Consider the following 228,729-nt stretch of genomic DNA (forward strand, 5'->3'; position numbering starts at 1 on the left):
GTGTCGGAACTGAGACCGGAAGACCTATGGGCGGCGGCTTGGTCGTTGTCGCCTCTGCCTCCCCTCCCGCCTGTCTAGAGTGAGGAGACGCACGAGGCTCGGGGGAACAAGGCGATGGCGCGAATCGTCGGTGTGCACGGCGTGGGCAAGCAGCGGCTGGGCGGCAACACGCTGCTGAAGGACTGGGAGCCGGCACTCGCCGACGGCCTCGACCGGGCGGGCGGCTCGCCGTTCGGTCCAGGTGAGTTCCGGATGGCCTTCTACGGCGACCTGTTCCGCCCTTCGGGCCACACCCTGGCCGTCGGGGACCCCATGTTCACCCCGGACGACGTCGACGAGGGCTTCGAGACCGAGCTGCTGCTGGAGTGGTGGGCGGAGTGCGCCCGGACCGATCCTGCCGTGCCGCCGCCCGGTGCCACGGACACGCTGGCCCGTTCACCGAGAGCCGTACAGACGGCGCTACGGGTGCTGCAGCACTCCCGTTTCTTCGCCGACGTGTCCCTGCGGGCCCTCGTGTTCGACCTCAAGCAGGTGCGTCGCTATCTGACGGACGACGGGTTGCGGGCCGCGGCCCGCGCACGCGTGGAGGAGGCGATCGAGCCGGACACCCGGGTGGTCGTCGCGCACTCGCTGGGCTCGGTCGTGGCGTACGAGGCGCTGTGCGCGCGGCCCGGCCACCAGGTGCGGGCGCTGGTGACGCTTGGCTCACCCCTGGGGATGCGGATGGTCCTCGACCGGCTCCGGCCCGAACCGGGCGGCTGGCCGGGCACATCGGCGTGGACGAACGTCGTCGACGAGGGTGATGTGGTGGCGGCGGTCAAGGACCTGTCGCTGTTCTTCGGGACGGGGGTGACGGGGAAGGTCGTTCACAACGGCTCGCACGCGCACGACGCCGCGCTGTACCTGACGGCGAAGGAGACCGGCGAGGCGGTGGCGAAAGGGCTGGCGGAGGGGCTGGCATGAGCGAGGGTACGGCCCCCGGGGACGGCGGCCCGCGCCGCTTCCTGATCGCCACCGCGGTCAGCCACTACCCGCACGCCCCGGAGTGGGACCGGCCGGGGCTGGCCGAGGCACGCCGCGGGATCGTCGACCTGTTCACGACCAGGCTCGGCTACGAGCACGTCTCCGACCTGGGCGCCAACCCGACACAGCAGCAACTGCTGCGGGAACTGCGGGAGTTCTGCCGCTCACCGGAGCGCCGGGCCGACGACATCCTGGCGGTGTACGTCGCCGGACACGGCGAGCTCCTCGACAACGACGAGTACGTACTCCTGACGTCGGACACCCACCCCGACGACCTGTACGACGCCCTGCCGCCGAGCACACTGGCCCGGAAGATCCTCGCCGGGACGAAGGTACGGCGGCTGCTGCTCATGCTGGACACCTGCTTCTCCGGGCAGGGCGGCAATGAACTGCTCGTCTCCATGGCGAAGTTGAAGGGCAACTGGCGCGAGCGGGACGCCGGCCTGGCGGTGATCACGTCGGCGCAGCCGAGCCAACTCGCGCGGGCGGGGGCCTTCCCCGAGTTGCTCACGGAAGCGGTCACGAGCCTGGCGACGGCGGGCTGCACACCGGCGCTCCTGTCCCTGGACGCGGTGGTCAACGCCACGGCCAAGAACCCCTCACGCCCCGACTTCCAGGACATCGGCCTGGAGATCATCGGCCTCACCGGCGAGATCCCGCCCTTCCTCCCCAACGCCAAGCACAGCAACCGGCTGTCCCACACCGACATGGCCCTGCAACAGGCGGCGGAGTGGGACGAGCAGGACAGGCGGCGGGACGTGGAGTTCCGGACGCGGTTGCTGCGGCGGGCGATGGGGCACCGGGACGAGGACCGGGTGGGATGGTGGTTCTCGGGGCGGCATCGGGCGCTGCGCGACATCACGGCGTGGCTCGGCGAACTGCCGGACGACCGGCCCGCTTTGGTGGTCACGGGCGACCCGGGGTCGGGCAAGACGGCGGTGCTGGGGCTGTTGGCCGCGGTGAGCGACCCGGAGTACCGGCGGACGGTGCCGTTGGCGAACCTGGGGCTGCGCCCGGAACTGCTGCCGCCCCCGAAGGCGATCCGTACGGCGGTCTACGCCCAGAGCCTCACCGATCAGCAGGTGGTCCAGGCGCTGGCCGCCGCGCTGCGGTTGCCGCCGGTGGAGGCGGTGGCGGAGCTGCTGAACCAGCTGAACGCCGCGCCGGAGCCCGACCGTCCCCGGGTGGTGCTGATCGACGGCCTGGACGAGGCGGTGACGCCGAGATCACTGTGCAACCAGGTGCTGCGACCGCTCATGGAACTGGCCGGGACCCGCCTGAGGCTGCTGCTGGGCACCCGGCCCCATCTCCTGGCTCCGCTGGCCGTGGAGCGGGCGGACCATGTCGACCTCGATGCGCCCCGGTACGCCGACCCGCAGGCCGTACTGGCCTACGCGGTGCGCAACTTGATCGACGCGCACCCCAAGTCGCCGTACCTGGACTGCGAGAACGGTCTGCGGCTCGGGGTCGCACGGGCCGTCGCCGCGGCAGCCGGCCACTCCTTCCTCGTCGCGCGCATCACCGCCGGCACGCTGGCGGCGACGCCCACGCTCCCCGACCCGCAGGATCCCGACTGGCTCGGATCACTCCCGAGCGCCGCCGCCGACGCCATGCACCGCGATCTGCACCAGCGCTTCGGCGAGGGCGCGGAGCGAATCCTCGACCTGCTGCGGCCGTTGGCGTACGCCGAGGGGCAGGGGCTGCCGTGGGAGGACATCTGGGCGCCGCTCGCCTCGGAGGTGTCGGGGCGGCGGTACACCAATGAGGACCTGCATCAGTTGCGGCGGGACGCGGGCGCGTACGTGGTGGAGGCCGTCGAGGACGGGCGGTCGGTGTACCGGCTGTACCACGAGGCGATGGCGGAGTACCTGCGGCTGGGGCGGGACGCCGGGGAGGCGCACCGTGCCTTCACCGTCGGGCTGCGGCGGACCGTGCCGTACCGGATCGACGGCGCGCTGGACTGGGGCCGGGCTCATCCGTATGCACTGCGGCACCTGGCGGTCCATGCAGCCCACGCGGGACTGCTCGACGGGCTGGTCACGGAGCCCGAGTACCTGGTGCACGCGGACGCCGACACGCTTGTGATGCTCCTGCTGAAGGTCAGGAGTGACGCCGCCCGGCTGCACGCCGCCGTGTACCGGGCGTCGATCCAGGTCCATCGCCACCTCGACGCGGTTGGCCGTCGAGGGATCCTCGCCCTGGACGCGGCTCGCTACAACGAACCGTCCGTGTTGAAGGCGTTCGGCAGCGGGGTGGCCGAGGGGACATGGAGGCCGGTCGCCGCATCCGGTTCGCTGCTGGCCGGCAACCTGCTCAACGCCTTCATGGGCCCGGCCAGGGGGGTTGTGGCGGCGGCCTGCACCGTCGTCGAGGGCCGCGAGGTCATCGTCACCGGGACGGTGGACATGAGCCTGCGGGTCTGGGATCTGACCACCGGCCAGCTCCTCGGCAGACCCATGACCGGCCACACCAAGAGGGTGGACGCGGTGGCGTGCACGACACTGAACGGCCGACCGATCGCCGTCAGCGGATCGAGCGACGGGACAGTACGCGTCTGGGACCTGGCCGCCTGTGTACCGGTGGGCAAGCCCATGACCGGCCACACCAACAAGGTGGACGCGGTGGCGTGCACGACACTGAACGGCCGACCGATCGCCGTCACAGGCTCGGACACGCTGCGGATCTGGGACCTGGCCACCAGCGAACCGGTGGGCGGGCCGATCGACGTCGGCGGCCGGGTGAGCGCGCTGACGGTTGCCATGACGCATGACGGTCCCGTCGCCGTCACGGGCACCACGAACGCACAGGTACGCGTGTGGGACCTGGCGAGCGGCCTGGACCGGGGTGGGCTGGAGGGCGCCGAGCGAATCTACGTGACGGCGTTGGCGAGTACGGAGCTGGACGGTCACCCGGTTGTCGTCTCACTGGCACAGGGCAGGAAGTTGCACGTCTGGGATCTGGACACACGTCGGCGTCTGGCCACGTTCGAATCGCGCGACGCGCATGTGCACCATGTGGCGTGTACGCAGTTGGACGGTCGTCCCGTCGCCGTCGTCAGTTCACTGGACCGGACACTGGCCGTCTGGGATCTGAAGGCCCGCCGACAGGTGGGAAGCTTCGGGAACGACGGTGATGCCCTCATGTCGTTGGCATGCGCGTCGCTGGCCGGGCGACCGGTCGCGGTGTGCGGTTCGTTCAACGGCGTCCGGGTCTGGGACTTGTCCGTCTCACGGCCTTTGGGCCGACCCGTGACCGGCCATGTTCGGCGGGTCTCCGCCATGGACGTCAGTGAGTTGAAAGGACGGCCGGTCTTCGTCACCGGCTCCCACGACCAGACGGTCCGGATCTGGGATGCGCGCACCGGCTCGCCCGTCGGTGACTCCATGAAGGGGCACTGGCATGACGTGCGGTCCGTGGCCTGCACCATGCTGCGCGGTCGGTCCATCGCCGTCACCGCCTCCTGGGACGGTACGGTGCGCGCCTGGGATCTGGAACATCAGGTCGCGTATGCCCACCTCACCGGCCCCCGCGAGCGCGTGACCAGGGTGACGTGCGATGTCCTGGACGGCCGCCCGGTCGTCGTCGGCAGCGCGCAGGACGACAGCCTGTGGACTTGGGACCTCGGAACCGGGGAGGCACTGTACCCGCCTCTCCCGTCCGCCGTAGGAGCGCGGCGGGCGATGGCCTCCACCGTCGTGGCCGGTCGCCTGATCGCGATCACCTCGGGTGAGGGGGCGACACGGTTCTGGGACCTGGCCGATCACCGCTCGATCGCCGAGATCCAGCACAGTGCCCTGGCCATCGCGTGCGCCGACATCGGTGGCCGCCCCGCCATGGTGACCTGCGGCAGGGACGCCACGGTACAGGTGCGGGACCTCGCGACGGGCCGCCTCCTCGGCCCGCCGATGACGGGCCACAGCAGACCTGCGCAGTCCGTGAGATGCGGGAGTCTGGACGGCCGCCCGGTCGCCGTCACCTGCTCCCCCGACGACACGGTCCGGATCTGGGACCTGGAGAGCCGCACCCCGGAGGGCAGCCTCCACGTCCCCGGGGTCTCCCAAGCCGCGCCCCTCGCCGACACCGGCCACCTGGTCTGCGCCTTCGGCAACGACGTAGCCCTCTTCGCCCGCCAGTAAACGCGTCCCCCCGTTTCCGCGTCTTCGGTCACGTGGCCCAAGCCGAACAGCTCACCCACGCCAGACCCGCGCAGCCGGCACCCCCTGCCCAAGCGCGTCCGCCCCTGCTGCGCACGATCTGGGCCCGCCACCGCGTCCCGCTCCTCGCCACGCTTCCCTTCCTGCCCCTCTACGGGATCTGGTGGGCCTTCCTCGCCACCGGCGGCGGCGACCTGGCCGCCCAGTACGCCTGGGCCGGTTTCGCGGCGCGGCACGGGGACTCGGCGTACAACCTGTTCTGGTACGGCGGCACGCACACCGCCAACTACAGCCTGATCTCCCCGTACCTGATGGCGGGCCTCGGTGTCCGCGCGGTCACCGTCGTCTCCGGGCTGGTGGCCTCGTGGCTGGCGGCCGTCCTGATCACCCGGGTCGAGGGGCTCCACCGACCCCTCGGCCCGGCGGTCCTCGCGTCCCTGGCGTTGTGGTGCAACGTGGCCTCCGGGCGCACCACTTTCGCGCTCGGTGTCGCCTTCGGGCTCGGCGCCTGCCTGGTGCTCACCGGCCGGCGGCGTGTCGTCCCGGCCGTCGCCTGCGCCGCCCTCGCGACCATGGCCAGCCCCGTGGCGGGGCTGTTCGTGGCGGTCGTGGGGGCAGCGTTCCTCCTCACCCGGGACTACGCACGCGCCCTCGCCCTGCTCGTGCCGCCCGCGGTGACCGTCGGCGTGACCAGCCTCCTCTTCCCCTTCAAGGGCGAGCAGTTGATGTTCGCGGACCGTGTCTGGCAGCCCGCCCTCCTCGGTCTGGCCGTCGCGTTCCTCGCCCCTCGCACCTGGCGCGTGGCCCGCTGGAGCGGTTTCGTCTACGCGGCCGGGGTCGTGCTGACGTATCTCGTCGCCTCCCCCGTCGGCACGAACGTCGAGCGCTTCGCCGAACTGTTCGCGCCCGCCGCCCTGCTGGCCGTTCTGCTGGCCCGGCCCGCTCTCGCCGGGTTCCGCCGGAAGCTGCTCGTCGTCGCGCTGGTCTTCTCCGTCGGCTGGGTCGGCAAGAAGACCGGCGACGACCTGTACGTCTCCACGAGGGTGCCGGCCTGGGCCACCGAGACCCACGGCGTGATCCGCGCCCTCGACCGCCTCGGCGCCGACCGCACCCGCGTGGAGGTCGTCCCGGCCCGCAACCACCGCGAGGCCAGCGGGCTCGCCCCGTACGTCAACATGGCCCGCGGCTGGAACCGGCAGCTCGACATGGAGCGGGCCCGGCTGTTCTACGACGGGACGTTCTCCGCGGCGGCCTACCGGGAGTGGCTGGACCGCTGGGCCGTCGGGTACGTCGTCCTCCCGCTCGGCAAGCCCGACGGGTACGCCAAGGACGAGGCCCGGCTCGTGCGCGATCACCGGCCCGAGTGGCTGGAGCCCGTGTGGCAGGACGCGCATTGGCGGGTGTTCCGGGTGCGCGACGCCGTGCCGCTGGTGTCCGGGCCGGCGAGCATCGTGTCGACGTCAAGCGCCGACGTCGTCGTACGGATGCCGCGGGCGGGGACCGCCACCGTGCGCGTCGCCCATTCGCCGTGGCTGCACATCGACGGCGGCGGGTGCCTCGCGCCGAAGGGCGAGTTCACGGAGCTCAGCGTCTTTACGCCCGGCGATTACCGGATCAGCTCGGAGTACGGTCCTTCGCCGGAGCCCGGGAGTCGCTGCTGACCTTCTCGGCCTCCGACGCCACCACGCGGGCGCGCGGGCCCTGGAGCAGGTACGTCATCCCGAAGCCGGCGCCCACGACCAGCGCGCCGCCGGCCGCGTCCAGCACCCAGTGGTTGCCGGTGACGACGATCGCCGTGACCGTGAACAGCGGGTGCAGCAGACCCAGGGCCTTCATCCACCACCTGGGGGCGAGGACGAGGATCATCAGGCCGCACCACAGGGACCAGCCGAAGTGCAGGGAGGGCATCGCCGCGTACTGGTTGGTGAGCTCGGTGAGGGTTCCGTAGTCGGGCCGGGAGAAGTCCTGCGGGCCGTGGACGGTGTCGATGAAGCCGAGGCCGGGCATCAGCCGGGGCGGGGCGAGCGGGTAGAGCCAGAAGCCGATCAGCGCGAACACCGTCGCGAAGCCGATCGCGGAGCGGGCCCAGCGGTAGTCGACGGGGCGGCGCCAGTAGAGGACGGCGAGGATGGCGAGCGGGACGCCGAAGTGGAACGACTCGTAGTAGAAGTCGAAGAATTTCCGCAGCGAGTCGACCTGCACCACCGCGTGGTTGGCCCAGTACTCGATGTCGATGCGCAGGGCGCGTTCGATGGAGTGGATCTCCTCGCCGTGCTCCTCGGCGGTGACCCGGCCGGCCGAGTTGGTGCCACCGGCCGCGGCGAGCCGGATCTGGGCGTAGGCGTAGTAGGTGACCCGGATCAGCAGCAGCTCGAAGAGCAGGTTGGGGCGGCTGATCACCCGGCGCAGGACCGGAGCGAACGGGATGTGCCGGAAGCGGGCCGGGTCCCGGTCCGCGTACCGGGTCGGGATCGGCGTCTGCCAGTACGGCGACGTGCGGGACAGGAACGGCACGACGGCCGCGGTGGCGAGCGCGGCCAGCAGGACGAGGTCGGCGCGCAGGGGCTGCAGGAGCAGCTTGTCCGGCACCATCATCTTCGCCGGCAGCGTCATGACCAGCACGATCGCGACCGGCCACACATACCGGTCGGAGGCCCGCCTGCCCACCTGGCCGACGACCGCGAGCAGCACCCACAGCAGCTGGTGCTGCCAGGCGGTGGGCGAGATGACGATCGCCGCGCAGCCGGTGATCGCCACGGCCAGGAGGAGCTGTCCGTCGTGGGCGTAGCGCACGGCGCGGCGCACGGCGAGGACGGCGACGGCGGCGCCGAGGAGCAGGAAGAGGGCGATCTCCAGCGGGCCGGTCAGCCCCAGTCGGAGCAGGGCGCCGTGCAGGGACTGGTTGCCGAGGTCGTCGGCGCGCCCGCCGAGGCCGACGCCGGCCAGGTGGTGGACCCAGTAGATGTACGAGTCGTGCGGCATCGCCGCCCAGGCGAGCACCGTGGCCCCGGCGAACGTGGCCGCCGTGGACAGCGCGGCCCGGCGGCGGCCGGTGAGCAGCAGCAGCGGGGTGAACAGCAGCAGCGTCGGCTGAAGGGCTGCCGCGAGGCCGATGAGCACGCCGCCGGCGCGCTCGCCGCGCAGCGCGAAGCAGCCGAGCAGGACGAGCAGGACCGGCATGACGCTGGTCTGGCCGAGGTAGAGGGTGTTGCGCACCGGCAGCGACAGCATGAGCAGGGTGATCGCGACGGGCGCGGCGAGCAGGGAGGTGCGCCGGCTGACCGGCTGGGGCAGCGCGCGGGCGGCGACCAGGCCGAGGGCGACGACGAGAAGCAGTGTGCCGAAGGTCCAGCCCCAGCCGAGAGCCTGCTCGGCGGCCCGGGTCAGCGGTTTGAGGACGAGCCCGCCGAACGGCGTCCCGGTGAACCGCGTCGAGTCGTAGAGCGAACCCTTCACATGCAGGACGCCGTCCGGACCGACCCAGGTCTCCAGATCCGTCAGCCGCTCCCCGCTCGGGGTACTGAGGACGACGGCCACCTCGCGGGCGGCGAGGATCGCGACGATCAGCCACAGCCCGAGCCGCGCGACGCGCACGCGTGCGTGTACCGCGCCGACGGCCGTAGCTCCTCCCAGCGCCTGCGCCGGTCGCCCACCGTGCTCCGCTTTCGCCACGCCTCGTCGGCCTCCCGCCCTGCCTCGTCCCACAGGGCACTTGCGTCCGCTCCCCTTTTGCCCGATTCCCCTTTTGCCCGATTGACGATAGTCCGGGGCCGGTTCGCCCGCCTCCGCTAGGTCACGCCCGATAGGTGGCTTCCCGTGGCAGGGCGGAATGGATCACACGACAGGGGCGTATCGCTCACATCGCGGAACTCGGCCCCCGGAACCGGATCACCCGCCGTACCGTCTGAAGCCCTGGCGCCGACGGGGCGGAAGGGACTCGCGGGAATGGAGGGGCTGCGCGCAATGGCGGAGCGGGAGTTACTGCGGGACCGGGACCGGGTCCGCCGACGCCCTCACGGCCGCGTCCTCACCGTCGCCCTGGCGCTGCTCGCCCTCCAGCTCGGCCAGCTCGTGGCACCGGCGTGGGCGTGCGGCTGCGGGGCCATGGTGCCGGGCGCCGCCGGACGGGTGACGGTCGGCCGCGAGGAGTCCGTCGTGCGGTGGGACGGCCGGCGGGAGCAGGTCGTGATGCGGCTGACCGTCGGCGGGGACGCCGAGCGCGTCGCGTGGATCATGCCGGTGCCGGGGCGGGCGACGGTCCGCCTCGGCGACCCCGATCTCTTCGACGAACTGCACGACGTCACCGCCCCCGTACACCGCGAGCGCCCCCACTTCTGGCCCCAGGACGGCGACTGGCCCCTGCTGACCGGCGACGGCACCGCCGCCGGCCCGCCCCCGCCCTGGGCCGTCGCCGGACCGCCCGTGAGCGTCGTCGGCCGGCAGCGCCTGGGCCCCTTCGACGTGGCCCGGCTGACGGCCACCGACCCCGGCGCCCTGGACGGCTGGCTGGACAGCAACGGCTTCGCCCTGCCGTCCCGCCTCGACGACGCCCTGCGCCCGTACGTCCACAAAGGCTGGGAGTACGTCGCCGTGAAGCTGACCCCGCAGACCACGGGCACCCGCCTCACCGGCACCCTCGACCCCCTCCACCTCACCTTCCGCACGGACGAGCCGGTCTACCCGATGCGCCTGTCCCGCCTCGCCGACACACCCCAGTCCCTCGGCCTGTACGTCCTGGCCGCACACCGCATGGAACCGGCCTCCCGCATCGGCGGTGAACGCCCCCGCGTCACCTACGCCGGACGAGTGACGGCGAAGACCGGCCCACTGGCCGATCTGGCGGCGGGCACGCCCTTCCTCACCGCGATCGGCCAGGAGTTCCCCCGTCCCGAGCGGATCTCCGGCGACCACGTACTGCGCCGGGCGCCGGCCGACGACACCTTCCAGCAGGTGATCCACGAGGACCGGCTGCGCACGGTGGCCGGACTCCCGGCGTGGCTGCTGACGGTGACCGGCGGCCTCGCCCTGGCCGTGGCGACGGCGGCCGCCCTGGCCGTACGACGCTCCCGGCGCCCTGGCACCGCGCCGCCTCCACCGCTCCCGCCACCACCCCCGCCCCCGGCGCAGCCACCTGCGTCCGGCGCCGAAATCGACCATCCTGGAGTCGCGGACCGGGAACAGGGGTAGTTAGCGCTTCTAACTACTCGTACGAAAGGCAAGGCGATGAGCGAGTCGCAGCTCTGGGACGACGTCGACCAGTACTTCTCCGCCCAGCTCTCACCGGACGACGACGTCCTCCAAGCGGCCCTGCGCGACAGCGAGGCGGCGGACATCCCGATGATCAGCGTCACCGCACCCCAGGGCAAGCTGCTCCAGCTCCTCGCCGAGATCCAGGGCGCCCGCAACATCCTGGAGATCGGCACGCTCGCCGGCTACAGCACCATCTGGCTGGCCCGCGCCCTGCCCGCGGACGGCCGCCTGATCTCGCTGGAGTACGACCCCAAGCACGCCGAGGTCGCCACCCGCAACATCGCGCGGGCGGGCCTGGACAAGATCGTCGAGGTGCGGATCGGCACGGCCCTGGAGTCGCTGCCCAAGCTGGCCGACGAGAACCCGGCCCCCTTCGACCTGGTCTTCATCGACGCCGACAAGGTCAACAACCCGCACTACATCGAGTGGGCCCTGCGGCTCACCCGCACCGGCAGCCTGATCGTCGTGGACAACGTGGTGCGCGGCGGCCGGGTCACCGACGCCGACAGCACCGCGCCGGACGTCCAGGGCACCCGCGCCGCGATCGAACTGATCGGCAGCCACCCGAGGTTGACCGGCACGGCGGTCCAGACGGTGGGCAGCAAGGGCTACGACGGCTTCGCGCTGGCCCGCGTGCTGTAGCTCCCCCGGCGACTCAAGCCTCGTGGTAGAAGCCGACGTTGACGCTGCGGGGTGCGGTCCGGTCCAGGACGACGATCTCGCCGCTGCCGCCCCTGGGCAGCGGCACCGTCCCGCCGTACGCGATCGGCTGGGCGTACTCCCCCACGGTCAGCCGCACCTCGGAGGACGGGTCGGCCTGCGAGCCGCGCAGCCAGGTCACCTGCCAGCCGCCGTCGGGGCCGCACAGGAACTCCAGGTGGACCCGCGAGACGAACAGCCAGTCGTCCGGCGTCGCCAGCCGGCACACCGACTTGTCGCGGCCCACCCGCAGCACGGCGCCCGGCTCGCTGGGTGCGTCGGCCATGAGCATGCCGGCCGTGGCACCCTCGTCCGCCGCGGACACGGCGGCCATGGTGAGTTCGAGCACGTGCGCCCCTCCTGAAACATCCTGGTACGGAAGCCGTTTGGCCACCGCGCCCGCATGATAAATCGCCCGGCACCGCCGCGTCCGGCACAATGAACTCATGACCGAGCGAAAGCCTCCCGGCGTCCCGTTCGAGTCCTGGATCGACAAGCAGATCCACGACGCACAGGCGCGCGGCGACTTCGACAGACTGCCCGGCACCGGCGAACCGCTGCCGAACGACCTGGAAGCTCCGTACGACGAACTGTGGTGGGTCAAGCGCAAGATGGCCCGGGAGGGCCTGTCGGTCCTGCCCCCGGGCCTGGCGCTGCGCAAGGAGGCGGAGGACGCCCTGACGGCGGCGTACGCGGCCCCGTCGGAACGTACGGTCCGCAAGATCATCACCGACGTCAACGCCAAGATCCGCGACATGCTCCTGAAGCCCCCGCCCGGCCCGCCGCTGGGCAGGAAGCCGTACGACGTGGAAGAGGTCGTACGGGAGTGGCGCGAGCGCCGGGAGGGGCGTCGGGCGACGGGCGGGGCGGAAGCGTCGGGTGTGTCGGGTGCGCCGAATACGGCAGGTATGCCGAATACGGCAGGTATGCCGAATACGGCAGGTACGTCTACCTCAGATTCGTAGCAGCCGTTCCGCCAGCTCCCGGTAGTCGCGCAGGGCGAGGCGGAGCTGCTCGGTGTCGAAGTTCTCGACGGCGTTGGCGGTCTCGTCGATCCCGTCGGTCCCGTCGGCCCCGTCCATGGACCGTGTGGACTGCCAGGACGCGCGCAGGGTGCGGCGGCGCTCGGTCATCGCCTCGGTGAACCGGCCGACGAGGTCCTCGACCACGTGATCGGCCTCCTCGACGGCGGCCCGCGGTTGGTCGACGAAGTGGGACACCGCCTGCTGCACGCGCAGTTCGAGCTTGTCGTGCTCCTCATGGCCGAGGAGCGGTGCGGCTTTCGTGACGTCCGGCATCGCTGTCAACTCCCCACCATGGGTCGCTTGTCGGGCGCCCGCATCAGATCCTCGAACAGCGCGCGCCCCTCGATCAGCGCCTCGCGCATCTCCTCCGTACCGGGCCCGTCCTCGGGTCCGTGCGCGACGCGGTGCACGTGGCGGTAGCCCTGCACATGGTCCGCGTGGTGCACGGAGAGGGCGGAGAGCTGCTCCTCGTACTGCGCCCCGTCCGGGAACCCGCGGGCCCGCGCCAGGTCGGCGAGCAGCCGGTCGGCCTCCCCGACGGCCTCGCGGGGCGCGTCGACGAAGTGCTCCTGGGCCGCCGCCCAGCGCGCCTCGAACCGCTCGACCTCGGTCGGCTCCAACGCCCGTTCGCGCAGCCCGCCGTGCCGCTCGACCCGCTGGGCGAGCTCACGCTCGGCGGCCTGGGCGTCCCCGTCGTGCCGGGCCACGGCCCGCTCGTATTCGGGCCCGAAGCGCCGCTTCAGACCCTTGCTGCCTCGCGTACCCCGGGCACGCAGGGCCAGGACGGCCGCGCCGAGCACGACGACGGCCGCCAGAATCACGATCAGAATGATCACGCCTGTGGACATATGTGCCGGGTTGCCCCGAGCACGCTCCTCAAACGGCCCCGAATTCCGCCGCATCGGCGTGTCGATTCGGCCGGCCCCCGATCGACGTGAAGGTGAAGGGACATCGGATCAAGCCGTACGGACATGAGGAGAAGGAACCATGAGCGAGGTCATCGCACAGCTGTCGGTGTCGCTGGACGGCTACCTCACCGGCCCCGACGCGGGCCGCGAGCATCCGCTGGGCATCGGCGGTGAACGCCTGCACCAGTGGGTGTTCGGCCTGCGCAGCTGGCGCGGGCAGCAGGGCATCAAGGGCGGGACGGGCGGACCGGAGGACGACCTGGTCGCCGAGTGGATCAAGCGCCTCGGCGCGGTCGTCATGGGGCACGGCATGTTCACGTCCGGCGAGGAACCGTGGGGTGAGAACCCGCCCTTCCGCATGCCGGTGTACGTCGTCACCCACCACCCCCGTGAGCCCCTCGTCAAGGAGGGCGGCACGGTGTTCCACTTCATCACCGAGGGACCCGAGCGCGCCCTCGCCCTGGCCCGTGAGGCGGCGGGCGACAAGGACGTTTCGCTGGCGGGCGGGGCGGACCTGGTGCAGCAGTTCATCCGGGCCGGCCTGCTGGACGAACTGCTCCTGCACGTCGTACCGGTACTGACCGGCGAGGGCGGACGACGCCTCTTCGACAACGTGGGCGACAAACAACTCGAGTGGCGCAAGACCCAGGTCCTGGACGCGCCGGACGCGACCCATATTCGGTTGCGGGCCCGCTAGTTCCCCCACCGAGAATGACGGCCATGACCTGGACCGTCGCCCCGGAACCCGCCGACTCCTCCGTCGCCGCCGCGCTCTGGCGGGCGTACTACACGGAGATCAGCGACCGCTACTACCTCCTCCACGAGGGGCACCGCACCGACCCGGCCGAGCTGGAGCGCGAGATCGCCGCCGGCGTGGGTGCCGAACTCACGCCGCCCAAGGGTCAGTTGCTGATTGCCCGATACGCGGGCGAGCCGGCCGGTTCCGTCGGCATCAGGCTGCTGGACGCGGACACCGCCGAGCTCACGCGGGTGTTCGTCCACGAGTCCGTGCGCGGCAAGGGTGGGGGCCGGGTCCTGGTGCGGGCGGCGGAGGAGACGGCCCGTGCGTTCGGCGCCGCCCGTCTGATCCTCGACACCCGCCACGACCTGGTGGAGGCGCGCGCCCTGTACACCCACCTCGGCTACGAGGAGACGGCCCCGCACAACGACGACGTCTACGCCGAGCACTGGTTCAGCAAGCCCCTGCGCTGACTTGCCCCCCATTGTTCTCGCCCCCGCCGCCCCTACCCGTCCCGTCCCTGGGGGCTGCCGCCCCCGGACCCCCGCTTCGGCCCCGAAAGGGCCTCGTCCTCAAACGCCGGACGGGCTGAAATGCCGGGACCGGCGTCCAGAGGTGACGGCCCACCGGGGATGGGCGTACCCCCGCGGCGCCGCAGTCGCGTACGGCGGGAAGGGGACGTGCCGGGGGGTGTCCGCCCGCAGTGGCCGGCGTCAACACGCAGCACCTCCCGGCATAAGTCCAACCGCCGGTCCGAGGACGGACACCCCCCGGCACGGCCCCGACCCACACCCCACCCGCAGGCGCTACGCGCACCCCCACCAAACCCGCACAGGCCGCCGCAGGCACAGACGCGAACCCCCACTCAACCGCCGGAGGCAGGCTGCTCCCGATCCGACCCGCACAGCTCCTCGTTCAGCTCCCTCACCAACTGGATCAGATCGGTAGGCCGATCCGGCCCCCACCAGTCCCCGAGCAACTCGGCCAGCGACTCCTCCCGCACCCGCGCCAACCGCTCGGCAACCTCCCGCCCCCGGTCCGTCAGCACAAGGTCCAGCCCCTCGCGTTCGGCCAGCCGCCGCCCCTCCACCTGCCGGGCCGCGTCGAGGACGACGGTCAGTGGCACGGCGCTGCGCTCCGCGAGCACCGCCGGCTCCACCCAGCCGTACTTCTTGATCCGCAGCAGCAGCCAACTGGCCGCGGGCAGCAGGTCGTACCCGGCCCGCTCCGTGATCTCCCGGTACACCTCCCGCCGCCCCTCCCGCGTCCCGAGCACCGACAACGCCCGGCACACCTCGTCGTACGACGACCGCTCGACCGGATTGCTGGCCAGCGTCTCGGTGACGTCGGGCGCGGTCACGGACGCCCGCAGCTTGTCCTCCCGGAGGAACCAGGCCAGCACGAAGCCGAGCAGCGCGACGGGCGCGGCGTACAGGAACACGTCCGTGATCGAGGACGCGTACGCCTGCAAGGCGTCCGGCCGCAGCGCCGCCGGCAGTTCCGCGATGTCCCGCGGATCCGCCTCCAGCCCCTCCAACGAGACCCCGGGCGGCAGCCGAACCCCCCGGAACGCCTCCACGAGCATGTCGTCGAGCCGGCCGGCGAAGACCGTGCCGAAGATGGCGACGCCGAACGAGGCCCCGATGGACCGGAAGAACGTGGCCCCGGAGGTGGCGACGCCGAGATCCTCGTACGACACGGCGTTCTGCACGATCAGCACGAGCACCTGCATGACCAGCCCGAGCCCCAGCCCGAACACGAAGAAGTAGACGCTCATCTCACCGGTGGAGCTGTCCATGTCGAGCTGATGCAGCAACAGCAGTCCCAGCACGGTGACCCCGGTTCCGGCGATCGGGAACACCTTCCACCGCCCGGTACGGCTGACGATCTGCCCGGACGCCGTCGACGCCAACAGCATGCCGACGACCATCGGCAGCATGTGCACCCCGGACATCGTCGGACTGACCCCCTGCACGACCTGCAGAAACGTCGGCAGATAGGTCATCGCGCCGAACATCGCGAACCCGACGATGAAGCTGATGACAGCGGACAGACTGAAAGTCCGCACGCGGAACAGCTTCAGCGGCAGAACAGGCTCGGCGGCCGTCCGCTCCACGGCCACGAACGCGACGGCGAGCACGACCCCGAGCAGCGCCAGCCCGACGATCTGCACCGAGCCCCAGTCCCACGTCGTCCCCCCGAGGGACGCCACCAGCACCAGACAGGTGGCGACGGACGCGATGAGGAACGTGCCGAGGTAGTCGATGACATGCCGCGTCGCCTTGTGCGGAATGCGCAGCACACCCGCGATGACGACGAGCGCGACGACCCCGACCGGCAGGTTGACGTAGAACACCCACCGCCAGCTCAGATGCTCGGTGAACACCCCGCCCAGCAACGGCCCCAGCACGCTGCTCGCCCCGAACACCGCACCGAACAGCCCCTGGTACCGCCCCCGTTCCCGAGGCGGGACGATGTCGCCGACGATCGCCATGGACAGCACCATGAGCCCGCCGCCCCCGAGCCCCTGAACGGCCCGGAACGCGATGAGCTGGGCCATGTCCTGCGCCATGCCGCACAGCGCGGAGCCGACGAGAAAGATGACGATCGCGATCTGGAAGAGCCGCTTGCGCCCGTACTGGTCACCGAGCTTGCCCCACAGCGGAGTCGCGGCGGTGGACGCCAGCAGATACGCGGTCACGACCCACGACAGGTGCTCCAGGCCACCGAGGTCGCTGACGATGGTCGGCAGCGCGGTCGACACGATGGTCTGGTCGAGGGCGGCGAGCAGCATGCCGAGAAGCAGCGCGCCGATGGAGACGAGGACGTTGCCGGGCACGTTCTCGTGCGTCTCGACTCCCCGCCGCGGGGGCTGCGCGTCACGCACATCTCCCGTCTTACCGTGCGCATCCCCGCCCATGAAGACCTCCCGAGCCTGTCGTTACACCTCCCATGGGAAGGTCACTACATCCACCATCGTGATCGCTTCGCCCCGTTATGGCCTGTCGAGCCCCTTTGGAATCAGTCCTTCCGGGGGCTTGCGAAGACCGCGTGAGGAACCTCTGCATAATCTGGGGAGTTCACGAGGGGAGGGACGAACACGTGAGCGAGTCGAGGGGAACAGCGGGAGCGGAGGGTCCGGACGACCCGGGGCACCCGAAGGACCGCCAGTGCCCGGAGTGCGGGGCACCGAGAGCGGCCGACAACACTCCGTCGTGCGGCTGCGGCCCCCGTGCGTCCGAGGCTCTGCGGGACGCCCGTACGGCGGAGGCGGCCGCGGCGGAGGATTTCGATCCGCTGCGGATACGTCCATACGTGGAGTTGGAGGGCGGCGACGGGGAAACGATGCCGCTGCGGACCGTACCGCCGACCGCGACGCCGGCTGCCGCGCCCCAGGCTCCACCTCAAGCATCGCCCCACGCTCCGCCCCAAGCATCACCCCAACTTCCACCCCTCGCCCCGCCACCCGCCGACGCGACGTCGCCGCTCCCGACCCCCCTGTCACCCCGGGCCACGACGCCGAACGCACAGGACCTGAGCCTGTTCGAGCCTGACACGACGCCCCCCGGCGACGAGGACGTCCACGACAGCGACGCCGCCCCGCGCGGGGTCCGCCGGCACCGTCGTACCGCACTGCTCGGCGTCGCCGGGGCGCTCGTGGCCGTAGTGGCGGCGGCGGGCCTGGCGAGCGGGATGCTGACCTACGAGAAGCCGACGCGGGACACGGCGCTGCCGGACGAGGTACGGCCGAGTGTCCCGGTCCCGGCGACGAGCGAGGCGTCGGAGGAACCGTCACCGACCGGACCGCCGGCGCGGTCGGCACAGCCGCCTGCGGCGCCGTCGCCCACGCAGAGCGCGTCCCCGTCACCGTCGAGGTCGAGCGCGTCCCCGACCCCGTCCCGCTCGGCCGAACCGACGACCGCTCCCTCGACGCCGAAAGCCTCCTCCGCCTCCCAGGAGGAATCCGCCGCGCCCCGGGAGCCCACGCCTCCGACCCTCGCTCGCGGCGACCGGGGACCCGAGGTGGAGGAACTCGAACTCCGACTGACCCAGCTCGGCCTCTACACGAGGGAGGCCAGGGGCAACTACAACGAGGGCGTCGAGGACGCGGTCGCCAGGTATCAGTGGGCGCGGGGGATCCAGCCGGAGGAGTACGGGGTGTACGACCTGGCTACGCGGGAGATGCTGGAGTCGGAAACGACGGAACCGTGACGCTGCGCGGGCTTGGCCGCTCGCCCATGAGCTCGGGAGTGCAGGTTCGACGGCGGCTGCGAGCGGTCGGTGGCCGGTCGCGCAGTTCCCCGCACCCCCAGGCCGGCGGCAGCGCGGCCAACTCAAGGGGCGCGGGGCTGTATCACTTGCGGCTCCGCCGCGTGGGCGCGAGCAACCCTCCACGGCTCGCAGCCGCCGACGAACCGGCGAACCCGAGCCCTCAGGCGACAATCACCCGAATCTCGCCGCCGGCCCCAGCCTCGACCCGCACCTGCCGCAAGTCCGCCACCTCCACGTCAGGCCCATGGAGACCAGCCCTCGGCCCGACGCCCACGACCCGCATCCCCGCGGAGCGCCCGGCCTCGATCCCCGCCCCGGAGTCCTCGAACACCACACAGTCCTCCGGCGCGACCCCGAGCTCGGCCGCCCCCTTCAGGAACCCCTCCGGATCAGGCTTGCTGGCCCCCACCGACTCCGCGGTGACCCGTACCTCCGGCATCCCCAGCCCGGCGGCAGCCATCCGCGCCGTGGCCAGCGCGACGTCCGCCGACGTCACCAGCGCGTGCGGCAGCCCCTGCAACGAGGCGAGAAACTCCGGCGCCCCCGGGATCGGCACCACGCCCGCCACATCCGCCGTCTCCTCGGCGAGCATGCGCGCGTTGTCGGCGTAGTTCTGCTCCATCGGCCGGTCGGGCAGCAGCAGCGCCATCGACGCGTACCCCTGCCGGCCGTGCACGACCTTCATCACCTCGTCCCCGTCCAGCCCGTGCCGCTCGGCCCAGCCACGCCAGATCCGTTCCACGACGGCGTCCGAGTTGACGAGCGTGCCGTCCATGTCGAGGAGAAGGGCACGGGCGGTGAGGACGGTGGGCACGGTGGTGGCCGGCATCGGCAGCTCCAAGGCGAGGGGCCCGGGGGTACAGGGGTGCCCCCGGAGGGACAAGGTGGTCCCGCCCGCCGGTCAGGGAAAACGGGCGGGAGCCACTTTGTTCCTCCACGGTACAAAACCAGGCGCGATCACGCCAGCGCCTCCAGAAACCGTTCACCGAGAGTTCAGCTCACCCGAGCCCCTCCGCCTCCCCGCTCAGCCGACGATCGCCTCCCACAGGCTCCACGCCCCCAGCCCCAGCATCACCAGCGCCGCCACCTTGGTGATCAGCTTCAACGGCACCCGCCGCATCAGCGCCTTCCCCCCGACGATCCCGATCGCCGCCACGGCCCACAGCGCCAGCACCGCACCGATGCCGACCGACAGCGGGTCGTCGTAGCGCGCCGCGAGGTTCGCCGTCATGATCTGCGTCAGATCCCCGAACTCGGCGACCAGGATGAGCATGAACCCGGCCCCGGACACCTTCCAGAAGGACTGGTTCTCCGGCTTGCGGATCTCCTCGTCGTCCTCGTCCTTCTTCATGAGCAGCACGGCGGCACCGCCCAGGAAGAGCACACCGGTGAGCGCCGACACGATCTGCTGGGGCAGCAGCGTCAGCACGCTGCCGGCCGCCACGGCCAGGGCGACGTGCACGGCGAACGCGGCGGCGACACCGGCGAAGACGTAGGAGGCGCGATAGCGCGTACCGAGGACGAGCCCGGCGAGCGCGGTCTTGTCGGGCAGTTCGGCGAGGAAGACGACGCCGAAGACGACCGCCGTCACGGTAAAGCTGATCAAGGTTCCTCAATCGGTCGGGGCTGCCCCACCGAGAGAATTGTCACTGCGCTACGACACCTCGGCACGGCAGCACACGTGGCACCCGTGCCGTACGGCACGGGCGTGCACTGCTTGCCGAAGGTCTCGCTGGCCGACCCCGTGAACGAGGTCCGCCTCCGGGCGCCGGCTCAGGCGAGCTGAGCAGTATGTCGACGGTCCGGCGAAGAGCTACTCCCCTTCTGCACACACCAGCATACGAGATCGTTTCGCCGTAAACCTTGTTATGTCATGCACGCGTCATTAGCTTCTTACCGGACGCACACCTCCCCGCAACACGGCGTCGCGAGCATTCCTTCGCCCGCTCGCCAACACCCCCACCCCCCAAGGGAGTTCGCATGTCGAAGTTCTACGCGCGTCGACGCGTCAGCATACTCGCGGCGCTGACCGGTGTCATAGCCTCCGTCGGACTCTTCAACGGTCCGACCGCCTCCGCCGCGCTCCCCACCCCCGTCAGTGCCGCCACCGCCCGCACCTACCTCGCCTCGCTCACCGTGGCCACCGAGGACCGCACCGGCTACGACCGCGACCTCTTCCCGCACTGGATCACCCAGTCCGGCACCTGCAACACCCGCGAGGTCGTCCTCAAGCGCGACGGCACGAACGTCGTCCAGGACTCCGCCTGCGCCGCCACCAGCGGCAGCTGGTACTCCGTCTACGACGGCGCCACCTGGACCGCCGCCTCCGACCTCGACATCGACCACCTGGTCCCGCTGGCCGAGGCCTGGGACTCCGGCGCCGACAGCTGGACCACCTCCCGCCGCCAGGCCTTCGCCAACGACCTGACCCGTCCGCAGCTGATCGCCGTCACCGACAACGTCAACCAGGCCAAGGGCGACCAGGACCCGGCCACCTGGATGCCGTCGCGCACGGCCTACCGCTGCACCTATGTGCGCGCCTGGGTGCAGGTGAAGTACTACTACGACCTCTCGGTCGACTCCGCCGAGAAGTCCGCCCTCACGAACTACCTCGCGAGCTGCTGACGAGGTACTGACGCGGTGCCGGCGGAGTTCGGCAAACCGTGATCTGCGGAACCTCCCCGTTCCCCTCCGTCGTTCCGTACCGTACGGGGCGACGGAGGAGGGCGATCACGTGGCCGATCTGCGGCTTGGTCCACTGCTGAGGTACGCCGACGGCTCGTCCGCGACCGTCTGGGTCGAGGCGAGCCGTCCGTGCACGGCCGCGGTGCGCGGTGCGCACGGCGCCCACGGCGAGTCCCGTACCTTCCAGATCGCGGGCCATCACTACGCCCTGATCCCGGTGACCGGCCTCACCCCGGGCACGGCACAGTCGTACGAGGTCCTGCTCGACGGCACGCGCGTGTGGCCGCTTCCCGGCTCCCCGTTCCCGCCCTCCGTCATCCGCACCCCTGCCGACGGCGACGCCGTCCGCCTCGCCTTCGGCTCCTGCCGCTGGGCCGCGCCCCCGGCCGGTGAGGAGGACCCCGTCGGCCCCGACGCGCTGGACACGCTGGCGGCCCGTATCGCGGCCGACCCGGACGGTGAGCGGCCGGACGTACTGGTCCTGCTGGGCGATCAGGTGTACGCCGACGAGACCTCCAAGGCGACCCGGCGCTGGCTGGCCGCCCGCCGCGATCTGAGCGAGCCGCCGGGCAACGAGGTCGCGGACTACGAGGAGTACACCCGCCTCTACTACGAGTCCTGGCTCGACCCCGAGGTGCGCTGGCTGCTGTCCACCGTGCCGAGCTGCATGATCTTCGACGACCACGACGTCATCGACGACTGGAACACCTCCGCCGCCTGGCTCGCGGACATGCGGAAGACCTCGTGGTGGCGGGAGCGGCTGCTGGGCGGCCTGATGTCGTACTGGGTGCACCAACACCTGGGGAATCTCACGCCGGACGAACTGGCCGCCGATCCGCTCTACGCCGCCATACGCGAGACGCCCGACGGCACCGACGTCCTGCGCTCCTTCGCCTGCGAGGCGGACGCCGACCCGGCCTCCGTCCGCTGGAGCTACCGGCGCGACTTCGGCCGGGTCCGGCTGCTGATGGTGGACACGCGGGCCGCGCGGGTGCTCGACGAGGACGCGCGCTCCATGCTCAACCCCGGCGAGGCACGCTGGCTGCGCGAGCAGACGCTCGACGCGCGCGGTTCGTACGACCACCTCCTCATCGGTACGTCCCTGCCCTGGCTGCTGCCCCACCTCGTGCACGACGCCGAGGCGTGGAGCGCCGCGCTGTGCCGGGGCGAGCGCGGGGAGCGCTGGGCGCGGTTCGGGGAGGATCTGCGGCGGCGGGCCGATCTGGAGCACTGGGCGGCGTTCCCGCCGTCCTTCGACGCGCTGGCGGAGCTCATCGCCGAGACGGGGTCGGGGGCCGAGGCGCCGGCGACGGTGTGCGTGCTGTCGGGGGATGTGCATCACGCGTACGTCGCCGAGCCGACCTGGCCAAAGGGCGAGGGGCCCGACGCCCGGGTCTTCCAACTGACCTGCTCGCCGGTCCACAACGCCATCCACCTGGCGATCCAGCTCGGCTTCAGGTTCGGCTGGAGCGGGGCGGGCCGCTGGCTGGGCCGCAGGTTCGCCGGGCACGGTGCCTGTCCGCAGCCGCCGATCGACTGGCGCCGCACAGGCGGCCCCTGGTTCGGCAACCAGCTCATGACCCTGACCCTGCGCGGGCGTTCGGCGCGACTGCGGCTGGAGCAGGCGCGGGCGGTGCGGGGGGCGGGGGCGCGGCTGCGGACGGTGGTGGAAACGGACCTGGCCCCGTAGGGGTGGACGGGAAACCGCCTGAGAGCTCGAGGCTGCCGGTTCGTTGGCGGCTGCGGGTCGCGTGTGGCTGGTCGCGCAGTTCCCCGCGCCCCTGGGTGGGCTGCAGCACAGCCAACCCCAAGGGGCGCGGGGAACTGCGCGAGCAACCGACGACTACCCGCAGCCGCCATCGAACATCAAGCCCCGAGCTCTCAGGCGAACTCACCCCGTATTCCGCCTGTTCCGACCGCTTGTGACCACGGTGTCCCGTGATGCACCTGATGCACGTGATGCATCCCACAGTCACCGACCCCCGGGCTCGGTTCGCCCCGCCCCCGACGGCATGATGAGCCGGACCGTCCGCTTCCACACGGGCCGACGGCCCGCTCGCTCGCTCCGATGCGCCCCACACGCCCGGGAGTCACCCCTTTGACTGCACCGACCTCCGCACCGACCCCGGAGTCCCCCACGGTCTCCGTCGCCCTGGTCGGCGCCGGACCCCGCGGCACCAGCGTCCTGGAACGCCTCTGTGCCTCCGCTCCCGAACTCCTCCCGCCCGGGGCGCGTCTCACGGTTCATGTGATCGACCCGGCGCCGCCCGGCGCCGGACGGGTGTGGCGGACCGCGCAGTCGGCCGAGTTGTTGATGAACACGGTGTCCTCGCAGGTCACGTTGTTCACCGACGACAGCGTGGACTGCTCGGGCCCGATCCGGCCCGGCCCCAGCCTGCACGACTGGGCGGCGGGTGCGCTCGGCCCGGACGAGTACCCGACCCGCGCCCACTACGGCCGGTACCTGGAGTGGGTGTTCGCGAAGGTCGCGCGCGAGGCACCGCCCGCGGTCCGCGTCGAGACGTACGCGGCCCGTGCGGTACGGCTCGACGACGCGCCCGGCGGCGGCCAGGTGCTCACCCTCGACGACGGCCGCACCCTGCCCGGCCTGTCCGCCGTGGTGCTCGCGCAGGGGCATCTGCCGACGGCCGCCGACACGACCCAGCTCCGCCTCGCCGCGTACGCGGACCTGCACGGCCTGCACTACGTACCGCCCGCGAACCCGGCCGACGTCGACCTCTCCGCCGTGTCCCCCGGCGAACCGGTGCTGCTGCGGGGCCTGGGCCTCAACTTCTTCGACCACATGGCCCTGTTGACGACGGGCCGCGGCGGCCGCTTCCTACGCTCCCCCGAGGGACTGCGCTACGTCCCGTCCGGCAACGAGCCCCGCCTGTACGCCGGTTCACGGCGCGGCATCCCGTACCAGGCACGCGGCGACAACGCGAAGGGGCCGTACGGCCGCCATCTCCCGCTCGTCCTGACGCCCGAGGTGATCGCCGGCTTCCGCAAACGCGCGGACTCGGGCGAGGCGCCGGACTTCCTCGCGGAGATATGGCCGCTGGTGGCGAAGGAGGTGGAGGCGGTGTACTACGCGGCGCTGATACCCGGGGAACGGCGACCGGAGTTCACCGAGCGCTTCCTCGCCGTTCCTCACCGCCACCCCCAAGAGGGCTTCCTGCTCGACGAGTTCGGCGTCCCGGAGCGCGAGCGCTGGAGCTGGGACCGGGTCTCCCGGCCGTATACGGGAGGCGATTTCAGGGATCCCGGGCGGTGGCGCGACTGGCTGCTGGCGTATCTGCGCGAGGACGCCGCCCAGGCCGCCCGGGGCAATGTGGACGGCCCGCTGAAGTCGGCCCTCGACGTACTGCGCGACCTGCGCAACGAACTGCGGCTCATCGTCGACCACGGCGGCCTCACCGGCACCTCCCGCCGCGACCACCTGGACCGCTGGTACACCCCGCTCAACGCCTTCCTCTCCATCGGCCCGCCCCGGCGGCGCGTGGAGGAGCTGGTGGCGCTGATGGAGGCGGGCGTGGTGGAGGTGCTCGGACCTCGGCTGGAGGTGCGGGAGGAGGACGGGGCCTGGGTGGCGCACTCCCCCGAGGTGCCGGGCTCGGCGGTCCGGGCGACGGTGCTGATCGAGGCACGGCTGCCGGAGCCCGACCTGCGGCGCAGCGCCGACGACCTGCTGGCACGGCTGCTGAAGACGGGGCAGTGCCGCCCGCACACCGTCGACGGTTACGAGACGGGAGGGCTGGACGTAACACAGCGGCCGTACCGTCTGATCGACCGTCAGGGCCGGGCCCACCCAAGGCGGTTCGCGTTCGGGGTGCCCACGGAGGGTGTGCACTGGGTGACGGCGGCCGGGGCGCGACCAGGTGTGGATTCGGTCACCCTTTCGGACGCGGACGCGGTGGCAAGGGCGGTGCTACGTGCGGTTGCCACCGAGACGGAAGGGGAAACCGAGGCGCAAACCTGGCCAAATGTTGAACTTGCAAGCATTGATTAGGCCAGCCTAACGTGGGGCTACCGATCAGTATCCGTCCCCATACCGTTCCTCAAAGGGACCGGTTCATCTGTCAGACCGAGGGAGTCCCCCACATGACCGGACGCCTTAACAGCGCCCAGCCGTATGCCATCGGCCTGTTCCGCATCGTCGTCGGCCTGCTCTTCGCCTGCCACGGCGCCAACTCGCTCTTCGGCACCTTCGGAGGCGAGACTCCGGAAGCCGGCACGTGGCCGGGCTGGTACGCCGCGGTGATCGAGCTCGCCGGCGGCAGCCTGGTCCTGCTCGGCCTCGGCACCCGCGCCGCCGCGTTCATATCCTCCGGCGCCATGGCGTACGCGTACTTCAAGGTCCACCAGCCGCAGGCTCTGTGGCCCATCGAGAACAGCGGCGAAGGCGCCGCCATGTACTGCTGGGCCATGTTCCTGCTGATCTTCACCGGCTCCGGCGCCTTCGGCCTGGACCGGCTGTTCGCCAAGCGCTCCGGTGCGCGGAGCGGCACGGCGGCCGACCAGACGCCGGTGGCGGCCTGACGGCTTGTGCGACGGCGCCTGTTCCCGCGAGGCTCAAGCGGGGGCGGGCGCCGTTTCCCTTTGGCTGCCCGGAAGCAGCCGAGTGAACATCCTGTGGCGATCACACGAGCCCCCGATGGATCTCCTGTCACACCCCCGGCGTACGCTGTATGGCTGTCATAGGCCGCCCCTGCCGCTCCCCCACGACGTCGCGGCATGGTGTGGCCACGGGGGTTAACGGGGAGTTGCGGTGCTCGAGGGATTCGAGGACGTGGGTTCGCTTACGGCGAGCCCATGGATCTATGTGGTCGTGGGAATGTCGGTCCTCCTGGACGTGTTCCTGCCGGTCCTGCCCAGCGGCGTGCTGGTGATCATGGCGGCCACCGCGGCGGCCGCGGGCTCGGGTGCCGCGACCGGACAGGTCCCCGGCGAGGTCCCGGACATCCTGGCCCTGACGCTCTGCGCCGCGACGGCATCCGTCCTCGGCGACCTCGTCGCCTACCGTCTCGCCCGCCGCGGCGGCGCCCGGCTCGACCGCGCGATCGCCCGCTCCCGCCGCCTGACATCAGCGCAGGAACGTCTCGGCACAGCCCTGGCCCGGGGCGGCGGCGCCCTGGTGGTGCTGGCCCGTTTCGCCCCGGCGGGCCGCTCGGTGGTCTCCCTGGGCGCCGGTGCCACCCACCGCAGCGCGCGCGACTTCCTGCCCTGGTCCGCCCTGGCGGGCCTCACCTGGGCGATCTACAGCGTGGCCCTCGGCTACTTCGGCGCCCAGTGGCTGGGCCCGACATGGCTGGCGACGGGGGTGTCGGTGGCGGCGCTGTTCGGGGCCGGTGCGGTGGCGACGTATCTGATGCGGCGGAAGCCGGCACAGGGGTAGGACACCTCCCGGCGACGGCCGGCGCAGGGCCGGGCGCAGGGCACGGTAAGGCACGTCGCGGCGCTACCCGGCCTTGCGCGCCATCCCGGCCCCCCGCACCTCCAGCCCGTCGAGCAGATCGGCCGTGGCCCGCGCGATCACGTCGACGGCGTGGTCGAAGACCTCGCGGTTGTGCGCGGCCGGGGCCCGGAAGCCGGAGACCTTGCGCACGTACTGCAGGGCGGCGGCCCGGATCTCATCCTCTGTCGCCTCCTCGGGCAACACGGGCGGACGAAGCGTCTTGATGCTGCGGCACATGTCCAACAGTCTCCCCCGAAGAGGGGCCGGTCTGCCATGATCACCTCAGAGGCGGCCACCGCTGAGGGGCCGACCGACGAGAGGAATCGCATGACGACTCACCGTACGACTGCGAACGACCGGCTCACCGTGGCGGTACTGGGCCCGGGCGGCATAGGCGGCCTGCTCGCCGCGCTGCTGTCCAGGGCCGGCCACCGCGTCATCTGCCTGGCCGGCGACGAGACGGCGAAGACCCTGCGTACGAACGGAATCCGCGTCCGCAGCGGCCTGTTCGGCGACTTCACGGCCGAGGTCGAGGCGGACACCGAGCTGCGCGAACAGGTCGACGCCTGCCTGATCGCGGTCAAGGCCACCCACCTCGACGCGGCCCTGACCCGCGTCCCGCCCACCGTGCTGGGCGACGCCCTGGTCGTACCGTTCCTCAACGGCGTGGAGCACCCCGCGTCGCTGCGCGCCCGGTACCGCGCGGGCCGTGTCGCCCCCGCCGCCATCCGCGCCGAGTCGACCCGCGTCGCCCCGGGGGAGATCGAGCACGTCACCCCCTTCGCCGAGATCGACCTCACCGGCGACCCGGTCCCCGACGACCGCCTCGACGCCCTCGCGAAGGCCCTCGACGCGGCCGGCCCCACCACCAAGGTCCACGCCGACGAGACGGCGACCCTCTGGGCGAAGCTGTCCTTCCTGGCTCCCTTCGCCCTGCTCACCACCCGCCACTCCCTCCCCCTCGGCGACGTACGCACCCACCACCGCGCCGAGTTGACGTCCGTCATCGAGGAGACGGCGGCCGTCAGCCGGGCCTGCGGCGGCCCCGCCGACCCGGAGCACCTCCTGGCCCGCTTCGACGCCTTCCCGCCCGGCACGAAGTCCTCGATGCAGCGCGACGCCGAGGCCGGCCGCCCCCTCGAACTGGACGCCATCGGCGGCGCGTTGCTGCGCGCGGCGGAACGGCACGGGGTGCCGGTGCCGGTGACGACCAGCCTGGTGCGGGAGTTGGGGAACACCGGCCACTGACCGCGCGCTCGTGGGACTGATCGGCCCGATCAGTCCCACGAGTTGAAGAGGACGGCGCCGACGGTCTCCGGTCGCCAGTAGTCGATGTTCCGCCATTCCACGTCGGACAGGGCAGAGGTGTCCACCGAGGAGAGCGGCGACAGCAGCACCGACGCGCTCAGGACGGTGAAGCCGAGGTCACCGAGGACGGCGGCCCAGGCCGGGGGCTCCCGGAACTGGTCGGTGTACCAGTCGCGCGGCTCGTCCACGAACGCGATCAGCGGGTAGTGGTCATGGAACAGAGCGCAGTGGTCGCCGTCCCGGTCGTTGATCGTGGCGCGGTGGTAGTTCTGCGCGCAACCCTGCGCCACGAATTCCCCGACCCGCCCACGGGCGGCCCGGGCCGCGGCGTACCAGGCCGTACGACACACCCCTGGATCCGTCCTCGACACCACCGGCCCGCTGAAGAACCCCGTCGCGCCGCGCTCCAGCCGAAAGCCATCCCCTGGGCCGCCCACCTGCCCCACCCCTCCTCCTGGTCAACCGGAGAGAAGGATCGCACCAAGGACACCTCCCGCACTCGTTCGCATGAACCACCCAAAGGCGCTCGCAACCCAAATTCGAACAGGCGTAGCATTGCGCCGTGGCTACGCCCTATGACTTCCCGAGTGACCTCCTCGCCGGCCAGGAGGAGCTGCATCAGGTCCGGGCCGAGCTGTCGGCCCTGCTGAGGCGGCTGCCCTGGTCGGTCGTGCCCCTGGACGGATTCAGCGACGACAACGGCTGGCGCAAGGTCGAGCGCCCCGCCTCCCCCGGCTGGACGGAGGACGAACAGGCCGAGGTGGAGAAGCTCCGCCGACGCGAGCACGAACTGGCCGTCTTCGTCAGCGGCCACCGCTTCTGGTCGGAGCTGGCCGGCCCGGAGCGCGTCGACGCCCGTACGAAGCTGAAGCACGCCCATGAGGCGTCGGCGGCGGAGGACGACTGAAAAAGCAGAGGACCCCGACCGGGAACGGCGGGGTCCTCTGCTGCTGTGGGCGCGGACGGTTTCGAACCGCCGACATCCTGCTTGTAAGGCAGGCGCTCTACCCCTGAGCTACGCACCCGAGAACGAGTCGACAGCCTACCTTGCCAGGGGCCATGTCCCGCAAACCCGTATCGCGGACGGTCCGGGAGAACCGGGGAAACCCTGGGGTTATCCCCACCACGGATCCGGGAGCAGCCCGGATCCCCTGACAGGCCCGGCCTCCGTACGATCAAGGAACCGTCATGGTCCTGGGCCGCGCAGGCCGCTGCCGACGGCAGTCTCAGACAGGATCCAGGCATGTCCCAGGGGGAGATCGTCATGGCCCGTACCGTTCCCGTCCGCCGCGCCGTCGCCGTGTGCGGAGTCGTCGCGGTGCTCGTCGCCGGGATGGCCGCCTGCGGGGCCTCCGCGTCGGACGACAAGGATCCCGATCACAAGTCGTTCGCACTGGAGGGACGGACACTGACCGTCGACTCCGACGACTCGGCGCTGGAGATCGTCGCCGCCGAGGGGAACAAGACGGGCACGGTCGAGGTCACCCGGTGGTTCCAGGGCTCGGTCGCGGTCGGTTCGGAGCCCAAGGTGACCTGGGAGATGGCGGACGACCGGCTGGTGCTGCGGGAGAAGTGCTCGGGCATGATCGCCAACTGCTCGGCCAAGCACCGCATCGAGGTGCCGCGCGGTGTCACCGTGAAGGTCGAGGACCGGGACGGGAGCGTGCGGGCGCGAGGGTTCCAGGACGCCCTCAGCATTCACACGGGGGACGGCTCCGTGCATGTCACCGACTCCAGCGGCCCGCTGGACCTTCAGACGCGGGATGGTTCCGTGCGCGTCTCCGACGTCTCCTCGCGGCAGGTGAAGGCAAGGACCGGCGACGGCTCGGTGAACCTCGAACTCGGCACCGTGCCGGACCTGGTGGAGACCCGCAGCGGCGACGGGTCGGTGACGATCGAGCTGCCGCGTGCCACGTACCGCGTGACGACCCGGACCGGCGACGGTTCGGTGGACGTGTCCGTGCCCCGGGACAACGAAAGCTCACATGTGGTCTCCGCCCGCACCGGCGACGGACAAGTCACGGTGCGAACCGCGAACTGACCGGCCCGTGTGTTCGTCCTGAACCGGTGGGAGAATGACACCGGGCAGGGTGAATGACAGCACGGGAGAGGGATGTGACGGCGACACCTCCGCAGCCGTACTCGCCGTCAGCGCCGCGCGCACAGCGCCAGCGCCGTCCCGCGCGGGACGTCCCGCCTCCCGGACCTCGACCGCCGGGCCGGGCCGGGCGGCAGGTTCCGCCCGGCTCGCGTCACGCCCTGCGTGACACCCTCGCCCTGGTCGTCGCCGTCCCGCTCGTCGCCGTCCTCGCCCTCCCCGCCGCCTTCGCCGGCGGCGGTACCCGGCGCTGGTTCGGCGGGCGGTCCGAGAGCCAGCGGGCCGAGGCGCAGGCCGCGAAGGACGCCGCGGCGGCCGCGTTCTACGAGCTGGACACCGCCCAGCGGGATCTGCGGATCTCCATCGAGACGATCGCGGCCGTCGACGACACGCCCGCCGCCCGCCGCGCCCTCACCGACTTCGAGGCGCTGGGGCGGCGCATCGACGAGGTCAGCCACCAGTACATCCAGGCCGTCGACGCCCACGACCTCGACCGCGACGACCTGGAGGCCTCAGCGGCCGCACGCGCGCGTGCCGAGCTGACCAGGGCCAAGGACGAGCTCGACAACGTCAAGCGCGAACTGGACCGCTTCGCGGACGGGCTCGGGCCGCTGCTCGGCAAGGCCGAGACCCAGCTGGCCCGCCTCGCCCCGGCCGTCGAGCGAGCCCGGCAGGGCCTGCTCGCCGCGTCGAACGCCCTGGACGCCGTACGGGCATCGGGGCTGAAGGCCGACGACCTCGCGGCCCGGCTCGCGGCCCTCGCCCCGGAGCTGACCAAGCTGAACCAGGGCGCCGGGCAGCATGGCGTCCCGCAGACGCTGGAGCGTGCCGAGCGCGTCGCGCGGGAGGCGGAGGGCGTCCGGGTGGAGGCCGCGCGGCTGCCGGAGCGGGCGGCCGAGATCGACCACCGGCTCGTCTCGCTGCGGACGCGCGCACAGGCGCTCACCACCCGTGCCGGGCAGGTCGAGCCGGTGCTGAGCGAGCTGCGGCGGCGGTTCACGGCGGCCTGCTGGCAGGACCTGCAGAACGTGCCGGACGGTGCGGCGGAGAACGTACGGCAGGCCGAGCTGAAGCTGAAGGAGGCCCAGGCCGCGCGTGACGACCAGCGCTGGCCGGACGCCACCGCGCTGCTGTCGACGGTCCGGGCGCTGCTCAACACCACCGACGAGTCGGTGTCCGCCGCCGGTGAGCGGCTGCGCCGGCTGAACGCCGTGCAGAAGGAACCGCAGCAGGAGATCGACCGGACGCGCTTCGCGATCCGGGACGCCCAGCGCCTGGCCATGGCGGGCCGGAACACACCCGATCCGCGGCACGCGCGCCCACTGGACGACTCCGTCGCCCGGCTGGAGCGGGCGATCGGCACGCTGGAGGGCCGCCACCCGGACTACTGGCACTTCCTGACGGAGACGGAGGCGGTTCGGCGGACGGTGGCGGGGGTCGTCGCGCAGATACGCGAGGAGCGTGGGGGCTCCGCCCATTGACGGTTAACCTGTGCTCATGCCCCGCTACGAGTACCGCTGCCGCAGCTGCGGCGACACGTTCGAACTGAGCCGTCCGATGGCGGAGTCGTCCGCGCCCGCCGAGTGCCCTGCGGGGCATTCCGACACAGTGAAGCTGCTGTCGACGGTTGCTGTGGGCGGCACGGCCAGCGCCCCCGCGGCGCCGAGGCCTGCCGGCGGCGGGGGCGGTGGGTGTTGTGGTGGGGGCTGTTGCGGCTAGGTAAGCCGGTGCGTTGTTGACTGCGGGTGCTTTGTCGCTGGTCGCGCCCACGCGGCGGAGCCGGATATTGATACAGCCCCGCACCCCTAAAGGGGCGCTCCCGTGCGAGTCGCCTTCAAGAACTCCCGCAGGATGCGCTCCCCCGCCAGTACTCCCCTCTCCGGCAGCGCGCTGATCGCCGGGGCGGTGAATTCGGTGTCGGCCAGTTCGCCGTGCCCCGGGCGCCAGCCCCGGTCGGCGGCGAGCAGCAGGTCGGCGTCCAGCAGGGAGTCACCGGCCGCCAGCGTCAGGTCCGCGCCCGTGCGCCGGGCGACCTCGTGCATGGCGGCGCTCTTGGTCAGCGGCTTCGGGACGGCGTAGATCTTGCGGCCCTGCAGCGACACCGTCCAGCCGCGGTTCTCCGCCCACACCGCGAGCTCCTTCACCCACTCCTCGGGCAGCAGCTCGCGCTCCACGACCAGGTAGGCGAAGAGGTCCTCGGCGATCCGGTGCTTGCGCACCCACGCCGGGGACGCCGACGCCATCAGGTGGTCCTGCACCTCGGCGAGGGGCGCGCACTGCTCGGCCAGCCGGGCCTGGACGTGCGCGTTCCATTCGGGGTCGGAGACGCCGTCGACCAGCAGATGGCCGCCGTTGGCGCAGATCGCGTACTTCGGCGCCGGGCCCGGCAGGTTGATGCGCTGGTACTGCTTACGGGTCCGGGTCGTCGTCGGCACGAAGACCGCCGCGTCGCCGAGGTCGGTCAGCAGCTGAGCCGCCGTCTCCGTCATGTAGGACAGCGGCCTGCTCTCGTGCACCTCCACGCACAGCAGCCTGGGCGCCCGCGCGTCCGGCATGGTCAGCGCGAGGGCCGCGGCGGAGTAGATCAGCGTGCGGTCGAGGTCGCTCGCCACCAGCACCGGCATCAGAGGTTCACCGCCTTGCCGTCGGCGCCCGTCGCGCCCCGCGTGTACTTGGGGTGGATCAACCCCACGCAGGTGTACGGCAGTTCGGCCACCTCTTCCACCGGTACCCCTCTCTGTTCGGCCAGCAGTCGTACATGGTCCAGGTCGGCGCCCGCACCGGCCCGCGCCAGGATCTTCCACGGCACCCGCCGCAGCAGCACCCGCGTGGTCTCGCCGACGCCCGGCTTGACGAGGTTCACGTCGTGGATGCCGTACTCCTCGCTGATGCGCTCGACGGCGGCCCAGCCCTCCCAGGTCGGCTCGCGGTCGCCGGACAGCAGTTCCTTGGCGGTCGCGTCCACCGCGTCCAGGACCTCCGGGAAGCGCGCGGCGACGGCGTCGAGGAAGGCCACGGAGACGTCGGTGCCGGCGAGTTCGCGGTAGAACTTCGCCCCGTGGTAGTCGTTCGGGCCGACCAGGTCGGCGCGCAGGACGGTGCGCGATATCAGGCCGGAGACCGTGGAGTTGAGGCAGGCGGACGGGATGAGGTAGTCGTCGCGGGTGCCGTACGTCCGTACGCACGAGCCCGGGTCGGCCAGCACGGCGATCTCCGGGTCGAAGCCGGTGACGCCGTCGGACTTCTCGAACTCCTCCAGGGCGACGGCCAGTTCACGGGTGATGGCGCCCTTGCCGGTCCAGCCGTCGACGAAGACGACGTCGCGCGGGTCGTGGTGCTCGGCGAGCCAGCGCAGCGCGTTGGCGTCGATGCCGCGGCCGCGCACGATCGACACGGCGTAGTGCGGCAGTTCGAGGCCGTGCCGGAACTGGGCCCAGCGGCGCATCAGTACGCCGACGGGGGTGCCGGCGCGGGCCAGCGAGACGAGCACCGGGCGCGGCGACCGCTCGGCCAGCACGAGCTCGGTGACGGCGCCGACCGCCTGCGCGAGGCGCCCCGCCGACTCCTCCAGCGCGGTGTGGAACAGCGCCTGGTACTGCTCGCTCGGCTGGTACTCCACCGGCAGCGACTCCGCGTAGTGCGCGCCGCCGCTCTGGATGGCCTCCTCGCGCTCCTCGGTCGGCGCCTCCAGCGTCACGTCCGAGAGGTCCTGCAGCAGCCAGCCGACCTCTTCGGGGGCGTACGAGGAGAAGGCGGGGCCGCGGAGGGGCTCGGGCAGCATGGAGTGCCTTTCGGGAACGGACCCTTCGGGAAGGGCCAGGGGGCCGGGGACGTACGACGGTACGACCACCAGCAGGACCTGCGGGGTGTGTGCCGCGAGCTGGGCCAACAGGCCGTCGGGCGCGTGCAGTTCGGGGGTGTCGGCGGCCGAGTCGACGACGGCGACGACGGCGTCGAAGCCGGCGCCCGCGACGTTGTAGGCGTAGCGCTCGCCGGGGCCGTCTGCCGGGTCGTCGTGGGCCGGGAAGACGAGGCGGGTGCGTATCGCGTAGCCGGGGTCGTCGACCGCGAGGACGGGTGAGCGGGTGGTGGTCGAGTAACGGACCTCGACGTCCGCGATCTGCTCCAGCTCACGGGCGAGCCTGAGCGGCGCGTACATCAGCTCCTCGAAGCCGAGTATGTGCACGCGGCGCGCGTCGGCGGGGAGTGCCTCCGCCAGGCGGGCGGCCATGGCGGGGAGGGCGCCTTCGAGGCGGGTGCGGTGCTGCGGCGTGAAGCCGTGCCGGCCGCCGTCGGGGAGGCCGTGGGGCCAGAGCAGGTCGACGCGGGTGATGTGGGGGTGGGTACCGGTGTCGTCCGGGCGCGGGCCGGTGGGGGCCGGTCGCGCAGTTCCCCGCGCCCCTTGAGGGTCGGCCACCGCAACGCCCTGCTTCAGGGGCGCACTCTCGGACTCGTACCGCGCCACCAGCTCCTGCCCCTTCTCCAGCACCCCCTCGGGCAGCCGTACGGTCCCCGAAGCCGCCGCGACCAGGTCCACCCGGGCGCCGATCTCACGGGCGAAGCCCTCCAGCCGACCGGCGTCGGCCGCCGACCGCATGTCGACCAGAGCCACCACGACGTACCGCCTCCGCGGATACCGCTCGTGAAGATCCCGGATCGTGTTCAGCACCGTGTTCCCGGTCGAGAACTCGTCGTCGACCAACACCAGCGGCCCGTCCCCGACCAGCAGCCCCGGATCTTCCGGCAGCAGCAGATGGGACGTGGCGTGCGAGTGGGACTCCTCGAAGCCGCCCGCCGTCGCGACGCCCGGGACGGGGCGGCGCGTGGAGTGCAGGTAGGGCGCGGCGCCCAGACCGTCGGCGACGGAGTGGCCGAGGCCGGTCGCCGTCTCCGCATAGCCGAGGACGACCGCCGCACCCGCCTCCTCGGCGCCGAGAAGCTCCCGCACCCGGCGGCCCAGGGCGAAGCCGGCGCCGTACACCACGGACGGTGACTGCGGTACGTGCTTGCCGAGCACGTTGGAGACCAGCAGATGCGCCCGCTTGGGGTTACGGCGCAGGGCGAGCCCCAGCATCCCGGTGAGCTCGTCGTCGCCCACGAGCTGGACTCCGAGCCGCTCGGCGACCCAGCTGCCGGACCAGACCCCGTTGTTCACTGCGTTGTTCATGCGTCCCTTGGATAGAGGTGGGTTCAGCCGGGAATTCCGGCGGCCAGCAGATCCACGAAGCTGACGTCCTCACGCGCGACGCCGAAGACCTCCGCGCGCAGCATGGTGCGCTCGGCCCAGGCTCGGTGCGGCTTCACCTCGTTCATCTTGTTGGTGTACTGCGATCTCAGCACGCCCCCGCCGCCGCGCTCCGGCCGCAGGATGTCGACGGCGTCGCTGTACTCCTCATGACTGACGACGGACAGCGCGTGCACCGCCGGCACATGGGAGGGGTGGATGCAGGTCTTGCCCAGCAGGCCGTTGGCGTGGTCGAGGGAGATCTCCCGCAGCAACCCGTCCATCGCGTGCTCAATCAGTTTCTCGCGCAGCTCGACGGCCTGCCCCTCCAGGAACGGGCTGGTCCGCAGCATCGGCTTGAACATGCGTTCGGGGACGCGGAAGTACTCCCAGACCGGTCCGGTCACCGTGTAGCCGGTGCCGTCGGCCCGGCCCAGCATGTTCACGACGTCGGCGATCACGGAGGCGACGATCTGGACGTCGTAGGCGGTCATGTCGGGCGCGCGCCGCAGTCCGTACGCGGAGCAGAAGTCGGTGACGCCGAGGCGCAGCGCGAGCACCCGGTCCCGGTACTTGTCGACGGCGCGGGCGATGCCCTCCAGGGCGTCCACGCGGGACTCCCGGTACATGAGCTCGGGCGTCTCCAGCACGGGCATGCCGAACAGCCGCCGCCCGCCGGCGGTCTCGGCGGCGGTCAGGGCCTCCAGGAAGGGGATGCCGCGTTCCTCGGTGAACTTGGGGAACACGAACCCGGACAGCAGCCGCACGGCCGGGCCCAGGCGCCGGACGAGGTCGGGAATCTGCTCGGGCGTACGCACCCGGACGAAGAGCAACGGCAGGGCCGTGCCCGCCCTCCCGGCGAGGTCCGCGAACTGACGGACGAGGTTCTCCTCGCCCGCAGCGACGTCCTCGTCGCCGATGGAGTCCTCCAGGCACAGCACCATCGAGACCACGCCGTTCTTCGCCTGCTTGACGATGTCGTCGGCGAGCCGCGGCCGGGTGGCCGGACTGTAGAGCGTGGCGCCCAGAGCCGCGGAGAGCAGCCGGGCCGGGGAGTCGGCGGAGAACTCGCACGACTCCTGGTGGAAGAGGCGCTGCCGCACCTCTGGGGCGATGTGCCCGAAATGACGCATAGAACTCCCCCGTGATGCCTCAGAGGCCCCTGTGACCCGTTCGCAGGTGGCCGGTAATAGTACGTAGATACCCATGTCAGGGGTTCCCGACGGGCATGAATTTCTGGTAACGCGGACAAACACGCCCGCGCACGACCGCTCGTACCCCCGCGTTGTCGTGCCCAGGACGGAGAAGGCAGGATGACGGCATGACGCACGCGATGTTGAAGGGGTCGAACGTCCCGCTCGAAGCCACGACGGTACGCGCCGTGCTGCGCTGGACGCCCGGGCAGGGGGTCCCGGATGTCGACGCCTCGGCTCTGCTCCTCGGCCCCGAAGGTCGTGTGCGTTCCGACGAGGACTTCGTCTTCTACAACCAGCCCCGGCACCCCTCGGGGAAGGTCTGGCGGCTCGGCAAGAAGCGGCTCGCCGAAGGTCTCACCGACACCATCCAGACAGATCTCGCCGGTGTCGAGTCCGGCGTCGGCCAGATTCTGCTGGTCGCTTCGGCGGACGGCGTCGCCTTCGACCGCGTACGGGATCTGCGCATCCTGCTGTACGACGCGACGGTCACCGACGGTGATCCGCTGGCGTACTTCGACATCAAGCCGGAAACAGGCCAGGAGACCGCCCTGATCTGCGGCGAGCTGTACCGCCGCGGCGAGGGCTGGAAGTTCCGCGCGCTCGGCGAGGGCTACTCCAACGGCCTCAAGGGCCTGGCCACGGACTTCGGTATCTCGGTGGACGAGTCGGACACCCTGGACGGCCCCGCCCCGGCCCCCGAGGTCTCCCAGCCGCTACCCCCCGAGCAGCCGACGACCACGGTCCCGCCCCAGCCGTCCTACGGCTACCCCCAGCAGCCCCCGCCGACCCAGCCGGCCTACGGCTACCCCCAGCCCACCAGCCAGCCGGCCACGGCCCAGTCGGGCTACGGCTACCCGCCCCCGGTGACGGCGGCGGCACCGGCCTCGGAGTTCCGCCTGCCCCCACAGGGCCCGCAGTTCATCGGGCGGTGAGGGACACGCCCTGCTGGGGTGCGGGACTGTAGGCGACTACCTCTCCGCCTTGGTTTTGTATCCCCGGCCCCACTGCAACCCCCACCCGAACAACCGATCCAGCTCGGCCTGGAACCCGTAGACGAACTTCACCTCACGCCGCACCCAGAGCTCCCCCTTCACGTTCTCGATCATCACCACCGCACACGACCGAGCCTGCGGATGCCGCTCGTCGAGACCTATCTCGATCCGCGGCCCGTTGCTCGGATACAGGGTGACGATCGCGTGCGTACGGTCGAACGCCGGCGTCTGGTCATAGATGTACACAAAGACCAGCAGCCGCTTGATCTCCTCCCGGTGATCAAGGTTGACGTACATCGTCTCCCCGGACGCCGACCCGAACCGGTCGTCCCCGCTGAGCTTCACGTACGGCGGCGAGTTCACGTCCCCGAGGAACCCGCCCAGCGGCTGCACGACCCCCTTCGTCCCGTCGGCCAGCTCATACAGGCACCCGAGGTCGAGGTCCACGTTGACCATGCTCTGGCTGTGCCCGAGCACCTCCGGCGGTTTGAGCGCCTTGAAGGGATGCCGCAACAGGCTCTCCCGCTGTGAGCCCCCGATGTCCGACGTCCGCATCCGCCAGGCCAGGTTGACCCGGAGATGCCCGGTGGCCGCGCCCTGTTTGGTGAGCGAGACCCGGTCGTGCCGCTTCGTCAGCTCGATCGAGTTCGACGACGCGCTGCCCGAGTCGAACTCGGCCGCCCGGCCACGCCAGAGTCCGTCCAAGAAGCCCATTCCGCCCCCACGTCCCACGAAAGAACCGCGTCCACCACGAAGGAACCACGGTCACCTGGAAAAACCGGCGGGGCGGCCGGAGCACCGGCCGCCCCGCACAGAGCGTTCCTCACCCGCAGGTGTGTCACACCCCGGACGAGACCTCAGTCTTCTCGTCCGAGGTCTCCGCTTTTCCCTCGGCGGCCGCCAGCGCGCGGTTGCGGCGGACCGAGGACCAGAAGGACCAGCCGATCAGGACGACACCGACCATGCCGGTGATGATCTCGTTGATCTCGTACTGGATGGTGACCAGCAGGATCATGGCGAGTGCGCCGATCGCGTAGTGCGCGCCGTGCTCCAGGTAGACGTAGTCGTCGAGGGTGCCCTGGCGCACGAGGTACACGGTGAGCGACCGGACGTACATCGCGCCGATACCGAGGCCCAGCGCCATCAGGACGATGTCGTTGGTGATGGCGAAGGCGCCGATCACGCCGTCGAAGGAGAAGGACGCGTCCAGGACCTCCAGGTAGAGGAACATGAAGAACGCGGCCTTGCCGGCCAGGGCGACCGCGGAGCGGGGCTTACCGGCGCGCTCGGCCTCTTCCTCGGCCTCGTGCTCGCGCTCCTCCTCCTCTTCGAGCTTGTCCTCGAAGTAGCCGGAGAGACCGCCCACGATCATGTACGTGATCAGACCGGCGATGCCGGAGAGCAGAACCGTCTCCGCCTTGTCAACATGGGCGCCACCGTGCTGGTGGGCGTTGGTCGCGAAGGTCAGCGCCGAGATCAGCAGGACGACCAGCGCGATGCAGACCGACAGCATGTCGACCTTGCCGAGCTTGGCCAGCGGGCGCTCCAGCCAGCCGAGCCACTTGATGTCCCGGTCCTCGAAGATGAAGTCGAGGAAGATCATCAGCAGGAACATGCCACCGAACGCGGCGATCGACGGGTGGGCGTCGGTGACGAGCTGCTGGTACTGGTCCTTGTCGTTGAGCGCGAGGTTGACCGCCTCGATCGGGCCCAGCTGCGCGCTGACCGCGACGATCACGACGGGGAAGACCAGTCGCATGCCGAAGACGGCGATCAGGATGCCGATGGTGAGGAAGATCTTCTGCCAGAAGGCATTCATCTTCTTCAGGATTCCGGCGTTGACCACCGCGTTGTCGAAGGACAGCGAGATCTCCAGGACAGAGAGGATCGCCACGACGCCGAAGGCGGTCCACCCCCCGAAGAGGACCGCTGCGACGAGGCCGAGCGCGGTGACCGCGAACGACCAGCCGAAGGTTTTCAGAACCACTGGCTACCCAATCCCTGTGTGTACGGGGCTCCCCCGCGCCGCACTCGGCTTTACGAACTTTTGAAGCCGAAGTCTAGTCGGCTCCCCTTCACGCCCCACCGGGCCCCGGCTTTTGCTCATATCGCGTTATGAGACGTTGACCCCGAAGTCCAGCGCGATGCCCCTCAGGCCCGACGCGTACCCCTGCCCCACCGCTCGGAACTTCCATTCTCCCTGGTAGCGGTAGACCTCGCCGAAGATCATGGCGGTCTCCGTCGAGGCGTCCTCGCTCAGGTCGTAGCGGGCGAGTTCCTGGCCGTCGGCCTGGTTCACGACGCGGATGAACGCGTTGGAGACCTGACCGAAGGTCTGGCCGCGCTCGTCGGCCATATGGATGGAGACCGGGAAGACGATCTTGTCGCAGTGGGCCGGCACCTTGGAGAGATCGATCAGGAGCGACTCGTCGTCGCCGTCGCCCTCACCGGTGAGGTTGTCGCCGGTGTGCTCAACCGAGCCGTCCGGGCTCGTGAGCTGGTTGTAGAAGACGAACCACTCATCGCCCAGGACCCGTCCGCTGTTGCACATCAGGGCGCTGGCGTCGAGGTCGAAGTCGGCTCCGGTGGTGGAGCGTGCGTCCCAGCCGAGCCCGATCATCACCTGAGTGAGGTTGGGTGCGGCCTTGGACAGGGAGACGTTGCCCCCCTTGGCGAGCGTGACGCCCATGAATGGTCCTCCCCAGGTTGTACTTCTTTGGTTGTCCTGCGCATCCGGCGCCGCACCCAAACGGTGCGGCGCCGGACTCAGCCAGTGGCGTCCTGGACCTTCACTCCTGGGGTGAAGGAACTCAGACGTTCACACCGAAGTCCTGCGCGATGCCGCGCAGACCCGAGGCGTAGCCCTGGCCGATGGCGCGGAACTTCCACTCCGCGCCGTGCCGGTACAGCTCGCCGAAGACCATCGCGGTCTCGGTGGAGGCGTCCTCCGAGAGGTCGTAGCGCGCGATCTCGGCGCCACCGGCCTGGTTCACGACACGGATGAACGCGTTGCGGACCTGGCCGAAGGACTGCTGACGGTTCTCGGCGTCGTAGATCGACACCGGGAAGACGATCTTCTCGACGTCCGCCGGGACGCTCGCGAGGTTGATCTTGATCTGCTCGTCGTCGCCCTCGCCCTCACCGGTGAGGTTGTCACCGGTGTGCTCGACGGAGCCGTCGGCGCTCTTGAGGTTGTTGAAGAAGACGAAGTTCGCGTCGCTGCCGACCTTGCCCTCCGGGTTCAGCAGCAGCGCGCTGGCGTCCAGGTCGAAGTCGGTGCCGGTCGTGGTGCGGATGTCCCACCCCAGACCGACGATGACCGCGGTCAGACCGGGCGCTTCCTTACTCAGTGATACGTTGCCGCCCTTGCTGAGGCTGACTCCCACGAGTCCTCCATTGGTGTCCAGGGGCGGGGAGCCCCGCCGTGCGTTTGATATCGGATCAACGAGTCGATCCTAGTGACGGGTTCCCGTAGCACGCAGGCCTTGGTGCCGAAGAATCACAGGTGTCGGGCACCAGAGGGGTCGGACGGGATCAGAGGGTGTCAAGCGCCTTGACGTACTCGCCCAGATCGCGCGCGTCCGGCAGGGCGTTGACGACCGTCCAGCGCACGACGCCCTCCTTGTCGATGACGAAGGTGCCGCGCACCGCGCAGCCCTTGTCCTCGGCGAAGACGCCGTAGGCACGGCTGACCTCGCCGTGCGGCCAGAAGTCGCTGAGCAGCGGGTACTCCAGGCCCTCCTGCTCGGCGAAGACGCGCAGGGTGTGGATGGAGTCGTTGGAGACGGCGAGCACCTGGGTGTCGCGGTCGGAGAACTGCGGCAGGTTGTCGCGCACCTCGCACAGCTCACCGGTGCACACGCCGGTGAAGGCGAAGGGGTAGAAGAGCAGGACGACGTTCTTGGAGCCGCGGAAGTCGGAGAGCTTCACGGTGGCGCCGTGGTTGTCCTTGAGCTCGAAGTCGGGGGCCTTGTCGCCGACCTGGATCGCCATCGCGTGGATGTCCCTTCGGTGGGGCTGTTCGGGTGGCTCCCACCCTATGCAGCGACCACCGCGGCCCGTGCAGGAGGCCGGGCCGGGCCTGTCGGCCCGGCCCGGCACCGCCACCGGTTACTTCTTGGACTTGGCGGCCTTGGGCGTCACCAGACGGCTGCCGCTCCAGTCCTTGCCGACGCTGACGCTCTTGGACGCCGACAGCCCCGCCGTGGTCGCGGCTTCCGAGATGTCGCTGGGCTCCACGTAGCCGTCACGGCCGGTCTTCGGCGTGAGAAGCAGGATCGAGCCGCCCTCTTCGATGTACGTGGTGGCATCCACCAGCGCATCCGTCAGGTCGCCGTCCTCGTCGCGGAACCAGAGCACCACGGCATCGGCGACGTCGTCGTAGTCCTCATCCACGAGCTCGCTGCCTACGACTTCCTCAATGGCCTCGCGGAGTTCCTGGTCTACGTCGTCGTCGTAGCCGATCTCCTGGACCACCTGCTCGGGCTGGAACCCCAGCCTCACGGCAGGGCTCGTCTCCGCGTGGTCCGCGGTCGCGCTCACGGGTTGCCTCCTGATCATGTCTTGGGAATAACTCAGCCACGCGCGTGCGCGAAGCATTGGCCGTAGTCCACACGGGCGGGACGGATCGCGCAAGTACCCGGCCGTCCAGACCGCCGAAACGGTGACGATCCTGAACGTGTCACCGCAACTCCAGGCACACCCTCATCGTCTCAAGGTGACGCGCACCACACCAATCTGCCCCCTTTGTGAGTTTGGGAACCATGCGTGGGCACTCAGCCGTTTACCAGACCCACGGTTACCCCACAGTAGAGATGACGTTTGGTCCCCCGAGGTACACGATGGGGAGCGGTGCAGGCACTGAGAAACCCCAGAAACACAGCCCTCTGACAGGTAAGGAACAGCGTGGCTTCCGGATCCGATCGCAACCCGATCATCATTGGCGGCCTTCCGAGTCAGGTTCCTGACTTCGATCCCGAGGAAACCCAGGAGTGGCTCGACTCCCTCGACGCCGCCGTGGACGAGCGCGGCCGGGAGCGGGCCCGCTATCTGATGCTGCGGCTGATCGAGCGGGCCCGTGAGAAGCGCGTGGCCGTGCCCGAGATGCGCAGCACGGACTACGTCAACACGATCCCCACCAAGAGCGAGCCCTTCTTCCCGGGCAACGAGGAGATCGAGCGCAGGATCCTCAACGCCACCCGGTGGAACGCGGCCGTGATGGTCTCGCGCGCCCAGCGGCCCGGCATCGGCGTCGGCGGCCACATCGCCACCTTCGCGTCCTCCGCCTCGCTCTACGACGTGGGCTTCAACCACTTCTTCCGCGGCAAGGACGAGGGCGACGGCGGCGACCAGGTCTTCTTCCAGGGTCACGCCTCTCCGGGCATCTACGCGCGCGCCTTCCTGCTGGACCGGCTGGACGAGCAGAACCTCGACGCGTTCCGGCAGGAGAAGTCGAAGGCGCCGTACGGGCTGTCCAGCTACCCGCACCCGCGGCTGATGCCGGACTTCTGGGAGTTCCCGACGGTGTCGATGGGGCTCGGCCCGATCGGCGCGATCTACCAGGCGCGGATGAACCGCTACATGGAGGCGCGCGGCATCGCCGACACCTCCAAGTCGCATGTGTGGGCGTTCCTGGGCGACGGCGAGATGGACGAGCCGGAGTCGCTCGGCCAGCTGTCCATCGCCGCCCGCGAGGGCCTGGACAACCTCACCTTCGTCGTGAACTGCAACCTGCAGCGCCTCGACGGCCCGGTGCGCGGCAACGGCAAGGTCATCCAGGAGCTGGAGTCGATCTTCCGCGGCGCCGGCTGGAACGTCATCAAGCTGATCTGGGACCGCACCTGGGACCCGCTGCTCGCGCAGGACCGCGACGGCATCCTGGTCAACCGGATGAACACCACGCCGGACGGCCAGTTCCAGACGTACGCCACCGAGACCGGCGCCTACATCCGCGACCACTTCTTCGGTGACGACCAGCGGCTGCGCGCGATGGTCGAGGGCATGACCGACGACCAGATCCTGCACCTGGGCCGCGGCGGTCACGACCACCGCAAGATCTACGCCGCCTACTCGGCCGCCCGGGCGCACAAGGGCCAGCCGACGGTGATCCTCGCCAAGACGATCAAGGGCTGGACGCTCGGGCCCAACTTCGAGGGCCGCAACGCCACGCACCAGATGAAGAAGCTGACGGTCGACGACCTCAAGCGCTTCCGCGACCGGCTGCACCTGCCGATCGCCGACAAGGACCTGGAGAGCGGGCTCCCGCCGTACTACCACCCCGGGCGGGACTCCGAGGAGATCCAGTACATGCACGACCGCCGCAAGGGGCTCGGCGGTTACGTCCCGACGCGTGTCGTGCGGTCCAAGCCGCTGGCGCTTCCGGACGACAAGACGTTCGCGACCGTGAAGAAGGGCTCGGGCCAGCAGTCGATCGCAACGACCATGGCCTTCGTTCGTCTCCTCAAGGACCTCATGCGGGACAAGGAGCTCGGCAAGCGGTTCGTACTGATCGCACCGGACGAGTACCGCACGTTCGGCATGGACTCCTTCTTCCCGAGCGCGAAGATTTACAACCCGCTCGGCCAGCAGTACGAGGCGGTCGACCGTGATCTGTTGCTCGCGTACAAGGAGTCGCCGCAGGGCCAGATGCTGCACGACGGCATCTCGGAGGCGGGCTGCACGGCCTCGCTGATCGCGGCGGGTTCGGCGTACGCCACGCACGGCGAACCCCTCATCCCCGTCTACGTCTTCTACTCGATGTTCGGTTTCCAGCGCACCGGCGACCAGTTCTGGCAGATGTCGGACCAGCTGGCGCGCGGTTTCGTGCTGGGCGCGACCGCCGGCCGCACGACGCTGACCGGTGAGGGCCTGCAGCACGCCGACGGCCACTCGCAGCTGCTCGCCTCGACGAACCCGGGCTGTGTGGCGTACGACCCGGCGTACTCGTACGAGATCGCGCACATCGTGCAGGACGGTCTGCGGCGGATGTACGGGGGCTCGGAGGCGCACCCGCACGGCGAGGACGTCTTCTACTACCTCACCGTCTACAACGAGCCGATCCAGCACCCGGCCGAGCCGGAGAACGTCGACGTCGAGGGCATCCTCAAGGGCGTCTACCGCCTCGGCGAGGGCCCGGCGGGGTCGATCCCGGCGCAGATCATCGCGTCCGGTGTGGCGGTCCCGTGGGCGCTCGAGGCGCAGAAGATCCTCGCCGAGGAGTGGAACGTCAAGGCCGACGTCTGGTCGGCGACCTCCTGGAACGAGCTGCGGCGCGATGCCGTGGAGTGCGAGGAGCACAACCTGCTGCATCCCGAGGAGGAGCAGCGGGTGCCGTACGTGACGCGCAAGCTGAGCGGCGCCGAAGGACCGTTCGTGGCCGTCTCCGACTGGATGCGGTCGGTGCCGGACCAGATCTCCCGGTGGGTGCCGGGCACGTACCAGTCGCTGGGCGCGGACGGCTTCGGCTTCGCCGACACCCGTGGTGCGGCCCGCCGCTTCTTCCACATCGACGCGCAGTCGATCGTGGTGGGCGTGCTGACGGAGCTGGCGAAGGAGGGGAAGGTGGACCGGTCGGTGCTGAAGCAGGCGATCGACCGCTACCAGCTGCTCGATGTGTCGGCGGCCGATCCCGGGGCCGCGGGAGGCGACGCGTAGCGTCCACCGGCGTCAACGACCGGATGGGGTGGTGTGCCCGTGGGTGAGCGACGTGACCTGCGGGATACACCACCCCTTCACATTTCCTACGATGCGGCCATGAAGGAAGCTCCCGTACAAGTCCGTTGGGAACGGCGCACCCAGCGGCCACTGTTCGGTCTGGCTCTGGCGTTCGCCGTGGCCTACGCCGTGCCGATCGTCGACCCGGACGCGAGCCCTGAGGTGGTGTCCGCGTGCCTCTCGGTGGAGTGGGTGGTGTGGGGCGCGTTCGCGCTGGACTACGTCATCCGGCTCGTCCTCGCCGAGCGGCGGGCGGAGTTCGTGCGCGGCCACTGGCTCGACCTGGCCGCGGTGGTGCTGCCGCTGGTGCAGCCGCTGCGGTTGCTGCGGCTCGTGTCCACGCTGCTGCTCGTCGGGCAGCGGGCGCGGATGGCGTCGCAGGTGCGGCTGACGACGTATGTCGCCGGTTCGGTGGTCGGGTTGCTGATGTTCGGGTCGCTGGCGGTGCTGTCCGTCGAGCGGGACTCGCCGAACGGGAACATCAAGACGCTGGGTGACGCGGTGTGGTGGTCGTTCACGACGATGACGACCGTCGGGTACGGCGATCACGCGCCGACCACGGGTGTGGGGCGGATGCTCGCGGTGGGGCTGATGCTCTCGGGGATCGCGCTGCTGGGTGTGGTGACCGCGAACATCGCCGCGTGGTTCATAGCGCGGTTCGAGATGGACGACGTGGAGGAGCGACGCCAGACGGAGGCGATACGGGTACTGACGGAGGAGGTGCGGGCCCTGCGGGCGGAGGTCGCTTCGCTGTCGGGGACGGGGTTGCCGGGCCAGGTCGGCGAGGAGAAGGTGCGTTAGCCGGCTGATTCGTAGGTGTGCGGCGTGGGTGCGGGCGTCGGGGGTTCTTCGCCCCCGCCGCCCCTATCCCGTCCCGTCCCCGGGGGCTGCCGCCCCCGGACCCCCGCTTCGGCCCGAAAGGGGCCTCGTCCTCAAACGCCGGACGGGCTGAAATGCCCCGAGGGGCGCGGGGAACTGCGCGACCAGCCACCCCACGCCCTGCGGTCCGCAGCCGGTCCGGGCCCCTACGGCGCAGCCGCACCCGCCCAGCCGGCCGCAGGCCATCCGCAGGCTAGATGTGCGCGGCGCCCGCGCCCGCCTCCGCGTTCTCGCCCCGCTTGGTGAGGAAGGCCACGAAGACCGCCACGACCGCCACCCCCGCGGCGACCAGCGACGCCAGGCTCATGCCCGAGATGAACGTGTCGTGCGCGACGTCCGTGATCTTCGCCGCGATGGCGTCCGGGGTGCCCGGAGCCAAGGGGGCCACGCCCACCTGGACCGCCTCGGAGGCCTGGGCCTCCTGGGCCGCCGTCAGCGGCGGAAGCCCCGCGGACGTCCAGTTGCCGGCGAGGTCGCTGTCGACCTTGGAGGCCATCACGGCGCCCAGGACGGCCGTACCGAGGCTGCCGCCGATCTGCATCGCGGCCTGCTGAAGACCGCCGGCCACACCGGAGAGCTCCATCGGCGCGTTGCCGACGATGACCTCCGTGGCGCCGACCATGACCGGTGCGAGGCCGAGGCCGAGCAGGGCGAACCAGAGCGACATGATGCCGCTGCCCGTGTCCGTCTCAAGCGTGGACATGCCGTACATGGCGATCGCGGTGGCCGCCATACCGCCCGCCAGCGGGACACGCGGGCCCAGCTTGGTGATCATCGCACCAGCGAGCGGGGAGCCGACGATCATCATGCCGGTGAGGGGCAGGAGGTGCAGACCCGCGTCGATCGGGCTCATGCCGTGGACGTTCTGGAGGTAGAACGTCACGAAGAACAGGCCGCCCATGAAGGCGATGGCCATCAGGACCATCAGCACGACGCCCGCGGAGAGCGGGACCGAACGGAACAGCGCGAGCGGGATCAGCGGCTCCTTCACCTTCGTCTCCCAGAAGGCGAAGAGCGCGAAGCCCAGTACCGACCCGGCTATGAACAGCCACGTCCGACCGGAGCCCCAGCCCCACTCCGGGGCCTTGATCAGGGCCCAGACCAGGCAGAACATCGCGGCCGACAGCAGGGCTATGCCCAGGACGTCGAAGGAGCGCGGGGCGTTCTCGGCACGGTGGTCGAGCAGGATCAGCACGCCGAGGACGACGGCGAGGATGCCGACCGGCACGTTGATGAAGAACACCGACTGCCAGTTGACGTGCTCGACGAGGACGCCGCCGAGGATCGGGCCGCCCGCGGTGGACGCGCCGATGACCATGCCCCAGATACCGATGGCCATGTTGAGCTTCTCGGCCGGGAAGGTCGCCCGCAGCAGGCCGAGCGCGGCCGGCATCAGCAGCGCGCCGAACAGGCCCTGGAAGACGCGGAAGACGACGACCGCGGCGATGCTGCTGGACAGCCCGATCGCACCGGAGGCGGCGGCGAAGCCGACCACGCCGATCAGGAAGGTCTGGCGGTGCCCGAACCGGTCGCCGAGCTTGCCGGCGGTGATCAGGGCGACGGCCAGGGCGAGGAAGTAGCCGTTGGTGATCCACTGCACCTCGGCGAAGGTGGCGCCGAGGTCCTTCTGGATCGCCGGGTTGGCGATGGCCACGATGGTGCCGTCGAGGGCCACCATCATGACCCCCACTGCGACGGTGATCAGGGTGAACCAAGGGTGGCCGCGCAGGCCCTTGGCCGGCGCCGCGTCCGACGGAGCTGCCGGCGCCTTGCCCCCCGACCCCGTCGTTTCGATGGTGGTCTGACTAGTCATGCGTTCGAGGCTAATGACAGCCGCTGACAATTGACAAACCAATTCACAAGTCGGTAACTGACACCTATGGAAACACTGCGCGAACGCAAGAAGCAGCGCACCCGGGACGCGCTGCTGCGCACCGCGCTGGAGCTCTTCACCACCCAGGGCTACGAGCAGACCACCGTCGACGACATCGCCGGCGCCGTCGACGTCTCGCAGCGCACCTTCTTCCGCTACTTCGCCGGCAAGGAGGAGGCCGCCCTCGCGCTGCAGGACATCACGGTCGAGCACTTCCTGGAGGCGGTGCGCGAGCGCCCGCCGCACGAGGCGCCGATGGAGGCGCTGCGACAGGCCGTGCTGGAGGGCTGGGACACGCTCAACGAGGTGGTCGAGGCCGTCGTACCGATCGCGCTGTATCTGCGCATGTACCGGGTGATCGAGTCGACACCGGTCCTGCTCGCCGCCCATCTGCGGCGCTCGGCGGAGATCGAGGAGGCGATCGCGGGTATCCTCGCCGAGCGCGAAGGTGTCGACGTCGACGCCGATCCGCGGCCCCGGCTGGCGGTCGCCGTCTTCGGCGGGGTGATGCGCCTGACGGAGCGTCAGTGGAGCACGGGCGAGGACTTCAGTCTCGACGCCATGCGGGCGTTGGCCGTCTCACATCTCGAACAGGTGGGCCCCGCACTCAGCGAGAGCTGGCGAACACGCTGAGGTCATGGGCGGGTTCACCCGGGCGTGATCGAAACGTGATACCTGTCACTTGGTTAACGCGAGACCCTCTCGTTCTCCTAGTGTGTCCTCCCAGTGACTTCCTTCGACACGTCCCCGCAACTGAACGTCTGGCGCGCACTGCTCGCGCTGGCCGTGGTGTTCGTGATGCTGGCGACCACCGGCTGGACCGCCATGCGCCACCACCGCGGCGCCACACCGCTCCAGGCCTCGCTCAGTGCCTGGGAGCACGGCAGCATCGCGGGGCACCGTCTGCCGACGGCGGACTCCTCCCCCACCCGGCTCGCCCGTTTCTTCGCCTCGCTCACCGACCAGCAGCGCGCCACCCTCGCCGACCGCTATCCGCTCGCGGTCGGCAACATGAACGGCGCCCCCGTCGAGCTGCGCTACCGCGCCAACCGCATCGCCCTCGACGAGGCACGTGAGGTCGAGCGCAAACGCATGCACGACAAGAGACTCACGCCGGACGGGCAGCGCGAGGCGGGCCGCCGTATGCATCGCTTCGAGGCGATGACGGCGCCGGACCGGCACATCCTCTCCTTCGACCCGGAGGGCTCCGGGCGTGCCGCGGAGGTGTTCGGTGATCTGACGAAGGCCGAGCGGATCTCGGTCGTCGTCCCGGGTGTCGACACCAACCTGCTGAATTTCCAGCGCACCAGCCGCAAGTACTCCGCGCCGGTCGGCATGGCGCAGTCCCTGTACGCGGCCGAGCGCACGGCGAGCCCTTCGACGCGTACGGCCGTGATCGCGTGGGCCGACTACACCGCGCCCGACGGCCTCGGCATCGACTCGGCGACCGCGATGCGGGCCGCGCCCGGGGCCGTACGCCTGAACGCGCTGGTGCGGGCACTGCCCGGCACCTCGCCGGTCTCCCTGTTCTGCCACAGCTACGGCTCGGTGCTGTGCGGCCTGGCCGCGCACACCCTGCCCGAGCGGGTGGCCGACATAGCGGTGGCCGGCAGCCCCGGCATGCGGGTCGAGAAGGCCTCCCAGTTGCGCACGTCCGCCCAGGTGTGGGCGATGCGGGACGCGGACGACTGGGTCCAGGACGTGCCGTATCTGGAGCTCGGCGGGCTGGGGCACGGGGAGGACCCGGTGTCGGCGGTGTTCGGGGCCCGGGTGCTGTCGGCGCGGGAGGCGAAGGGGCACGGCGGCTATTTCGAGCCGGGCACGGACAGCGTGGCGAACTTCGCCGAGATCGGGGTTGGCGCGTACGAGTCGGTGCGGTGTGCTGATGATGCCGGGGCCTGTCGGGCGGGTTTGTCCGACACGGCGTCGGCCGGACGCGCGTAGAGGCGCAGGAATTGCGGTCTGCGCGGGGTGGCGACGGAGGAGCGCGTGCCGCATACGATGAGCCGCATGGGTGACGTACTGGCCGGATTTCATGCCGCCTGGGAGTTCGAGTCCGACTCCGTGCTCATCCGTTACGAACGGGGGATTCGAACACCTAAGCTCTTTCAGACCCTGGGCGAGCGGCGTGTTCCTCTCGAGGCGATCGCCGGGGTGACGCTGACGCCGGGAAAGCGCGGGACGGTGGTCCTGCGCCTCGAACCGCGTCCTGGCGCCGATCCGTTGCTGGAGGCGGCTGCCGGGCAGCTGAAGGAAGGCGGCGATCCGTACCGGCTGGTGCTGCCGGCCGAGCGGGACGCTCTCGCCGAGTACTACGCCGACGAGTTGCGCGCGCAGTTGACGCAGACCGGGCCGGCGGAGGAGTTCCTCGTTGGCGCGCCCGAAGTGCCGTTGCAGTTCAAGGCGTATGACGCGAAGGCGTCCTTCGACGGGAGCGTCGTTCGGTTCCGGTGGTTCTGGACGGGGGCGTCCTCGGCGAAGTGGAAGGCCGGGGACCAGAGTTTTCCGGTGGCCGAGCTGAGTGGGGTCGAGTGGCGGTCGCCGGAGGTGTTCGAGGGGCATCTACGGCTGTTGCGGCGCGACGCGGGGGATGCGCAGCCGGCGCAGGCGGATCAGGATCCCGCGGCGGTGGTGTTCGGGCTCGGGTATGGGCCGGTGCATGAGTCCTTGCCGTTCGCGGCGGCTGTGTTGGCGGCGGTTCGGGATCGCTCGGCGACGCCGGCGGTTGTCCCGGCTGCGGCTGCGCCGCGCCGGGATCCTGCCGACATCGCCGAGCGGATTCGTCACCTGGGGGAGCTGCATCAGGCGGGGCTGGTGACGGATGAGGAGTTCTCGGTGAAGAAAGCCGAGTTGTTGGCGGAGCTTTAGGACTACGCGTCTGCCGGGAACGGTTGCCGGTCGGCTGCGGGCCGGATGTGGCCGGCCGCGCCCACGCGGCGGAGCCGCATATCGACACAGCCCCGCGCCCCTGAAAGCATCTACTCCCGGCCGGCCGAAGCGAACCGCATGTCTGCGTACCTGTCTCCTGCCACCTTCGCCGCGATCGGCTCCAGCAGGGCCAAGTCGTCCTCGCTCAGCACGATCCGCGTCGCCCCCACGTTCTCCTCCACCCGCGACGGCTTGCGGGTGCCCGGGATCGGGACGATCGGGAGTCCGTGCACGGCTGCCCGCTGCTGGACCCACGCCAGGGCGATCTGGCCGAGGGAGGCTCCGTGGGACTCGGCGACCGTGCGGATCGGGTCCAGCAGGGCGGCGTTCGCCGCGGCGTTCTCGCCCGTGAAGCGGGGCTGTTGGCGGCGGAAGTCGCCCGCCGTCAGGTCCTCGGCCTTGGCGAAGGAGCCCGTCAGGAAGCCACGGCCCAGCGGGGAGTACGGGACCAGGGTCACGCCCAGTTCGCGGGCCGTCGGCACGACCTTCGGCTCGATGTCCCGGCTGAACAGGGACCACTCGGACTGAACGGCAGCGACGGGATGGACCGCGTGCGCGGCGCGCAGCTCGTCCGCCGTCACCTCGCTCAGGCCGAGGTGCTTGACCTTGCCCTCGCGGACCAGGTCGGCCATCGTGCCGACGGTCTCCTCGATGGGGACGTTCACGTCCCGGCGGTGCATGTAGTAGAGGTCGATCACGTCGACGTCCAGGCGGCGCAGGCTCGCCTCGACGGCCTGGCGGATGTACGGCGCGTCGTTGCGGATGACGCGGCGGGTGGGGTCGTCCGGCGGGATCGACAGGGCGAACTTGGTCGCGATGACGACCTCGTCGCGGTGCGCCTTGAAGAAGGGGGAGAGGAACTTCTCGTTCTCGCCCGCGCCGTACGCGTCCGCCGTGTCGTACAGGGTGACACCGAGTTCCAGTGCGCGCTCCAGGGTCGCCCTGGACTCGTCCGCGTCCGTGGGGCCGTACGCGAAGCTCATACCCATGCAGCCGAGGCCCTGGACACCCACCTCGGGGCCCTCCGCGCCGAGTCGTGCCGTCGCGATCGTGCTGCTGTCCGTCATCCTGCCTTCTCCGTCTTCTCCTGCTGGTACGTCTTGTCCTGCTGGTACGTCGTCTTGTCCTGCTCGTACAGGCGCCCCGCGTCCGCGTAGAAGCTGATCTTCCGGTCGAGTACGGCGAGCGTGTCCTGCAGTTCGGCGATCCGGGCGAGGACGTCGCGGCGGGTCGTCTCCAGCAGTTCGAAACGCTCGCCGAAGGTGTGGTCGCCCTCGCGCACCAGCTCGGCGTACCGGACCATGTCGGCGACCGGCATGCCGGTCAGCCGCAGCTTGCCGACGAGGTCGAGCCAGTCCAGGTCCCGGTTGCTGTAGCGGCGCTGGCCGGTGTGCGAGCGGCCGATGTGCGGCATCAGGCCGATCCGCTCGTACCAGCGCAGGGTGTGGGCCGTCAGACCGGTGAAGGCGACGACCTCGCTGATCGTGTAGCTGTCCTGGCCTTCCGGCCGCCGGTGCGGGTGCGGCGGGGCGGCGCAGCTGTCGGTCCTGGTACTCGTGGTCTCCATCACCGTCATGCGCTCCACGCTATGGCCTTGGAGTGCGCTCCAAGCAAGCGGAAACGGTAAGAAAAGCACGGGACATGGCGTGATCGCCGTGGTTGGCGTGCGGGGTACGCGCGCGTGCCTGGACGAGTTGCCGGCGTGGTTCCGCGAGCGGGGCGCCGGGCAGGTCATGCTCACCGCGTCCCCGGAGGCCGAACCGCTCTACGTCTGCCTCGGCTTCGTCCACAAGCCGGACCCCACGATGATTCTGAAGCTCTGAGCGGCTTAGGCTCCTAAGCATGTCCTTGCAGTCCACGCAGAGCCTCGCACTGATCGAGAACTGGCCCGTTCCCACCGCCGCGGCGGGTGTCGTACGGGCCGACGGCACGGTCCTCGGCGCCCACGGCCCGGTCGGGCACCGCTTCCCCCTCGCCTCGGTCACCAAGCCGCTGGCCGCCTACGCCGTGCTCGTCGCCTACGAGGAAGGCGCGGTCGAGCTCGACGAGCCGGCCGGGCCGCAGGGGTCGACGGTGCGCCATCTGCTCGCGCACACCTCGGGGCTGGCCTTCGACGAGCACCGGGTGACGGCCCCGCCCGGGGAGCGGCGGCTGTACTCCAACGCCGGGTTCGAGCAGCTCGGGGACCATGTCGCCAAGGCGACGGACATCCCGTTCGCGGAGTATCTGCGGCAGGCGGTGCTGGAGCCGCTGGGCATGACCGCCACGTCCCTGGAGGGCTCCCCGGCCAAGGACGGGGTGTCGACGGTCGAGGATCTGCTGCGGTTCGCGGCGGAGGTGCAGGCGCCGCGGCTGCTGGACCCGCGGACGGTCGCCGAGGCGATGACCGTGCAGTACCCGGGAACGAAGGGCGTACTGCCGGGGTACGGGCACCAGAACCCGAACGACTGGGGGCTCGGCTTCGAGATCCGTAACGGCAAGTCGCCGCACTGGACGGGCTCTTCGTCCTCGCCGCGCACGTTCGGGCACTTCGGTCAGTCGGGTACGTTCCTGTGGATCGACCCGGACGCGCGGGCGGCGTGCGTCGCGCTGACGGACCGGGCGTTCGGGCCCTGGGCGGTCGAGGCGTGGCCGGTGTTCACGGACGCGGTGCGCGCCGGGCTGTAGCGGGGGCGGCGGCGAGTGTGTCGCCCTCGCCCTCGGTGTCGATGTGCGGCAGGACCTTGTCCAGCCACCGGGGCGTCCACCAGGCGTGCTTGCCCAGCAGCGTCATCACGGCGGGCACCATGAGCAGACGTACGACGGTGGCGTCGATGAGCACACTGACGGCGAGGCCCAGGCCCAGCATCTTCACCACGATGTTGTCGCTGATGATGAAGGCCGCGAACACGCTCACCATGATCAGCGCCGCACAGGTGATCACGCGCGCGGTGATCTCCAGGGCGTGGGCGACCGAGTCCTTCGCGTCCCCGGTGCGCAGCCAGGCCTCGTGCACCCGGGACAGCAGGAAGATCTCGTAGTCCATGCTGAGCCCGAAGATGATCGCGAACATCATCATCGGCACATAGCTCTCGATGGGCACCTTGCCGTTGACGCCCAGCGCGGGCCCGCCCCAGCCCCACTGGAAGACGGCGACGACGACTCCGTACGAGGCCGCGATCGACAGGACGTTGAGCACGGCGGCCTTGACGGCGACGAGCAGGCCGCGGAAAACCGCCAGGACGATCAGGAAGGCGAGGCCCACCACGACGGCGATGATCAGCGGCAGCCGCTCCGCGACGATGTTGCGGAAGTCGACCTGGGCGGCCGTGGTCCCGGTGACATAGCCCTTGGCGTCGGTGCCGGAGGCCGCGTCGGGGAGGGTGTGGTCGTAGAGCCGGTTCGTCAGGTCGGTGGTGTCCTTGTTCTGCGGGGACACCGACGAGTAGACCGTGCCGACCAGGACGTCGCCGTCCTGCGTCGGCGTCAGCGGGCTGACGAAGGAGGTCCCGGACTCGTCGTTGAGAGCCTGCTGGGTCTTCGAGGCCAGGTCGGAGCGCTGTGAGTCCGGTACGGAGGTCTGGTCCACGACGATGGTCAGCGGCCCGTTGGATCCCGCGCCGAACGCGTCGGTCATCAGGTCGAAGGCCCGCCGGTCGGTGAAGGACGTGGGGTCGGCGCCGTCGCCGATGTGGCCGAGCTGGATCGAGAAGACGGGGATGGCCAGCACCGCGACGGTGACGAGACCGGCGGACAGATACCGCCACGGATGGTGCTCGACGCGCTTGGCGTAGCGATGCCAGGTGCCCTGGGAGATTTCGCCCCCTGCCTCGGTCTCGGCGATGGGCTTGCGCACGTGCCAGCGGTCGATGTTGCGGCCGACCAGCCCCAGCAGGGCCGGGACCAGGGTCAGCGCGCCCAGGACGGCCGAGACGACCGTGACGGCCGCGGCGACGCCGAGTTTGCCGATGAAGCTCACGCCGGACACCCACAGGCCCATCAGGGCGACGATCACCGTGGTGCCGGAGACCAGCACCGCACGTCCGGAGGTGGCGGCGGCGTGCCCGGCGGCGCGCACCGGATCGGCGCCGTCCATGAGGCCCTGCCGGTGCCGGGTGAGCAGGAAGAGCGCGTAGTCGATGCCGACGCCCAGGCCGATCATCGTGGCCAGGGTCGGCGACACCGTTGCGAAGGTGAACGCGATGGCCAGCAGCCCCAGGCAGGCGAGACCGCCGACCACCGCGATCAGCGCGGTGACCAGCGGCAGTCCGGCGGCGATCACACTCCCGAAGCCGATCAGCAGGACGACGACGGCGACGCCGAACCCGATCGCCTCGCTGATCCGGTCGTTGCCGGCGGGCCGCTCCAGCTCGCCGAGCGATCCGCCGTACTCGACGTCGACGCCGGCCTGTCTGAGCGGCTCCACGGAGTTGTCGACGCCGTTCAGATAGCTCTCGCCGAGGAGGGAGGGCTGCTCGTCGAAACGAATGGTGATGTAGCCGGTCTTCCCGTCGGAGGACAGCGGCCCGACCTTCGAGGAGGTCGCCTCCAGCGGGTTCTGCACGGACAGGACGTGCGGCAGTTTCTGCAGGTCGGCGACGGTGGTCGACATCTGTGAACCGAACGAGGACAGGGACTTGTCCGAGTCGTGCATGACGATCTGGCTGCTGTAGCCGCCGGCCTGCGGATCGTGCTCCTTCAGGACGTCCAGGCCCTTCTCGGACTGCACGTCGGACAGGGCGAAGTCGTCGGAGTACTCCCCGCCGTGGATGTGGTTCAACGCCTGGAGCGCGCCGAGCGCCACGACCCAGGCGACGATCACGATCACGAAGTGGTGGGCGCACCACTCACCGAGCCGTCTCAGTCCCCCTCTCGGGGCGTCGCCCCGGCCCCCTTCGGCTTTGCGTCCTGCCATGGGCTCGGCTCTTCTCTGCCGGGCGGTGTCCGATCACCTCCATTGGACGCCCCTCTGGCCACTTGGGCATCTCGGGCCCCACCCCTAGAGCCTGTCGGCCATCTCCCAGACCAGCAGCTCCGCCGCGCTCAACGCCACCGCCTCCACGTCCTTGGCGCCGATGATGCGCGCCGCGTCCCCCGCGGCCAGCTCCTCGCCGTCCAGGCGCACTTCACCGCGCGCGACATGCACGTACACGAACGCACCGTCCGGCACCGCGGTCCGCTCCCCCAGTCCCAGCCTCCGTACGTGGAGCATCGCGCCCGCCTCCGGGACGGCGTACGGCGTCGAGTCCGCGATGCCGTGGACGATCTCGTACGACGGGTCGCCGCCCGGTGTCAGCGGCGCCAGCCAGGTCTGGAGGAAGGTCAGGGGCGCCTCGGCGTCGTTGCGCTCCACGTGCCGTACGCCGCCCGCCGAGCTCAGCCGCTGGACGTCGCCGGGGCCGACCCGGGTCTCGTGGCCCGTGGAGTCGCGGTGGGTCAGTTCGCCCTCGACCACCCAGGTGACGATCTCGGTGTGGCTGTGCGGGTGCTCGTCGAAGCCGGCGCCGGGGGCGAGCCGCTCCTCGTTGCAGGCGATCATCGCGCCGAAGCGGAGGTTGTCCGGGTCGTAGTGCGGACCGAAGGAGAAGGCGTGGCGTGACGTGATGCCCGCTGCCTCATCCCCTCCGGGGTAGCGCTCCGCGGCGCGCCGTACGTCCATCACGCCCCCACGGTATCCCCGCCGGACAGCCGGACAGCCGGACCCCGACGCCGACGCCCTCCGGTTCATTGCCTCGCCCCCGCCGCCCCCTACCCGTCCCATCCCTTGAACGGGCTCCGCTCCTTCAACCCCGCTGGAGCTGCCGCCCAGACCCCGCTGTCGGCCCCGACGGGCCTCGTCCTCAAGCGCCGGACGGGCTGGAGTGCACCCCCTGCACAAGCCCACCGAGCCGTCAAGCACACACCCTCTGGCACGCGCACCCGTCCCGATAAGGCAGTCTTGTCCCCGTGCCCGAACCCGAATCCCGTAAGTCCGAAGCCACCGCGCACGCCGTCCACGCTCACGCCGCGACCCTGAAGCGGCTCGAGAAGTCCTCCGGTTCGCTCGCCGCGCAGGCCATCGCGCGGATGGACGAGACGCTCCCGTGGTACCGGGCCATGCCCCCGGAGAACCGTTCCTGGATCGGGCTGGTGGCCCAGGCCGGTATCGCCGCCTTCACCGAGTGGTTCCGGCGTCCGGACGCGCCGCAGGCCATCTCCACCGACGTCTTCGGCACGGCTCCGCGCGAGCTGACCCGGGCCATCACCCTGCGGCAGACCGTCGAGATGGTGCGCACGACCATCGAGGTCATGGAGTCGGCCATCGACGAGGTGGCGGCGCCCGGCGACGAGAGCGTGCTGCGGGAGGCGCTGCTCGTGTACGCCCGGGAGATCGCCTTCGCGACCGCCCAGGTCTACGCCCAGGCCGCCGAGGCACGCGGTGCCTGGGACGCACGCCTGGAGTCGCTCGTCGTGAACGCCGTGCTCAGCGGCGAGGCCGACGAGGGGGCCGTGTCGCGGGCCGCCGCGCTCGGGTGGAACTCGCCCGAGCATGTGTGCGTGGTGCTCGGGACCGCGCCCGACGGGGACAGCGAGCTGACCGTCGAGGCCATCCGGCGGGCCGCCCGGCACGCCAAGCTGCAGGTGCTGACCGGGGTGCTCGGGGACCGGCTCGTCGTGATCGCGGGGGGCAGCGACAACCCGATCGCGGTCGCCAAGTCGCTGATCGGGCCGTATGCCGCCGGGCCGGTCGTCGCGGGGCCCGTCGTACCGGATCTGCTGGCCGCCACGCGGTCCGCGCAGGCCGCCGCCGCCGGGCTGAAGGCGTGTTCCGCCTGGCAGGACGCCCCGCGGCCGGTACTCGCGGACGACCTGCTTCCGGAGCGCGCCATCGCGGGTGATCCCAGCGCGCGCGAGCAGTTGGTGGAGGAGATCTACAGACCGCTGGAGGAGGCCGGGTCGGCCCTTCTGGAGACGCTCTCGGTCTATCTCGAGCAGGCGAGCAGTCTGGAGGGCGCGGCACGGATGCTCTTCGTGCATCCCAACACCGTGCGCTACCGGCTTCGACGTGTGACTGACGTCACCGGCTGGTCGCCGTCCGATGTACGCTCCGCGTTCACTCTGCGGATCGCGCTGATCCTGGGGCGTCTGGTCGACGGCGATCTCCAGCTCTAGGCTTTTGTCGGGGGCCCACAAAACCCCCTCGTGTTCTTCGTCCTTGTCCCCACGGGCGGCGTCGGCCGTCCCCAAGAGAGAGTGTGAGAGTGCTCGTACTCGTCGCTCCCGGCCAGGGCGCCCAGACGCCCGGCTTCCTGACCCCCTGGCTCGAACTGCCCGGTGTCCGCGGTGCCCTTGAGGCGTGGTCCGACGCCGTGCAGCTCGACCTCGTCCGTTACGGCACCGAGGGCGACGCGGAGGAGATCCGCGACACCGCGGTGGCCCAGCCGCTGCTGGTGGCCGCCGGTCTGGCCTCGGCGTACACGCTCTTCGACGACCCCGCGGAACTGCCGCGCAGGCTCGGCGCCATCGCCGGGCACAGCGTCGGCGAGCTGACCGCCGCCGCGCTCGCCGGGGTGCTCTCCGACGAGGAGACCGTCCGGCTGGTGCGCGCCCGTGGTCTGGCCATGGCCGAGGCCGCCGCGATCACCGAGACCGGGATGTCGGCGCTGCTCGGCGGCGACCCCGAGGTGAGCGTCGCGCACCTGGAGAAGCTCGGCCTGACCCCGGCGAACATCAACGGCGCGGGCCAGATCGTCGCCGCGGGCACCATGGAGCAGCTCGCCGCGCTCAACGAGGACAAGCCCGAGGGCGTGCGCAAGGTCGTCCCGCTGAAGGTCGCCGGCGCGTTCCACACGCACCACATGGGCCCCGCGGTCGAGAAGCTGGCCGAGGCCGCCAAGGAGCTCGTCCCGGGCGACCCGAAGCTCACCTACGTCTCCAACAAGGACGGCCGCGCGGTCGCCACCGGCGCCGAGGTGCTGGAGCGACTCGTCGGGCAGGTCGCCAACCCGGTCCGCTGGGACCTGTGCATGGAGACCTTCAAGGAGCTCGGCGTCACGGCCCTGATCGAGGTGTGCCCGGGCGGCACGCTGACCGGTCTGGCCAAGCGCGCGCTGCCCGGTGTGAAGACCCTGGCGCTCAAGACCCCCGACGACCTGGACGCTGCTCGCGAGCTCATCGCAGAGCACGCCTGACAAGGAGCCCGGAGCATGGCGAAGCTGAAGCCCAGCAAGGGCGCCCCGTACGCGCGCATCCTCGGGGTCGGCGGTTACCGTCCGACCCGGGTGGTGCCCAACGAGGTGATCCTGGAGAAGATCGACTCGTCCGACGAGTGGATCCGTTCGCGCTCGGGCATCGAGACGCGGCACTGGGCGAACGACGAGGAGACCGTCGCCGCGATGTCGATCGAGGCGTCCGGCAAGGCGATCGCCGACGCCGGGATCTCCGCCGAGCAGATCGGCGGCGTGATCGTCTCAACCGTGTCGAACTTCCGGCAGACCCCGGCCGTGGCGACCGAGATCGCCGACAAGCTCGGGACGAACAAGGCCGCCGCCTTCGACATCTCGGCCGGCTGCGCGGGCTTCGGCTACGGTCTGACCCTCGCCAAGGGCATGATCGTCGAGGGCTCCGCCGAGTACGTCCTCGTCATCGGCGTGGAGCGCCTCTCCGACCTCACCGACCTGGAGGACCGGGCGACGGCCTTCCTGTTCGGCGACGGCGCCGGCGCGGTCGTGGTCGGCCCCTCCGAGGAGCCGCACATCGGCCCGACGGTGTGGGGCTCCGAGGGCGACAAGTCCGAGACGATCAAGCAGACGGTGCCGTGGAACGAGTACCGCGTCGGTGACCTCGACAGGCTCCCGCTCGACAGCGAGGGCAACGTCAAGTTCCCTGCGATCACGCAGGAGGGCCAGGCGGTGTTCCGCTGGGCCGTGTTCGAGATGGCGAAGGTCGCCCAGCAGGCGCTGGACGCGGCCGGAATCACCCCGGACGACCTGGACGTCTTCATTCCGCACCAGGCCAACGAGCGGATCATCGACTCGATGGTGAAGACACTCAAGCTGCCGGAACACGTCACGGTCGCCCGCGACGTGCGCACCACCGGCAACACCTCGGCCGCCTCGATCCCGCTCGCGATGGAGCGGCTCCTGGCGACCGGCGAGGCGAAGAGCGGCGACACCGCGCTAGTCATCGGATTCGGGGCGGGTCTCGTTTACGCCGCCACGGTCGTTACTCTCCCCTAGGCACTCCGTGCCGGATCTTGTGAGCCGGCACGGGAAACGCACCACCTGCCGCTTCCGCGGTGGGAGCCAAACCCTCTGAGATATCTACGAAGGAGCGCCAAGATGGCCGCCACTCAGGAAGAGATCGTCGCCGGTCTCGCCGACATCGTGAACGAGATCGCCGGCATCCCGGTTGAGGACGTCCAGCTGGACAAGTCCTTCACCGACGACCTGGACGTCGACTCGCTGTCCATGGTCGAGGTCGTCGTCGCCGCCGAGGAGCGCTTCGACGTGAAGATCCCGGACGAGGACGTCAAGAACCTCAAGACCGTGGGCGACGCGACCGACTACATCCTCAAGCACCAGGGCTGATCTTCCGATCAGTCCTGGGGCTGCCTGCCCCGCCACCCGGCGGTGGCGCCGCTGAATCCTCGTATCCGTTGGAGAAAGAATTCCCGTGAGCCCGACCAATCGCACCGTGGTCGTCACCGGTATCGGCGCAACCACACCGCTGGGTGGCGACGCAGCCTCTACCTGGGAGGGCCTGATCGCCGGCAAGTCCGGCGTCAAGCCCCTGGAGCAGGAGTGGGCCGCCGAGCAGGCGGTCCGTATCGCCGCGCCGGTCGCCGTGGAGCCGACCGAGGTCATCCCGCGGCCGCAGGCCCGCCGGCTGGACCGCTCGGCGCAGTTCGCGCTGATCGCGGCCCAGGAGGCGTGGGCCGACGCAGGGTTCGAGGCCAAGGCCGGTGAGGACCCCGCCGTCGACCCCGACCGCCTCGGCGCGGTCGTCGCCTCCGGTATCGGTGGTGTGACGACGCTGCTCGACCAGTACGACGTGCTGAAGGAGAAGGGCGTCCGCCGCGTCTCCCCGCACACCGTCCCCATGCTGATGCCGAACGGCCCCTCCGCCAACGTGGGCCTGCTCGTGGGCGCCCGTGCGGGCGTGCACACGCCGGTCTCCGCGTGCGCCTCGGGTGCCGAGGCCATCGGCTACGCCATCGAGATGATCCGCACCGGCCGCGCCGACATCGTCGTCGCGGGTGGCACGGAGGCGGCGATCCACCCGCTGCCGATCGCCGCGTTCGGCAACATGATGGCGATGTCCAAGAACAACGACGACCCGCAGGGCGCGTCGCGTCCCTACGACGTCGCCCGCGACGGCTTCGTCCTCGGCGAGGGCGCCGGCGTGATCGTCCTGGAGTCCGCCGAGCACGCCGCCAAGCGCGGGGCGCGGGTGTACGCCGAGGCGGTCGGGCAGGGCATCTCCGCCGACGCCCACGACATCGTGCAGCCCGAGCCCGAGGGCCGCGGCATCTCGCAGGCCCTGCAGAACCTGCTGGAGCGCACCGACCTGGACCCGGCGGAGATCGTCCACGTCAACGCGCACGCGACGTCGACGCCGGCCGGTGACATCGCGGAACTCAAGGCGCTGCGGAAGGTGTTCGGTGACGACGCCGACCACATGGCGGTGTCCGCGACGAAGTCGATGACCGGGCACCTGCTGGGTGGTGCCGGTGGTGTGGAGACCGTGGCCACGGTGCTCGCGCTGTACCACCGGGTTGCTCCGCCGACCATCAACATCGAGAACCTCGACCCGGAGGCCGAGGCCAACGCCGACGTCGTCCGCGGTGAGGCGCGCAAGCTGCCCGTCGAGGGCCGGATTGCCGCGCTGAACGATTCGTTCGGGTTCGGTGGGCACAACGTGGTGCTGGCGTTCCGCACGGTCTGAGGTCGGCCGTAGCCTGTCGTGAACGGCGAGTGGCCCGTCCCCCGGGTTGGGGGCGGGCCACTCGCCGTTTCGTCGTTGGTTGTGGACCGGGTGCAAACCCGGTGGGGGCTTGTCGCGCCCGCGCGGCGGAGCCGCAAATCGATACAGCCCCGCGCCCCTAAAAACCCGGCGTTGCCGCTCTGTCTCTCTAGACGACCTGGTGGAGCCAGCGGACCGGGGCGCCCTCGCCCGCGTACCTGAACGGCTCCAACTCGTCGTCCCACGGCTTGCCCAGGAGCTTGGCGATCTCTGCCTCCAGGTCCGTCTCCCCGCCCTGTGAGCGGGCCAGGGCCGCGCGCAGGCGGTCCTCGGGGATCAGGATGTCGCCGTGGATGCCCGTCACCGCGTGGAAGATGCCCAGGTCGGGCGTGCAGCTGTAGCGCTCGCCCTCGGCGGTGGGGCAGGGCTCGGCCGTGACCTCGAAGCGCAGGAGGTGCCAGCCGCGCAGGGCCGAGGCCAGCTTGGAGGCCGTGCCCACCTCGCCCTGCCAGCTGAACTCCGAGCGCCAGGTGCCGGGCGCGGCGGGCTGCCGGATCCAGTCGAGGTTGACGCGCGTGCCGAGGACGCCGGCGACGGCCCACTCGACGTGCGGGCACAGCGCGCGCGGAGCGGAGTGCACGTACAGAACTCCCCGTGTCGTCACCGGTACCTCCGGGCAGAGCGGACATCTTGCGAACTGGCGGACGATCGTGGCCGGGCAGCCACGTTGATGGCGAGGCTACCGTGCGGCGGCGCAAGGAGTGTGACGTACCGTCGCTCCCGATGCCGTCAAACATCCACCATTCACCCGGCAGGACGCTTGTACGGGTGTGAGCCGTTGCATGAGCCGGCTGGGAACCCTCGTGCGTTGTTATTGGTTGGAAAGCATGACTTGGAAAACCATGACGGGGCCGACGAGGGGATGGACCAGGGATGCGGAAGCGTCGGCAGGTTGCGCGCGCTGTCCTCGCCGCCGTGACCGCGGGGGCGGTGCTGGGCGTCGCCGGCTGTGACGCCGTCGGCGGCAACTCCCCGGCCCCCTCCGGCACCGAGGCGCAGAGCGCGCGACCGTCACCGAAGCCGACCCCCACGTGGGACCGCAGCCCCGCCTCGATCGCGGCCGTGGGCGACTCCATCACGACCGGATTCGACGCCTGTACGGTCCTGTCGGACTGCCCCGAGGTCTCGTGGGCGACCGGCAGCAGTGCGCAGGTCGACAGCCTGGCCGTACGGCTGCTGGGCAGGACGAAGGCAGCCCAGCGGAGCTGGAACTACGCGGTGACCGGGGCGCGGATGGCGGACGTGGCCGGGCAGATGGCCCGGGCGGTGGCGCGCGAGCCGGAACTGGTGACGGTGATGGCGGGGGCCAACGACGCCTGCCGGGACACGGCCGACGCGATGACCTCGGTGGCCGACTTCCGGACCCAGTTCGAGGACGCCATGGGCACACTGCGGGACGCCCTGCCGAAGTCCCAGGTGTATGTGGCGAGCGTGCCGAATCTGATGCGGCTGTGGGAGCAGGGCCGTACGAACCCGATGAGCAAGCAGGTGTGGAAGCTCGGCATCTGCCCGTCGATGCTGAGCGACCCCGACTCGCTCACCGCACTGGCGAACCAGCGGCGCGAGTCGGTGCAGGAGCGGGTCGAGGCGTACAACAAGGTGCTGGAGGAGGTCTGCGCGAAGGACCGCCGGTGCCGTTTCGACGACGGTGCGGTGTACGAGTTCCGCTTCGGTACGCGGCAGCTGAGCCAGTGGGACTGGTTCCACCCGAGCGTGAACGGTCAGGCGCGGCTGGCCGAGATCGCCTACCGGACGGTCACGAACTAGGGTTCCGCTCATGAGCGAACACTTCGGCACACTTTCCGACGGCTCGGAGGTCCGGCGCTGGACCCTGGAGCGCGCGGGCGTGCGGGTACGGGTGCTGTCGTACGGCGGGATCGTGCAGTCGCTGGAGGTGCCGGACCGGGACGGGCGTACGGCGAACGTGGTCCTGGGGTTCGCCGACCTGGACGGCTATCTGTCCCACCCGGGGCCCTATTTCGGCGCCCTCATCGGGCGGTACGCCAACCGGATCGCGGGCAGCCGTTTCCCGCTGGACGGCCTGACGTACGCGCTGGAACCCAACAACCCGCCCAACTCCCTGCACGGCGGCGCGCGCGGCTTCGACAAGCGGGTGTGGGAGGTGGCGCCGGTCGAGCACGGGGTGCGCCTCAGCCGGGTCAGCCCGAACGGCGAGGAGGGCTTCCCCGGGCGGCTGGAGGTCTCGGCGACGTACACCCTGTCGTCCGACGGAGCGCTGAGGATCGCCTACGAGGCGGTGACGGACGCGCCGACCGTGGTGAACCTGACCAACCACGGCTACTTCAACCTCGCCGGTCCGCAGGCGGGGAACGCGGGCGGGCACGAACTGCGGCTGGCCGCCTCCCGGTTCACGCCGGTCGACGCGGATCTCATTCCGACCGGTTCCCTGGACGAGGTCGCGGGCACCCGCTTCGACTTCCTCCAGGCGCGGAAGGTGGGCGCCGGGTACGACCACAACTTCGTGCTCGACAAGGGCGTGACGGGGAGTCCGGAGCAGGTCGCCGAGTTGTACGACCCGTCGACCGGGCGGGCCATGACGGTGGCGACCACCGAGCCCGGCCTCCAGCTCTACACCGCCGACCATCTGACCGAGCCGTTCGCCCCGGGCGACGGGATCGCGCTGGAGACCCAGCACTTCCCGGACTCCCCGAACAGGCCGCAGTTCCCGAGCACAGTGCTGCGGCCGGGCGAGGTGTTCCGTTCGGAGACGGTGTACGGATTCTCGGTGCGCTGATCCGCCGCACTCGCGTTCCTGAGAGCCCGCGTCCACAGGCTCTGGACACCACGAGCCCCGGTCCGGGCGTCAGGACCGGACCGGGGCTGTTCCTGGGGTACTTCTCCCGGGTCAGACGTTAATCGTCGTCGCCACTCGACGGTCGGCGATCGAGCGCCCCACCTGGATCTCGTACGAACCCTTCACAAAAGTCCATGAACTGGCCTTCTCGTCCCAGATCTCGAAGGCCCGGCGCGGCAGTCCGACCACGGCCTCGACCGTCTCCCCCGGGCCCGCCTCCACCCCGGCGAACCCGGCCAGCCACCGCGCCGGCCGGTCGGCGTCGGCCTCGGTCGGCGCGAGGTAGACCTGCACGACCTCCCGTCCCGCGCGCTCGCCGGAGTTGCGGACGCGGACGGTGACCGTGGTGCCCTCGGCCTCGGCGGACTCGTACGTCCAGTCGGTGTAGCCGAGGCCGTGCCCGAAGGGGTACGACGGGACCCGGCCCTCCTTCTCCCAGGCGCGGTAGCCGATGAAGACGCCCTCGGTGTACGGGAGTTCGCCGTCGGTCGGGACGACCCGGCTGACCGGGGCGTCGGTCAGGGAGCCCCAGGTGGTGGGCAGCCGGCCGCCGGGCTCGTGCGCGCCCGTGAGGACGTCTGCCAGGGCCGCGCCGCCCTCCTGGCCGGGGAACCAGCTCAGCAGCACGGCGGCGACGTCCTCGCGCCAGGGCAGCTCCACCGGGGAACCGGAGTTGACGACCACGACGGTGTTCGGGTTGACGGCGGCGACGGCGCGGACCAGGTCGTCCTGGCGGCCGGGGAGCGTCAGGTCCTTGCGGTCGAAGCCCTCCGACTCGACCCGGTCGGTGGTGGCGACCACGACGACGGCCGTGTCGGCGTCGCGGGCGGCCTCGACGGCCTCGGCGATCAGCTCGTCGGGGTCGCGCTGCGGCTCCTGGTGGGCGAGCATGAACCCGATGACCTTCATCGGGGTGTCCTCGGGGAACTCGACGACATGGCTGAGGGAGACCTCAACGGGTTCGCCGGCGGTCAGTTCGGGCTGGGCGCGGGGTACGGGGGCGCCGAAGAAGGCGGCGAAGGGGTCCTCCTTGGCGGGGCGCTGGACGTCGTCGTAGTACGTCGTGCCGTCGATGGTGAGCTCGAAGGCGCCGATGCCCTTGATGCCGAAGGTGTGCGGGCCGGTGGCGCGCGGGGTGAAGGTGCCGGTCAGCTCGACGGTGTGCAGGGTGTCGTGGGTGACGCCCTCGGGGAGGTCGTCACCCATCCACTGGATCTGCCCGTTGGGCGCCGACCCCGTGCCGATGACGTTCCCCTGCGCGTCCCGGCACACGGCCCGAAGTTCGAAGCCCTTGTCGGCGACGCCGAGTTCGGTGTTCGGGTCGGCGCCGACGGCGTAGGTGAGGGCGCCCTCGGGGAGGGCTGCGGTGAGGCCTTCGAGCGGGGAGACGATCCGGTCGGGGAAGACGGTGGCGGAGCCGCCGCCGAGGACGCGGGCGTCGCGGGCGGCGGCGCCGATGAGGGCGACGCTGCCGTTCGGCCGCAGCGGGAGGGCGCCCTCGTTGCGGACCAGGACGAAGGAGCGGCGGGCGATCTCGCCGGCCAGGCCGGCGCCGTCGACGGCCTCGGGCAGCTCGGTGACGACCGGCTCGGCACCCTCCAGGATGCCGACGCGGGCGGCGATGCGCAGGACGTTGCGTACGGCCTCGTCGACCTTGGCCTCGGTCACCTCGCCGTCGCGGACGGCCCGGGCGAGGGCCTCGCCGTAGACGGTCTGCGGGCCGGGCATGGCGACGTCCAGGCCGCCCTCGATGGCGGCGACGGTGTCGCGGGCGGCCATCCAGTCGGAGACGTTGTAGCCGTCGAAGCCCCACTCACCGCGCAGGACCTCGTTCACCAGGTGGTGGTGCTCGGTCATCGTCGTGCCGTTGACCGTGTTGTAGGCGGTCATGATGCCCCAGGGGTGGGCGTTTTCGACGATGATCTCGAAGGGCGCCAGGTACAGCTCGCGCAGGGCGCGTTCGCTCACGGTGTTGTTCACCGTGAAGCGCTCGGTCTCGGCGTCGTTGGCGACGAAGTGCTTGACGGTGGTGCCGACGCCGCCCGACTGGACGCCGTTCACATAGCCGGCGCCGATCGTCCCCGTCAGGTACGGGTCCTCGCTGTACGCCTCGAAGTGGCGGCCGCCGAGCGGGGAGCGGTGGAGGTTGACGGTCGGGGCGAGGAGCACATGGACGCCCTTGCGGCGGGCCTCCTGGGCGAGCAGCACCCCTGCCCTGCGGGCGAGCCCGGGGTCCCAGGTGGCGGCCAGGGCGGTGGGCGAGGGCAGCGCGACGGAGGGATCGTCGGCGGTCCAGTGGACGCCTCGGACGCCGATCGGTCCGTCGGACATGACGAGGGACGGCAGGCCGATCTCGGGCAGTGCGGGCAGGGTCCAGGTGTCCTGGCCGGAGAGCAGCCGCGCCTTCGCGTCGAGGTCGAGCCGGGCGAGAGCGGCCTCCACGACCGCCTCACGTGCTGCATCGGCCTGGGTGCGGGTTCCCGCCATCGCGGTGCCTCCTCGGTGAGTCCGTGCACGTCTCCATCCTTCCTCGGCACCTGTGGAGCCCTCGAAACCGCAACCATCAACTGAGGAACCCCCACGGCGGGCAACCACGTCCGCGAGAGCGGCGGCGGTTTGGCCGCAAAGAGGGGAGCGCCGCGCCGAGATCGTGCGGGCGGCCCTGGAAGTGATCGCCGAGCGCGGTTACCGGGGGCCGGCCTGGGCGCGGTCGCGGAGCGGGGCGGGCTCACCCAGCAGGGCCTGCTGCACGTACTTGGGCGCGTTCCGGGACTTCCTCAGGCTGCTGGGCGAGAACGCGACGGATCCGCGCTGACGGCGGCGACGACCTCGACCTCCAGCAGGGCCTCCGGCCGGAACAGCCTCGGCACCTCGAAGGTCATGCTGGTGGGCGGGGTGCCGGTGAGGAACTGCCGCCGCACGGTGCCGTACTCCTGCAGCGTGCCGATGTCGGTGAGGCAGGTGCGGATGTTGATGACGTCCGAGAGGCTCGCCCCGTGGGCCTTGAGCAGCGCGGCGATCGTCTCGAAGATGCCGCGGGTCTGCTCGGCGACGGTGGCGCCCTCGGCGATCTGCCCGGAGAGGAACAACAGGGCGCTGCCGTCGGCGTGTTCGACGCGGGCGACCTGGGAGTAGTACGGGCTCAGGGGCTGGGGTGCGGCGGCCGGGTTGTCGAGGGTGATCTGCATGGCGTCGACGCTAGGTCCGGGCTTGAGATGCGACAAGCGAATGTCCAGCATGGCAGGCATGCCGAATCAGCATGAGTTTCCCGAGCTGTCCACCGTGTGGCTGAGGGCGTTCCTGGAGGTCGCCCGACAGGGCTCGTTCACCGTGGCCGCGCGGACGCTCGGGTGGACCCAGTCGGCGGTGTCCCGTCAGATCTCCTCGCTGGAGGGGGCGTTGGGCGGCGCCCCGCTCTTCGACCGGCTGCCGCGAGGTGTGCGGCTCACCGAGGCCGGGCGGGTTCTCGTGCCGTACGCCGAGGCCGTCACGGAGTCGCTGCACGGGGCCGTGCGGGAGCTGGCCGCGCTGCGTGAAGTGGCCGGCGGGCGGCTGCGGTTCGGGGCCTTCGCCACGGCCGACGCGGGTCTGGTGCCGCAGGCGCTGGCCGCCTTCCGTGCCCGCCACCCACGCGTCCACGTGACCCGCGAGGAGGGCTTCACACCGGTCCTGCTGGACCGGCTCACCGCGGGCCACCTCGATCTGGCGGTCGTCTCGACCACCGGCCGGGCACCGCTGGAGGCGTACGAGGTCCATCACCTCCTCGACGAGTCCCTGTACGTCGCCGTGCCGGCCGCGCACCCCCTGGTGGGCCGGGACGGGCCCGTGCGGCTGGGCCAACTCGCCGACGCCGACTGGATCTCCGGCAGTTCCCGCCCCGAGGGCACCCTTCTCGACGCGGCCCTGCGGCAGGGCTTCAGGCCACGGGTCGCGCACGTCGTCGGGGAGTGGACCGCCAAGCAGGGGTACGTCGCCGCCGGTCTCGGCGTCGCCCTGGTGCCGGCGCTGGCCGCCGGGTCCGTGCGGCCGGACGTCCGGCTGGTGCCGGTGCTCGACGAGGGCGGGCCGGCGCGGGCGGTGTACGCGGCGACGGTGCGGGGGCGGTCGCTGTCGCCGGCCGGGGCGCGGTTCCTGGGGGCGCTGCGGGAGGCGGCGGGGAAGATGGCCCGCACCATGGCGTAGACCACTCCCGCCACGCGATACTTCCGGCGTCCCGCACGACGCACGCTCTGCCACACCCCCCACCGTGACGGAAGGACCGGAACTCCCTTGAATTCCATACGCGTTCGGATCGGCGTCCTCGGCCTCGCCCTGATGGCCGGCCTCTCGGCCCCGACGACCGGGGCGTCCGCCGCCGAGACGGCGCCCACGCCGACCGTCGAGGAACAGCGCCTCGACAAGGCCGTCCCCCAGGAGATCCTGCGGCGCTCCGGATTCGACGCCCTGGCAGCGGACTTCAGCCGCGATCTCGGCACCGCGCGCTCCTACGCCGAGGCCCGTCTCGTCGTCGTACGCGAGGGGGCGCGGCTGTGGCGCAGGGCCGTCGACCGGGCGCAGGGGCGCGGGCCGGCGGGGGGTGATCTGAGCCGGGACGACGATCGGCCGTTGTACTGGGCTCGGTTGTCGATGACGCGGGAGGTTCGTACGTGGGAGCCGGGGTTCGGGTTGAGTGACGGTCAGCGGCGTGCGCTGCTGGACGCGCTGGAGCGCAGCTCGCGGGGGCAGGGTGACATTCGCTACCCGCAGGGTGGGAAGGGGATGAGGAGGGTCCTCGTCACCGGGTTCGACCCCTTCACCCTCGACCGGGACATCCGTATCTCCAACCCGTCCGGGGCCACCGCGCTCGCGCTCGACGGCACGGTGATCGAGACGGCGGACGGGCCGGCGCGGGTGGAGACCGCCGTGTTCCCGGTGCGGTGGCAGGACTTCTCCGGGGGCACCTCCCAGGCTTTCGGCACTGGGGAAGGGACGGTGGAGCGGACGCTGCGGCCGTATCTGAAGCAGGTCGATCTGTTCACGACCGTGAGTCAGGGGCGGGTCGGGAGGTTCGACATCGAGCGGACCAACGGGGCGTGGCGGGGTGGGTTCCCGGACAACGAGAACATCGGGCGGACCGAGACGATCCCTGTCGTGGACCCGGCCTCGCAGCCGCAGTGGACGTCTACGACGCTGCCGTACAGGGAGATCGTCGCCGCGAGCACCGGTCGGTTTCCCGTGTACGACAACACGAGTGTGACGGAGATTCCGGCGGGCGGTGCGGAGGCGGTCGTGCGGCCGGACGGGCCGACGGCGGGGTCCGTCGCGCGGGCCGGGGGTGGGGGGAACTACCTCTCCAACGAGATCGCCTATCGGGCGACGCTGCTGCGGGATCGGCTGGGGCTGCGTGATGTGCTGCCCGGTGGGCATGTGCACACGCCGGTGCTGCAGTTCGGGGCGGGGAACACGGATCCGGCGACGGGGGTGGTGACGGATCCGGAGTTCGTGCGGAACCGGGTGGACATCGTCGCGCAGGTGCGGGCGATTGTGGGGGTGGCCGTGGATGCGGCGTCGACGTCGCGGTCGGGTTCGTAGGCGGTCGGTGTCGGTGCGGGCGTCGGGGTTTCTTCCGCCCCCGCCGCCCCTACCCGTCCCGTCCCCGGGGGCTGCCGCCCCCGGACCCCCGCTTCGGCCCTGAACGGGCCTCGTCCTCAAACGCCGGACGGGCTGAATTTGCCGGGGCGGCGTCGGAAGGTTGCGTCGGCTTTCGCCCCGTCCTCAAACGCCGGACGGGCTGAGATTGCCTGGACCGGCGCTGGGAAGCGAACCCTTTCCCTGCCCGTCCTCGGTCTCCTCCCCCATCAGCTCCCGCGCCATCAGCGTCGCCCCCGCCACCGCCCCCGGCATCAGGAACACCGCGACGAACGGCACCAGGAAGGCCGCGGCGAGGGGCGTGCCGAAGCCCCAGATCAGGGTCTTGCGGGAGCGCAGGAGGGTGAGGCGGTCGCGGAGTTCCACCCGGCGGCGCTGGAGGGCCACGGCCGTGAGTTCCTCGGTGAGGAAGAAGCCCGTGACGACGATGCCGATCATCGGTACGGCCGTCTGGCCGACGACCGGGATGAAGCCCAGGGCGAAGAGCAGCACGCCCCAGACCGCGGCGCGCAGCACGATCCGCAGGCTGTCGCGGCCCGAGATCCACAGCTCGCGCCAGAGCGGCAGGCCGGACTCGGGGGCGGTGCCGTCGGGGGAGACGTCCCGGTCGACCTTCTCGGAGAGGTTCTCGTAGAAGGGCTGGCCGATCAGGAGGGTCACGGCGGTGAACGTGACGACCGACAGGAGCAGGCCCAGGGCGAACAGGACCGCGGTGAGGAGGCCGCGGAACAGGCCCTGCCAGGGGCTCGACCAGTCGTCGGCGAACGGCGTCGACCAGGAGACGAAGTCCTGGCCCCACAGCGCGAGCGCGACCAGGGCGGCCGCGTAGAGCACCAGGGTGATCAGGCCCGGGACCAGCCCGAAACCGTACTGCTTGCCGTGCCGGGCCACCCATCGCTGGCCCTTGAGGAGATATCCGAAACCGGCACCAAGATCGCGCATGGAAGGAACTCTAGTGCGGGGGTGTCACACGGGAGTCACGGTGGTTTTCGGGCCTGGTCACCGTCACCGCCTCACGCGGGGGTGACGGTCACCACCACCCCCTGCTCGGCCGCCGGGCTCACCGCCGCCGACACCCGTACCGCGAACGCCCGCGCCACCCGCCCCGCCTGCGACGCCCCGGCCAGCAGGAGGGGCTGCAGGCGTTCCAGCCCGGCCACCAGGAGCTCCTCCCCGGCGATGAGGACCGGGCGGGCCGCCTTCGTGGTGGCCGCCGCTGCCTCGGTGAGGTCGGCGAGGGGTGGGAGGGTCACGCGGACGACGTTGGCGCCGGCGGCGGCCGCGCGTTCGGCCAGGGCCACCTGGAGCGGCATCAGGGGAGCCAGCGCGGCTGTCAACGCGTCGGCGATGCGGCGCAGTTCGGGGGACGACTCGCGCAGGACCTCGGCCGCGGAGCGCAGCAGCGGGGTCAGGGCGAGCAGCGCGCCCGCCGCCAGGCCGGCCGTGGCAGGCAGCAGGGGCGAGGTCGCCTCGACCAGCTCGCCGAGCGCCGTCGCGAACTCCTCCACCGCCGGTTCCACCGCGTCCAGCACCGGCAGCAGGCTGTCGCCCAGGGCCGTCAGCAGGGCGTGTGCCGGTTCGCTGACCGGGTGGACCGCGAGGGGCGCGCCGCTGGTGCCGAGGCGGGTGAGGGTCTCGACGATGCGGTAGAACGCCTCCTGGGCCTGCGGCGACGCACTCGCCTCGGCCAGTTCGGCGGTGGTCTGCCGCAGTACGCGCAGGACCTCGGCGCCCGAACCGTCTCTGGGGTCGAAGGTGTTGATCGCGATACGGGTGATGTTCCCGGCCGTGTCCAGGAGTTGGCCGGTGATGTCGGTCGTGCTGCGTGCCATGCGCAGTACGTCGTCCCTGCTGGGGAGCGTGGGGATCGTAGCCATGGGCTCTCCTCGCCGTTCAGCCGTTCAGCCGTTCAGCCGTTCAGCCGTTCAGGTCCTCGACTGTTCGGCCGTTCGTCCTGCCGGTGCTGTGCCGGTGCCGTTCAACAGCATGCCCCTGCGGACGTCCCCGCAGGGGCCGTCCGGGGCATCTGTGACGGCAACTCCCCCTTGTTGCCGTTGAGTCGAACGGGTACACCTCGCCGTACCGATCTTTGGAAGCCGGAGGAGGTACGCGTGCGCACCACGAGAACCGTTCCTGCGAGACCCGTCCTGTTCACCACCCTCGCCCTCACCACGGCGGGCTCCCTGCTGCTCACCCCCCAGACCGCCGTCGCCGACCCCCCACACCCCCAGCCCCCGCACCGCGAGGCCGCTCTCGACCGGAACGCGGCGCGGACGCCCACGAGCGCCGCCCAGCGGGCCCTGGCCACCGCCGAGGCCGGATCCGAGGCGATCTCCGACGACAGCCGCGGCTATCCCCGCCGCCAGGTCCTCACCCCCGACCCCGAGAACCCGGCCGACAAGTCGATCAAGCTGGGTCTCACCCCGTACCACGCCGTCGCGCCGAAGCTGAACGCCCTGCAGGCCCTCGGCGACCGGGTGAGCGTCGAGGTCGCGGGCCGGTCGGCCGGCGGGCACCGGCTCTACCTCGTCACCGTCACGGCCCCGGAGAGCGCCCGCCAGGCCCGCGCCCAGGCGCGGATGCGCGAGCTCATCGAGAACGCTCCCGCGCTCGCCGCCAAGTCCCCCGAGATCAGGAAGACCTACAAGGCGCCGGTCTTCGTCAACAACAACATCCACGGCAACGAGTGGGAGGGCACCGACGCCTCCCTCAGGGCCATCGAGCGCCTCGCCACCGCCACGGACGGCCGGACGCGCGACCTGCTCGCCCACAGCCGCCTCTACTTCAACATCACGGCCAACCCGGACGGCCGTATCGCGGGCACGCGCACCAACGCGAACGGCTTCGACATGAACCGGGACTTCGTCACCGCCACGCAGCCCGAGGTGCGGGCGATGCGGCGGATCATGGTCGACAAGCAGCCGGCCGTCATGCTCGACCTGCACGGCTACGTCAACGGCACCCTCATCGAGCCCACCACTCCCCCGCACGGCGAGAACTACGAGTACGACCTGTTCCTGAAGAACACCTACGCCAACGCCCTCGGCATGGAGGCCGCCGTCAACGGCCTCGGCTACACACCCGGGAAGGACGGCGTCGAGCCCGCGCAGATACCGTTCCGCGACCAGCAGGAGGGCTGGGACGACTGGCCGCCGATCTTCACCCCGCAGTACGCGGCCTTCCACGGCACGGTCGCCGCGCACACGGTGGAGATCCCGCTGGCGGTGAACAACGAGGAGTACGACACCCTGCCGACCGCCGAGCTGCGCCGCCGGTCCGCGATCAACGTCGACGTCGCCGGGGCCGCCCTGAGCGCCACCCTCGACTTCGTGCGGGCCAGGCGCGCCTCGCTGGTCGCCGACCAGATCGAGGTCTTCCGGCGGGGTGCGGCGGGCGCCGCGCAGGTGCCGGTGTCCGAGGAGACCGTCCCGGGCGTCCCCGGCATCGGCCCCGAGGACGTGTACACGACCAACTTCCCGCGCGCCTACGTCATCCCGGCCGGCACCGGCACCCAGCGCTCGGCGACCGCCGCCGCCCGCCTCGTCGACCATCTCCTCGCCAATGACGTACGGGTCACCCGCGCGGCCCAGGCCTTCCGGCTCGGCGGGAAGACGTACGCCAAGGGCTCCTACGTCGTCGACATGCGCCAGCCCAAGCGCGGACTCGCGAACGTGCTCCTCGCGGACGGGCGGGACATCAGCGACAGGGTGTCGGCGATGTACGACATCTCGGGCTGGAGCCTCGGCAGGCTGTGGGGCGCGTCCGTCGCGACCCTGCCGGGGGTGCCGTACGGCGTGCTGCGCCCCGTCCGTGCGGCGGCTCCCGTCGCGTACGTCGCCCCGCGCGGCGACCTGCGGCTGCGGCTCGACGACCCGAACGAGATCGCTGCCCTCAACTCCCTGCTCAGGCAAGGGATCTCGGTACGGCGGGCTGCCGACGGCAGTGCGATCGTGCCGGGCTCGGCGCGCCGGCGGGCCGCACAGGCCGCCCGTACGTACGACGTCGCCTTCCACGCGACGAAGCTCTCCGGCACCACCCCGCTGCACCGCACCCGCGTCGCCGCCGCCGTCACCTCGGGCGAGCTGTTCGCGCTGCGGGAGATGAACTTCGAGGTCACGCCGGTCTCGACGGGTGTGCTGAACGCCGGGTTCGACTGGTCGTCGGTGGACGCGCTGTTCGTGTCGAGGGGCCTCGACCACGACGACCTGACCTCCGGCGCCCGTACGGCCCTCGACGCCTTCCTCGACGGACACGGGCTCGTCGGCCGGGGTGCCACCGGTGCCGCGCTCGGCTCGGCGACCGGGCTGCTGGCCGCGAAGCCGGTCGAGGGCAACGGGGACGCCAACGGCGTGGTGCGGGTCGTGAACTCCCGTAGCACCCTGATGTCCGGCGCCCCGGACCACGGCTTCGTGTACGCACCCGTGTGGTTCACGGACCTCGGACCAGAGGTCCGGGTGGAGCAGTCGTACGCGACCGGGAACCCGCTCGTCTCCGGGCACTGGCGGGAGTCGGAGGACGGCTCCGGCGGCCCGTCGGACGCGGCGGGACGGGCCTCGGTGATCAGCGGCCCGCACGCGGTGCTCTTCGGTACCGAACCACTCTTCCGGGACCACCCGAAGGGGGAATTCGCGCAGGTGGCGCGGGCATTGTTCAGCATGGCACCCGTAAGCGGCTCAGACTGAGGAGAGCGGATGACGCAAGGGATCCACGGCACCGTCGCGGACGGTTTCGAGGCGGTGCGCGAGGAGTTCGCCTCGTTCGTGGCGGGGGAACTCCCCGACCACGAGGGTCAGTTGTGCGCCTACGTGCACGGCCGCAAGGTCGTCGACCTGTGGACCGGTGACGGCTGCGAGGCCGACTCCCTCTACGGCGTGTTCTCGTCCACCAAGGGTGCCGCGCACCTCGTGGTCGCGCTCCTCGTGCAGGAGGGCACGCTGGAGCTGGACCGCAAGGTGACGTACTACTGGCCCGAGTTCGGGGCGGAGGGCAAGGGCGGCCTGACGCTGCGCGACCTGCTCGCGCACCGTGCGGGGCTGGTCGGCATCGACGCCGGGTTCACCGAGGACGAGCTGGCCGACGACCAGGCCATCGCCGAACGGCTCGCGGACCAGCGGCCGTTCTGGCGCCCCGGCACGGCCTTCGGCTACCACGCGCTCGTCATCGGCGCGCTCACCGGGGAGGTCGTACGCCGGGCCACGGGCCGCACGCTCCAGGAGGTGTACGAGGAGCGGGTACGGGCGCCGTACGGCCTCGACTTCCACATGGGCCTGCCCGAGGACCTGGAGCCCCGCTTCCGCTCCGTGCGGCCGATGGCCCCGACACCGGAGCAGCAGGCCGTGCTGGACGCGACGCCGACGGGTCCGCACACACTGGCGTCGATCGCGTTCAACGCCCATGTGCCGAATCCGGGCGAGCTGGTGGACTACCCCAACTCCCGCGCGGTGCGCGCGAAGGGGCCCGCGTCGGCGGGCGGGGTCGCGGCGGCGCGCGGGCTGGCCGGCATGTACGCGGCGGCGATCAGCGAGGTGGACGGCCGCCCGCCGCTGCTGAAGCCGGACACCGTCGCCGAAGTCGGCCAGATCCACTCGACCGGCTACGACCTGGTGGCCCGCGCGCACAGGTCCTTCGGCCTCGGCTTCCAGGCGGTCGCCGACTACCTGTACCCGTTCCTGGGCGCCGGCACCTTCGGCCACAGCGGAGCAGGCGGCTCCCAGGCCTTCGCCGACCCCCGCAGCGGCCTGGCCTACGGCTACACCCGCCGCCGCTGCGCCTACTCGGGAGGAGCGGCACCGGAGAACGAACGGCTGGTGAGGGCGGTACATCGGGCAGCGCTGGCGAGCTGAACACAGTGCAGGCCCGGGGCCCGGGCTGCGGGTGAACAAGAGCCGAGAGCAAGTGCCCACCAACCTCGCTGGTCCGACGACACCGGCCGTGAGGGAGCCGTAGGGGCGCGCCGGTGTCGAGAGGGCTGGGGGTCCCCCCTCTGGGGGAGCGCGGAGGCGCGAAGCGCTGAGCACGATCGCCCTCTCGACACCGGCACAGGGCGCCCCGTAGGCGACCGAGCCATCAAGGGCAGAGGCCGCACCCCACGTCCAGGGGTGCGGCCTCTGCTGTGTGCAACGAGCGGTGTCAGATCAGCGTCACGCTGATATTGCCGCGCGTCGCCTTCGAGTACGGGCAGACCTGGTGGGCCTTCTCAAGAAGATCCCGTGCGGTCTGCGCGTCCACGTTCGGGATCTCCGCGGAGATCTCGACGATGATCCCGAACCCGTCGTCGTTCTTGCCGATGCCGACCTTCGCGGTCACCGTCGAGCCGGAGATGTCGGCCTTTTCCTGACGGGCGACGACGCCCAGGGCGCCCTGGAAGCAGGCGCTGTAGCCGGCGGCGAACAGCTGCTCGGGGTTGGTGCCGGCGCCGCTGCCGCCCATTTCCTTGGGCGGGTTCACCACGACGTCGAGCTTGCCGTCGTCGGTGGCGACCCGGCCGTCGCGGCCGTTGTCCGCGGTGGCGACTGCGGTGTAGAGGACGTCGGTCTGCTGGATGGACATGCGGTGTCTTCTCCTCCTCGTTCCGCCGCGACTCGCGCCCACGATCGACGACGGTTTCGGAAAGAAGTTACCGCATACCGGAAAGCCGTAGAAGACGACCGATGATGTCAGAGCCGCGTCAGAGCTTGACGATCATCTTCCCGGTGTTGTCACCGCGCAGAACCCCGAGGAACGCCTCCAGGTTGTTCTCGATGCCCTCGACGACCGTCTCGCGGTACTTGAGCTGCCCCGAGGCGACCCACGGGCCGACTTCCTGGACGAACTGGGGCTGCAGGTCGTAGTGGTCGCCGACCAGGAGGCCCTCGATGCGGCCGCGGGTCGCGATGAGGCGGGCGAGATTCCTCGGGCCGGGGGCGGGCTCGGTGTTGTTGTAGACCGAGATCATGCCGCAGACGGCGATCCGGCCGTGGAGATTGAGCTGCCCTACGGCGGCCTCGAGGTGGTCGCCGCCGACGTTGTCGAAGTAGACGTCGACGCCGTCAGGGGCGGCCTCGCGCAGCTGCTCACTCACCGACCCGTTCTTGTAGTTGAACGCGGCGTCGAATCCGTACTCCTCCACCAGGAGCTTGACCTTCTCGTCGGACCCGGCGGAGCCGATGACCCGGGAGGCACCCTTGAGCTTGGCGATCTGGCCGACCTGACTGCCCACGGCACCCGCGGCGCCGGAGACGAAGACGGAGTCGCCCTCCTTGAAGGACGCGGTACGCAGGAGGCCGGCGTAGGCGGTGAGGCCGGTCATGCCGAGGACGCCGAGGTACGTGGAGAGCGGCGCCGCCTTCGGGTCCACCTTCACGGCGGTCTTGGCGTCCACCGCGGCGAACTCGCGCCAGCCGAAGAAGTGCAGGACGTGGTCGCCGACGGCGATGCCCTCGGCGTTGGACTCGATGACCTCACCCACGGCGCCGCCCTGCATGACCTTGCCGAGCTCGAAGGGGGCGACGTAGGACTTGGCGTCCGACATGCGGCCGCGCATGTACGGGTCGACGGAGAGGTACTTGTTCCGGACGAGCACCTGGCCCTCGCCGGGCGTCGGCATCTCGGCCTCGACCAGGGCGAAGTCCTCGTCCTTGGGCCAGCCGACGGGGCGGGAGAGGAGGTGCCATTCGCGGTTGCTCATGGGGGGTGCGCCTTTCCGGTTCACGCTTCGCGGCGTGGTTTTTACTTCAGTACCTGAAACAACCATGCTCCTGAATATTTCAGAATGTCAAGTAACGGGGTTACCCTGAGAGCATGGCCACTCCAGAGAAGACCCACCGCCCCGACGAGCTGACCCTCGAAGTCGTCGACCTCATCGGCGCGGTCGTGGCCCGCTACCACGAGGAGTACGACGAGGCCGCCGCCGAGCACGCCCTGACCGGCGCGCAGGCGCGGCTGCTGAGCCTGCTGTCGCTGGAGCCGCTGCCGATGCGGAAGCTGGCGCAGAAGCTGCGGTGCGAGCCGTCGAACGTGACCGGGATCGTGGACCGGCTGGAGTCCCGGGGCCTGGTGGAGCGCCGCCCGGACCCGGCGGACCGGCGGGTGAAGCTCGCCGCGGCCACCCAGGAGGGCCGCCGGGTGGCGCGCAGTCTGCGTGATTCCCTGCGCTTCGCCAGGGAGCCCCTCGCCGGGCTCTCCGAGGCGGAGCGGCAGGCGTTGCGGGATCTGCTGCGGCGGATGCTGGGTGTGGACGCGGGTCCTGTCTGACACAGGCTCCCCAGGGGCTGAAGCGTCACTTGCGGGCTTCCTGGTCCGAGGCGAGGATCGGAGCGTGGGTGTGCAGTGTTCACCCCGGGGCGGTGTCGATGTGCGGCTACCGCCGCGCGGCCCCGGGACCCCCACTCTCGGGCATCCATGAGGTCTGTGATGGGCGTGATGTCGCACTCCGTAGGAGGAGAGGGCCACCGCGATCCCAGCATGACGGCGGTGGCTCCGAACGGCGATCCGGTGCTCGCCGCACGGCTCACCGTGCCGGCCGTCCCTGGGACCTTCGTGCGCAGACAACGGCTCGTCGAGCAGCTGATCGAGGGCGCACGCACTCCGCTGACGCTGGTCAACGGCCCCGCGGGGGCGGGCAAGACGCTGCTGGTGGCCGACTGGATCGCGGCCTGTGAGCCGGGGGACGTCGCCTGGCTGACCGTGGAGCCGGAGGACAGCGCGCCCGGCGTCTTCTGGGCGTACGTCCTGCACGCCTTCCGGCACCACGGGATCGCCCTGCCCGAGTCCATCGGCAGCCCGGCCCGCCCCGGCGAGGTGGACCACTCGCTGCTGGCCCGGCTCGCGGCCTGGCTGAACGGGCGGGACTCCCGCGTGGTCCTCGTCCTGGACGAGTTCGACCGGGTGGCCGGCTGCGCCGAGGTGGCCGACGGGCTCCAGTTCGTGCTGCGGCACGCCGGTGCGGGACTGCGCCTGGTGGTCATCAGCCGTACGGAGCCGCTGCTGCCGCTGTACCGCTACCGGGCCGCCGGTGAACTCGTCGACATCCGCGCCGACGACCTGGCCTTCCGCGCCGAGGAGACGGCCGCCCTGGTCGACCGGCACGGGCTGCCGCTGTCCGCCGAGGCCGCGCGGGTGCTGACCGAACGCACCGGGGGCTGGGCGGCGGGGCTGCGGCTGTGCACCCTGGCCGCGCAGCGGGCCGGTGACCCCGAGAGCTTCCTGAAGGAGTTCGAGCCCGGGCACAGCACGGTGGCCGACTTCCTGCTGGGCGAGGTGCTGCGCGCCCACCCCGCCGAGACTCAGGACCTGCTGCTGCGCACCAGCATCCTGGAGGAGACCCACCCCGATCTGGCCAACGCCCTCACCGGGCGGGACGACGCGGAGCCGATCCTGGAGGAGCTGCAGCGGGCGAACGCGTTCGTCGAGCCCATCGGGCACTCGTGGTACCGGCTGCACCCGCTCTTCGCCGAGATCCTGCGCGTGCACCTGGGCGTGCGCCACCCGGGCCTGGAGCCCGAGCTGCACCGCACGGCCGCCAGGTGGCTGATCCGGGCGGGTCTGCTCGACGAGGCCCTGCCGCACGCGGCGGACGCGGGTGACTGGGAGCTGGCCGCCGCCGAGTTCATCGACCGCCTCGCGATCGGCCGGCTGCTGACGGGGCTGGCCGCCGAGCGGCTGGACGGCCTGTTCGCCAGGATGGCGCCGGAGGTGTCCGGGCCCGCCCCCGACCTGGTGCGCGCGGCGCGCGAGCTGGCCCACCACGACGTCGACCGGGGGGTGGCCTATCTGCGGCGGGCTGAGGAGAACCTGCCGGGCGGGGACGGCGGCGACGCGGCGGCGGTGCGGTTGAGCTGTGCGGTGCTGCGGGTGCTGGCCGCCCGGGTGGCGGGCTCGGCGGACATGGCCGAGTCGGCGGCGCGGGCCGTCGCGCAGGAGGAGCGCTCGCTGCCCGCCGACCGGCTGGAGCAGTCTCCGGAGCTGACGGCCCTCATGCTCACCGACCTCGGCTCGGCCCAACTGTGGGCGGGCCGCTTCGATGCCGCCCGCTCGACGCTGTCCGACGCCGTCCGGGCCGCCCAGGGTCCCGCGACGGCCCTCCCCCGGCACGAGGCGCTGAGCCGGCTCGCGCTGATCGACTTCCTGGACGGCCGCCCCGGCCGGGCCGAGTCGCACGCCCGGGACGCGATCGCCGAGGCGGAGCACTCGGGGCTGCCGGTGTCCGACCGGACCGGGGTGGCCCAGCTGGTGCTGGCCGCCGTGGCGATCGACCGGGACGACCTGACGGCCGCGAGGGACCATCTCGACCGGGCGGCGGCCACCTCCGCCGCCTCCCGCGATCCGATCGTGGCCGTGGAGCTGGCGATCCTGCGGTCCCGGCTGCTCTCCGCGCGAGGGGACTCCCGGGCGGCGCTGCGGGCCCTCGACGACATGGCGCGCCGGCCTCTGGTCTCCGCGGAGCCCTCCCCATGGGTGAGCGACCGCATCGCCATGGCCATGGCCGCGGCGCTGCTGGCCGACGGCGATCCGCGGGCCGCGGTGAAGGTCTTCGAGGAGCAGCCGGCGCACGGCCCGGAGAGCCTGGTGGCCGAGGCGCGGGCGCGGGCTGCCGCGGGTGAGAGCGAAGAGGCGCTGCGGATCCTCGACGCCCTCCCCGACCACAGCAGCCGGGGACCGGTCATCGACATGTGGGTCCTGCTGACCCGCGCACAGGCAGTCGACGCGCTCGGCGACTCCGCCGCCGCCGAGAGCCTCCTGCTCAAGGCCCTCGCGGCCGCCCGCCCGCATCACCTGCGACGGCCGTTCCTGGAGGCGGGGCCGTGGGTCAGACGGCTGCTGCTGCACCGGCCCGTGCTCGCCCGGGAGCACGCCTGGCTGACCGGCGCCCTCTCGCGGCCGCCTCTCGACGCGCGACCGTGGGAGGACTCGCCGAGCCCTCGCCCGGAGCCGCTCAGCGCGCGGGAGCGGGACGTCCTGGAGCGGCTGGCCCAGCTCATGTCCACCGAGGAGATCGCCGCCGATCTGCATCTGTCGGTCAACACGGTGAAGACCCACCTCAAGAGCATCTACCGCAAGCTCGCCGCCACCCGGCGCGGCGAGGCGGTCCGCCGGGCCCGCGAACTCGGGCTGCTCTGAGCCGCGTCCGCGCTGACCTGGGCTCGCAACCCGCCGGCGGAACCGGGGCTGTCACCTCGCGAGGGTGATGCCACCGGTCCCCCGGCCCCGCAGCATGGGGACATGCTCTACGAGATCCGCATCGACGGGCAGATGTCGAACGAGCTGACCACGGCGTTCCCCGAGTTGGACAGCTTCGTCGTCCCTCGTCAGACCCTGCTGTACGGCCAGGTCAACGACGAGGCGCATCTGTACGGCCTGTTGATTCGGTTCCAGTCCCTGGGCCTGCATGTGGTGGAGTTCCGTCAGCTTCCGGAGTGACGCTCGCCGCAGTGACGCTCGCCGGAGTGACGCTCAGCCCGCGAGCACCTTCGCCTTGGCCCGCTCGTACTCGGCGTCGGTGATGTCGCCGTGGTCGTGCAGCCCGGCGAGTTTGGTCAGTTCGTCCGCGTGGGTGGGCCCGGTCGACGGGGCCTCGGCGGCCGCTTCCTGGACGTAGGAGCGGAACTCCTCCTCCTGCCGCCGCATCTGGCGCACGTCGCGTTCGCCCATGCCGCGGCCGCGGGCGATCAGGTAGACGAAGACGCCGAGGAACGGCAGCACACAGACGAAGACCGTCCAGCCCGCCTTGCCCCATCCGCCCATGCTGTCGTCCCGGAAGATGTCGCCGAAGATCCGGAACAGCATCACGAACCACAGAACCCACAGGAAGAACCAGAGCATCGTCAGGAACGCGTTGAGCAGCGGATAGTCGTCCACTGTTTCCTCCACATGCCGGCCGCCGTGACGCCACGGCGGTGCTCGGAGCCTGATGAGTCCACGCTGCGCCCGCCGGGCGGGGAGGGCATCACCCGGAACGGGTGGGGTGTTCGCGGGGTGCCGCCGGGGCCGGGGCCGCGCTCAGGCGAGGATCAGCACGATGAAGAGCACGCAGACCACGATGTTGATCAGCCAGCTGTGGGTGTCCATCCAGTCCCGTACGTGCGGCATGGCGGCGGTCGCCCTGTGGTGGAACGCCAGCAGGAACAGCAGCGGGAGCGCGGCGATGAGCACGGTCGCCCCGATGAACGGCAGCGCCTCGGCGAAGTTCGCGTCCGCCTGGGACAGGTTCGTGCCCACCGTCAGCATGACGATGATGTCCGACGGCATCAGCAGGATGACGAGCAGCCCGACCTTGAGGGCCTTCCTGGCATCCGCCGACATGAGCGCGCCCAGCCATTTCGGTGGCTGGACGGTCTCCCGCCGGACCCAGTTCTTGATCGCGCCCGCCGCGAGGAGGCCGACCAGCACGTACTGGATGATGTTGCCGCTCGACCCGGCGTCGTCGGGATCACCCAGGTCCAGCAGTGAGGCCAGACCCATCGTGATCGCGGTGCCGACGGTGGTGGCGACGGCGACGCCGGTGAGGAAGCCGAGCGACACGCGTACTGCTCGCGGGGTCGTGACGAAGATGATGGCCGACATGATCTGCGGGCCGAGCATCATGGTCACGGCCAGGGGCAGGACGTTCAGTCCGTTCACGGCGGCACCCGCGTCAGGACGTCAGGACCTTGGACTTGGCCTGTTCGTACTCGCTGTCGGAGATGGCGCCCTTGTCGTGCAGGGCGGCCAGCTTGCCCAGTTCGTCCGCCTTGGCGCCCGGCGGCTTCGCGGCCGGTGCGGCGGCCTCCTGGACGTAGGCGCGGAACGCCCGCTCACGGTCGCGGGCCTGGCGCAGCTCGCGCTCGCCCATGCCGCGCCCGCGGGCGATCAGATAGACGAAGACGCCGAGGAACGGCAGCACGCACACCATCAGCGTCCAGCCCGCCTTCCCCCAGCCGCTGAGCGTGTCGTCACGGAAGATGTCCACGACCACACGGACCAGCAGCATGATCCACATGACCCACAGGAAGAACCACAGCATCGTGAGGAAGACGTCGAGCAGGGGGTAGTCCATGGTCGCCTCCGCCGGCCGACTGCCGCGCCCACGGCGCGGCTCGTGGAGTCCCGAGGCCTTCACCGTGCGCCGGGCCGTTCCGTCCGGCATCACCCCTCACGGGTGGCCCGCGCCATCTCGACCCGGCCGCCGGCCGCCAGCAGCGCCAGGACCGCCAGGACGGCGAGCAGGACGAGCGCGAACACCAGGACCGTGACCGTGGTGGGGCGGTTCCAGACCGCGAAGACGAAGGCCAGGACCGCCAGGGCCGACAGGGCGATCGAGCGTCGGTGGGTCTGTGCCCACACGCCCGCCCGTCCGGCCCGGACCTCGTGCCCGTCGGCCCAGACGGCGACCTTGTCCGCGGTGCGGTCACAGCCGCGGCGGATCGCCACCGGGAGCCGGCCGGGGCCGACCAGATAGGCGCCGAGGGCGACCACGACGCCGAGCACGATCGCCGTGACCAGGGCGTACTTGAGGAAGCGCAGCAGCGTGTCGAAGACGGCCGCCGCGGCCGCGTCCGATTGTACGGCGGCCGGGAGATGGTCCAGGTAGAAGCGGCGTACGAGGACCAGGGCGATGACCACCAGCAGACAGGCGAAGGCCGCGCCCAGCGCGGTGCGGATCAGTACGCGCCGCCGCCGGCGGGCCAGCAGCACGCCGGCCACGCCGATCAGGACGGTCAGGACGGGCAGCCAGTAGCCGACCTCGTCCAGCAGATGGGCGCCGTCGCGGATCTTCTCCAGCTCCTCGGACTGGAACAGCACCAGCTGCTTGTCGACGTCGGGGATCTTCGCCGCGGGCGACAGTCCCGCGTCGACGAGCTCCTTCTTCACCTGCTCGACGAGCGTGCCGACGTCGAGGGTGACCGTGCCGCCCGCGACGCCGACGGCGCCCCGGCCCTCACCGGTGAGGGCGTGCACGACGGCGTTGTGGGCCCGTTCGTTGGCGTTGGTCCACACGGTGGCGAAGGCGTCGCCGTGCACGATCCGCGTGACGACCCTGTTCACCGCGCCGTCCACGGCCGAGTCGATCTGCGGCCCGAGCCCCCGTACGGCGGCGGTGGCCCGGGGCGGCAGCCCCTGGGAGCTCAGCCAGCCGGCGAGTTCCGCGGCGGCCTGGTCGCCGTCGATACGGACGTCCACGGCCTCCGAGATCCGGTGGACGGCCGCGTCCTGGATGGCCGGCTCGGTGGCCAGCGGGGCCACCGTGTCCACGTACCGGTCGGTGTCGAGCGCGATGTCGTGCACCCACACCGTGATCAGTGCGACCGGCACGAGGACACAGGTGACCACGATCAGCACCGCGGAGGCCGTGGCCCGGGCGATGCGGCCGGGCGCGGAGGGCTTGTGCGCGGCGCTCATGCGGACTCCAGGTCAGCTAGGGGCCCCCTCCTCCCCTCCATTGCGTCCGCGCACCGCCGTAAGGGCACGTCGAGCGGGCCCATACGGGCGAGCGGCCCTCGGCTAAACGAGTGGGTCCTTCTTCACCACGCACAGCGCCCAGATGATGAACGCGTACAGCGCGATCAGCGTCAGCGACCAGACCGGGTAGTACGGGATGGACAGGAAGTTGGCGATGAGCAGCAGTGCCGCGATGCCGATACCGACGACCCTCGCCCACGTCTTCGCCGCGAACAGGCCGAAGCTCACGACCACGGCGATCGCCCCGAACAGCAGCTGGATCCAGCCCCAGCTGGTCAGGTCGAACTTGAAGACGTAGTTGGGCGTGGAGACGTAGACGTCGTCCTCGGCGATCGCCATGATCCCCCGGAAGACGTCGAGGATCCCGGCGATGAACAGCATCACTCCGGCGAACAGCGTCAGGCCGGTGGCGGCTGCCCGCGCCCCCTCTCGATGCTGGGGACGAGCGCTGGTGGCCATGGCCGGCCTCCTTTCCTCACCGGGCTGCGGTTGCGCAGCCGTACACCATCGAGCTTGATCCCCGAGGGCCGCGCCCGTCGTCACCCCCGGAGGGTGAGGTCGCGCCGACCGCCTTGCTGCTGCCATGGAGCACGGGGACCTGGGGCCCCAGGGTCCGAGGAGGTCGGCGCGATGAGCGATGGTGCCTGGGCCGGGCTGGCGGTGGCGGGTGTCACCGCCGCCTACGCCCTCGGATCGCGCCGGCTGTCGGCCACGCCGGTCACCTCGGCGATCGTGTTCACGGGGAGCGGTGTCCTGATCGGTCCCGCCCTCCTCGACGTCGTCGACATCGAGCACTACGCCGCGCCGGTCACGGCGCTGATGGAGGCCGCCCTGACGCTGGTCCTGTTCACCGATGCCATGGCCGTACGGCGTCATGACCTGGTCTCGGGCGGTTTCCTGCCCGGTCGGCTGCTCGGTATCGGCCTCCCGCTGTGCATCGCCGCGGGCTGGCTGCTGGCGTGGCCGCTGCTGCCCGGGCTGACCGTGTGGGAGCTGGCCCTGGTGGGTGCGATCCTCGCACCGACCGACGCCGCCGTGGGCAAATCCGCCATGTCCGACCCTGCCGTGCCGCCGCTCGTCCGCCATGGTCTCAACGCGGAGAGCGGTCTGAACGACGGCCTGATACTGCCGTTCTTCGTCGTCTTCGCCGCCGGAGTCCCCGGCACGTCGTACGCGCAGGAAGGCGTCGCGGGCACCTTCTGGCGCTCTCTGCTGCTCAGCACCGCCCTGGGCCTGCTCGCCGGCGACGTCGGCGGGCGGCTGCTGCGGGCGGCCCGGGCGCGCGGCTGGGTCGCCCGGGACTGGGGGCAGGTGTACGTGCTCGGCATCGCCGTGGCGTCGTACGAACTGGCCGTCCTCACCGAGGGCAGCGGCTTCATCGCGGCCTGGGTCGCCGGGTTCGCCTTCGGACACGCAGCGCGCCGCCACCGCACCTCCGGCAGGCCGCAGGGCCCGGACCGCACGCCCGAGTTCGCCGAGAACCTGGGCGCGCTGCTGGCGTCGATCAGCCTGATGGTCTTCGGAGCGGTGCTGCTCGGCCCGGCGCTGCAGCACCTGACCTGGGAGATCGTCCTGTACGCCGCGCTCAGCCTGACGGTCGTACGGATGGTCCCCGTGGCCGTAGCCCTGGCCGGGAGCGGGCTGCGGTGGCCGACGGTCGCGTACATCGGCTGGTTCGGACCACGCGGCCTCGCCTCGATCGTCCTGGGGCTGCTCGTGGTCGAGGAGCACGTACCGGGAACCGAGACCCTGGGCCGCGCGGTCGCCGTCACCGTCGCCCTCAGCATCCTGCTCCAGGGCATCTCGGCAGTGGCACTCGCCCAGCGGTACGGCCGCTGGTACGCACACGCCTCCGCCGCAGCCGGTGAACGCGGGCTGCGGGAGGGGACGTCCGTGCCGGAAGGGACCCGCGTCCCGCCCTCGGGCCGGTCCGTGCGGTGACGGGCGCGCACGGCCGGGGCGGTCTCGCGGGGGTACGACGGCTGGTACGCGTGGGGCGGCGACGGCGGGCGCGGGCTGCGGAAGGGCGTAGGCACGGGCTGCGGAAGAGTGCAGGCACGGGCTGCGGGAGGGCGTATCCGTGTCCTGTGCCCCGGACGAAACCCGCGTCACACCATCAGACCGGCCCGCGCGGTGACAGCCCGCACAGCCGTGGCACCCGTGCGGCGGTACGACGGCTGTTGGGCGCGGGCCGCCTGGCGGCGGGCGCGGGCTGCGGAAGGGCATGGGCACGGGCTGGGGGAAGGCGTACCCGTGTCCTGTGCCCCGGACGGGAGCCCCGTCACGCCGTCAGGTCGGTCCGGGCGGTGACGCGGCCCTCGGACACCGCGTCGGTCAGTGCCTGGTGGTCGCGTTCGTTCTGGTCGGCGTATGCCTGGGCGAAGTCCACCAGGGCGCGGTCGAAGGTGTCGCCGCGGCCGAGGTAGGCGGCGATGGCGATCGGGTCGCCCGAGCGGGCGTGTGCGCGGGCCAGGGAGGCGCCGCAGAGGCGGGCGAACAGGCCCAGGGTGGTGGGGTCCATGGTCTCGGGGCGGGCGATGCCCTTCCAGTCGCGCAACTGCCGTACGTAGAAGTCGCGTTCGCGGCCGTCGATGCCCGTGGCGTGCTTCCAGCCGAGGAAGATGTCGCTGGCGGCCTGCATGAGCCGTTGCCCGGCCACCACCCGCTCACCCTGGTTGTCGAACTCGCTGGCGCCGCAATAGGGGGCGAGGACCGAGTCGCCCGCCTCCTTGGCCTGCAGCAGGAGCGGGTCCTCGCCGTCGCGGCCGATCAGCAGCACGATCCAGCAACGGGTGCCGACGCTGCCGACCCCGACGACCTTGCGCGCCATGTCGGCCACGTGGAAGCGGTTCAGCAGGTGCCGCCGCTCCGAGGTCAGGGTGTCGGCGTAGCCGGAGATCAGTTCCCGCAGGGTCTGTGCCAGACCCTCGCCCTCCGTGCCGGGCAGCAGCTCCGTGAGGGGGGTGATCAAGGGGGGATCCGAGATGATCCGGTGCTCGCCGTCCACCACTTGGGTCAGCTTCGCGGCCGCCTGGAGACTCGTCCGGGCCCGGGCTTTCGCCGATGCCCGCACGGCCCGCTTCTCGTCCCCCTTGCCCAGCGGTTCGGGCAGCAGCTCCGCGATCTGGTCGAAGTCGTCCCGTGCGTACCAGACGTCGAGGGTGCGCTGTCCGGCGAACTCCCACATCCGCTCCCGGTAGGACGCGACGGCGGCGCGCACCAGGGTGTCGCACCGCTTCGCCGGGAACCCGTTGGCCCGGCCGGCGATCACCAGGCTCGCGGCGAGCCGTTTGACGTCCCACTCGAAGGGGCCGGGAAGGGTCTCGTCGAAGTCGTTGATGTCGAAGACGAGATGGCGTTCGGGTGAGGCGAGGAGCCGGAAGTTCAGCAAGTGCGCGTCGCCGCACAGCTGGGCGTACAGCCCGGTGTGCGCACTGGCGCCGAGGTCGGACGCCATGATCGCCGCGGCTCCCCGGTAGAAGCGGAACGGCGATTCGAGCATCCGGCCGTACCGGACGGGGACCAGCTCGGACACGCGGGTGGCGGACTGCCGCTCGATGACGTCGACGGGGTCCGGCCGTTTCTCGTCGGGCCCGTAGGCGGCGTGGGCGGAGCGGGGCACCCGCGCGCGTGCCTCCTTGCCGAGTGCCGCACGGTCGGACGGGGAGAGTGCGCCGTCGTGCGTCAGGGAGAGCGGACCGTCGTGCATCGTGGCCATGACCTGACCTCCTCTGTCCGCATGCTCACCGCCCGGCGCCCCCGGCGGGATCACCCGGAACAGGTGATGTGTGGCCGGGTCACCGGCAGTGGGATGCCTATGTGGGCGGTAGAAAGCCCGCTCGGACGTCCGGCACGCCCGATCGTCCCCGTCCGGCGGCTCAGCGGTGGGCGGCACGCCTGGCCCTGCTGGTCGCGGCCGCCGCGATCGCCCTGCTGCTGGCGGCCACCGGGGTCAGGAGCCTGACGCTGCTGGTCGTCGGCCTGGCGGGGCTCGCCGCCACCGCGGCCGCGCTGTGGTGGGCCCTCTCCCGGCACGGCCTGGCCCGGGCGCTCGCCGCCGCACTCGCCGCGCTGCTGCCGATCGTGGTGCTGTTGCGCCTCGCGGCGGCGGGCCTGCTGTGGGCCGTACTGGCGACCCTGGCGCTGTGGGCCGTGGCAATGCTGATCGGACGGTCCGCCCTGCGCACGGACTCCGGCCGGACGCACCCCCGGCAGCACACCACCCCACCGCCCGCAGCACCGTTCCTCATCATGAACCCGCGCTCAGGGGGCGGAAAGGTCGGCAGATTCGACCTGGTGGCCAAGGCGCGGGCCCTGGGCGCCGAGGTCGCCGTACTCGATCCGGCTCACCCGCAGGACGTCGCCGAACTGGCCCGGCAGGCCGTGGCGCGGGGCGCGGACCTGCTGGGGGTCGCCGGCGGGGACGGCACCCAGGCGCTGGTGGCGGGGGTGGCGGCTCGGCACGGTCTGCCGTTCGTGGTGATCTCCGCCGGCACCCGCAACCACTTCGCCATGGACCTCGGCCTCGACCGCGGCGACCCGTCGACCTGCCTGGACGCCCTCACCGACGGGGTCGAACTCCATATCGACCTGGGCCTCATCGGTGAGCGCGTCTTCGTGAACAACGCGTCCTTCGGCGTGTACGCGGCGGTCGTGCAGAGCCCCGCCTACCGCGACGACAAGGTGAACACCATCCTCCGGGAGCTCCCGGACCTGCTGACCCATCAGGTCGGGCCGCGGCTGACCGTCCACGCGGGCGACGTCGTCGTCGACGCTCCCCAAGGGGTCCTGATCAGCAACAACCCCTATCAGCTGGGCGACGCCGCCGGCCTCGGCCGACGCCCGCGGCTGGACTCCGGTGTCCTCGGCGTCCTCGGCATCAAGGTCGACAACGCCGCCCAGGCGGCCGGACTGCTGCGGGGCCAACAGGCGCGCGGCCTCACCCTGCTGACCGAGACCGAGGTGGTGGTCGGCTCCGACGCCCCCGAGATCCCGGTCGGCGTCGACGGCGAGGCGCTCCTGCTGCGCACACCGGTCACCTGCCGCGTCGCGCCCGGCGCCCTGCGCGTGCGGGTGCCGCGCGAGCGGCCGGGAGTGCCCGGGGCGCGGCCGCGGATGGACTGGCGGGCCCTGGGCCGGCTGGCGTTCCCGCGTGCCCTTCCCTCAGCCGGCCGCACCCACTGAGACTCGCGAAGGCGAACGGTTTACGTGCACCACCACAGGAACCGGTCGCAGGTCTCCGACGGCGTCGGGTCCGGGGTCGGGTCCGCCGTGGTCGGGTCCGCCGTCGGCGCCTGGGTCTCCGGATCGGACGTGGGAGCGGGTGCCGAGGTGGACGTACCGGAACCGCCGCTGCCCGTGGTCGCCGACTGGCCGTCCTTGTCGGGGGTCTTGTCCTCGTCGTCCTTCTTCTTGTCCTCGTCCTTCGGCGACTTCGAAGCCGAGGGGGACGAGGACGGCCCCGGGGACGGTGAGCCGTCCGTACGTGTCGTCCCGTCCGTCGCGTCCGGGGACGCGGACACCTCCTCCGACGCCGCGCCCTCGGCGGACTCGTCCCCGGCCGCCGCCGGCTTCGGGCTGCTGCCGGGGGCGTCCATGCCGAGCTCGGCGAGGCTCAGACCGCCCGCGGCCAGGACGAACCCGGCGGCGACCAGCAGGGCCCGGCGACGGCGGCGCCGATGCGCGGCGGCCTTGCGGTCGCGACGGCTCACACCGCCCGCGGACTCGTCGTCGTCCCAGTCGTCGTCATCGCGGTCGTCATCGCGGTCGTCGGCACGCACGTCGTCGCGCCCACGCGGGCCGTCGCCCTGGTCGTCGTGGGCGTCGTCGTGGCTGTCGTGGGCGTCGTGGGCGTCCTCGGAGTCCCCGTACTCCCCCTCAGGGGCGGCGAACTCATCCCGGTACAGGGCACCGCCGTAGTCACCGCCGCCGTACGCACCGCCGCCGTACTCGCCACCGCCGTACGCACCGCCGCCGTACGCGGCACCCCCGTACTGCCCGTCGTACTGCCCCGCGTACGTCTGGGCGGGCATCTGCTGGGTCATGGGCGGCATCTGCGGATACGCGTCCCCCGCGCCCGCGTGCACGCGGAGCTGTTCGACCGTGGCGCCACAGCCGGGGCAGGCGAGGGCGCCATTCAGGTGCCGTCGGCACGGGTGGCAGTAGTCCATGACGCGGGAAGACTAAGGAACCGACCCACACCTTTCCTAGCAGTTGCTGTGAAGGTTATGTGCGGAACTGGGGTTTCCGGTTTGGTCGGTGGGGTCAAGCCCGGCCATTCGGTGCATCCTCCGCGCCGGGTCCGTACGACAGCCCGCACGACAGCCCGTACGACAACGTCGCGCGGCCCGTCGCACGTACACCGCGCGACGGGCCGCGTCGACCCAAGTGCCCAGGTCCGGCCTATGTTGGCTTGCGCGCCGTCATCGCCCGCTGGATCAGGATGAACGCGCACAGCAGCACACCCGTGGCGATCTTCGTCCACCAGGAGCTGAGCGTGCCCTCGAACTGGATGATGCTCTTGATCAGGCCCAGCACGAGGACGCCGAACAGGGTGCCCAGGACGTAACCGGAGCCGCCCGTCAGCAGCGTGCCGCCGATGACGACCGCGGCGATCGCGTCGAGTTCCATGCCGACGGCGTGCAGCGGGTCACCGGACTGGATGTACAGCATGAACAGCAGGCCGGCCAGCGCCGAGCAGAAGCCGCTCACCGTGTACACGGCGATCTTGGTGCCGCCCAGCGGAAGCCCCATCAGCAGCGCCGACTGCTCGTTGCCACCGATGGCGTACACCCGGCGGCCGAAGCGCGTGTAGTGGAGTATGCAGAAGGCGGCGGCGAGGACGACCAGGGCGACGACGGCCCCGATCGACAGCTCCCCCAGTCCGAGCGACACCCGGGTCTGGGCCATGCTGCTCACCGTGGAGTCGCCGATGGAGATGGACTCCTTGCTGATGACCAGGCACAGGCCCCGGAAGAGGAAGAGGCCGGCGAGGGTCACGATGAACGGCTGGATCTCGAAGTTGTGGATCACATAGCCCATGAGGAAGCCGCCGAACGCGCCCACCCCCAGGGCGAGCGGGATGACCAGTATCAGCGGCAGCCCCTGACGCTCCACCAGCCACGCCGTGAACATGGTGGTGAAACCGATCAGGGAGCCGACGGACAGATCGATGCCGCCGGACATGATGACGAAGGTGGCGCCGACGGCGGCGACCAGCAGATAGCTGTTGTCGATGAACAGGTTGAGGAAGACCTGCGGTTCGCCGAACCCGTAGTTCTGGTAGCGGCTGAGACCGCCGATGTACATCGCGAGGAACAGGCCGGCCGTGACCAGGACGGGCAGCCGCCGGTCGCCGAGCACACGCGCGGCCGTGGACGGCGTACGGCCTTCCGCTGCCGTACGGGTCTTGGTGGTCGCGCTCATCGCGACACCTCCATCTTCGGGGCGGCGTCGGCCGGGGCGGAGGGCTCCGCCGGGGCGGTGGTACGGGCGCGTCCCTTCGCGCCGAGGACCTTGGCCCGGAACTTCGGGGACTGCAGCAGGCAGACGACGATGACGACGGCGGCCTTGAAGACCAGGTTGGTCTGGGTGGGCACGCCGATGGTGTAGATCGTGGTGGTCAGGGTCTGGATGACGAGGGCGCCGATCACGGTGCCGCCGATGGAGAACCGGCCGCCGAGCAGCGAGGTGCCGCCGATGACGACCGCGAGGATCGCGTCCAGCTCGATCCACAGGCCGGCGTTGTTGCCGTCCGCGGCCGAGGTGTTGGAGCTGATCATCAGGCCGGCGATGCCCGCGCACAGGGCGCAGAACATGTACACCATGATCTTGATGCGCCGGGAGCGGATGCCGACCAGGCGGCTGGCCTCGGCGTTGCCGCCGACCGACTCGACGAGCAGGCCGAGCGCCGTACGGCGGGTCAGGGCGACGGTGACGGCCACGACGGCGGCCACCACGAAGATGGAGAAGGGCAGGGTCAGCCAGTAGCCGCCCCCGATGAGCTTGTACGGCTCGCTGTTGATGGTGATGATCTGGCCGTCGGTGATCAGCTGGGCGACCCCGCGTCCGGCGACCATGATGATGAGGGTCGCGATGATGGGCTGGATGCCCATCCGGGCGACCAGGAAGCCGTTCCACAGACCGCAGACGACCGCCGCCACCAGGCCGATGCCCATGGCGAGGAAGACCCCCGCCAGCGCGTTCTGGTCGGCCTGGTCGCTGATGTACGAACAGGTCAGGGCGCCGGTGATGGCGACCACGGCGCCGACGGAGAGGTCGATGCCGCCGGTGGCGATGACCAGGGTCATGCCGACCGCCACCAGGATCAGCGGCGAGCCGAACAGCACGATCGAGATGAGGCTGCCGTAGAGGTGGCCGTCCGCCATCCGGATCGCGAAGAAGTCGGGGGTGAAGGGGACGTTGACGAGCAGCAGGGCGATCAGGACCGCGACCGGCCAGAACAGGTGGTGGTGCGTCAGTGCTCGCCAGCGGGAGGGGGTGGTCACTGCCGGGGTACTCACTGGTGCTCTCCGCTCGCGATGGTCTCCAGGATCTTGCTGGTGGTGATCTCCGGCCCGTTGGTCAGCTGTGCCACGAGCTTGCGGTCGCGCAGCACTCCGATGGTGTGGCTGAGCCGGAGCACCTCCTCCAGTTCGGCCGCGATGTACAGCACGGACATGCCGTCCTCGGAGAGGGAGACCACGAGCTTCTGGATCTCGGCCTTGGCGCCCACGTCGATGCCGCGCGTGGGCTCGTCGAGGATCAGCAGCTTCGGCTGCGTGATCAGCCAGCGGGCGAGCAGCACCTTCTGCTGGTTGCCGCCGCTCAACTGGCCGACGCGGGCCTCGGGGTTGGCGGGGCGGATGTCGAGGGCCTTGATGTACTTGGCGACGAGTTCGTCGCGCTGGGCGGCCGGGATGGGCCGGGTCCAGCCGCGGGAGGCCTGGAGGGCGAGGATGATGTTCTCGCGCACCGTGAGATCGGGGACGAGGCCCTCGGTCTTGCGGTTCTCCGAGCAGAACGCGACACCGGCGCCGATGGCGTCGTTGGGGGCGCTCATCGAGACCTGCTTGCCGGCGACGGTCACCTTGCCGCTGTCGGGCTGGTCGGCGCCGAACAGCAGCCGGGCCAGTTCGGTGCGGCCCGAGCCGAGCAGTCCGGCGAGGCCGAGCACCTCGCCCTTCTTGATCTCCAGGTCGAAGGGGGCGACACCGCCGGTCCGGCCGAGGCCCTCGGCCTTGAGAAGCGTCTCGCCGACGTCGGAGCGCAGCTGGTGCTCGTGCAGCTCCTCCAGCTGGTCCAGGGCCTTGCCGATCATCAGCTCGATCAGCCCGACCTGGTCGAGGTCGGCCACCATGTGCTCGCCGACCAGGGTGCCGTTGCGCAGCACGGTCATGCGGTCGCAGATCTCGTAGATCTGGTCGAGGAAGTGCGACACGAAGAGGATCGCGACGCCCTCGTCCCGCAGCCGCCGCATCAGGCGGAAGAGTTCGAGGACCTCGTCGCGGTCGAGGCTGGAGGTGGGCTCGTCCAGGACGAGCACCTTGGTGCCGGAGCCCTCGCCGTCGCTGTCGCCGTGGCCCACCGACCGTACGATCGCGACCAGTTGCTGCACGGCCAGCGGGTACGAGGACAGCGGCGCCGTCACGTCGATGTCGAGGCCGAGCCGGTCGACCATCTCCGCGGCCTGCTTGCGTATCTGCTTCCACTGGATGCGGCCCGCGCGGGTGGGTTCACGGCCGATGAAGATGTTCTCCGCCACCGAGAGGTTGGGGCAGAGGTTGACCTCCTGGTAGACCGTGCTGATGCCGGCGTGCTGAGCCTGCAGCGGGCTGCCGATCCGTACGTCCTCGCCGTCGAGGGTGATCGTGCCGCCGTCCAGGGAGTGGACCCCGGTCAGCACCTTGATGAGGGTGGACTTCCCGGCCCCGTTCTCGCCCATGAGGGCGTGGATCTCGCCGGGGAAGAGCCGGAAGTCGACGCCCGACAGAGCCCGTACCCCCGGAAACTCTTTGACTATGCCCGTCATCTCCAGGACGGGCCGCGGCTCTGCCATGGCAGCGCTCCTCTTGAAATGGGTTCAGGCCCGCAGGGAGCCTCCCGGGACCGGATGGTCGCCGGTCGGCCGGTGGCTCCCTGCCGGTGGGTGCGGTCGGTCAGTACTTACGGGTGGGGAGCGCGTCCTTGGCCTGGTCCTGCATGAAGTCGCTCTCCTTGGTCTTGATCCAGCGCTCGACCGTGCCGCCCTCGTGGACCGTCTTCACGACCTCCATCAGCTGGGGGCCGAGCAGCGGGTTGCACTCGACGATCGCGTTGATCTTGCCTTCGGACATGGCTATGAAGCCGTCCTTCACACCGTCGACCGTGACGATGAGGATGTCCTTGCCGGGCTTCTTGCCTGCCGCCTCGATGGCCTGGATGGCGCCGAGGCCCATGTCGTCGTTGTGCGCGAACAGCACGTCGATGTCCGGGTTGGACTGCAGGAAGGCCGCCATGACCTGCTTGCCGCCGGCCCGGGTGAAGTCGCCGGTCTGGCTGGCGACGATCTCCCAGTCGTCCTTGTGCTCGGCGTCCATGACCTCCTTGAAGCCCTTGGCGCGCTCGATCGCGGGGGCGGCACCGGTGGTGCCCTCCAGCTGGGCGATCTTCACCTTGCCCTTGTGGCCGGCCTTCTCAAGGACCTTCTCCAGGATCTTGGCGGCGCGGCGGCCCTCGTCGGTGAAGTCGGAGCCGACCAGGGCGACGAACAGGGACTCGTCGCTCTCGACGGACCGGTCGGTCAGGACGACCGGGATCTTCGCCGTCTGGGCCTCCTTGAGCACGGCGTCCCAGCCGGTGACGACCACCGGCGAGAAGGCGATGACGTCCACCTTCTGCGCGATGAAGCTGCGGATCGCGGAGATCTGGTTCTCCTGCTTCTGCTGCGCGTCGGAGAACTGCAGCTTGTAGCCCGCCTCCTTGGCGGCCGACTTCACCGAGTCGGTGTTGGCGGTGCGCCAGCCGCTCTCGGAGCCGACCTGGGAGAAGCCGAGGGTGATCGTCTTGCTGCCACCGGAGGAGGAGCCGGTGGGGGAGCCGTCCTCCTTGGCGCAGGCCGCCAGGCCGGCCGTTGCCGCCACGCCGACCGCCGCGGTGAGGAAGTTCCTTCTGTTGAGCATGTCTTCTCCTTTGAAGAGCCGGCCCGGGGATGGACCGCTGGTACTCGTTGGGTGCTCGTGTGGACCGGCTGCGCAGCGTCCAGTCTGTCGATCATTGTTCGAAATATCGGCCACGCTTGCCCGAAGGGCGAAAAGCGACCAGGTGGTGCGGTGTCAGCCGGGAGCGGCCCCCGGCTGCGGAAGGTACGGGAACGTGCTTGCGCGGACGACGAGTTGGGGTTCGATGGAGACCTGGGACGTCCCGGAGGGGGTACGGCCCTCGATCAGGTCCAGCAGCAGGGCGATGCTCCGCTTGCCCACCGTCGCGAAGTCCTGCCGGACGGTGGTGAGCGGCGGGGCGAAGAACTCCGACTCCGGAATGTCGTCGAAGCCGGCCACCGCCACGTCCTGGGGCGTACGCACGCCCGCCTCACGCAGCGCCCGCAACACCCCCAGTGCCATCTGGTCGTTGGCCACGAAGACGGCGGTCAGGCCGCGTCCCACCCAGCCCGCCAGTTCCTGGCCGGCCCGGTAGCCCGACAGCGGGCTCCAGTCCCCCCGCAGCAGCATCGGAGGTTCCACGTCCGCCTCTTCGAGGGCCGCCCGCCAGCCGTCGACCCGGTCCACCGCCTCCTGCCAGTCCTCGGGCCCGGCGAGATGCCAGACCCTGCGATGGCCTGCGGCGAGCAGATGGCCGGTGGCCAGCCGTGCGCCCAGATTCTGATCCACGTTGACGCTGGGGACCCCGGCGCCCGAGCCGGTTCCCACGGCCACCACCGGGAACGGGTGACGGAGTTCGGCGAGGGCCTCGACCGCCGACCGCTGCGGGGCGATGGCGACGACCCCCTCCACCCCGCCCTCGCTGAGGCGGTCCAGGGCCTCGGACAGTGTCTCCACCGTCAGCCTGCGCAGACTGACCGTCGAGACCAGATAGCCCTCGGCGCGCGCCGCCTCCTCCAGCGCGAACAACGTGCTGGCCGGACCGTAGAGCGTGGTGTTGGAGGCGACCACACCCAGGGTCCGGGTACGCCGGGTCGCCAGGGCCCGTGCGGAGAAGTTGCGGCGGTAGCCCATCTCCTCGATCGCGCGCAGCACCTTGGCCCGTGTCTCGTCCCGCACATTGGGGTGGTCCCCCAGCACGCGGGACACGGTCTGGTGGGACACACCGGCCTGGCGTGCCACGTCGGCCATGGTGGGCGGCCGAAGCTGCGAGCGGGTCACAGCCGCACCTCCTTGGCGGTCGTCTGCCGATAACACCTGCGCCGAGGGCCGATGGTTCGGCTCCGGCGGCGTCATGCCGGTGTTCCGGAAGGGCCAACGGCACGGGGCGGGAAGGCGAGTTGAAGCACTGCTGACACGACGCTCATACCTCCTTGCATGCCGTCAGGGCCGACTGGTGAATGCGGACGTATTGTGAGCGCTAACAATTCGCGCGGGTCAAGAGGGCTGCGTCAGAGAAGTCGTCACGGTTGAATAACGCGACGGGCGGCGCAGGTTGCGGGACCGAGGGCGTTTTACCTGGTCAGGCGCGATCCGAGTACCCACCGGGGAGGCATGTGCACGCCCTCGAAGAGCCTCACGTCCCTCGTGGCACACCCCGCCACATCCGCCTCGCCGGCCGCCTCCGCCGCCCCGTCGAAACCGTTGTTTGTAGACCCATTGACACTCGCATGTGGTCGTCCCTACTGTCGCGACCAGCATTTCGAACGAGTGCCGATATTTCGAACAGACCGAAGAGGACAGGGAGTACCGTGCGCATCACGGGAATCAGCACACACGTGGTCGGAACGCCGTGGCGGAACCTGACCTACGTCCAGGTGCACACCGACGAGGGACTCACCGGCGTCGGCGAGACCCGCATGCTGGGCCACACCGACGCGCTGCTCGGCTATCTGCACGAGGCGAAGACCAATCACATTCTCGGCTCCGACCCGTTCGCTGTCGAGGATCTCGTCAAGCGGATGAAGTACGGCGACTACGGCCGGGCCGGCGAGATCGTGATGTCCGGTATCGCCGTGATCGAGATGGCCTGCTGGGACATCAAGGGCAAGGCCCTCGGGGTGCCGGTCTGGCAGCTCCTCGGCGGCAAGGTCACCGACAAGGTCAAGGCGTACGCCAATGGCTGGTACACCACCGAGCGCACGCCCGAGGCGTACCACAAGGCGGCCCAGGGGGTCATGGAGCGCGGTTACCGGGCGCTCAAGATCGACCCGTTCGGGACCGGCCACTTCGAGCTGGACCACGAGCAGAGCCTGTACGCGGTCTCCCTGATCGAGGCCGTGCGCGACGCCATCGGCCCGGACGCCGAGCTGATGCTGGAGATGCACGGCCGCTTCTCCCCCGCCACCGCCGTCCGCCTGGCCAAGGAGCTGGCGCCCTTCAAGCCCGCGTGGCTGGAGGAGCCGGTGCCGCCGGAGAACCTGAAGGCGCTGGAGAAGGTCGCCGCCAAGGTCGACATGCCTCTCGCCACGGGTGAGCGCATCCACGATCGCATCGAGTTCCGGGAGCTCTTCGAGAGCCAGGCCGTGGACATCATCCAGCCGGACGTCGGCCACATCGGCGGCATCTGGGAGACCCGTAAGCTGGCCGCCACCGCCGAGACGCACTACATGCTGGTCGCCCCCCACAACGTGGGCGGGCCTGTGCTGACCGCCGCCTCCCTGCAGGTCGGCTTCACCGCCCCCAACTTCAAGATCCTCGAGCACTTCAACGACTTCGCGGACGCGGAGATCAAGAAGGTCGTCAAGGGCGCCCCCCAGGTGAACCCCGAGGACGGCTGCTTCCACCTCTCCCACGAGCCCGGTCTCGGTGTGGAGCTGGACGTCGACGCCGCCGCGGAGTTCCCGCAGCAGCAGGCCCGGTTCGACCTGTGGGCCGACGGCTGGGAGCAGCGCAAGCCCAAGGGCACCGTGTGAGCGCCCACACCCGCCGGCCCGGCATCGGGGCGGACGACGCCACTGCCGACCCAGGCCCCGGGAGGACCCAGTGAGCACCGCCGTCGTGATCGAGGCTCCGGGCGAGCACCGGCTCGTCCCGCACGAGCCCCGGCAGCCGGAAGCGGGCGAGGCCCTGGTCCGGGTGCACGCCTCGGGGATCTGCGGCAGCGACCGCGAGGTCTTCCAGGGCAACCGGCCGGAGGGGTACGTCCGCTATCCGCTCACGCCGGGCCACGAGTGGTCCGGGACGGTGGCGGCGGTCGGTGACGGCGTCCCTGCGAGCCTGGTGGGCCGCAAGGTCGTGGGCGAGGGCTTCCGCAACTGCCAGGTCTGCGACCGCTGCCACGCGGGCGAGACCACCCTGTGCACGGCGGGCTACGAGGAGACCGGCTTCACCCAGCCGGGCGCCATGGCCACCACACTCACGCTTCCGGCCCGGCTGCTGCACGTACTGCCGGACGACGCGGATCTGACGGCGGCGGCGCTGCTGGAGCCGGCCGCGTGCATCGCGGCCGCCGCGCTCAAGGCGAACGCGGTGCCGGGCGAGCGGGTGGCCGTGGTGGGCACCGGGACGCTCGGCATGTTCGCCGTTCAGTTCCTGAAGGCGGGCTCACCGGCCGAGCTGCTCGTCGTGGGGACGCGTCCGGACCGGGCCGAGCTGTCCAAGCGGTTCGGCGCGACGGACTTCCGAACCAAGAACGCCGATGGTTCAGGACTTCCCGACGACTTCGACGTCGTCATCGAGACCGCCGGGTCCGCGGACGCGGCACGCACCGCCGCCGCCCTGCTGCGCCGCGGTGGACGGCTGGTCCTGACGGGCATCCCGGCGCCGGGCGCGGACGGGCTCGACCCGACCGATCTCGTCGTACGGCAACTGGAGGTGCAGACCGTGTTCGGCGCGGCGCCGGATGCCTGGGCGCACACCGTGCGGGTCTTCGGGGCGGGACTCCTCGACCCGCTGCCGCTGGTCACGCACGAGCTGCCGCTGGAGGAGTTCGCGCAGGCCATCGAGTTGGTGGGGTCCGGCGACCCGAGGGTCGGAAAGGTCCTGCTGCGGCCATGACACACCCCTGAGCCGTACGCCGGTACGGGGTACCTGACGACTTCGTACCGGCGTACACCCAAGCCCCGCACGGCCAGAGCCGCGACCATCGTCCGAAATATCGAACATAAGGACAGCTTGTGACCGACACCACCGCTCCGACGCCACGCCGACCCGGCGAGCAGGCTCTCGCCGCACTCGGCCTGGGGGCGCCCGCCCTCGATCCCGCCGACGCCTCCGCGCACACCTTCCCCGACGGTGGCCGCTGGCGCACCGAGGTTCCCTCCGTGGAGGGCCCCGAGGCGCTCGGCGTGGTCCTCAAGGAGGCCTCGCGGCTCGATGTGCCGGTCCACCGGATCAGCCAGGGCAGCGGTATCTGGATGCTCACCGACGCCGAGATCACCGAGATGGTGGAGGCGACCGCCGAGCGCGACATCGAGCTCTGCCTGTTCACCGGCCCGCGCGGCACCTGGGACATCGGAGGCTCCACCCGGACCGACTCCAAGGGCGGCGGACTGCGGGCCCGGGGCCACGACGCGGTCGCCGGGTGCGTCGAGGACGCCGTACGGGCAACGGAGCTGGGCGTGAAGTGCCTGCTCGTCGCCGACGAGGGCGTGCTGTGGACGCTGCACCGGGCGCGGGTCGCGGGGATCATCCCGGCCGACACGACCCTCAAGGTGAGCGCGCTGATCGGGCCGGTCAACCCGACCTCGTACGCGGTCTACGAGAACCTGGGCGGCGACTCGATCAACGTGCCGAGCGACCTCACGCTCGATCACCTCACCGAGATCCGCCGGGTCTCCGCCGCCCCCATGGACATGTACATCGAGGCCCCCGACGATCTCGGCGGCTACATCCGGATGTACGAGGTCGCCGAGCTGATCCGGCGCGGCGCACCGCTGTATCTGAAGTTCGGGCTCTCCAAGGCCCCCGGGATCTACCCCTACGGGCACCACATGAGGGACCTGACGCTGGCCACCGCCAAGGAACGCGTACGGCGCGGACGACTGGCGTTGGACCTGCTCGCACGGCACGGAGCTGACGGCGACATGGCGCCTCTCGGTTCACGGCTGCCCGGAACGCTGAAGCGATTCGAAACTCCCGCATAACGTTCCGGACAAACCCCCTTCACAGAAGAAGACGCAGTCGAACACAATCCCACACACCTTCGGTCTACTCCGTTCAGCACTCGAAGCGTCTTCGCATCGCCAAACCGAGCCCTGCTCACAACATCAAGGATGATGACCATGCGTAACCGCAGAGCCGCACTCGCCGCCATAGCCGGAGCCGCCTCCCTCGCCCTCACCCTGTCCGCCTGTGGCCAGAGCGGTGAGGGCGGCAGCAAGGAGGAGGCCGGGGACTCCAAGGGCGGGACCATCGGCATCTCGATGCCGACCAAGTCCTCCGAGCGCTGGATCGCCGACGGCAAGAACGTCGTCGCGGACCTGGAGTCCAAGGGCTACAAGACCACCCTGGTCTACGGCGAGGACGACCCGGACCAGCAGGTCTCGCAGATCGAGAACCTCATCACGCAGGGCGTGAAGGCGCTGATCGTCGCGGCCATCGACAACAAGTCGATGAACAACGTGCTCCAGCAGGCCAAGGACGCGAACATCCCGGTCATCTCCTACGACCGTCTGATCCTCGGCACCCCGAACGTCGACTACTACGCCTCGTTCGACAACGAGAAGGTCGGCGAGCTCCAGGCCAACTACATCGTCGAGAAGCTCGGCCTGAAGGACGGCTCCAAGAAGGGCCCCTTCAACATCGAGCTGTTCGCCGGCTCCAACGACGACAACAACACCCGCTACTTCTTCGGCGGGGCGATGAAGGTCCTGCAGCCCTACATCGACAAGAAGCAGCTCGTCGTGCGCTCCGGCCAGACCAAGCTGACCCAGGTCACCACCCTGCGCTGGGACGGCGGCACCGCCCAGAAGCGCATGGACGACATCCTGACCTCGGCGTACAAGAGCGAGCGCGTCGACGCGGTCCTCTCGCCGTACGACGGCATCTCCATCGGCATCCTCTCCGCGCTGAAGTCCGACGACTACGGCTCCAAGGACAAGCCGCTGCCGGTCGTCACCGGCCAGGACGCCGAGGTCGCCTCGGTGAAGTCGATCATCGCCGACGAGCAGTCGATGACCGTCTACAAGGACACCCGTGAGCTCGCCAAGGTCGCCTCGAACATGGTCGACGCGGTGCTCAACGACAAGAAGCCCGAGGTCAACGACACCAAGACCTACGACAACGGCTCCAAGGTCGTCCCCTCCTACCTGCTCACGCCGGTCAGCGTCGACAAGACCAACTACCAGAAGGAGGTCGTCGACTCCGGCTACATCAAGGCAAGCGACCTCAAGTAACCGCCGGCACACTCTGATTGGAAGGCACGACCATGGCGGGACCCGTCCTGGAAATGCGCTCGATCGTCAAGACCTTTCCCGGCGTCAAGGCGCTCTCGGACGTCACACTGACCGTCCAGCAGGGCGAGGTCCACGCCATATGCGGGGAGAACGGCGCCGGTAAGTCGACGCTGATGAAGGTCCTCTCCGGCGTCCACCCGCACGGCACCTACGAAGGGGACATCCTCTTCGAGGGCGAGGTCTGCGAGTTCAAGGACATCCGCGCGAGCGAGCACCGCGGCATCGTCATCATCCACCAGGAGCTGGCGCTGTCGCCGTACCTCTCCCTCGCGGAGAACATCTTCCTCGGCAACGAGCACGCCAAGGGCGGGTTCATCGACTGGCGGGAGACCCTGCGGCACGCCACCGAACTGCTGCGCCGGGTCGGCCTGTCCGACCACCCGGACACCCGCGTCGCCGACATCGGCGTGGGCAAGCAGCAGCTCGTGGAGATCGCGAAGGCGCTGTCGAAGAAGGTGAAGCTCCTCATCCTGGATGAGCCGACCGCGGCCCTGAACGACGAGGACAGCGACAAACTCCTGGATCTGATCCTGGAGTTGAAGAAGCAGGGCATCACCTCGATCATCATCTCCCACAAGCTCAACGAGATCCGCAAGGTCGCCGACTCGGTGACGATCCTCCGCGACGGCCAGACCATCGAGACCCTCGATGTGAAGGCCGCGGAGACCACCGAGGACCGGATCATCAGCGGCATGGTCGGCCGGGACCTGGAGCACCGCTTCCCCGACCGCACCCCGCACGAGCCGGAGGAGGGCGCGGCCCCCGCCCTGGAGATCCGCAACTGGACCGTGCACCACCCGATCGACCAGCAGCGCAAGGTCGTCGACGATGTGTCACTGTCCGTGCGGCGCGGCGAGATCGTCGGCATCGCGGGCCTGATGGGCGCCGGCCGCACCGAGCTCGCGATGAGCGTCTTCGGGCGCACCTACGGCCGCTACCACGGCGGCACGGTCCTCAAGGACGGCAAGGAGATCCGTACGAAGACCGTCCCCGAGGCGGTCAGGAACGGCATCGCGTACGTCACCGAGGACCGCAAGCACTACGGCCTCAACCTCATCGACACCATCAACCGCAACATCTCGCTCAGCGCGCTGGGCAAGGTCGCCAAGCGGGGCGTGGTGGACGAGCACGGGGAGCGGCAGGTCGCCGAGGGCTTCCGCAAGTCCATGAACATCAAGGCGCCGACCGTCTTCGAGCCGGTGGGCAAGCTGTCCGGCGGCAACCAGCAGAAGGTCGTCCTCAGCAAGTGGATCTTCGCGGGTCCCGATGTGCTGATCCTGGACGAGCCGACGCGTGGCATCGACGTCGGTGCCAAGTACGAGATCTACACGGTCATCGACCAGCTGGCCGCCCAGGGCAAGGCGGTCGTCTTCATCTCCTCCGAGCTGCCGGAGCTGCTCGGCATGTGTGACCGCATCTACACGATGGCCGCGGGGCGGCTGACCGGTGAGTTCTCGCGGGCCGAGGCCTCGCAGGAATCGCTGATGCGTCAGATGACAAAGGACAAAGAGGTATCCCGATGAGCACGGATGTGACCGCCAAGACCCCGGCCCCCGCGCCGCCGGGCAAGAGCGGAGGGGCCGCGGGCGGCGGCCTGCTCCAGCTGGTGCTGGACGGTATGCGCCGCAACATGCGGCAGTACGGCATGCTGTTCGCCCTCGGCCTGATCGTGGTGCTGTTCGCGGTGTGGACCGACGGCGACCTGCTGCTGCCGCGCAACGTCTCCAACCTGGTGCTGCAGAACAGCTACATCCTGATCCTCGCGATCGGCATGATGCTGGTCATCATCGCGGGCCACATCGACCTGTCGGTCGGCTCACTGACGGCGTTCATCGGCTCGATGGCCGCGGTCTTCATGGTCAAGAACGACCTGCCATGGCCGGTCGCCGTCATCCTCTGCCTCGCGATGGGCGCCCTCGCGGGTGCGGCACAAGGGTTCTTCATCGCGTACGGCGGCATACCGTCCTTCATCGTGACCCTCGCGGGCATGCTGATCTTCCGCGGTCTGACGGAGATCTTCCTGGAGGGCCAGACCCTCGGCCCGTTCCCGGAGGGCCTGCAGAAGGTCGCCAACGGCTTCCTGCCGGAGGTCGGGCCGAACACGAACTACCACAACCTCACCCTGTTGCTGGGCTTCGCGATGATCGCGTTCGTGGTCTTCCAGGAGTTCCGTGACCGCCGCCGGCAGCAGGAGTTCTCCCTCGACGTCCCGCCCTTCAACCTGTTCCTGCTGAAGCTGGTGGCGCTGGGCGCCGCCATCCTCACCCTCACCATGCTGCTGGCCAGCTACAAGGGCGCCCCGATCGTGCTGCTCATCCTGGGCGTGCTGCTCGTCGGCTTCGGCTACGTGATGCGCAACGCGATCATCGGCCGCCACATCTACGCGATCGGCGGCAACCTGCCCGCGGCCAAGCTGTCGGGTGTGAAGGACAAGAAGGTCACCTTCCTGGTCTTCCTGAACATGGGCATGCTCGCGGCCCTGGCGGGCCTGGTCTTCGCCGCCCGCTTCAACGCGGCCTCCCCCAAGGCCGGCCTCAACTTCGAACTGGAGGCCATCGCGGCCTCGTTCATCGGCGGCGCGTCGATGAGCGGCGGCGTCGGCACGGTCCTCGGCGCGATCATCGGTGGTCTGGTCCTGGGCGTGCTGAACAACGGTATGAACCTCGTCGGCATCGGCACCGACTGGCAGCAGGTCATCAAGGGCCTGGTGCTGCTGGCGGCGGTCGGGTTCGACGTGTGGAACAAGCGCAAGGTCGGTTCGTAAGTACAGCAGGAGGGGCCCCGCCGGAAGGCGGGGCCCTGTTCTTTTCAGCGACGTACTTCTCAGTGACGTTCTTCTCAGTCACGTTCTTCTCAGCGACGGAGGCAACACGGCGGTGAAGTCCCTCTTCGGCACCCTCGCCGACGGCACGGAGATCCACAGCTGGGCGCTGGCCAACGGCGGCACCCGGATGAAGGTCCTCTCCTACGGCGGCATCGTGCAGTCCCTGGAGATCCCTGACCGCGAGGGCCGGCTCGCCAACGTCTGCCTGGGCTTCGACGACATCGAGGACTACGTCGCCAAGAGCCCGTACTTCGGCGCCCTGATCGGCCGGTACGGCAACCGCATCGGCAAGGGCCGGTTCACGCTGGACGGCGAGTCCTACCAGGTCGACGTCGACGACGGCGCCAACAGCCTGCACGGCGGAGCCGACGGCTTCGACAGGCGGGTGTGGGACATCGAGCCGTTCACCAAGGGCTCGGACGTCGGCCTGTACCTGTACTACACCTCCGCCGACGGCGAGATGGGCTACCCGGGCACGCTCGAGGTGAAGGTGACGTACACCCTCACCCCGCTCGGCGACTGGCACATCGACTACGAGGCCACCACCGACAAGGCCACGGTCGTCAACCTCACCAGCCACGTGTACTGGAACCTCGCCGGCGAGGGCAGCGGCACGATCGAGAACCACGAGCTGAAGATCGCCGCGTCCCGCTACACCCCCGTCGACTCGGGCCTCATCCCCGCCGGTGAGCCGGCCCCCGTCGCGGGCACCCCCTTCGACTTCCGCCGCACCAAGGCGATCGGCGAGGACCTGCGCGAGGCCGACCAGCAGCTGCTGTACGCCAAGGGCTTCGACCACAACTGGGTGCTCGACAAGGGCATCTCGCCGCGCCCCGAGTGGATCGCGGCCCTGAAGGACCCGTCCTCCGGACGCACCCTGCGCCTGGCGACCACCGAGCCGGGCCTGCAGTTCTACTCCGGCAACTTCCTCGACGGCACCCTCGTCGGCCCGTCCGGCCGCACCTACCGGCAGGGCGACGCGCTGTGCCTGGAGACGCAGCACTTCCCGGACTCGCCGAACAGGCCGTCGTTCCCGTCAACAGTGCTGCGACCTGGGCAGACGTACCGTTCGACGACGGTGCACTCGTTCAGCCGCTGACGGCTCTCTGAGGTCTCTCTGACGACTCCTGACGGTTCTTCACAGGTGGCACACAAGTTCTCACCGATTTCTCAGTGGTTGAACAGCGCCACCCAAGCCTCCGTATGTATGAGCGGCCCGTGCTCCCCCGCGCGGGCCACCCAAACACGGAGGTTCCATGGCCGACAACGTCACCTCGCTGTTCCGCAGCACCGCGGCACACAGCCCGTCCATGGCGGCGCTGACGCGGGAGGGCGGCGACGGAGCCGGTCCGGTCGACTTCTGTATCCCCTGCAACCCGTACTTCCCCACGCCCGAGATGTTCGACCACATGGCGGCGCGGTTGCGGGACATCATCACGTACTACCCGAGCAGCGCCGACACGATCACGTCCGAGTTGTGCAGCCTGCTCCAGCTTCCGCCGCAGTGCGTGGCGATGGGCAACGGCTCCACGGAGCTGATCACCTGGATCGACCACCTGATGGTCCGGGAGTCCCTCGCCATCCCCGTCCCCACGTTCGGCCGCTGGACCGACCAGCCCATGGAGACCGGCAAGCGGGTCGACATGTTCCCGCTCCAGGAGTCCAGCGGCTTCGCCCTGGACCTCGCCCAGTACGCCGAGTTCATCCGGGCCAGGGGGACCCGGGTGGCGGTCATCTGCAACCCGAACAACCCCGACGGCGGCTTCCTGCACAAGCACGCGCTCGTGCAGTTCATGGACGCGATGGCCGACCTGGACCTGGTCATCATCGACGAGTCCTTCCTGGAGTTCGCCGACGCCGAGCAGGAGCCGTCGGTCGTCCAGGAGGCCATGCTGCGGCCGAACGTCATCGTGCTGCGCAGCCTCGGCAAGAACTTCGGTCTGCACGGCATCCGCTTCGGCTACCTGGTCGCCAACCCGGCGCTCGCGGGCATGGTCCGCTCGATGCTGCCGAAGTGGAACCTCAACTCCTTCGCCGAGCACGTGGTGTTCATGCTCAAGGAGCACGGCCCCGAGTACGCGCAGAGCCTGCAGATGGTGCGACGGGACCGCCTCGACATGGCCAGCCAGCTCGCCGCCCTGCCCGGTCTGACGGTGTACCCGTCCCAGGGCAACTTCCTCTTCGTGCGCCTCCCCGTGGGCGCCGAGGGCACCGTGGTCCGCGACCGGCTGCTCACCGAGCACCGGATCCTGGTCCGCGAGTGCGGCAACAAGATCGGTTCGTCCAGCCGCTTCCTGCGACTCGTGGTGCGCCCCCAGGTGGACGTGCGTCGCCTGGTGTCCGGCCTGGAGCAGGTGCTCTACGGGTCCAGGAGGGGAGCCGCCGTACCCGAGCTGGGTACAGGGACCAACTACAGCTCGGGTACGGCGGCCGTGGACCGTTTGGTCAGCTCCACCAACGGTGCGGGGATGCAGGGCCTTGCCGCTCAGGCCACGGGTGTCGGGGCGGGGATGCCCGCGGCGGCTCAGCCGCAACCGGCGGCTGCCGCTGCGGCCATGCCGATGCCGGCTCCGGCGCCTGTCGCTCCGGCACCGATGCCCGCGCCGGCGCCTGTCGCTCCGGCACCGATGCCGGCGCCGGCTCCGGTTGCGCCGATGCCCGCACCCGCCCCCGCCGCTCCGGCGCCGTTCCCGTCGCCGGTGGCGCCCGCCGCGGCGGCGATGCCAGGGCCCACCCCGCCGGGCGTGCCGGCCCGGGGCGGGCTCACGGCCGCGCAGGTGCGGGGTACCACGGGGCCGGGCCTCGCCCCCGCACCGGCCACCGGGTGGCCCAACGCCCAGAGCTGGCCGAGCGCGGCGGGGATGGGGCAGGTCGGCTGACTAAGCGGGGTTCAGCCTCCACTGCTGGCAGGTGTTGTTCAGCCACGTCCACTGGCGTACGTCCACTCCGTCCGCCGTCCCGCAGTTCGCCACGTCCGCCACCTTGCCCGTGGCCTGGTTGACGATCTGGACGTAGCCGCCGCCGGTGGCCACGAACCGGAACCGCTGGCAGGTGTTGTTCAGCCAGGACCACTGGCGCAGGTCGGCGCCGTCGGCGAAGGAGCAGTTCTCGGTGTCGAGGACCTTGCCGGTGGCGACGTTGACGAGGCGGCTGGTGTCGTCGCCCAGGTCCTCGATCCGCCACTTCTGGTTGTTGCCGCCGTTGCATGTCCACTGCTGGACGTTGGCGTCGTCGGCGGCAGAACTCCCCGCGACATCAAGGCACTTGCCACTGTTGCGGTTGGTGATGGTGTACGTCGTCGAGGTGGTCGACGGCTCACCCGACGGGCCGGTCACGCTCGTGCCGAGGCGGACGGGTGCGCCGAAGTTCGGGGTGCCGTCGGAGTTCCAGGTGAACTTCTGCGCCCTGGCCGTACGCCCGTTGTCGCAGCCGTCGCTCGCGCTGTCGTTGGCGTGGTAGACGATCCAGTTCTCGGTGCCGTCGGGGGAGGTGAAGAAGCCGTTGTGGCCGGGGCCGTAGACGCCGGCGCCGTCGTTGCGCTGGAAGACGGGCGTGGACTTCTTGGTCCAGGAGGCGGCGGAGAGGGGGTCGGAACCGGTCAGGGTCAGCTGGCCCAGCTTGTAGTCGGGGGTCCAGCAGCCGCTGCCCGAGTAGATGAGGAAGGTCCTGCCGCCGCGCTGGAGGATCTCCGGGCCCTCGTTGACCGTGCCGTTGCGCTCCCAGTCGTACGTCGGAGTGGAGACGGTGGAGAAGCCGGTGGCCAGGGTGTACGGGTTGGACATGCGGGCCGCGACGAGGTTCTGCGTGCCGCCGCCGCTCGCGCTGCCGAACAGGTAGAGCCGGCCGTTGATGGTGGCGACCGTCGGGTCCAGCATCCAGCCGGAGTTGAGCTGGTTCCGGTAGGTGTACGGCCCCATGGGGTCGGAGCCGGCGCTCTCCAGGACGTGGGTGCGCTGGGTCGGGTTGTAGTCGGAGATGTTCTGCCCGGCGACGTAGTAGAGGTACCAGCGGCCGTTGATGAAGTGGATCTCGGGCGCCCATATGTTGCAGCAGCGGTTCGCCGCGTCGCCCTTCCACACCTCCACGCTGGGCGCGGTGGCGAGCCCGGCGAGGGTCGGCGACTTCCGGATGGTGATGACGTCGGTCCAACTCGTCGCCACCAGGTAGTAGTTGCCGTTGTGGTACGAGATCCAGGGGTCGGCGCCCTTCTGCGCCTTGACCGGGTTGGCGAACGAGGCCGCGCTCGCGGACGGCTGCCCGAGGGACAGGGCCAGCAGCAGCACTGCCAGCAGGGTCAGTAGGCGACGGGCCATCCGGAGCTCCAGTTCAGCAGGTTGATGCCCAGCTTGGGCGTGCCGTTGTCGTTGCCGTCGTAGTAGTGGTAGACGATCAGGTCCCCGTCGACGTCGTTCGTGATCGACTGGCCGCCGGGGCCGATGACGCTGCCGTGCGACTCCAGGACGGGCGTCCCGCCGTTGTTCATCATCGAGACGCCGTTCCTGTCGGTGTACGGGCCGGTGACGCCGGTGGCGCGGCCGACCTTCACCTTGTAGGTGCTGCTGGTGTCGGCGCAGCAGGTGTCGTAGGAGGCGCAGAGGTAGTAGTAGCTGCCCCGCTTGACGATGTACGGCGCCTCGACGGCCTTCGTCCCGGTCGGGCGGGAGGCGGCGAGGGTACTTGCCGCCGTGGTACGAGATGTCCGGCGCCCAGGCCTCCGGCACGGAGGAGTACGTCGACCACCAGCTCGGGCGGCTGCCGAAGGCGTCGGCGCCCGCGCTGAAGGCGGTGCGGTCGGACGACGCCTTGCCGGCGATGCCGCCGCCGGTGGCGTACAGCAGGTACTGGCCCGACGAGGTGCGGATCGTCGTCGGGTCGTGCGTGACGACGGAGCCGGTGACCCGGCCGGGGGTGGGGTAGGCCGACGCCGAGGACGGGAGAAGGGCGGCGGCGGGGAGGGCGAGGAGGGTCGTGCGCTTGCGGCTCATGCGGACACTCCCGTTCTGTGTTCGTCTTCTGTCCCTGCGGCCCGTTTGTTCTGCATCTCGAACGGCGATCGTCACTTCGGACGGGAACGTAGAATCGAATCACTTGCGCGTCAATGACCCGAGCGACAACAGCTGGAGTGCGGCCGCTGTGCGTCACTCATGTCACAGAACAAGCCCAGTGCGCCTGAACGCGCTTGCCGGTGCGGGCCGTTCGAAGTTACGTTCCCTCAAATAACGTTCGAACGGGGGTTCTTGTGGGTGTCACTCTTCCGAGTTACCTGGACGAGGCACTTGATCTGATAGGCGTCAACTGGCCGAACGTCGACGAGGACGACTACCGCGACATGGCCCAGGCGATGCGGGAGTTCGCGGACGACATCGACGACGGCGCCGCCGACGCCCACGCGGCGATCGCCGACCTGATCGGGACCAATGAGGGCCTTGCGGTGCAGGCGCTCGAGAAGCACTGGGGCAAGGTCAAGGACACCCACCTCGCCAACCTCGCCGAGGCCGGCCGTCTGGCGGCGACCGCGCTGGACGGGGTGGCCGTACTGATCGAGGGCGCCAAGCTCGCCGCCATCGCACAACTCGGCATCCTCGCGGCCGAGATCGCGGCGGCGATCGCCGCGGCACCGGTCACCCTGGGCCTGTCGACGCTGGGCGGTCTGGCCGGAACCCAGGTCACCCGCATCGCGGTCAAACGCATCTTCCAGGAGGTCTGCGAGGAGGTCGCCTCGCGGGTGATCGAGGTCGCGATGGGCCCGGTCTACGAGGCCCTCGGCTCCATGGCGGGCGACCTGGTCGTGCAGTTGGGCGGCAACGCACTCGGCGTACAGAACGGCGTCGACCTCAGCCAGACCGCCAAGGCGGGCAAGGAGGGCCTGGACGCGGGCATCGACAGCGCCAAGTCGGGCGGGGCGATGCAGCTGGCCAGCGCGAACGGCCCCAGCGGCATGGGCGATCTGGGCGGCGGCAGCGGCCAGTTCAGCATGGACCTGACCTCCTACGACCGCGCCGGCAACCAACTCAAGGGCGCCGGCGGCAAGATCCGCGACGGCGCGGGCGGCAAGCTCTCCCGCGCCAAGTCCACGCACGGCCGCACCAAGGGCAAGGACCCGATCGCCGACGCCGCCAACGCCATGCTGGACCAGGTCATCGACGGCATCGAGAAGGGCGTCAAGCGGTCCGCCGCGCACCTGGACGAGAACATGACCGGCGGCCTGAACAAGATGGCCAAGCGGCACCGGGACAATGACGACGGCATCGCTACGGAGCTCCAGAGCATCAGCAAGACGTCGCACGGGAACACCCCTGTATTCCACGTCGACGACGACGGACGGGTTACGCGCCTCACGGCTGCCGGACACCAGGATCTGACCGATGAGGACCGGGCACGGCTCGCCCCGCTTCGACTCAACAGCGACAACGAGGTTCAAGAGAGGCGCGGGGCCAATTACCGGTTGCCCAATCCGAAAGACCGGGAGCGGCGGTCCTCCCAGCAGGTCCCGTTCGGGAGCACCGACCTGTCACTGGCCACCCAAATGGCTCGGCACGCCAACAAGGACTACGGTCGGCCAGGGAAAAACGACACATACACGAGCCGGAACTACGCTGCCGCACGTTACGGCAGCACGAATGACGAGGACGGATTCATACTCGTCGGCCGCAGCAAGTACACAAGCAATCTGCATTCGGAACGAATGGTCGGCATACCGTTCTTGGATGCTGGAAATTCAGAAAGAGTTACCGAACTCTACACTGAACGTGAGCCATGCACAAAGGGGCGTGGAGCGCAGGACTGCAGCGCCTGGATAGGGAAACACCTTCCAGCGGATGTACAAGTATCGCACTCCGTCGAGTATGGAGGCACGGATCAGTCGAAGAAACAAGGTAACGACGCAATGAAACAGTATCTCCTCGGAATCAAACGATAAGCGGGGGAGGTTGACTGATAAGTAGCGAACCAGATAAGATACCGGCTACCACGGCAGGGTAATTCAGGCGACAGTTACTGGACAGGGAATGCCTCAGCTCGTCAACCGCGCAATGATGGAATCAGTCTTCCCCCCGGACCGACTCACGAGAGTGAGGGAGGAGAGGCTTCCCTCGAATCTCCAGGTGTCCGCAAAGTCGTTTCTGACCGGGATCGGACTCCCCAGGGTCCGAAGTGCCTGGTTCCTGATTGATGTCGGGTTCATCGAAAGCGAGACACCTGGCGGTTTGCGCTTGGGTCGCGACATCGACCTGACCCCTTTTGAGGATCTTCCAGAGGGTGCGGAAAACTTGATTATCCTCGGAGAGATCCTGTCCGACGCCGTCACCCTAGACCCCGTTTCCGGAAAGCTCTACTGCCTGCCGGACGGTCACCCACAAGTCCGCGTGCTGAACCAGAGCCTCGACACTCTGGCTTACTTCCTGTACCTCTTGGAAGTGGAGCGCCCCAACTATGACTACGACATCTCGGGCGACGTTTCCAACTCCGACGGTACGGCGGTACGCCTCCGACAGTTGATGATCCAAGCCGATCCCGCTCCCTTCGAAGGTGCGGAGCCCGCCTGGTCGGACACGTTCGACTGGTGGGCCGACGATGCGCCACCCATGCCGACCTGGGAGCGCGTCCTTTACGAAGTCCACGAGTCGATCGGTTGACGTTGTAATGGCTGGGCAGTTGACACCGTCCATCGCCCGAGAAACCCTGGAGACCGAGTTCAGCCCGGATGAACTCATCACGTTTCCCGAAGCAGTGGTGGCGAACATCCAGCACGGACCGAGCTCTCACTTCCTGCGCCACATCGGCATTCCGTCTCGCCCCAACCCCTGGTTCGACCTGCTGGACGGGACGCCGGAGCAGGTGAGAACAGCCGGCAGCTGCTACGACGACCTCCGCGACCGATGGACGAACCTGCCCGAGGGGGCCGAAGGTTGGCTCCTCCTCGGGATGATCCCCTACGACGACATCGCCCTGGACGGGGTCACTGGTGTCGTTCACTGCCTTCCGGGTGACGAGTTCGAGATCTATCCGTTGAACAAGGATCTCAATTCCTTCGCCCACTTTCTCTACCTGCTGGAGAAAGAACGCCCGAACTACGACTTCGAGTCGGAGCAGGAAATCCTCGACCCCGAGGGAGCAGCCCGGCGACTGACCGAGAAAATGAGCGAGATCGACCCGGAAGCTCTGGAAGTGAGCCATTCACGGTGGCACAACATTCTTGAGTATGTCGCCTACCCCGAGATGCGATAATCCGCACCACAAGTCAATGGACTGGGAATGCCTCAGCTTGTCGATCGCGCGATGATGGAGTCGGTCTTTCCGCCCAGGAAGGTCGTCAGAGTGAAGGAGGACAGGCTCCCTGCCTGCCTCCACGAGTCGGCCCGCGCGATCTTGACCGACGTCGGTCTGCCGGACGACCGGGCTTCGTTTTTTGTGATCGACGGAGCGCTCTTCGAGGGAGAGACCCCCAACAGGTTTCGCCGATGTGCGGAACTCCGCTACTTCTCCGACTACAAGAACATGCCTGAAGGCTGGGAGAACTGGCTCGTCATCGGGGCGATCTTCTTCGACTGTGTGGTCCTGGACCCTGTGTCCGGGATGGTGTACTGCCTGCCCGACGGCGAGTACGGGGCAGAGCCGCTGAACCAGAGCCTCGATTCCTTCGTCTATTTCACCTGTCTGCTCGAAGTCGAGCGCCCCAACTACGACTTCACCCTGTCGGACGAGATCCCCGACTCGGAGGGCGTGGCGATGTCCCTGCGGGAGAGGATGATCCGGGTCGACCCGCTGCCCTTCGAGGGGGTCGAGCCCGCCTGGTCGGAGGAGTTCGACTGGGAGGCCGAGGACGCTCCTCGTATGCGGGCGTGGGATGTTGTTCTCTCGAACGTGTACGAGTCCATTGGTTAGGCGGAGTCATCCATGACGGTTCCCGAAGTCGGTTTCCGGCGTTTTCGGCAGGAGGCTGCCAGTGACGGGCCCAGCACTCCCCCGCCTCCCAGCGCGCGGCGGCTGGCGGAGGTCGCCGTGCCCGTCCAGGTGGGGCCCTACTTCGTCACCGCCGAGACCGACCCCGTAACGCTGCAGGAGTTCGCGCAGTCCTTCGGACGGCAGGTCGTGCAGGAGGAGTGCCGGCAGTGGGCGCGCCTCGGATCCGACCGTGGCTTCGAGATCTGCGCCGATCACGACGGGGTCGTGCGCGCCGTACTCCTCGACTGGAACGAGGAGTTGAGGTTCGTGAACTCGACTCCGGAGGCGTTCGCCCAGTCGCTCGCCGCGCTGGACCGGGCCCTCGCCGTGATCCTGGGTAGCGATCAGCCGCAGGAGGCCTCCGCCGCGTACGCGCAACTCGGCGAGCGGCTGCGGACGATCGACCCGCCGGCGTTCGAGGGGCGCGAGAACTGGTGGCCGCTCGTTCTCGACGACATCAGGGACACCGCGAGCGCGGAGTGGTTCACCGCGTTCGAGATCGTCGACGAGCGGGGCGAGAAGCAGATCCTCACGCAGGCCGGCGGGATCGGGATCCATCCGGAGGAACGGCTGTGGGGCCGGCTCCAGGCCGCGGGCGTCGCGCCCGAGCAGGTGCTGCGGATCCACACCGAGTTGGAGGCCTGCTTCACGCCGGGGCACTACTGCTCGCTGTGGCTCGGGCAGGTCTTCCCCGACGCGCAGCTCACGCACAACTTCCCCTACGGCGAGACGGCCGAGTCCCGCGCCGAGGGCATGCGGCTGCTGCGCGAGGCGGCTGAGCAGGCACCGCCGCAGTAGGGCCGCGGGATATGAGAGAGGGAGAGCAGCACGCCATGACCGTCGGTGCCGCCGTACCGGACATCGCCTCCTGGCCGCCGTTGGACGACGAGAAGCGGGCCGCCGGCCGGCAGTTGCTCGGCTGGGCCGCCGACGGCAGCGGCGCCCGGCGCCGGCTGTGCCTGGTGCGGGGAGCCGAGGGCAGTGGCAAGAGCCATCTGCTCGCCTGGTTCCTGGCAGGGTCGACCGGGCAGCCGCGGACTACCGTCCACGCCACCGTCCTGGCCGAGGGGCTGACGGCCGACACCTTCGCCTGGGATCTGGGGCGCCAGCTCGGCTACGGCCCTCTCTCCCCCGCACGCCTGCTGGACCGGGTGAGCCAAGACGAGCGGCCGTTGCTGCTCCTCGTACCCGATCTGCACCGGTCCGGGGCGGTCCCCGCCGATCTGCCGGCGGCGGCACCGGCGACCCTGGTCGCCGACCTCCTGGAGCCCCTGCTGTCACTCCCCCACCTGCGCGCGGCCGTGGAGATCGGCGACTCCGGGCTGCTGCCCGCCGACGGCGCCGAGATCATCGACCTGGGCCGCGGCCGCACCGCCGCGCCCGGCGACCGTGCGAACCCCGGGAAGAGCACGTTCGCGGAGCTTGCAGCGACCGTTCCGCACACCCACGACGGGCGCCCGGACTGGGCACAGGCGCCCGCCCCCGCCCTCCGCCACATCCTCGCCGCGGCCCTGCGAACCGACGACGAAGGCGCCGCCGTACGCAGCCTGTTGGCCGATCCCGGGTTCCTGGCGCACGGCTCGGCCACCGCGCTCACGGCCACACTCGCCGACGAACGCATACCCGTACCCGGGCAGCTCCGCCAGGTGTGGAAGCGCGCCGCCCCCGAGCTGACGGCACATCACGCCGACAGCGCCGAGCGTGCCGCCCTGCTGCACGCCGCCGCCGTCGGCACGGACGCGGCCCTGACCGAGTATCTGCGCCCCCTCGCACAGCGCCACTGGTGGTCCGCGGCGTGGGCCAGGCCGGAGCTCCCGGTCGGCGCGCTGGCACCGGTGCCGGGCGAAAAACGGCGCCTGCTGACAGCCGATGTCACGGGGCGGATCCGGACGTGCGACACGGACACGGGCGCCGCGGCCGGAGCGACCGGCTCACCGCCCTCCGCGCGCCCCGTCTCCGTCGCTCCACGCGACGCCCACTCGATGCTGCTGCTCGACGAGACCGGCGTGCTGCTGCCGGTCGTAGCCGAGGACGATCCCATCTCCGGGTTCATGCTCGGGCACATCGCCGAGCACCACGGTTCGGCAGCCCTCGTCGACGACGGGTCCCAGGTCACCGCACTCGGCGGCGGCGGCGCGCAGAGCCCGTACGCGATCGTCGGCGACCGCGCCGGCAACGTCCATGTCTGGTCCCTGAGCGACTATCAGGACACCCCGGGCTCCTACCGCGTACACGAGCAGCCTGTCACCGCCGCCGCCTGCCTCCACATCCCCGCCGACGACCTGACCCTCACCTTCAGCGCGGCGCTGGACGGCTCGGTGCGCCTGTGGGAGACCTCGGGCGAACCCATGCCGGTCCCCGTGGAGCAGCGCGGATGCCTGGCCACGGCGCTCGCGGCGGCCGACACCTCCGTCGGTCCGGTGCTCGCCGTCGCCTGGAGCGACGCCGAGTTGCACCTGTGGCACGTCTTCTCCGGCAGGATGCGGACCCTTCCCCTGCTGCACGCGTGCAGCGCGCTCGCGTTGACACCCGAGGGGCTGCTCTTCGTCGGAGGTCCCGAGGGACTTTACGCCGCGCGGTTGCGACTGGACGGGCTCTGGAGCTAACCCAGCGGGCCGGGGCCGTTGAGCGACGACCACCCCGGCAGGTCCACCTCGGCACGGACCGTCTTGCCGGGTGACGCGTCACGTTCCACCACCTCCCACCGGTCGGCCAACGCCTCGACGAGGACGAGACCCCGGCCGTGTTCGTCGAGGGGGAGTGAAGGCCGTACGTCTCCGGGTTTCGGGGGCCGCGTCTCGGCGCGCGTGTCACTGACCTCGACACGGATGCTGCCCGTCGGGAGCGACAGCCTCAGCTCGAAGTCCCGTCCAGGGACGCGGCCGTGGGTGACGGCGTTGGCGGCCAGCTCGGCGACGATCAGGGCGACGGCGTCGGAGGCCGTGCTGCCGTGCGGGATGCCCCAGGTGTGGAGCTGGGTCAGGGCGAGGTGCCGGGCTAGGCGGGCGCCGCGGGGCGTTGCACTGAGGCGCTGGGTGAACGTTCGTACGGTGAGCGGGGATTGGGGGGTGAGCGGTGCTGGCATGCGCTCAATCTGGCCGCTGTGACGGGCGGTTCACCAGGTGGGCGGCGCGTACGCTGCCGGAGCGTACGCGGTTACGGGCTGGACAGTACTTGTCACTGGCCGTGACCATGAGCGCGGGAGGTGACCGACAGTGGTCGATGGCGCGGTGGGGACGGGTGCGGCTGCAGCAGGCGGCGAGCCGGAGTCTTCGGACAGTCTGCGGACGTTCGGGGCGGTCGTGCAAGCGTTGCGGGAGCATGCGGGGTTGAGCCGGGAGGAGTTCGGGGATCTGGTGGGGCTGTCCAAGCACACGGTCGCCTCGATCGAGCAGGGGCGGCGGATGCCGGATCCGAGCTTTGGGGAGCGGGCGGAGGGGGTGTTGGGGAACACCGGTGCCTTGATGAAGGCGGAGCGGCATTTGGCCCGGCAGCCGGGGTTGGCGGCTTGGTTTCGCCAGTGGGCTCGGCTGGAGACAAGTGCGATCACGCTGTGCTCGTATGAGTGCCGGATGATTCCCGGCCTGCTGCAGACGAAGGCCTACGTGCAGGCCCTGGCTGCCGACCAGTTGCCACCCTTGGACGACTCGCAGATCGAAGAACGGTGGGCTGCGCGGGCAGAACGGCAACAACTGCTGCGGGAGCGACCGAACACGGCGTTCAGCTTCATCCTCGAAGAGCACCTGTTCCTGCGGCGCACGGGTGGGGTGGAAGTGACGCGCGAACTCATCGATCACGTACTGGAGATCACCAAGCTACGGAACGTCGAGATCCAGATCATGCCCCTCGTACAGGAATCGCACGCCGGGCTTCAGGGCCCCATGCGGCTTCTGGAAACCCCCGACAACAAGTGGTTCGCCTACTGCGAGGGGCAGGAGAGCGGGCAGTTGGTCTCTGACCGGAAACTGGTCAGCGTGCTCCAAAGCCGGTATGCCAGGATGCGTTCACAGGCCCTGCCCCCGAAGGACTCCGTGAGCCTGTTGCAGCGGATGCGAGGAGACCTATGAGCACGCCCGAACTGACCTGGTTCAAGAGCACCTACAGCAGCGCGTCCGGCGATGACTGCGTCGAAGTGGCCCTCACCTGGCACAAGTCCAGCTACAGCAGCGGCGGCGACGGCGACGGCGACGGCGACGGCGACTGCGTAGAGGTCGCCACCTCCCCCCACACCATCCACGTCCGCGACTCCAAGAACCAGCAGGGCCCCCAGCTCACCCTCTCCCCCACCGCCTGGGCCGACCTCGTCACCCGCGTGTGCGGGAGCGTTCGCTAGTACACCGCACCGCCGACCAAACGGCTCTGACCTGCCATCAGCTGGTGTTCGAGGTCGTCGGCCGGGCGGTGAACGAGGCCCTGACCACGGGTGCCGGTTCCGTCGACGTCACGCTTACGTCCGACCGGGGCGTGCGGGTCACTGACGACGGGCCGGGGGTTCCTTTCGAGGCCCGGGCCTCTGGTGACTCCGGCGGCCCGGGACTCGAAGCCCTGCTGACCAGTCTGTACGCCGGGTCGGAGCCCGGTGGCCGGCACATCGCGACCGTCGGCCATGCCGGTGTGGGGCCCTTCGTCGCCAGCGCGCTGTCGAGCCTGATGACGGCCGAGGTGCGGTGCGAGGGGGTCCGATGGGTCCAGGAGTACGCGCGGTGTCGCTCTCGCCCCGCCCTCGGCCGTGGGGCCCGCGACCGGACGCGGGACGACCATCGCCTTCTGGCCCGGCACCGAGATCTTCGAGACGACGCGCTGCTCGTTCGCCGTGCTGGCGGAGCGTTTCCGGCAGCTGGCCTTCCTCAACCGGGGCCTGGGGATCTCGCTGGCCGACGAAGGCCTGTCCGGCGAAACCCGGGCGGTACTGTTCCGGGTTCCGGACGAGTGCGGGACTTCGTGGCCGCCCTCGACGCGGAGGCAGGGGCGACCCTCCATCCGGACGTCATCGGCTTCGAGCAGGAGGACCCGCGGATGGCGGGCACGATGGAGGTGGCCCTCCTCTGGAGCGGCTCCCGCGGGGAGAGGATCCGCGGCTTCGCCAACAGCCGGCCCACTCCCGAGGGTGGCACGCACGTGGATGGCTTCCGCGCTGTCCGTGAAGCTCGACCGGCCCGAATTCCTCGGCGCCATGCACGGGCAACTGGGCAACACCGACGTGCGGGTCTGTGTCCGGGAAGCCGTCCGGGAGCGCCTCGGCAGCTGGTTCGAGGAGCACCCGGCGCGGGCCATGGAGGTCCTCGACCGGATCGTCAGTAGGTGAGCGCGTCCTCAGCGGTGCCGAAGAAGCTGGTGACCCGGCCGTCGTTGACCGTGACGGGACCATCGCCGACCGGCACGGTCGTGGGGCTCTCGGCGGCGGTGAGCGCGATCTCCACCTTGTCGGCGCTCTTGCCGCCCGCCGTGTCGGCACGCGAGAACATGATCCCGGCGTAGGCGCTCTCGCCGGCCTTCAGGATCCAGTCCTTGCCCTCGGGTCCCATGTGCTCGGCGGCACCGTCGAGCCCCGGAATCGTGATCACCAGCTCGTTGGCCGGCAGCAGACAGGGGTCGCTGCCCTTGTTCTTCGCGGTCAGCAAGGCGTGGTTGACGGGGCTGGACGCGACCGTGACGTTGTAACTCAGGTCGGTCGTCTCGCACATGCCCACGCCTCCGTCCTGGCCGTCGTCGGAACCGTCCCCCGACGAGGGCGGTGTGCTGCCACCGCTGTCGGAGGAGCCCCCGCTCGCGCTGCCACCGTCACCCGGGACGGCCGTCGTGGGCGTGCCGGAGCCTTGGTCCGTACCCGCAGGGGACGCAGAGGACGGGGTCGTCGTCACGCTCGGAGCGGCTGTGCCCCCCTCGGTGTCGCCGTTGCATGCGGTCAGCGCGATGATGCCGAGCGAGAGAGCGGCCAGTACGGCGGCGGTGCGGCGTGAACGGGCTGCGTGAGCCATGAGAAGTCCCCCCGAAGTCGGAATGTCCCGGGGATCATGCCTCGTGCGAGCGACGCTTCCGCCTGATCACACCGAGCGGGAGCCGTTTCCGAACACGTTTGTGACACTGCGACAGCGACCGTGGCCCAGTCACAGCCACACGCCCGCGACGAGCAGCTTTTCTTCACTCAGAAGCCGGCGGACGAAATACGAGGAGCCGCTGCGAGCCAATACAAGTCGATACAAGCCGAAACAAGTAGAAGCAAGTAGAAGCAAGCCAACAGCGCCCCCGGAATCGAATTCCAGGGGCCCGTTGCGCTTATTTCGTCAGTGACCGGCGGCAGCGTACGCGTGCACGCCCAGCGCGACACCCTCGGGCGAGACCGCGGCGAAGACGTCGGTGCAGGCGACGGCGCTCACGGTCTCGGAGAGACCACCGGCGAGACCACCGGAGAGGGCACCCGCGAGACCGGCGGAGGCGGCACCGCCCGCCTGACCACCGGCAATGCTGTCCAGGGCGGCATCGGCTATCTCGGCCGTTTCAACCTGAGGGGTGAAGTTCATAACCTGCGGTTCCCTTCGAGCGGACTTTCTGCAACGCGCAGGATCAAAGCACGCCGAGAAGGAGAGGGCCAACCGCTCCTTGACTTTGCACGGCGTATTCCGGCGGTCGGGCGGCGATCGGTTTCACCACTATGACCACGGGGTCACCGAATACACCAACTCCTTCACAGGACCTGCCGCCCCACCGCGCACGCGACTGTTGCGACCCGGTTTCCAAGACGGGCACTTCGGCGACAAGGCGACGCGCGGCGGCATCGGTGCGGCGGACGGCCGGGGCCGGTATGACCTCGCCGTGCGCCCGTGTGGACATTTGCCGGAGGTTGGGCCCGGGAGCGGTGCCGAGCCGACCCGCAGGGGTCGTTCACCGTCCGCACCGGCCGACAAGCAACTTGACGAAGCGTCACTTTGCCTAACTGACAGCCCATCAACAGCATCCGGCCCTACCGCGCACCGTACTGATCGCCACCGGCGCCACGGCCGCCACTCTCGCCGTCACCGCACCCGCGCCCGAAGCCCCCACAGCCGAGGCGGCCGGCACGGCCCCTGTCGCCGCCGCGGCAGTCTGCACCCTCACGAAGGAGATGACCGAAGGCCCCTACTACCTCGACGGACAGCTCGTCCGCGCCGACATCAGCGAGGACAAGACGGGCTTCCCGCTGGAGCTGACCCTCACCGTCGTCGACGACGACACCCGTGCTCCCCTTGGCAACGCCCTCGTCGAGATCTGGCACGCCGACGCCCTCGGTGAGTACTCGGGCTTCGTCGGCAACAACGGCCACAACGAGCCCGACTACGGCACCTTCCTGCGCGGCGGGGTGCTCACGAACTCCAGCGGCGTCGCCACGATCACCACCGTCTACCCGGGGTGGTACAGAGGCCGCTGCATCCACATCCACGTCAAGGTCCACACGGACGTCACCCTGACCTCCGACGGCTCCTTCGAGGGCGGCCAGGAACTGGGAGGCGCCGCGTCCGGGCTCCTCACGCTTACCGCGCTGGGGAGTTCGCCGTCCGCGGGATACGCGGGGACGCTGACGCTGGGTGTCGAGCAGAGCTGAGAGACCTCGGAAAGCGGCTCGCACCAGCCTCAGGCCGGTGCGGGCCGCCCCAGTCGCTCACATGTACGCGAAGTACCGGTCGAGCCAGGTCGGCGGAAGATCGCCTTCCTCGTCTTCCTCCTCGTCCCCGGACTCGGCCGCCAGTGCCGCCAGTACCGCCTCGGCTTCCTCGTCCTCTTGCAGGGTCGGTCCGTCGTACGGCTCCAGGACCAGCTCGACGGGCACGTAGACGCAACCGAGTTCCGTACACAGCTCGTCCAGCCAGGCCACGAACTCGTCACTCGGGCCCGCCTCACCGCGGAGCAGACCCCATCCCCATTCCTTGCCCATTCCGGCGGTGACGAAGGGACCGAAATTGCTCATCAGCACCGACAAGTGCCGGTCCGTACCCGTGGCTTCAGCAGGAACCAGGACGAAACCGTAGAGGCTCGCGTCCGGCACGGCGCCCGACGTCACGGACGGCCCGAACCGCCGCTCCAGGGCGCCGGCGAGCCGCTCGAAACGCTGCCTGGCGGCAGACCAGTCGTAGCCCTCGGGGTACTCCAGATGTGCGGGGTCGTCCAGCTCGCGCTGGAGCTCCCGGAGGCGGTCGAGGGGCAGCATGGCGGTGTCCTTGTCATTGGGGGCGGGCCTGAGCGGAGACGCCCGGCCCCGCAGGGAAGAGCCTGACCGGTATGGCTCACATGTAGTCGAAGTACCGATCGAGCCAGGTCGGCGGAAGATCATCTTCCTCTTCTTCCTCCTCGTCCTCGCCCTCGTCCTCCTCGGACGCGGCCGCCAGCGCCGCCAGAAACTCCTCAGTGAGTGCCTCGTCTCCCAGGAGAATCGGTCCGTCGTACGGCTCCTTGACCAGCTCGACGGGCACGTAGACGCAACCGAGTTCCGTGCACAACTCGTCGAGCCAGGTCACGAACTCGTCGCTCAGGCCCTCTTCACAGCCGGGCAGACTCAATGAACTGCCCGTTCCGGCGGTGACGAAGGGACCGAAATTGCTGATCAGCACTCGCAAGGGCAGGTCCGTACCCGTGGCTTCGGCGGGGACCACGATGACGCCGAGGAAGCTCGCGTCCTGCCCCATGCCAGCCGACACGGACGGCCCGAACCGTCGCTCCAGGGCGTCGGCGAGCCGCTGAAAACGCTGCCGTGCAGCCGGAACGTCATAGTCCCGGGGGACCTCCCGGTGCTTGGGGTCGGGGTCGTCCAGCTCGCGCAGAAGCTCCCGGAGGAGGTCGAGGGAAAGCATGGTGGTGTCCTTTGCGGTGTTCGCAGTACGTCGGCACTCAGCCGTGATTGTCGTCCGGGCGTGTGGCCGGGGCCAGGTGGTTCTGGCCCCGGCCACACGCGTCAGCGCCTCGGGCACGTACTTGACGCTGACGGATACTCGGTGATGACGCGGTACCTCTTGCTCTTGTACCGGGTGACGACGCACAGAATCTTCTCGCCACCCTCTCCGATCGCTTCCTCGTATTCGACGGGGAAGACCTTGTTCTTGCCTGTTCCGCTGGCGATGGGAGCGCCGCGTTTCTTTCAGGCGTCGTCGATCAGCGCCAGGAGCCTGCCCTGGTCCTTCTCCTTGAAGATGCTGTGCAACGGCTTGGTCGGTTCGGTGCTGGGCCTCGTGTGGTCCATCACATGCTCGATGCGGTGCCGGGTGCTGCCCTTTTCCCGCGCGTACCACAGGCCAGCCGGCGACTCGAAGATGTCGTGGCCCCGAAGCTTGAAGCCCACAGGGCAGCTGATCGCCCGCGCCGCCCGCGTGGACGCCATCGAGCGCGTCAGCGACCGCGCGCACAGCTCGAACGCCGGATTCTTGCCGAACAGCTTGCGGAAGAAGTCGTCCGCCTTGGTGCCCCATTTGCTGAACTTGACGCCCGCGGCGCCCCATCCGGCGAACGGCACCGCACCGGCACAGGACAGCCCCGCGTCGATCTTGTTGCCCTCGCCGAAGTACCAGGCGCAGTTGGTGCCGTCGGCGACCTCACCGAAGCCGGGGACCAGACCGAGGATGTCGAGGGTGAAGCGGCCGCCCTCGGACAGCGCCTTCCCCCCCCAGTCGATCTCCTCCATCTTCGCCATCTGCTCCGCGAACTCTTCGTCCTCCGCCAGCAGGGCGCGGCTGACCACCACCCTCACCGTCGCCTCCGCCCAGGTCCTCAACCAAGGGACCGGCCAGATTCCCGGCGCTGCCGAGACCGGCGACCGCTTCGGCGCGGACGTCGCCGCAGGCGACTTCACCGGGACCTCGACCGTCGGCCTGGCCATCGGCGCCCCGGGGGCACGTCACGCCGTAGATGGCCGCGCCGACAGGGACGCGGCCCGCCTGCCGGCAACGCCGGGGCGGGCCGCTCCCTCAGCGGTTCAGGACTCCGGGCACTCCTTCCACGCCATGTGGTAGATCGTGCTGATGTCCCCGTCCGTCGAGTCCATCGTCATGAAGCTGACCTTGTCCGGCGAGGACGAGCCGGCGCTGACTCTCAGTTCGGTGTTGATGTTGAAGTTGCGCTGGACTCCGCACGGTGCCCAGACCAGTTGGGCCCAGTCGGTGCTGTCGGTGGCCTGCCAGTTGTCGTTCAGGGGGCCGTTGAAGGGGTGGTTGCGGAACTGGGTGTTCGGGGAGCCCTGGAAGTAGTACGAGGCTCTCTGGATGGCGCTCGCGCCGGGCTGGAGGGCGGCGAAGCCGCGGTAGTCGGCGCTGGCGATGGCGTAGGTGAAGCCCTGCGGGACGTGCACGATCAGGTTGAGCTGGCAGTTCTTGCGGAACGCCGTGGGGTCGGAGTTGCCGCCGACCTGGGCGAGGTAGTCGCTGTAGGTGACCGTGAACGCGGTGTTGTCCTCCGAGACGGCGACGGCCGTGGTGCCCTGCGGGCAGCCGGAGCCGTTCACCGTGGCGACCTTGATGACGATCTTGTCCGGCGGCGGGTCTTCGAACGCGCCGGTCGGGGACGGAGCCGCCTGCGCGGGCAGCGCCGCGGTGAGCAGGGCGACCAGCGCGCCGCCGCTCAGCAGGAATCGCAGGAGTCCACGTGCCATGGATCTCTCCCTGGGGTTGGGGGGTGGCTGTGCCTCGATCCGTTCGGCCTCGCCTCGTTGAATCTTTGAAGAAAGAGTGAGGTTTCTGTGAAGGTCGGAGGCGTTGGAATCGTAGGGAGACCGACGAGAGCCAGCCAGGTCGAACTCCAGCCATTTACAGGCGAGTTGAGCGACACATCCCCAGGTCATTCACAGCCGCACATCAAGCCTCCCTCGCGGGCGCCCTCGTCCGCGAGGACATCCGGGAGGACAAGGAGGGCTTCGAGGTGCAGTACACCTTCACCGTCGTCGACGTCTCCGACGACTGCGCGCCACTCGCCGGAGCACCACCCCAGGAGGAGGGCCACGGGACAACGGCACCTTCCTGCGCGGCGGTCAGATGACCGACGAGAACGGCCAGTGCAGCATCACGTCCATCTGGCCGGGGCACTACGTCTCACGCGCGATCCACGTCCATATGCGGGTGCACACGGACGTGACGCTCACGGACGACTCGTACACAGGCGGCGAGATCATTCACACCGGCGAGCTGCTCTTCGACCAGGACATCAACACCGAGATCCAGGCGACCTCGCCGTATACCGAGAACACGACCCGCGAGACCCTGCTGGAGGACGACAGCCTCTACGACGACGGAGGCGCGTCCTCCGGCCTGCTGCCCCTGACCGCGCTCGGTGACAGTGTCTCGGACGGCTACAAGGCGACCTTGACAGTAGGCGTCAGCACCGACTGACACCGGTCGGCCAGGGCCCTGGACCCGGCTCGGACCCGATCGCTCAGGTACGGACGGGCTGCCGCTCCTCGGCGGGCTCGGCCCCCTCCGCCTTCCCCTCCTTCAGGTGGGCGCGGATCGAGTACGCCAGGGCGGCGGCCCACAGTGCGTACAGGAGGACGTACACGATCGCTGACGTGGCCCCCGACGCCGCGATCCAGTCGCTCTTCAGCAGCGTGCGGACGTTGGTGACGAGGATGACGCCGCCGACCGCCGAGCCCAGCACGCGCGGCGGCAGGATGCGCACCAGCCACGCGGCGATCGGCGCGGCGATCAGCCCGCCGGCGAGGAAGGCGGCGACCCACGTGAAGTCGATGCCCTGCGAGCCCAGCGAGAAGAGGAACCCGAGGCTCGCGGCGACCGCGACCAGGAACTCGCTGGTGTCGATCGAGCCGATGACCTTGCGCGGCTCCATCCGCCCGGAGGCGAGGAGGGCGGGCGTGCCGACCGGCCCCCAGCCGCCTCCGCCGGTCGCGTCCAGGAAGCCGGCGACCAGGCCGAGCGGGGTCAGGAAGCGGCGCCGCAGGGGCAGGCCCACCCGGTCCTTGGGCAGGCCCCGGAAGGTGAACCGGGACATGACGTACACGCCGAGGCCCAGCAGGATGAGCGACATCAGCGGCGCGGCCACCTCGGTCGACAGCTTGGACAGGACGGTCGCGCCGAGGAAGGACCCGATCGCGCCCGGCACGCCGATCTTCCCGACCACCTTCCAGTCGACGTTCCCGAACCGCCAGTGGGAGGCGCCCGACATCAGCGTCGTACCGATCTCGGCGAGGTGCACCGTGGCCGAGGCGCCGGCCGGGTTGGTGCCCATCGCCAGCAGCAGAGTGGTCGACGTCACGCCGTAGGCCATGCCGAGACTGCCGTCCACGAGCTGGGCTCCGAGGCCCGCGACGGCGAGCAGTATCAGCGTGCGCATGCGGCCGGTCCCGTCTTCCCGAGGTTTCCTACCGGGTTGGTAGGGATGGACGGGATCGGACTCTAGGACATCGACCTGAGGGCGGGCTGAGGGTGTCCGAATACAGAGACGCCCATCTCATATCTGCCCCAGAGACCCTCAGCCCAGCTCAGCCCGGCCCAGAGAGACCCTCAGCCCAGCCGGATCACGTTCCAGGACAGCGGTTCCAGTACGGCGGTGAGGTGGCCGTCCTTCAGCGCCGTGCCCTCGACCGGGTGCGGGGCGACGCGCTCGGGGTCGTCGAGGGTGTTGCGGGCGTCGGGGTCGGCGTCCGCGAGGGCGCTGTGCTCGACGACGTCCGTCAGGTCCAGCCCGCTGAGGGCGACTTCGAGCGGGAGGGCTTCAGTACGGCTGCGGTTGACCGCGAAGACGGTGACCGTGCCGTCCTCGGCGCGCACGGCCGTGGCGTGCAGCAGGTCGGCCTCGCCGTACTTCTTCGTCTCGTACGTCGGGGAGTCCACCCGCACGTCCAGGACCTGGCCGCGGCCGTACCGGGAGGTCTGGGCGAAGGGGAAGAACGTCGTCTGCCGCCAGGCCGGGCCGCCGGGCTCGGTCATGATCGGGGCGATGACGTTGACCAGCTGCGCGAGGCAGGCGACGGTGACGCGGTCCGCGTGGCGCAGGAGCGCGATGAGGAGCGAGCCGAAGACGACCGCGTCGGTGACGCTGTAGTTGTCCTCCAGGAGGCGGGGGGCCTCGGGCCATTCGTCCTGCTCGAACTCCTTGGCGCGCGCCTCCCATTCGGGCAGGTACCAGACGTTCCACTCGTCGAAGGAGAGGTTGATCTTCTTCTTCGACTTCAGCCGCGCGCCCACGTGGTCCGCGGTCGCGACGACGTTCTCGATGAAGGACTCCATGTCGACGGCCGAGGCGAGGAAGGAGTCGATGTCGCCGTTCTCGGGCCAGTAGTAGGCGTGGAGGGAGACGTAGTCGACGAGGTCGTACGTCTCCTTGAGGACCGTCGCCTCCCACTCGGCGAACGTCGGCATGGACTGGCTGGAAGAGCCGCAGGCGACCAGCTCGATCTTCGGGTCCATCTGGCGCATGGCGCGGGCCGTCTCGGCGGCGACCCGGCCGTACTCCTCCGCCGTCTTGTGGCCGGTCTGCCAGGGGCCGTCCATCTCGTTGCCGAGGCACCAGAGCCTGATGCCGAAGGGGTCCTTGTCGCCGTGGGCGACGCGGAGGTCGGAGAGGGCCGTGCCTTCGGGGTGGTTGGCGTACTCCTGGAGTTCGAGGGCTTCGGCGACTCCGCGGGTGCCGAGGTTGACGGCCATCATGGGCTCGGCCTGGGGGCCGACCTTGCGGAGGAAGTCGATGTACTCGGAGAGGCCGAAGCGGTTGGACTCCGTCGAGTGCCAGGCGAGGTCGAGGCGGCGGGGGCGGTCCTCGGCGGGGCCGACCGAGTCCTCCCACTTGTAGCCCGAGACGAAGTTGCCGCCGGGGTAGCGGATGGCTGTGACGCCGAGTTCGCGGACGAGGTCGAGGACGTCCTGCCGCAGGCCCTTCGCGTCGGCTGTGGGGTGGTCGGGTTCGAAGATGCCGGTGTAGACGCAGCGGCCGAGGTGTTCGACGAAGCTGCCGAAGATACGGGGGTTGACTTCGCCGACCGTGAAGGCGGGGTCGAGTGTGAAGCGGGCCGTTTCTTGCATGGTCGCCTTTCCAGAAGGGCGGTTCTTGTTTCGTTGGTCGAAGACCTGCAGCGCGGCCAGGATCTGCGGCGCGATGACGAGGCCGGTGATGTTGCGCAGCATCGGCAGCGTGATGTGGACCATGCGGTGCCAGGCGTTCGCGCCGTCCAGCTTGGCGGCCTCGTAGGGGTGGTCGGGGATGGACTGGAGCGCATCGCGATCATGTTGGAGCCGTCGCCGCCGCTGAAGAGGTTCCAGTACCGCACCCGGGTGCGGGCACTGGAGGCGAGTGCGTCGGCGCCGGTGCCGAGTGCGGCGAAGCCGAAGCTGCCGGCCACGGCCACGGCCAGTCCACCGGCGGTGGCCAGAAGTTGCCTGCGGTTCAGGCCAGGTTGTCCCATTCCCTGCCCTAACTATTCGAGATATCGAATTGCGCACGCAACTTCGAACGGGACCGTAGACGGAAAGCGCTTTCCGGTCAATGCCTCGTGCACGAATTCGCTCCGCGGTACTGCGGGTATGGGTTGTGGGTCGTGTGCGGAACCGGTGCTGTGCTGGTCGCGCCCGCGGCGGAGCCACATATCGACACGGCCCGCGCCCCTGGGTGTGCTGCCGAACCGCCACCCACATCGCGCGGTCGTTCCCGGTTGGACAACGGTCGCCGCATCGCATGACGCGGGCACGTCGGGACGCGTACGCTCGAACAGCCCGCCGAGCGGCGGAGGAACAGGGGGTGCGATGAACATCGCGGGCGCGCGCGCATGGGCGGCCCGGGTCGCTTCCATGCTGCGGTCTCGGCGCTCACACCGCGCCTCGACCATGCGCGACCTGGCTTCCGAGCTGAGCGCGACCGTACGAGCCAGACCTCACCCCCCGGCCGACGTACGCGAGTTGTGCCACGCGCTGTGCGCGGAGATGAGCGGGCGGCGCGGTGGGCGGCCCGTCGAGCTGCGGTTCGAGCGGTTCCCCGACGAGATCGAAGTGACCGGGCTGTGGGTGGAGTTCCAGGACTTCGACCTGGTCATCGTCGAGGAGCGGGCCGAAGCGGTGCAGCAACTGGTCATCCTCGGCCATGAGTTGTGGCATCTGCACGCCGGGCACGGTCACGACCACACCGCCGGTACGGCGGCCGTGCACGCCCTCGCCGACCGGCCCGGGTGGAAGGACATCGCCCTGGCGGTGGCCGCCCGCGACGGCTCCCGGGAGCGGCACGAGGCCGAGGCCGACGACTTCGGGCACCGACTGGCCGCCGCCTTCCGGCCGTTGCTGTCGGGGCGGGGCGCGGACGCGCCGCTCGGGCCCGTGCAGCGGTCGATGGGGTATCGCGGAAACGGGAGCGGAAGCGGACGCGGCGACAGGAGCAGGGGGCCGGCGCGGTGACCGGGGCGTTCCAGGCGGTTCAGGCGGCGCAGGACCCCACCGGTTCCGCCGGTCTCCTCGGCGACATGTACATCTCCTTCTGGATCCCGACCGTCATCCTGACCGCCGCCCTGGCGATCAAGCTGCCGAGCATCGTCAAGATGTGGCGGGACCCTCTGCTGCGCGCCGTCGGCGGACTGCTGCTGTTCGCCTGCGCCGTGTTCGTCTTCGCGGCCCCGGACACCATCGCCTGGACCAACCGCGTCACCGGCGTGCCGAACATCTCGGCGCCCTGGGTGTACTCCCTGCTCACCGCGCTGTGCGCGTCCTGGCTGCTGCTGATCATCGCCTGGCGCAACGGCCTCTCCGACGGCTCGACCGCGACGCGCCGCGCGACCCGCTGGGTCGTCTCCGTGTACGCGGGTGTCGTCGCCGCCCTGTGGGGGCTCTTCGCGCTCGCCGACGCCCCCGTGGAACGCCTGCGGGACCTCGACACGTACTACGCCACCACGCCCTTCATGCGCGAGATGATCCTGCTCTATCTCCTCGCGCACACCGTGGCCTGCGCCGTCACGGCCCGGCTGATCTGGAACTGGATCCGCACCGACGGCCTCGACGCCTGGCTGCGCTGGGGGCTCAGGTTCCTGGGTGTCGGCTACGCGACGAATCTGCTGTTCGACGCGTCCAAACTCACCGCGGTGGTCGCCCGGTGGACGGGCCACGACCTGGACTGGCTCAGCACCGACCTGGCGCCGTCGGCCGCCTGCGTCTCCGCCTCGCTGGTCGCGGTGGGCTTCATCATCCCGCACGCCGGCCAGTACCTGCACGAGCGCTGGCGGATCCGGCTGCACCGCCTGCGGCTGCGGCCCCTCTATCTGCTGATGCGCTCCGTCACCGGCGGCCGCGAGCCCTTCGCCCTGCGCGGCACCGGCGAACTACGCCTGATCCGCCGCGAGACGTTCATCCGCGACGGGCTCCTCCAGGTGTCCCGGCACCTCGACGAGGACCTGCGCGGCCGGTCGTACGAAGCGGCCCTGGCGCTCGGTTTCCCGCCCGCCCGGGCCGAGGCCCTCACCGCGGCCGTGACGATCCTGGACGCCGTCGACACCCGGAAGCGTTCCCCCGAGGCGGAGAGCACCGCCTCGCCGTCCGGCCCGGACACCGCGTATCTGCTGCGGGAGATCCAGGCCGTGTCCCGAGCCCTCCGCCACCCCGACGACATCAAGGCGGTACGCGCCCGCGCGGCCGCCCTGGCAGAGAAAGCTCGCGCATGACTGAACACCACACTCCCGAGGCCAGAACCGCGGTCGTCCTCGGGGGATCCCATACCGGCATGCTCGCGGCCCGCGCACTGGCCGAGTTCGTGGACCGTGTCGTCGTCGTCGAACGCGACGCCCTGCCGGAGGGAGCCGCGCCCCGCAAGGGCCTGCCGCAGGCGCGGCACGCCCACATGCTGTGGTCGGGCGGAGCACAGGCCGTGGCGAAGCTGCTGCCCGGGATCACCGAGGCGCTCCACGACGCCGGGGCACACCGGCTGCCGGTCACGACGGACATGGTCGCCCTGTCGGCGTGGGGCTGGTTCCGGCGCTGGCCCGAGTCGCACCATGTGATCCTGGCCGGGCGGGACCTGCTGGACGCGACGATCCGCGCGCAGGTCCTCGCGGACGAGCGGATCGAACTGGTCGAGCGGGCCGAAGCGTTCGGGCTGGTCGGCATGGACGCGGGCATGGACACCGGGCCGGATGCCAGTACGTCCGCCGATGCATCCGCCCGCACGTCAGCCCCCACGTCAGCCCGTACGTCCGCCGCCCGTACGTCCGCCGCCGTGAGCGGCGTACGGATCCGGACGCACGACGGCGCCGAACGCACCCTGGAGGCCGACCTGGTCGTCGACGCCACCGGGCGCGGGTCCGGGGCGCCCAGGTGGCTGACGGCACTCGGGCTGCCCGCACCGGAGCGGCGCGAGGTCGACTCCGGCCTGGTGTACGCCAGTCGGCTCTACCTCGCCCCCGAGCCGGCCCGGGACGGCTTCCCGGTGATCAACGTGCAGCCCGACCCGCGTGACGGGGGGCCCGGCCGGGCGGGCTTCCTGCTGCCCATCGAGGACGGGCGGTGGATCGCCACGCTGTGCGGCACCCGGGGCGGCGAACCCTCCGCCGACGCCGACGACTTCGTCCGGTTCGCCCGCGAGGAACTGCGGCACCCGCTGATCGGCGAGCTGCTCGACAACGCCGAGCCGCTGTCCGACGTGTCGGTCACCCGGAGCACGGTCAACCGCCGGTACTTCTACGAGCGGATGCCTGCGTGGCCGGAGAACTTCGTCGTCCTCGGCGACGCGCTCGCCGCGTTCAACCCGGTGTACGGGCACGGCCTGGCGGTCGCCGCCCAAAGCGCCCTGATCCTGCGGGATGTGATACGCCGTCAGGGCTGGGCCGCGCCAGGAGTGGCACGCGCGGTGCAGCGGGCGGTGGCCCGTCCGGTCGGCGCGGCGTGGGACATGGCCATCGGGCAGGACGTGTTCTACCCGGGCGCCACGGAACACGGGCCCACACTCAGGGAGCGGCTCGTGGCCGCGTACGTCGGCCGACTGATGTACACGGCCACCGGAAACGGACGGATCGCCCGGCGGGTGACGGATGTGACGTCCCTGGAGCGCGGCGCGGAGGTGCTGCTGGCTCCGTCGGTGCTGCTGGCGGCGCTGGTCGGCCCGCTCAGACCTGCGCTGAGCGGGCCGCCGTTGACCGCGGAGGAGATGAAGGCGGGAGGGCTGCGGTAACTACCCGCGGCCGCGCCCCGGGCACCTGAGGCACCTGAGGCACCTAAGGCGGCTCAGCCGGCGAACGCCGGTTGGGCCAGCCCCTTCCCCGCGCCCGGCACCACGAACACCGACCCGGCCAGCGCGGGCGGCGAGGCCAGTCCCACGCGGGCCGTCGTGATGTACAGGTCGGTCAGGTCGGGCCCGGCGAACGCGCATGCCGTGACCCGGGGTACCGGAAGCGGGATCACCCGGTCCAGCTCGCCGGTCGGCGTGTACCGGCGTACGGCCGCGCCCTCCCACAGGGCCACCCAGACGCAGCCCTCGGCGTCGACGGTGAGCCCGTCGGGGAACCCGGCCCCGTCCTCGACCGTCACGAACGGCCGCCGGTTCGCGACGCGCCCGCCCTCGTGGTCGAAGACGTCGACACGGCGCGTCGGCGAGTCGATGTAGTACATGAGCCGCCCGTCAGGGCTCCAGCCCGTGCCGTTGCTGACCGCCACGTCGTCGAGGACCACGTCGACCGGGCCGTCACCGGTGAACCGGGACAGGGTGCCGCCGCCCGGCGCCTCGTCGTAGCGCATCGTGCCGGCCCACAGGGAGCCGTCGGGGGCGACGGCGGCGTCGTTGGCGCGGCGGCCGGGGACGGGCTCGTGGTGCAGCCAGCGGAAGCTGTCGTCGGCGTCCAGCAGCCCGACGCCGTCCCGGAGGTTCAGGACGAGCCCGCCGCCGACACGCGGCTTTACGGCGCCGACGTGCTGCGGGGCCGTACGGACGGAGCGGCGCCCGGAGACCGGGTCGTAGGTGTGGATCCGGGACCCCAGGATGTCGATCCACAGCAGCCGCCCGCTGTCCGGGTCCCAGGTCGGCCCCTCACCGAGCTCGGCTTCGGCCCGCACGGCGACCTCGTACGCCGTCGCGCTCATGCCACGCTCCGGTGCCCGAGGCGCTCCGACAGCTCCGCGGCGCCCTTGGCGGCGAGCTGCTCCAGCTCGACGCGGCGGTCGTCGCTCCAGCGGATCATGGGCACGGAGATGGAGAGCGCGGCGACGACCTTGCCGGTCCGGTCGTGCACCGGTGCCGCCACGCACGAGACGTCCGGGTTGGACTCCCGGCTCTCGACGGCGATCCCCCGCTCACGAATCCCGGCAAGGGCCTCGCGCAGAGCGCCGGGGTCGGTGATGCTGTTCGGTGTCATGCCGACGAGCTCGGCACTGTCGGGGATCCGTGCGGTGAGCTCGGACTCGGGAAGGGAGGCCAGCAGCATCTTGCCGACGGAGGTGCAGTGCGCGGGCAGCCGGCGCCCGGCGGCCGACACCATCCGCACCGCGTGCGTCGAGTCGACCTTGGCGATGTAGATGACGTCGGTGCCCTCGAGGATGGCCACGTGTACGGTCTCGTCGCAGGTCTCGGCGACGGACCGCGCGACCTGCTGCCCCTCGGCCGCGAGGTCGAGCTGCTCGGCGTACCGGCTGCCGAGCTGGTACGGCCGCACACCGAGCCGGTACCGTCCCGGCTGACCCGGCACGGGGACGATGTACGACCGGGCGGCAAGCGTGGTCACCAGCTCGTGCACGGTGGTGCGCGGCAGCTGGAGCTTGCGCACGATGTCGGGGGCGGAGAGCGTGCCGTCCCCGTCGAGGAAGAGCTCAAGAATGTCGAGAGCCCGGGTCACGGCTGGTACAAGGCGTCCCACGTCCGGCCCCCTCCCTTGGGTGTGAGTGAGGCTGCGTTCGAGATTTCAACAGCCGATCGGGATAACGAACACAGGCTACTCAAATTGCGTTTCCCCCGGCAATGGGCCTGCGAGTTCCGCTCTACGACTTCCCCGCCCGCACATACGTCACATCGAAGTCCGTCGTCCACTCCTCCCCGTCGGCCGACTGCTCCCAGCGGCCCTCGGCCGTGGTGCCGTCGGGGCTGATGGTGGCGGTGAGGCGTTGGTGGAAGCCGGGGGCCGAGCGCCACTGGCGCCAGGTTCGGTCGGTGAAGCTGCCCCGGTAGACGCGGGAGACGCCCCGGCCGTCGGCGTAGAGGACGGTGAATTCCTCGGCCGTGTCGTCGTAGCCGATCAAGGTGACCGTGGGGAAGGGGGCGTGGGTGGCCCACTCGCCGGGGAGGGAGGTGTCGGGGTCGACGTCCGCGTGCTGGGCGAGGAAGGCGCCGCCCTCCAGCCAGGCGAAATCCGTTCGGACGGGGCCGACGGTGCGGTCGGCGGCCCACAGGTCCCACTCGCCGACGAACACGTCCAGCTGTCGCATGGCGGGGTGGGGTGTCGGGTGGCGCATCAGGGTCTCCTCTGTTCGAGAGCCGGGGCTCTTCAGCCAGGGCGGAGCAGTCGGGGTGTCGTCGGGTACTCCCACGCCAGTACGCGGGGTTACTCCCGCCGTCAGACGTCCTCACCGTCCCCGCCCGGCACGGTGTTGTCCATGTCTCCTTCCATGTCTTCCGCGTCTGGCACGACCTCCGCGTCTTCCGCGTCTTCCGCGTCTCCCGCGTCTCCCGCGTCTTCCGCGTCTTCCCGGAAACTGAGCCGTCCCGCGCGCCGGGCCCTCCTCGTCGTCCATGTCGTCGCCTCCGCGAGCTGGCTCGGGCTCACGCTCGGGCTGCTCGCGCTCGGGATCACCGCGGGCTCGACCGGGGCCGCCGTGACCGTGGAGGCGTCCGTGCGGGCCATGAAGCTGTTCGCCGACTGGCTGCTGCTGCCGGTCGCGTTCCTCACGCTGGTCAGCGGGCTCGTGCTGGCTCTGGGCACGCAGTGGGGGCTGGCGCGGCACCGGTGGGTCTACGTCAAGTTCTGGGTGACCCTGGCCACGACCACCGCCACCGTCTTCGCCCTGCGCCCGGGCGTGAACTCCGCGGTCGGCGCCGTCGCCGCGGGCGGGCCGCTGCCCGATGCCGGTGACGTGCTGTTCGGGCCGATCGTGTCGCTGTCCGCGTACGTCTTCATGGCGGTGATCTCGATCCTCAAGCCCTGGGGGCTGACCCGGCGGGGGCGGAGGCTGCGCGCCGCGTCCGCCCGGCCCCGTCGCGGAGCCGGCGAGGCCGCCCGCCAGGCCGCTTGATCGGCTGCTCGCCTCTCCATTTAATGAGCTGCTCGCCTCTCCGCGGCCCTGGCAGGATGCGCGCATGGGGAACACACGTGCGTGGCCCGTGCTGCGGACCACGGACCTGGGCGAGGCGCTGGACCTCGCGGAGAGGTTGCTGGCGGTCGCGTCCTGGTACGACCCGACCTGGTGCTATCTGGATGCCCGGGTGCACAGCGAGAGCGAGCTGGGGCGGCTGACCGACGCCTTCCCCGATGCCCGGGCCACGTCGTACGGGAGCAACGGCGCCCGGTTCCCCGTCAAGGTGTCCGTGGGGATCGAGACCGTCGCCCAGGCCCGTGACGTCCTCGCGACCGGCATGGCGATCCAACGCTGCTTCGTCCTCTGGCACAACCTGAAGTGGCCCCCGGTTCCGGAGCTCGGGCTGGACGAGGAGTACAAGTACGCGGAGCTGGAAGTCGCGTGCAACAGCCACGACATCCACTGCGAGGAATGGGCACCCGAGCACACCGTCTTCGTCCACGGCCGCCCCGGCCACGACGCGCGGGCCGACTGGCTGGCCGAGCGGGTCGGCGCACGGGTGGTCGGGCCCCCCGAGTTCGGCTGGTGACGGTCCCGACACGGTACTCGTCGCCGTCGTCGCGTTGATACCTGCGCGACCAGATCCACACCGCCTCGAAGAAGCAGTTCGGGAAGTGGACGGCCGCCATCGTCGGCTGGGCAGTCAAGAACCGCTCCACCCTCCAGTGGCCTACTCCAAGTGCCCGGGGGCCACAGATCCCATAGATCGGCGCCGATCAGCGCCGATCAGCGCCAATGAGCATCGATCAGCACTTATCGGCGCGTCTCCCCCAGCACCCCCCTCAACCGCTGCGCCCGCAGCACCAGCTCCAACTCGAAGCGCCGGTCCGGGTCGTCCATCTCGTCGCCCCACAACTCCCGGATCTGGCGCAGCCGATAGCGGACCGTCTGGGGATGAACCCCCAGGCGGGCCGCCACCTCCGGCGCCCCGCCCCGGATCTCCAGCCACGCCAGTAACGTCTCGGCGAGCCGCCGCCCATGCGTGGGCCCGCAGTGCTCCAGCGGCGCCAGGCACCGCACCGCCAAGTCGTCGATCAGCTCCTCGGGCTGCAGGAGGACCAGCGCCTCCGTGTGCTCCGTGCAGTACAGGACGTCGCCGGCCGGCAGCAGCCGTCGTTCCATCAGGCGTACGGCGGCCTCGGCCCAGCGCAGTGACTTCGCCGCGTCGGCGAGGGCAACCGGGGGGCCGATCGCGCCCGACCAGCCGGTCAGGGCCCGGTGCAGCAGCTCGGGGCGGCCGCCGGCTTCCGGCTCGGGGACGACCATGCGCGGCTGCTCGTACTCCATGTCGAGCAGCACCCCCTGCCCCACCGCCGGCGCCACGGCCTCCCGCGCCGGGCGCAACAGCACGCCCACCGCGACCTTCTCGGGCAGCGGCCAGCCGATCCGGGCCGCCCGCTCCGTCAGGGCGTCCGCCGGATCGCCCCGGTGGTGTTCGGCCAACAGCAGTTCCATCAGGCGGCGTTGCAGGCGTAACCGCTCGCCGGCCTGTCGTGCCGCCGCCTCCGCGTAGCCGCGCACCGACTGGTCGACGAGGCCGTCCAGGTACTCGTACCCCGCGTCCACCAGCTCGTACATCGCGGGCGGCGGGATGTCGACGCGCTGGCCGATCTCGGCGAAACGGCGCCAGGCCAGCCGTACGCCCATCCGGTAGATCGCCTGGAGAGAGTCCAGGGAGCGCCCGTGCAGGCCCTCGCCGCGGCCGAACTCCTGGAAGACGCCCGGCGGGACGGTCGGGCGGCCCTCCGACGTCTCCAGGTGCTGGACGAAGACCTCGATCGCGCGCCGGATGCCGACCAGGGCCATCGGCTCGCCCGACTCGTCGAGGACGACGGGCAGATGCGGGTACTCGCGCTGGATCTCGCTGAGGATCTCCTCGGCGAGGGCGGGGGCGTCGGCCATGGCCAGTTCCGCGAAACGGCGTACCTGGAAGCGGGGTACGTCATGCCAGGCCGAGCGAGTGGACACGGTCGGGGCGGCCGGGGAGGTCGTGGAGCGGGTCGCGGCCACGGTCAACTCCCCTGGCCCGCTTGCTCGTACGTGATCAAGGGTGTGTTCGGCTGGTCGGGCGTCGCTTCCAGCAGCGCGACGACGCCGAGCGCGGCGCCCACCGCGAGCACGGCGGCGAGCGCGACGGTCAGCGCGGCGGCGAGCAGTCTGGACATCGCAGGGTCAGCCTCTCTGTCCGGAGGTTCCGGAGTTCCCGGAGGTACCGGAGGTCCCGGAAGTCGTCCCCACCCCGGTACCGACAGCCCGATCCCAACCCTTGCGTGTGGGCCCAGTCTCGACAAGCTGTGACAGCGCGTCAAGACATTGACACTCAGTCAAGCTGCGCCTACGGTTCCCGGCCCAAGAACGGCCAGGCAACGACCGTGCACCGAAGTGTGCGTCAACCCCCAGGAGTGCCGGATGCGCCGTACCGCCTCACCTCTCTCGTTGATCCTGCTGGGCATCGGCACGTTTCTGCTGGTACTGGCGCCCATGCTGGCCTGGTACGTGACCCCGCGTGCCGCCGTGAACCCCATCGACATCGACACCACAGCCGTTTACAAGGGCACCGGAAGTGTCTTCGACACTGACAAGATCGAGACCGTTCCGGACCAGAACATCACCGTCACCCAGCGGGTGCGCGGCAATGTGGCGGAAAGTGAGCGCAGCGGCAACGCCGTCTGGGACGTGATCACCACCGTCGACACGGACAAGTCGCTGCCGGCCGCCGACCCGCACGACGCGCTGGACTTCACCCCGCATCGCTGGGTGATGGACCGCAGGACCACCAAGCCGGTGCACTGCTGCAAGGAGACGCCGTACATCGAGGGCGAGGCCTATCTGAAGTTCCCGTTCGACGTGCAGAAACGCTCCTACCAGTGGTGGGACAACACCGGCGGGACCACGGTCACCATGCGGTACGACGGCACCGAGAAGATCCAGGGCTACACCGGCTACCGGTTCACCGCCACGGTCGCGCCCCGCAAGGTCGGCACCCGGCTCGTCCCCGGCAGCATCGTCGACGAGCCGGACCGGCCGCAGGTGCTGGCCGAGGAGTGGTACTCCAACCACGGGTTCAAGCTGGTCGTGGACCAGCGCACGGGACGGGTGATCTACGCCCAGACCGGTCCGCGCCGCACGCTGCGGGCGCCCGGCGGCGACAAGGACGCCGCGGTGCTGCTGGACAGCGAGAAGATCGCTTTCACGCCGGCCACGCAGAAGGAGGCCGTGCGGCAGGCGAAACAGGACAGCGGGATGCTGCGCATGGTGAGCGAGACGCTGCCGGTCGGGACTGCTGTGGCGGGATTCGCCCTTGCGGTGGTGGGTGGCGTTTTGTTGGTACGGGGGCGGAAGCGGCCGGAATCCACCGGTACGGTCGAGATGCCCCAGCCCTCGCTCACAATGTGACGTGACGTCAGCTCTAATAAAGCCGGAAATTGTCACGCCGGTGAGTAGCCCTGGCGAACGGCTGGGCGAAAACTGTCCAACCCCACCCGGACACAGCCTGTCCACACCCCACGCAAAGTGACCCCAAGAGACCCACAAAACTCGGTTTCCCCCACAGGAACCCAAACCCTCCCTCCCCCACGCCGAGTTCCGCACCCTGAGACGAGTTGGAGCACCCATGCCCCAGCACGTGCCCTCCCCGCTGCGCGCCAGTCTCCCCTTGGCACCGCAGCACTCCCCTGCGCACCCCCCACATCCGCGCCGAATCGTTTTTCTCGCCCATCGTGACCTGGGCAACGAGGCCGCCGGCGGTTCCGAGCTGCTGGTCGACCGGCTTGCCGACGGGCTGACCCGGCTCGGCCACCAGGTCACCCTGCTGTGCGGAGGCCCCGCGGCCTACCGCGACTACCGGGTCGTGTCGGCCGGCGGTTCCTACGGCCACTTCCTGCGCGCCAGGTCCGCCTTCGCCCGTCAGGTCGGCGACTGCGATCTGCTCGTCGAGGTCTGCAACGGAATGCCGTACTTCGCCCCCCTGTGGCATCGCGGGCCGACCCTGACCCTGGTCAACCATGTGCACACCGATCTGTGGAAGATGCGGTTCGGCGGGGCGCTGGCGCCTGCCGCCCGGCTCGGCCGAAGACTTGAGCACTGGGCGCTGACCGGGGCGCAGCGGCGGAGTCTGCTGGTCGCCGTGTCGCCGTCCACGGCGCAGGCGCTGCGCGGGATCGGCGTCGAGCGGGAGCGCATCCGTGTCGTGCACAACGGGGTGGAGGAGCCGGGGCCGCGTGCCGATCGGTCCTCGGAGCCGTTGTTCGTCGCCGTCGGGCGGCTCGTCGAGTACAAGCGGATCGATCTGCTGCTGCGGTTGTGGGAGCGGGTGCGGCCCGTCACCGGCGGGCGGCTCGTCATCGTCGGGGACGGGCCCGAGCGTCAGCGGCTGGAGCGGCTGGCCGGGCCCGGCGTCGAGTTCACCGGGCATGTCTCCGAGGCCGAGAAGCACCGGCTGCTGTGCGAGGCCTGGATGCTGATGCATCCCTCTGCCGTTGAGGGGTGGGGGCTTGTCGTGACCGAGGCCGCGACTCGGGAGACGCCGACCGTTGCCTTTGACGTTCCTGGGCTTCGGGATTCCGTCGTGGACGGGGAGACCGGAGTGCTCGCGCACGGGGAGTCCTCGTTCGCCGCCGCTTGGTGCACGCTGGCGTTGTCCGGGCATCGGCGGAAGCTGATGGGGAAGGCCGCGCGGGATCGGTCCGCGCGGTATCGGTGGGATCGGAGTGTGCGGCAATTTCTTGCCGTGGCCTCGGAGGCCGTGCGGCGGGATGGGGCGCCGTGACGCCTGGACGCCGTGTCGGTGAGGTTGTCTCGCGACTGCGGGACCGTCGTGGCTTGTCGCGCCCACGCGGCGGAGCCGCAAATGTCACAGCCCCGCGTCCCTTTCGGGGCGCTCCACCGCCCGGGGACATGAAGGACCCCTCCTTTCGGCGGTCCCTTGCCCTCTTTCGGGCCTTCCTGCATGAGCAGGACGATCCCGAAGCCTGTTACTCGCTGCTCGCCCGTGATGCCGCCGATCAGGTCGAGGCCTACGACGGGCCCGTCGCCGGGCGTACCGTCGTGGACGTCGGTGGGGGTAGTGGGTACTTCACCGAGGAGTTCCGGCGGCGCGGTGCGCATGCCTATCTCTTCGAGCCGGACCTGGCAGAGATCGGCGAGAAGCCTCCCGACGGAGCCGTCGTCGCCGACGGGTATCTGCTGCCCCTGCGCGACGGAGTCGCCGACGTCACCTTCTCCTCCAACGTGCTGGAGCACGTGGCCGATCCGGAGACCTTCCTGAGTGAACTGGCGCGGGTCACTCGGCCCGGTGGGCTGATCTACGTGTCGTTCACCAACTGGCTGTCCCCCTGGGGCGGCCATGAGTGGGCCCCCTGGCACTACCTCGGTGCCGAGCGGGCCCGTGCTCGCTATCGGCGGCGTACCGGACGGGACGCCAAGCACACCCTCGGCGAGAACCTCTTCGCCGTGCACATCGGTGCCACCCTGCGGCAGGTCCGCGCCCGCGACGACGTCGAGGTCGTGTCGGCACGCTCCCGCTACTGGCCGTTCCTCGCGGAGACCGTCGTCAAGGCGCCCGGCATACGCGAGTTCGCCACCTGGAACCTCCTCCTCATCCTCAGGCGGTGCCCACCATGACGACGACCACGGTCCAGGCTCCTCCCCCGGCAGCCGTGCCCACCTCCGCGCCCGCCTCGGGGCCCCCGGAGGGTCCTCGGTCGCGGCGCTGGCTGCTGGGGTTCTGGGCCGTGGTGTTCGTGCTGTTGCTGGCGGTGCAGCCGGGGCAGCAGACGTTCGACACCAAGCTGGGTGTGACGGTCGATCCGGGGCAGTTCTTCGCCGATCTCGGCCAGTTGTGGCAGGACGAGGGCAGCTTCGGCGGGATCCAGAACCAGTACTCGGGCTATCTGTGGCCGATGCTGCCGTTCTACTGGCTGGCCGACGTCGTACGGCTGCCGGTGTGGCTCGCGGAGCGGTTGTGGCTGTCGCTGATCGTGTCCGTCGCCTTCTGGGGTGCGCTGCGGCTGGCCGAGCGGCTGCGGGTGGGCAGCGGGGGGTCGCGGCTGGTGGGCGCGGTCGTCTACGCGTTGTGGCCCGTCTTCACCATCGTCGTGGGGTCCACGTCCGCCGCAGCGCTGCCGGGTGCGTTTCTGCCGTGGGTGCTGCTGCCGCTGACCGATGAGCGGTACGCCGCGCGGGTCGCCGCCCTGCGGTCGGCGCTGATCATCCCGTTCATGGGTGGCGTCAACGCCGCCTCCACGCTGGCCTCGCTGCTTCCCGTAGGGCTGTACCTGCTGTCCCGCCCGGCCGGGCCACGGCAGCGGAAGCTGATCGCGTGGTGGGTGCCCGGGGTGATTCTGGCCACCGCCTGGTGGGTCATCCCGCTTCTGCTCCTCGGCACCTACGGCGAGAACTTCCTTCCGTATGTGGAGAATTCGCAGACCACCACGGAGACCATGTCGGCGACCGAGGCCCTGCGCGGGGCCGGGAACTGGGTCGCCTATCTGCACTTCGGGGAGGCCTGGCTGCCCGCCGGCTGGACCGTCGCCGCCTCCGTCGTCGTGATCGTCTGCTCGGCACTGGCGGCCGGACTGGGCCTCGCGGGGCTGGCCCGGCGGGACATGCCGGAGCGACGGTGGCTGGTGCTGACCGTGGTGACCGTCGCGCTGATCCTGCTCGCCGGGTACGGCGGGGCGTTCGGCGCACCCTTCCACGGGGTCGTACAGGACTGGCTGGACGGCGGACTCGTCCCCTTCCGGAACATCTACAAGTTCCAGACCGGGCTCGCCCTGGCGCTCGCGCTCGGGATCGCCCACCTGGTGGGTGTGGCGGCCGAGGCGCGTGGGGCCCGGCGCGTGCCGGGGCGGCGGTTCGCCCCGCTGATCGCGGCGGTTCTCATCCTCCCCGGTCTGATGTGGCCGTATCTCAACGGCTCGATCCTCAACCCCGGGTCCTTCAAGGAGATCCCCAAGTACTGGCAGGCCACGGCCGACTGGCTGGAGAAGTACTCCCCCGACGCCCGCGCCCTCGTCGCCCCCGCGACCGCGCACGGCATCTACACCTGGGGCTCCACCATCGACCAGCCCCTCGACGTCGTGGCCGACTCGCGCTGGGCCCAGCGCGACTACGTCCCCTTCGGCACTCCCGGCAACCGGCGCGCCATGGACGCCGTCGAGCAGGCGCTGACCAGCGGCGGCCAAGTGCCGGGGCTGGCCGACTACCTGAGCCGGGCGGGCATCTACTACGTCGTCGTCCGCAACGACCTCGATCCCGAGCAGATCGGGCAGGTCCCCACGACGACGGTGCAGCGGACCCTCGAACAGTCCGGGTACGAGCGGGTGACGGGCCTCGGGCCGGTCATGACCGTCGGGACGATCGCCCCGGACACCCCGCTGCAGGTGGAGGGGCTGTATCCGCGGCAGCGGGCGGTGGAGATCTACAAGCCGGTGAGCGCGGACGTGCCACGCCCGCACCAGGCCGGGCTGCAGCCGGTCGCCGACACGGCCGTCGTCTCCGGCGGTCCGGAGGCGCTGCTGCCGCAGGCGTCCGAACTGCGGGGCAGGGCAAGCGTGTTGACCGGCGACAACCATCCCGGCCTGGGCTCACCGCCGGTGCAGGTGGTCGGTGACGGGCTGCGGCGCGCGGACACCCGGTTCGGGCTGATCAACGCGGGCACGTCGTACACGTACACGCGCGACGAGCGCAACGCGCCCGACGCCGCCCAGGACGCGGGCGAGAAACCGCACCAGATCCTGCCCACCACCGGCCTCGGCCACCAGACGGTCGCCGAGCTGCGCGGGGCGCGGTCGGTGACGGCGTCGTCGTACGGCAGCTGGCTCTTCCATCTTCCGCAGTTCGACCCGGTCAACGCCTTCGACGGCAACCCGGACACGGCCTGGACCGAGGGCTCGGACGGGTCGCCGGACGGGGAGTGGCTGCGGATCGCGTTCACGGGCGGGTCGTACGACATGCCGTCGTCGTTCAAGGTCACGCCGCTGCCCCAGGAGGGTGTGCGGGAGGCGCCGACGCGGGTGCGGGTGGAGACGGAGAAGGGGTCGGTGAACTCCTTCCTGCGGCCGGACGGCAGCGCACAGACCGTCAAGGCGCCTGCGGGCGCGACCGGTTGGATGAAGCTGACGATCACGGACTCCGTGTCCCGGCGGGCCGGGCTGACCGGAGCCGGGTTCTCCGAGATCGACCTGCCGGACGTGCAGGTGACCCGGCTGCTGCGCCTGCCCACCGACGCCAAGGACTCCGGCGCGGCCGCCGAGATCGTCTCGCTGTCCCGTACGGCCGACCCCACCGGGCTCTCCCCGACGGGCACGGAGGCCGGCCTGCACCGGCGCTTCACCACGTCCACGGCGGGGACGTACGAGATGCGGGCGAGCGCCGTGCCGGTGCCGAGCGAGGCACTGGACAAGCTGCTGTACGAGGTGGCGCCGGACCAGCGGAACCGGATCGTCGCGACCGCCGACTCCACGGCACGGCTGGGGGCCGGCCTGTCGCCGCGCAACCTCACCGACGGCGACCTGACCACGGCGTGGATCGCGGGCGACCGGCCGACCATCCACCTCAACTGGCCCGGGAAGCAGGCGGTGGGAGAGGTCGTGCTCGCGCCGGCCGGCGGGCTGTCCACCCGTCCGACCGAGGTGCACATCAGCTCCCCGGACGGCGCGGCCATCGCGGGCGTCGACGAGAACGGCGTGGTCCGCTTCCCGCCGATCACCACCGACCGCCTGGACATCACGATCACCCAGACCGCGCCCCTGACCCTCTACAACCCGATGGTGGGCGAGGACCTGCAACTGCCCGTGGGCCTGACCGAGGCCTACGTCCCGGCCCTCGACCAGTACCGGACCCCGAAGCCGAGGGACACCCGGCCGTTCTCGCTCGCGTGCGGGAAGGGGCCGGTGGTGTCGGTGGACGGGGAGCTGTACGAGACGAGCGTGCGGGGGACCGTACGGGATCTCGTGGAGCGACGACGGGTCGACGTGACGCTCTGTCAGCGTGGGCGCGACGACGCCGAGTTGCAGCTGAGCGCCGGTGACCATCAGGTCGAGGGCGGGGACGGCGGGCCCCTCGTGCTCACCGACGTGACGCTGACCCGCGGCACGGTCGCCGAGGCCTCGACGGCCGCACGTGAGCTGGGGATCCGGGACTGGCTCGGAGACCGGCGCGCGGTGACCGTCGGGTCGGGAGCGGCGAGCTACCTGACGATGTACGAGAACTTCAACGACGGCTGGCGCGCCACGCTGAACGGCGAGGAACTGACGCCGGTACGGCTGGACGGCTGGCAGCAGGGCTGGCGGATCCCGGCGGGCGCCGGTGGCACCGTCGAGCTGTCGTACGAGCCCGCGGTGACCTACGAGGGCGGGCTGATCGGCAGTGCGGTCGCGCTCGCGCTGCTGGCCGGGCTGGTGCTGTGGCGCCGGCGCGCCCCGAACCCCGACGAGCCGCAGGCCGCTCCGCCGCTGCCGGGGCTGTGGCTGGGCACGGTGGCCGTGACGGTGGTGGCGGTGTTCATCGCCGGGTGGTTCGCGCTGCTGGTGCCGGCGCTGGCGGTGGTGGCGTGGCTGAGGCATGCGCTGCTGGTGCCCCTCGCGTTCGTGGCCCTCGCGGGTGCGGGGGTCGCCGCGGCGGTCGGGGCCGGAGAGCCGGTGGGAGTCGGGGAGGGCGCCTTCGGGCGGGCCGCCCAACTGCTCGCGCTGGTCGGCCTGTTCGCGGGTGTGGTGAGTGTGCGGGAGCGGGAAGGGGCGGTCGGAGCGGCCCTCCTGCCGCCGGTTTCCGGAGGTGGCGCCTCGGCCGGCGGCCCGCCGGAAGCGCCGACGCGGCCGTTGCCGCACCGGGAGCGGGGGCGCAGTCCGCTGGGGACCGAGCCGCCCGAGGGCCCCGGAGCCCCTGGGCCTTCCGAGCGCTCCGGTCCGACTGCCCCGCCGCCAGACTCGGGGCCGACCGTCTCCGCGCGCGGCCCGGGCGGAGCGGAGGCGGATCCGCCGACCGCGCGGATCGCGCCCGGCAGTCCGCGACACCGGGCGACCGGGCCCGAGGACGCTCCCGCGTCCGACGACAGCGGTGACACCGGGAAGGGCACAGCCACATGACCGCACTGCAGCAGCCCGCACGCGCCGGGGGGCCGCTTCGGCCGCCGGTCCGTGTCCCGTTCCCCGTCGTGGACGAGGTCGCCCGGCACTGCCTCCAGCAGGAGGAGCCGGAGACGGTCCACATCGAGGTCCATCTGCCGGGGCGGCTGGACGCGGGGCGACTGCGTACGGCCTTCACCGAGGCGCTGCGCCGGCATCCGCGGATCCTCATGCGGGAGGCGCCGAGGCAGTGGTACCGGCGCCGGTACGAGTGGGAGCTGACGGCGGAGCCGGACGTGGAGGTGGTGGGCTTTCCGGCGCCGGGGAAGGACGCGTTGCGGGATGCGCGGACCCGGGCGCTGACGGAGGCGCCGCCGTTGTCCTTGTCGCCGCCGATCCGGTTGGAGGTCGTGGAGGGGGCGGGGGCGGTCGAGGGGAGCGAGGCGACCGATGCCGTAGGTGTGCGGCTGCGCGGAGCCGACGGTCCACGGCCACGCCCGGCACAGGGAACCGTCCTCTTCCTCACCATCAACCACACCGCCCTCGACGGCCCCGCCTGCCTCCGCGTCCTCGCCACCGCCGCCGAGCTCTACAGCGGCAAGGACAACTCCCCCGCCGCACCCCCCGTCCGCACGGCCTCCGAGACCCCGGAGCTCCCCGAAGCCACCCCCTCCAACTGGTCACCCCCCGCCCGGGTGGCCCCCGGTACGCCCGAACCCTCCCCCGGCAACGGCATGCTCGTCACCGAGCTCCCCCTCCCCCACCGCCCCAAGGGCTCCCCCTACACGGTCAACGACCAGCTCATGGTCACCACGGCCCTGACCATCGCCCACTGGAACAGAGAGCACGGCGCCGACCCACGCCCCCTGCGCATCACCATGCCCGTGGACGACCGCCCCCGCGACGCCACCATGCCCATCGGCAACGGCACCCGCCTGGTCGAAGTCCCCTTCACTCCCGAGGAGTTGGCCGCCCACGCCCCGGCCGACATGCCCGCCCTCCTGCACCGCACGGCCACCCGCACCCGCGCCCTCAAGTCCCTCCCCCGCCCCCAACTCGGCCACGGCGCCTCCCTTCTCACCGCCCCCTGGGCCCCCGTCTCCGTGCGTGCCGCCCTCACCCGCGGCCTGCGCAGAGCCGCCGCGCCCTGGACCTCGACGACCCTCCTCAGCAACATCGGCCGTATCCCGTACCCCCTGGACTTCGGCGAGGAGGGCGGCCGGGCGCACGCCGTGTGGTTCTCGGCGCCCGCCCGGATGCCCCGCGGCCTCACCGTCACCACGGCCTCCACGGCGGGCCGCCTGCACCTCGCGCTGCGCTGGTCGCGGGCCCTGCTGAGCCACGGCGACGGCGCCCACCTCAGGGACCTCTTCGAGCACTACCTGCACACCACGGAGGTGACCCCGTGACGACCTCCCCCGTGAAACCCCCCGAACTGCGCGACTTCTACGAGAACCCAGCCGTGCCCGTCGCCTCCGGCACCCCCCGCAGCCGCCGCCAGGCCCGCATGCTGGCCGAGGCCCTGGGCCCGGCGTCCGCCGAAGGGACGCGCACGATCCTCGACATCGGCTGCGGCGACGGAACCGCCGCGGGCACCGCCGCCCCCTTCCTCCCCGGCCACCGCATCGTCGGCGTCGACTGGTCCCAGGACGCCCTGCGCCGGGCCCGCACCCGGATCCCGTACGCCGTGCGCGGTGAACTCACCGGCGGCGGGCTGCCGCTGCGGTCCGGGTCCGCCGACGCCGTGCTGTTCAGCGAGGTGATCGAGCACCTGGTCGACCCGGACGCCGCGCTGGACGAGATACGCCGGGTGCTGCGCCCCGGCGGCCATCTGATGCTCTCCACGCCGAACCTGGCCGCCTGGTACAACCGCGGCCTGCTGCTGGCCGGGGTGCAGCCGGTGTTCTCGGAGGTCAGCCTGCGCGGGATCCACGGCCGGCCCGGAAAAGAGGTCGTGGGGCATCTGCGGCTCTACACCGCCCGTGCGCTGCGCGAGTTCGTGGCCGCGTCCGGCTTCGAGGTCGTACGCCTCGCGGGCGCCCCCTTCCACGGCGTACCGCGCCCGCTGCGGCCCCTCGACCGGCTGGCCTGCGCCAGGCCGTCGCTCGCGTCGATCCTGCTGCTGCACGCACGACGGACCTAGGGGGGGTGGACCGATGTGGTGGGGAGTGGCCGCGGCCCTGCTGGCGAACACGCTGTACAGCCTCGGTTTCGTCCTGGAGAAACGGGCGCTCGGCTCACTCCCGGAGGTGACCGTCCGGCAACCCGCCCGGCTGCTGCGGCTGGTGATCGGCAGCCCGCTGTGGATCGGCGGCTCGCTCTCCCTGGCCGCCGGGTTCGGGGCACAGCTCGTGGTCTACCGCACCCTGCCGATCGCCGCCGCGCAGGGCATCTTCGTCTCCGGGCTCGTCCTCCTGGTGCTGCTCTCCGCGCGGCTGCTGGGCGAGGAGACCAGCGGGCGGGAGCGGTACGCGCTCGCGGCGATCCTCGCCGCGCTGCTGATGGTCGTGCTGTCGCTGCGCGAGGGCTCGGAGAGCGTGAGCCAGGGCGCCCCGTATCCGCTGATCCTGCTGGTGTGCGTGCCGTCGCTGGCGGCGGGCGTGTGGCTGTACAACTCCGCCGAGCGCAGGACCCGGCACCGGCACCGGCTGCCGACGACCGGCGTCGAGTACGGCGTGGCGGTGGGGCTGCTCTACGGGGTGAGCTCGCTGGCCATCAAGGGCGTGTCGAGCCACCTGACGACGAGCGGGATCGGCGGCGCGCTGCTGGATCTGCTCCGCTCGCCGTACCCGTATCTCCTCCTCTTCACCGGCGCGTTCGGGCTGGTCATGTCGCAGGCGGCGCTGCAACGCTGCCGGGCCTCGCTGATCGTGCCGGTGTGCACGACGGTGACCTGCCTCTACACGGCCGTGCTCGGCACGCTGTCGTTCGGCGAGGCGCTGCCCGAGGACCCGCTGCGGCTGGCGCTGCGGGTCGCGGGGACGGCGCTCGCCGTCGCCGTACTGCTGTCGATGCCGCGCCACGACCGCCGTCCCGCACCCGCTTCTCCTCAACCCCCCATCGGTGCCAAGGAGTTGACACCACCATGAAACCCGACGACCCACTGCTGCGGATCCTGGCGTGCCCCCTCGACAAGGGCCCGCTGCACCTCGTCGTACCGGATACCCCCGCCGAGGCGGAAGGGGCGGCCGAGGCGCTGTACAACCCGCGCCTGCACCGCCGTTACCCGATCGTCGACGGCATCCCGCAGCTGCTGCCGGCCTCCGGTGAGCAGGTCTCCGACGACGAACACGAGGAACTCCTCAAACGGATGGCCCCATGACCCTGGCCGCGCACATCGCCCCGCTGCTGCCCACCCGCCTGGTCGCCGCCGTCGCCCGGGCCGTGTACCCGCGCTTCGAACCGGAGCTGGCCCGGCTGGCCGAGCTGTGCCCCGCCGGGTGCGGGACGGCCGTGGACGTCGGCGGCTGGTACGGCCCGTGGACGCGGCGGCTGTCGAGACGGGCACGGCGGGTGGTGACCGTCGAACCGGTCCCGCATCTGGCGCGGCTCCTGGCGGCGACGGCCCCGCCCAACGTCCGGATCGTGCAGGCCGCGGCGGCCGAGCGGCCCGGCGCGGCCCGGCTCTGGCTGCCGCCGCACGACGCGGGCGACCGGGGGGTGTCCTCCCTGGTCCGCCGGGACATCCACGCCACGGCACTGCCGGTCAGCTGTGTCACCCTGGACGAACTCGGCCTCAAGGACGTCGGGTTCGTCAAGGTCGACGTGGACGGCAGCGAGCTCGCGGTGCTGCGTGGCGCGACCGGCGTCCTGGCGCGTGACCGGCCCGCCCTGTTCATCGAGCTGGAGTCCCGTATCCAGCCGATCGGCCCGGTGGTGACGTATCTCTCCCTGCTCGGCTACGACGGCTGGGTGCTGCCCGGCCGCGACTGGGTGCCCCTGAGCCGCTTCCCGCTGGAGGACCACCAGGCGGAGACCTCGTACGTCGTCACCCAGGGCCTGCTGCGCCGGGTCCTGCCCTTCCGGCGGCCGCGGTACGTCAACTCGGTGCTCTTTCTCCCCGACGGCCGCCGCCCGATCGGCGACGATGGGCAGCATGCCCTCCGGATCCGCAGAACACCCCGCTAGCGGCGGAACGAACCCCGTCGGCCCGTTCACCCCGCTCGACTTCCAGCTGGTGCTGCTGCGCCGCATGGCCGACCACAATCCGGACCTGGTGGACGACGCCCGCCGTCAACTGGGCGTCTCCCTCGCCGAGATGCGCGAGGCGAACAAGCGGTGGCAGGCGATGGTCCGCTCCCCGCGGGCGCGCGGGGCCGCCTCCCGGTACCGGTCGGTACTGGGCGCGCCCGAGTCCGTCGTCACCCGCAAGGTCGGCGACCTGCAGTGCGAGGCGTGGCTGTGGCCGGTCCCGCTCTGGCCCGACCTGCGCTTCGAGGTACTGCTCGCCCCGAACGGCGCGGTGTGGAACGAGTGGCTGGTCCGCGCCCCCGACGCCGGAACCCCGACCCTGCGCACCCTCGCCGACCTCACCCCCTGGTCCTGCACGGTCGACGAGGCGGCCCACGCCTTCGCCCCCGCCCGCCCCCTGGAGGGCACGGCCCCGACGCGATGGGGGCTGGCGTTCACCGCGCCGGACGGGGAGGGCGTACGGCGGGAGGTGGTGGCCGAGTTCACGTGGGGGTTGTTGCAGAGGGTGGCGGTCCGGTAGTTCGGGGGCGGGGTCGACTCGGCAATACACGGGCGGACCGCCCCGCGGAGGAGGCGGAAGGGCCCGCAGTCGGAGGCGGGCGGCCCGGTGGTCGGAGGCGGTCGGCCTCGCAGACGGAGGCGGGCGGCCCGGTGGTCGGAGGCAGACGGCCCCGCAGACGGAGGCGGTCAGCCCCCCCCTCACGGACGGTCACGGGTGGCCGGTCGGCCCGGCGGAACCAGGGCGGACCGCGCCGCAGCCAGCGGGGGTCGGCCCCGTAGCCGGGCGTGGGCGCCGGTGGTCATGGGTGGTCAGAACGGGGGCCACGTGCCGGAGACGATGTCGCGTACCTCCGCGCGCAGGCGTGCCGCCTCCTGGTGGCGGCCGAGCGCGTCCAGGCGGATGGACAGGGTGTTGACGCTGCGGGCCAGGGCCCGGCGGTACTTGTCCGGTTCGGCGGCGAAGAGTTCGCGGTAGAGCACGACCGCCTGGCGGGCCGCGTCCAGCGCCCTCGGTCTGCCTTCGCCGAGCTGGTCCAGGGCCCCGGACCACATCTCCAGGGAGTCCGCCAGGTCGGCGCGGTGCAGGCCCCTCTGCTCGGCCTCCAGCTCGCGGTAGTGGCTCACCGCGTCGGACGCCGCCGACACCGCCTCGGCGGGCCGGCCGAGGGCGCCCAGCCAGAGGGAGAGGTTGCGCTGGGTGCGGGCGAGGGGTTGGCGGAGGTCGACGGCGCCCCCGGCGACCAGTTCCCGGTAGATCGAGACGGCCTCGCGGGCGGGGACCATCGCGCGGTCGATGTGACCCAGGTCCGCGAGGCTGACGGCGAGGCAGTTGAGGCTCTCCGCGTACTTCGGGCGGTGCGTCCCGGGGTGCCGCGCGGCCAGTTCCCGTCGCAGCCTCACGCACTCGGTCATCGTGGTGTGTGCCGTGGCCGTGTGCCCGAGGTGGCGCTCCCAGTACCAGCGCACGTGCAGGCTGCGGGCCAGGTCGGCGCGGGCGTCCGGGTCCGACTCGGCCTGCGCCCGCCGGATGACCTCCGCCTGGACCGCGACCGTCAGGGCGTGCTGGGGAAGGCCGACCTCGCCGTAGCGGTTGGCGAGGCTGCCGAGGCAGACGGCCAGTGCCGAACGGTGCGCCTGCGGATCGTCGACGGTGAGCCGGCCGAACAGGTCCGCCGCCTCGACGGCCGCCTCCAGGGCCGCCTGGTGCAGGCCGGCGCCCCGCAGCACGAGGGACCACAGGTGCAGGCTCTCGGCCAGCCGGGGCCGCTGGTCCGGCCGGGTGTCGGCGAGGCGGCGGCGCAGGGCCACCGCCTCCTCGGCGAACGGCCGCGCCTCCGCCCACCGGTAGGCCTCGGCGAGCCGGCCGGCGAGGCCGTACAGCGCGGACCCCAGGGCCGGCCACGCGCTGTCGGGCCGCTGCTCGGTGAGCGGCCGGAGCAGGTCGATCGCGTGCTGGTGCGCGGCGGCGGCGTCGGCCCGGCGACCCACCGCCGCGAATCGTTCCGCCAGGTCGTCCAGGGCGACGGCGGCCTCGACACCCCGGTCCGGGCCCAGCAGCAGCATGTTGGACACGGCGCGCTCGCGGTCCTCGGGCGAGCCGGCGCTGTCCCTGATCACCTCGCCGAGGAACGCGGCGGCCTCCTGCGCGTAGGCCTCCCCGAAGTCGGCGGGGTTCAGGTGGTCCGGGAAGTCCCGCAGGGCGTAGCGGGGGTTGGCCAGCAGCTCGCGCGGCACACCTATGGCGTAGTTGCGCGGCGTCGACGGATACTCGCCCGGCCAGTCGACGGCGACGGCACGCATGAGTTCCCCACCGGTGATGTACCGGTCCCGGGGTGACCAGCCCCAGCCCTGGGGCCCGGCGTCCGGGCCGCGCCGCAGCAGCCGTACCAGCCAGGTGCCGAACAGCCTGTCCCAGCCGGTGTCATGGGGCACGAGGACGGAGATCTGGCCCGTCCAGCTCGCCGCTCTCAGCTCCATGGACAGCGGCGGATAGCCCCAGTCGGTGCCGCTGTCCGGCGGCCGTACGGTGTCGAGCAGGACGAGTACCTGGTCGGCGCCCGAGGCGGTGGCGAGACGGAAGAGGTCCTCGCCGGTCAGGACGGTGTCCGGTCGTTCGGGATCGCTGTCGCGGAAGGCGAGGTGCGGACCGCCCGTGCCGGGGAGGGCGTACCCGCGGACGTACACCACCAGCGGCCCGTCGTGCCGCCGCGCCGACAGCCGCGCGAGCCGCTCGGTGACGGCCGCGAGGGACGGGTCGGACAGGAACTCCTTCGCGTAGGTGTCGCCGAACGCGGACCCCACCTCGCGGCACAGGTCGGGCGAGTGGTCGAGCGGGGGCAGCTGTTCGTGCTCGTAGCGGGCGACCGAGATCCCGAGGAACCGCCCGGCCGGTCCCGCGCCGCGCACCGGTGCGGCCCGCTCCGGCAGCCGGTACACCTGGCCGCGTGCGCTGCGCAGCAGGACCGGTCCGGGACCGACGTGGACGCGGATCTGCCAGGCCTCCGGCACGGACAGGTCCTCGTCCCGCTCGCGTGAGCCGCCGGCCAGCAGGGTCAGCACACGCGGTGCCGTGTCGGGTACGGGGAGCCCGTAGGTGCCCGGCGGCGCCTCGGTGGCGGCCTCGGGTTCGACCGGCCGCCCGTCGATCTCCAGCTCGTCGCCGACCCGGCGCACGGTGATCAGGATGTCGTCGAGGACGCGGGCGAGATCGCCGAGCCGCCGGGCGGGCAGCGGGGCACGTTCCACGCCGAACGGGAAGCGCCGGGCCGGGAAGCGGGGGCGGGCGGTCTGGGCGAGCTGCCAGCCCGTGGGCGAGTCCCGGACCGCCTGCGGCAGCCGGTCCCAGGCCGAGGCCAGCCACTGCCGAAGGCCGTTCCGGTTCTCCTGGGTGATCGCCTTGAGCGCCGGGGCCAGGGCGTCGTCGATCTCACCGCGCCGTCCGGTCACGGCGAGCCAGGTGACCTGTTCCTCCAGCAGGAGGGCCGGGGAGAGGTCGGCGTGCACGTGACGGATGACGCGCCACAGGGAGTGGACCGGGGCGTCCGGCTGCTGCTGCCGCAGCCATCGCTCCAGGCGACGTTGCAGCCGGTGGCGTTCACCGGTGTCGAAGACGAGGCCGGTGGGCCCCTGGGACCGGACGAGTCCGCTGAACCACAGGTCGGACTCGGTCTCCACGCCGAGCCGCGGGAACAGCTCCAACCGCACCGCCCGGATCAGTTCGGGCTCCACGCGCACCGCCACGCTGAGCGCGGTCGCCAGCTTCTCGACCGCGTCGACGGCCTGTCGGTCGCGTGTCACGGTCACCGCCGGCGCCCCACCAGCGCGGCGACCGTGCTCACCGTCGTCGTCCGGTCCCAGGTGAGGGCGGACAGCAGCGGCGTCAGCTCCGCGGGCACCCGGGCGACCGGGTAGGGCACCAGCGCCAGGACCGTGCACCCGGCCCGGACGATCTCGTGGAACACCTGGTACCACTCGGCGACCGAGGCGCGCCGCGGATGCAGGACGGGCCCGCCGACGCCGAGGTCGGAGACGACCAGGACCCGGGTTCCCGGACTGGGCGGCCGGTACGGCTGCCAGGTGCGCGGGGAGGCCGGGCCCGTGCCCCGGTTCGGCGCGTCGGCGAAGTAGCGGATCTGGGTGAGTTCGGCCCCGACCAGACCGGTGATCCGGCGGGCGAGTTCCTGCTGGTCACGCCGGTACGGCTGCATGCCGTCGCCCCGGTCGACCAGGACCTGCACTCCGAAGCGGAGCGTGGGGCGGGGCGCCCGCGGCAGTCGGGTGAGGGGGATGCCCCGGGCGAAGGCCTCGACGAGGGCGTCGATGTCCGGTTCGCCGTCGTCGCGGACCAAGGTGGTCAGGGCGGCGTTGAGGATCGCCGTGGAGGACCGCTCGGTGAGCAGCGGCTCCAGCGGTGGCCGGGCGGTGAGATGACGGTCGGTCACCTGGTCGAGGAAGGGGACGGCCGTCCAGTCGGTGGGGTCGGGGGCATCGTGGTCGACGGGTTCCAGCACGGGCAGGCCGGCCGGGCGGGGCCGTCCCTCGTACCGGCCCGGGTCGAGGGGCGGTGGCGGTGGTTCGGGAGGGACGGCGGCCGCGCCGGGGAGGCGGGCGGGCGGGAGGAGCGGCGCGTCCTCGGCCTGCGGGACGTGCGCGGGCGGGCCGATCGCCGGATCCGGCCGTGGTCCGGGCGGCGGTGGCCCGTGGCCGAAGCCGAGCATCCGGGCGACCCGGTACTGCCGGACGGGGTCGGCGCCCACCGCGTCCAGGGCTCTGGCCAGGTCGGCCACACAGATCTGGGGGACGTGTGCGCTCACGCCACGTTGTCCTGCTTCAGCAGCGCCATCCGGCGCAGCGTCCGCCAGCGCTCGTCACTGTCCTCGACCCGGATGCCCATCTTGCGGCAGGCGTGGAAGGCGTCCAGGAATTCGGCGGTGCTGGGCTTGCGGTGCGCCCTTCGCTCCGCGTCCTCGCGCAGCCCCTGCACCAGGTCCGCGAGATCCTGGGCGAGGAGCAGGTCGGCATCGGTGAAGGGGCCGTCGTAGGCCTCCACATGGGTGCGGGCGACCTCGACGAGCTCCTCGGGTTCGGGGTGTTCGAGCTTGACGACGAGACAACGCCGCAGGAACGCCTCGGGCAGCTCGCGCTGCTCGTTGGTGGTGATCACCACGAGCGCCTTGGCGTCGTCCTCCGGTTCGATGTCCCGGCCCGTCTGGGAGAGGGTGAAGCGACGCGAACCCAGCGGGACGAGCAGCCCGTTGGGCAGTTCGGGGTCCGCCTTGTCGATCTCGTCGATCAGTACGACGGACTGGGCGCACAGGTCGGTGGAGTCCGTCCTGACGGGCCGTCGTCCACGGGACCGGGGCATCCGGTGGGAACGGGCGCGATGGGTGTGGGCGCGGGCGCAGCGCGGCGCGAACGCCTTCCACAGCACACCGGGTTCCACATACGCGTCGATGGGCTTGAGCCGCTGTGCCTGCGCGTCGGCAAGCCTCAGCACATGGTCGAAGGACCACAGCAGGTCGGGCGCCTGGGTGCGGGAGGTCACCACGTGCTCGTGGTACGCCCAGCCGTTCAGCCAGGCGACATGCGCCGCGAACGACGACTTGCCGGAGCCCGGATCGCCCCGCAGCAGCAGCGGCCGCCCGGTGGCGAGGGCGACGTCGACGGCCAGGTCGAGGTCGCCGCGGACGACGTAGGCCCGGCCGTCGGGGCGGTCCGGGGCGTTGCGCGTGGTGGGTCGCGGCGGGATCGGCTCGGGGGTCACGACGCCTGGTCCTTTCCGTGGCCGTGGTGCCGGTCGCGGATGTGGCCCAGCGCCCGGCTGGTGCGCGCCACCTGCCGCTCGGCGCCGGGCTGCAGCGGGATGTGCAGGGTGCGGGCGGTCTGGACGCCCAGGTCCACTGGATCGGCCTGATCCGTGAGGACGATGACGTTGAGCCAGGAGAACCGCCCGATCAGGGTACGCACCAGCCGCCCGACGACGCCGAGTTCGGTGCCGGCGGGGTCGAGGACGAGGAAGAGCACCTCGCCCTCGATGGGCAGGTCGTTCTCGTCGTCCGACTTCAGCAGCGCGCGCACGGCCGTCAGACAGGCCGCCATGTGCTCCTCGTCCTGTGCCTCGCCCGCCACCAGGGAGACCGCCTGGGCCCAGTAGCCGCCCGAGAAGCAGGAGGCGCGGTGGATGTGCTGTCGGGCCGTGTCGGTCCAGGCGCCGGCCAGGGTGGCGACCACCTGGCCGGCGCCGGGGAGCAGCAGGCGTACGCCGACGGGGTCGATCCAGGTGGGCAGCAGCAGGGTGATGAGTTTGTTCAGCCGGTCCAGCGCGAGGAAGAACTCGACGTCGTTCACGGCCGCCGGCACCTTCTGGGTCGGCACCGGCGCCAGGCACTGGTGCGCGATGTGGCGGCGCTCCTCCGCGGCGGTGGGGAACCGCCAGTCGCCCTCGGCGCCGAGGGTGCCGGCCATGGCCCGCAGCGTGAACCGGTCGGTCACCCCGTCCAGGCAGTGTTCGATCTTGGCCGTCATGGAGCGCATGGCCGAGGTGTCCGCGCACACGCGCAGGCCGCCCAGGCGCTCGACGATCCGGGAGACCACGTCCGCGCCGCCTGTGCCGCCCGTGGCCCCCACGCCGTCCGTGTCATCCGTGTCATCCGTGTCGTCCTGCAGGATGCACTGCAGATCGGCGAGCTGGGATATCTCCGAGCGCCGCAGCTCGCGCGGCGAAAGTCCCTTCAGCAGGACGGGCACGATGGTGAGGGGCGACCCCACCGACTGCCGCCACAGCAGGATGTTGACCTCGCGCTTGAGCCACGACGACGAGAGCCCGTCCCTGTTCACCAGGACGACGGCCACGTCACAGTCGGATATCCATCCGTACAGGACCGACCGCCAGTTCATTCCGGGCGGCAGGTGGTCGTCCACCAGGACTTCCCAGCCGTGGTCCGGCAACCGTTTGATGAGTTCGGCCCGTACCGAATCGGCGTTCGCCTGATCCTCTTCGGTCTCCGCCGAGCTGTGACTGATGAAGGTGATCGCCATCGACCACTGACCGCCCTGTTGCACGTGCCCAGTAGGGACTCAGCCGCCCCTGTAGGACGGAGAGGTTGACAGGTGATCGGGACATAGGTCAACTCGGACATACGTCAACTCGACGCTATGTCGACGAATTGACGGTTGTTCATCTTGTGCTCGGGTGTGCTCGGGTGTGGTCGGGCCGTCTCCCGGAAAGCCTCACGGGAGCAGCGGACCACCGGTCGACGCGGACAGGGGGCAGCGGGGGATGGTGTCGTCCGACAGGGCACGCCCGGTCGTCGCGATCGTCGGCAGTTTCGAGCCCGGCCGCTCGTACACGCCGGAGCTGAAACGGCCCGACGCGGCCCCGGCCGCCTGCCGCGAGCTGGGCCGCCAACTGGCCGCGGCCGGCTACGACCTGGCGGTGTTCTCGGCGAAACCCAAGTACGTCGAGTACGACGTCGTCCAGGGCTACGCCCAGGAGGCCGACGGCGCGGGCACGGTGTTCCTGCATGTGCCCCGGCACCGCGACCACGACTTCGGGCTGCCGCAGGGCAGTGCGGCTCAGGTGCGGCTGGTGCGGGACACCGGGCCGGAGTGGGAGGTCTCCTTCTACCGGACGCTGCTGTCCTGCGACGCGGCGATGCTCGTCGGCGGCGCCCAGTCGACCCGGGTGGCCGGGGTCATCGCCCTGTCACAGCGCATCCCGCTGCTCCCGGTCGCCGCGTTCGGGGGCGGGGCGAGCCAGGTGTGGGCCAACCTGGACAAGGTCCGCAACGACACCACCGACGACGACATCGTCCTGCTCGGGCAGGACTGGCGGGCCGACTCCGCGCGCCGGCTCGTCCAGTGCCTGGACCGGCAGCGAGCGCGCCGTGCGCAGTGGCAGCGCGAGGGCGACCGCAGCGCACGCCGCTCCCTGCTCTCCGCCGGTCTGGGCACGGCCGTGGCCCTGCTGTTGCTGGTGTGCTCCCTGCTGGGCTTCGTCCTCGCGGGCGAGCCCGGCCCGGCGACCGGCCTCAGGCTCGCGGTGCTGGTGGTGACGCCGCTGCTGGCGGCGATGGCCGGCGCCGTGATCCGCAGCTCCTTCGAGACCGCCGACCAGTGGCCGAGGGCCGCGGTAAGGGGTCTGGGGGCCGGGGTCGTCTCCGTCCTGCTCTACGTGGCGTCCCAGCTGCTCACGGTGCCGTCCCTGCTCGACGAGCTGGACGTGCGCAGGCTCCTGTTCTTCACCCTGCCGCTGGGCTTCAGCGCCGGTTTCACCTTCGACCTCGTCTTCGAACGCCTGCGCTCGGGGGCGGCCCCGGATCCCCCCGCCCTGCCCGGCGGGCCTCCCCCGGGCCCCGGCCCGACCGACCGCTCCTACTGAACCGCGGCCGCCACGATCGCCTCCACCACCCGCGGCACCGACCCGGCATGCAGCGACAGGAACAGGTTCGGCTCCACGAGCTCCAGCTCCATCACCCGCGGCTCCCCACCGTCCCCCTCCTCCCCGTCGACGAGGTCCACGCGCGCGTACAGCAGCTCCGCGGCCTCCGGTACGACGGCCAGGGCGCGCTCGGCGACGGCGAGTTCGGCCGGGGTCGGGGTCCAGGGTTCGAGGCCGGGATGCGCGACCTTCCGCTCGTCGTACGGCGTCCCGAGGCTGAGGACGGCCCCCTTGCGGCTGGCGTGCAGCAGGCGCCCGCCGAAGAACTGCAGGGCCCTCTCCCCGGTCACGTCGATGCCCTTCACATAGGGCTGCACCATCGCCGTGAACCCCTCCGCGTGCATGCGCGCGAGCTGCCGTACGGCCGTGTCGTGCTCGTCGGGCGTGTACCGGGCGGCGAACCGGGCGCCCGCGCCGGAGGTGGGCTTGACGACGTACTCGTGGCCGTCCGGGAGATCGGCGGCGGCAGGGGTGTCGCCGGGCGCGACGGCCGTTCATGACCTGCGTCCGTACGGCAGGATCGCCCCATGTCGATCTCCGGAACGGACGCGTACGCCAAGGCACTTCACCTCCCCCCGCTCGTCGAGCGAGCCCTCGCCGCGGCCCGCGCCCACGGCTTCCCCTACTCCTGCCGCCCGGAACAGGGCCGTCTGCTGCACGCCCTGGCCGGCGGTGCCGAGACCCTGATCGGGGAGACGGGCACGGGCTGCGGGGTGGGGCTGGCCTGGCTCGCCGAGGGGGCCCGGGCGGGCGTACGGCTGGTCAGCGTGGAGCGGGATCCGCAGCGGGCCCGGGTCGCCGCCGAGGTGTTCGCCGACCGGCCCGAGGTGGAGGTGCTGTGCGGGGACTGGCGGCGGATCGAGGAGCGGGGGCCGTACGACCTGCTGGTCCTGGACGGGGGCGGCACGGCGAAGACCGAGGACGACTCCCCCGCCGATCCGGCCCGGCTCCTCGCCCCGGCCGGCCGCATCGTGATCGACGACTTCACCCCGGCCACCGACTGGCCACCGTTGCACGAGGGCGCCGTGGACCGGGCCCGGCTGCACTGGCTGCGGCACTCCGCGCTGAAGACGGTCGAGATCCCGCTCGCCGAGGACCTCGCCACGCTGGTGGGCACCAGGCGCCGGATCGCCGGGGCCGAGACCACGTGGCAGGGGTTCGAGCAGGGGCAGGTGGTGCGTGGGGTCGTCAGCCGCATCGAGAGCTTCGGGGTGTTCGTGGACCTCGACGGCACCGAGGGCTTCATCACCGCCCCCGAACTCTCCCGGCACCACTTCGACTCCTTCGACGAGGTGGTCCACGTCGGCCAGGAGATCACGGCCGAGGTCCTCGCCTTCGAGCTGTTCCGGCCCCAGGTACGCCTGTCGCTCGCGGCCCTCGCCCCGGACCCGCTGGCGGAGTTCGCGCGGACCGCGGGGGTGGGCCGGGTCGTCCGCGGCCCCGTGACCAAGGTGGTCCCGTTCGGCGTGTTCGTACGCGTCGCCGAGGGCGTCGAAGGGCTGGTACACCGCGACACCCTCACCGACCGGACCGCCCTCGACGTCGGCGACGAGTTGTCCGTCGAGGTCACCGACATCAATCTTGTACGGCGCCGGGTTGCCCTGACGCCGCTGCCCTGACCGGGGGCGGGGCAGCGGCGCATCAGGGCTCCCGAACCGGGTTACCGCACCGCAGGCTCAACCTCCCGCAGCGGCTGCGACGGTGGCTCCGGCACCGGCCCCGGGTTCGGGTCCGGATAGAACTCCCGAGGCCGTCCCCGCTTGTCCCGCAACCCCGCCAGCAAGCTCCCCGGATACTCCACCGCCCAGTAGCTCACCGTCGCCACCAGGAGCCCGGCCGCGACCACGAACAGCGCCGCCAGCGGGAAGCCCGCCTGGGAGTGGGGCAGGGCGCCGGTGTCGTAGAGGAACAGCATCAGGGGCTCGTGCCAGATGTAGAGGCTGTAGCTGACGAGGCCCACGCCCGTGAGCCATCCCGAGCGCAACAGGGCGTGCCAGCGGGGGCGGGCCGTCGTGCGGACGTGGAGGGTGGCGTAGAGCAGGGCGAACCAGAGGAGGGCGGCCAGGGGGTGGTAGTAGGTGTGCCAGGTGTTCTCCGGTGCGGAGTAGTACGACAGGGCGTACAGGCCTGCCGCCGCCGTCACCGCCATCGCCGTCGCCCGGCGCGCTCCGACCCGGCCTCGCTCCCCCAGTGCCACCAGCAGCACCGCCAGCAGCATCCCCGCCGCGAAACCGCCGAGGCGGGCCTGGGGGCCGAAGTACACGGGCCAGTTGGTGTGCGGGACGCCGAGGGCGTGGTGGGCGACGGCTGTCCAGGCGACCGGGGCCAGGTAGAGCGCGGCGCAGCCCGAGGCGCACAGGGCGACGCGGGCTCGGCGGGTGCGCAGGCGGCGGCACGCGCGGATCGCCAGGGGGCCCACGGCGACCAGGGTGAGGTAGAACGCGATCTCCAGGGAGAGCGACCAGGTCGGGCCCAGGGTGTAGAAGATGCGCTCCTGGTCGAAGACGTGCGTGAACGTGAGGTGTTCCAGCAGGTCGCGCCAGTCGCCGGGGAGGGACGGGTTGCGCAGGGACCAGACGAGGAGCACGGCGAGGAAGTAGAGCGGGAGGATCCTCGTGGCGCGGCGGAAGAGGAAGTCCCTGCCGGGGCGGGTGCGGTCCTCGCCGTCGATCGCCGCTCTGGCGTAGGAGAGCGTCAGCAGGTACGCGGACATGACGAAGAACAGGTCGATGACCTCCAGGGAGATCAGTGCCCCGAGGTAGGGGTTGTCGACCGGCGGGTGGGCGCCCTGGGCGTCGTAGACGTAGTACTGCTGCCAGACGTGGAAGACGACCGTGCTGAGTGCGGCCAGGCCGCGGAAGCCCTGGAGTTCGACGCTGCGAGAGGCGCTGGACGCGCTGGACGCGCTGGACGCGCGGGACGCGCGGGCGCCGCTGGAGGGCTTCGGTGGCTGTGCTGCGGGAGGGCTCGTCACCGGCCGCCCACCGCCTTCGCCGCAGGAGCCGCCGTAGCCGTCGAGGCCGTCGAAGCCGTCGCCGCCGCTCGTGGTGTGACCCGCCAACGCCGGTCCCCCAGCAGCTCCTTGAGGTGCGACTGGCGGGCCACGATGTTCTTGAAGTGGGTGTAGAAGACGGTGGAGATGAGGGCGTGGCGCCAGAACCAGCCGCGCCTGCGGCGCAGTTCGGGCAGGGCCAGCCGGCCCGCGAACGCCGTCTGTACGAAGCCCGCCGACAGCGTGAACGCGAAGGCGAGCAGGCAGGCGGGGGTGGCCCAGTCGATACGGTCCGCTCCTCCGGCCCGCAGTGCCGAGTGGAGGAGGATCGGGAGGATCTGCAGGGAGAGCCAGGGCTGGATCTCGCGCCAGCCCAACAGGACCACGAGTCCTACCTTCTGACGAGGTGTGAAGTTCTGGTGGCGCAGTGCCTGCCCGAGGTGGCGCAGGGACACCTGCAGCCAGCCCTGGGCCCAGCGGGAGCGCTGGTTCCACAGGGGTTTGAGCCGGGTGGGCGCCAGCTCCCGCGAGATCAGCGTCCGGTCGGTGGCGATGCGGGCGCCTTCCCGCAACGCGCGTAGCGTCGAGTCGATGTCCTCCGTCAGCATCGAGCCGTGCATCCGGGTACGGGCCAGCATGTCGGTGCGCCAGAAGCCGTTGGAGCCGCCGAAGATGCCGAAGCCGTACAGGCGGGTCCGGCCCGGGTGGCTGACGGCGTAGATCGCCTCGAACTCGGCGGCCACCTGCCGGGCCACCCAGGAGCTGTCGCCGTTGCGGATCACGCAGTGGCCCTGGACGACGTCGTAGCCGTGGGACAGCCAGTCCCAGGCGTGGCGGAAGGCGTCCGGCGCGGGGTGGTGGTCGGCGTCGAAGATGCCGACGAACTCGCCGCGCACCCGGGTGACGGCGGCGTTGATGTTCTGCGCCTTGGAGGTGCTGCCGGGCACGGGGAGCAGCACCAACCGCCGGTCGCGGCGGGCGATTTCGCGCAGGGTGTCCTCGACCGGCAGGGCATGGGGCGTGTTGTAGGCGAGGACGATCTCCAGGTCGCTCGGGTAGTCCAGGCGCAGGAAGGACTCCACCGTGTCGACGATCGTCGCGGCCTCGTTCGGCAGGTACGCCGCGATCACCGCGCTCGCGGGCGGATACGGCTGCGCGGGCTCCGTGGGCCGGGTGGGCGCGTCGAGCGAGAAGAGGCTTTCGAGGAGGATCAGCGAGGCGGACAGGACCAGTCCGGCCACGACGACCCAGTAGACCCCGGAGGCGATGTCCCAGCCCAGCGCCGCGTACGTCTGCTCGTACAGCGCGAACGGCACGCCCACGCCGATCAGCAGCGCGAGCAGCGGGGAGAGGGCGAGCAGGAGGGGGCGTACGACCTTCCTGGCGCTGCGGCGCGGCGCGGCGGCCGCCCGCATCCACGGCTCGTAGCGGACGGGGCGCAGGTCGCGGTGGCGCAGGGCCTCGGCGACGGCGTCGGCCGCCCTGTCGACCGCACGGCCGTCGGCTCCCGCGAGGGGGAGCCAGCCGACGGCCGGGGTCAGCCGTACGTTCTCGTCGGCGACGACGAACCGGGTGCCGGCCACGGTGGTGGCGAAGTCCTCCAGCGCCCGTCGGGCCGTCTCCTCGTCGACGCCGGGCATGAGGACGAGCAGCCGTCCTTCCTCGTCCCAGCCGAGCCGGTCGTTGCCGTCGCCGAGCCGCTCGGCGACACCGGCGAGGCGCTCGGCGACCTCGCGGCGCACCCGCGCCCCGAACCGTTCCTCCAGCGTGTCCGCCTCGGCCACGGCGACCACCGCGAGAACGCCGTCGCGGCGTCCGGGGCGGCGCAGTTCGCGGTCGAGTTCGTCGTGGAAGTGGGGTGCGGAGTACAGGCCGGTGCGCGGGTCCAGTGCCAGCCGGTCGACGGGGACCGGGACCCGGTGCAGCTTGGCGGCGATCCGGGCCGACAGTTCGACGGGGTCGGCGGCCTCGGGCAGGCAGTCGTCGGCGCCGCTGCGCAACAGACGGGCGACACCGGCGGGTTCACGGTCGGCGGTGACCATGACGAGGGGCAGGACCTGGCTCTGGGGTGCGGTGCGTATCTCCCGTACGACCGCCACGGCCTGGTCGACACCGCCGTGGCCCTCGAGGGCGACGATCGCGTCGGGCGGGGTCCGCTGGACGCTGCGGCCGATGTCGCCGGGGACGGCGTGGGTGACCGCGTAGCCGGTGGATTCGAGGGTGCGGGTGAGCTTTTCGCGTCGGGGGCCGGGGGTGCCGACCGCGAGGACATGGCCTTGGGCCGGCCCGTCGGTGGCCGGCCCCTCGGTCGCCGGCTCGTGGGTCGGCGGCCCGTCGGTCGGCGGGCAGGCCTGAGTGTTCCGGGGCGCGGGTGCGCGCCTCAGTTCGGTGTGCATGTATGTGGGTCCAATCCTGTTCGGATGTGGGGGGAGGACCTGTTGTGTCGCTACCTAGCCTCGCCAGGCGCCGTGTCGCCACACCTGCGGCGGTGTAAAAGCCTGATTGCCTTTACGTGCCCGCGCCAAGGAGATGAGGGGAATCGCGTGACCGAGTGTGAGAGCACCGGGCAGTGTGGAACCGACGCCTAGCGTTCCCCGTCAGGCTCCCAGTCGAGCAACCGCACCTTCGCGACCGTACGGACATGGCGGCGCATCGCGGCGGCCGCCCGACCGGGCCGGCCGGCCTCGATCGCGTCGAGGATGGCCTGGTGCTGAGCCAGGGAGCGGGCGGGGCGGTGGGGCTGGCGGAGGGATTCCGTGCGGCTCTCGGCGATCTGGTCGGCGATCGAGCGCATGAACTCGGCGAGGATGCTGCTGTGCGCGGCCGCGGTGACCGCCGCGTGGAAGAGCCGGTCGCCCTCCACGCCGTGGCGGTTGTCCTCGATCTCCCGCGCCATGTGCGCGAGCGCCGACCGCATCGCGGCGAGGTCCTCCTCCGTGCGGCGCTCGGCGGCCAGTTCGGCGAGCTTGGTCTCCAGGGCCTCGCGCGCCTCCAGCACGTCGGGGAGGCGTCGGCGGCGCTCGACCATCCGCTCCACCGGCTCCACGTCGAGGCTGTCCCGGACGAGATACGTGCCGCCCCCGTGCCGTACCTCCACCAGGCCCTGCACCTCCAGGACCACGATCGCCTGCTTCACGGAGGCCCTGCTGACGCCCAGCCGCTGGGCCAGGTCGCGCTCGGTCGGGAGCCGGTCCCCGGCGCCGAGGCCGCCCTCGGCGACGTAGGCGCGCAGCCGGTCGAGCACCTGCTCGTACAGGCGCTGCTTGGACATGGGGCGCAGGGCGTCGGTCACGGGCTCCCCCTCTCGCCGGGAGCGTAACACCGGGGTGCCGGGTGGCCGAGTGGCCGAGTGGCTCAGCCAATTCGCGCGCGACCCCTTGACGTGGCCTCCCGGCGCGCCCACGCTGTCCAGCCAGCAGGGCCGAATTGGCTCAGCCACTTGGCCACCGCAGTCGTCCTCGCAGTCGTCCTCACAACCGCTCCGGGACCCAGAGACGGGAGCCCGTATGTCCCCCGAACTCATCTCGATCCTCGTCCTCGTCGTGGTGTTCGTCATCGCCACGACCCGCTCGGTCAACATGGGCGCGCTCGCCTTCGCCGCCGCCTTCGGGGTCGGCACGCTCGTCGCCGACCTCGACGCGGACGGCATCTTCGCCGGCTTCCCCGGCGACCTGTTCGTCGTCCTCGTCGGCGTCACGTACCTCTTCGCGATCGCCCGCGCCAACGGCACCACCGACTGGCTGGTGCACGCCGCGATCCGGCTCGTGCGGGGCCGGGTGGCGCTCATCCCCTGGGTGATGTTCGCCCTCACCGGCGCGCTCACCGCGATCGGCGCGGTGAGTCCGGCCGCCGTGGCGATCGTCGCGCCCGTCGCGCTGAGCTTCGCCGCCCGCTACGGGATCAGTCCGCTGCTGATGGGCGCGATGGTGGTGCACGGCGCGCAGGGCGGCGGCTTCTCACCGATCAGCATCTACGGCTCGATCGTCAACGGCATCGTCGAGCGGGAGAAGCTGCCGGGGAACGAGATCACGCTGTTCCTGGCGTCCCTGATCGTCAATGTCGTCATCGCGGGGGTCGTGTTCGTCCTGTTCGGGGGGCTGAAGCTGTGGGCGCAGGGGGCGGTGGGGACTGACGCGAGGCGCGACGCCGGGGGCACCGGCACGAAGGGCGAGTCCCTCCCCGCCGGGGGCACCGGCACGAACGGCGAGCCCCTCCCCTCGGGCGGGAGCGCCCGCGAGGCCGGCACCACCGTCACCCGCCCCTCCCCCACCGCGACCCCGCTCGCCACCGCCCAGCTCACCCCCGCCCGTACCGCCACGCTCCTCTCCCTGGTCGCCCTCGTCCTCGCCGTCCTCGTCCTCGACCTGGACGCCGGTCTGACCGCGATCACCCTGGCCGTGGTCCTGAGCACCGTCTGGCCGGCGGACAGCCGCAAGGCGGTCGGCGAGATCGCCTGGCCGACGGTCCTGCTGATCTGCGGTGTGCTGACGTACGTCGGCGTCCTGGACGAGATGGGCACGATCACCTGGGCCGGTGAGGGCGTCGGCGGCATCGGCGTACCGCTGCTGGCGGCGGTACTGCTCTGCTACATCGGCGCGATCGTCTCGGCGTTCGCCTCGTCCGTCGGCATCATGGGCGCGCTCATCCCGCTCGCCGTGCCGTTCCTGGCGCAGGGAGAGATCGGGGCGGTCGGGATGGTGGCGGCGCTCGCGGTGTCGGCGACCGTCGTGGACGTGAGCCCCTTCTCGACGAACGGCGCGCTGGTGCTGGCCGCGGCACCGGATGTGGACCGCGAGCGTTTCTTCAGGCAGTTGATGGTGTACGGAGGGATCGTGGTGGCGGTGGTGCCCGCGGTGGTGTGGCTGGTGATGGTCGTGCCGGGCTGGGGGTAGACCGGCAGACGTACGACGACCTCGGTGACAACAGTTAAGGAGTACGACGCGTGTCCTCTCTCTTCCCGGCCCTGACGGGTGCTCCGGCCGACCGGCCCGCCCTGCGGTTCGGCGACCGTTCCCTGACGTACGGCGAACTCGGCGCCGCCTGCGGCGCCCTCGCGGCGCGGATCGGCGGGGCGGGCAGAGTGGCCGTCTGGGCGACCCCGGAGCTGGAGACCGCCGTGGCGGTGGTGGCGGCGCTGCAGGCCGGTGTCGCCGCCGTACCGCTCAACCCGAAGTCCGGGGAGAAGGAGCTCGGGCACATCATGTCCGACAGCGCGCCGTCGGCGGTGCTGGCCGCCCCCGGGGACGAACTACCGGCCCCGCTGGGCGACTTGGAGCGCATCGACGTCGACGTACGGGCCGCCGGCCCGCACCCCGACCCGCAGGTGTCCGACGAGGACCCCGCCCTCGTCGTCTACACCTCCGGCACCACCGGCCCGCCCAAGGGCGCCGTCATCCCGCGCCGGGCGATCACGACCACCCTGGACGCCCTCGCGGACGCCTGGCAGTGGACCGCCGACGACACCCTGGTCCACGGCCTGCCCCTGTTCCACGTCCACGGCCTGGTCCTCGGCATCCTCGGCCCGCTGCGCCGCGGCGGATCCGTACGGCACCTGGGCAGGTTCGGCACGCGGGGCGTCGCGCGCGAGCTGAACGACGGCGCGACCATGGTGTTCGGCGTGCCGACGATGTACCACCGCATCGCCGAGGCCCTCCCCGAGGAGCCGGAGCTGGCGAAGGCGCTGGGCAGGGCCCGCCTCCTCGTCTCGGGTTCGGCCGCGCTCCCCGTGCACGACCACGAGCGGATCACGGCCGCGACCGGGCAGCGGGTCGTCGAGCGGTACGGCATGACGGAGACGCTGATGAACACGAGCGTCCGCGCGGACGGCGAGGCCAGGGCCGGGACGGTCGGCGTGCCGCTGCCGGGCGTGGAGCTGCGGCTCGTGGAGGAGGACGGGACGCCGATCACGTCGTACGACGGCGAGACGGTGGGCGAGATCCAGGTGCGCGGCGCGAACCTGTTCACGGAGTACCTCAACCGCCCCGACGCGACGGCCGCCGCCTTCACGCCGGACGGCTGGTTCCGCACCGGCGACATGGCGGTGCGCGATCCCGACGGGTACGTCCGCATCGTCGGCCGCAAGGCCACCGACCTGATCAAGAGCGGGGGTTACAAGATCGGGGCGGGCGAGATCGAGAACGCGCTCCTCGAACACCCCGGGGTGCGGGAGGCGGCGGTCACCGGGGAGCCGGACGCGGACCTGGGCGAGCGGATCGTGGCGTGGGTGGTCCCGGAGGACCCCCAATCCCCGCCTGCGACAGAGGAGTTGGCGGACCACGTGGCCCGCCGGCTGGCCCCCCACAAGCGCCCCCGCGTCGTCCACCACCTCTCCGCCCTCCCCCGCAACGACATGGGGAAGATCATGAAGCGGGCGCTGCGCCATGACTGAGGGCCGCGCCCATGACGGCGGTCCGGGCCGCGGTCCGGACCGCCTCTCCGCCCGCGGGGCGATCGCGCTGCTCACCGATGATTTCGCCGAACTCCCGTACCCGGCACGGGACTCCGCCCCCGACGGCCCCCTCGCCTGGCACGGCTACGACGCCTCGCGGGCCCGCGCCGCCGAGCGCACCGGCGAGGAGGAGTCGGTGGTCTGCGGCACCGCCGCCGTCGACGGCACGCGCGCGGTCCTGATCGCGTTCGAGTTCGGCTTCCTGGGCGGCTCGCTGGGCGAACGCACCGGCGACCGGCTGGAGACGGCGTACGCCTACGCCCGCGCCCACCGCCTCCCGGTGGTGGCGCTGGTGGCGACGGGCGGCAGCCGTATGCAGGAGGGCATGCTCGCGCTCACCCAACTCCAGCGCGTGGCACGGCAGTCCGTCCTGACCCGCGAGGCGGGCCTGCCCCAGCTCTCGGTCCTCCGGGACCCGACGACGGGCGGCGGCTGGGCCACCCTCGGCGCGGGCGCCGACGTGACCCTCGCCCTGCCCGGCGCCCAGGTCGGCTTCGCCGGCTCCCGGGTCCGCCCACCGGACGCGGATCCGGCGGCGTACACGGCTCGGGCGCAGGTGGCGGCGGGGTCGGTGGACGCGGTCGTGCCCCCCGAGGAGCTACGGCAGACGCTGGCGCTGTGGCTCCGCCTGCTCTCCGGTCCCACGACCGGCCACAGCCCGGCCGCGGACGACCGACGGCCCGACCCCGCGCTTCCCCCGGAGCAGCCTGCGGCCCCCCTGCCCTTCGCCCTCGGCGCCCAGGAGCTGCCCCGCACCGGCTGGGACGCCGTCCAGCGAGCCCGCTCGTCCCGGCGCCCGCGTGCGGAGGCCTACCTGGCGGCGTACTTCACGCACCGTGTCGCCCTCAGCGGCGACCGCTGCGGCGGCACCGATCCCGACGGCATGCTGTGCGGCTTCGGCGAGCACGAGGGCCGTACGGTTGCCTACGCCGCGCAGACCGGAACCGCGACCCGCCCGGCCGGCTTCCGCACCGCCGCCCGCCTGATCCGCCTCGCGGACCGGCTCGGCATCCCGGTGCTGACCCTCGTGGACACCCCGGGCGCCGCCAACGACGCGGAAGCCGAGCGGCAGGGCGTCGGCGCCGCGATCGCGGATCTGTTCGGCGCGGTGGCCGCCGCCCGGGTGCCGATCACCACGCTGCTGATCGGCGAGGGCGGGTCGGGCGGCGCGCTGGCGCTCGCGGCACCCGGCAACACCTGGGCCACGCCCGACAGTTACTTCTCGGTGATCGGGCCGGAGATGGCCGCGGCGATCCTGAAGCGCGGGACGGGGGAGGTCGAATCGACGGCGGACGAACTGCGGATCCGGCCGCAGGACCTGGTGGCGCTGGGGGTGGTCCGGGGCGTCGTCGGCGCCCCCGGCGGGAGCACACGACCATGAGCCACCAGGTCCTGCCACCGCGCCCGACCCACACCCACCTACGTCGTCCGGGTGCCCAAGCCCATACTCGAAACCCCTCGCCCCATGTGACCCGACACGCCACCTGACGCCCTTTCAGCGGCAAATCCCCCCATTCAGCCGCACCCCACCCGGCCCCCTCCAAAAGGCGCCCCCTCCCGGCCCCCCGCACGATCGGTGTCAAGGAAGCCGCCACGAACCGGCCCCCTGCACACGACCCCGAACACCCGAAGCGAGGCCCGCCACCCACCCGGCGGACCCATGGTCTGGCCTACCGGGAGGACCCCCCATGACCGCCACGCTGGAGCAGCTGCGCCGCTGCCACTTCGCCGTCGACCTGGGGGCGGCCAGAACCCGCGTCTTCGTGAAGGGCGCCGGACTCGTCGTCGACCAGCCCTCCGCGGCCGCCGTCAACACCCGCACCGGCGCGCTCATCGCGGTCGGCGAGTTCGCGGAGAGGATGACCGGCCGCACCCCGCACTACATCCGCGTCGTACGGCCCGTCTCCGGCGGCACCGTCGTCGACATCGAGATGGCACAGCGGATGCTGCGGCACCTGCTCGGCGACAAGATGCGCCGCGCCCTGCGCCGCAAGCCGTTCCTGCGTGCCGCGGCCTGCACCCCGCACGACGCCGACCCGCTCGCCCAGCGCGCCGCGATAGAGACCCTCGTCGGGCTCGGTGCGCGCCGCGTCGAACTCGTCGACACCCTCATCGCGGCCGCCGTGGGATGCGGACTGCCCGTGGAGCAGCCCGAGGCCAGCATGATCATGGTGTGCGGTGCGGCGGCGACCGAGGTGGCCGTGCTCTCCATGGGCGCCATCGTCACCGCCGAACGTGTCCGCGTCGGCGGCGAGGCCGTCGACCACGCGATCGTGCAGCACCTGCGGCACGAGCACGAGCTCCTGCTGCCCAGCCAGAACGTACGACCGCTGCAGCTCGCGCTCTCCGGCAACGGACTCACGCCGCACGGGCCGACCTCCACCGAGATCCACGGCCGTGACATCTGCACCGGCCTCGCCCGCAGCGTCAAGGTCGACACCGCCGCCGTACGGGACGCCATCCAGACCCCGCTCACCGCCGTCCTCGACAGCATCGGCAAGGTGCTGCGAGGCTGCCCGCCCGACCTGGTCGCCGACCTGGCCGACCGCGGGATCATGATGGTCGGCGGCAGCGCGCTGCTGCCCGGCTTCGACCAGATGCTGCGGCAGGCCACCGGAATGCCCGTGCACATCGCCGAGCGACCCGACGTCTGCGCCGTGCAGGGCCTCGGCACCATGCTGGAGGGCAAGATCGAGCCGCTGGAGCTGGGCACGGACACGGACACGGACATAGACACGGAGAAGGACGCGGGCACGGCCGTCTGAGCGGCGGGCACGGTCCCCCTCCCCCCTCCCCCCCCAACGACCGGCGTCAGGGTGCCACGTTCGCGATGTCCTCTCGCAGACTCGCCGCCACCTGCCCCGCCCGCTCCATGTCCCTGCCGTCGGCCGCCTGCCGCGCCTCGCGCAGATCTGCCGTGACAGCGGCCGCCGCGGCCCCGGCCACGTCGTCCTTCAGCCGCTCCCAGACGAGTTCGAGACCGGTGACGTCACCCGCGACCGCCCCCTCGGCACCCGCTTGCGCGTCGATGCCCAACTGCCGTGCCCACATGCCGAACCGGTCCAGGTCCACCGCCCGTACGGGCTCGTAGCGCAGCCGCAGATCCGTCGTGTTCTGCGCCACCCGCAGCGCGGCGTCCTTGATCGCCTCCTCGTCCTTCGCTCCGACGGCCTCGTCGAGTGCGTCGAGATCGCGCGTCATCTGCCGGTCCAACAGCTTCGGTACGGCGTCGGAGTCGCGGTACGCCGTCCAGGCGCCCCGCACCGCGCTCAGGTCGGCGTCGGTGACCTCACCGTCCTGCACGGCCCGTGCCGCCCGGTCGAGTGCGGCCAACTCCGTCGGCAGCGGCCCCGGTCGGGCGTCCGTGGGCACGGCGAGGGACACCGCCTCCAGGTCGCCGCCGTCGTTACCGGTGGAGAACTCGCCGTACCCCGGGGCGAAGGTCTTCTCCTCGGTCGAGCCGTCCATGTGCAGCTCGCGCACGGTCATCGCGCCCTCGACCTTCCCGTACGGCCCGTCCACGGTCCGGCCGACCTCGCGCACCGTGACCTCCTCGAAGACGACGCCGGGGAGATTCTCCGGCCGGTACACATCGCCCTTCTCCGGGTCCGCCGGCATGATCATCGCGGGGGGTGCCTTGTCCTTGCCGGCCTGCCAGGTGCCCTCTGTGTCCGCGACGACACCGTCCTCGTAGTTGAAGACGTCCTCGCCGAGGTACCAGACGGCACCGTCGTCGGCCTGGGCGAACCAGTCCAGGGCGACCTCGTGGATCCGGCCGTCGGAGTAGGCGGCGTACTGCTGGATGATCGCCTGGACGGTCCGCCCGTCGAACTTGATGGTCTTGGTGCCGGGCAGCAGGCTCACCTCGGTACGGAAGGGCGCGTCGTCCACCTGGCCGCCCATGATGACCTGGTCGACCGCGCTGTTGGGGTGGAGGGGGTTGGTGACCTCGGTCGGGTCGGAGAATGTCGGCTCGGCCAGGTCGACCCGTTCGCTCTCGGGCGCGAGCGGCAGGCATTCCTTGCCCGTCTCGCCGGTGTCCTCGTCGATGACGTGTACGCAGTCGTTGGAGCTCGCATTCTCCGATCCCCCGGCGCTCCCGGAGCAGGCGCCGGCCATCAGCACGACGGCGCCCGCGACGGCTCCTGGCCACAGGACCCTGCGATGGGTGTTCATGGCGTCCTCCTCGATGCCCGAACTCGATGCCCGAATTCGGTGCCCGAACTCGATGCCGGTCCGATACGCCGAGGGTCCCTCCGAGCCACTGAACATCCCCTGAACGCCCCTGAACGTCCTGTCAGAAACCGCCTCACTCCCCCGCCGACGGCAACCCCACCGTGAACCTCGCCCCGCCCAACCCCTCGCTCACCCCCACCTCCACCCGCCCCCGATGCGCCCCCGCCACCTCCGCGACGATCGCGAGCCCCAGCCCCGCACCGCCCGCCCCACGCGCCCGGGACTCGTCCAGCCGTACGAAACGGTCGAGGACGCGAGCCCGTTCGGCGGCCGGGATGCCGGGACCGTCGTCCTCCACCACCAGCCGCACCCACCCGTCCCCGGCGTCCGTCAGCGTGAACGCCACCCGCGTGCGGGCGTGCCGGGCCGCGTTCTCGCCCAGGTTGCGCACCAGGCGCCGGAGCGCCTCCGCGTCGCCGGTCACCCGGGCCGCGCCCACCGCCCTGCTGTCGACGCGCAGGGCGGCGGGCGACGCCGACCGCAGCCGCCGTACCTCCGCAAGGACCAGGTCGTCGAGGTCCACGGGCCGCGGCCCACCCCGCAGCAGGGCGCTCTCGTCGGCGCGGGCGAGCAGCAGCAGGTCGTCGACGAGGCGCTGCATGCGTACGGCCTCCTCGCGCACGGTGCCGGCCAGGGAGCGGGGGTCGGTGCGCTCGGGGTGGGCGAGGGCGACCTCGGCGTGCTGGCGGACGGTGGCGACGGGTGAGCGCAGTTCGTGGGAGGCGTCGGAGACGAAGCGGCGCTGGGCGGCCTCGGCGCGGGCCACGCGGCGCAGGGCGCGGCCGACGGCGATCCAGGTGGCGGCGGCCGCGAGGGCCAGCAACACGGGCAGGCCGATCAGCAGCAGCCAGGTGACCGTGTCCGTGGCCTCGGTGACTCCGGAGGCGTCCCGCCCGTCGAGGACGACCAGTTCGCGGCCGTCGTCGCGGGCGCCGACCGCGACCACCAGGAAGGGGTCGTCGTCGAGCAGGGTGTCGACGGAGGCGCTCTCCCCGGGGGCCAGCCGGGCCAGCGCGGGCTTGCCCTCGACGTTCTCGCTGGCCGCGACGACCGTGCCGTCCGCGGCGACGACCTGGAGGAACTCCTCGTCGGGCGCGGTCACCGTCGGCGCGGGCACCCCGCGGCCCGCCTCGATGACCCGGGCCACGTCCGAGGCCCGCGCCCGGGCGGCGTCCCGTACGTCGTCGCTGAGTTCGGTGCGCAGTCCGACGACGAGCCCGATCCCGGCGGCGACCAGGGCGAAGGCGATGACCAGCACGGCGACGACCGTGGCCCGGACCCTCACGGCCCGCAGCCGGCGCTCGTACCGCTCGCGCGTCATCGGGCACCCGTCACCCGTCGTCGGGCACGAGCCGGTACCCGTGCCCCCGCGAGGTCACCAGCGACTGCCGCCCGAAGGGCCGGTCGACCTTGTTGCGCAGCCGCCGTACGTACACCTCGACGATGTTCGGATCGCCCTCGAAGTCGTCGCCCCAGACATGGTCGAGGATGGTCCGCTTGGAGACGGCCTCACCGGCCCGCCGCAGCAGGAATTCCAGCACCGCGAACTCCCGCGCGGTCACCTCGATGTCCCGCCCGGCCCGGCTGACCGTCCGGGCCGCCGGATCGAGCCGCAGATCACCGGCGGCGAGCACGACGGGCCGCTCGCGTGCCTCGCGCCGCACCAGCGCGCGCAGGCGGGCCAGGAGCACGGCGTAGGAGACGGGCTTGGTCAGGTAGTCGTCGGCGCCGGTGTCCAGGCCCTCGATCTCGTCCCACTCGCCCTCCTTGGCGGTGAGCATGAGGATCGGCGTCCAGTCGCGCTCGGCGCGCAGGGCCCGGCAGACGCGGTAGCCGTTGAGCTTCGGCAGCATGACGTCGAGGACGATCGCGTCGTAGCTGTGCTCGCGGGCCAGCCACAGTCCGTCCACCCCGTCGAGCGCGACGTCGACGGCGAAGCCCTCGGCCTCGAGACCGTCCCTGAGCCCCGCCGCGTACCGCTCCTCGTCCTCGACGACCAGTACCCGCATGCCTTCACGCTACGTCGGTGAAGGCGGACGGGCGGCCCGGAGTCAGTACGGCAGGATCCGCCCCGAGGGCGTGCGCCGGTCGATCTCGCCCCTGGTGTCGCGGGGAGCGGCCGGCCGCCGGGTGACACGAACGCGAACATGGGTCTGGCGGTTCATGGCGCCCTCCTCGTACCTCGGTCCGTTGCGACCAGCCTTCTCTACGCAACCTTTCGGCACATCGTGCCCACGGAGGCACTTGTCATGCCTCCGTGGGAGGAGCGGATGCGTGAGGGGCTGCTTCCCGGGGAGGAGGGCGCCCCCGAATCAGGTCGGGGTGCCCCGTCGTGCGCCGTCGGGCGACCCCCGCCGACGGGCGCGCGCGGGTCCGGACGCGGTCTTCGCCCCGCGCGGGATCTGCTGTTCGAACGCGGCCAGCGCGATCGGGCTCTCGGGCGGCACGACGGCCATCATGCGGCGCCGCTGCGCCTCCGCGAGGGCGTCCCCGGCCGGGGTGCCGTGCCGGGCGTGGACGATGCGGACATGTCCGTCGCCGGAACCGCGACGGCCGACCGGGGCGACTCCGGCGTTGGTGCCGTCGGGAAGGGTCACCCACAGCTGGAAGTCGTCGTACCGGAAGTAGTCCGCGGACTTGATCGGCCAGGGGTAGTGATGCTCGCCGGCCGCCTTGGGCAGGACGCCCGAGTGGTCGGGGTTGCTGAGCGGCACACACGAGTTGAAGAGGCAGTCGGTCCAGGCCTCCACGCCGTCGGCGTCCGTGATCGGGGTGTCGAGGAGGTCGCGAGCCCGCTTGTAGCCGAGGTCGTCCAGGGCCGGCAGCGTGAGCGGGAAGGCATCGATCAGCTCGGCGGCCTCCCGGCGGAGCCGGTCCACCTTCACGGGGTCGGCGCAGAACTGCGCGCTCCACTCGATGCCGACCCGGGCCCGGTACATCCGCCAGCCGCCCTGCGCCTTCACCCAGAGGCTGCCGCCGTGGTGCATCTCCCAGGGGCCCGGCCCGTACGGCAGCTCGGCCTCGTCGGCCTGCTCGGCCTCCAGCTCCGCGAGGATCTTCTTCGCCGTCTTCTTCGCGGCGCGGAAGTGCGAGGACTCCGAGCGATCCGGGTGCTTGACGACCCGTATCTCCCAGGGGTGGCTCTCCTTGCGGTTCTTGCCGAGTTCGAACTCCCTACGACCTGCCGGCCGCGTCAGGACGTCAGTCATGTCCGGCCTCCTTCCGGCTCTCCTTCTGCTCTTCTTCTGCTCTTCTTCCATCGTGCGGCGAGGCCCGGGGGCCGTCGACCCGCGCTGGACCCGGGCCGGGAACAGGCGCACGCTCATGAGTAGGGCTCCCGACCCGTACGGAAGTGATCTCGATGGAAGACAAGAACTGGACCGTCCGGATCCACATCACCGAGGACGGCGACGACACCCGCGCCGAGGCCGTGCTGACCACTCAGGACCCGGCGGAGGGCACCTCGACCGTCACCGGCCGGGGCGTGGCCCACCGCAACCCGATCGACCGCCCCATCCCGGAGATCGGCGACGAACTCGCCGCCAGCCGCGCCCTGGAGGACCTGGCGATCAGGCTGCACGACATCGCGTCCGACGACATCGTGGAGCTGGCCGGTCCTGTCGACAGGGGCGGCAGCCAGGCGTGGGAGAGGCCCTAGGTGTATTGACCCGCAGCATTGTTGACGCGGCTGATCGGTGGGTGGCCGCCGAGTGCGGTGTGGCAGCGATGGTGGTTGTAGGCGTGGAGGAAGTCTGCCAGGGCGTCGGTGCGTTCGGCGTTGCTGGTGTAGGGCCGCAGGTAGGCCCATTCGTCGAGCAGGGTGCGGTTGAAGCGTTCGACCTTGCCGTTGGTCTGCGGCCGGTAGGCGCGGGTCAGCTTGCCGGTGGCGCCGATCTGGGCGAGGGCCTGTTTCCAGGCCTGGCCCTTGCGGTAGGCCCAGGCGTTGTCGGTCAGTACCCGCTCGATGCGGGTGATGCCGTGCGTGTGGAAGAACGCGGCCGCGCGGGTGAGGAAGCCTGCGCAGGTGGCGACCTTCTCGTCGGGATGGATCTCGCTGTAGGCGAGGCGGGTGTGGTCGTCGACGGCGGAATGGATGTAGTCGAAGCCCATCCCGCCGCGGGTGGCCCGGCCGGCTCGGCGGCCGAGCGTCTTGTGACCGCCGCCGTCCGGGATCCGGCCGAGCTTCTTGACGTCGACGTGGACCAGCTCGCCGGGCCGGGCGCGTTCGTAGCGGCGGATGACCTGCCCGGTGGGCCGGTCCATGTGGGCCAGCCGGTTCAGGCCGTGCCGGGCCAGGATGCGGTGCACGGTCGAGGCGGGCAGGCCCAGGATCGGGCCGAGGCGGGCGGGACCGAGCTTGCGGTCCTGGCGCAGCCGGCATACCCGGGCTTCCACTGCGCCCGCGGTGCGGTGCGGTGTCCTCGCCGGCTTGCTGGAGCGGTCGTGCAGCCCCTGCTCGCCCTCGGATCGCCAGCGTCGGATCCACTTGTGGGCCGTGGGACGGGAGATGCCCATCTCCGCTGCGACATGCGCGACCGGGCGACCGGAGCGGACACGTTCGACGAGCAGCCGCCTGCCGTGAACGGTCAGACGGGCATTACGGTGGGACACGAAGACCTCCGTGCGGTGCAGTCCTAGACAGCTCCACCACACCGGAGGTCTTCGCCATGATCAAGCCCCGTCGGCGTTAACAACGCTCGTGATCAATACACCTAGGACGCCCGTCCGACGCACCGGCCCAGGACCAACCGGCCCTAGGGTCTGTCGTTTGGATCAGGTCGGCTAAGAGAGACTGCGCCTCCTGGCTGACCCGAGCGGGGCGTGGTGCGTGCAGCTGCAAGGCGGAGGAGGGCGGCGACGCGGAGCGTCGGCAACCGACGACAACGCGGCTGGGGGTCCCCCCTCTGGGGGAGCGCGTGCCACGCCCCGCGACGCCGGCATGATCCAAACGACAGGCCCTAGACCTCCACCCAGCTGTACCGCCGCTCCGGCCGCCCCGCCTGCCCGTACCGCAGGGACACCTCGGCCTGCCCGGTGACGCTGAAGTGCTCCAGGTACCGGCGGGCGCTGACCCGGGACACCCCGAGGCGGGCCGCGCACTCGGCGGCGGAGAGGCTGCCGTCGGTCGCGCGCAGCTCGCGCTCGATCAGCTCGGCTGTCTCCACGCTCATGCCCTTGGGGAGGGTGGGCGCCGGGGTGGCCGGTGCCGCGCCGCGGGCCAGGGCCCGGTCCACGTCGGACTGGCCGCTGACGACGGCGGCGTAGAGGTTGCTGCGGCGGGCCGCGTACTGCTCCAGGCGCGCCCTGAGGTCGCCGGCGTCGAAGGGCTTGAGCAGGTAGTCGACGACGCCCTGGCGTACGGCGCCGCGGACCGCGTCCGCCTCGCGCGCCGCGCTGATGACCATGACGTCGCAGTCGTGGCCGGCGCTGCGGAGCCGGGGGATGATCTCCAGGCCGAACATGTCGGGCAGGTAGAGGTCGAGCAGCACCAGGTCGGGCTGCAGCTCGGCGACGGCGGTGAGCGCCTGCTCGCCGCAGTTCGCCGTGCCGATCACCCGGAACCCGTGGACGTCATTGACGAACCCGCGGTGGATCCGCGCCACCATGAAGTCGTCCTCCACGACCAGGACATCGATCATCGCACTCCCTCCGTCGCTCGGTCGGCCGGACGGCCGACGGACATCCGGGCGGTGAACATGGCACCGGCCCGCGTGTTGGCCACCGACACCTCACCGCCCCGGCGTTTGCACACCAGCCGGGTCAGCGCCAGGCCGATCCCCCGGTCGCCGCCCTGCGCGGCCTTGGTGGTGAACCCGTGCGAGAACACCTCCTGCGCCAGCTCGGGCGCCACCCCCGGCCCCGAGTCCCGTACGACGATCTCCACGCTGGAGGCGTCCTGACGCAGCTCGACCTCCACCCACGCGTCGGGGTCACCGCCGCCCGCCCGGGAACCGCTCGCCGCCGCGTCGACCGCATTGTCCACGAGGTTGCCGAGGACGGTCGCGACATCCGCGGAGTCCGTCGGCTCCAGCCGCTCCAGCGCCGTGCGCTCGGAGATCTTCAGCCGCACCTTGCGTTCCGCGGCGAGCGCCGACTTGGCCATGAGCAGCGCGGCGACGGCCCGGTCCCGGACCCGGCTGGTCAGGTGCAGGTCGAGCGACTCGCGGTGTTTGCGCAGGGCGCGGACGTACCGTACGACCTCGTCGTGCTCGCCGATCTGGATGAGCCCGGAGATGGTGTGCAGCTGGTTGGAGAACTCGTGGGCCTGGGCGCGCAGCAGCTCGGTGGTACTGCGGAAGGAGCCCAACTCCCGTTCCAGCTGGGCGAGTTCGGTGCGGTCACGCAGGGTCGTCACGGAGCCGAGGCGGCGGCCGTCCTTCGTGACGTCCATCCGGTTCATCACCAGGACGCGGCCGCGGCGTACGACCACCTCGTCGCGCCGCGCGAGATCGCCGGGCGCCCCCTCGGGCGCGGTGCCGGCCAGGACGTCGTACAGCCGGCCCTCGATCCCCAGGTCGGCGAGGCTCATCCCGACGCAGTTCTCGGGCAGGTCCAGCAGCCCCCGGCCGACCGCGTTCACCAGCGTCAGCCGCTGGTGCGGGTCGAGGGCCACCACGCCCTCGGCGATCCCGAACAGCATCGCCTCCCGGTGCTCCGCGAGCCCGGCGATCTCACGCGGCTCCATCCCGAAGGTCTGCCGCTTGATGCGCCGGGCCAGCAGCCAGGATCCGGCCACTCCGAGGACGCTGGCGACGCCGAGGTAGATGAGCAGATAGGACGAGGCGCCCACCAGCCGCTGCCACACCGAGGGCGAGGTCCGGCCGATCATGACCGTGCCGAGATGGTCGCCGGCGTTCTTGTCCTCGGCGCCGAGCACCGGTGCCTGCGCCACCAGCTCGGTGACACCGTTCACCGGCAGCTCCCCGGACCAGCCGCGGCCCTCGGCGGGGTCCGTGCCGGAGCCCGGCAGGCGTGTGCCGAGGAGGGTGGGGTTGGTGGAGGCGACGATCCTGCCGCGGGCGTCGGCGACCGTGGCGGAGGTGACGCCGGACCTGGTCAGCGTGGACTGGAGCAGGGGCGCGAGCATCTCGGCGGGGACGGGCCGGACGAGCTGGGTGCGCAGGAGGGGGTTGCCCGCCATCTCCTCGGCGAGCGCGGTGACCCGGCGTCCTTCGACCCGGTCGAACGTCGACTTCGACTGCGCCAGCGAGACCGCGGCGACCGCCGCCAGCACGATCACGACAATGGCGAGCTGCCATCTCAGCAGCTCACCGGCGAGCGTGTGGCGGCGCTGCTTCCGCGATGGTGACCGTGACGTTATGACCACTATGAACTCAACCTTCAATGGTCACACAACCGAGACGGGGTGTCCCAGGAACCGCACAATCATGGCGCCGGATCGGCCCAAGCGAAAGAGATGAGCCATGAGAACTCGACGAGCCGCACTTGTCGGAGCTCTTGCTGCCGTGTCCATGCTCGCGGTCAGCGCCTGTGGCGCCACCGCCGACAAGGAGGAGTCCGGGGGTGGGAGCGGGTCCGGGAAGCCCGTTTCCGGCCTTCGTCTGATGGTCCCGAACACCCCGGGCAGCGGCTACGACCTCACCGCCCGCACCGTCACCCAGGTCATGCAGGACACCAAGGTCGCCTCCGGCGTCCAGGTCTTCAACCTGCCCGGCGCCAGCGGCACCGTGGGCCTGCAGCGCCTGGTGAACGAGAAGGGCAACGGCAAGATGGCCATGCAGATGGGCCTGGGCGTCGTCGGAGCCTCGTACACCTCCAAGTCGAAGGCGACGCTGACCGACACCACGCCGATCGCCAAGCTGATCGAGGAGGCCGGCGCGATCGTCGTGCCGAAGGACTCCCCGTACAAGACGATGGACGACCTCGTCACGGCCTGGAAGAAGAACCCCAAGAAGTTCGCCGTGGGCGGCGGCTCGTCGCCGGGCGGCCCCGACCATCTGCTGCCGATGCAGCTGGCGAAGGCCGTCGGGATCAAGCCGAAGGACGTCAACTACGTCTCGTACGACGGCGGCGGCGAGCTGCTCCCCGCCATCCTCGGGAACAAGATCGCGTTCGGTGCGAGCGGCTTCGGCGAGTTCCTCGACCAGGTCGAGGCGGGTCAGGTGCGAGTGCTCGCGGTCAGCAGCGAGAAGCCGATCGACGCGCTGAAGGACGTCCCCACCCTCAAGGACTCCGACATCGACCTGGTCTTCACCAACTGGCGCGGCATCGTGGCCCCTCCGGGCATCACCGACGAGCAGAAGCAGACCTGGATCGACTCGCTGACCAAGATGCACGACTCGGACGAGTGGAAGGCGCAGCTGGAGAAGAACGGCTGGGTCGACGCCTTCGCCACCGGTGACGAGTTCGGCACCTACCTCACCGAGCAGGACAAGGCCGTCGCCGACCTGCTGGCCGAGCTCGGGCTGGCATGAGCTCGCAGGTAGAGGAACAGATCGTGGAGGACTCCCGTCCGCCCCGGGAGGGCGGGGACCGCGCGCAGTACGGCGTGTGCGCGTTCCTCGCCCTGCTGGGCACCGCCGTGATCGTGGACGCCCTGGGCATCCCGCACATCACCAGCGGCACCGACCCCGTCGGCCCGCGCGCCGTCCCGCTGATCCTGGGCGGCCTGCTCCTGCTGCTCGCGGTGCTGTACGCGCTCGACGTGGCCCGGGGCGGCCGCGGTGAGCCGGAGGCCGGCGAGGACGTCGACCTGTCGGCGGGCAGCGACTGGCGCACCGTGGTGCTGCTGATCGCGGTGTTCCTGGCGAACGCGCTGCTCATCGAGCGGCTCGGCTGGGTGATCAGCGGCGGCCTGCTCTTCTGGGGCACGGCGTTCGCGCTCGGCAACCGGCACTACATCCGCAACCTGCTGATCTCCGCGACGCTCTCCCTCACGACGTTCTACGCGTTCGCGATCGGACTCGGCGTGAACCTCCCCGCCGGCGTCCTGCAAGGAATCCTGTGAGGCCCTGATGGACAACCTGAACAACCTCATGCAGGGCTTCGCGGATGTCATGGACCCGCTCAACCTGCTGCTCGCCCTGGTCGGCGTGGTCATCGGCACCGCGGTGGGCGTCCTGCCGGGCATCGGCCCGGCGATGACGGTGGCCCTGCTGCTGCCCGTCACCTACGGCATGGAGCCGGTGCAGGCGTTCATCATGTTCGCCGGCATCTTCTACGGCGGGATGTACGGCGGCTCGACGACGTCGATCCTCCTCAACACCCCCGGCGAGTCCTCGTCCGTCGTCACCGCCATCGAGGGCAACAAGATGGCGAAGGCGGGCCGCGCGGCCCAGGCCCTGGCCACGGCGGCGATCGGCTCCTTCGTGGCGGGCACGATCGGCACGCTGCTGCTGGTCCTGGTCACCCCGTTCGTGGTGGACTTCGCGGTCAGCCTGGGCGCCCCCGACTACTTCGCGCTGATGCTGCTGGCCTTCATCGCGGTGACGTCGGTGCTGGGCTCGTCCCGCATCCGCGGCTTCATATCCCTTCTGCTGGGCCTGACGATCGGCCTGGTCGGCATCGACTCGGTGTCCGGCCAGCAGCGCCTGACCCTGGGCGTCCCGCAGCTGGCCGACGGCATCGACGTCGTCGTGGTCGCGGTCGGCATCTTCGCGGTCGGCGAGGCGCTGTGGGTGGCCGCGCATCTGCGCCGCAAGCCGGCCGAGGTGATCCCGGTCGGGCGCCCGTGGATGGGCAAGAAGGACTGGAAGCGGTCCTGGAAGCCCTGGCTGCGGGGGACGGCGTACGGCTTCCCGTTCGGCGCCCTGCCGGCCGGTGGCGCGGAGATCCCGACCTTCCTGTCGTACGCCACCGAGAAGCGGCTCACCAAGCACCCCGAGGAGTTCGGCAAGGGCGCGATCGAGGGCGTGGCCGGACCGGAGGCCGCGAACAACGCGTCGGCGGCGGGCACGCTGGTCCCGATGCTGGCGATCGGCCTGCCGACCAACGCCACGGCGGCCGTGATGCTGGCGGCCTTCCAGTCGTACGGCATCCAGCCCGGGCCACTGCTCTTCGAGCGCGAGGCGAGCCTGGTCTGGGTCCTGATCGCCAGCCTCTTCATAGGCAACCTGCTCCTGCTGCTCCTGAACCTCCCGCTGGCCCCGGCCTGGGCGAAGCTGCTCCAGATCCCCCGCCCCTACCTCTACGCGGGCATCCTCTTCTTCGCCTCGATGGGCGCCTACGCCGTCAACGCCCAGCCCCTGGACCTGTTCATCCTGCTCACCCTGGGCCTCCTCGGCTTCGCCATGCGCCGCTTCGGGCTGCCGGTCCTGCCGCTGATCGTCGGCGTGATCCTCGGCCCGCGCGCGGAACTCCAGGGCCGACGCTCCCTCCAGCTGTCCGGCGGCGAGCTGTCGGGGCTGCTGGGCGGGCCGGTGTCGTACACGGTCTACGCGGTGATCGCGCTGGTGCTGGTGTGGCCGCTGATAGGCCGGTTCGTCGTCCGTCCGCTGCGCGCGCGAAGCGCCGCCTGACAACTCCCGGAGACCGAGATGACCATTCTGGTCGGCTACGTGCCCTCCCCCGAGGGCGAGGCGGCGCTGCGCGCGGCGATCGACGAGGCCCGTCGGCGCGAGGAGAAGCTGCTGGTGGTGAACACCTCCCGGGGCGACGCGATCGTGGACCCGCGTTTCGCCCAGGAACCCGACCTGTCCCATGTGCGCGAGGACCTCGCGGCCCTCGGCGTCGCCTTCGACATCCGCCAGGTGCTCGGCGCCCGTGACGCCGCCGAGGAGATCATCGACCTCGCGGAGGAGACGGACGCCTCGCTGGTCGTGATCGGGCTGCGGCGGCGCAGCGCGGTCGGCAAGCTGATCATGGGGTCGGCGGCCCAGCAGATCCTGCTGGGCGTGGGCTGCCCGGTCCTCGCGGTGAAGGCGGAGGGCTGACGGTGGTGCTGCGAACCTTCGGCTGGTCGCTCGCCGTGACGGCGCTCGGCCTCGCCTTCGCCGCGTGGCAGTGGGGCTGGGAGGCCTTCGGGATCGTACTGATCCTGTCGGTCCTGGAGATCTCGCTGTCCTTCGACAACGCGGTCGTCAACGCCGGGATCCTGAAGAAGATGAACGCCTTCTGGCAGCGGATCTTCCTCACCCTCGGCATCCTGATCGCCGTCTTCGGCATGCGGCTGGTCTTCCCGGTGGTGATCGTCGCCATCAGTGCCGAGGTCGGCCCCGTCGAGGCGGTCCGGCTCGCCCTCGACGAACCGGAGCGCTACGAGGCCCTGGTCACCGACGCCCACCCGGCGATCGCGGCCTTCGGCGGCATGTTCCTGCTGATGATCTTCCTGGACTTCATCCTGGAGGACCGCGACATCAAGTGGCTGGCCTGGCTGGAACGCCCGCTCGCCAAGCTCGGCAAGATCGACATGCTGGCGGTGTGCCTCGCGCTGATCGCCCTGCTGGCCACGGCGATGACCTTCGCCACGCACGCCCACGTCAGCACCGGCCACGCGGACAAGACCGCCACCGTCCTGCTCTCCGGCGTCGCCGGTCTGATCACGTATCTCGTGGTCGGCGGCCTCTCCGGCTACTTCGAGGACCGGCTCGAAGAGGAGGAGGAACACGCGCACGAGGAGGAGGAGAAGGCCCGGGCCGAGGGCAGGCCCGTCTCGGCGGTCGCCCTGGCCGGCAAGGCGGCGTTCTTCCTCTTCCTGTACCTGGAGGTCCTGGACGCGTCCTTCTCGTTCGACGGGGTGATCGGTGCCTTCGCGATCACCAACCACATCTTCTGGATGGCGCTGGGGCTGGGCATCGGCGCCATGTACGTCCGGTCGATCACGGTCTACCTGGTCCGTCAGGGGACCCTCGACGACTACGTCTATCTGGAGCACGGCGCCCACTACGCCATCGGTGCCCTCGCGGCGATCCTGCTGATCACCATCCAGCACCAGATCAGCGAGATCGTCACCGGCCTGATCGGCGTCGTCCTGATCGCCGCGTCCTTCGTCGCCTCCGTCCGCCGCAACAAGGCACTGGCGGCCTCCGAGGCGGCTGAGGTGGCACCGGACGAGAAGGCGGAGGTGCCGTCCGGGGCGTGACCGGGGAGATCCGGAACACAGCGTGGGAACGCGCCCGCCCGTCCGTGCGGGGCGTTCTCGCGCTGTGTTCGGCCGTTTGGGGCGGCTGTGACCCGGGCACCGGGACACGTGATCTGAAACATACGTGGTCTGCGACATAGGCGTTTTCATCCGATTATGGCTAGCTGGATGTGCTTTGCCTCGCGCCCAGCGTCGCGTCGTCGGACGCGCCGTCCCTGTCGATCATCCGCCCGGGAGACCCATGCGCCTGCGCGTCCCCTCCGCCCCGCGAACCGCCTCAGCTTCCCGTTTCCCCTCCCTTCCGCCCCTTGCCCTGGCCGGCGGCGCCCTGACCGTCGGCCTCGGCGGCCTCTACGTCACCGGGCTGCTGCTCGCCGGTGGGGACATAGACGGCGGTACGACCGTGCGCGGCGTCGACATCGGAGGGCTGAGCCGAGCGGAGGCCGTCCGGAAGCTGGAGGACCGGCTGGGCCCGGCCGGGTCGCGGGAACTGACCGTGACGGTCGGTGACCGCAAGGGCACGGTCGATCCGCGGCAGGTCGGCATCACCTTCGACTACGAGAAGACGGTGGACACCGCGGCCCGCACACACGCCGCCGACCCGTTCACCGTGATCGGCGGCCTCTTCCGCTCCGGCGGTGCCGTCGAGCCGGCCGTACGCGTCGACGAGGCCAAGGCCCACTCGGCCCTGAAGACGCTGGCGAAATCGCTCGACCAGAAGGTCCGCGACGGCGCCGTCACCTTCGCCGACGGCCAGGTCCGCCAGGTCGCCCCGCACAACGGCTACGCCCTCGACACGGACGCCGCCGTCGACCCCCTGCGCACCGCCTTCCTGAGCGGCAAGGCCGACTCCGTCACGGCCCTGCCCGCACGCGAGACCAAGCCGAAGGTCACGGCGGCGGAGGTGCGACGAGCGGTGCGCGAGTTCGCGCAGCCGGCCATGTCGGCGCCGGTCATGCTCACCGCGGCCGGTGAGCGGTTCACGCTCGGCCCGGCGGTCCTCGGCGAGTACCTGACGATGCGGCCGGACAAGGCCGGCAAGCTCACCGCTCACCTGGACGCCAAGGGCCTGCGCGCCGCCCCCGCGGTCACCGAGCCCCTGTCCGGCCTGCCCGCCAGGCCGCACAACGCCACGCTGAGCCTCGACGGCGGCGAGGTCGTGGCGGCCGACGACGCCAGGGCCGGCGTCCTGGTCACCGACAAGGCGCTGGGCAAGGCCGTGCTGCCGCTGCTCACCAAGTCGGGGTCCGCGCGCACCGGCGAGATCGCCGCGCGGGTGACGCAGCCGCAGGTGACCGCCGAGAACGCCGAGCGGCTGGGCCTGACGGAGGAGATGTCCTCGTTCACCGTCAACTTCGAGCCGGCGCCGTACCGCACGAAGAACATCGGCCGGGCGGTGGAGCTGATCAACGGGTCCGTCGTCATGCCGGACCAGACCTGGAGCTTCAACAGCACGGTCGGCGAGCGCACCGAGGCCAACGGCTTCACCGAGGGCATCATGATCCTCAACGACGAGTTCACGAAGGCGCCCGGCGGCGGTGTCTCGGCCGTGGCGACGACCATGTTCAACGCGATGTTCTTCGCCGGGGTCAAGCCCGTGGAGCACGGCGCCCACTCCTTCTACATCGAGCGCTACCCGGAGGGCCGCGAGGCCACGGTCGCCTGGGGCAGCCTGGACCTGAAGTTCCTGAACGACTCCGGCAAGGCCATCTCCATCCAGGCCGAGTCCACCGACACCTCGGTGACCATCACCTTCCTCGGCACCAAGAAGTACGACGAGATCGAGTCGGTCACCGGTCCGCGCACGAACGTCAAGCAGCCGGAGAAGAAGGTCAGCACCGACGAGAAGTGCGTGCCGCAGACTCCGCTGGAGGGCTTCGACGTCACCGTGCAGCGGGTGTTCGTCGAAGGCGGCGACGAGGTGAAGCGGGAGCCGTTCCGCACGCATTACACCCCGAGGGACGAAATCGTCTGCGAGTGAGCGGAAACCGGGTCTTTCCCCTGACGCATCAATCCATTTCCCGGAAACAACGGTCGAGGGCGCGAGCCCGAACTCACCAGGCTGATCCGGCAGCCGTTATTGCGCACCGCGCATGAGCGAAACAAGCGATACGGATCGCGTATAAGCCTTCCGGATCCGGCATTTGTTCTGCCGCCGGATGCCGTTCTACGTTGCTCACGAATCCCCCAGCGGGGGGCTCGAACGTGAACGGGGGCTTTTTTCGCATGAGTTCGATGAATCGTCGCCGTCTGCTGCTCACGGGGTCCGGCGCGGCCATCGGCGTCGGACTGGCGTCGGGTTCCGCCACGGCCGCCCCGACACCGGGGGCCACGGCGGGCGCTGTGACCGTGACACCGGGAGACGCGCGGTACGCCGATCTGACATCGGGCCTCAACCAGCGGTGGGTCGCGGCCCCGGAACGGATCGTGCTGCCCACGACGACGCGTGAGGTCGTCGCCATGGTGCAGGACGCGGTGGACCGGAAGAAGCGCATCAGTATCCGGGGCGGCGGACACTGTTTCGAGGACTTCGTCTTCAACTCGGAAGTCGAGGTCGTCATCGACATGTCCCGGATGAACGCCGTTTCCTTCGACGAGGAACGGCAGGCATTCGCCGTGGAGGGCGGGGCCACTCTGCTCCGGGTCTATGAATCCCTTTACGAGGGCTGGGGCGTCACGATTCCCGGCGGTGCCTGCTATTCCGTCGGTGTCGGAGGCCATGTCAGCGGCGGCGGCTACGGAATGCTCTCCCGCGCCCACGGCCTGACCGTCGATCATCTCGACGCCGTGGAGGTCGTGGTCGTCGACGCGTCCGGCAAGGCCCGCAGCGTCGTGGCCGGCCGCCACCCCGCCGACCCGAACCGCGACCTGTTCTGGGCGCACACCGGCGCCGGCGGCGGCAACTTCGGGGTCATCACCAAGTACTGGTTCCGCACACCGGGCAGCACCGGCACCGATCCGGGGGCACTGCTGCCCAGGCCGCCCGCCGAGGTGTACGTGACGATGGCGTCCTGGCCCTGGGAGGACGTCAGCAAGGCGGGCTTCGTCGGCCTGCTGGAGTTCTACGGCTCCTGGCTGGAGCGGCACAGGGACGTCTCGTCGCCGTACAAGGACATGTGCGTCTGGCTGATGCCGAACCACCAGTCGGCCGGCGACATCGCCCTGATCGCCCAGCTGGACGCCACGGTCCCGGACGCCCCACGTCTGCTGACCGACTTCCTCACCGGGCTCAACCAGGCCCTCGGTGTCACCGACACACCGGGGGTGCCGGAGCGGACCGGCGGGACGCACCGGTCGACGTACGCCACCACGCAGCGGCTGCCCTGGCTGCGCGCCACGCGCTACGTGGGCACCGTCAGCCCCACGCAGACCGATCCCAACATGCGGGGCAAGCACAAGTCGGCGTACCACCGCCGGGGTTTCACCCGGCAGCAGATCGAGGCGGTCTACGAGCACCTGACGCGCTCGCCGCAGAACGCCCGGATCGCCGGGCTGGTCATGCCGTCCACGGGCGGGCGGATCGCCGAGGTCGGTCCGGCCGCGACGGCCGTGGCCCAGCGTGACTCGATCATGAAGGTCACCTACGAGGCGTACTGGTACGACGAGAGCGACGACGCGGCCAACATCGCCTGGGTGCGCGGTGTCTACGCCGACGTGTACGCCGGCACCGGCGGAGTGCCCGTGCCGGACGAGCGCACCGACGGCTGTTATGTGAACTATCCCGACTCCGACCTCGGTGACCCCCGCTACAACCGGTCGTCCGTGCCCTGGCACGACCTCTACTTCAAGGGGAACTACCGGCGCCTGCGGGACGTGAAGCGGCGCTGGGACCCGAACGACGTCTTCCGGCACCGCCAGTCCGTGCGGGCCTGACCCGGCCGCAAGGCCCCGAGGCCGCGAACGCCCGGCACGCGCGCGTGCGGCCCCCTATCGACCTGCAGACACTCCCCAGGAACGAGGATGCGCCATGTCTCCTTCCCTTCCCCTGCCCACCGCTGCCGCGACTCCCGTCCTCGGCACGCCCCACGATCTGCCCAAGCCGCCCGGACTGACCTGGCGGGTGCAGTCCCGTGAGCCCGTCGGCTACGACGTGAACATCGTCCGGGGGCTGCTGGCCCCGGCCAACCCGGTGCTCGCCCGCGCCTGCGGCGCCGACGGTCAGCAGCCGACCCGCTGCCTGGTGGTCGTCGACGACAAGGTGCACACGCTCTACGCGGAGCGCATCCGCGCCTACCTGGACGCCTGGCGCGTGGAGTCCTTCTGGAAGGTGCTCCCCGGCGACGAGGCGGCCAAGGAACTGGACAGCGCCGTCGAGGTGACCGAGGCGATGACGGCGATGGGTCTGCTGCGCCGCACCGAGAAGGTCGTCGCCGTCGGCGGCGGAGTCGTCCTCGACGTGGCCGGATTCGCCGCCAGCCTCTACCGGCGCGGGGTCCCCTACGTCCGGGTCCCCACCACCCTGCTGGGCCAGATCGACGCGGGCATCGGCGTCAAGACGGGCGTCAACCACGGCACCCACAAGAACCGCCTGGGCACCTACTACGCGCCCGAAACCGCCCTGATCGACCCGGAGTTCCTCGCCACCGTGGACCCGCGGCACATCGTCAACGGCACCGCCGAGATCATCAAGATGGCCCTGGTCAAGGACGCCGCGCTGTTCGAGCTCCTGGAGACCACGTTCGCCGGCGCCGGCCCGCAGAGCCTCGCCGCGGGCGGGCCCGCCGCCACGGAGGTGATCTCCCGGGCCATCGCCGGGATGCTCGACGAACTGGAGCCCAACCTGTGGGAACAGGTGCTGGAGCGGTCGGTCGACTACGGCCACACCTTCAGCCCCTCCCTCGAACTGCGCGCCGATCCCCCGCTGCTGCACGGTGAGGCGGTCGCCGTCGACATGGCGATCTGCGTGGCCCTGGCCCACCACCGCGGCCTGCTGTCCGCCGACGACACCGACCGCGCGCTGCGCCTGATGCACACCGCCGGGCTCCCGATCACCCACCCCGTGTTCACCACCGACCTGCTGGAGGAGGCCCTGCGTGACGCCGTCAAGCACCGGGACGGCTTCCAGCGGGTACCCCTGACCGACGGCATCGGCCGGGTGCGGTTCGTCAACGACCTCACCCGCGAAGAGCTCGGCCGCGCACGGGAGTTCGTACGGCAGCGGGCCGCCGCGCAGGGCGTGCCGGAGGACGCCGGGGTGCTGGCGGCGGCGTCGTGACGACGGAGACCACCGGTCGCGGCACGGGTGTCGGCACGGGTCTCGGCACCGGTCCCGAATCCGGCCTCGACACCGGCCTCGAAGGCGGCGGGGACATCTCGGTCGTCGACGTCGGCGGTACGCGGTTGCGCCGCGGAGTCTGGTCCGCCGAGCGCGGGGTGAGGGATCTGGTCGACGGGCCTTCGCCGAGCGTGCGGACCCATCCCGGGCTGTCCGTAAGGGAGTTGCGGAACCGGATGGTCGACGCGCTGTGCGCCGCCGTCGCGCCGGGCGCGGGCCGTGCCGGGGTGTCGTTCGGTGCGGCGCTGGACCACCGTACGGGGACGGTGTACGCCTCGGCGCCACTGTGGGGCGCGCACACCGAGCCCTTCGATCTGCTCGGCGCGCTGCGCGCGGCCCGGCCGGAGGTCGACTGGCACCTCGTCAACGACGTGACGGCGGCGCTGCTGCACGCGGCCGCCGCACCGCGTCGGCGCACCCTGCGCAAGTTGCTCCTGGTCACCGTCAGCACGGGCATCGCCTGCCGCACCCTGGATCTGCGCACCGGTACCGTGCCGGTGGACGACTGCGGGCTGCAGGGCGAGATCGGCCACCTCCCGGCCGCCATACCGGCCACGCCGGTGCCGACCGCCACACCGGGCGCGCCGGCACCGGCCGCCGTACCCTCCCCGCTCCTGCCCGCCAAGCTGCGCCCCGTCTGCGACTGCGGCGAGCCCGGTCACGTCGCCGCGTACGCCTCGGGCCCCGGCATCCGGCGTCTCGCCGGGCTGATGCGGGCGCGGGACGGCGAGCGGTGGGCGGCGTCGGCGCTGGGGCGGGCCGGGGAGGAGGCCGGGTTCGAGGGTGCGCTGCGGGAGGCGCTGGACGCGGGTGACGCGACCGCCGAGGCGTTGCTCGCGGCGGCGACCGAGCCCCTCGCGGACGTGCTGCGCACCGCGCTGTGCCTGGACCCGGAGCTCGACGAGATCGTGCTCACGGGCGGGGTGGCGTACGGCCTCGGCGACCACCTCCGCCGCGCCCTCCTGACCCACCTGACCCGCACCGGCCTGTACCTCACCGCCGACCGCTCCCCCGACTGGGCCGCCCGCCGTGTCACCGCGGCCCGACCGGGCGAGGCGGACCCGCTGATCGGTGCGGGGATCGCCGCCGGGGGTGGTCTGCCGGGGTGGGGGCGGGAGGGCGGAGGCGCCGGTGCCGGATCCGTGGCCGGTGGCCACATGGGTGGTTCCCACACGGGCGATTCCCACATGGGTGGTCCCCACATGGGTGGTCGCCACACGGGTGGTCGCCACATGGCCGATCCCCACACGGGCGGCCCTCACACGGATGGTCCCCACACGGCCGATCCCCACACGGGCGGCCCCCACACCGGCGGTCCTCACACGGCCGACCCCCACACGAGCCGCCCCCACACCGGCGGTCCCCACATGACCGACCCTCACACGGCCGGTCGCCCCACGGACGACGACTGCCCGGCCGTCCCCGCGCACGCAACCCCGGGCCCGACCGGCCCACTCCCCGCAGGAGCCCCCCGATGACCGCCTCCCAGCACCGCGCGATCGTCCGTACGGGCACCCGCGTCCGAGTGGAGTCGCGGCCCACCCCCCGGCCGGTGGCCGGGGAGGTTCTGCTCGCGCCGCAGACCGCCGGGTTGTGCGGTACGGATCTGCAGATGCTGCGCGGGCTGCGGGGCGACCCGGCGCCGGTGATCGGGCACGAGGGAACGGCGCTGGTCGTGGCGGCCGGGCCCGGTGTGGATCCGGCCCTCGCGCCCGGCACCCGGGTCGTGGTCAACCCCACCCATCCCGACGACCCGTCCTTCCTGCTCGGTCATCATCTCGACGGCCTGCTCCAGGAACGCACGCTCATCCCGGCGAGCGCGGTGCGCGCGGGGCTGGTGATGCCGCTGCCCGAGCCCCTCGCGCCGGACGGCCTGGCCGCCCTGCTGGAGCCCCTCGCGACCGTGCGCTACGCGTTCTCGGTCCTGGAGCGGGCGGGCATCCGTACGCTGCTCGTCTTCGGCGACGGCACGGTCGGTCATCTGGCCGTCCGGGCGGCCGGGCGCCTGCTCGGGCCCGGCGTGCGCACGGTGCACGTCCACCACACGGACGCCGGCCGGGCCTGGAGCGAGGGGCGCACGCACCGGGCGGACGTCCTGCTCAGCCCGTCCGACGGCACGGACGCCCTGGCCTCCGTGGTCGGCGACGACCCGGTCGGCGTCGTTCCGGCGACGCCCCGCGACGCGACGCTGCGGTGCCTGGAGACGGCACTGCGGGCCGTGCCCGGGGAGCTCACCGTCGACCTGCTCGGCGGGCTTCCCTCCGACGCCAGGAGTCCGCTGCTTCCCGGAGTGGAACTCGCCGCCGTCCGCGCGGCCAACTGCGGCGGCCGTCCCAGCCCGGCGCGCGTCGATCACGCCGTCACCGACGCGGGAGCGCGGGTGCGGCTGTTCGGTCACCGCGGGGTGGCGGACCACCATCTGCGGGACGCGGCGGCCGAGTTGGCGGCAGCCCCGGAGCGGTACCGCGACCTGGTCACCCATGTCGCCGACCTCGACGAGGCCGCCCGGATCATGCACCACCTGGCCCTCCACCGCGACCGCACCTGGCAGGGCCACCGTCTGATCAAGCTCGCCGTACACATCACCCCACCCGCACCCCCACCCACGCCGACGCCGACGCCGACGCCGACGCCGACGCCCACCTGACCACCGCCCCCGCCCGACGGACCACCCGACCACCCCGACCCGCAGCCACCTGCCAGCCCCGACCAAAACGGCCACCCCGGCCATCCCGCCCCACAAACCCGGGCGGGAATTCACCAGCCACCCAGCAGCCAAGGCCGCCACGCCGGCAACCACGCCCTGCAGCACGGCCGAAAGGCGGCCTGAACGCCGCACCGGCCCCGCCCACCTGACCGCCCCTCCGCCTGCCCCGTCCACCCGACCGCATCTCCACCCGCCACCCCACCCCTCGCCCAAGGAGCCCAAATGACCGTCCCCCACCCCTCACCGGCCCCCCGCCGCGCCCTGGTCGTCGGCGGCTCGACCGGGATCGGGCGCGCGGTCGCCGAGGCCTGGGCTCGGGCCGGGCTCGATGTGCTGGTGCTGAGCCGCAGCAGGCCCACCGGAGACGGTGCCGACCTGCTGCACTGGTCCCCGCTGGATCTCTCCGACGCCGACGCCGCCCGGGCCGCGCTCGACGGGGCGGGGGCCGGCCCGCTGGACGCCGTCTGCTACTCGGCCGTGTCGTACGGCACCCGCCGCGCGCTGTTCGGGGACGTCGAGGAGGGCGAGTGGCGCCGGCAGGTGGAGGTGAACCTGCACGGCCTGTGGCTGACCCTGTCGGCCACCCTCCCCGTCCTGCGGCGCGCGCGGTCCGGGCTGTTCCTCGGCATCTCCTCCGAGGTGGTCTACAACGCCGGTCCGGGACGCTCCGGTTACGCGGCGACCAAGGCCGCCGGCAGCGCACTGCTCGACTCGATCGCCCAGGAGGAGGGCGCGGACGGCGTCCGTGTCGTGCAGGCGCTCCCCGCCGGCATGGTGGACACGCCCGGAATCCGGCAGCGCCGCCCCGCCGACTTCGACTACGGCGCCTACATGCGCCCTCGGCATTTCGCCGCGCTGGCGCACGAGTTGGTCACCGCCGGGGCCGCCGACCACCACGGCGACAGCCTGATCGTGGACGAGTACGGCCAGTGGCGCTCCGTACGGGAGGCACGCCCCGTCTCCCAGAGCCGCGAGGTCCCCGCATGACCGCCCCGGCCGCCACCACCGTAGGCCTCACCTCTTGGCGCCTTCCCGCCGAGGGCGCCGAGGAGGCCGTCCGGCACGCGGCACGCCTGGGCGCCGACGGGGTGCAGCTCGACCTGGGCGGTCCGGGCCGTGGCCCGTGGGCCGACGCCCCCGGGACGGTCGAGGCGGTGCTCCGGGCGCGGGCCGAAGCAGGCGTCGCGCTGCTCGGGCTGACCGCCAACACGCTGAACGACATCGGCCTCACCGCCCCTTCGCGCAGCGCCGACGGCACCCTCGCCAGGGTGATGGTCGTACGACTGCTCGACGCGGCGCACGCGTACGGTGTGCCGCTGGTGTTCCTGCCCAGCTTCCGGCGCAGCGCCATCGACACCCCGGACGACTTCCGGCGCACCGCACGGATCCTGGCCTGGGCCGCCACGGAGGCCGACGCCCGCGGCCTGGTGCTCGCCAACGAGAACGTCCTGGAGCAGGAACGGGCCGCTGACCTCGTCGAGAAGGTCGGCTCGCCGGGCTTCCGGCTGCTGCTGGACCCGTACAACCTGTGCGTGGCCGGGCGCGACCCGGTGCGGTGGGTGGCGGCCGTGGGGCGGTACCTCGCCGACCAGATCCATCTCAAGGACGGCCACCTCCGGGCGGAGAAGAGCGCCGCGCTCGGCACGGGGGACGGCCGTCTGGACGACGTCCTCGCCGCCGTGGCCGCGTACGGCCCCGCCCCGCGCGCCCTCGTCCTGGAGAACGACTACCGCGACGGCGACACCGCCCTCCCGCTCACGGACCTCGCCTGGGCCCGGGCCCGCGCCGCCCGCCCCACGCCGTCCCCCGCCCCCGCCCCCGCCCCCTCCCACCGCACCGAGGCAGCCGTATGACGTCGCACACCACGCTCTCCCCCGAGGCCCTGCTCTTCGACATGGACGGCACCCTGGTGGACTCCACCGTGGTCGTCGAGCGGACCTGGCGGCGTTTCGCCCGGCGGCACGGGCTCGACGCCGAGCGGATCCTCGCCACCGCGCACGGCCGCCGCACGGGCGAGACGGTCGCCCGGTACGCCCCGGCGGGCGTCGACGTGGCGGCGGAGACCGCCCGGCTCGTCGCGGAGGAGGTCGAGGACGTCGACGGGATCGTGCCCGTGCCCGGTGCGCCGGCGCTGCTGGCCTCGCTCGCCGGTGACCGCTGGGCCGTGGTCACCTCCGCCGGACGGGAGCTGACGCACCGCCGGATGGCGGCGGCCGGCCTGCCGTTGCCGTCCCTGCTGGTCAGCGCCGACGACGTACGCGAGGGCAAGCCCAGCCCGGAGGGCTATCTGACCGCCGCGGCGGCCCTGAACGTCCGCCCGGCCGCGACGGTCGTCTTCGAGGACGCCGAGGCGGGACTGCGCGCGGCGGCCGCGGCGGGCGCCCCCGCCGTGGTGGTCGGCGACCACGGCGGCCCGGCCGCGGCGGGCTGCCCGAAGGTGCGCGACCTGCGCGAGGTGACCGTCACGGACACCGGCCGCGGCGTGCTGCGCCTGACCTTGAAGCACCCCGAGCCGGTGTCCCGGGCCTGACGACAGCGGCCCGACCCCAACGGCCCGACGGCATCGGCCCGACGGCATCGGCTTGAGCGCAACGGCTCACCCCACCCCCAACACCCTTGTCCCACACAGCACTTGATGGAGTGTGCTCGCCCATGACAACCCTGCCCGAGGCAACCCTTCCCGAGACCACCCCGCCCGAGACCACCGCCCCCGACGTCCGGCTCGCCGGCCCCGCCGACCACGGCCTCGTCGCCGAGGGCTACGTCGCCGAGGGATTCGAGGAGGTCCGCGAGGAGTTCGACCGCAATCTGCGCGAGCGCGACGAGCTCGGCGGCGCCTTCTGCGCCTGGTGGCGCGGCGCCAAGGTGGTGGACATCTGGGGCGGAGTCGCCGACTCCGGCACCGGCCGCCCCTGGGAGCCCGGCACCAAGTCCCTGATCTTCTCCGGCAGCAAGGGGATCGTGGCGATCACGCTGCTCGTCGCCGTACAGAAGGGCCTGATCGACTTCGACGCCCCGGTCGCCCGCTACTGGCCCGAGTTCGGCCGGCACGGCAAGGAGCGCATCACGCTGCGCCAGGTGATGTCGTACACCGCGGGTCTGCCCGGGGTCCGGGTGCCGCTCGGCCAGGACGACATCACCGATCCGCTGGCGATGGCCCGGCTCATCGCCGAGCAGGCTCCGGAGGAGGACGAGCGGGCCGGGGGCATCCTGTACGGGCCGTACACGGCCGGCTGGATCGCCGGCGAGGTCGTGCGCCGCGTGGACGGGCGCACCATCGACCGGTTCTTCGCCGAGGAGATCGCCGCCCCGCACGAGCTGGACATGTCGTACGGCGTGCCCGCGGAGCGCGCCGGCGAGGTGGCCCGGCTGGAGTACGGGGCGCACTTCCTGGCCCAGTACACCGGGTTCTTCACCAGCGACGATCCGATGACCCAGCGGATCTGGCAGAACCCGATCCCGTTCCCGCACGAGGAGATGGTCTGGAACCGCCCGGAGCGGCGCACCTCGCTGATACCCGCCGCCAATGTCATCGGCACGGCACGGGCCATCTCGCGGCTGTACGCCATCCTGGCCACGGACGCGACCCGTGCGCACGGCGAGGAGTTCACCCTCCTCTCCCGTGAGGTGCTGGACGACGCGCGGCGCGAGTACGTGCGCAAGACCGATCCGCTCATCGACATCCGCATGGTGTACGGCGGTGCCGGCTTCCGGCTGCGGGCGACCCCGCGCGACGGCGTGGACGGCGACTCCTTCGGGCACGACGGCGGTGGCGGTTCGGCCCATCTGGCCTGGCCCGGCGCGGGAGTCGGCCTCTCCTACATCACCAACCGGCTCATCGCGGTCGGCCCCGACGACAAGCGGGCCTCCTCGCTGCTGAAGGCTCTCGCGCGGGCGGTATCCCGGCTCGGCGCGTGACGGGCCGTCGCCGGGGTCCGACCCCCTCCCCCGGCGACGGCCGCACCGGCGGGCGCCCGGGCCACAAGCCCGCGGCGCCCGCCGGTCCTCGTACGATCACCCTCGCTCCCCCTTCCGCCTCCCGTTCGCCAACTTCCCCCCCATCGGAGCTCACTTCATGGAAACCGGCGCCTCCGTGTTCGCCACCCCCGCCACCATGCCGCCGGGGCCGCTGGCCCGGCTGCTGGAGGAACACGGGCACACCGCCCTGTACTTCGCCGAGCACACCCACGCGGTCGCGGGCCGGCAGGCGGAGCGGATGCCGCACAAGTTCCGGGAGACGCTCGATCCGTTCGTGGCCGCGACGGCCGCCGCCTGCGCCACCCGCTCGCTGCGGGTGGGCAGTGCCATCTGCCTGGTGGCCCAGCACGATCCGCTGGTGCTGGCCAAGACTGTCGCCAGCGTCGACCATCTGTCCGGCGGCCGGGTCGACTTCGGCGTCGGGGCGGGCTGGGCCGTGGACGAGATGCGGCACCACGGCGTGGATCCGGACCGCCGTTTCGCGCGGATGCGCGAGCACGTGGAGGCGATGCGGGCGATCTGGTCCCAGCGGGAGGCCTCCTACGCCGGGAAGAGCGTCGCCTTCGAGGGTGTGTGGTCCTGGCCCAAGCCGGCCCAGTGGCCGCATCCGCCGGTCATGATCGGCGGCATGGGGCCGCGGGTCCTGGAGCGGGTCCTGGTCTACGGCGACGCCTGGCTGCCCGACTTCGCGAACGAGGAGACGTTCACCCACACGCTGGGCCGCATCCCGGAGCTGCGCAAGCGGGCCGAGGACGCCGGGCGCGGTCCCGTCCCCGTGGTGCTGGCCGGCGTACCGCACGACCCGAGGGTTCTGGAGCGGTGCGAACAGGCGGGCGTGACCAGGGTGTTGACCCTGCTGCCGGCGGCGGGGCGCAGTGTGGTCGAGCGGTACCTGGAGCGCTACGAGCTGGCGATCGCGGCTTGGCGGGGCGAGTGAGCCCCGGCGAGGCGGCCCCCGACGGGCTCCGATGCGGCTCCCGACGACTCAGGCGGCCTGCCGTACGCCGACCACGCGTTCCATGAAGCGCAGGGCCAGTGGGTGGGCCCCGGTCGAGGGGCGGGCCAGCCAGAGCGGCATCGGCGGGGCCCCGGTGAGCGGGACGAAGCGGACCCCGGGGTGCGGATTGCGGCGCAGCGCCAGCTCGGGCACGACGCCGATGCCGTGACCGGCGGCGATCAGCTCCAGCCACTCGGCGAAGCCACCGCACAGGGTCACGTTGCCGGGCCGGGCCTCCTCCGGCCAGTCCCGCAGCTGCGTGGCACCGCTCACGGTGTTGATCAGCATCGGGTGCTCGGCCAGCTCGGACCAGGCGAGGCTGCGCCGGAGGGCGAGCGGTGATCTCCGGGCGACGGCGGCGACCCGCTCCTCCTGGGCGATCCGCACGGTCCGCAGCCCCCGGGCGACCTGCCGGCCGCGCAGCACGGCCAGCTGGACGGCGCCCTCGTCCACTCCGGCACACCGCTCGTCCCGGCGGACCAGATCCACGGCGACACCGTACGCCCGCTCGAAGCCGACGATCGTGTCCTGCAGGAGTTCGTCGGGGAACAGCCAGCTGAAGCCGATCCGCAGTGTCTGGATGTCGTACCGCGGTGTGAGCGCGGACTCCAGCCGGGGCAGCAACTCCTTCAGCTCCTCCCGCAGCAGCACACCCGCCTCGCTGAGCCGGACCGTGCGGGTGGTGCGATGGAAGAGCCGGGCGCCCAGGGCCTCTTCGAGCCGGTGGATGGAGCGCGTCAGGGACGGCTGGGTGGTGTACAGCGAGGCAGCGGCCTGGGTGAAGCTCAGTTGCTCCGCGAGTACGAGGAAGGCGCGCAGGTGGCGTATGCCTATGTCCGCTATGGCCGCTTGTCCGGGCGATGTTCCGCGCACTGCTCATGTCCTCCGTGGGGGTCACATCGAGGGGCTCATCTGATCACCCATGGGAAAATTACAAACAGAACGATCGTTTTGTAAAGTGGCTTTGGTTATCCGTCGACGACAGCAAAACAAACTCTTTACCTTGCCGTCGCGGAGGGCTGGCGTCCGGCAAGCAGCGAGCGGTACCAGGCGGCCGCGTCGGCCAGCCCGGCCAGCGGACCGGGGCCGGGCGCACAGTCCGCGAGCCGCCAGATCTCCCGGCTGTCGTACCAGTGGTCCTCGGACAGCAGCCGGAACTGGCGCTCACTGATCCGCCCGGGATTGCGGGACAGCTCCGCCAGACAGCGCCCCAGCGGCCAGTCCCGCTCGGCGACCTCGGGCAGTACGCCGTGACCGGCCAGCGCGGTCAGCAGGTCGGCGACCCGCACCGGCTCCGGGTGGCTCGCGTGAAACGTCCCGCCCGTCGGCCGCCCGGCGCGGGCGAGGGCCGTGACCAGCCGGGCGAGGTCACGGACGTCCACCACGGACAGCAGGCCCCGCCCTCCGTCCCAGCGGGCCGGAACCCGCTCCGCGAGCTCGGCCAGCGCGGGCACCACCCAGCGGTCCCCGGCACCCAGCACCAGCCCCGGCCGCAGCACGGTGCCGCCCGCGTCCAGGACCAGCCGTTCGGCGGCCAGCCTGGTGCGGCTGGCGGCGGACACCGGGGCGGGGTCGATCTCGTCGACCGCGATGCCCCGGTGCGGACCGGCGCCGTACACGGCGGCGGTGGAGAGCAGCAGGGTCCGCCCGATACCGGCCCGGCGCGCCTCGTCGAGCAGCGCGGCGGTGCCGCCCACGTTCACGGCCGCGCACTCGTCCGGGTCGCCGCCGACCCGGGCGGCCAGATGCAGCAGGACGTCGCAGCCGGTGCCGAGGCCGCGCAGCGACGCCGGATCCGTGACGTCGGCACGGGCCCACTCCACCCCGGGCAGCGGCTCCTGCCCGGCGGGCGCGACCCGCACGACGGCCCGCACCGTGAGGTCGGCCCCGCCGGCCCGGGCCCGCGAGAGCGTGCGCAGCACCGTCGAGCCGATGAATCCCGTGGCCCCGGTCAGCAGAACGCGCACCCCGCTCACAGCATCGCCCTGCCGCGCTCCACGTCCACGGTCAGCCGCGCCAGGGTCGCGGGGGTGGCGATGCCCGGCAGCAGGTAGTTCCACAGCGTCGCGATCTGGGCGGGCAGGTCCTGCCGCTCGTTCTCCAGGTGTGACATCAGCTGCGTGCCGGTGAAGGAGGCGACCAGGATCCGGGCGAACTCGGCGCCGTCGACCTGGGGCAGCAGCTCACCGCGCCGCTCGGCGGCGTCCAGATCGGCACGGAAGCGGTCGATCCACCAGCGGTAGACGGTGAAGTCCCGCAGCCCCGCCTCGCCCTGCTCGACGGCCAGCCGCACCCCGGCCCGCAGCAGCACGTTGCGCTGCAACTCGAAGCCCAGATAGAGGGTCAGGTCGACCAGCTGCTGCAGCCCGGCCGGCTCGTCGGGCAGCGCGAGCGTGGCGGCCTGCTCCACGAGCACCGCCCGGCCGAGGTCCTCCTTGGACTTGAAGTGGAAGTACATGGCGCCCTGGGTGACCCCGGCCCGCTGCAGGATCTTGCTGACGCCGGCGGCCGAGTACCCGTACTCGTCGAACACCTCCGCCGCCGCGGTCAGGATCGCCTCACGGGTGCGGACCGCGCGTTCCTGCTTGGGCCGTGTCATCGGACAGCTCCATGTGATTGAGAAGTGACAGCAACAAAAACAAAACGATCGCCCTTTATAGTATCGGCTACCAACCGTGCGACGGATGCCGCGCTCGGCCACCCTGCCCGCGTGATCCGTCCCGTCCGAGAAGAAGAGGTAGCACCGTGATCCGCATCGCCCAGGACCTGGCTTCCGCGTCGTGGGCCCCCGTGCCGCAGAGTTACAGCCACAAGCGCAACGCGGACGAGACCCTCCTCACCTCCTGGCAGCGCACCGGCCCCGACAGATTCCTGATCAAGGCCGGCTGGCCCGGGGACCATTCCTTCTACACCACCGGGGCGGACGGCACCGACCCCCTGCTGTTCAGCGAGACCGTCCGGCAGTGTCTTCCGGTGCTGTCGCACGCAGCGTACGACGTCCCCCTGGGCCACCACCTGCTGTGGGAGACGTACGACTACTCGCTCGTCGAGTCGCCGAGCGCGCCCCGAGAGATCACCCTGCACATCGACTGCACCGACATCTCCCGGCGCGGCACCCGGGCCGGCGCCGCCACCGCGCACATACGCGCCCTGCACGGCGACTCCCTGATAGGCACCGCGACCACGCGGTTCACCATCCAGACCCCGGCGGTCTACCGACGGCTGCGCGGCGAGTACGCCGACGTCGCCCACGCGCTGGAACGCCGCCTGGCGCCGCCCCCGCCCCTGCCGGAGCAGGAGGCGGGCCGGGAACGGCCGTACGACGTCGTCCTGTCCCCCACGGACATCCCCGGCCGCCATCAACTGCGCGTCGACACCGGCCATCCCGTCCTCTTCGACCACCCGGTCGACCACGTCCCCGGCATCCTGCTGCTCGACGCCGCACGCCAGGCCGCGCACGCCGCCTCCCGCGTCCGTCCGGCCCATCCCATTGGTATGACCACCCGGTTCTTCCGGTACGTCGAGTTCGACGCCCCCTGCTGGATCGAGACCGCGATCGACCCCGCCCACCCGGACCGGGTGCTGGTGACCGCCTGGCAGAACGACAAGGAGTGCTTCACGGCCTCCGTCGCCCTGGCCGCCACGCGGGCCACCCCCGCCGCGAACGCCCCGCACTCCGGACGCGGCGCGGCCTGAGGGCCACTCACATCACCGTCGCCGACTTGACCTTCACCCAGACGTAAAGGTTGATGCTGCCACCCATGCACACACCACAGACTCCCCCCACCGAGCGGGGTACCACCTGGGCGCTGACCGTCCTGACCCTGTGCTCGTTCACCCTCGGCACCGGCGAGATCATGATCGCGGGCCTGCTGCCGGACATCGCCGGCGACGCCGGTGTCTCGCTGTCCACGGCGGGCCTGCTGGTCAGCTCCTTCGCCCTGACCGTCGTCATCGGCGGCCCCATCCTGGCCCTGACCACCGGCCGGGCCCGGCGGCGCCGGCTGCTGACCGCGCTGATGGTCACCTACGTCCTCGGCAACATCGTCTCCGCCGTGGCGCCCTCGTTCTGGCCGCTGGCCACCGGCAGGATCATCGCGGCGCTGGCCCACTCGGCCCTGATGCCGCTGTTCTTCGGTATCGCGGCCGACGTCGTGCCGCCCAACAAGCGCGGCATGGCCGTCGCCCGGGTCTCGCTGGGCTTCAGCCTGGCGATGATCGCGGGACTGCCCATCGGCACCGCCCTCGGCCAGTGGCTGGACTGGCGGGCCACCTTCTGGGCGGTCGCCGCGCTCACCCTCGCGGCCACCGTGCCGGTCGCGGCCCTCGCCCCCGACACCCCCGGTATCTCCGCGGCCGACGACCAGGGACGGCTCAGGGAGCTCAAGGTCCTCGGCGACCGCCGGGTGCAGATCGTCACCGGAATCACCGCCCTGGGCGCCGCCGCCTCCTTCACCGCGTACACCTATGTCACCCCCCTGCTCACCGACTCCGTCGGTTTCAGCGAGTCGTCGGTCACCGTGCTGTTGCTGCTGTTCGGGATCGGCGGCACGGTCGGCAACCTCATCGGCGGCCGGCTGACCGACCGCTCGGTGCTCGGAGCGGTCTCCCTGTCGGTGGCGGCACTGGCCGCCTCCCTGCTGCTCCTGGGCGCGACGACCGACGTCAAGGTCGCGGCGGTGGCGTTCCTGTTCCTGTTCGGCGCCGCCTACTACGCGGTGATCCCGGCGGTGAACACGCGCCTGCTCAACGTCGCCTCGCAGCAGGCCCGCACGCTCGCCCTGACCGTGCAGAGCTCGGCGTTCAACCTCGGTACGGCGGTGGGCGGCTGGCTGGGCGGCCGGGTCATCGCCGCGGACGCCGGACTGCGCTGGCTGCCCGTCGTGGGTGGCCTGGTCGCACTGATCGCCCTGCTGCTCGCGGTGGGCGAGGCGGCGGGAGAACGGCGTCGCACAGCGGCGGCGCCGGCGGAGGAGCCCCTGGAACGATCCACGCCCGCACCCGCACCCGCGTCCACATCCACGTCCACGTCCACGGAGAAGGCTTCCGAAAGCCCCGTCTGAGCGTTCATGACCGCCGGTCGGAAAGGAGCAGCCATGCGCATCGGGGAACTCGCGCACACCACCAACACCACCACACGCGCGCTGCGGTACTACGAGGAGCACGGACTCCTCCATCCCGAGCGCACCTCGAACGGCTACCGCGTCTACGGGCCGGACTCCGTGCGGGTCGTGGAGAACATCCGACTGCTCCTGGCCGCCGGCCTCACCACGGAGGACCTCCTGATCCTCGACCGCTGTCTGCGTGACGAGCTGCTGAACGACCACAGCTGCGCGGATCCGGGCGCCAAGATCGCGGTGTTCGAGCAGCGGCTCGCGGTGATCCAGCGGCGTATCGACGATCTCACGCACGTCCGCGGACGGTTGCTCGACCGCCTCGGTGAACTGCGCGAGCAGAGCGCCCCACCCGGAGACCGGGTCTGCCCTCAGCGGCTCGCGGAGCGTGCGGCGGCCTAGACCCGCGTTCGGGAGCCGCATCCCGGTCCGACCGGGTGAGGGAGGGGCGCCACGCCGACGCGGCGCCTCTCCCTTTTACGTCCCCACAGGTCGCATCGTTTCTGCACAGATGGCGTTCGGTGGGGCGGGTGGGACTCGAACCCACGGCCGACGGATTATGAGTCCGCTGCTCTAACCGGCTGAGCTACCGCCCCATAGCGGCGTGTCGCGTACAAGTGTGCGCGCCGTCTGCCGCAGCATAGCCGCTCATACGATCTCCTGCTTCGTATGGTCGACTTCGCATGCCCTGAAGGACTCCGCCTTGACCTGCGCGGTTCCCACGACAGGGACACGAACATGAAAAAGGACCCCTTCGTGGGGTCCTCGTTCAGCATGCTCCCCCGACTGGACTCGAACCAGTAACCTGCCGGTTAACAGCCGGCTGCTCTGCCAATTGAGCTACGGAGGACCGAGCTCCCCCGACTGGACTCGAACCAGTAACCTGCCGGTTAACAGCCGGCTGCTCTGCCAATTGAGCTACGGAGGAATGCCTCGTTGCATCGAACGTACCTACCTGGGTATTCGCCAGGGGGCGTGCGCTCGCTGCGACACATACATTAGCGCAAGCAGGGGGGTGCTCCGCCAATCGGTTCCCCCCGGCCGCGACGCCGCACCAGGGACCTACGCAAGGAAGGGTGGCCGCCATGCGCTACCGGCTCACGTTCGTCATCGGTCTCGCCGTCGGTTACGTCCTCGGCACACGCGCCGGACGAGAGCGCTACGAGCAGCTGAAGAAGACCGCCCGGGACATCTCCCAGAACCCCGCGGTCCGCAACACCGCGGAGTCGGCGGCACAACAGGGCCGCCACTTCGCGGGCGTGGCCTACCACACGGTCACCGAGAAGGTGGGCGACCGCGTCCCCGAGACGGTGGCCGCACGAGTCCGTTCCCTACGAGAACGCAGCGCTCACAACGGCGGCGCCGAGGACGACTGGGGAACCAGCAACACGTGACGGCACGTCCTGAGCACCGGGCACCGCGACGCCGCCAAGGGGCGCGGGGCTGTATCGACGTGCGGCTCCGCCGTGTGGGCGCGACCGGCCCCCACACACCCCGCACCCGAAACACGACCCGCATCCCTACGGCGCCCATGGCCCGAGCAAGCGCAGCGCTACGGCAGAATTTGAACCATGGGGATAGTCGCCGGGCTGGACAGTTCGCCCGATTTCACTCGCATCGTCGTCTGCGACACGGACACAGGCGCCGTGCTCAGGCAGGGGTACGCCCCGCACCCGGTGGAATCGCCGGACGGCGGCGGCGCCCGCCCCTCCGACATCGACCCGCAGGCCTGGCTGCTGTCCCTCGGTGAGGCGGCCGGCGGTGGGCTGCTCGAAGGTGTGCAGGCCATCGGCGTGTCGACGCAGCAGAACGCGGTGGTCCCGCTGGACGCACAGGGCAACACCGTGCGGCCCGCGATGGTCGGCGGTGACAAGCGGGCGCAGGTCGCGGCGGCCGATCTGATCGACGCGCTGGGCGGGCGCGAGGCGTGGGCGCAGGCCGTGGGGTGTGTGCCGCAGGCCGCGCAGCCGGTGACCAAGCTGCGCTGGCTCGCCAAGACCGAGCCGGAGAACGCCGTACGCGCCGCCGTGCTGATGCAGGCGCACGACTGGTTGGTGTGGCAGTTGCTCGGCCGGCCCGTGAGAAGGACCACGGACCGGGGCGGGGCCTCCGGGACGGGTTACTGGTCGGCGGCCACCGGCGCCTACCGTTCCGATCTCGTCGAGCTCGCGCTCGGCCATCAGGCGATGCTGCCCGAGGTGATCGGCCCGGCCGAAGCTGCCGGTACGACGCCGGAGGGGCTGCTGATCTCCGCGGGGACCGGCGAGACCATGGCCGCCGCGTTCGGGCTGGGCATAGGGCTCGGCGACGCCGTCGTGTCGCTCGGCGCGTCCGGGTCCGTGATGGCCGTCCACCCGGAGGCGCTCGTCGACAGCAGCGGGATGATCACCTCCCTGGCCGACGCGACCGGCATGCACCTGCCGGTCGTCACCACCCTCAACGCCGTACGCACCCTGCGCGGCACCGCCGAACTCCTCGGCGTGCCCGACCTGGAGAGCCTGTCCGACCTGGCGATGAAGTCGACGCCGGGGGCTCATGGGCTGGTGCTGCTGCCCTATCTGGAGGGTGAGCGGACGCCGAATCTGCCGCACACCGCGGGCACGCTGGCCGGGCTTCGGCGGGAGTCGATGAAGCCGGAGCATCTGGCGCGGGCCGCGTTCGAGGGCATGCTGTGCGGGCTCGCGGACGCGCTCGACGTGCTGCGCGGCCGGGGTGTCGAGGTTCGGCGGATCTTCCTGCTCGGGGCGGTCGCCGAGCTGTCGGCCGTGCAGGCGGCGGCGCCCGCGCTGTTCGGGGTGCAGGTCGTCGTGCCGCAGCCCGCGGACTACGCGGCGATCGGCGCCGCCCGGCAGGCCGCCTGGGCACTCGGTGTGTCGCAGGGCACGCTCGACCCGCGCACCCCGCCCATCTGGCAGGGCGCGGCCGCGCAGGTCCTGGAGCCCGGCGAGGAGCTGGCGGTGGGTCAGGCGGTCCGGCAGCAGTTCGTGTCGGTGCGGGATCAGACGCATCCCGGGGCGTTCCGGCCATAGTGAACGGAATGGGCGGAAGGTAGCGGAAGGTAAGAGACCGGCAGGAAGCGCACCCGGAAGGCCGTACGGAGCCGCGCTGACGGCTTAATCGGTTGAGGTAACACCGCCGGAGTGTTCGACGATAGGGGCCAGGGGCAACCAATCGCCCCGTCGTCGACTCCGAGAGAAGCAGCGTGCTCATACGACTTCTGCGGACCTACCTCAGGCCCTACCGAAAACCCATCGGCTGGCTGGTGCTGCTGCAGTTCCTGCAGACCTGCGCCACCCTCTACCTGCCCACGCTGAACGCGGACATCATCGACTCGGGCGTCGTCAACGGCGACACCGGCTACATCCTCGGCTACGGCGCCCTGATGATCGGCATCTCGCTGGTGCAGGTCGTGTGCAACATCGGTGCCGTGTACTACGGCGCCAGGACCGCCGCGGCGCTCGGGCGGGACGTGCGGGCGGCCGTCTTCGACCGGGTGCAGTCGTTCTCGGCTCGTGAGGTCGGGCATTTCGGCGCGCCCTCGCTGATCACCCGGACGACCAATGACGTCCAGCAGGTGCAGATGCTGGCCCTGATGACGTTCACGCTGATGGTGTCGGCGCCGATCATGTGCGTGGGCGGCATCGTGCTGGCCCTCGGCCTGGACGTGCCGCTGTCCGCGGTGCTGGTCGCGGTGGTGCCCGTGCTCGGCATCAGCGTGACCTTGATCGTACGGCGGCTGCGGCCGCTGTTCCGCACCATGCAGGAGCGCCTCGACACGGTGAACCGGGTGCTGCGCGAGCAGATCACCGGCAACCGTGTGATCCGCGCCTTCGTGCGCGACGAGTACGAGCAGCAGCGCTTCCGCAAGGCGAATGTCGAGCTCACGGACATGGCGATGGGCACCGGCAGGCTGCTCGCGCTGATGTTCCCGATCGTCATGACGGTGGTGAACCTGTCGTCGATCGCGGTGGTGTGGTTCGGGGCCCACCGGATCGACAGCGGCGGGATGCAGATCGGTGATCTGACCGCGTTCCTCGCCTATCTCATGCAGATCGTGATGTCCGTGATGATGGCCACCTTCATGTTCATGATGGTGCCGCGCGCCGAGGTGTGCGCCGAGCGTGTCCAGGAGGTCCTGGACACGTCGTCGAGCGTGGTCCCGCCGGTCGCGCCGGTGCGTGAGCTGCGCCGGCACGGGCATCTGGAGATCCGGGGGGCGGGCTTCCGCTATCCGGGCGCCGAGGAGCCGGTGCTCAAGGCGATCGACCTGGTGGCCCGGCCCGGCGAGGTGACCGCGGTGATCGGGTCGACGGGCAGCGGGAAGTCGACGCTGCTGGGGCTCGTGCCCCGGCTGTTCGACGCGACCGACGGCCAGGTGCTCGTGGACGGCGAGGACGTGGCGGGCATCGAGCCCCGGCTGCTGGCGAAGACGGTCGGCCTCGTGCCGCAGAAGCCGTATCTGTTCGCGGGGACGGTGGCGACGAACCTGCGCTACGGCAACCCCGACGCCACGGACGAGGAGCTGTGGCACGCGCTGGAGGTGGCGCAGGCCAAGGGGTTCGTGGAGGGGCTGGAGAACGGGCTCGACTCCCCCATCGCGCAGGGCGGCACGAACGTGTCCGGCGGTCAGCGGCAGCGGCTGGCCATCGCGCGCACGCTCGTCCAGCGCCCGGAGATCTACCTCTTCGACGACTCCTTCTCCGCCCTCGACTACGCCACGGACGCGGCGCTGCGTGCGGCGCTGGCCCGCGAGACCGCCGAGGCGACCGTCGTCATCGTCGCCCAGCGTGTGGCGACCATCCGGGACGCCGACCGCATCGTCGTACTCGACGAGGGGCGGGTCGTCGGCGCGGGCCGGCACCACGAGCTGATGGCGGACAACGAGACCTACCGGGAGATCGTGCTCTCCCAGCTGACGGAAGCGGAGGCTGCCTGATGGCCGGGCCCATGGGACGGATGATGGCCGGCGGCGGTCCCGATCAGCGCTCGCTGGACTTCAAGGTGTCGGGCAAACGGCTGATCTCCCACTTCAAGCCCGAGCGGCTGACCATCTACGCGCTGCTGTTCTGCGTGGTCGTGAGCGTGGGCCTGTCGGTCGCCGGGCCGAAGATCCTCGGTGAGGCCACCGACCTGGTCTTCGCGGGCATCGTCGGGCGGCAGTTCGACTCCGGGATGACCAAGGCGCAGGTCCTCGCGGGCATGCGCGAGCGCGGCGACAGCGAGATCGCCGACATGCTCCGCAGCACCGACTTCACGCCGGGCCAGGGCATCGACTTCGGCGCGGTCGGCAGCGTCCTGCTGTTCGCGCTCGCCGTCTTCGTGGTCGCCGGTCTGCTGATGGCGGTGGCGACGCGGCTGGTGAACCGGGCCGTGAACCGGACCATGTACCGGATGCGCGAGGACGTCCAGGCGAAGCTGTCGCGGCTGCCGTTGTCGTACTTCGACAAGAGCCGGCGCGGTGAGGTGCTGTCCCGGGCGACCAACGACATCGACAACATCGGGCAGACGCTCCAGCAGTCGATGGGCCAGCTGATCAACTCGGTGCTGACCATCATCGGTGTGCTGGCGATGATGTTCTGGGTGTCGTGGCTGCTGGCGCTGGTCGCGCTGGTGACCGTGCCGCTGTCGTTCCTGGTCGCCACGCGCGTCGGCAAGCGGTCGCAGCCGCACTTCGTGCAGCAGTGGCGCTCGACCGGCAAGCTCAACGCGCACGTCGAGGAGATGTACACCGGGCACACCCTGGTGAAGGTGTTCGGGCGGCAGGAGGAGTCGGCCGCGCAGTTCGCCGAGCAGAACGAGGCGCTGTACGAGGCGGGGTTCAAGGCGCAGTTCAACAGCGGTGTGATGCAGCCGCTGATGCTGTTCGTGTCGAACATCAACTACGTGCTGGTCGCGGTGGTCGGCGGTCTGCGCGTCGCGTCGGGCTCGCTGTCCATCGGTGACGTGCAGGCCTTCATCCAGTACTCGCGGCAGTTCTCGATGCCGCTGACGCAGGTCGCGTCGATGGCGAACCTCGTGCAGTCGGGTGTCGCCTCCGCCGAGCGGATCTTCGAGCTGCTCGACGCGGAGGAGCAGGACGCGGACCCCGTGCCGGGGGTGCGGCCGGAGGAGCTGCGGGGACGGGTGGCGCTGGAGGGGGTCTCCTTCCGGTACGACCCCGACAAGCCGCTGATCGAGGACCTGTCGCTGACGGTGGAGCCCGGGCACACGGTCGCGATCGTCGGTCCGACGGGTGCCGGCAAGACGACGCTGGTCAACCTGCTGATGCGGTTCTACGACGTGTCGTCCGGGCGCATCACCCTCGACGGGGTCGACATCGCGCGGATGTCCCGGGACGAACTGCGGGCCGGGATCGGGATGGTGCTGCAGGACACCTGGCTGTTCGGCGGCACGATCGCGGAGAACATCGCGTACGGCGCCGCCCGGGAGGTCACGCGGGGCGAGATCGAGGAGGCGGCGCGGGCGGCACACGCGGACCGGTTCATCCGCACCCTCCCCGACGGGTACGACACCGTGATCGACGACGAGGGCAGCGGGGTCAGCGCCGGTGAGAAGCAGCTCATCACCATCGCGCGGGCGTTCCTGTCCGATCCGGTGATCCTGGTGCTGGACGAGGCGACGAGTTCCGTGGACACGCGGACCGAGGTGCTGATCCAGAAGGCCATGGCGAAGTTGGCGCACGGGCGCACGTCGTTCGTCATCGCGCACCGGCTGTCGACCATCCGGGACGCGGACACGATCCTCGTCATGGAGAACGGCTCGATCGTGGAACAGGGCGCGCACGGGGAGCTGTTGGCGGCCGACGGGGCCTATGCGCGGTTGTACAAGGCGCAGTTCGCGCAGGCGGTGGCGGAGGTGGACTGACGACCGCAGGTCCGCTGTGGCTGGTCGCGCGGTTCCCCGCGCCCCTGAGAAAGGGGCGTCACCTGCACGCACCCAAGGGGCGCGGGGGACTGCGCGACCAACCCCCACCGGGCCGCGGACGGCGTCAGTCCAGATAGCCCCTCAGCTGGTCCGCAAACGCATGGTCCCTCAGCTTGTTGAGGGTCTTCGACTCGATCTGGCGAATCCGCTCCCGCGTCACCCCGAAGATCCGCCCGATCTCCTCCAGCGTGCGCGGGCGGCCGTCCGCCAACCCGTAGCGGAGTTGGACGACCTTGCGTTCGCGTTCGCCGAGGGTCGACAGGACCGCCTCCAGGTGCTCCCTGAGCAGCAGGAACGCCGCCGACTCGACGGGACTCGTCGCGTCGCCGTCCTCGATCAGGTCGCCCAGCGCCACGTCGTCCTCCTCGCCCACCGGCGCGTGCAACGACACCGGCTCCTGGGCCAGGCGCAGCACCTCGCTGACCCGCTCGGGCGGCAGGTCGAGGTGGGCGGCGACCTCTTCCGGCGTCGGTTCGTAGCCGCGTTCCTGCAGCATGCGCCGCTGGACGCGGACGACCCGGTTGATCAACTCGACGACGTGGACCGGCACTCGGATGGTGCGGGCCTGGTCGGCGAGGGCGCGGGACATGGCCTGGCGGATCCACCAGGTGGCGTACGTCGAGAACTTGTAGCCGCGGGCGTAGTCGAACTTCTCGACGGCCCGGATCAGGCCGAGGTTTCCCTCCTGGACGAGGTCGAGCATGGTCAGGCCGCGGCCGACGTACCGCTTGGCGACCGAGACCACCAGGCGCAGGTTCGCCTCGATCAGGCGGCGCTTGGCCATGCGGCCCATGACGACCAGCCGGTCCAGGTCGAGGGCGAGCCGGCTCTCCAGGTCGGGCGTGCTGCTCAGCTTCTCCTCGGCGAACAGGCCGGCCTCCACGCGGCGGGCGAGTTCGACCTCCTCGGCCGCGGTGAGGAGGGGGATACGGCCGATCTCCCGCAGGTACTGGCGGAAGAGGTCCGAGGAGGGGCCGCTGGTGTCGGCACGGCTGCGGCTGGGGCTCGGCAGCGGCGCTTCGACCGGCTCGGCGGCTTCGGTGTCGCTGCTCAGGGCCTCGGCGGGCGGCTCCGCCGGCTCCGGCGAGGACTCCGGTTCCGCCTCGGGGTGGTGCGCGACACGGCTCTGCGGCGGCACCGCGACGAGAACGTCGGCCTCCGCGTCCGGCTCCGTGCCGTTGGTACTCGTGTCGGTCTGGATGAGGGTCTGGGTCTGCACGGGGGCGACCTCCAGGATGATCGCTGCCGACGCATACGGCAGCGCTGCTTCGAGGGCGGAGTCGGCGGCCTCGCCGCTGTCCGTCCCGTACGCGATGAGCGGAACCGCGGGGGTGTGGGACCCGTGGGGAACGGATCGGCCGCGCTCCGAGGACTCAGGCACCGGAACCCAGTGTGGAGTACGACACATCGCCGCCACGAGGGGCGTGCGGTGACTTTTTGCGTCCGGTCCGTGACCGCGCGGTTACCCAGCCGTACGCAAAACGCCGCGGATCGCTCAGAGCGCCGCGGCACCCCGCTCGCGCAATGCCTGGTCGTACTGCTGCAACACCCACAGTTCGTTCTGTACGGCGGCGAGTTGGGCCGGGTCGCCGCCCGCGCCGAGGCGGGTCAGCTGGCTCTGGATGTCGCGGATCCGGCGTTCAACGGCGCGGCGGCGGACGGTGACGAGTTGTTCGCCGGCGTAGTTCTCGTCGACGGCCCGGCGCATGATCGCCTCGACCGCCAGCTCCGTGACCATCGCGCGCACCTGGTCGTCGGGGGCCGCCTCGCGGACGCGGATCAGGTACTCCTGCGCGTCCTGCATGCCGTACTCGGCGCCGCCCGCGTCCAGGATGGCCTGGCGTACGGCGGCGTAGGGCGCGGCGGTGAACTCGTCGACGCCGTACGCGTCGAACGCCGGGGAGACCAACTCGGGGCGCTGCAGGGCGAGTTTGAGGAGCTCGCGTTCGGTGGCGTAGACGGGGTTGCGCAGGGTCAGGGCCGGGCCGGAGGCGCGGGGAGCGGGGGCGGAGTCGTACTGCTGCGGCCCCCGGTTCGCCGGGGCCGGTCCCCTGCCGCCCCGGTCGCGCGCCCAACGTGCCAGCTGCGCCACCCGCTTGACCACGAACTGGGTGTCGAGGATGCCGAGCATGCCCGCGAGCTGGACGGCCACCTCGTGCTGGGCGCCGCTGTTCTTGATGCGGGCGACGATCGGCGCCGCCTCGTCCAGCGCGGACGCGCGGCCCGCCGGGGTGTCGAGGTCGTAGCGGACGACGATCTGGCGCAGCGCGAACTCGAAGAGCGGGGTGCGCGGTTCGACCAGGTCGGAGACCGCCTCGTCGCCCTTGGCCAGGCGCAGTTCGCAGGGGTCCATGCCGTCCGGCGCGATCGCGATGTACGTCTCCGCCGCGAACTTCTGGTCGTCCTCGAAGGCCCGCAGGGCCGCCTTCTGGCCCGCCGCGTCGCCGTCGAAGGTGAAGATCACGCGGGCCGAGCCGTTGTCCATCAGCAGCCGGCGCAGGATCTTGATGTGCTCCCCGCCGAAGGCCGTACCGCAGGTGGCGATGGCGGTGGTGACACCGGCCAGGTGGCAGGCCATGACGTCGGTGTAGCCCTCGACGACGACCGCGCGGCTGGCCTTGGCGATGTCCTTCTTGGCGAGGTCGATGCCGTAGAGGACCTGGGACTTCTTGTAGATCGCGGTGTCGGGGGTGTTGAGGTACTTGGGGCCGTTGTCCGCCTCGTACAGCTTGCGCGCGCCGAAGCCGACCACGTCGCCGCCGATGTCGCGGATCGGCCACATCAGACGGCCCCGGAAGCGGTCGATGGGACCCCGGCGGCCCTCCTGCGAGAGGCCGGACAGGAGCAGTTCCTTGTCGGTGAAGCCCTTGCCGCGCAGGAAGCGGGTGAGGTGGTCCCAGCCCTGGGGGCTGTAGCCGACACCGAAGTGGACGGCGGCGGCTTGGTCGAAGCCGCGCTCGGCGAGGAAGATCCGGCCGGTGTCCGCCTCGGGGCTGGTCGCCAGCTGCTCGGCGTACCAGTCGGCGGCGATCTTGTGGGCTTCGACCAGGCGGATCCGTTCGCCGCGCTGGTGGGAGGGGTTGTAGCCGCCCTCCTCGTAGCGCAGGGTGATGCCGGCCTGGGCGGCGAGGCGCTCGACCGCCTCGGAGAAGGTGAGGTGGTCGACCTTCATCACGAACGTGATGGTGTCGCCGCCCTCCTGGCAGCCGAAGCAGTGGAAGAGTCCCTTGCTCGGGCTGACCTGGAAGGACGGCGACTTCTCGTCGTGGAAGGGGCACAGCCCCTTCAGGTTCCCGCCGCCCGCGCCTCGCAGCTGGAGGTACTCGGACACCACGGCGTCGATCGGGACCGCGTCCCGTACCGCCTTCACGTCCTCGTCGTTGATCCGTCCTGCCACGCGGAGATTCTACGGTGGTGGACTGACACGGGTGACGCTCAGGATGCGCCGCCGGTCAGGCTGTCCAGCGGCACATGCGGGTCCGCCAGCGCCTCCGTGTTCACCTGTGCCTGCGACCGGATCAGCCGCTGGATCTGCTCTGTGACGTCCCACACATTCACGTTCATCCCGGCCAGGACCCTGCCGTCCTTCACCCAGAACGCGATGAACTCCCGCTTCCCGGCGTCGCCCCGGATCACCACTTCGTCGTACGTCCCGGGCGGCGCCCACCCGCTGTACTCCATCCCCAGGTCGTACTGGTCGGAGAAGAAATAGGGCACCCGGTCGTAGACGACGTCCTGGCCGAGCATCGCCCGCGCCGCCGCCGGTCCGCCGTTCAGCGCGTTGGCCCAGTGCTCCACCCGCAGCCGGGTGTCGAACAGGGCGTGCGGGAAGGAGGCGACGTCGCCGGCCGCGTAGATGTCGGGGTCGGAGGTGCGCAGCCGCTCGTCGACCACGACGCCGCGGCCGTGCGCGCGGTCGGCGATCTCCAGGCCCGCCGCCTCCGCGAGGCCGATGCGCGGGGCCGCTCCGATCGCCGCCAGGACGTCGTGCGCGGGGTGCTCCTCGCCGTCGTCGGTGCGCGCGGCCAGCACCATGCCGTCCTGGCCGACGATCTCCGTCAGCCGTCGGCCGAACTGGAAGCGGACCCCGTGCTCGCGATGCAGCTCGGCGAAGACGGCGCCCAGCTCGGGGCCGAGGACGCCGTGCAGCGGGGTGGGGTTGTGCTCGACCACGGTGACCTCGGCGCCGTACTCGCGCGCCGCCGCCGCGACCTCCAGGCCGATCCAGCCGGCGCCGGCGATCACGATGTGCCCGTTGTCCCGGCCCAGCGACATCAGGACGCCCTTGAGTCGCTCGGCGTGCGCGAGGCGGCGCAGGTGGTGGACGCCGGCCAGGTCCGTGCCCGGGATGTCCAGGCGGCGCGGCTCGGCGCCGGTGGCCAGCAGGAGCTTGTCGTAGTGGACGAGCGTGCCGTCCTCGCCGAACCGCACGGTCTTCGCCGTACGGTCGATCGCGTCGACGGTCTGGCCCAGGTGCAGCTCGATGTCGTTGCGCGCGTACCAGGCGGGCTCGTGCACGAAGACGCTGTCGCGCTCCTCCTTGCCGAGCAGGTATCCCTTGGACAGGGGCGGCCGCTCGTACGGGTGGTCGCGCTCGTCGCAGATCAGTATCACCCGCCCGGTGAAGCCCTCCGAACGGAGCGTCTCGGCCGCCTTCGCGCCGGCGAGTCCTCCGCCGACGATGACGAATGTCTGATCCGCGTCGACCACTTGATGCCTCCTACGGGGGGTCTGGGGGGTGTCTCCCCAGAAAACAGCGGGTGCCGCCACATGCGAGCGTCCCGCACGCAGCGTGATGCGGGAAGAGGGGGTGACCCGATCAGGCCACGCAGGGTCACTTTCGAGTGCCTGTTCGCCCCATGTGTCTCACCCGTCGCGGGCCCGTGAGCGCTCCGCGGAGAAGGCCGGCGGCGCGCCTGCCTCCCCCCGGGACAGGCGCTCCCCCCCCACCACGCCAAGGCTCGCGCGATGGCCGGGTCGCGGCGACAGGGGAACCGGGTGTTCCATCTGCGGACCCGGCTCGGTGACGCCCTGATGAACGGTGCCCTTTAGCTCCTTGTGCCCGTACGAACGGTGCTCTTCACGCCCTTTGTGTGAGCCGTGCGTGCAGGGAGCGTGCCGACGCGTCCGTCAGGGACGCGATCTGGTCGACGATCACGCGCCCCCGGGCGCGGTCGTCGGCGGCCGCGTCGAACAGGGCCCGGAACTGCGGGTCCAGCCCGTCGGGCGCCCGGGCGGTGAGTGCCTCGGCCAGTTCGGCGACCACGATCCGCTGGTCGGCGCGGAGCCGCTCCTGCTCGGCGCGCTGCATGACGTACCGGTCGGCGACCGCCTTGAGGACCGCGCACTCCAGGCGGGTCTCGCGCGGTACGACGAGTTCGGCGCCGTAGCGGGTGAGCCGGCCGTCGCCGTACGCCGCGCGGGTGGCGCTCTCCGCGGCCAGGCAGAAGCGGCCGATGAGCTGGCTGGTGGCGTCCTTGAGGCGGGCCTGGGCGACGGCGGAACCGTCATAGCCGTGCGGCCACCACTCCTCGTCCTGGAGCCGGTCGAGGGCGGCGGCCAGTTCGGCGGGGTCGGTGTCCTCGGGGACGTACCGGCCGACGGCCACCGCGAAGACCGCCTGGCGTTCCGGCTCGGCGTGCAGGCAGTTCGGGTCGATGTGGCCGGCGTGCAGGCCGTCCTCGACGTCGTGCACGGAGTACGCCACGTCGTCGGACCAGTCCATGACCTGGGCCTCGAAGGTGGTGCGGGCGCCGGGGGCGTCCTTGCGGACCCAGTCGAAGACGGGGCGGTCGTCCTCGTAGACGCCGAACTTCGGGGACGTCGGGTCGGTGGGGTGGGCGCCTCGGGGCCAGGGGTACTTGGTGGCGGCGTCGAGGGTGGCCCGGGTGAGGTTGAGGCCTACGGAGCCTTCCGGGGTGAACCGTTTGGGTTCGATGCGGGTGAGGAGTCTCAGGGACTGGGCGTTGCCCTCGAAGCCGCCGCAGTCCTCGGCGAACTCGTTGAGGGCGACCTCGCCGTTGTGGCCGAACGGGGGGTGGCCGAGGTCGTGGGAGAGGCAGGCCGCCTCGACGAGGTCGGGGTCGCAGCCGAGGGCCGCGCCGAGTTCTCGGCCCACCTGGGCGCACTCCAGGGAGTGGGTGAGGCGGGTTCTCGGGCTGGGGTCCCAGGCGTTGCTGTGGGTTCCCGGTGTGACGACCTGGGTCTTGCCGGCGAGCCTTCTGAGGGCAGCGGAGTGCAGTACACGGGCGCGATCACGTTGGAAGGCCGTGCGGCCTGGGCGTTTGTCGGGTTCGGGGGCCCAGCGTTCTACTGCCGACTCGTCGTAGTACATGGACCGACAGTACGGGCAGACACTGACAAACGGAGGGCTGTGTTGCGCCTAGTCGTCCGCCGGGTGCTGTTCGTTCGCGGGTGCGGGTTGTGTGTGGCTGGTCGCGCCCACGCGGCGGAGCCGCAAATCGATACAGCCCCGCGCCCCTGGGTTGGCCGTCCCTCCCGGCGATTCAAGCCGACGCCAGTTCCTGTGCTGCCGTGACCGGCGTTGCCACCATCTGGTCGTAGCGGTGCAGGAGCAGTCTCGCCATCGCCGGGTGCGTTCCCAGTGGGGCCGACGCGATCCACGGTGCCGCCTGCGCGCACTCCGTCGCGAAGCGGCCGGGGGCCGTGAAGTAGGAGGCGACCGCCACCCTGGTGCGGCCTCGGGCCGCGAGGTCGCGCAGCGCGTCGGGGACCGTCGGGGCCGCCGTCGTCGCGTAGGCCGGGATCACCGGGACGCCCAGGCGGTCGGCGAGGAGGTGGGCCGTGCGGGAGGTGTCCACCTTGGACTCGGGGTCGCGGGAACCCGCCGCCGCGAGGACCACCGCGCTGGTGCGGCGGGTGTCCTCGTCCATGCGGGTGCGCCAGCCGGCCTCGACCAGGCGGGTGTACAGGGCCTCCACCAGCAGGGGGTGCGGGCCGAGCGCGCCGGCCACGCGGGCGCGTACCCGCGACTCGGCGGCCATCTCGGGGATGTCGCGCTTGATGTGGTAGCCGCGGCTGAGGAGGAGCGGGACGAGGATCGCCTCGCGGTCGCCGAGGGCGGCGAGGGTGTCGGGGAGCAGGGGCTCGTTCAGCTCGATGTGGCCGAGGTGGACCGGCAGGGTGGGGCGCAGCTCGCGGACCTTGTCGAGGAGCGCGCTCACGGTGCTCAGGGCACGCGGGTCGCGGCTCCCGTGGGCCACGACGACGAGCGCATGGGGGTACCGCCCAGGCCGTTCAGGCACTGGGGGAGGTTCGGGGCGCCGCCTGCCGTCGAGCGACACAAGGCTGAGCTGGCGGGCGAGCTGGCTGCTGATCCGGTTCATGATGTGCGCCGTACTGTCGAGGTGGGCCCCCGGGTCGGGGAGGGTCGTGGACTCGTCGCGAGGAGGGTTCGACGCCGTCATGGATCGATGGTGAGGGCGGGACATTGCCTCCCCGTTGCGCGTGAATAACGGGTGTTTACGCCGGGTTCACGGTGGGGTCCTTGGGGGGTGTGAGGTGGCGTGACCTGCGGATTCGTTGGGTGAAGTGAAGCTGGTCACGTTCGAGGCGGTGAACCGACCGGGCTGACAGGACGTCCCTGACTGTCGAGGAACGGGTCGAGAAACAGGCTCTGTGCCGACCGGGAGGGACCGTCCGATGCGCCGACCGAAGCTGCGCCGACCACGTCTGCCGCGCACCCGCACGGGGCAGCGGCGGCTCGTGCAGACCGTGATGCTCGGGTGCGTGCTGGCGCTGCTTCCGGCCACCTGGATGTACGTCGTCACGGGTGACCGGCTGCGCACCACGGCCGACGTGCCGCGCACCGACGTGGCCGTCGTCTTCGGCGCCGGGCTCTGGGCCGGCGAGCCCTCCCCGTACCTCGCCCACCGGCTGGACGCGGCGGCCGAGCTGTACCGTGCGGACCGCGTCGAGGTCGTCCTCGTCACCGGCGACAACAGCCGCAAGGACTACGACGAGCCCGACGCCATGCGGACGTATCTCACCAGGCACGGCGTGCCCGACTCCCGCATCGTCAGCGACTACGCCGGCTTCGACACCTGGGACTCCTGCGTGCGCGCCAAGAAGATCTTCGGCGTCGACGAGGCGGTGCTCATCAGCCAGGGGTTCCACATCCGGCGGGCGGTCGCGCTGTGCGAGGAGGCGGGAGTGACGTCATACGGCGTGGGGGTCGACGCCAAGCACGACGCGACCTGGTACTACGGCGGCACCCGCGAGATCTTCGCGGCCGGCAAGGCCGCCCTGGACGCCGTGTTCGAGCCGGATCCCCGGTTCCTCGGGCCGCGGGAGCCGGGGGTGGCGAACGCGCTGGCGGCGGAGCGATAGCGGCGCCCGCAGCGAGTGACGCATGCCCTCGCACGCAGGTTTTGACGCGCGCACGCCAGCCAACGGTGTGAACAACCCGGCAGAGACGTTCCGTGACCGGACGGCTACCCATAGCGTCCGTGGGTGTGCGGCGGCGGATCGGGCCGACCGCCGCGACCTGGGGGAAAGGACACGTGATGACTCGTCTTCGCTCGCTGTTCGCCACGGCCGCCACGGTGGTACTGATCACCGGCGCGACCGCCGCGGGCAGCGCCACCGCGGCCGAGCCCGCACAGCCGAGGGAGCCGGGCTGCGCCCACGTCCTCGGCTACGGCTCCGGATGGGCGGACATCTACAACGAGTGCGGCTACACCGTCTTCGCCAGCGTCGAGGTCGACGGCTTCGACCCGCCGTGCATCCAGATCGGCCCGGGCGCGGTCGCGACCATCGGTCTGGAGCCGGGCGACACGCCGTACTACGCCTACGAGTGCTGAGCCGGTAACGCGTCCTCTGACCAAGGACCGTCCCTGAGCGGGCGGGAGTGGGGCCCTCGCCCCGCTCCCGCCCTCCGTATGCCGGACCCCGGTGGTGCCTCAGCGTCCGGTGAAGCGCGGCCGGCGCTTCTCCAGGAACGCCGCCATCCCCTCCTTCTGGTCGTCGGTGGCGAACAGGGCGTGGAAGACGCGGCGTTCGAAGAGAATGCCGTCGCGCAGCCCCGTCTCCAGGGCCCGGTCGACGCACTCGCGGGCCGCCGTGACCGCCGCGCGGCCGTACGAGGCGATCGTCGCCGCCGCCTCCAGGGCCTCGGGCAGGACCCGGTCGTCGGGGACCACCCGGGAGACAAGTCCGCAGCCGCCGGCCTCCCGTGCGTCCATCGTGCGGCCGGTGAGCACCAGGTCCATCGCCTTCGCCCGGCCGACCAGCCGGGTCAGGCGCTGGGTGCCGCCGATGCCGGGGATCACGCCCAGCTTGATCTCCGGCTGGCCGAAGACCGCCGACTCCCCCGCGATGACGAGGTCGCACATCATCGCCAGCTCACAACCTCCGCCCAGCGCGAAGCCGTTGACGGCTGCGATCCTCGGGGTGCGCAGGGCCGCGAAGTCCTCCCAGGCCCCGAAGTAGTCCTCGGCAGCCATCTGCGCGGCCGTCCTGCCCGCCATCTCCTTGATGTCGGCGCCGGCCGCGAACACCCGCTCCGAGCCGGTGACGACGAAGCAGCCCACCTCGGGGTCGGTGTCCAACGGGCGCAGGGTGTCCAGGAGTTCGGCCAGCAGGTCGCCGCTCAGCGCGTTGAGCACGTGCGGGCGGTGCAGGCGTACGGTCACCACGGCGCCGTCGCGCTCGATCTTCAGGTTGTCCATGAGTGCCTCCAGGTTCACGGGGGTCTACGAGTCCCAGATCGCGCCGTACGCCGGTATCCCGCGCCGCTCCAGGCCGTGCACCACCTGCCAGGTGAGCTTCTTGTTGGAGATGCAGATGACGGCCTCGGCCCCGAAGTCCCGGTACGCCTCGTAGGCGAGCCGCACCATGTCCGGCTTGCCGTGCCGGGAGGTGTCCCAGACCAGGGCGTGCGGCTGGACGGCGAGGATCTCGTCGACCAGGTCGTCGCCGTAGGTGGTCCGGGGGTCGCGGGTCGCCCAGACCAGGCGGGCGGGGACCTCGGCGGCCAGTAGATGGGGCAGACAGGGGCCGATGCCGCTGCCGGTGGCGACGTAGACCACCTTCTTGAACAGGGTCTCGATGTTGGCGACGCCCGCCGTGGTGATGCCCTTGACCCACACCTTCGGCGGCAGGTCGTCGATGAACGACCCGGTCCAGTCCCCGGCGCGCGAGATGGTGAGCCGGAAGCCGGACTCGCCGGGGGCCGGGACGTTGGCGAAGGAGTGCCACTCGGTGAGCGGGCTGCGGCTGATCGCCGTGGAGGAGCCCGCGAAGGGGGTCTCGCCGTGGTCGAAGCGGGCGAGGACCACGTGCGGGGAGGGGCGTTCGAGGCGTACGGGGACCTTGCGCAGCCGTAGCCAGGGCAGGGCAACGCTGAAGGTGACGACCGCAAGGACGGACACCTCCACCGGGCCCGGCGTGGACAGGAGCGTGTGCGCCCAGAAGAGGGCGAGGGCGCTCCAGCCGCCGAAGCGGTGGATCTTCTCGAAGTGGTCGTGGTGGCGGGAGCGGAAGGGCGGCAGGGCGGTGGCGACGATCACGGCGAGGAGTGCGACGAGGGTCCAGCTCACCACCGCCGACGGGCCGTCGGCCCCGGTGAGCGTCAGCGCCAGGAACCAGGCCGCGCCCGCCAGCGCCCCGCCGACGTGCAGTCCGCCGAAGTGGTACACCTTGCCCAGCGTCCAGCGGATCTTCAGCGGCCAGGTGGGCGGCGCCCAGGTCGCCAGCCGGAAGAAGAGGTTGATGACGTACTGCTGGCGCACGAGGACGGCGAGCGCGAGGTCGGCGAGGGCCGCGCGGCCCATGGTCTGCGGGGACGGGACCCAGCTCGCCCACAGGAAGGCCAGGTTCGCGGTGAGGACCAGTGCCGCCAGCCGGTTGTAGTGCATCAGGCGGGGGTGCTTGAGCAGGCGGCGTGGGAGCGAGGTGAGCGGGGGCAGTTCGACGGCCTCGCGGCGCAGGAAGGTGGTCATCGGGCCACCGCCATGCGCTCCTCGACCATCCGCAGCAGCGCCTGCTTGTCGATCTTGCCGCGGTCGGTCTCCGGCAGGAAAGGCAGGGGCATGACATGTTCGGGGACGCAGTAGTACGGCAGGGCGTCCGCCACCGCGCGCCGGGCCGTGTCCGGGTCGACGTCCGCCGGGCAGACGAAGGAGACGAGGGTGCGCGAATCCCGCTTCAGGGTCACGGCGCGCAGACAGCCCTCCACCCGCTCCAGTACCGAGGAGACGGAGTCGAGCTCGACCCGGAAGCCGCGCACCTTGACCTGGTCGTCGGTGCGGCCGAGGTGTTCGAGTGTGCCGTCGGGGGTCCAGCGGCCGAGGTCGCGGGTGCGGAACATACGGCGGCCGGCGCCCAGGAACGGGTCCGGGGCGTAGCGCTCGGCATTGAGCGCGTCGTTGCCGAGATACCCGGCCGACACGCAGTCGCCGCCCGCCCACATCTCCCCCACCTCGCCGATGGGCAGCGGGCGGCGGCCCGCGTCGAGAACGTAGACCGTGTTGTTGGGGGTGGGGCGGCCGATGCTGAGCAGCGGGTCGGACGGGCGGTGGCGCTGCATCGTGTTGACGATGGTCGTCTCGGTCGGGCCGCAGCAGTTGTGGAAGGCGGCGGTGCGGGCCCATCGGTCGGCGAGCGGGCGCGGGCAGGGCTCACCGGCGACGGCGACCGTGCGGACGCGCGGGCAGGCCGCCGGATCGATGCCGGACAGCACGGTCGGGGTCGCGACGATGACGTCGGCCGTACGGGCCGCCGCCGCGATGTCCTTGCCGCGGATCACGAGGGTGCCGCCGTGGGTGAGACAGCCGAGGATCTCCCAGGCGGCCATGTCGAAGGCGACGTTGAGCAGCTGAGCGACCCGGTCGCCGGGGCGGATGCCGAGGCCGCCGGGTTCGGTGAGGAGGATGTTGGCGACGTTGCGGTGGGTGACCTTCACCCCGTTGGGGCGGCCGGTGGTGCCCGAGGTGAACAGGACGTAGCAGCCGTCGTCGGGCCCCGTCCGGGTGCGCGGTCTCGTGCCGTACGGCTGTGGCTCGTCCAGCGTGATCATCAGGTGGCCGTCGGGCAGCGGCACGCGGTGGGCGTGCTCGGCGACCGTGAGGACGACGCGGGTACGGGCGGTGCGGACGACATGGGCGAGCTGGTCCGGGGGCGTGAGGCCGATGTCCTGGGGGACGTAGGCGGCGCCCGCCTTCAGGATGCCGAGCAGGCCGACGAGCATCGGGATCGAGCGGCGCACGAAGAGGCCGACGTGATCACCGGGACGGACGCCCTCGCGGGCCAGCCGGGCGGCGAGGGCGTCGGCGTGCCGGTCCAGCTCGCCGTAGGTGATGCGGTCGCCCAGGTGCTCGGCGGCGACGGCGTGCGGGGCGGCCGCGGCCTGCCGTTCGACGGCACGGTGGACGAGCGGGTCGGGGACGGGGACGGTGGGGCCGCGACCGTACTGCCAGAACAGGCGCTGGTCACGGGGGGTGAGATGGCCCAGCGGGCCGGGGGTGCGCAGGGGCATGACGTGGGGACCTCCTGGCTTTTTCGAATGTCGAATGCCGTGCGGAGTCCATGCGTCGTACAGCGCTAGCGCAGTGCTGGACGTGCGCACGACTGTAGCTCCGACTCTTCAACTCTCAACAAGGCGTGATCGGCCAACTACGAGACTGAATGAGCCACATGTGGCCTCTTTCACATCAGCGGCAACTTTCGTACCGCCCGGCGGCGACTCCATGCGGGGCGCCTGTGCGCCTCACGGCGGCCGGGCGGCGACGGGGAGGTCACCGTCCCGGCCGCGTAACAGGGAGCCGTGCCGCACGTAACACGTCCGACTCACGCTGGACGGTATGCCGAACTCCGCGACGCCCACGCACTGCCCGTACTGCGCCCTGCAGTGCGGAATGAACCTCACGCCCCAGCAGGACGGGGGTGTCGCGGTGGTCGAGCGCCCGGACTTCCCGGTGAACAAGGGAGCGCTGTGCGGCAAGGGCCGTACGGCGCCCGCGGTGCTGGCCCAGGGCGTCCGGCTGACCTCGCCGCTGGTGCGGTCGGGCGGCACGCTCGTGCCGGCGAGCTGGGACGAGGCGCTGGACCGCATCGCCGAGGGCCTGGGCCGCACGCGTACGGAACATGGCCCGGACGCGTGCGGGGTCTTCGGCGGTGGCGGCCTGACGAACGAGAAGGCGTACAGCCTCGGCAAGTTCGCGAGGATCGTGCTCGGCACCTCGCAGATCGACTACAACGGGCGTTTCTGCATGTCGTCGGCGGCAGCGGCCGGAATCAAGGCCTTCGGGCTCGACCGGGGGCTGCCGTTCCCGCTGGAGGACATCCCGAAGACGGGCTGCGTCATCCTGGTCGGCTCCAACCTCGCGGAGACGATGCCTCCCTCGCTCCGCTACTTCAGCGAGCTGCGCGAGAACGGCGGCAAGCTCATCGTCATCGACCCGCGCCGCACCAGGACCGCCGAGCAGGCCGACCTGCACCTGGCGCCCCGCCCCGGCACCGACCTCGCGCTCGCCCTCGGCCTGCTGCACCTGGTCGTCGCCGAGGGGCGGGTCGACGAGGAGTACGTCCAGGAGCGCACGGTCGGCTGGGAGGAGGCGCGGGCAGCGGCGATGGCGCACTGGCCGGAGTACGTGGAGCGGATCACGGGGGTGTCCGTTCCCCAACTCCGGGAGACCGTACAGCTGTTCTGCGAGCCGGAGCACGCGATGGTGCTGACCGCGCGCGGGCCCGAGCAGCAGTCCAAGGGCACCGACACCGTGGGCGCGTGGATCAACCTGTGCCTGGCGACGGGACGGGCGGGCCGCCCGCTGTCCGGATACGGCTGCCTCACCGGGCAGGGCAACGGCCAGGGCGGGCGCGAACACGGCCAGAAAGCCGACCAGTTGCCCGGCTACCGCAAGCTGGACGACCCGGCTGCGCGGCGGCATGTCGCGGAGGTGTGGGGTGTGGACCCGGACAGCCTGCCGGGGCCGGGGCGCAGTGCGTACGAGCTGCTCGACGCGCTGGGTACGGACATCAGGGCCCTGCTGCTGATGGCCTCGAACCCGGTGGTGTCGGCGCCGCGTGCCGCGCACATCGAGGAGCGCATCAGGTCGCTCGACTTCCTCGCCGTCTGTGACGTCGTGCTGTCGGAGACGGCGGAGCTCGCGGACGTCGTCCTGCCGGTCACGCAGTGGGCCGAGGAGACGGGGACGACGACCAACCTGGAGGGCCGCGTGCTGCTCCGCAGGCGCGCGATCACCCCGCCCGAGGGCATCCGCAGCGACCTGGAGGTCATGCACGAGCTCGCGGCGCGGCTGGGCGGCGAGAAGGGCCTGGAGAAGGGCTTCCCGACGGACCCCGAGGAGGTCTTCGAGGAGCTGCGCCGGGCGAGCGCCGGCGGGCCCGCGGACTACTCGGGGATCACGTACCGGAGGCTGGTGGAGGAGAACGGCGTGTTCTGGCCGTGCCCGGCGCCGGCAGCCGTCCATGACGGCTCGGCCGGCTCCCAGGACTCCCAGGACTCCGAGGACGCCTCGTTGGACGCGCTCGCGGGAGCCGACGACCCGACGCGGGACGCCGAGACCGACGCGCCCACGGACGGTACGGACGACGCGGTGCACCCCGGCACGCCCCGCCTCTTCCTCGACCGGTTCGCCACCCCCGACGGGCGGGCGCGGTTCGTCCCCGTCTCGCACCGCGCCGTCGCCGAGGAACCCGACGACGAGTACCCGGTGCTGCTGACGACCGGCCGGGTCGTGGCGCAGTACCAGTCCGGCGCCCAGACCCGCCGCGTCGACGAGCTGAACAACGCCGCACCGGGCCCGTTCGTGGAACTCCACCCCCGGCTGGCGGCACGCCTCGGGGCGGCCGAGGGCGATCCGGTGGCCGTGATCTCGCGCCGGGGCCGGGCGGTCGCCCCCGCCCGCATCACGACCGGCATCCGTCCGGACACCGTCTTCATGCCGTTCCACTGGCCGGGCGAGGGCCGCGCCAACACCCTGACCAACCCGGCGCTGGATCCGACGTCGCGGATGCCGGAGTTCAAGGCGTGTGCGGTGCGGGTGGAAGCCGTCAAGTCGTAGGCGTCCCTGGAGCGACGCCCAGGGATCAACCGGAGCGGACCGCCCAGTCGCCGCCCGCGATGAGGTTGCCGCGCCTGCGCAGGCGCGCGGCCACCGACGGGGCGGCGACATACACCCACGCCCGTACGGCCGTTCCGTCCGCGTCGCGGACCACCTCGCGGGCGACGCGTTCGTAGAGGTTGCGCGGGTCGTCCGGGGCGTACTCCTCCAGGTGGTCGAGGGCGGCGAGCAGCGCGGGGTACTCCTCGGGGCGGGCGGTGACGAGGTCGCCGTGCACGGTGCCGCCGCCCGGTTCCTCCACGGCGTACGGGTAGCCCGGGCCGTCGTACAGCAACGCCCCGACCAGCCGTGCCGGTTCCTCCGCGAGCGTGCGGTCGCGCAGAAAGGCGTCGTGGTTGGGCTCGCCGGGGCGCAGGGTGCCGTAGACGAAGAACGGAAGTCGGGGAGAGGGGCTCACAGGAACGATTCTCTCCCCTCACACACCTCCACGTATTCACCCTGGCCATGGCATGTGCACGGCCCCTTGAATCTTGGTCATCCTCCGCGCCGCCAAGCTTCAAGGAGACCGATGAGCCGAATACGGCCGTACATCCGAGGTTCCCGTCTCGCCCAGGCGGGCCTCGCCGTCACCGCCGCCGGCCTGTTGGCCACGGCACTCTCCCCCACCGCCGGTGCGGACGACAGTCCGACCAGGGCCACCGCGCTCGAGAACGCGGCGTCCGTCCTGGCGGACCGCGCGGCGAGCCTCGGGCTGACCGCCGCGCAGGACACCACCGTGCGGGACGTGGTCGTGGACGCGGACGGCACACAGCATGTGCGCTACGACCGTACCTACCGCCAACTCCCCGTCCTCGGCGGCGACTTCGTTCTCCACCTGGCCAAGGACGGCACATACCGCAGCGCCTCCCGCGCCACCGCGGGCACCCTCTCCCTGTCGAGCATCACCCCCAAGGTCTCCGCACCGAAGGCGGCCGACCTCGCGGCGACCGCGCTGCGCGCCGCGAACGTCGGCGAGACGCTCAAGCGGCTGACGTCCAAGCCCCAGCTGGTCGTCGACGCCCTGCACGGCACCCCGAAGCTGGCCTGGCGGACCGACGCCGCCGCCCAGGACTCGCTCGGCAACCCGGTCGCCCGCACGGTGCTGACCGACGCCCGCACCGGCGCGGAGATCGACGCGTGGGACAGCATCGAGACCGCCTCGGGCGACGGGAAGTCCCTGTACGGCGGCACGGTGCCGCTGGAGACGACGCGGTCGGGATCGACGTACCAGCTCAAGGACGCGACGCGCGGCGGCACTTACACCGGTGACGCCGCGAACAAGACCGACCTGTGCCTGCTGACCGTCTGCCTCAGCCGCGCCCCGGCGACGGTGTTCACGGACGCCGACAACCACTGGGGCACGGGTGCGGCGACCGACCGGTCGACCGTCGCGGTGGACGCGCAGTACGGCACGGACGTGACGTGGGACTACTACGAGGACGTCCACGGCCGCAAGGGCATCGCGGGGGACGGCAAGGGCTCGTTCAACCGCGTGCACTACGGCAACGCCTACAACAACGCCTTCTGGGACGACAGTTGCTTCTGCATGACGTACGGCGACGGTGACGGCACCCAGCTCGGTCCGCTGGTGTCGCTGGACGTGGCCGGGCACGAGATGACGCACGGCGTGACGTCGAAGACCGCGGCGCTGACGTACTCGGGCGAGTCCGGCGGGCTGAACGAGGCGACCTCCGACATCTTCGGCACACTGGTGGAGTTCCACGCGGGCAACTCCTCGGATCCGGGCGACTATCTGATCGGCGAGAAGATCGTGCGGTCGGGGCTGGGGCGGGACGCCCTGCGGTACATGGACAAGCCGTCCAAGGACGGTGTCTCGGTGGACTGCTGGAGCACGACCACAGCTGACCTCGACGTCCACTACTCGTCCGGCGTCGGCAACCACTTCGCCTATCTGCTCGCCGAGGGGAGTGGGGCGAAGACCGTCAACGGTGTCAGTTACAACTCGCCCACCTGCAACGGCTCTTCGGTGGACGGGATCGGGCGGGACAAGCTCGGGGCGATCTGGTACCGGGCGCTGACCGTCTACATGACGTCCTCGACGAAGTACGCGGGTGCGCGGACGGCGACGCTGAACGCGGCGCGGGATCTGTACGGGGCCGACAGTGCGGAGCGCTCCGCTGTGGCGGCGGCGTGGAGTGCGGTGAACGTGGGCTGAGCCGCGGGGCTCGGGACAGCGCCGTCGGGGTGAGCTGCGTGGCCGGCTGCGGGTCGTATGTGGCCGGTCGCGCAGTTCCCCGCGCCCCTGGGTCGGCTGGACTCACGCCGATTCCAGCCCGCCCGGTCACCCGTTCACACCCCTCACCCCGCGCCCATCCGGTTCTCTTCCGCGGGACCCCCGGCAAGCCGCGATGACCTGCTGAAACGCCTCCGCGTCCGCGATCCCGCGCGCTCCCTCCGACACCCATTCACCCTATTTTTGACGTTTCCTCAGGAAGCGCTCCCGCCCGGCTGCCTCTTACCTCGGAAGGGCAGGGGCTCGGCCGAGGCGGCGGCACATGGGGGTGTCGCGGGTCGTGAGTCCGTGAGCTCGGAGGAGCATCGATGCGACGTACCGCCCGTCTGCTGGCCGGGACCGCGCTGGCTGTCGGCACCGCCGGTCTCGTCGTCACGCCCGCGTACGGCGACGGTGGCGGCCTGGAGCTGTCCCCGTCCCCGGTCGTGCCGGGTGGGCAGGTGAGCGTGGAAACGGCCGCTTGCCGGGACGGCGGTGCGGCGGGCGACGCCAGCGCCGTGGGCGCCGGTGCGTTCACCCTGGCGCCGGGCTCGGACGAGCAGGACGCGAGCGGGCGGTTCCGGGTGCCGCCGAGCGCACAGCCGGGGACGTACGAGATCGTCGCCACCTGCGCCGAAGGCGGCCGTCGGGTGAGCGGGGACCTGGTGGTCACCCTGACGGCCCCGAGCGAGCAGGTGCATCCGAGAGGAAGTGTGAAGACGGGGGTCGGCGGCGCTCTCGGCGACGACGACCCCGTGCAGACCGCGGCCGGCGTGACGGCTCTCGCCGTCGCCGCCGCGGGCGGTACCTGGCTCCTGCATCGCCGGGCGAGAGGCGACGGGATCTGACGGACACCCTCCGCTGTCCGTCCACCGGTACCGCACGTCCCCTCCCCCTCCGGGTCCGACGCCCCTCGCGGCCCGGAGGGGGATCGGGCGACCCGGCAGAGCTTTCAGGAGGCTCGCGTGCGCAGTCACCGCGGCGTCGGCAACGCCGCCATAGCCGCCGTCACCGTCCTCGCCCTGTGCTCCGGCGCCTGGCTGCTGAGCGACGGCGACGAGACACACGCCCCGCCACAGCCGTCGGCCGCGCAGGGGCGAGGGGACGGGCAGTCCGAGCGGGCCGGGGAGAACGGGCGGGCGGAGGAGACCGGGCGGGCCGCGGAAACCCGTGGTCCGCACGCCGAGCCGCGCTCCCCGAACGCCACGCGCCCCGCCGCCCCCGCGCTCCCGCCCTCCCCTCCCGACCGCATCCGCATCCCCGCGATCCGCGTCGACGCCCCTCTCATGGGCCTGGGCCTGACGAAGACGGGCAGCCTCGACGTGCCGCCCGCCGAGCGGAAGAACCTGGCCGGCTGGTACGAGGCCGGCACCACGCCCGGCGAGACCGGCACCGCGATCGTCGCCGGGCACGTCGACAACGCCGACGGGCCCGCCGTCTTCTACCGCCTCGGCGCCCTGAGGAAGGGCAGCACCATCGAGGTGGACCGGCGGGACGGCGGCACGGCGCTGTTCTCCGTGGACGCGGTCGAGGTGTACGACGCGAAGGGCTTCCCGGACGAGAAGGTGTACGGCGCGGCGCCGCGCCCCGAGCTGCGGGTGATCACCTGCGGCGGCGGCTACTCACGGACGACCGGCTACCAGGGCAACGTCGTCGTCTTCGCGCACCTCACCGGCAGCCGCTGACCCCTGCGCACGGTCATCCAGGATGTTCTCCCGGCCCCAGGCCGCGAGCGGCGCCAGGGCGTCGTTGAGCGAGGTGCCCCGCGGTGTCAGGGAGTACTCGACGCGCGGCGGCACCTCGTCGTACGCCCTCCGGTGCACGATGCCGTCGGCCTCCAGTTCGCGCAGCTGGGCGGCGAGGACCTTCTCGGTCACGCCCGGGAGCTCGCGGCGCAGCTCGCCGAAACGGCGCGGGCGCTCGATCAGCTCCCAGAGGATCAGCACCTTCCACTTGCCGCCGATCACGTCCATCGCCGCGTCGGTCCCGCAGACGTACGCCCCCGGCCGTCGTCCGATCGGCATGCTGCCCCTCCCCTGTCAGGACTCTTTCCCCGAGGTAACCACCCACTCCGAAGTGCGTACTTGAGCGGGCCGTACCCTGCGACGAGCCTAACCGTCATGACTGACAGCCCGGTTGCCCCGCGAACCTCCCTCACCTCTCCCACTCCTCTCACCCTTCTCGGCACCGGCGCCATGGGCGTCGCCCTGGCCCGCGCCTGGCTCGCCGCCGGACACCCCGTGACCGTCTGGAACCGCACCGCGGCCCGCGCCGAGCCGCTGGCCGCCGAGGGTGCGACGGTCGCCGCGAGCGCCGCCGAGGCGGTGGCCGCGAACCGGCTGGTCGTCGTCTGTCTGCTGGACGACGCCTCGGTCGGCGAGGCCCTCGGCGATGCCGACCTGACCGGCCGTGACCTGGTGAACCTCACCACCGGGACACCCGCCCAGGGCCGTGCCCGCGCCACCTGGGCCGAAGCACGGGGCGCTCGTTTCCTGGACGCGGGGATCATGGCCGTACCGCCGATGATCGGGCACGCGGAGTCGGGGGCGTACGTCTTCTACAGCGGCTCGCCCGGCCTCTTCGAGGAGCACGGCGACACCCTCGCCGTCCCGGCCGGCACTCGCTACGTCGGCGCGGACCCGGGCTTCGCTGCGCTGCACGACGTGGCGTTGCTGAGCGCGATGAGCGGCATGTTCGCGGGCGTGCTGCACGCCTTCGCGCTGATCCGGCAGGAGGACATCGCACCGAAGGACTTCGCGCCGCTGCTCGTGTCGTGGCTCGGCGCGATGGCGCCCAACGCGCTCAAGGCCGCCGACCAGTTGCAGAGCGGCGACTACGGCAAGGACGTCGTCTCCAACCTCGCGATGCAGGTCGCGGGCAACGCCACCCTGCTGGCCACCGCCGAGGAGCAGGGCGTGAGCCCGGAGCTGCTGACGCCGTACATGGCCCTGCTGGAGCGGTGGCAGGCCGAGGGGCACGGCACCGAGGACACCACCGGTGCGGTCGAACTGCTCGATGCGCGGGGCGGGGGCGCGCCGGGCGGTCGGTAGGCGGGTGCCTTCGGGGGCGTGCCCTGGGGGCTTCGTCGCCCCCCCCGCCTGACGGGCCGACAGGTGCTGGACCAGTGACGCCCCTTCCTCCGCGGGCATCTGCCGCTAGGCGATCCACTGCTCGTACGCCAGCTTCGCCACCAGCGCGAACACCACCGTCAGCAGCACGCCCCGGACGAAACC

General features: G+C 71.2%; 194 protein-coding genes, 4 tRNA genes and 11 pseudogenes (1 of these 209 only partly in view). 115 read left to right on the forward strand and 94 right to left on the reverse strand.

Annotated features, from left to right (window positions below):
• The first annotated feature begins 114 nt into the window (after positions 1-114).
• Genes EJ357_RS13725 through EJ357_RS13735 form a run of 3 tightly spaced genes read left to right on the forward strand, consistent with a single transcriptional unit; the run spans position 115 to position 6,838 of the window.
• Entirely contained in the window at positions 115-963 is an 849-nt protein-coding gene (locus EJ357_RS13725) for a hypothetical protein (RefSeq protein WP_175647386.1), read from the forward strand.
• Entirely contained in the window at positions 960-5,159 is a 4,200-nt protein-coding gene (locus EJ357_RS13730; RefSeq protein WP_126391888.1) for an AAA family ATPase, read from the forward strand. The genes EJ357_RS13725 and EJ357_RS13730 overlap by 4 nt, the downstream gene beginning before the upstream one ends.
• Before the next feature lie 32 nt (positions 5,160-5,191).
• Complete coding sequence (locus EJ357_RS13735) at positions 5,192-6,838, forward strand: hypothetical protein (protein WP_407698482.1); 1,647 nt, start codon at positions 5,192-5,194, stop codon at positions 6,836-6,838.
• Here the strand turns inward: EJ357_RS13735 and EJ357_RS13740 are convergent.
• Positions 6,792-8,849: a bifunctional glycosyltransferase 87/phosphatase PAP2 family protein gene (locus tag EJ357_RS13740; protein WP_126391889.1), complete on the reverse strand. Its 2,058-nt coding sequence runs from the start codon at positions 8,847-8,849 to the stop codon at positions 6,792-6,794. The two genes, EJ357_RS13735 and EJ357_RS13740, sit on opposite strands and share 47 nt — an antisense overlap.
• 273 nt (positions 8,850-9,122) lie before the next feature.
• Here EJ357_RS13740 and EJ357_RS13745 point away from each other — a divergent pair, with 273 nt between their 5' ends.
• Together EJ357_RS13745 and EJ357_RS13750 are read left to right on the forward strand one after the other, a co-directional pair.
• The gene (locus tag EJ357_RS13745; protein ID WP_228473053.1) at positions 9,123-10,364 is read left to right on the forward strand and encodes a DUF2330 domain-containing protein; all 1,242 of its coding nucleotides are present in this window, start codon (positions 9,123-9,125) and stop codon (positions 10,362-10,364) included.
• 36 nt (positions 10,365-10,400) lie between these two features.
• The gene (locus tag EJ357_RS13750; RefSeq protein WP_126391890.1) at positions 10,401-11,069 is read left to right on the forward strand and encodes an O-methyltransferase; all 669 of its coding nucleotides are present in this window, start codon (positions 10,401-10,403) and stop codon (positions 11,067-11,069) included.
• 13 nt (positions 11,070-11,082) lie between these two features.
• Here the strand turns inward: EJ357_RS13750 and EJ357_RS13755 are convergent, their stop codons facing one another.
• Positions 11,083-11,475, reverse strand: coding sequence for an FHA domain-containing protein (locus EJ357_RS13755; protein WP_126391891.1), 393 nt, complete (start codon positions 11,473-11,475; stop codon positions 11,083-11,085).
• Positions 11,476-11,572: 97 nt separating this feature from the next.
• Between EJ357_RS13755 and EJ357_RS13760 the strand changes: the two are divergent.
• A pseudogene (locus tag EJ357_RS13760) lies at positions 11,573-11,998 on the forward strand (DnaJ family domain-containing protein); the annotation flags it as partial.
• A gap of 81 nt (positions 11,999-12,079) precedes the next feature.
• Here EJ357_RS13760 and EJ357_RS48250 read toward each other — a convergent pair.
• A complete protein-coding gene (locus EJ357_RS48250) occupies positions 12,080-12,424 on the reverse strand; it encodes a hypothetical protein (protein WP_175647387.1) in 345 nt (114 codons plus the stop codon).
• A 5-nt stretch (positions 12,425-12,429) separates the two neighbouring features.
• On the reverse strand, positions 12,430-12,999 hold the full coding sequence (locus EJ357_RS48255) for a hypothetical protein (RefSeq protein WP_175647388.1): 570 nt from the start codon (positions 12,997-12,999) through the stop codon (positions 12,430-12,432).
• A 139-nt stretch (positions 13,000-13,138) separates the two neighbouring features.
• On the opposite strand from EJ357_RS48255, the gene EJ357_RS13770 reads away from it, so the two are divergent.
• Both EJ357_RS13770 and EJ357_RS13775 read left to right on the forward strand, forming a co-directional pair.
• Positions 13,139-13,756, forward strand: a complete 618-nt coding sequence (locus EJ357_RS13770; protein WP_126391892.1) for a dihydrofolate reductase family protein — start codon at positions 13,139-13,141, stop codon at positions 13,754-13,756.
• A gap of 23 nt (positions 13,757-13,779) precedes the next feature.
• Complete coding sequence (locus tag EJ357_RS13775) at positions 13,780-14,271, forward strand: GNAT family N-acetyltransferase (protein ID WP_126391893.1); 492 nt, start codon at positions 13,780-13,782, stop codon at positions 14,269-14,271.
• A gap of 392 nt (positions 14,272-14,663) precedes the next feature.
• Here the strand turns inward: EJ357_RS13775 and EJ357_RS13780 are convergent, their stop codons facing one another.
• Positions 14,664-16,718 carry an MDR family MFS transporter gene (locus EJ357_RS13780; protein ID WP_126391894.1) on the reverse strand — a complete coding sequence of 685 codons (2,055 nt, stop codon included), beginning with the start codon at positions 16,716-16,718 and terminating at the stop codon, positions 14,664-14,666.
• Between the two features lie 781 nt (positions 16,719-17,499).
• A complete protein-coding gene (locus EJ357_RS50500) occupies positions 17,500-17,784 on the reverse strand; it encodes a hypothetical protein (RefSeq protein WP_323377970.1) in 285 nt (94 codons plus the stop codon).
• A 37-nt stretch (positions 17,785-17,821) separates the two neighbouring features.
• Here EJ357_RS50500 and EJ357_RS50505 point away from each other — a divergent pair, with 37 nt between their 5' ends.
• On the forward strand, positions 17,822-18,010 hold the full coding sequence (locus EJ357_RS50505) for a peptidoglycan-binding domain-containing protein (protein ID WP_308400841.1): 189 nt from the start codon (positions 17,822-17,824) through the stop codon (positions 18,008-18,010).
• A 220-nt stretch (positions 18,011-18,230) separates the two neighbouring features.
• Here EJ357_RS50505 and EJ357_RS13790 read toward each other — a convergent pair whose 3' ends face one another.
• Together EJ357_RS13790 and EJ357_RS13795 are read right to left on the reverse strand one after the other, a co-directional pair.
• Complete coding sequence (locus EJ357_RS13790; protein ID WP_126391896.1) at positions 18,231-18,899, reverse strand: HAD-IA family hydrolase; 669 nt, start codon at positions 18,897-18,899, stop codon at positions 18,231-18,233.
• A 195-nt stretch (positions 18,900-19,094) separates the two neighbouring features.
• On the reverse strand, positions 19,095-19,676 hold the full coding sequence (locus EJ357_RS13795; RefSeq protein WP_126391897.1) for a TMEM165/GDT1 family protein: 582 nt from the start codon (positions 19,674-19,676) through the stop codon (positions 19,095-19,097).
• Positions 19,677-20,050: 374 nt separating this feature from the next.
• On the opposite strand from EJ357_RS13795, the gene EJ357_RS13800 reads away from it, so the two are divergent.
• The 5 genes from EJ357_RS13800 to EJ357_RS13820 all read left to right on the forward strand — a co-directional run bounded on the left by EJ357_RS13800 (position 20,051) and on the right by EJ357_RS13820 (position 26,150).
• Positions 20,051-20,695 carry an HNH endonuclease family protein gene (locus EJ357_RS13800; protein ID WP_126391898.1) on the forward strand — a complete coding sequence of 215 codons (645 nt, stop codon included), beginning with the start codon at positions 20,051-20,053 and terminating at the stop codon, positions 20,693-20,695.
• 109 nt (positions 20,696-20,804) lie between these two features.
• Entirely contained in the window at positions 20,805-22,445 is a 1,641-nt protein-coding gene (locus EJ357_RS13805; RefSeq protein ID WP_126391899.1) for an alkaline phosphatase D family protein, read from the forward strand.
• A gap of 378 nt (positions 22,446-22,823) precedes the next feature.
• The gene (locus tag EJ357_RS13810) at positions 22,824-24,764 is read left to right on the forward strand and encodes an FAD/NAD(P)-binding protein (RefSeq protein ID WP_126391900.1); all 1,941 of its coding nucleotides are present in this window, start codon (positions 22,824-22,826) and stop codon (positions 24,762-24,764) included.
• Positions 24,765-24,856: 92 nt separating this feature from the next.
• Entirely contained in the window at positions 24,857-25,294 is a 438-nt protein-coding gene (locus EJ357_RS13815) for a DoxX family protein (RefSeq protein WP_126391901.1), read from the forward strand.
• Positions 25,295-25,589: 295 nt separating this feature from the next.
• Positions 25,590-26,150 (forward strand): DedA family protein, encoded by a 561-nt coding sequence (locus EJ357_RS13820; RefSeq protein ID WP_407698517.1) that lies wholly within the window; start codon positions 25,590-25,592, stop codon positions 26,148-26,150.
• Between the two features lie 63 nt (positions 26,151-26,213).
• On the opposite strand, the gene EJ357_RS13825 is transcribed toward EJ357_RS13820, so the two are convergent.
• Entirely contained in the window at positions 26,214-26,447 is a 234-nt protein-coding gene (locus tag EJ357_RS13825; RefSeq protein WP_126391903.1) for a DUF2277 domain-containing protein, read from the reverse strand.
• Between the two features lie 90 nt (positions 26,448-26,537).
• On the opposite strand from EJ357_RS13825, the gene EJ357_RS13830 reads away from it, so the two are divergent.
• The gene (locus EJ357_RS13830; protein WP_126391904.1) at positions 26,538-27,458 is read left to right on the forward strand and encodes a ketopantoate reductase family protein; all 921 of its coding nucleotides are present in this window, start codon (positions 26,538-26,540) and stop codon (positions 27,456-27,458) included.
• Between the two features lie 29 nt (positions 27,459-27,487).
• On the opposite strand, the gene EJ357_RS13835 is transcribed toward EJ357_RS13830, so the two are convergent.
• Positions 27,488-27,964, reverse strand: a complete 477-nt coding sequence (locus EJ357_RS13835) for a hypothetical protein (protein WP_228473055.1) — start codon at positions 27,962-27,964, stop codon at positions 27,488-27,490.
• A 116-nt stretch (positions 27,965-28,080) separates the two neighbouring features.
• Here EJ357_RS13835 and EJ357_RS13840 point away from each other — a divergent pair, with 116 nt between their 5' ends.
• Positions 28,081-28,425: a hypothetical protein gene (locus EJ357_RS13840; protein WP_126391905.1), complete on the forward strand. Its 345-nt coding sequence runs from the start codon at positions 28,081-28,083 to the stop codon at positions 28,423-28,425.
• Positions 28,426-28,471: 46 nt separating this feature from the next.
• Here the strand turns inward: EJ357_RS13840 and EJ357_RS13845 are convergent.
• Positions 28,472-28,543: transfer RNA gene (locus EJ357_RS13845), tRNA-Val, on the reverse strand.
• A 239-nt stretch (positions 28,544-28,782) separates the two neighbouring features.
• Here EJ357_RS13845 and EJ357_RS13850 point away from each other — a divergent pair.
• From EJ357_RS13850 to EJ357_RS13860, 3 genes are all read left to right on the forward strand, one after another.
• Positions 28,783-29,559: a DUF4097 family beta strand repeat-containing protein gene (locus tag EJ357_RS13850; protein WP_126399464.1), complete on the forward strand. Its 777-nt coding sequence runs from the start codon at positions 28,783-28,785 to the stop codon at positions 29,557-29,559.
• Between the two features lie 74 nt (positions 29,560-29,633).
• A complete protein-coding gene (locus EJ357_RS13855) occupies positions 29,634-31,097 on the forward strand; it encodes a hypothetical protein (protein ID WP_126391906.1) in 1,464 nt (487 codons plus the stop codon).
• Between the two features lie 16 nt (positions 31,098-31,113).
• Positions 31,114-31,335: an FmdB family zinc ribbon protein gene (locus EJ357_RS13860; protein ID WP_126391907.1), complete on the forward strand. Its 222-nt coding sequence runs from the start codon at positions 31,114-31,116 to the stop codon at positions 31,333-31,335.
• 86 nt (positions 31,336-31,421) lie between these two features.
• Here EJ357_RS13860 and EJ357_RS13865 read toward each other — a convergent pair whose 3' ends face one another.
• The 3 genes from EJ357_RS13865 to EJ357_RS13875 are packed head-to-tail and all read right to left on the reverse strand — an operon-like array spanning position 31,422 to position 35,973.
• Complete coding sequence (locus EJ357_RS13865) at positions 31,422-32,240, reverse strand: HAD family hydrolase (RefSeq protein WP_126391908.1); 819 nt, start codon at positions 32,238-32,240, stop codon at positions 31,422-31,424.
• Positions 32,240-34,783, reverse strand: coding sequence for a phosphoribosyltransferase (locus EJ357_RS13870; protein ID WP_126391909.1), 2,544 nt, complete (start codon positions 34,781-34,783; stop codon positions 32,240-32,242). Before EJ357_RS13870 ends, EJ357_RS13865 begins: the two co-directional genes overlap by 1 nt.
• 23 nt (positions 34,784-34,806) lie before the next feature.
• Positions 34,807-35,973: an HpcH/HpaI aldolase/citrate lyase family protein gene (locus EJ357_RS13875; RefSeq protein ID WP_126391910.1), complete on the reverse strand. Its 1,167-nt coding sequence runs from the start codon at positions 35,971-35,973 to the stop codon at positions 34,807-34,809.
• Positions 35,974-36,161: 188 nt separating this feature from the next.
• Here EJ357_RS13875 and EJ357_RS13880 point away from each other — a divergent pair, with 188 nt between their 5' ends.
• Positions 36,162-36,968, forward strand: coding sequence for a TerD family protein (locus tag EJ357_RS13880; protein ID WP_126391911.1), 807 nt, complete (start codon positions 36,162-36,164; stop codon positions 36,966-36,968).
• A 36-nt stretch (positions 36,969-37,004) separates the two neighbouring features.
• Here EJ357_RS13880 and EJ357_RS13885 read toward each other — a convergent pair whose 3' ends face one another.
• The 6 genes from EJ357_RS13885 to EJ357_RS13910 all read right to left on the reverse strand — a co-directional run bounded on the left by EJ357_RS13885 (position 37,005) and on the right by EJ357_RS13910 (position 41,570).
• The gene (locus tag EJ357_RS13885) at positions 37,005-37,742 is read right to left on the reverse strand and encodes a TerD family protein (protein WP_126391912.1); all 738 of its coding nucleotides are present in this window, start codon (positions 37,740-37,742) and stop codon (positions 37,005-37,007) included.
• Positions 37,743-37,866: 124 nt separating this feature from the next.
• On the reverse strand, positions 37,867-39,015 hold the full coding sequence (locus EJ357_RS13890) for a DUF475 domain-containing protein (RefSeq protein ID WP_126391913.1): 1,149 nt from the start codon (positions 39,013-39,015) through the stop codon (positions 37,867-37,869).
• A gap of 126 nt (positions 39,016-39,141) precedes the next feature.
• On the reverse strand, positions 39,142-39,717 hold the full coding sequence (locus EJ357_RS13895; RefSeq protein ID WP_126391914.1) for a TerD family protein: 576 nt from the start codon (positions 39,715-39,717) through the stop codon (positions 39,142-39,144).
• Between the two features lie 121 nt (positions 39,718-39,838).
• The gene (locus tag EJ357_RS13900; RefSeq protein ID WP_126391915.1) at positions 39,839-40,414 is read right to left on the reverse strand and encodes a calcium homeostasis/redox stress adaptation protein; all 576 of its coding nucleotides are present in this window, start codon (positions 40,412-40,414) and stop codon (positions 39,839-39,841) included.
• Positions 40,415-40,562: 148 nt separating this feature from the next.
• Positions 40,563-41,021: a peroxiredoxin gene (locus EJ357_RS13905; protein WP_126391916.1), complete on the reverse strand. Its 459-nt coding sequence runs from the start codon at positions 41,019-41,021 to the stop codon at positions 40,563-40,565.
• A gap of 117 nt (positions 41,022-41,138) precedes the next feature.
• Positions 41,139-41,570 carry a DUF3052 domain-containing protein gene (locus tag EJ357_RS13910; protein WP_175647390.1) on the reverse strand — a complete coding sequence of 144 codons (432 nt, stop codon included), beginning with the start codon at positions 41,568-41,570 and terminating at the stop codon, positions 41,139-41,141.
• Positions 41,571-41,933: 363 nt separating this feature from the next.
• Between EJ357_RS13910 and aceE the strand changes: the two genes are divergently transcribed.
• Positions 41,934-44,681: a pyruvate dehydrogenase (acetyl-transferring), homodimeric type gene (aceE, locus tag EJ357_RS13915; RefSeq protein WP_126391918.1), complete on the forward strand. Its 2,748-nt coding sequence runs from the start codon at positions 41,934-41,936 to the stop codon at positions 44,679-44,681.
• 99 nt (positions 44,682-44,780) lie between these two features.
• Complete coding sequence (locus tag EJ357_RS13920; RefSeq protein ID WP_126391919.1) at positions 44,781-45,542, forward strand: potassium channel family protein; 762 nt, start codon at positions 44,781-44,783, stop codon at positions 45,540-45,542.
• Positions 45,543-45,813: 271 nt separating this feature from the next.
• On the opposite strand, the gene EJ357_RS13930 is transcribed toward EJ357_RS13920, so the two are convergent.
• Entirely contained in the window at positions 45,814-47,433 is a 1,620-nt protein-coding gene (locus EJ357_RS13930; RefSeq protein WP_126391920.1) for an MFS transporter, read from the reverse strand.
• 66 nt (positions 47,434-47,499) lie between these two features.
• On the opposite strand from EJ357_RS13930, the gene EJ357_RS13935 reads away from it, so the two are divergent.
• From EJ357_RS13935 to EJ357_RS13945, 3 genes are all read left to right on the forward strand, one after another.
• The gene (locus EJ357_RS13935; RefSeq protein WP_126391921.1) at positions 47,500-48,126 is read left to right on the forward strand and encodes a TetR family transcriptional regulator; all 627 of its coding nucleotides are present in this window, start codon (positions 47,500-47,502) and stop codon (positions 48,124-48,126) included.
• Positions 48,127-48,219: 93 nt separating this feature from the next.
• Positions 48,220-49,437 carry an alpha/beta hydrolase gene (locus tag EJ357_RS13940; protein WP_126391922.1) on the forward strand — a complete coding sequence of 406 codons (1,218 nt, stop codon included), beginning with the start codon at positions 48,220-48,222 and terminating at the stop codon, positions 49,435-49,437.
• A gap of 57 nt (positions 49,438-49,494) precedes the next feature.
• Positions 49,495-50,361 (forward strand): DUF4429 domain-containing protein, encoded by an 867-nt coding sequence (locus EJ357_RS13945; RefSeq protein WP_126399466.1) that lies wholly within the window; start codon positions 49,495-49,497, stop codon positions 50,359-50,361.
• 110 nt (positions 50,362-50,471) lie between these two features.
• Here EJ357_RS13945 and EJ357_RS13950 read toward each other — a convergent pair whose 3' ends face one another.
• Both EJ357_RS13950 and EJ357_RS13955 read right to left on the reverse strand, forming a co-directional pair.
• Positions 50,472-51,488: an aldo/keto reductase gene (locus EJ357_RS13950; RefSeq protein WP_126391923.1), complete on the reverse strand. Its 1,017-nt coding sequence runs from the start codon at positions 51,486-51,488 to the stop codon at positions 50,472-50,474.
• Complete coding sequence (locus EJ357_RS13955; protein ID WP_126391924.1) at positions 51,485-51,997, reverse strand: MerR family transcriptional regulator; 513 nt, start codon at positions 51,995-51,997, stop codon at positions 51,485-51,487. The genes EJ357_RS13950 and EJ357_RS13955 overlap by 4 nt, the downstream gene beginning before the upstream one ends.
• 100 nt (positions 51,998-52,097) lie before the next feature.
• Here EJ357_RS13955 and EJ357_RS13960 point away from each other — a divergent pair.
• Both EJ357_RS13960 and EJ357_RS13965 read left to right on the forward strand, forming a co-directional pair.
• Positions 52,098-52,244: pseudogene (locus EJ357_RS13960) on the forward strand (GNAT family N-acetyltransferase); the annotation flags it as partial.
• A 19-nt stretch (positions 52,245-52,263) separates the two neighbouring features.
• Entirely contained in the window at positions 52,264-53,088 is an 825-nt protein-coding gene (locus EJ357_RS13965) for a serine hydrolase domain-containing protein (protein ID WP_126391925.1), read from the forward strand.
• Here EJ357_RS13965 and EJ357_RS13970 read toward each other — a convergent pair.
• Together EJ357_RS13970 and EJ357_RS13975 are read right to left on the reverse strand one after the other, a co-directional pair.
• On the reverse strand, positions 53,060-55,315 hold the full coding sequence (locus EJ357_RS13970) for an MMPL family transporter (protein ID WP_126391926.1): 2,256 nt from the start codon (positions 55,313-55,315) through the stop codon (positions 53,060-53,062). The two genes, EJ357_RS13965 and EJ357_RS13970, sit on opposite strands and share 29 nt — an antisense overlap.
• An 84-nt stretch (positions 55,316-55,399) precedes the next feature.
• Positions 55,400-56,059 (reverse strand): pirin family protein, encoded by a 660-nt coding sequence (locus tag EJ357_RS13975; RefSeq protein ID WP_126399468.1) that lies wholly within the window; start codon positions 56,057-56,059, stop codon positions 55,400-55,402.
• Positions 56,060-56,346: 287 nt separating this feature from the next.
• Here EJ357_RS13975 and fasR point away from each other — a divergent pair, with 287 nt between their 5' ends.
• The 5 genes from fasR to fabF all read left to right on the forward strand — a co-directional run bounded on the left by fasR (position 56,347) and on the right by fabF (position 61,326).
• Complete coding sequence (gene fasR, locus EJ357_RS13980; RefSeq protein ID WP_126391927.1) at positions 56,347-57,552, forward strand: fatty acid biosynthesis transcriptional regulator FasR; 1,206 nt, start codon at positions 56,347-56,349, stop codon at positions 57,550-57,552.
• An 89-nt stretch (positions 57,553-57,641) separates the two neighbouring features.
• Positions 57,642-58,571, forward strand: coding sequence for an ACP S-malonyltransferase (locus EJ357_RS13985; RefSeq protein WP_126391928.1), 930 nt, complete (start codon positions 57,642-57,644; stop codon positions 58,569-58,571).
• 15 nt (positions 58,572-58,586) lie between these two features.
• Positions 58,587-59,618 carry a ketoacyl-ACP synthase III gene (locus EJ357_RS13990; protein WP_126391929.1) on the forward strand — a complete coding sequence of 344 codons (1,032 nt, stop codon included), beginning with the start codon at positions 58,587-58,589 and terminating at the stop codon, positions 59,616-59,618.
• A 102-nt stretch (positions 59,619-59,720) separates the two neighbouring features.
• Positions 59,721-59,969 carry an acyl carrier protein gene (locus EJ357_RS13995; protein ID WP_004001566.1) on the forward strand — a complete coding sequence of 83 codons (249 nt, stop codon included), beginning with the start codon at positions 59,721-59,723 and terminating at the stop codon, positions 59,967-59,969.
• Between the two features lie 85 nt (positions 59,970-60,054).
• Positions 60,055-61,326: a beta-ketoacyl-ACP synthase II gene (gene fabF, locus EJ357_RS14000; protein WP_126391930.1), complete on the forward strand. Its 1,272-nt coding sequence runs from the start codon at positions 60,055-60,057 to the stop codon at positions 61,324-61,326.
• Positions 61,327-61,513: 187 nt separating this feature from the next.
• Here the strand turns inward: fabF and EJ357_RS14005 are convergent, their stop codons facing one another.
• Positions 61,514-62,008: a DUF3145 domain-containing protein gene (locus EJ357_RS14005; protein WP_126391931.1), complete on the reverse strand. Its 495-nt coding sequence runs from the start codon at positions 62,006-62,008 to the stop codon at positions 61,514-61,516.
• Between the two features lie 269 nt (positions 62,009-62,277).
• Here EJ357_RS14005 and EJ357_RS14010 point away from each other — a divergent pair, with 269 nt between their 5' ends.
• A complete protein-coding gene (locus EJ357_RS14010) occupies positions 62,278-63,171 on the forward strand; it encodes an SGNH/GDSL hydrolase family protein (RefSeq protein WP_126391932.1) in 894 nt (297 codons plus the stop codon).
• Positions 63,172-63,181: 10 nt separating this feature from the next.
• Positions 63,182-64,159, forward strand: coding sequence for an aldose epimerase family protein (locus EJ357_RS14015; RefSeq protein ID WP_126391933.1), 978 nt, complete (start codon positions 63,182-63,184; stop codon positions 64,157-64,159).
• A gap of 111 nt (positions 64,160-64,270) precedes the next feature.
• Here EJ357_RS14015 and EJ357_RS14020 read toward each other — a convergent pair whose 3' ends face one another.
• On the reverse strand, positions 64,271-66,706 hold the full coding sequence (locus tag EJ357_RS14020; RefSeq protein WP_126391934.1) for a beta-glucosidase family protein: 2,436 nt from the start codon (positions 66,704-66,706) through the stop codon (positions 64,271-64,273).
• Between the two features lie 160 nt (positions 66,707-66,866).
• Between EJ357_RS14020 and EJ357_RS49300 the strand changes: the two are divergent.
• Positions 66,867-67,021 (forward strand): annotated as a pseudogene (locus tag EJ357_RS49300) (TetR family transcriptional regulator); the annotation flags it as partial.
• On the opposite strand, the gene EJ357_RS14030 reads toward EJ357_RS49300, so the two are convergent.
• Positions 66,997-67,407, reverse strand: a complete 411-nt coding sequence (locus EJ357_RS14030; protein WP_126391935.1) for a RidA family protein — start codon at positions 67,405-67,407, stop codon at positions 66,997-66,999. The pseudogene EJ357_RS49300 and the gene EJ357_RS14030 sit on opposite strands and share 25 nt — an antisense overlap.
• A 49-nt stretch (positions 67,408-67,456) precedes the next feature.
• Here EJ357_RS14030 and EJ357_RS14035 point away from each other — a divergent pair, with 49 nt between their 5' ends.
• From EJ357_RS14035 to EJ357_RS50745, 3 genes and pseudogenes are all read left to right on the forward strand, one after another.
• Entirely contained in the window at positions 67,457-68,401 is a 945-nt protein-coding gene (locus EJ357_RS14035; protein ID WP_407698483.1) for a LysR family transcriptional regulator, read from the forward strand.
• Between the two features lie 87 nt (positions 68,402-68,488).
• Positions 68,489-69,790, forward strand: coding sequence for a C15 family peptidase (locus EJ357_RS14040; protein ID WP_126391937.1), 1,302 nt, complete (start codon positions 68,489-68,491; stop codon positions 69,788-69,790).
• 37 nt (positions 69,791-69,827) lie between these two features.
• Positions 69,828-69,994: pseudogene (locus EJ357_RS50745) on the forward strand (cobyrinate a,c-diamide synthase); the annotation flags it as partial.
• Here the strand turns inward: EJ357_RS50745 and EJ357_RS14050 are convergent.
• Both EJ357_RS14050 and EJ357_RS14055 read right to left on the reverse strand, forming a co-directional pair.
• A complete protein-coding gene (locus EJ357_RS14050; protein ID WP_126391938.1) occupies positions 69,974-70,789 on the reverse strand; it encodes an EI24 domain-containing protein in 816 nt (271 codons plus the stop codon). The pseudogene EJ357_RS50745 and the gene EJ357_RS14050 overlap by 21 nt on opposite strands.
• Positions 70,790-70,860: 71 nt before the next feature.
• Positions 70,861-71,724 carry a hypothetical protein gene (locus EJ357_RS14055; protein ID WP_126391939.1) on the reverse strand — a complete coding sequence of 288 codons (864 nt, stop codon included), beginning with the start codon at positions 71,722-71,724 and terminating at the stop codon, positions 70,861-70,863.
• 234 nt (positions 71,725-71,958) lie between these two features.
• Between EJ357_RS14055 and EJ357_RS14060 the strand changes: the two genes are divergently transcribed.
• Complete coding sequence (locus tag EJ357_RS14060) at positions 71,959-74,529, forward strand: M14 family zinc carboxypeptidase (RefSeq protein ID WP_126391940.1); 2,571 nt, start codon at positions 71,959-71,961, stop codon at positions 74,527-74,529.
• Positions 74,530-74,538: 9 nt separating this feature from the next.
• Complete coding sequence (locus tag EJ357_RS14065; RefSeq protein WP_126391941.1) at positions 74,539-75,690, forward strand: serine hydrolase domain-containing protein; 1,152 nt, start codon at positions 74,539-74,541, stop codon at positions 75,688-75,690.
• A gap of 286 nt (positions 75,691-75,976) precedes the next feature.
• On the opposite strand, the gene EJ357_RS14070 is transcribed toward EJ357_RS14065, so the two are convergent.
• The gene (locus EJ357_RS14070) at positions 75,977-76,396 is read right to left on the reverse strand and encodes an organic hydroperoxide resistance protein (RefSeq protein ID WP_126391942.1); all 420 of its coding nucleotides are present in this window, start codon (positions 76,394-76,396) and stop codon (positions 75,977-75,979) included.
• Positions 76,397-76,514: 118 nt separating this feature from the next.
• Positions 76,515-77,513, reverse strand: a complete 999-nt coding sequence (locus EJ357_RS14075) for an NADP-dependent oxidoreductase (RefSeq protein WP_126391943.1) — start codon at positions 77,511-77,513, stop codon at positions 76,515-76,517.
• 113 nt (positions 77,514-77,626) lie between these two features.
• On the opposite strand from EJ357_RS14075, the gene EJ357_RS14080 reads away from it, so the two are divergent.
• From EJ357_RS14080 to EJ357_RS14090, 3 genes are all read left to right on the forward strand, one after another.
• Positions 77,627-78,079: a MarR family winged helix-turn-helix transcriptional regulator gene (locus EJ357_RS14080; RefSeq protein ID WP_126391944.1), complete on the forward strand. Its 453-nt coding sequence runs from the start codon at positions 77,627-77,629 to the stop codon at positions 78,077-78,079.
• Positions 78,080-78,289: 210 nt separating this feature from the next.
• Complete coding sequence (locus EJ357_RS14085) at positions 78,290-80,944, forward strand: helix-turn-helix transcriptional regulator (RefSeq protein WP_126391945.1); 2,655 nt, start codon at positions 78,290-78,292, stop codon at positions 80,942-80,944.
• A 102-nt stretch (positions 80,945-81,046) separates the two neighbouring features.
• Complete coding sequence (locus EJ357_RS14090) at positions 81,047-81,244, forward strand: hypothetical protein (protein ID WP_126391946.1); 198 nt, start codon at positions 81,047-81,049, stop codon at positions 81,242-81,244.
• Positions 81,245-81,277: 33 nt separating this feature from the next.
• Here EJ357_RS14090 and EJ357_RS14095 read toward each other — a convergent pair whose 3' ends face one another.
• The 5 genes from EJ357_RS14095 to EJ357_RS14115 all read right to left on the reverse strand — a co-directional run bounded on the left by EJ357_RS14095 (position 81,278) and on the right by EJ357_RS14115 (position 84,721).
• On the reverse strand, positions 81,278-81,682 hold the full coding sequence (locus EJ357_RS14095; protein WP_228473057.1) for an SHOCT domain-containing protein: 405 nt from the start codon (positions 81,680-81,682) through the stop codon (positions 81,278-81,280).
• Positions 81,683-81,823: 141 nt separating this feature from the next.
• Entirely contained in the window at positions 81,824-82,444 is a 621-nt protein-coding gene (locus tag EJ357_RS14100) for a GAP family protein (RefSeq protein WP_126391947.1), read from the reverse strand.
• A gap of 13 nt (positions 82,445-82,457) precedes the next feature.
• On the reverse strand, positions 82,458-82,859 hold the full coding sequence (locus EJ357_RS14105; RefSeq protein WP_126391948.1) for an SHOCT domain-containing protein: 402 nt from the start codon (positions 82,857-82,859) through the stop codon (positions 82,458-82,460).
• Between the two features lie 89 nt (positions 82,860-82,948).
• Entirely contained in the window at positions 82,949-84,202 is a 1,254-nt protein-coding gene (locus EJ357_RS14110; protein ID WP_126391949.1) for a hypothetical protein, read from the reverse strand.
• A 102-nt stretch (positions 84,203-84,304) separates the two neighbouring features.
• Entirely contained in the window at positions 84,305-84,721 is a 417-nt protein-coding gene (locus EJ357_RS14115; protein ID WP_126391950.1) for a DUF7144 family membrane protein, read from the reverse strand.
• 171 nt (positions 84,722-84,892) lie between these two features.
• On the opposite strand from EJ357_RS14115, the gene EJ357_RS14120 reads away from it, so the two are divergent.
• Positions 84,893-86,203 carry a cation:proton antiporter gene (locus EJ357_RS14120; RefSeq protein ID WP_126391951.1) on the forward strand — a complete coding sequence of 437 codons (1,311 nt, stop codon included), beginning with the start codon at positions 84,893-84,895 and terminating at the stop codon, positions 86,201-86,203.
• A gap of 340 nt (positions 86,204-86,543) precedes the next feature.
• Here the strand turns inward: EJ357_RS14120 and EJ357_RS14125 are convergent, their stop codons facing one another.
• Positions 86,544-87,971 (reverse strand): DUF2252 domain-containing protein, encoded by a 1,428-nt coding sequence (locus EJ357_RS14125; RefSeq protein WP_126399472.1) that lies wholly within the window; start codon positions 87,969-87,971, stop codon positions 86,544-86,546.
• Between the two features lie 110 nt (positions 87,972-88,081).
• Between EJ357_RS14125 and EJ357_RS14130 the strand changes: the two genes are divergently transcribed.
• Positions 88,082-89,446, forward strand: coding sequence for a diacylglycerol/lipid kinase family protein (locus tag EJ357_RS14130; protein ID WP_126391952.1), 1,365 nt, complete (start codon positions 88,082-88,084; stop codon positions 89,444-89,446).
• 20 nt (positions 89,447-89,466) lie between these two features.
• Here EJ357_RS14130 and EJ357_RS48260 read toward each other — a convergent pair whose 3' ends face one another.
• From EJ357_RS48260 to EJ357_RS14165, 6 genes are all read right to left on the reverse strand, one after another.
• Positions 89,467-90,432, reverse strand: a complete 966-nt coding sequence (locus EJ357_RS48260; protein WP_175647216.1) for an SCO2400 family protein — start codon at positions 90,430-90,432, stop codon at positions 89,467-89,469.
• Between the two features lie 232 nt (positions 90,433-90,664).
• Positions 90,665-91,687 carry a galactofuranose ABC transporter, permease protein YjfF gene (gene yjfF / locus EJ357_RS14145; protein WP_126391955.1) on the reverse strand — a complete coding sequence of 341 codons (1,023 nt, stop codon included), beginning with the start codon at positions 91,685-91,687 and terminating at the stop codon, positions 90,665-90,667.
• Entirely contained in the window at positions 91,684-92,784 is a 1,101-nt protein-coding gene (locus EJ357_RS14150; protein WP_126391956.1) for an ABC transporter permease, read from the reverse strand. Before EJ357_RS14150 ends, yjfF begins: the two co-directional genes overlap by 4 nt.
• On the reverse strand, positions 92,781-94,319 hold the full coding sequence (locus tag EJ357_RS14155) for a sugar ABC transporter ATP-binding protein (RefSeq protein ID WP_126391957.1): 1,539 nt from the start codon (positions 94,317-94,319) through the stop codon (positions 92,781-92,783). The genes EJ357_RS14150 and EJ357_RS14155 overlap by 4 nt, the downstream gene beginning before the upstream one ends.
• A gap of 100 nt (positions 94,320-94,419) precedes the next feature.
• On the reverse strand, positions 94,420-95,421 hold the full coding sequence (locus tag EJ357_RS14160) for an ABC transporter substrate-binding protein (RefSeq protein ID WP_126391958.1): 1,002 nt from the start codon (positions 95,419-95,421) through the stop codon (positions 94,420-94,422).
• A gap of 153 nt (positions 95,422-95,574) precedes the next feature.
• A complete protein-coding gene (locus EJ357_RS14165) occupies positions 95,575-96,621 on the reverse strand; it encodes a LacI family DNA-binding transcriptional regulator (RefSeq protein ID WP_126391959.1) in 1,047 nt (348 codons plus the stop codon).
• 530 nt (positions 96,622-97,151) lie between these two features.
• Here EJ357_RS14165 and EJ357_RS14170 point away from each other — a divergent pair.
• The 8 genes and pseudogenes from EJ357_RS14170 (at position 97,152) to EJ357_RS14205 (ending at position 107,501) form a co-directional block, all read left to right on the forward strand.
• On the forward strand, positions 97,152-98,315 hold the full coding sequence (locus tag EJ357_RS14170; RefSeq protein WP_126391960.1) for a mandelate racemase/muconate lactonizing enzyme family protein: 1,164 nt from the start codon (positions 97,152-97,154) through the stop codon (positions 98,313-98,315).
• 70 nt (positions 98,316-98,385) lie between these two features.
• Complete coding sequence (locus tag EJ357_RS14175) at positions 98,386-99,399, forward strand: zinc-dependent alcohol dehydrogenase (RefSeq protein ID WP_126391961.1); 1,014 nt, start codon at positions 98,386-98,388, stop codon at positions 99,397-99,399.
• 119 nt (positions 99,400-99,518) lie between these two features.
• Positions 99,519-100,487, forward strand: a complete 969-nt coding sequence (locus EJ357_RS14180) for a hypothetical protein (RefSeq protein ID WP_126391962.1) — start codon at positions 99,519-99,521, stop codon at positions 100,485-100,487.
• A gap of 138 nt (positions 100,488-100,625) precedes the next feature.
• Entirely contained in the window at positions 100,626-101,738 is a 1,113-nt protein-coding gene (chvE, locus tag EJ357_RS14185) for a multiple monosaccharide ABC transporter substrate-binding protein (RefSeq protein WP_407698484.1), read from the forward strand.
• 32 nt (positions 101,739-101,770) lie between these two features.
• Entirely contained in the window at positions 101,771-103,321 is a 1,551-nt protein-coding gene (gene mmsA, locus EJ357_RS14190; RefSeq protein WP_126391964.1) for a multiple monosaccharide ABC transporter ATP-binding protein, read from the forward strand.
• Entirely contained in the window at positions 103,318-104,562 is a 1,245-nt protein-coding gene (gene mmsB, locus EJ357_RS14195) for a multiple monosaccharide ABC transporter permease (RefSeq protein WP_126391965.1), read from the forward strand. The genes mmsA and mmsB overlap by 4 nt, the downstream gene beginning before the upstream one ends.
• A gap of 97 nt (positions 104,563-104,659) precedes the next feature.
• Positions 104,660-105,721 (forward strand): annotated as a pseudogene (locus EJ357_RS14200) (aldose epimerase family protein); the annotation flags it as partial.
• Positions 105,722-105,878: 157 nt separating this feature from the next.
• Positions 105,879-107,501: a pyridoxal phosphate-dependent aminotransferase gene (locus tag EJ357_RS14205; RefSeq protein WP_126391967.1), complete on the forward strand. Its 1,623-nt coding sequence runs from the start codon at positions 105,879-105,881 to the stop codon at positions 107,499-107,501.
• Here the strand turns inward: EJ357_RS14205 and EJ357_RS14210 are convergent, their stop codons facing one another.
• Together EJ357_RS14210 and EJ357_RS14215 are read right to left on the reverse strand one after the other, a co-directional pair.
• Entirely contained in the window at positions 107,502-108,935 is a 1,434-nt protein-coding gene (locus EJ357_RS14210) for a family 43 glycosylhydrolase (protein ID WP_126391968.1), read from the reverse strand.
• Positions 108,917-109,607: pseudogene (locus EJ357_RS14215) on the reverse strand (arabinan endo-1,5-alpha-L-arabinosidase). The gene EJ357_RS14210 and the pseudogene EJ357_RS14215 overlap by 19 nt, the downstream one beginning before the upstream one ends.
• 254 nt (positions 109,608-109,861) lie before the next feature.
• Between EJ357_RS14215 and EJ357_RS14220 the strand changes: the two are divergent.
• From EJ357_RS14220 to EJ357_RS14245, 6 genes are all read left to right on the forward strand, one after another.
• Complete coding sequence (locus tag EJ357_RS14220) at positions 109,862-111,541, forward strand: nucleic acid/nucleotide deaminase domain-containing protein (RefSeq protein WP_126391969.1); 1,680 nt, start codon at positions 109,862-109,864, stop codon at positions 111,539-111,541.
• A gap of 115 nt (positions 111,542-111,656) precedes the next feature.
• Positions 111,657-112,256, forward strand: a complete 600-nt coding sequence (locus EJ357_RS14225; protein WP_228473166.1) for an SUKH-4 family immunity protein — start codon at positions 111,657-111,659, stop codon at positions 112,254-112,256.
• A 19-nt stretch (positions 112,257-112,275) separates the two neighbouring features.
• On the forward strand, positions 112,276-112,848 hold the full coding sequence (locus EJ357_RS14230; RefSeq protein WP_228473059.1) for an SUKH-4 family immunity protein: 573 nt from the start codon (positions 112,276-112,278) through the stop codon (positions 112,846-112,848).
• A 27-nt stretch (positions 112,849-112,875) separates the two neighbouring features.
• A complete protein-coding gene (locus EJ357_RS14235) occupies positions 112,876-113,505 on the forward strand; it encodes an SUKH-4 family immunity protein (protein WP_126391972.1) in 630 nt (209 codons plus the stop codon).
• Between the two features lie 12 nt (positions 113,506-113,517).
• Entirely contained in the window at positions 113,518-114,363 is an 846-nt protein-coding gene (locus EJ357_RS14240) for a nucleic acid/nucleotide deaminase domain-containing protein (protein WP_126391973.1), read from the forward strand.
• A 35-nt stretch (positions 114,364-114,398) separates the two neighbouring features.
• Entirely contained in the window at positions 114,399-116,171 is a 1,773-nt protein-coding gene (locus EJ357_RS14245) for a hypothetical protein (protein ID WP_228473060.1), read from the forward strand.
• Here the strand turns inward: EJ357_RS14245 and EJ357_RS14250 are convergent.
• Positions 116,168-116,650 carry an ATP-binding protein gene (locus EJ357_RS14250; protein WP_126391975.1) on the reverse strand — a complete coding sequence of 161 codons (483 nt, stop codon included), beginning with the start codon at positions 116,648-116,650 and terminating at the stop codon, positions 116,168-116,170. The two genes, EJ357_RS14245 and EJ357_RS14250, sit on opposite strands and share 4 nt — an antisense overlap.
• A 130-nt stretch (positions 116,651-116,780) precedes the next feature.
• Between EJ357_RS14250 and EJ357_RS14255 the strand changes: the two genes are divergently transcribed.
• The 3 genes and pseudogenes from EJ357_RS14255 to EJ357_RS14265 all read left to right on the forward strand — a co-directional run bounded on the left by EJ357_RS14255 (position 116,781) and on the right by EJ357_RS14265 (position 118,870).
• A complete protein-coding gene (locus EJ357_RS14255) occupies positions 116,781-117,632 on the forward strand; it encodes a helix-turn-helix domain-containing protein (protein WP_126391976.1) in 852 nt (283 codons plus the stop codon).
• Positions 117,629-117,898 carry a DUF397 domain-containing protein gene (locus tag EJ357_RS14260; RefSeq protein ID WP_126391977.1) on the forward strand — a complete coding sequence of 90 codons (270 nt, stop codon included), beginning with the start codon at positions 117,629-117,631 and terminating at the stop codon, positions 117,896-117,898. Before EJ357_RS14255 ends, EJ357_RS14260 begins: the two co-directional genes overlap by 4 nt.
• A gap of 317 nt (positions 117,899-118,215) precedes the next feature.
• Positions 118,216-118,870, forward strand: a pseudogene (locus tag EJ357_RS14265) (hypothetical protein).
• Here the strand turns inward: EJ357_RS14265 and EJ357_RS14270 are convergent.
• A complete protein-coding gene (locus EJ357_RS14270) occupies positions 118,860-119,543 on the reverse strand; it encodes a DUF4232 domain-containing protein (RefSeq protein WP_126391978.1) in 684 nt (227 codons plus the stop codon). The pseudogene EJ357_RS14265 and the gene EJ357_RS14270 sit on opposite strands and share 11 nt — an antisense overlap.
• A 306-nt stretch (positions 119,544-119,849) precedes the next feature.
• Complete coding sequence (locus EJ357_RS14275; RefSeq protein WP_126391979.1) at positions 119,850-120,086, reverse strand: hypothetical protein; 237 nt, start codon at positions 120,084-120,086, stop codon at positions 119,850-119,852.
• A gap of 413 nt (positions 120,087-120,499) precedes the next feature.
• Between EJ357_RS14275 and EJ357_RS14280 the strand changes: the two genes are divergently transcribed.
• On the forward strand, positions 120,500-121,144 hold the full coding sequence (locus tag EJ357_RS14280; RefSeq protein ID WP_126391980.1) for a dioxygenase family protein: 645 nt from the start codon (positions 120,500-120,502) through the stop codon (positions 121,142-121,144).
• A gap of 57 nt (positions 121,145-121,201) precedes the next feature.
• On the opposite strand, the gene EJ357_RS14285 is transcribed toward EJ357_RS14280, so the two are convergent.
• From EJ357_RS14285 to EJ357_RS14300, 4 genes are all read right to left on the reverse strand, one after another.
• Positions 121,202-121,747 (reverse strand): hypothetical protein, encoded by a 546-nt coding sequence (locus tag EJ357_RS14285; RefSeq protein WP_126391981.1) that lies wholly within the window; start codon positions 121,745-121,747, stop codon positions 121,202-121,204.
• Positions 121,748-121,823: 76 nt separating this feature from the next.
• On the reverse strand, positions 121,824-122,504 hold the full coding sequence (locus EJ357_RS14290) for a hypothetical protein (protein ID WP_126391982.1): 681 nt from the start codon (positions 122,502-122,504) through the stop codon (positions 121,824-121,826).
• A gap of 167 nt (positions 122,505-122,671) precedes the next feature.
• Entirely contained in the window at positions 122,672-123,277 is a 606-nt protein-coding gene (locus tag EJ357_RS14295) for a hypothetical protein (RefSeq protein WP_126391983.1), read from the reverse strand.
• 225 nt (positions 123,278-123,502) lie between these two features.
• Positions 123,503-124,174: a DUF4360 domain-containing protein gene (locus EJ357_RS14300; RefSeq protein ID WP_126391984.1), complete on the reverse strand. Its 672-nt coding sequence runs from the start codon at positions 124,172-124,174 to the stop codon at positions 123,503-123,505.
• A gap of 209 nt (positions 124,175-124,383) precedes the next feature.
• Between EJ357_RS14300 and EJ357_RS14305 the strand changes: the two are divergent.
• Positions 124,384-124,907, forward strand: a pseudogene (locus tag EJ357_RS14305) (protocatechuate dioxygenase); the annotation flags it as partial.
• Between the two features lie 43 nt (positions 124,908-124,950).
• Here EJ357_RS14305 and EJ357_RS14310 read toward each other — a convergent pair.
• From EJ357_RS14310 to EJ357_RS49320, 4 genes and pseudogenes are all read right to left on the reverse strand, one after another.
• Positions 124,951-125,865, reverse strand: a complete 915-nt coding sequence (locus tag EJ357_RS14310) for a sulfite exporter TauE/SafE family protein (RefSeq protein WP_126391985.1) — start codon at positions 125,863-125,865, stop codon at positions 124,951-124,953.
• Between the two features lie 170 nt (positions 125,866-126,035).
• Positions 126,036-127,553, reverse strand: coding sequence for an arabinosylfuranosidase ArfA (arfA, locus tag EJ357_RS14315; RefSeq protein ID WP_126399476.1), 1,518 nt, complete (start codon positions 127,551-127,553; stop codon positions 126,036-126,038).
• A gap of 33 nt (positions 127,554-127,586) precedes the next feature.
• Positions 127,587-127,745: pseudogene (locus tag EJ357_RS50980) on the reverse strand (carbohydrate ABC transporter permease); the annotation flags it as partial.
• Positions 127,736-127,933 (reverse strand): annotated as a pseudogene (locus tag EJ357_RS49320) (extracellular solute-binding protein); the annotation flags it as partial. The pseudogenes EJ357_RS50980 and EJ357_RS49320, both read right to left, overlap by 10 nt.
• 337 nt (positions 127,934-128,270) lie before the next feature.
• Here EJ357_RS49320 and EJ357_RS14325 point away from each other — a divergent pair.
• From EJ357_RS14325 to EJ357_RS14335, 3 genes are all read left to right on the forward strand, one after another.
• Positions 128,271-128,912: a toxin-antitoxin system, toxin component family protein gene (locus EJ357_RS14325; RefSeq protein WP_175647391.1), complete on the forward strand. Its 642-nt coding sequence runs from the start codon at positions 128,271-128,273 to the stop codon at positions 128,910-128,912.
• Between the two features lie 65 nt (positions 128,913-128,977).
• Complete coding sequence (locus EJ357_RS14330; RefSeq protein ID WP_126399480.1) at positions 128,978-130,165, forward strand: MAB_1171c family putative transporter; 1,188 nt, start codon at positions 128,978-128,980, stop codon at positions 130,163-130,165.
• A gap of 59 nt (positions 130,166-130,224) precedes the next feature.
• The gene (locus EJ357_RS14335; RefSeq protein WP_126399482.1) at positions 130,225-131,667 is read left to right on the forward strand and encodes an NAD(P)/FAD-dependent oxidoreductase; all 1,443 of its coding nucleotides are present in this window, start codon (positions 130,225-130,227) and stop codon (positions 131,665-131,667) included.
• 53 nt (positions 131,668-131,720) lie between these two features.
• Here EJ357_RS14335 and EJ357_RS14340 read toward each other — a convergent pair whose 3' ends face one another.
• From EJ357_RS14340 to EJ357_RS14350, 3 genes are all read right to left on the reverse strand, one after another.
• Positions 131,721-132,572: an SMP-30/gluconolactonase/LRE family protein gene (locus tag EJ357_RS14340; protein WP_126391986.1), complete on the reverse strand. Its 852-nt coding sequence runs from the start codon at positions 132,570-132,572 to the stop codon at positions 131,721-131,723.
• Positions 132,569-133,342, reverse strand: a complete 774-nt coding sequence (locus tag EJ357_RS14345) for an IclR family transcriptional regulator (RefSeq protein ID WP_126391987.1) — start codon at positions 133,340-133,342, stop codon at positions 132,569-132,571. Before EJ357_RS14345 ends, EJ357_RS14340 begins: the two co-directional genes overlap by 4 nt.
• 121 nt (positions 133,343-133,463) lie before the next feature.
• The gene (locus EJ357_RS14350; protein WP_126391988.1) at positions 133,464-133,934 is read right to left on the reverse strand and encodes a hypothetical protein; all 471 of its coding nucleotides are present in this window, start codon (positions 133,932-133,934) and stop codon (positions 133,464-133,466) included.
• 153 nt (positions 133,935-134,087) lie between these two features.
• Between EJ357_RS14350 and EJ357_RS14360 the strand changes: the two genes are divergently transcribed.
• Together EJ357_RS14360 and EJ357_RS48270 are read left to right on the forward strand one after the other, a co-directional pair.
• Positions 134,088-134,711, forward strand: coding sequence for a DUF2269 family protein (locus tag EJ357_RS14360; protein ID WP_228473065.1), 624 nt, complete (start codon positions 134,088-134,090; stop codon positions 134,709-134,711).
• Positions 134,712-134,775: 64 nt separating this feature from the next.
• Positions 134,776-135,303: a hypothetical protein gene (locus tag EJ357_RS48270; protein WP_175647392.1), complete on the forward strand. Its 528-nt coding sequence runs from the start codon at positions 134,776-134,778 to the stop codon at positions 135,301-135,303.
• A 224-nt stretch (positions 135,304-135,527) separates the two neighbouring features.
• On the opposite strand, the gene EJ357_RS14370 is transcribed toward EJ357_RS48270, so the two are convergent.
• Both EJ357_RS14370 and EJ357_RS48275 read right to left on the reverse strand, forming a co-directional pair.
• Complete coding sequence (locus EJ357_RS14370) at positions 135,528-136,784, reverse strand: helix-turn-helix domain-containing protein (protein ID WP_126391990.1); 1,257 nt, start codon at positions 136,782-136,784, stop codon at positions 135,528-135,530.
• Positions 136,785-136,786: 2 nt separating this feature from the next.
• The gene (locus EJ357_RS48275) at positions 136,787-136,939 is read right to left on the reverse strand and encodes a hypothetical protein (RefSeq protein WP_167348315.1); all 153 of its coding nucleotides are present in this window, start codon (positions 136,937-136,939) and stop codon (positions 136,787-136,789) included.
• Between the two features lie 244 nt (positions 136,940-137,183).
• On the opposite strand from EJ357_RS48275, the gene EJ357_RS14375 reads away from it, so the two are divergent.
• The 10 genes from EJ357_RS14375 to EJ357_RS14420 all read left to right on the forward strand — a co-directional run bounded on the left by EJ357_RS14375 (position 137,184) and on the right by EJ357_RS14420 (position 149,549).
• A complete protein-coding gene (locus tag EJ357_RS14375) occupies positions 137,184-138,170 on the forward strand; it encodes a DUF3068 domain-containing protein (RefSeq protein ID WP_126391991.1) in 987 nt (328 codons plus the stop codon).
• A 217-nt stretch (positions 138,171-138,387) separates the two neighbouring features.
• Positions 138,388-139,542, forward strand: coding sequence for a glycosyltransferase family 4 protein (locus EJ357_RS14380; RefSeq protein ID WP_126391992.1), 1,155 nt, complete (start codon positions 138,388-138,390; stop codon positions 139,540-139,542).
• A 128-nt stretch (positions 139,543-139,670) separates the two neighbouring features.
• Positions 139,671-140,396: a class I SAM-dependent methyltransferase gene (locus tag EJ357_RS14385; protein WP_126391993.1), complete on the forward strand. Its 726-nt coding sequence runs from the start codon at positions 139,671-139,673 to the stop codon at positions 140,394-140,396.
• On the forward strand, positions 140,393-144,859 hold the full coding sequence (locus EJ357_RS14390) for a DUF3367 domain-containing protein (RefSeq protein ID WP_126391994.1): 4,467 nt from the start codon (positions 140,393-140,395) through the stop codon (positions 144,857-144,859). The genes EJ357_RS14385 and EJ357_RS14390 overlap by 4 nt, the downstream gene beginning before the upstream one ends.
• Entirely contained in the window at positions 144,856-146,247 is a 1,392-nt protein-coding gene (locus EJ357_RS14395) for a condensation protein (protein ID WP_126391995.1), read from the forward strand. Before EJ357_RS14390 ends, EJ357_RS14395 begins: the two co-directional genes overlap by 4 nt.
• Positions 146,244-146,981 (forward strand): class I SAM-dependent methyltransferase, encoded by a 738-nt coding sequence (locus EJ357_RS14400; protein WP_126391996.1) that lies wholly within the window; start codon positions 146,244-146,246, stop codon positions 146,979-146,981. Before EJ357_RS14395 ends, EJ357_RS14400 begins: the two co-directional genes overlap by 4 nt.
• A 25-nt stretch (positions 146,982-147,006) precedes the next feature.
• Complete coding sequence (locus EJ357_RS14405) at positions 147,007-147,927, forward strand: hypothetical protein (RefSeq protein ID WP_126399488.1); 921 nt, start codon at positions 147,007-147,009, stop codon at positions 147,925-147,927.
• The gene (locus EJ357_RS14410) at positions 147,924-148,160 is read left to right on the forward strand and encodes a Trm112 family protein (RefSeq protein ID WP_126391997.1); all 237 of its coding nucleotides are present in this window, start codon (positions 147,924-147,926) and stop codon (positions 148,158-148,160) included. Before EJ357_RS14405 ends, EJ357_RS14410 begins: the two co-directional genes overlap by 4 nt.
• Positions 148,157-148,966 (forward strand): FkbM family methyltransferase, encoded by an 810-nt coding sequence (locus EJ357_RS14415; protein WP_126391998.1) that lies wholly within the window; start codon positions 148,157-148,159, stop codon positions 148,964-148,966. The genes EJ357_RS14410 and EJ357_RS14415 overlap by 4 nt, the downstream gene beginning before the upstream one ends.
• A complete protein-coding gene (locus EJ357_RS14420; protein ID WP_407698485.1) occupies positions 148,926-149,549 on the forward strand; it encodes a hypothetical protein in 624 nt (207 codons plus the stop codon). The genes EJ357_RS14415 and EJ357_RS14420 overlap by 41 nt, the downstream gene beginning before the upstream one ends.
• A gap of 290 nt (positions 149,550-149,839) precedes the next feature.
• Here EJ357_RS14420 and EJ357_RS14425 read toward each other — a convergent pair whose 3' ends face one another.
• Genes EJ357_RS14425 through EJ357_RS14440 form a run of 4 tightly spaced genes read right to left on the reverse strand, consistent with a single transcriptional unit; the run spans position 149,840 to position 156,067 of the window.
• Positions 149,840-152,833, reverse strand: coding sequence for a tetratricopeptide repeat protein (locus tag EJ357_RS14425; protein WP_126392000.1), 2,994 nt, complete (start codon positions 152,831-152,833; stop codon positions 149,840-149,842).
• Entirely contained in the window at positions 152,830-153,843 is a 1,014-nt protein-coding gene (locus EJ357_RS14430; RefSeq protein ID WP_126392001.1) for a hypothetical protein, read from the reverse strand. Before EJ357_RS14430 ends, EJ357_RS14425 begins: the two co-directional genes overlap by 4 nt.
• Positions 153,840-154,793, reverse strand: a complete 954-nt coding sequence (locus tag EJ357_RS48280; RefSeq protein WP_175647393.1) for an AAA family ATPase — start codon at positions 154,791-154,793, stop codon at positions 153,840-153,842. The genes EJ357_RS14430 and EJ357_RS48280 overlap by 4 nt, the downstream gene beginning before the upstream one ends.
• Positions 154,790-156,067, reverse strand: coding sequence for a toll/interleukin-1 receptor domain-containing protein (locus tag EJ357_RS14440; protein ID WP_126392002.1), 1,278 nt, complete (start codon positions 156,065-156,067; stop codon positions 154,790-154,792). The genes EJ357_RS48280 and EJ357_RS14440 overlap by 4 nt, the downstream gene beginning before the upstream one ends.
• A gap of 241 nt (positions 156,068-156,308) precedes the next feature.
• Here EJ357_RS14440 and EJ357_RS14445 point away from each other — a divergent pair, with 241 nt between their 5' ends.
• Positions 156,309-157,409: a hypothetical protein gene (locus tag EJ357_RS14445; protein ID WP_126392003.1), complete on the forward strand. Its 1,101-nt coding sequence runs from the start codon at positions 156,309-156,311 to the stop codon at positions 157,407-157,409.
• Here EJ357_RS14445 and EJ357_RS14450 read toward each other — a convergent pair.
• A pseudogene (locus EJ357_RS14450) lies at positions 157,403-157,957 on the reverse strand (hypothetical protein); the annotation flags it as partial. The gene EJ357_RS14445 and the pseudogene EJ357_RS14450 overlap by 7 nt on opposite strands.
• Before the next feature lie 39 nt (positions 157,958-157,996).
• Here EJ357_RS14450 and EJ357_RS50510 point away from each other — a divergent pair.
• Positions 157,997-159,088, forward strand: coding sequence for a S1 RNA-binding domain-containing protein (locus EJ357_RS50510; RefSeq protein WP_126392004.1), 1,092 nt, complete (start codon positions 157,997-157,999; stop codon positions 159,086-159,088).
• 41 nt (positions 159,089-159,129) lie between these two features.
• On the opposite strand, the gene EJ357_RS14460 is transcribed toward EJ357_RS50510, so the two are convergent.
• The 3 genes from EJ357_RS14460 to EJ357_RS14470 all read right to left on the reverse strand — a co-directional run bounded on the left by EJ357_RS14460 (position 159,130) and on the right by EJ357_RS14470 (position 163,753).
• Positions 159,130-160,530, reverse strand: coding sequence for an acyltransferase family protein (locus EJ357_RS14460; RefSeq protein WP_228473066.1), 1,401 nt, complete (start codon positions 160,528-160,530; stop codon positions 159,130-159,132).
• Complete coding sequence (locus EJ357_RS14465; protein WP_126392005.1) at positions 160,440-162,857, reverse strand: glycosyltransferase; 2,418 nt, start codon at positions 162,855-162,857, stop codon at positions 160,440-160,442. The genes EJ357_RS14460 and EJ357_RS14465 overlap by 91 nt, the downstream gene beginning before the upstream one ends.
• Positions 162,858-163,045: 188 nt before the next feature.
• Positions 163,046-163,753 (reverse strand): FadR/GntR family transcriptional regulator, encoded by a 708-nt coding sequence (locus EJ357_RS14470; protein WP_126392006.1) that lies wholly within the window; start codon positions 163,751-163,753, stop codon positions 163,046-163,048.
• A gap of 214 nt (positions 163,754-163,967) precedes the next feature.
• Between EJ357_RS14470 and EJ357_RS14475 the strand changes: the two genes are divergently transcribed.
• The 4 genes from EJ357_RS14475 to EJ357_RS14490 all read left to right on the forward strand — a co-directional run bounded on the left by EJ357_RS14475 (position 163,968) and on the right by EJ357_RS14490 (position 169,674).
• Positions 163,968-165,353, forward strand: a complete 1,386-nt coding sequence (locus tag EJ357_RS14475) for an SLC13 family permease (protein WP_126392007.1) — start codon at positions 163,968-163,970, stop codon at positions 165,351-165,353.
• Positions 165,354-165,403: 50 nt separating this feature from the next.
• The gene (locus EJ357_RS14480) at positions 165,404-166,849 is read left to right on the forward strand and encodes an acyl-CoA synthetase (RefSeq protein ID WP_126392008.1); all 1,446 of its coding nucleotides are present in this window, start codon (positions 165,404-165,406) and stop codon (positions 166,847-166,849) included.
• Positions 166,842-168,290: a carboxyl transferase domain-containing protein gene (locus EJ357_RS14485; protein WP_126392009.1), complete on the forward strand. Its 1,449-nt coding sequence runs from the start codon at positions 166,842-166,844 to the stop codon at positions 168,288-168,290. Before EJ357_RS14480 ends, EJ357_RS14485 begins: the two co-directional genes overlap by 8 nt.
• 307 nt (positions 168,291-168,597) lie before the next feature.
• On the forward strand, positions 168,598-169,674 hold the full coding sequence (locus EJ357_RS14490) for a rod shape-determining protein (protein ID WP_126392010.1): 1,077 nt from the start codon (positions 168,598-168,600) through the stop codon (positions 169,672-169,674).
• 46 nt (positions 169,675-169,720) lie between these two features.
• On the opposite strand, the gene EJ357_RS14495 is transcribed toward EJ357_RS14490, so the two are convergent.
• The 4 genes from EJ357_RS14495 to EJ357_RS14510 all read right to left on the reverse strand — a co-directional run bounded on the left by EJ357_RS14495 (position 169,721) and on the right by EJ357_RS14510 (position 174,354).
• Entirely contained in the window at positions 169,721-171,085 is a 1,365-nt protein-coding gene (locus EJ357_RS14495) for a hypothetical protein (RefSeq protein ID WP_126392011.1), read from the reverse strand.
• A gap of 133 nt (positions 171,086-171,218) precedes the next feature.
• Positions 171,219-172,466, reverse strand: coding sequence for a sensor histidine kinase (locus tag EJ357_RS14500; protein WP_126392012.1), 1,248 nt, complete (start codon positions 172,464-172,466; stop codon positions 171,219-171,221).
• 10 nt (positions 172,467-172,476) lie between these two features.
• Positions 172,477-173,154: a response regulator transcription factor gene (locus EJ357_RS14505; protein ID WP_126392013.1), complete on the reverse strand. Its 678-nt coding sequence runs from the start codon at positions 173,152-173,154 to the stop codon at positions 172,477-172,479.
• 303 nt (positions 173,155-173,457) lie between these two features.
• Positions 173,458-174,354: a DUF6424 family protein gene (locus tag EJ357_RS14510; protein WP_126392014.1), complete on the reverse strand. Its 897-nt coding sequence runs from the start codon at positions 174,352-174,354 to the stop codon at positions 173,458-173,460.
• 152 nt (positions 174,355-174,506) lie between these two features.
• Between EJ357_RS14510 and EJ357_RS14515 the strand changes: the two genes are divergently transcribed.
• Positions 174,507-174,803: a DUF1876 domain-containing protein gene (locus EJ357_RS14515; RefSeq protein WP_126392015.1), complete on the forward strand. Its 297-nt coding sequence runs from the start codon at positions 174,507-174,509 to the stop codon at positions 174,801-174,803.
• On the opposite strand, the gene EJ357_RS14520 is transcribed toward EJ357_RS14515, so the two are convergent.
• The 3 genes from EJ357_RS14520 to EJ357_RS14535 all read right to left on the reverse strand — a co-directional run bounded on the left by EJ357_RS14520 (position 174,800) and on the right by EJ357_RS14535 (position 178,472).
• Entirely contained in the window at positions 174,800-175,756 is a 957-nt protein-coding gene (locus tag EJ357_RS14520; protein WP_126392016.1) for an IS481 family transposase, read from the reverse strand. The two genes, EJ357_RS14515 and EJ357_RS14520, sit on opposite strands and share 4 nt — an antisense overlap.
• Before the next feature lie 347 nt (positions 175,757-176,103).
• Complete coding sequence (locus tag EJ357_RS14530; RefSeq protein WP_126392017.1) at positions 176,104-176,784, reverse strand: response regulator; 681 nt, start codon at positions 176,782-176,784, stop codon at positions 176,104-176,106.
• Positions 176,781-178,472 carry a sensor histidine kinase gene (locus EJ357_RS14535; RefSeq protein WP_175647394.1) on the reverse strand — a complete coding sequence of 564 codons (1,692 nt, stop codon included), beginning with the start codon at positions 178,470-178,472 and terminating at the stop codon, positions 176,781-176,783. The genes EJ357_RS14530 and EJ357_RS14535 overlap by 4 nt, the downstream gene beginning before the upstream one ends.
• A 97-nt stretch (positions 178,473-178,569) precedes the next feature.
• On the opposite strand from EJ357_RS14535, the gene EJ357_RS14540 reads away from it, so the two are divergent.
• From EJ357_RS14540 to EJ357_RS14610, 15 genes are all read left to right on the forward strand, one after another.
• The gene (locus EJ357_RS14540) at positions 178,570-179,580 is read left to right on the forward strand and encodes a Bug family tripartite tricarboxylate transporter substrate binding protein (RefSeq protein ID WP_126392018.1); all 1,011 of its coding nucleotides are present in this window, start codon (positions 178,570-178,572) and stop codon (positions 179,578-179,580) included.
• Entirely contained in the window at positions 179,577-180,113 is a 537-nt protein-coding gene (locus EJ357_RS14545; protein WP_126392019.1) for a tripartite tricarboxylate transporter TctB family protein, read from the forward strand. Before EJ357_RS14540 ends, EJ357_RS14545 begins: the two co-directional genes overlap by 4 nt.
• Before the next feature lie 7 nt (positions 180,114-180,120).
• Positions 180,121-181,623 carry a tripartite tricarboxylate transporter permease gene (locus tag EJ357_RS14550; protein ID WP_126392020.1) on the forward strand — a complete coding sequence of 501 codons (1,503 nt, stop codon included), beginning with the start codon at positions 180,121-180,123 and terminating at the stop codon, positions 181,621-181,623.
• Positions 181,624-181,641: 18 nt separating this feature from the next.
• Positions 181,642-182,037, forward strand: coding sequence for a universal stress protein (locus tag EJ357_RS14555; protein WP_126392021.1), 396 nt, complete (start codon positions 181,642-181,644; stop codon positions 182,035-182,037).
• 2 nt (positions 182,038-182,039) lie between these two features.
• Positions 182,040-183,185: a DUF475 domain-containing protein gene (locus EJ357_RS14560; protein WP_126392022.1), complete on the forward strand. Its 1,146-nt coding sequence runs from the start codon at positions 182,040-182,042 to the stop codon at positions 183,183-183,185.
• 241 nt (positions 183,186-183,426) lie between these two features.
• Complete coding sequence (locus tag EJ357_RS14565; RefSeq protein ID WP_126392023.1) at positions 183,427-185,166, forward strand: VanW family protein; 1,740 nt, start codon at positions 183,427-183,429, stop codon at positions 185,164-185,166.
• A gap of 245 nt (positions 185,167-185,411) precedes the next feature.
• A complete protein-coding gene (locus EJ357_RS14570; protein ID WP_126392024.1) occupies positions 185,412-187,058 on the forward strand; it encodes an FAD-binding oxidoreductase in 1,647 nt (548 codons plus the stop codon).
• 94 nt (positions 187,059-187,152) lie between these two features.
• Positions 187,153-188,400, forward strand: a complete 1,248-nt coding sequence (locus EJ357_RS14575) for a sedoheptulose 7-phosphate cyclase (RefSeq protein ID WP_126392025.1) — start codon at positions 187,153-187,155, stop codon at positions 188,398-188,400.
• Entirely contained in the window at positions 188,397-189,938 is a 1,542-nt protein-coding gene (locus tag EJ357_RS14580; protein ID WP_126392026.1) for an ROK family protein, read from the forward strand. Before EJ357_RS14575 ends, EJ357_RS14580 begins: the two co-directional genes overlap by 4 nt.
• The gene (locus EJ357_RS14585; protein ID WP_126392027.1) at positions 189,935-191,107 is read left to right on the forward strand and encodes an alcohol dehydrogenase catalytic domain-containing protein; all 1,173 of its coding nucleotides are present in this window, start codon (positions 189,935-189,937) and stop codon (positions 191,105-191,107) included. Before EJ357_RS14580 ends, EJ357_RS14585 begins: the two co-directional genes overlap by 4 nt.
• Positions 191,108-191,389: 282 nt before the next feature.
• Positions 191,390-192,154, forward strand: a complete 765-nt coding sequence (locus EJ357_RS14590) for an SDR family NAD(P)-dependent oxidoreductase (protein ID WP_126392028.1) — start codon at positions 191,390-191,392, stop codon at positions 192,152-192,154.
• Entirely contained in the window at positions 192,151-193,020 is an 870-nt protein-coding gene (locus tag EJ357_RS14595) for a sugar phosphate isomerase/epimerase family protein (RefSeq protein WP_126392029.1), read from the forward strand. Before EJ357_RS14590 ends, EJ357_RS14595 begins: the two co-directional genes overlap by 4 nt.
• The gene (locus EJ357_RS14600) at positions 193,017-193,697 is read left to right on the forward strand and encodes an HAD-IA family hydrolase (RefSeq protein WP_126392030.1); all 681 of its coding nucleotides are present in this window, start codon (positions 193,017-193,019) and stop codon (positions 193,695-193,697) included. The genes EJ357_RS14595 and EJ357_RS14600 overlap by 4 nt, the downstream gene beginning before the upstream one ends.
• 122 nt (positions 193,698-193,819) lie before the next feature.
• Positions 193,820-195,085 carry a serine hydrolase domain-containing protein gene (locus EJ357_RS14605; RefSeq protein ID WP_126392031.1) on the forward strand — a complete coding sequence of 422 codons (1,266 nt, stop codon included), beginning with the start codon at positions 193,820-193,822 and terminating at the stop codon, positions 195,083-195,085.
• Positions 195,086-195,242: 157 nt separating this feature from the next.
• Positions 195,243-196,082, forward strand: coding sequence for a TIGR03619 family F420-dependent LLM class oxidoreductase (locus tag EJ357_RS14610; protein WP_126392032.1), 840 nt, complete (start codon positions 195,243-195,245; stop codon positions 196,080-196,082).
• A gap of 48 nt (positions 196,083-196,130) precedes the next feature.
• On the opposite strand, the gene EJ357_RS14615 is transcribed toward EJ357_RS14610, so the two are convergent.
• From EJ357_RS14615 to EJ357_RS14625, 3 genes are all read right to left on the reverse strand, one after another.
• Positions 196,131-197,015 (reverse strand): LysR family transcriptional regulator, encoded by an 885-nt coding sequence (locus EJ357_RS14615; protein WP_126392033.1) that lies wholly within the window; start codon positions 197,013-197,015, stop codon positions 196,131-196,133.
• A gap of 125 nt (positions 197,016-197,140) precedes the next feature.
• Positions 197,141-198,109, reverse strand: coding sequence for an NAD-dependent epimerase/dehydratase family protein (locus EJ357_RS14620; RefSeq protein ID WP_228473067.1), 969 nt, complete (start codon positions 198,107-198,109; stop codon positions 197,141-197,143).
• 5 nt (positions 198,110-198,114) lie between these two features.
• Positions 198,115-198,741, reverse strand: a complete 627-nt coding sequence (locus EJ357_RS14625; protein ID WP_126392035.1) for a ScbR family autoregulator-binding transcription factor — start codon at positions 198,739-198,741, stop codon at positions 198,115-198,117.
• Positions 198,742-198,887: 146 nt separating this feature from the next.
• Between EJ357_RS14625 and EJ357_RS14630 the strand changes: the two genes are divergently transcribed.
• The 3 genes from EJ357_RS14630 to EJ357_RS14640 all read left to right on the forward strand — a co-directional run bounded on the left by EJ357_RS14630 (position 198,888) and on the right by EJ357_RS14640 (position 201,658).
• Positions 198,888-199,838 carry a ScbA/BarX family gamma-butyrolactone biosynthesis protein gene (locus EJ357_RS14630; protein ID WP_126392036.1) on the forward strand — a complete coding sequence of 317 codons (951 nt, stop codon included), beginning with the start codon at positions 198,888-198,890 and terminating at the stop codon, positions 199,836-199,838.
• Positions 199,839-199,903: 65 nt separating this feature from the next.
• Positions 199,904-201,205, forward strand: coding sequence for an MFS transporter (locus tag EJ357_RS14635; protein ID WP_126392037.1), 1,302 nt, complete (start codon positions 199,904-199,906; stop codon positions 201,203-201,205).
• A 33-nt stretch (positions 201,206-201,238) separates the two neighbouring features.
• On the forward strand, positions 201,239-201,658 hold the full coding sequence (locus tag EJ357_RS14640; RefSeq protein ID WP_126392038.1) for a MerR family transcriptional regulator: 420 nt from the start codon (positions 201,239-201,241) through the stop codon (positions 201,656-201,658).
• Between the two features lie 120 nt (positions 201,659-201,778).
• On the opposite strand, the gene EJ357_RS14645 is transcribed toward EJ357_RS14640, so the two are convergent.
• The 3 genes from EJ357_RS14645 to EJ357_RS14655 all read right to left on the reverse strand — a co-directional run bounded on the left by EJ357_RS14645 (position 201,779) and on the right by EJ357_RS14655 (position 202,184).
• Positions 201,779-201,852: transfer RNA gene (locus EJ357_RS14645), tRNA-Ile, on the reverse strand.
• Between the two features lie 181 nt (positions 201,853-202,033).
• A tRNA-Asn gene (locus tag EJ357_RS14650) sits at positions 202,034-202,106 on the reverse strand.
• A gap of 5 nt (positions 202,107-202,111) precedes the next feature.
• Positions 202,112-202,184, reverse strand: a tRNA-Asn gene (locus tag EJ357_RS14655).
• 157 nt (positions 202,185-202,341) lie between these two features.
• Here EJ357_RS14655 and EJ357_RS14660 point away from each other — a divergent pair.
• The 4 genes from EJ357_RS14660 (at position 202,342) to EJ357_RS14675 (ending at position 208,120) form a co-directional block, all read left to right on the forward strand.
• The gene (locus tag EJ357_RS14660; RefSeq protein WP_126392039.1) at positions 202,342-202,650 is read left to right on the forward strand and encodes a YtxH domain-containing protein; all 309 of its coding nucleotides are present in this window, start codon (positions 202,342-202,344) and stop codon (positions 202,648-202,650) included.
• Between the two features lie 177 nt (positions 202,651-202,827).
• Complete coding sequence (locus EJ357_RS14665) at positions 202,828-204,285, forward strand: xylulokinase (RefSeq protein WP_126392040.1); 1,458 nt, start codon at positions 202,828-202,830, stop codon at positions 204,283-204,285.
• Positions 204,286-204,458: 173 nt separating this feature from the next.
• The gene (locus tag EJ357_RS14670; protein WP_126392041.1) at positions 204,459-206,192 is read left to right on the forward strand and encodes an ABC transporter ATP-binding protein; all 1,734 of its coding nucleotides are present in this window, start codon (positions 204,459-204,461) and stop codon (positions 206,190-206,192) included.
• Complete coding sequence (locus tag EJ357_RS14675) at positions 206,192-208,120, forward strand: ABC transporter ATP-binding protein (RefSeq protein WP_126392042.1); 1,929 nt, start codon at positions 206,192-206,194, stop codon at positions 208,118-208,120. The genes EJ357_RS14670 and EJ357_RS14675 overlap by 1 nt, the downstream gene beginning before the upstream one ends.
• 124 nt (positions 208,121-208,244) lie before the next feature.
• Here the strand turns inward: EJ357_RS14675 and EJ357_RS14680 are convergent, their stop codons facing one another.
• From EJ357_RS14680 to EJ357_RS14700, 5 genes are all read right to left on the reverse strand, one after another.
• Positions 208,245-209,561, reverse strand: coding sequence for an RNA polymerase sigma factor (locus EJ357_RS14680; protein WP_126392043.1), 1,317 nt, complete (start codon positions 209,559-209,561; stop codon positions 208,245-208,247).
• Between the two features lie 114 nt (positions 209,562-209,675).
• Positions 209,676-211,577 (reverse strand): DNA primase, encoded by a 1,902-nt coding sequence (dnaG, locus tag EJ357_RS14685; protein ID WP_126392044.1) that lies wholly within the window; start codon positions 211,575-211,577, stop codon positions 209,676-209,678.
• A 38-nt stretch (positions 211,578-211,615) separates the two neighbouring features.
• Positions 211,616-212,890: an NAD(P)/FAD-dependent oxidoreductase gene (locus EJ357_RS14690; RefSeq protein ID WP_126392045.1), complete on the reverse strand. Its 1,275-nt coding sequence runs from the start codon at positions 212,888-212,890 to the stop codon at positions 211,616-211,618.
• A gap of 370 nt (positions 212,891-213,260) precedes the next feature.
• Positions 213,261-214,514 carry a deoxyguanosinetriphosphate triphosphohydrolase gene (locus tag EJ357_RS14695; protein WP_126392046.1) on the reverse strand — a complete coding sequence of 418 codons (1,254 nt, stop codon included), beginning with the start codon at positions 214,512-214,514 and terminating at the stop codon, positions 213,261-213,263.
• Between the two features lie 172 nt (positions 214,515-214,686).
• On the reverse strand, positions 214,687-215,607 hold the full coding sequence (locus EJ357_RS14700; protein WP_126392047.1) for a sirohydrochlorin chelatase: 921 nt from the start codon (positions 215,605-215,607) through the stop codon (positions 214,687-214,689).
• 235 nt (positions 215,608-215,842) lie between these two features.
• Between EJ357_RS14700 and EJ357_RS14705 the strand changes: the two genes are divergently transcribed.
• Entirely contained in the window at positions 215,843-216,529 is a 687-nt protein-coding gene (locus EJ357_RS14705) for a SanA/YdcF family protein (RefSeq protein WP_126392048.1), read from the forward strand.
• Between the two features lie 176 nt (positions 216,530-216,705).
• Positions 216,706-217,002 carry a hypothetical protein gene (locus tag EJ357_RS14710; RefSeq protein WP_126392049.1) on the forward strand — a complete coding sequence of 99 codons (297 nt, stop codon included), beginning with the start codon at positions 216,706-216,708 and terminating at the stop codon, positions 217,000-217,002.
• 99 nt (positions 217,003-217,101) lie between these two features.
• Here EJ357_RS14710 and EJ357_RS14715 read toward each other — a convergent pair whose 3' ends face one another.
• Genes EJ357_RS14715 through EJ357_RS14725 form a run of 3 tightly spaced genes read right to left on the reverse strand, consistent with a single transcriptional unit; the run spans position 217,102 to position 220,676 of the window.
• Positions 217,102-217,869 (reverse strand): enoyl-CoA hydratase-related protein, encoded by a 768-nt coding sequence (locus tag EJ357_RS14715; RefSeq protein WP_126392050.1) that lies wholly within the window; start codon positions 217,867-217,869, stop codon positions 217,102-217,104.
• A 24-nt stretch (positions 217,870-217,893) separates the two neighbouring features.
• Positions 217,894-219,141 (reverse strand): ferredoxin reductase domain-containing protein, encoded by a 1,248-nt coding sequence (locus EJ357_RS14720; RefSeq protein WP_126392051.1) that lies wholly within the window; start codon positions 219,139-219,141, stop codon positions 217,894-217,896.
• Positions 219,138-220,676 (reverse strand): amino acid adenylation domain-containing protein, encoded by a 1,539-nt coding sequence (locus EJ357_RS14725; RefSeq protein WP_126392052.1) that lies wholly within the window; start codon positions 220,674-220,676, stop codon positions 219,138-219,140. The genes EJ357_RS14720 and EJ357_RS14725 overlap by 4 nt, the downstream gene beginning before the upstream one ends.
• 325 nt (positions 220,677-221,001) lie before the next feature.
• On the opposite strand from EJ357_RS14725, the gene EJ357_RS14730 reads away from it, so the two are divergent.
• Positions 221,002-223,224 carry a molybdopterin oxidoreductase family protein gene (locus EJ357_RS14730; RefSeq protein ID WP_126392053.1) on the forward strand — a complete coding sequence of 741 codons (2,223 nt, stop codon included), beginning with the start codon at positions 221,002-221,004 and terminating at the stop codon, positions 223,222-223,224.
• 25 nt (positions 223,225-223,249) lie between these two features.
• Here EJ357_RS14730 and EJ357_RS14735 read toward each other — a convergent pair whose 3' ends face one another.
• Positions 223,250-223,681, reverse strand: a complete 432-nt coding sequence (locus EJ357_RS14735; protein WP_126392054.1) for a gamma-glutamylcyclotransferase family protein — start codon at positions 223,679-223,681, stop codon at positions 223,250-223,252.
• Between the two features lie 111 nt (positions 223,682-223,792).
• Between EJ357_RS14735 and EJ357_RS14740 the strand changes: the two genes are divergently transcribed.
• The 3 genes from EJ357_RS14740 to EJ357_RS14750 all read left to right on the forward strand — a co-directional run bounded on the left by EJ357_RS14740 (position 223,793) and on the right by EJ357_RS14750 (position 227,181).
• Positions 223,793-225,439, forward strand: a complete 1,647-nt coding sequence (locus tag EJ357_RS14740) for a M4 family metallopeptidase (RefSeq protein WP_126392055.1) — start codon at positions 223,793-223,795, stop codon at positions 225,437-225,439.
• A 386-nt stretch (positions 225,440-225,825) separates the two neighbouring features.
• Positions 225,826-226,344 carry a hypothetical protein gene (locus EJ357_RS14745; RefSeq protein ID WP_126392056.1) on the forward strand — a complete coding sequence of 173 codons (519 nt, stop codon included), beginning with the start codon at positions 225,826-225,828 and terminating at the stop codon, positions 226,342-226,344.
• 117 nt (positions 226,345-226,461) lie between these two features.
• Positions 226,462-227,181, forward strand: a complete 720-nt coding sequence (locus tag EJ357_RS14750; RefSeq protein WP_126392057.1) for a class F sortase — start codon at positions 226,462-226,464, stop codon at positions 227,179-227,181.
• Here EJ357_RS14750 and EJ357_RS14755 read toward each other — a convergent pair.
• Positions 227,119-227,520, reverse strand: a complete 402-nt coding sequence (locus EJ357_RS14755) for a winged helix-turn-helix transcriptional regulator (RefSeq protein WP_126392058.1) — start codon at positions 227,518-227,520, stop codon at positions 227,119-227,121. The two genes, EJ357_RS14750 and EJ357_RS14755, sit on opposite strands and share 63 nt — an antisense overlap.
• A 96-nt stretch (positions 227,521-227,616) precedes the next feature.
• Between EJ357_RS14755 and EJ357_RS14760 the strand changes: the two genes are divergently transcribed.
• Positions 227,617-228,546, forward strand: a complete 930-nt coding sequence (locus EJ357_RS14760; RefSeq protein WP_126392059.1) for an NAD(P)-dependent oxidoreductase — start codon at positions 227,617-227,619, stop codon at positions 228,544-228,546.
• Between the two features lie 105 nt (positions 228,547-228,651).
• On the opposite strand, the gene EJ357_RS14765 is transcribed toward EJ357_RS14760, so the two are convergent.
• Positions 228,652-228,729: the 3' end of a sulfite exporter TauE/SafE family protein gene (locus tag EJ357_RS14765; RefSeq protein WP_126392060.1), read on the reverse strand. The gene runs 705 nt beyond the window's last position; 78 of the gene's 783 nt are visible here — the last part of the coding sequence; the start codon falls outside the window, past its right edge — the gene reads right to left on this strand; the stop codon is at positions 228,652-228,654.

Origin of the sequence: Streptomyces cyaneochromogenes (assembly GCF_003963535.1) — a bacterium.
Classification (GTDB): domain Bacteria; phylum Actinomycetota; class Actinomycetes; order Streptomycetales; family Streptomycetaceae; genus Streptomyces; species Streptomyces shaanxiensis.

What these genes read in the sequence shown, in the direction of transcription:
- EJ357_RS13725 (WP_175647386.1), top strand. Translation starts at nt 115, where the DNA reads ATGGCGCGAATCGTCGGTGTGCACGGCGTGGGCAAGCAGCGGCTGGGC.
- EJ357_RS13730 (WP_126391888.1), top strand. Translation starts at nt 960, where the DNA reads ATGAGCGAGGGTACGGCCCCCGGGGACGGCGGCCCGCGCCGCTTCCTG.
- EJ357_RS13745 (WP_228473053.1), top strand. Translation starts at nt 9,123, where the DNA reads ATGGAGGGGCTGCGCGCAATGGCGGAGCGGGAGTTACTGCGGGACCGG.
- EJ357_RS13750 (WP_126391890.1), top strand. Translation starts at nt 10,401, where the DNA reads ATGAGCGAGTCGCAGCTCTGGGACGACGTCGACCAGTACTTCTCCGCC.
- EJ357_RS48250 (WP_175647387.1), bottom strand. Translation starts at nt 12,424, where the DNA reads ATGCCGGACGTCACGAAAGCCGCACCGCTCCTCGGCCATGAGGAGCAC.
- EJ357_RS48255 (WP_175647388.1), bottom strand. Translation starts at nt 12,999, where the DNA reads ATGTCCACAGGCGTGATCATTCTGATCGTGATTCTGGCGGCCGTCGTC.
- EJ357_RS13770 (WP_126391892.1), top strand. Translation starts at nt 13,139, where the DNA reads ATGAGCGAGGTCATCGCACAGCTGTCGGTGTCGCTGGACGGCTACCTC.
- EJ357_RS13775 (WP_126391893.1), top strand. Translation starts at nt 13,780, where the DNA reads ATGACCTGGACCGTCGCCCCGGAACCCGCCGACTCCTCCGTCGCCGCC.
- EJ357_RS13780 (WP_126391894.1), bottom strand. Translation starts at nt 16,718, where the DNA reads ATGGGCGGGGATGCGCACGGTAAGACGGGAGATGTGCGTGACGCGCAG.
- EJ357_RS13790 (WP_126391896.1), bottom strand. Translation starts at nt 18,899, where the DNA reads ATGCCGGCCACCACCGTGCCCACCGTCCTCACCGCCCGTGCCCTTCTC.
- EJ357_RS13800 (WP_126391898.1), top strand. Translation starts at nt 20,051, where the DNA reads ATGTCGAAGTTCTACGCGCGTCGACGCGTCAGCATACTCGCGGCGCTG.
- EJ357_RS13810 (WP_126391900.1), top strand. Translation starts at nt 22,824, where the DNA reads ATGCGCCCCACACGCCCGGGAGTCACCCCTTTGACTGCACCGACCTCC.
- EJ357_RS13815 (WP_126391901.1), top strand. Translation starts at nt 24,857, where the DNA reads ATGACCGGACGCCTTAACAGCGCCCAGCCGTATGCCATCGGCCTGTTC.
- EJ357_RS13820 (WP_407698517.1), top strand. Translation starts at nt 25,590, where the DNA reads ATGTCGGTCCTCCTGGACGTGTTCCTGCCGGTCCTGCCCAGCGGCGTG.
- EJ357_RS13825 (WP_126391903.1), bottom strand. Translation starts at nt 26,447, where the DNA reads ATGTGCCGCAGCATCAAGACGCTTCGTCCGCCCGTGTTGCCCGAGGAG.
- EJ357_RS13830 (WP_126391904.1), top strand. Translation starts at nt 26,538, where the DNA reads ATGACGACTCACCGTACGACTGCGAACGACCGGCTCACCGTGGCGGTA.
- EJ357_RS13850 (WP_126399464.1), top strand. Translation starts at nt 28,783, where the DNA reads ATGGCCCGTACCGTTCCCGTCCGCCGCGCCGTCGCCGTGTGCGGAGTC.
- EJ357_RS13860 (WP_126391907.1), top strand. Translation starts at nt 31,114, where the DNA reads ATGCCCCGCTACGAGTACCGCTGCCGCAGCTGCGGCGACACGTTCGAA.
- EJ357_RS13865 (WP_126391908.1), bottom strand. Translation starts at nt 32,240, where the DNA reads ATGCCGGTGCTGGTGGCGAGCGACCTCGACCGCACGCTGATCTACTCC.
- EJ357_RS13870 (WP_126391909.1), bottom strand. Translation starts at nt 34,783, where the DNA reads ATGAACAACGCAGTGAACAACGGGGTCTGGTCCGGCAGCTGGGTCGCC.
- EJ357_RS13875 (WP_126391910.1), bottom strand. Translation starts at nt 35,973, where the DNA reads ATGCGTCATTTCGGGCACATCGCCCCAGAGGTGCGGCAGCGCCTCTTC.
- EJ357_RS13880 (WP_126391911.1), top strand. Translation starts at nt 36,162, where the DNA reads ATGACGCACGCGATGTTGAAGGGGTCGAACGTCCCGCTCGAAGCCACG.
- EJ357_RS13885 (WP_126391912.1), bottom strand. Translation starts at nt 37,742, where the DNA reads ATGGGCTTCTTGGACGGACTCTGGCGTGGCCGGGCGGCCGAGTTCGAC.
- EJ357_RS13895 (WP_126391914.1), bottom strand. Translation starts at nt 39,717, where the DNA reads ATGGGCGTCACGCTCGCCAAGGGGGGCAACGTCTCCCTGTCCAAGGCC.
- EJ357_RS13905 (WP_126391916.1), bottom strand. Translation starts at nt 41,021, where the DNA reads ATGGCGATCCAGGTCGGCGACAAGGCCCCCGACTTCGAGCTCAAGGAC.
- EJ357_RS13920 (WP_126391919.1), top strand. Translation starts at nt 44,781, where the DNA reads ATGAAGGAAGCTCCCGTACAAGTCCGTTGGGAACGGCGCACCCAGCGG.
- EJ357_RS13930 (WP_126391920.1), bottom strand. Translation starts at nt 47,433, where the DNA reads ATGACTAGTCAGACCACCATCGAAACGACGGGGTCGGGGGGCAAGGCG.
- EJ357_RS13935 (WP_126391921.1), top strand. Translation starts at nt 47,500, where the DNA reads ATGGAAACACTGCGCGAACGCAAGAAGCAGCGCACCCGGGACGCGCTG.
- EJ357_RS13945 (WP_126399466.1), top strand. Translation starts at nt 49,495, where the DNA reads ATGAGCCGCATGGGTGACGTACTGGCCGGATTTCATGCCGCCTGGGAG.
- EJ357_RS13950 (WP_126391923.1), bottom strand. Translation starts at nt 51,488, where the DNA reads ATGACGGACAGCAGCACGATCGCGACGGCACGACTCGGCGCGGAGGGC.
- EJ357_RS13955 (WP_126391924.1), bottom strand. Translation starts at nt 51,997, where the DNA reads ATGACGGTGATGGAGACCACGAGTACCAGGACCGACAGCTGCGCCGCC.
- EJ357_RS13965 (WP_126391925.1), top strand. Translation starts at nt 52,264, where the DNA reads ATGTCCTTGCAGTCCACGCAGAGCCTCGCACTGATCGAGAACTGGCCC.
- EJ357_RS13970 (WP_126391926.1), bottom strand. Translation starts at nt 55,315, where the DNA reads ATGGCAGGACGCAAAGCCGAAGGGGGCCGGGGCGACGCCCCGAGAGGG.
- EJ357_RS13975 (WP_126399468.1), bottom strand. Translation starts at nt 56,059, where the DNA reads ATGGACGTACGGCGCGCCGCGGAGCGCTACCCCGGAGGGGATGAGGCA.
- EJ357_RS13990 (WP_126391929.1), top strand. Translation starts at nt 58,587, where the DNA reads ATGGCGAAGCTGAAGCCCAGCAAGGGCGCCCCGTACGCGCGCATCCTC.
- EJ357_RS13995 (WP_004001566.1), top strand. Translation starts at nt 59,721, where the DNA reads ATGGCCGCCACTCAGGAAGAGATCGTCGCCGGTCTCGCCGACATCGTG.
- EJ357_RS14010 (WP_126391932.1), top strand. Translation starts at nt 62,278, where the DNA reads ATGCGGAAGCGTCGGCAGGTTGCGCGCGCTGTCCTCGCCGCCGTGACC.
- EJ357_RS14015 (WP_126391933.1), top strand. Translation starts at nt 63,182, where the DNA reads ATGAGCGAACACTTCGGCACACTTTCCGACGGCTCGGAGGTCCGGCGC.
- EJ357_RS14020 (WP_126391934.1), bottom strand. Translation starts at nt 66,706, where the DNA reads ATGGCGGGAACCCGCACCCAGGCCGATGCAGCACGTGAGGCGGTCGTG.
- EJ357_RS14030 (WP_126391935.1), bottom strand. Translation starts at nt 67,407, where the DNA reads ATGCAGATCACCCTCGACAACCCGGCCGCCGCACCCCAGCCCCTGAGC.
- EJ357_RS14035 (WP_407698483.1), top strand. Translation starts at nt 67,457, where the DNA reads ATGGCAGGCATGCCGAATCAGCATGAGTTTCCCGAGCTGTCCACCGTG.
- EJ357_RS14050 (WP_126391938.1), bottom strand. Translation starts at nt 70,789, where the DNA reads ATGCGCGATCTTGGTGCCGGTTTCGGATATCTCCTCAAGGGCCAGCGA.
- EJ357_RS14055 (WP_126391939.1), bottom strand. Translation starts at nt 71,724, where the DNA reads ATGGCTACGATCCCCACGCTCCCCAGCAGGGACGACGTACTGCGCATG.
- EJ357_RS14065 (WP_126391941.1), top strand. Translation starts at nt 74,539, where the DNA reads ATGACGCAAGGGATCCACGGCACCGTCGCGGACGGTTTCGAGGCGGTG.
- EJ357_RS14070 (WP_126391942.1), bottom strand. Translation starts at nt 76,396, where the DNA reads ATGTCCATCCAGCAGACCGACGTCCTCTACACCGCAGTCGCCACCGCG.
- EJ357_RS14075 (WP_126391943.1), bottom strand. Translation starts at nt 77,513, where the DNA reads ATGAGCAACCGCGAATGGCACCTCCTCTCCCGCCCCGTCGGCTGGCCC.
- EJ357_RS14080 (WP_126391944.1), top strand. Translation starts at nt 77,627, where the DNA reads ATGGCCACTCCAGAGAAGACCCACCGCCCCGACGAGCTGACCCTCGAA.
- EJ357_RS14085 (WP_126391945.1), top strand. Translation starts at nt 78,290, where the DNA reads ATGACGGCGGTGGCTCCGAACGGCGATCCGGTGCTCGCCGCACGGCTC.
- EJ357_RS14090 (WP_126391946.1), top strand. Translation starts at nt 81,047, where the DNA reads ATGCTCTACGAGATCCGCATCGACGGGCAGATGTCGAACGAGCTGACC.
- EJ357_RS14105 (WP_126391948.1), bottom strand. Translation starts at nt 82,859, where the DNA reads ATGGACTACCCCCTGCTCGACGTCTTCCTCACGATGCTGTGGTTCTTC.
- EJ357_RS14110 (WP_126391949.1), bottom strand. Translation starts at nt 84,202, where the DNA reads ATGAGCGCCGCGCACAAGCCCTCCGCGCCCGGCCGCATCGCCCGGGCC.
- EJ357_RS14115 (WP_126391950.1), bottom strand. Translation starts at nt 84,721, where the DNA reads ATGGCCACCAGCGCTCGTCCCCAGCATCGAGAGGGGGCGCGGGCAGCC.
- EJ357_RS14120 (WP_126391951.1), top strand. Translation starts at nt 84,893, where the DNA reads ATGAGCGATGGTGCCTGGGCCGGGCTGGCGGTGGCGGGTGTCACCGCC.
- EJ357_RS14125 (WP_126399472.1), bottom strand. Translation starts at nt 87,971, where the DNA reads ATGCACGACGGTCCGCTCTCCCTGACGCACGACGGCGCACTCTCCCCG.
- EJ357_RS48260 (WP_175647216.1), bottom strand. Translation starts at nt 90,432, where the DNA reads ATGGACTACTGCCACCCGTGCCGACGGCACCTGAATGGCGCCCTCGCC.
- yjfF (WP_126391955.1), bottom strand. Translation starts at nt 91,687, where the DNA reads ATGAGCGCGACCACCAAGACCCGTACGGCAGCGGAAGGCCGTACGCCG.
- EJ357_RS14155 (WP_126391957.1), bottom strand. Translation starts at nt 94,319, where the DNA reads ATGGCAGAGCCGCGGCCCGTCCTGGAGATGACGGGCATAGTCAAAGAG.
- EJ357_RS14160 (WP_126391958.1), bottom strand. Translation starts at nt 95,421, where the DNA reads ATGCTCAACAGAAGGAACTTCCTCACCGCGGCGGTCGGCGTGGCGGCA.
- chvE (WP_407698484.1), top strand. Translation starts at nt 100,626, where the DNA reads ATGCGTAACCGCAGAGCCGCACTCGCCGCCATAGCCGGAGCCGCCTCC.
- mmsA (WP_126391964.1), top strand. Translation starts at nt 101,771, where the DNA reads ATGGCGGGACCCGTCCTGGAAATGCGCTCGATCGTCAAGACCTTTCCC.
- mmsB (WP_126391965.1), top strand. Translation starts at nt 103,318, where the DNA reads ATGAGCACGGATGTGACCGCCAAGACCCCGGCCCCCGCGCCGCCGGGC.
- EJ357_RS14205 (WP_126391967.1), top strand. Translation starts at nt 105,879, where the DNA reads ATGGCCGACAACGTCACCTCGCTGTTCCGCAGCACCGCGGCACACAGC.
- EJ357_RS14210 (WP_126391968.1), bottom strand. Translation starts at nt 108,935, where the DNA reads ATGGCCCGTCGCCTACTGACCCTGCTGGCAGTGCTGCTGCTGGCCCTG.
- EJ357_RS14225 (WP_228473166.1), top strand. Translation starts at nt 111,657, where the DNA reads ATGGAATCAGTCTTCCCCCCGGACCGACTCACGAGAGTGAGGGAGGAG.
- EJ357_RS14235 (WP_126391972.1), top strand. Translation starts at nt 112,876, where the DNA reads ATGCCTCAGCTTGTCGATCGCGCGATGATGGAGTCGGTCTTTCCGCCC.
- EJ357_RS14240 (WP_126391973.1), top strand. Translation starts at nt 113,518, where the DNA reads ATGACGGTTCCCGAAGTCGGTTTCCGGCGTTTTCGGCAGGAGGCTGCC.
- EJ357_RS14245 (WP_228473060.1), top strand. Translation starts at nt 114,399, where the DNA reads ATGACCGTCGGTGCCGCCGTACCGGACATCGCCTCCTGGCCGCCGTTG.
- EJ357_RS14250 (WP_126391975.1), bottom strand. Translation starts at nt 116,650, where the DNA reads ATGCCAGCACCGCTCACCCCCCAATCCCCGCTCACCGTACGAACGTTC.
- EJ357_RS14260 (WP_126391977.1), top strand. Translation starts at nt 117,629, where the DNA reads ATGAGCACGCCCGAACTGACCTGGTTCAAGAGCACCTACAGCAGCGCG.
- EJ357_RS14270 (WP_126391978.1), bottom strand. Translation starts at nt 119,543, where the DNA reads ATGGCTCACGCAGCCCGTTCACGCCGCACCGCCGCCGTACTGGCCGCT.
- EJ357_RS14275 (WP_126391979.1), bottom strand. Translation starts at nt 120,086, where the DNA reads ATGAACTTCACCCCTCAGGTTGAAACGGCCGAGATAGCCGATGCCGCC.
- EJ357_RS14285 (WP_126391981.1), bottom strand. Translation starts at nt 121,747, where the DNA reads ATGCTGCCCCTCGACCGCCTCCGGGAGCTCCAGCGCGAGCTGGACGAC.
- EJ357_RS14300 (WP_126391984.1), bottom strand. Translation starts at nt 124,174, where the DNA reads ATGGCACGTGGACTCCTGCGATTCCTGCTGAGCGGCGGCGCGCTGGTC.
- EJ357_RS14310 (WP_126391985.1), bottom strand. Translation starts at nt 125,865, where the DNA reads ATGCGCACGCTGATACTGCTCGCCGTCGCGGGCCTCGGAGCCCAGCTC.
- arfA (WP_126399476.1), bottom strand. Translation starts at nt 127,553, where the DNA reads ATGCAAGAAACGGCCCGCTTCACACTCGACCCCGCCTTCACGGTCGGC.
- EJ357_RS14325 (WP_175647391.1), top strand. Translation starts at nt 128,271, where the DNA reads ATGAACATCGCGGGCGCGCGCGCATGGGCGGCCCGGGTCGCTTCCATG.
- EJ357_RS14330 (WP_126399480.1), top strand. Translation starts at nt 128,978, where the DNA reads ATGTACATCTCCTTCTGGATCCCGACCGTCATCCTGACCGCCGCCCTG.
- EJ357_RS14335 (WP_126399482.1), top strand. Translation starts at nt 130,225, where the DNA reads ATGCTCGCGGCCCGCGCACTGGCCGAGTTCGTGGACCGTGTCGTCGTC.
- EJ357_RS14340 (WP_126391986.1), bottom strand. Translation starts at nt 132,572, where the DNA reads ATGAGCGCGACGGCGTACGAGGTCGCCGTGCGGGCCGAAGCCGAGCTC.
- EJ357_RS14350 (WP_126391988.1), bottom strand. Translation starts at nt 133,934, where the DNA reads ATGCGCCACCCGACACCCCACCCCGCCATGCGACAGCTGGACGTGTTC.
- EJ357_RS14360 (WP_228473065.1), top strand. Translation starts at nt 134,088, where the DNA reads ATGTCTTCCGCGTCTGGCACGACCTCCGCGTCTTCCGCGTCTTCCGCG.
- EJ357_RS48270 (WP_175647392.1), top strand. Translation starts at nt 134,776, where the DNA reads ATGGGGAACACACGTGCGTGGCCCGTGCTGCGGACCACGGACCTGGGC.
- EJ357_RS48275 (WP_167348315.1), bottom strand. Translation starts at nt 136,939, where the DNA reads ATGTCCAGACTGCTCGCCGCCGCGCTGACCGTCGCGCTCGCCGCCGTG.
- EJ357_RS14375 (WP_126391991.1), top strand. Translation starts at nt 137,184, where the DNA reads ATGCGCCGTACCGCCTCACCTCTCTCGTTGATCCTGCTGGGCATCGGC.
- EJ357_RS14380 (WP_126391992.1), top strand. Translation starts at nt 138,388, where the DNA reads ATGCCCCAGCACGTGCCCTCCCCGCTGCGCGCCAGTCTCCCCTTGGCA.
- EJ357_RS14385 (WP_126391993.1), top strand. Translation starts at nt 139,671, where the DNA reads ATGAAGGACCCCTCCTTTCGGCGGTCCCTTGCCCTCTTTCGGGCCTTC.
- EJ357_RS14390 (WP_126391994.1), top strand. Translation starts at nt 140,393, where the DNA reads ATGACGACGACCACGGTCCAGGCTCCTCCCCCGGCAGCCGTGCCCACC.
- EJ357_RS14395 (WP_126391995.1), top strand. Translation starts at nt 144,856, where the DNA reads ATGACCGCACTGCAGCAGCCCGCACGCGCCGGGGGGCCGCTTCGGCCG.
- EJ357_RS14410 (WP_126391997.1), top strand. Translation starts at nt 147,924, where the DNA reads ATGAAACCCGACGACCCACTGCTGCGGATCCTGGCGTGCCCCCTCGAC.
- EJ357_RS14415 (WP_126391998.1), top strand. Translation starts at nt 148,157, where the DNA reads ATGACCCTGGCCGCGCACATCGCCCCGCTGCTGCCCACCCGCCTGGTC.
- EJ357_RS14420 (WP_407698485.1), top strand. Translation starts at nt 148,926, where the DNA reads ATGGGCAGCATGCCCTCCGGATCCGCAGAACACCCCGCTAGCGGCGGA.
- EJ357_RS14440 (WP_126392002.1), bottom strand. Translation starts at nt 156,067, where the DNA reads ATGGCGATCACCTTCATCAGTCACAGCTCGGCGGAGACCGAAGAGGAT.
- EJ357_RS14445 (WP_126392003.1), top strand. Translation starts at nt 156,309, where the DNA reads ATGGTGTCGTCCGACAGGGCACGCCCGGTCGTCGCGATCGTCGGCAGT.
- EJ357_RS50510 (WP_126392004.1), top strand. Translation starts at nt 157,997, where the DNA reads ATGTCGATCTCCGGAACGGACGCGTACGCCAAGGCACTTCACCTCCCC.
- EJ357_RS14465 (WP_126392005.1), bottom strand. Translation starts at nt 162,857, where the DNA reads ATGCACACCGAACTGAGGCGCGCACCCGCGCCCCGGAACACTCAGGCC.
- EJ357_RS14475 (WP_126392007.1), top strand. Translation starts at nt 163,968, where the DNA reads ATGTCCCCCGAACTCATCTCGATCCTCGTCCTCGTCGTGGTGTTCGTC.
- EJ357_RS14485 (WP_126392009.1), top strand. Translation starts at nt 166,842, where the DNA reads ATGACTGAGGGCCGCGCCCATGACGGCGGTCCGGGCCGCGGTCCGGAC.
- EJ357_RS14490 (WP_126392010.1), top strand. Translation starts at nt 168,598, where the DNA reads ATGACCGCCACGCTGGAGCAGCTGCGCCGCTGCCACTTCGCCGTCGAC.
- EJ357_RS14495 (WP_126392011.1), bottom strand. Translation starts at nt 171,085, where the DNA reads ATGAACACCCATCGCAGGGTCCTGTGGCCAGGAGCCGTCGCGGGCGCC.
- EJ357_RS14500 (WP_126392012.1), bottom strand. Translation starts at nt 172,466, where the DNA reads ATGACGCGCGAGCGGTACGAGCGCCGGCTGCGGGCCGTGAGGGTCCGG.
- EJ357_RS14505 (WP_126392013.1), bottom strand. Translation starts at nt 173,154, where the DNA reads ATGCGGGTACTGGTCGTCGAGGACGAGGAGCGGTACGCGGCGGGGCTC.
- EJ357_RS14510 (WP_126392014.1), bottom strand. Translation starts at nt 174,354, where the DNA reads ATGACTGACGTCCTGACGCGGCCGGCAGGTCGTAGGGAGTTCGAACTC.
- EJ357_RS14515 (WP_126392015.1), top strand. Translation starts at nt 174,507, where the DNA reads ATGGAAGACAAGAACTGGACCGTCCGGATCCACATCACCGAGGACGGC.
- EJ357_RS14530 (WP_126392017.1), bottom strand. Translation starts at nt 176,784, where the DNA reads ATGATCGATGTCCTGGTCGTGGAGGACGACTTCATGGTGGCGCGGATC.
- EJ357_RS14540 (WP_126392018.1), top strand. Translation starts at nt 178,570, where the DNA reads ATGAGAACTCGACGAGCCGCACTTGTCGGAGCTCTTGCTGCCGTGTCC.
- EJ357_RS14545 (WP_126392019.1), top strand. Translation starts at nt 179,577, where the DNA reads ATGAGCTCGCAGGTAGAGGAACAGATCGTGGAGGACTCCCGTCCGCCC.
- EJ357_RS14550 (WP_126392020.1), top strand. Translation starts at nt 180,121, where the DNA reads ATGGACAACCTGAACAACCTCATGCAGGGCTTCGCGGATGTCATGGAC.
- EJ357_RS14555 (WP_126392021.1), top strand. Translation starts at nt 181,642, where the DNA reads ATGACCATTCTGGTCGGCTACGTGCCCTCCCCCGAGGGCGAGGCGGCG.
- EJ357_RS14565 (WP_126392023.1), top strand. Translation starts at nt 183,427, where the DNA reads ATGCGCCTGCGCGTCCCCTCCGCCCCGCGAACCGCCTCAGCTTCCCGT.
- EJ357_RS14570 (WP_126392024.1), top strand. Translation starts at nt 185,412, where the DNA reads ATGAGTTCGATGAATCGTCGCCGTCTGCTGCTCACGGGGTCCGGCGCG.
- EJ357_RS14575 (WP_126392025.1), top strand. Translation starts at nt 187,153, where the DNA reads ATGTCTCCTTCCCTTCCCCTGCCCACCGCTGCCGCGACTCCCGTCCTC.
- EJ357_RS14585 (WP_126392027.1), top strand. Translation starts at nt 189,935, where the DNA reads ATGACCGCCTCCCAGCACCGCGCGATCGTCCGTACGGGCACCCGCGTC.
- EJ357_RS14590 (WP_126392028.1), top strand. Translation starts at nt 191,390, where the DNA reads ATGACCGTCCCCCACCCCTCACCGGCCCCCCGCCGCGCCCTGGTCGTC.
- EJ357_RS14595 (WP_126392029.1), top strand. Translation starts at nt 192,151, where the DNA reads ATGACCGCCCCGGCCGCCACCACCGTAGGCCTCACCTCTTGGCGCCTT.
- EJ357_RS14600 (WP_126392030.1), top strand. Translation starts at nt 193,017, where the DNA reads ATGACGTCGCACACCACGCTCTCCCCCGAGGCCCTGCTCTTCGACATG.
- EJ357_RS14605 (WP_126392031.1), top strand. Translation starts at nt 193,820, where the DNA reads ATGACAACCCTGCCCGAGGCAACCCTTCCCGAGACCACCCCGCCCGAG.
- EJ357_RS14610 (WP_126392032.1), top strand. Translation starts at nt 195,243, where the DNA reads ATGGAAACCGGCGCCTCCGTGTTCGCCACCCCCGCCACCATGCCGCCG.
- EJ357_RS14625 (WP_126392035.1), bottom strand. Translation starts at nt 198,741, where the DNA reads ATGACACGGCCCAAGCAGGAACGCGCGGTCCGCACCCGTGAGGCGATC.
- EJ357_RS14635 (WP_126392037.1), top strand. Translation starts at nt 199,904, where the DNA reads ATGCACACACCACAGACTCCCCCCACCGAGCGGGGTACCACCTGGGCG.
- EJ357_RS14640 (WP_126392038.1), top strand. Translation starts at nt 201,239, where the DNA reads ATGCGCATCGGGGAACTCGCGCACACCACCAACACCACCACACGCGCG.
- EJ357_RS14660 (WP_126392039.1), top strand. Translation starts at nt 202,342, where the DNA reads ATGCGCTACCGGCTCACGTTCGTCATCGGTCTCGCCGTCGGTTACGTC.
- EJ357_RS14665 (WP_126392040.1), top strand. Translation starts at nt 202,828, where the DNA reads ATGGGGATAGTCGCCGGGCTGGACAGTTCGCCCGATTTCACTCGCATC.
- EJ357_RS14675 (WP_126392042.1), top strand. Translation starts at nt 206,192, where the DNA reads ATGGCCGGGCCCATGGGACGGATGATGGCCGGCGGCGGTCCCGATCAG.
- EJ357_RS14695 (WP_126392046.1), bottom strand. Translation starts at nt 214,514, where the DNA reads ATGTACTACGACGAGTCGGCAGTAGAACGCTGGGCCCCCGAACCCGAC.
- EJ357_RS14700 (WP_126392047.1), bottom strand. Translation starts at nt 215,607, where the DNA reads ATGACGGCGTCGAACCCTCCTCGCGACGAGTCCACGACCCTCCCCGAC.
- EJ357_RS14705 (WP_126392048.1), top strand. Translation starts at nt 215,843, where the DNA reads ATGCGCCGACCGAAGCTGCGCCGACCACGTCTGCCGCGCACCCGCACG.
- EJ357_RS14710 (WP_126392049.1), top strand. Translation starts at nt 216,706, where the DNA reads ATGACTCGTCTTCGCTCGCTGTTCGCCACGGCCGCCACGGTGGTACTG.
- EJ357_RS14715 (WP_126392050.1), bottom strand. Translation starts at nt 217,869, where the DNA reads ATGGACAACCTGAAGATCGAGCGCGACGGCGCCGTGGTGACCGTACGC.
- EJ357_RS14720 (WP_126392051.1), bottom strand. Translation starts at nt 219,141, where the DNA reads ATGACCACCTTCCTGCGCCGCGAGGCCGTCGAACTGCCCCCGCTCACC.
- EJ357_RS14725 (WP_126392052.1), bottom strand. Translation starts at nt 220,676, where the DNA reads ATGCCCCTGCGCACCCCCGGCCCGCTGGGCCATCTCACCCCCCGTGAC.
- EJ357_RS14730 (WP_126392053.1), top strand. Translation starts at nt 221,002, where the DNA reads ATGCCGAACTCCGCGACGCCCACGCACTGCCCGTACTGCGCCCTGCAG.
- EJ357_RS14740 (WP_126392055.1), top strand. Translation starts at nt 223,793, where the DNA reads ATGAGCCGAATACGGCCGTACATCCGAGGTTCCCGTCTCGCCCAGGCG.
- EJ357_RS14745 (WP_126392056.1), top strand. Translation starts at nt 225,826, where the DNA reads ATGCGACGTACCGCCCGTCTGCTGGCCGGGACCGCGCTGGCTGTCGGC.
- EJ357_RS14755 (WP_126392058.1), bottom strand. Translation starts at nt 227,520, where the DNA reads ATGCCGATCGGACGACGGCCGGGGGCGTACGTCTGCGGGACCGACGCG.
- EJ357_RS14760 (WP_126392059.1), top strand. Translation starts at nt 227,617, where the DNA reads ATGACTGACAGCCCGGTTGCCCCGCGAACCTCCCTCACCTCTCCCACT.